Annotated in this window: 205 protein-coding genes, 2 tRNA genes, 2 pseudogenes and 2 riboswitches (1 of these 211 running past the window's edge); of the genes and pseudogenes, 107 read left to right on the plus strand and 102 right to left on the minus strand. The window is 63.8% G+C overall.

What is annotated here, in order from left to right; genetic code table 11:
* Both ACNFIC_RS11040 and ACNFIC_RS11045 read right to left on the minus strand, forming a co-directional pair.
* Positions 1-516, minus strand: partial view of an NUDIX hydrolase gene (locus ACNFIC_RS11040; protein ID WP_416781003.1) — the 5' portion only. 21 nt of this gene lie to the left of the window's left edge; the window shows 516 of its 537 coding nt (coding positions 1-516); its start codon is at positions 514-516; the stop codon falls past the left edge of the window.
* A gap of 1 nt (position 517) precedes the next feature.
* Positions 518-1,585 (minus strand): DUF2333 family protein, encoded by a 1,068-nt coding sequence (locus ACNFIC_RS11045; protein ID WP_416781004.1) that lies wholly within the window; start codon positions 1,583-1,585, stop codon positions 518-520.
* Between the two features lie 247 nt (positions 1,586-1,832).
* Between ACNFIC_RS11045 and ACNFIC_RS11050 the strand changes: the two genes are divergently transcribed.
* From ACNFIC_RS11050 to ACNFIC_RS11115, 14 genes are all read left to right on the plus strand, one after another.
* On the plus strand, positions 1,833-3,449 hold the full coding sequence (locus tag ACNFIC_RS11050; protein ID WP_416781005.1) for a diguanylate cyclase: 1,617 nt from the start codon (positions 1,833-1,835) through the stop codon (positions 3,447-3,449).
* A gap of 1,335 nt (positions 3,450-4,784) precedes the next feature.
* The gene (locus tag ACNFIC_RS11055) at positions 4,785-5,564 is read left to right on the plus strand and encodes a methyl-accepting chemotaxis protein (protein WP_416781169.1); all 780 of its coding nucleotides are present in this window, start codon (positions 4,785-4,787) and stop codon (positions 5,562-5,564) included.
* Positions 5,565-5,646: 82 nt separating this feature from the next.
* Positions 5,647-7,416 carry a protein-disulfide reductase DsbD gene (locus tag ACNFIC_RS11060; RefSeq protein WP_416781006.1) on the plus strand — a complete coding sequence of 590 codons (1,770 nt, stop codon included), beginning with the start codon at positions 5,647-5,649 and terminating at the stop codon, positions 7,414-7,416.
* Positions 7,417-7,593: 177 nt separating this feature from the next.
* Positions 7,594-8,046 (plus strand): type II 3-dehydroquinate dehydratase, encoded by a 453-nt coding sequence (aroQ, locus tag ACNFIC_RS11065; RefSeq protein ID WP_011535870.1) that lies wholly within the window; start codon positions 7,594-7,596, stop codon positions 8,044-8,046.
* A 100-nt stretch (positions 8,047-8,146) separates the two neighbouring features.
* Positions 8,147-8,608 carry an acetyl-CoA carboxylase biotin carboxyl carrier protein gene (accB, locus tag ACNFIC_RS11070; protein ID WP_138221224.1) on the plus strand — a complete coding sequence of 154 codons (462 nt, stop codon included), beginning with the start codon at positions 8,147-8,149 and terminating at the stop codon, positions 8,606-8,608.
* Between the two features lie 17 nt (positions 8,609-8,625).
* A complete protein-coding gene (accC, locus tag ACNFIC_RS11075) occupies positions 8,626-9,981 on the plus strand; it encodes an acetyl-CoA carboxylase biotin carboxylase subunit (RefSeq protein WP_138221223.1) in 1,356 nt (451 codons plus the stop codon).
* Between the two features lie 367 nt (positions 9,982-10,348).
* On the plus strand, positions 10,349-11,227 hold the full coding sequence (prmA, locus tag ACNFIC_RS11080; protein WP_416781007.1) for a 50S ribosomal protein L11 methyltransferase: 879 nt from the start codon (positions 10,349-10,351) through the stop codon (positions 11,225-11,227).
* A gap of 42 nt (positions 11,228-11,269) precedes the next feature.
* Entirely contained in the window at positions 11,270-12,592 is a 1,323-nt protein-coding gene (locus ACNFIC_RS11085) for a DUF3426 domain-containing protein (RefSeq protein WP_416781008.1), read from the plus strand.
* A 202-nt stretch (positions 12,593-12,794) separates the two neighbouring features.
* On the plus strand, positions 12,795-13,808 hold the full coding sequence (gene dusB / locus ACNFIC_RS11090) for a tRNA dihydrouridine synthase DusB (protein ID WP_138221219.1): 1,014 nt from the start codon (positions 12,795-12,797) through the stop codon (positions 13,806-13,808).
* The gene (gene fis, locus ACNFIC_RS11095) at positions 13,805-14,125 is read left to right on the plus strand and encodes a DNA-binding transcriptional regulator Fis (RefSeq protein WP_008093076.1); all 321 of its coding nucleotides are present in this window, start codon (positions 13,805-13,807) and stop codon (positions 14,123-14,125) included. The genes dusB and fis overlap by 4 nt, the downstream gene beginning before the upstream one ends.
* 79 nt (positions 14,126-14,204) lie before the next feature.
* Positions 14,205-15,812: a bifunctional phosphoribosylaminoimidazolecarboxamide formyltransferase/IMP cyclohydrolase gene (purH, locus tag ACNFIC_RS11100; RefSeq protein ID WP_416781009.1), complete on the plus strand. Its 1,608-nt coding sequence runs from the start codon at positions 14,205-14,207 to the stop codon at positions 15,810-15,812.
* Positions 15,813-15,994: 182 nt separating this feature from the next.
* Positions 15,995-17,290, plus strand: coding sequence for a phosphoribosylamine--glycine ligase (gene purD / locus ACNFIC_RS11105; protein ID WP_138221217.1), 1,296 nt, complete (start codon positions 15,995-15,997; stop codon positions 17,288-17,290).
* Positions 17,291-17,426: 136 nt separating this feature from the next.
* Complete coding sequence (locus ACNFIC_RS11110) at positions 17,427-20,189, plus strand: response regulator (RefSeq protein WP_416781010.1); 2,763 nt, start codon at positions 17,427-17,429, stop codon at positions 20,187-20,189.
* A gap of 69 nt (positions 20,190-20,258) precedes the next feature.
* Positions 20,259-20,852, plus strand: a complete 594-nt coding sequence (locus tag ACNFIC_RS11115; protein ID WP_138221215.1) for a MarC family protein — start codon at positions 20,259-20,261, stop codon at positions 20,850-20,852.
* 69 nt (positions 20,853-20,921) lie between these two features.
* On the opposite strand, the gene ACNFIC_RS11120 is transcribed toward ACNFIC_RS11115, so the two are convergent.
* The 7 genes from ACNFIC_RS11120 to cobG form a co-directional block, all read right to left on the minus strand.
* Positions 20,922-21,545, minus strand: a complete 624-nt coding sequence (locus tag ACNFIC_RS11120) for a hypothetical protein (protein WP_138221214.1) — start codon at positions 21,543-21,545, stop codon at positions 20,922-20,924.
* Entirely contained in the window at positions 21,532-22,149 is a 618-nt protein-coding gene (locus ACNFIC_RS11125) for a hypothetical protein (protein WP_416781011.1), read from the minus strand. Before ACNFIC_RS11125 ends, ACNFIC_RS11120 begins: the two co-directional genes overlap by 14 nt.
* Positions 22,150-22,212: 63 nt before the next feature.
* Complete coding sequence (locus tag ACNFIC_RS11130; RefSeq protein ID WP_416781012.1) at positions 22,213-22,902, minus strand: hypothetical protein; 690 nt, start codon at positions 22,900-22,902, stop codon at positions 22,213-22,215.
* 94 nt (positions 22,903-22,996) lie between these two features.
* On the minus strand, positions 22,997-24,694 hold the full coding sequence (gene cobJ, locus ACNFIC_RS11135; protein ID WP_138221211.1) for a precorrin-3B C(17)-methyltransferase: 1,698 nt from the start codon (positions 24,692-24,694) through the stop codon (positions 22,997-22,999).
* Positions 24,691-25,425: a precorrin-2 C(20)-methyltransferase gene (locus tag ACNFIC_RS11140; protein WP_138221210.1), complete on the minus strand. Its 735-nt coding sequence runs from the start codon at positions 25,423-25,425 to the stop codon at positions 24,691-24,693. Before ACNFIC_RS11140 ends, cobJ begins: the two co-directional genes overlap by 4 nt.
* Positions 25,422-26,048: a precorrin-8X methylmutase gene (locus ACNFIC_RS11145; protein ID WP_138221209.1), complete on the minus strand. Its 627-nt coding sequence runs from the start codon at positions 26,046-26,048 to the stop codon at positions 25,422-25,424. Before ACNFIC_RS11145 ends, ACNFIC_RS11140 begins: the two co-directional genes overlap by 4 nt.
* Positions 26,041-27,351: a precorrin-3B synthase gene (gene cobG, locus ACNFIC_RS11150; protein WP_416781013.1), complete on the minus strand. Its 1,311-nt coding sequence runs from the start codon at positions 27,349-27,351 to the stop codon at positions 26,041-26,043. The genes ACNFIC_RS11145 and cobG overlap by 8 nt, the downstream gene beginning before the upstream one ends.
* Positions 27,352-27,499: 148 nt before the next feature.
* Here cobG and cbiE point away from each other — a divergent pair, with 148 nt between their 5' ends.
* From cbiE to cycA, 13 genes are all read left to right on the plus strand, one after another.
* Complete coding sequence (gene cbiE, locus ACNFIC_RS11155; protein ID WP_416781014.1) at positions 27,500-28,711, plus strand: precorrin-6y C5,15-methyltransferase (decarboxylating) subunit CbiE; 1,212 nt, start codon at positions 27,500-27,502, stop codon at positions 28,709-28,711.
* Positions 28,704-29,798: a cobalt-precorrin-5B (C(1))-methyltransferase gene (locus tag ACNFIC_RS11160; RefSeq protein WP_416781015.1), complete on the plus strand. Its 1,095-nt coding sequence runs from the start codon at positions 28,704-28,706 to the stop codon at positions 29,796-29,798. The genes cbiE and ACNFIC_RS11160 overlap by 8 nt, the downstream gene beginning before the upstream one ends.
* Complete coding sequence (locus ACNFIC_RS11165; protein WP_138221205.1) at positions 29,795-30,523, plus strand: cobalt-precorrin-6A reductase; 729 nt, start codon at positions 29,795-29,797, stop codon at positions 30,521-30,523. The genes ACNFIC_RS11160 and ACNFIC_RS11165 overlap by 4 nt, the downstream gene beginning before the upstream one ends.
* Before the next feature lie 83 nt (positions 30,524-30,606).
* Positions 30,607-30,837: a type II toxin-antitoxin system VapB family antitoxin gene (vapB, locus tag ACNFIC_RS11170; RefSeq protein ID WP_138221204.1), complete on the plus strand. Its 231-nt coding sequence runs from the start codon at positions 30,607-30,609 to the stop codon at positions 30,835-30,837.
* Positions 30,837-31,247, plus strand: a complete 411-nt coding sequence (gene vapC, locus ACNFIC_RS11175) for a type II toxin-antitoxin system tRNA(fMet)-specific endonuclease VapC (RefSeq protein WP_138221203.1) — start codon at positions 30,837-30,839, stop codon at positions 31,245-31,247. Before vapB ends, vapC begins: the two co-directional genes overlap by 1 nt.
* Before the next feature lie 175 nt (positions 31,248-31,422).
* Entirely contained in the window at positions 31,423-31,860 is a 438-nt protein-coding gene (locus ACNFIC_RS11180; protein WP_416781016.1) for an NfeD family protein, read from the plus strand.
* Positions 31,861-31,887: 27 nt separating this feature from the next.
* Positions 31,888-32,742, plus strand: a complete 855-nt coding sequence (locus ACNFIC_RS11185) for an SPFH domain-containing protein (protein WP_138221201.1) — start codon at positions 31,888-31,890, stop codon at positions 32,740-32,742.
* Positions 32,743-33,180: 438 nt separating this feature from the next.
* Complete coding sequence (locus ACNFIC_RS11190; protein WP_416781017.1) at positions 33,181-33,570, plus strand: DUF2946 domain-containing protein; 390 nt, start codon at positions 33,181-33,183, stop codon at positions 33,568-33,570.
* 46 nt (positions 33,571-33,616) lie between these two features.
* Positions 33,617-34,099, plus strand: coding sequence for a copper chaperone PCu(A)C (locus ACNFIC_RS11195; RefSeq protein WP_416781018.1), 483 nt, complete (start codon positions 33,617-33,619; stop codon positions 34,097-34,099).
* Positions 34,100-34,116: 17 nt separating this feature from the next.
* A complete protein-coding gene (locus tag ACNFIC_RS11200; RefSeq protein ID WP_138221198.1) occupies positions 34,117-34,548 on the plus strand; it encodes a DUF2946 domain-containing protein in 432 nt (143 codons plus the stop codon).
* 67 nt (positions 34,549-34,615) lie between these two features.
* On the plus strand, positions 34,616-36,682 hold the full coding sequence (locus ACNFIC_RS11205) for a TonB-dependent copper receptor (RefSeq protein ID WP_416781019.1): 2,067 nt from the start codon (positions 34,616-34,618) through the stop codon (positions 36,680-36,682).
* Between the two features lie 58 nt (positions 36,683-36,740).
* Positions 36,741-38,105 carry a PepSY-associated TM helix domain-containing protein gene (locus ACNFIC_RS11210; RefSeq protein WP_416781020.1) on the plus strand — a complete coding sequence of 455 codons (1,365 nt, stop codon included), beginning with the start codon at positions 36,741-36,743 and terminating at the stop codon, positions 38,103-38,105.
* Between the two features lie 257 nt (positions 38,106-38,362).
* Positions 38,363-39,778 (plus strand): D-serine/D-alanine/glycine transporter, encoded by a 1,416-nt coding sequence (gene cycA, locus ACNFIC_RS11215; protein WP_138221195.1) that lies wholly within the window; start codon positions 38,363-38,365, stop codon positions 39,776-39,778.
* A 122-nt stretch (positions 39,779-39,900) separates the two neighbouring features.
* On the opposite strand, the gene ACNFIC_RS11220 is transcribed toward cycA, so the two are convergent.
* A complete protein-coding gene (locus ACNFIC_RS11220; RefSeq protein WP_138221194.1) occupies positions 39,901-40,200 on the minus strand; it encodes a hypothetical protein in 300 nt (99 codons plus the stop codon).
* A gap of 524 nt (positions 40,201-40,724) precedes the next feature.
* Here ACNFIC_RS11220 and urtA point away from each other — a divergent pair.
* From urtA to ACNFIC_RS11250, 6 genes are all read left to right on the plus strand, one after another.
* Entirely contained in the window at positions 40,725-41,990 is a 1,266-nt protein-coding gene (gene urtA / locus ACNFIC_RS11225; RefSeq protein ID WP_138221193.1) for an urea ABC transporter substrate-binding protein, read from the plus strand.
* A 138-nt stretch (positions 41,991-42,128) separates the two neighbouring features.
* Positions 42,129-43,616 carry an urea ABC transporter permease subunit UrtB gene (gene urtB / locus ACNFIC_RS11230; protein ID WP_416781021.1) on the plus strand — a complete coding sequence of 496 codons (1,488 nt, stop codon included), beginning with the start codon at positions 42,129-42,131 and terminating at the stop codon, positions 43,614-43,616.
* Entirely contained in the window at positions 43,616-44,695 is a 1,080-nt protein-coding gene (gene urtC / locus ACNFIC_RS11235; RefSeq protein WP_416781022.1) for an urea ABC transporter permease subunit UrtC, read from the plus strand. The genes urtB and urtC overlap by 1 nt, the downstream gene beginning before the upstream one ends.
* The gene (gene urtD / locus ACNFIC_RS11240; RefSeq protein ID WP_138221190.1) at positions 44,692-45,549 is read left to right on the plus strand and encodes an urea ABC transporter ATP-binding protein UrtD; all 858 of its coding nucleotides are present in this window, start codon (positions 44,692-44,694) and stop codon (positions 45,547-45,549) included. The genes urtC and urtD overlap by 4 nt, the downstream gene beginning before the upstream one ends.
* A 145-nt stretch (positions 45,550-45,694) precedes the next feature.
* Positions 45,695-46,393, plus strand: coding sequence for an urea ABC transporter ATP-binding subunit UrtE (urtE, locus tag ACNFIC_RS11245; protein WP_138221189.1), 699 nt, complete (start codon positions 45,695-45,697; stop codon positions 46,391-46,393).
* 31 nt (positions 46,394-46,424) lie between these two features.
* Positions 46,425-46,940, plus strand: coding sequence for a GNAT family N-acetyltransferase (locus ACNFIC_RS11250; protein ID WP_416781023.1), 516 nt, complete (start codon positions 46,425-46,427; stop codon positions 46,938-46,940).
* Positions 46,941-47,227: 287 nt separating this feature from the next.
* Here ACNFIC_RS11250 and ACNFIC_RS11255 read toward each other — a convergent pair whose 3' ends face one another.
* Positions 47,228-47,533 (minus strand): chaperone modulator CbpM, encoded by a 306-nt coding sequence (locus ACNFIC_RS11255; protein WP_138221187.1) that lies wholly within the window; start codon positions 47,531-47,533, stop codon positions 47,228-47,230.
* Between the two features lie 2 nt (positions 47,534-47,535).
* The gene (gene cbpA, locus ACNFIC_RS11260; RefSeq protein WP_138221186.1) at positions 47,536-48,489 is read right to left on the minus strand and encodes a curved DNA-binding protein; all 954 of its coding nucleotides are present in this window, start codon (positions 48,487-48,489) and stop codon (positions 47,536-47,538) included.
* 163 nt (positions 48,490-48,652) lie between these two features.
* On the opposite strand from cbpA, the gene ACNFIC_RS11265 reads away from it, so the two are divergent.
* Complete coding sequence (locus tag ACNFIC_RS11265) at positions 48,653-49,921, plus strand: Hsp70 family protein (RefSeq protein WP_138221185.1); 1,269 nt, start codon at positions 48,653-48,655, stop codon at positions 49,919-49,921.
* Between the two features lie 91 nt (positions 49,922-50,012).
* Here ACNFIC_RS11265 and ACNFIC_RS11270 read toward each other — a convergent pair whose 3' ends face one another.
* The 3 genes from ACNFIC_RS11270 to ACNFIC_RS11280 form a co-directional block, all read right to left on the minus strand.
* Positions 50,013-51,020 (minus strand): AI-2E family transporter, encoded by a 1,008-nt coding sequence (locus tag ACNFIC_RS11270; protein WP_138221184.1) that lies wholly within the window; start codon positions 51,018-51,020, stop codon positions 50,013-50,015.
* A gap of 70 nt (positions 51,021-51,090) precedes the next feature.
* Complete coding sequence (locus tag ACNFIC_RS11275) at positions 51,091-51,375, minus strand: PsiF family protein (RefSeq protein WP_138221183.1); 285 nt, start codon at positions 51,373-51,375, stop codon at positions 51,091-51,093.
* 89 nt (positions 51,376-51,464) lie between these two features.
* Positions 51,465-52,355, minus strand: a complete 891-nt coding sequence (locus ACNFIC_RS11280) for an esterase/lipase family protein (protein ID WP_138221182.1) — start codon at positions 52,353-52,355, stop codon at positions 51,465-51,467.
* A 123-nt stretch (positions 52,356-52,478) separates the two neighbouring features.
* Here ACNFIC_RS11280 and osmE point away from each other — a divergent pair, with 123 nt between their 5' ends.
* Together osmE and ACNFIC_RS11290 are read left to right on the plus strand one after the other, a co-directional pair.
* On the plus strand, positions 52,479-52,820 hold the full coding sequence (gene osmE, locus ACNFIC_RS11285) for an osmotically-inducible lipoprotein OsmE (RefSeq protein WP_138221181.1): 342 nt from the start codon (positions 52,479-52,481) through the stop codon (positions 52,818-52,820).
* Positions 52,821-52,852: 32 nt separating this feature from the next.
* The gene (locus ACNFIC_RS11290; protein WP_416781024.1) at positions 52,853-53,380 is read left to right on the plus strand and encodes a ferritin-like domain-containing protein; all 528 of its coding nucleotides are present in this window, start codon (positions 52,853-52,855) and stop codon (positions 53,378-53,380) included.
* 127 nt (positions 53,381-53,507) lie between these two features.
* Here ACNFIC_RS11290 and ACNFIC_RS11295 read toward each other — a convergent pair whose 3' ends face one another.
* Positions 53,508-55,574, minus strand: a complete 2,067-nt coding sequence (locus ACNFIC_RS11295) for an AsmA family protein (protein WP_138219122.1) — start codon at positions 55,572-55,574, stop codon at positions 53,508-53,510.
* Between the two features lie 338 nt (positions 55,575-55,912).
* Here ACNFIC_RS11295 and ACNFIC_RS11300 point away from each other — a divergent pair, with 338 nt between their 5' ends.
* The 3 genes from ACNFIC_RS11300 (at position 55,913) to ACNFIC_RS11310 (ending at position 58,384) form a co-directional block, all read left to right on the plus strand.
* Positions 55,913-56,413, plus strand: coding sequence for a phage infection protein (locus ACNFIC_RS11300; RefSeq protein ID WP_138219123.1), 501 nt, complete (start codon positions 55,913-55,915; stop codon positions 56,411-56,413).
* A 121-nt stretch (positions 56,414-56,534) separates the two neighbouring features.
* Positions 56,535-57,167: a TetR family transcriptional regulator gene (locus ACNFIC_RS11305; RefSeq protein ID WP_138219124.1), complete on the plus strand. Its 633-nt coding sequence runs from the start codon at positions 56,535-56,537 to the stop codon at positions 57,165-57,167.
* Positions 57,168-57,295: 128 nt separating this feature from the next.
* Positions 57,296-58,384 carry an AGE family epimerase/isomerase gene (locus tag ACNFIC_RS11310; protein ID WP_138219125.1) on the plus strand — a complete coding sequence of 363 codons (1,089 nt, stop codon included), beginning with the start codon at positions 57,296-57,298 and terminating at the stop codon, positions 58,382-58,384.
* An 82-nt stretch (positions 58,385-58,466) separates the two neighbouring features.
* Here the strand turns inward: ACNFIC_RS11310 and ACNFIC_RS11315 are convergent, their stop codons facing one another.
* The 6 genes from ACNFIC_RS11315 to ACNFIC_RS11340 form a co-directional block, all read right to left on the minus strand.
* Positions 58,467-59,234 carry an SDR family oxidoreductase gene (locus ACNFIC_RS11315; protein WP_138219126.1) on the minus strand — a complete coding sequence of 256 codons (768 nt, stop codon included), beginning with the start codon at positions 59,232-59,234 and terminating at the stop codon, positions 58,467-58,469.
* Between the two features lie 771 nt (positions 59,235-60,005).
* On the minus strand, positions 60,006-60,722 hold the full coding sequence (locus tag ACNFIC_RS11320) for an ABC transporter ATP-binding protein (protein ID WP_138219127.1): 717 nt from the start codon (positions 60,720-60,722) through the stop codon (positions 60,006-60,008).
* Complete coding sequence (locus tag ACNFIC_RS11325; protein ID WP_138219128.1) at positions 60,719-61,594, minus strand: ABC transporter ATP-binding protein; 876 nt, start codon at positions 61,592-61,594, stop codon at positions 60,719-60,721. Before ACNFIC_RS11325 ends, ACNFIC_RS11320 begins: the two co-directional genes overlap by 4 nt.
* A complete protein-coding gene (gene livM / locus ACNFIC_RS11330; protein ID WP_138219129.1) occupies positions 61,591-62,892 on the minus strand; it encodes a high-affinity branched-chain amino acid ABC transporter permease LivM in 1,302 nt (433 codons plus the stop codon). Before livM ends, ACNFIC_RS11325 begins: the two co-directional genes overlap by 4 nt.
* Before the next feature lie 2 nt (positions 62,893-62,894).
* Entirely contained in the window at positions 62,895-63,809 is a 915-nt protein-coding gene (locus ACNFIC_RS11335) for an ABC transporter permease subunit (RefSeq protein WP_138219130.1), read from the minus strand.
* A gap of 158 nt (positions 63,810-63,967) precedes the next feature.
* Positions 63,968-65,104 (minus strand): branched-chain amino acid ABC transporter substrate-binding protein, encoded by a 1,137-nt coding sequence (locus tag ACNFIC_RS11340; RefSeq protein WP_138219131.1) that lies wholly within the window; start codon positions 65,102-65,104, stop codon positions 63,968-63,970.
* A gap of 477 nt (positions 65,105-65,581) precedes the next feature.
* Here ACNFIC_RS11340 and pncB point away from each other — a divergent pair, with 477 nt between their 5' ends.
* Positions 65,582-66,787 (plus strand): nicotinate phosphoribosyltransferase, encoded by a 1,206-nt coding sequence (gene pncB, locus ACNFIC_RS11345; protein WP_138219133.1) that lies wholly within the window; start codon positions 65,582-65,584, stop codon positions 66,785-66,787.
* Between the two features lie 3 nt (positions 66,788-66,790).
* Entirely contained in the window at positions 66,791-67,618 is an 828-nt protein-coding gene (gene nadE, locus ACNFIC_RS11350) for an ammonia-dependent NAD(+) synthetase (protein ID WP_138219134.1), read from the plus strand.
* A 95-nt stretch (positions 67,619-67,713) separates the two neighbouring features.
* Here the strand turns inward: nadE and azu are convergent, their stop codons facing one another.
* A complete protein-coding gene (gene azu / locus ACNFIC_RS11355; RefSeq protein ID WP_138219411.1) occupies positions 67,714-68,163 on the minus strand; it encodes an azurin in 450 nt (149 codons plus the stop codon).
* Positions 68,164-68,509: 346 nt separating this feature from the next.
* Between azu and ACNFIC_RS11360 the strand changes: the two genes are divergently transcribed.
* A complete protein-coding gene (locus ACNFIC_RS11360; protein WP_138219135.1) occupies positions 68,510-69,097 on the plus strand; it encodes a TIGR00730 family Rossman fold protein in 588 nt (195 codons plus the stop codon).
* A 78-nt stretch (positions 69,098-69,175) separates the two neighbouring features.
* On the opposite strand, the gene ACNFIC_RS11365 is transcribed toward ACNFIC_RS11360, so the two are convergent.
* The 8 genes from ACNFIC_RS11365 to rnr all read right to left on the minus strand — a co-directional run bounded on the left by ACNFIC_RS11365 (position 69,176) and on the right by rnr (position 78,758).
* On the minus strand, positions 69,176-71,476 hold the full coding sequence (locus ACNFIC_RS11365; protein ID WP_138219136.1) for a YgiQ family radical SAM protein: 2,301 nt from the start codon (positions 71,474-71,476) through the stop codon (positions 69,176-69,178).
* Positions 71,477-71,636: 160 nt separating this feature from the next.
* Complete coding sequence (gene dnaB / locus ACNFIC_RS11370; protein WP_138219137.1) at positions 71,637-73,034, minus strand: replicative DNA helicase; 1,398 nt, start codon at positions 73,032-73,034, stop codon at positions 71,637-71,639.
* Between the two features lie 113 nt (positions 73,035-73,147).
* On the minus strand, positions 73,148-73,594 hold the full coding sequence (rplI, locus tag ACNFIC_RS11375; RefSeq protein ID WP_134690280.1) for a 50S ribosomal protein L9: 447 nt from the start codon (positions 73,592-73,594) through the stop codon (positions 73,148-73,150).
* 20 nt (positions 73,595-73,614) lie between these two features.
* Entirely contained in the window at positions 73,615-74,481 is an 867-nt protein-coding gene (locus tag ACNFIC_RS11380; protein ID WP_138219138.1) for a hypothetical protein, read from the minus strand.
* Positions 74,482-74,516: 35 nt separating this feature from the next.
* Entirely contained in the window at positions 74,517-74,747 is a 231-nt protein-coding gene (gene rpsR, locus ACNFIC_RS11385) for a 30S ribosomal protein S18 (protein WP_003249563.1), read from the minus strand.
* Positions 74,748-74,775: 28 nt separating this feature from the next.
* Positions 74,776-75,201 (minus strand): 30S ribosomal protein S6, encoded by a 426-nt coding sequence (gene rpsF / locus ACNFIC_RS11390; protein WP_138219139.1) that lies wholly within the window; start codon positions 75,199-75,201, stop codon positions 74,776-74,778.
* A 225-nt stretch (positions 75,202-75,426) separates the two neighbouring features.
* Positions 75,427-76,173 carry a 23S rRNA (guanosine(2251)-2'-O)-methyltransferase RlmB gene (gene rlmB, locus ACNFIC_RS11395; RefSeq protein WP_138219140.1) on the minus strand — a complete coding sequence of 249 codons (747 nt, stop codon included), beginning with the start codon at positions 76,171-76,173 and terminating at the stop codon, positions 75,427-75,429.
* Positions 76,170-78,758: a ribonuclease R gene (gene rnr / locus ACNFIC_RS11400; RefSeq protein WP_416781025.1), complete on the minus strand. Its 2,589-nt coding sequence runs from the start codon at positions 78,756-78,758 to the stop codon at positions 76,170-76,172. Before rnr ends, rlmB begins: the two co-directional genes overlap by 4 nt.
* A gap of 271 nt (positions 78,759-79,029) precedes the next feature.
* Between rnr and ACNFIC_RS11405 the strand changes: the two genes are divergently transcribed.
* From ACNFIC_RS11405 to ACNFIC_RS11420, 4 genes are all read left to right on the plus strand, one after another.
* Positions 79,030-79,116: transfer RNA gene (locus tag ACNFIC_RS11405), tRNA-Leu, on the plus strand.
* A gap of 87 nt (positions 79,117-79,203) precedes the next feature.
* A tRNA-Leu gene (locus ACNFIC_RS11410) sits at positions 79,204-79,290 on the plus strand.
* 159 nt (positions 79,291-79,449) lie between these two features.
* Positions 79,450-80,463: an extracellular solute-binding protein gene (locus tag ACNFIC_RS11415; protein ID WP_138219142.1), complete on the plus strand. Its 1,014-nt coding sequence runs from the start codon at positions 79,450-79,452 to the stop codon at positions 80,461-80,463.
* Positions 80,463-82,028, plus strand: a complete 1,566-nt coding sequence (locus ACNFIC_RS11420; protein ID WP_416781026.1) for an ABC transporter permease — start codon at positions 80,463-80,465, stop codon at positions 82,026-82,028. Before ACNFIC_RS11415 ends, ACNFIC_RS11420 begins: the two co-directional genes overlap by 1 nt.
* 43 nt (positions 82,029-82,071) lie before the next feature.
* Here the strand turns inward: ACNFIC_RS11420 and ACNFIC_RS11425 are convergent, their stop codons facing one another.
* The 13 genes and pseudogenes from ACNFIC_RS11425 to ACNFIC_RS11485 all read right to left on the minus strand — a co-directional run bounded on the left by ACNFIC_RS11425 (position 82,072) and on the right by ACNFIC_RS11485 (position 96,467).
* Positions 82,072-82,956, minus strand: coding sequence for a methyl-accepting chemotaxis protein (locus tag ACNFIC_RS11425; RefSeq protein ID WP_416781170.1), 885 nt, complete (start codon positions 82,954-82,956; stop codon positions 82,072-82,074).
* Positions 82,957-82,977: 21 nt separating this feature from the next.
* A pseudogene (locus ACNFIC_RS11430) lies at positions 82,978-84,024 on the minus strand (methyl-accepting chemotaxis protein); the annotation flags it as partial.
* A gap of 160 nt (positions 84,025-84,184) precedes the next feature.
* Positions 84,185-85,477 (minus strand): adenylosuccinate synthase, encoded by a 1,293-nt coding sequence (locus ACNFIC_RS11435; protein WP_138219144.1) that lies wholly within the window; start codon positions 85,475-85,477, stop codon positions 84,185-84,187.
* Positions 85,478-85,533: 56 nt separating this feature from the next.
* Positions 85,534-86,721 (minus strand): ATP phosphoribosyltransferase regulatory subunit, encoded by a 1,188-nt coding sequence (locus ACNFIC_RS11440; RefSeq protein WP_416781027.1) that lies wholly within the window; start codon positions 86,719-86,721, stop codon positions 85,534-85,536.
* Between the two features lie 292 nt (positions 86,722-87,013).
* Complete coding sequence (hflC, locus tag ACNFIC_RS11445; RefSeq protein WP_138219146.1) at positions 87,014-87,883, minus strand: protease modulator HflC; 870 nt, start codon at positions 87,881-87,883, stop codon at positions 87,014-87,016.
* The gene (hflK, locus tag ACNFIC_RS11450) at positions 87,883-89,070 is read right to left on the minus strand and encodes an FtsH protease activity modulator HflK (protein ID WP_138219147.1); all 1,188 of its coding nucleotides are present in this window, start codon (positions 89,068-89,070) and stop codon (positions 87,883-87,885) included. Before hflK ends, hflC begins: the two co-directional genes overlap by 1 nt.
* A 96-nt stretch (positions 89,071-89,166) precedes the next feature.
* Positions 89,167-90,468 carry a ribosome rescue GTPase HflX gene (gene hflX, locus ACNFIC_RS11455; RefSeq protein WP_138219148.1) on the minus strand — a complete coding sequence of 434 codons (1,302 nt, stop codon included), beginning with the start codon at positions 90,466-90,468 and terminating at the stop codon, positions 89,167-89,169.
* Positions 90,469-90,483: 15 nt separating this feature from the next.
* Positions 90,484-90,744 (minus strand): RNA chaperone Hfq, encoded by a 261-nt coding sequence (gene hfq, locus ACNFIC_RS11460; protein ID WP_138219149.1) that lies wholly within the window; start codon positions 90,742-90,744, stop codon positions 90,484-90,486.
* 93 nt (positions 90,745-90,837) lie between these two features.
* On the minus strand, positions 90,838-91,809 hold the full coding sequence (gene miaA / locus ACNFIC_RS11465; RefSeq protein ID WP_138219150.1) for a tRNA (adenosine(37)-N6)-dimethylallyltransferase MiaA: 972 nt from the start codon (positions 91,807-91,809) through the stop codon (positions 90,838-90,840).
* Position 91,810: 1 nt separating this feature from the next.
* Positions 91,811-93,712: a DNA mismatch repair endonuclease MutL gene (gene mutL, locus ACNFIC_RS11470; protein WP_138219151.1), complete on the minus strand. Its 1,902-nt coding sequence runs from the start codon at positions 93,710-93,712 to the stop codon at positions 91,811-91,813.
* On the minus strand, positions 93,709-95,139 hold the full coding sequence (locus ACNFIC_RS11475) for an N-acetylmuramoyl-L-alanine amidase (protein ID WP_138219152.1): 1,431 nt from the start codon (positions 95,137-95,139) through the stop codon (positions 93,709-93,711). Before ACNFIC_RS11475 ends, mutL begins: the two co-directional genes overlap by 4 nt.
* Positions 95,140-95,151: 12 nt before the next feature.
* Positions 95,152-95,616, minus strand: a complete 465-nt coding sequence (tsaE, locus tag ACNFIC_RS11480) for a tRNA (adenosine(37)-N6)-threonylcarbamoyltransferase complex ATPase subunit type 1 TsaE (RefSeq protein WP_416781171.1) — start codon at positions 95,614-95,616, stop codon at positions 95,152-95,154.
* The gene (locus ACNFIC_RS11485; protein ID WP_416781028.1) at positions 95,613-96,467 is read right to left on the minus strand and encodes an NAD(P)H-hydrate dehydratase; all 855 of its coding nucleotides are present in this window, start codon (positions 96,465-96,467) and stop codon (positions 95,613-95,615) included. The genes tsaE and ACNFIC_RS11485 overlap by 4 nt, the downstream gene beginning before the upstream one ends.
* A 65-nt stretch (positions 96,468-96,532) precedes the next feature.
* Here ACNFIC_RS11485 and queG point away from each other — a divergent pair, with 65 nt between their 5' ends.
* Positions 96,533-97,600, plus strand: coding sequence for a tRNA epoxyqueuosine(34) reductase QueG (gene queG / locus ACNFIC_RS11490; RefSeq protein WP_138219155.1), 1,068 nt, complete (start codon positions 96,533-96,535; stop codon positions 97,598-97,600).
* A 199-nt stretch (positions 97,601-97,799) separates the two neighbouring features.
* On the opposite strand, the gene ACNFIC_RS11495 is transcribed toward queG, so the two are convergent.
* Together ACNFIC_RS11495 and orn are read right to left on the minus strand one after the other, a co-directional pair.
* A complete protein-coding gene (locus ACNFIC_RS11495) occupies positions 97,800-98,411 on the minus strand; it encodes a trimeric intracellular cation channel family protein (RefSeq protein WP_138219156.1) in 612 nt (203 codons plus the stop codon).
* 138 nt (positions 98,412-98,549) lie between these two features.
* Positions 98,550-99,092 (minus strand): oligoribonuclease, encoded by a 543-nt coding sequence (gene orn, locus ACNFIC_RS11500; RefSeq protein WP_138219157.1) that lies wholly within the window; start codon positions 99,090-99,092, stop codon positions 98,550-98,552.
* A 106-nt stretch (positions 99,093-99,198) separates the two neighbouring features.
* Between orn and rsgA the strand changes: the two genes are divergently transcribed.
* On the plus strand, positions 99,199-100,230 hold the full coding sequence (gene rsgA / locus ACNFIC_RS11505) for a small ribosomal subunit biogenesis GTPase RsgA (protein ID WP_416781029.1): 1,032 nt from the start codon (positions 99,199-99,201) through the stop codon (positions 100,228-100,230).
* Positions 100,231-100,331: 101 nt separating this feature from the next.
* On the opposite strand, the gene motB is transcribed toward rsgA, so the two are convergent.
* On the minus strand, positions 100,332-101,342 hold the full coding sequence (motB, locus tag ACNFIC_RS11510) for a flagellar motor protein MotB (RefSeq protein ID WP_138219159.1): 1,011 nt from the start codon (positions 101,340-101,342) through the stop codon (positions 100,332-100,334).
* A 3-nt stretch (positions 101,343-101,345) separates the two neighbouring features.
* Positions 101,346-102,197: a flagellar motor stator protein MotA gene (gene motA, locus ACNFIC_RS11515; protein WP_138219160.1), complete on the minus strand. Its 852-nt coding sequence runs from the start codon at positions 102,195-102,197 to the stop codon at positions 101,346-101,348.
* Positions 102,198-102,327: 130 nt separating this feature from the next.
* Between motA and ACNFIC_RS11520 the strand changes: the two genes are divergently transcribed.
* From ACNFIC_RS11520 to asd, 3 genes are read left to right on the plus strand one after another with little or no spacing between them, the layout of a single operon-like run.
* Positions 102,328-103,863 carry an HDOD domain-containing protein gene (locus tag ACNFIC_RS11520; protein ID WP_416781030.1) on the plus strand — a complete coding sequence of 512 codons (1,536 nt, stop codon included), beginning with the start codon at positions 102,328-102,330 and terminating at the stop codon, positions 103,861-103,863.
* A gap of 44 nt (positions 103,864-103,907) precedes the next feature.
* Entirely contained in the window at positions 103,908-104,717 is an 810-nt protein-coding gene (locus ACNFIC_RS11525; RefSeq protein WP_138219162.1) for a rhodanese-like domain-containing protein, read from the plus strand.
* Positions 104,718-104,731: 14 nt separating this feature from the next.
* On the plus strand, positions 104,732-105,595 hold the full coding sequence (gene asd / locus ACNFIC_RS11530; protein WP_138219163.1) for an archaetidylserine decarboxylase: 864 nt from the start codon (positions 104,732-104,734) through the stop codon (positions 105,593-105,595).
* A gap of 71 nt (positions 105,596-105,666) precedes the next feature.
* Here the strand turns inward: asd and serB are convergent, their stop codons facing one another.
* Positions 105,667-106,881, minus strand: coding sequence for a phosphoserine phosphatase SerB (serB, locus tag ACNFIC_RS11535; RefSeq protein WP_416781031.1), 1,215 nt, complete (start codon positions 106,879-106,881; stop codon positions 105,667-105,669).
* A gap of 135 nt (positions 106,882-107,016) precedes the next feature.
* Between serB and ACNFIC_RS11540 the strand changes: the two genes are divergently transcribed.
* Positions 107,017-108,465: a histidine kinase gene (locus ACNFIC_RS11540; RefSeq protein WP_416781032.1), complete on the plus strand. Its 1,449-nt coding sequence runs from the start codon at positions 107,017-107,019 to the stop codon at positions 108,463-108,465.
* A gap of 83 nt (positions 108,466-108,548) precedes the next feature.
* Here ACNFIC_RS11540 and ACNFIC_RS11545 read toward each other — a convergent pair whose 3' ends face one another.
* The 9 genes from ACNFIC_RS11545 to ACNFIC_RS11585 all read right to left on the minus strand — a co-directional run bounded on the left by ACNFIC_RS11545 (position 108,549) and on the right by ACNFIC_RS11585 (position 118,181).
* Positions 108,549-109,256, minus strand: coding sequence for a PqiC family protein (locus ACNFIC_RS11545; protein ID WP_138219166.1), 708 nt, complete (start codon positions 109,254-109,256; stop codon positions 108,549-108,551).
* 175 nt (positions 109,257-109,431) lie between these two features.
* The gene (gene parC / locus ACNFIC_RS11550) at positions 109,432-111,690 is read right to left on the minus strand and encodes a DNA topoisomerase IV subunit A (protein ID WP_138219167.1); all 2,259 of its coding nucleotides are present in this window, start codon (positions 111,688-111,690) and stop codon (positions 109,432-109,434) included.
* Between the two features lie 10 nt (positions 111,691-111,700).
* Positions 111,701-112,219: a retropepsin-like aspartic protease family protein gene (locus ACNFIC_RS11555; protein WP_138219168.1), complete on the minus strand. Its 519-nt coding sequence runs from the start codon at positions 112,217-112,219 to the stop codon at positions 111,701-111,703.
* On the minus strand, positions 112,216-113,202 hold the full coding sequence (locus ACNFIC_RS11560) for an esterase-like activity of phytase family protein (RefSeq protein ID WP_138219169.1): 987 nt from the start codon (positions 113,200-113,202) through the stop codon (positions 112,216-112,218). The genes ACNFIC_RS11555 and ACNFIC_RS11560 overlap by 4 nt, the downstream gene beginning before the upstream one ends.
* Positions 113,199-115,103, minus strand: a complete 1,905-nt coding sequence (gene parE / locus ACNFIC_RS11565; protein ID WP_138219170.1) for a DNA topoisomerase IV subunit B — start codon at positions 115,101-115,103, stop codon at positions 113,199-113,201. The genes ACNFIC_RS11560 and parE overlap by 4 nt, the downstream gene beginning before the upstream one ends.
* A 36-nt stretch (positions 115,104-115,139) precedes the next feature.
* A complete protein-coding gene (locus ACNFIC_RS11570; RefSeq protein ID WP_138219171.1) occupies positions 115,140-115,748 on the minus strand; it encodes a YqiA/YcfP family alpha/beta fold hydrolase in 609 nt (202 codons plus the stop codon).
* A 482-nt stretch (positions 115,749-116,230) separates the two neighbouring features.
* A complete protein-coding gene (cpdA, locus tag ACNFIC_RS11575; RefSeq protein WP_416781033.1) occupies positions 116,231-117,034 on the minus strand; it encodes a 3',5'-cyclic-AMP phosphodiesterase in 804 nt (267 codons plus the stop codon).
* Positions 117,035-117,120: 86 nt separating this feature from the next.
* A complete protein-coding gene (locus ACNFIC_RS11580; RefSeq protein WP_416781034.1) occupies positions 117,121-117,573 on the minus strand; it encodes a DUF1249 domain-containing protein in 453 nt (150 codons plus the stop codon).
* Positions 117,564-118,181, minus strand: coding sequence for an NUDIX domain-containing protein (locus tag ACNFIC_RS11585; RefSeq protein WP_138219174.1), 618 nt, complete (start codon positions 118,179-118,181; stop codon positions 117,564-117,566). Before ACNFIC_RS11585 ends, ACNFIC_RS11580 begins: the two co-directional genes overlap by 10 nt.
* Before the next feature lie 185 nt (positions 118,182-118,366).
* On the opposite strand from ACNFIC_RS11585, the gene ACNFIC_RS11590 reads away from it, so the two are divergent.
* Positions 118,367-119,113: an RsiV family protein gene (locus ACNFIC_RS11590; RefSeq protein WP_416781035.1), complete on the plus strand. Its 747-nt coding sequence runs from the start codon at positions 118,367-118,369 to the stop codon at positions 119,111-119,113.
* Here ACNFIC_RS11590 and cytX read toward each other — a convergent pair.
* Complete coding sequence (gene cytX / locus ACNFIC_RS11595) at positions 119,082-120,365, minus strand: putative hydroxymethylpyrimidine transporter CytX (protein WP_138219176.1); 1,284 nt, start codon at positions 120,363-120,365, stop codon at positions 119,082-119,084. The two genes, ACNFIC_RS11590 and cytX, sit on opposite strands and share 32 nt — an antisense overlap.
* A 149-nt stretch (positions 120,366-120,514) precedes the next feature.
* A complete protein-coding gene (thiC, locus tag ACNFIC_RS11600) occupies positions 120,515-122,395 on the minus strand; it encodes a phosphomethylpyrimidine synthase ThiC (RefSeq protein WP_416781036.1) in 1,881 nt (626 codons plus the stop codon).
* A gap of 153 nt (positions 122,396-122,548) precedes the next feature.
* A riboswitch (TPP riboswitch) is annotated at positions 122,549-122,655 on the minus strand.
* 160 nt (positions 122,656-122,815) lie between these two features.
* Between thiC and ACNFIC_RS11605 the strand changes: the two genes are divergently transcribed.
* The gene (locus ACNFIC_RS11605; protein ID WP_416781037.1) at positions 122,816-124,252 is read left to right on the plus strand and encodes a TolC family outer membrane protein; all 1,437 of its coding nucleotides are present in this window, start codon (positions 122,816-122,818) and stop codon (positions 124,250-124,252) included.
* A 114-nt stretch (positions 124,253-124,366) separates the two neighbouring features.
* Here the strand turns inward: ACNFIC_RS11605 and waaA are convergent, their stop codons facing one another.
* Both waaA and ACNFIC_RS11615 read right to left on the minus strand, forming a co-directional pair.
* Positions 124,367-125,638 carry a lipid IV(A) 3-deoxy-D-manno-octulosonic acid transferase gene (waaA, locus tag ACNFIC_RS11610; protein ID WP_416781038.1) on the minus strand — a complete coding sequence of 424 codons (1,272 nt, stop codon included), beginning with the start codon at positions 125,636-125,638 and terminating at the stop codon, positions 124,367-124,369.
* Between the two features lie 11 nt (positions 125,639-125,649).
* On the minus strand, positions 125,650-126,540 hold the full coding sequence (locus ACNFIC_RS11615; protein ID WP_138219180.1) for a LysR family transcriptional regulator: 891 nt from the start codon (positions 126,538-126,540) through the stop codon (positions 125,650-125,652).
* A gap of 88 nt (positions 126,541-126,628) precedes the next feature.
* Here ACNFIC_RS11615 and ACNFIC_RS11620 point away from each other — a divergent pair, with 88 nt between their 5' ends.
* The 4 genes from ACNFIC_RS11620 to ACNFIC_RS11635 are packed head-to-tail and all read left to right on the plus strand — an operon-like array spanning position 126,629 to position 129,912.
* Positions 126,629-126,961 carry a DMT family transporter gene (locus ACNFIC_RS11620; protein WP_138219181.1) on the plus strand — a complete coding sequence of 111 codons (333 nt, stop codon included), beginning with the start codon at positions 126,629-126,631 and terminating at the stop codon, positions 126,959-126,961.
* Between the two features lie 56 nt (positions 126,962-127,017).
* On the plus strand, positions 127,018-128,193 hold the full coding sequence (locus tag ACNFIC_RS11625; protein ID WP_416781039.1) for an NAD(P)/FAD-dependent oxidoreductase: 1,176 nt from the start codon (positions 127,018-127,020) through the stop codon (positions 128,191-128,193).
* Positions 128,190-129,002, plus strand: coding sequence for an aldo/keto reductase (locus tag ACNFIC_RS11630; RefSeq protein ID WP_138219183.1), 813 nt, complete (start codon positions 128,190-128,192; stop codon positions 129,000-129,002). Before ACNFIC_RS11625 ends, ACNFIC_RS11630 begins: the two co-directional genes overlap by 4 nt.
* Before the next feature lie 34 nt (positions 129,003-129,036).
* Positions 129,037-129,912: a metal ABC transporter ATPase gene (locus ACNFIC_RS11635; protein ID WP_416781040.1), complete on the plus strand. Its 876-nt coding sequence runs from the start codon at positions 129,037-129,039 to the stop codon at positions 129,910-129,912.
* A 30-nt stretch (positions 129,913-129,942) separates the two neighbouring features.
* Here ACNFIC_RS11635 and ACNFIC_RS11640 read toward each other — a convergent pair whose 3' ends face one another.
* From ACNFIC_RS11640 to msbA, 5 genes are all read right to left on the minus strand, one after another.
* On the minus strand, positions 129,943-131,874 hold the full coding sequence (locus ACNFIC_RS11640) for an acyltransferase family protein (protein WP_416781041.1): 1,932 nt from the start codon (positions 131,872-131,874) through the stop codon (positions 129,943-129,945).
* A gap of 256 nt (positions 131,875-132,130) precedes the next feature.
* Positions 132,131-133,552 (minus strand): bifunctional D-glycero-beta-D-manno-heptose-7-phosphate kinase/D-glycero-beta-D-manno-heptose 1-phosphate adenylyltransferase HldE, encoded by a 1,422-nt coding sequence (hldE, locus tag ACNFIC_RS11645; protein WP_138219184.1) that lies wholly within the window; start codon positions 133,550-133,552, stop codon positions 132,131-132,133.
* Between the two features lie 62 nt (positions 133,553-133,614).
* The gene (locus tag ACNFIC_RS11650; RefSeq protein WP_416781042.1) at positions 133,615-135,015 is read right to left on the minus strand and encodes a PIG-L deacetylase family protein; all 1,401 of its coding nucleotides are present in this window, start codon (positions 135,013-135,015) and stop codon (positions 133,615-133,617) included.
* Positions 135,016-135,019: 4 nt separating this feature from the next.
* Positions 135,020-135,916, minus strand: coding sequence for a GNAT family N-acetyltransferase (locus ACNFIC_RS11655; RefSeq protein WP_138219186.1), 897 nt, complete (start codon positions 135,914-135,916; stop codon positions 135,020-135,022).
* Positions 135,910-137,730, minus strand: coding sequence for a lipid A export permease/ATP-binding protein MsbA (gene msbA / locus ACNFIC_RS11660; RefSeq protein ID WP_138219187.1), 1,821 nt, complete (start codon positions 137,728-137,730; stop codon positions 135,910-135,912). Before msbA ends, ACNFIC_RS11655 begins: the two co-directional genes overlap by 7 nt.
* 126 nt (positions 137,731-137,856) lie before the next feature.
* Here msbA and ACNFIC_RS11665 point away from each other — a divergent pair, with 126 nt between their 5' ends.
* Positions 137,857-138,519: a phosphotransferase gene (locus tag ACNFIC_RS11665; protein ID WP_416781043.1), complete on the plus strand. Its 663-nt coding sequence runs from the start codon at positions 137,857-137,859 to the stop codon at positions 138,517-138,519.
* 4 nt (positions 138,520-138,523) lie between these two features.
* On the opposite strand, the gene ACNFIC_RS11670 is transcribed toward ACNFIC_RS11665, so the two are convergent.
* The 5 genes from ACNFIC_RS11670 to putP all read right to left on the minus strand — a co-directional run bounded on the left by ACNFIC_RS11670 (position 138,524) and on the right by putP (position 145,274).
* Positions 138,524-139,972 carry an ArnT family glycosyltransferase gene (locus ACNFIC_RS11670; protein WP_416781044.1) on the minus strand — a complete coding sequence of 483 codons (1,449 nt, stop codon included), beginning with the start codon at positions 139,970-139,972 and terminating at the stop codon, positions 138,524-138,526.
* Between the two features lie 39 nt (positions 139,973-140,011).
* Positions 140,012-140,914, minus strand: coding sequence for a glycosyltransferase family 2 protein (locus ACNFIC_RS11675; protein WP_416781045.1), 903 nt, complete (start codon positions 140,912-140,914; stop codon positions 140,012-140,014).
* Complete coding sequence (locus ACNFIC_RS11680) at positions 140,901-142,655, minus strand: carbamoyltransferase (RefSeq protein WP_416781046.1); 1,755 nt, start codon at positions 142,653-142,655, stop codon at positions 140,901-140,903. The genes ACNFIC_RS11675 and ACNFIC_RS11680 overlap by 14 nt, the downstream gene beginning before the upstream one ends.
* A gap of 206 nt (positions 142,656-142,861) precedes the next feature.
* On the minus strand, positions 142,862-143,698 hold the full coding sequence (locus tag ACNFIC_RS11685; RefSeq protein WP_138219191.1) for a 23S rRNA (adenine(2030)-N(6))-methyltransferase RlmJ: 837 nt from the start codon (positions 143,696-143,698) through the stop codon (positions 142,862-142,864).
* Between the two features lie 97 nt (positions 143,699-143,795).
* Entirely contained in the window at positions 143,796-145,274 is a 1,479-nt protein-coding gene (putP, locus tag ACNFIC_RS11690) for a sodium/proline symporter PutP (protein WP_138219192.1), read from the minus strand.
* Between putP and ACNFIC_RS11695 the strand changes: the two genes are divergently transcribed.
* Together ACNFIC_RS11695 and putA are read left to right on the plus strand one after the other, a co-directional pair.
* On the plus strand, positions 145,273-145,533 hold the full coding sequence (locus ACNFIC_RS11695) for a hypothetical protein (protein WP_138219193.1): 261 nt from the start codon (positions 145,273-145,275) through the stop codon (positions 145,531-145,533). The two genes, putP and ACNFIC_RS11695, sit on opposite strands and share 2 nt — an antisense overlap.
* Before the next feature lie 102 nt (positions 145,534-145,635).
* On the plus strand, positions 145,636-149,589 hold the full coding sequence (gene putA / locus ACNFIC_RS11700) for a trifunctional transcriptional regulator/proline dehydrogenase/L-glutamate gamma-semialdehyde dehydrogenase (protein ID WP_416781047.1): 3,954 nt from the start codon (positions 145,636-145,638) through the stop codon (positions 149,587-149,589).
* Between the two features lie 240 nt (positions 149,590-149,829).
* Here the strand turns inward: putA and ACNFIC_RS11705 are convergent, their stop codons facing one another.
* From ACNFIC_RS11705 to ACNFIC_RS11715, 3 genes are all read right to left on the minus strand, one after another.
* Positions 149,830-150,417 (minus strand): hypothetical protein, encoded by a 588-nt coding sequence (locus ACNFIC_RS11705; RefSeq protein WP_416781048.1) that lies wholly within the window; start codon positions 150,415-150,417, stop codon positions 149,830-149,832.
* Between the two features lie 196 nt (positions 150,418-150,613).
* On the minus strand, positions 150,614-150,874 hold the full coding sequence (locus ACNFIC_RS11710) for a DUF3077 domain-containing protein (RefSeq protein ID WP_416781049.1): 261 nt from the start codon (positions 150,872-150,874) through the stop codon (positions 150,614-150,616).
* Positions 150,875-150,928: 54 nt separating this feature from the next.
* On the minus strand, positions 150,929-151,171 hold the full coding sequence (locus ACNFIC_RS11715) for a hypothetical protein (protein WP_416781050.1): 243 nt from the start codon (positions 151,169-151,171) through the stop codon (positions 150,929-150,931).
* A 606-nt stretch (positions 151,172-151,777) separates the two neighbouring features.
* On the opposite strand from ACNFIC_RS11715, the gene ACNFIC_RS11720 reads away from it, so the two are divergent.
* The 9 genes from ACNFIC_RS11720 (at position 151,778) to yccS (ending at position 163,919) form a co-directional block, all read left to right on the plus strand.
* Entirely contained in the window at positions 151,778-152,068 is a 291-nt protein-coding gene (locus ACNFIC_RS11720) for a hypothetical protein (RefSeq protein WP_416781051.1), read from the plus strand.
* The gene (locus ACNFIC_RS11725; RefSeq protein ID WP_416781052.1) at positions 152,065-152,586 is read left to right on the plus strand and encodes a DUF3800 domain-containing protein; all 522 of its coding nucleotides are present in this window, start codon (positions 152,065-152,067) and stop codon (positions 152,584-152,586) included. Before ACNFIC_RS11720 ends, ACNFIC_RS11725 begins: the two co-directional genes overlap by 4 nt.
* 100 nt (positions 152,587-152,686) lie before the next feature.
* Complete coding sequence (locus ACNFIC_RS11730; RefSeq protein WP_416781053.1) at positions 152,687-154,483, plus strand: acyl-CoA dehydrogenase; 1,797 nt, start codon at positions 152,687-152,689, stop codon at positions 154,481-154,483.
* Between the two features lie 30 nt (positions 154,484-154,513).
* The gene (locus ACNFIC_RS11735; protein ID WP_416781054.1) at positions 154,514-155,956 is read left to right on the plus strand and encodes a TldD/PmbA family protein; all 1,443 of its coding nucleotides are present in this window, start codon (positions 154,514-154,516) and stop codon (positions 155,954-155,956) included.
* On the plus strand, positions 155,956-157,284 hold the full coding sequence (locus tag ACNFIC_RS11740) for a TldD/PmbA family protein (protein ID WP_416781055.1): 1,329 nt from the start codon (positions 155,956-155,958) through the stop codon (positions 157,282-157,284). Before ACNFIC_RS11735 ends, ACNFIC_RS11740 begins: the two co-directional genes overlap by 1 nt.
* 99 nt (positions 157,285-157,383) lie before the next feature.
* On the plus strand, positions 157,384-158,811 hold the full coding sequence (gene mdtD / locus ACNFIC_RS11745) for a multidrug transporter subunit MdtD (RefSeq protein ID WP_138219202.1): 1,428 nt from the start codon (positions 157,384-157,386) through the stop codon (positions 158,809-158,811).
* A gap of 110 nt (positions 158,812-158,921) precedes the next feature.
* Positions 158,922-160,259 (plus strand): ATP-dependent RNA helicase DbpA, encoded by a 1,338-nt coding sequence (gene dbpA, locus ACNFIC_RS11750; protein ID WP_240791745.1) that lies wholly within the window; start codon positions 158,922-158,924, stop codon positions 160,257-160,259.
* Between the two features lie 127 nt (positions 160,260-160,386).
* Complete coding sequence (locus ACNFIC_RS11755; RefSeq protein WP_138219204.1) at positions 160,387-161,568, plus strand: NAD(P)/FAD-dependent oxidoreductase; 1,182 nt, start codon at positions 160,387-160,389, stop codon at positions 161,566-161,568.
* Between the two features lie 167 nt (positions 161,569-161,735).
* Complete coding sequence (yccS, locus tag ACNFIC_RS11760) at positions 161,736-163,919, plus strand: YccS family putative transporter (RefSeq protein ID WP_138219205.1); 2,184 nt, start codon at positions 161,736-161,738, stop codon at positions 163,917-163,919.
* A gap of 57 nt (positions 163,920-163,976) precedes the next feature.
* Here yccS and ACNFIC_RS11765 read toward each other — a convergent pair whose 3' ends face one another.
* On the minus strand, positions 163,977-164,714 hold the full coding sequence (locus tag ACNFIC_RS11765) for a substrate-binding periplasmic protein (protein WP_138219206.1): 738 nt from the start codon (positions 164,712-164,714) through the stop codon (positions 163,977-163,979).
* Between the two features lie 208 nt (positions 164,715-164,922).
* On the opposite strand from ACNFIC_RS11765, the gene ACNFIC_RS11770 reads away from it, so the two are divergent.
* The gene (locus ACNFIC_RS11770) at positions 164,923-165,375 is read left to right on the plus strand and encodes a GNAT family N-acetyltransferase (protein WP_416781056.1); all 453 of its coding nucleotides are present in this window, start codon (positions 164,923-164,925) and stop codon (positions 165,373-165,375) included.
* Between the two features lie 203 nt (positions 165,376-165,578).
* Here the strand turns inward: ACNFIC_RS11770 and ACNFIC_RS11775 are convergent, their stop codons facing one another.
* The 9 genes from ACNFIC_RS11775 to tkt all read right to left on the minus strand — a co-directional run bounded on the left by ACNFIC_RS11775 (position 165,579) and on the right by tkt (position 175,050).
* On the minus strand, positions 165,579-165,881 hold the full coding sequence (locus tag ACNFIC_RS11775; RefSeq protein ID WP_416781057.1) for a winged helix-turn-helix domain-containing protein: 303 nt from the start codon (positions 165,879-165,881) through the stop codon (positions 165,579-165,581).
* A gap of 14 nt (positions 165,882-165,895) precedes the next feature.
* Positions 165,896-166,396: a M48 family metallopeptidase gene (locus ACNFIC_RS11780; protein ID WP_138219209.1), complete on the minus strand. Its 501-nt coding sequence runs from the start codon at positions 166,394-166,396 to the stop codon at positions 165,896-165,898.
* Positions 166,397-166,435: 39 nt separating this feature from the next.
* On the minus strand, positions 166,436-168,553 hold the full coding sequence (locus tag ACNFIC_RS11785; protein WP_416781058.1) for a putative bifunctional diguanylate cyclase/phosphodiesterase: 2,118 nt from the start codon (positions 168,551-168,553) through the stop codon (positions 166,436-166,438).
* A 286-nt stretch (positions 168,554-168,839) separates the two neighbouring features.
* Positions 168,840-169,904, minus strand: coding sequence for a class II fructose-bisphosphate aldolase (gene fba / locus ACNFIC_RS11790; RefSeq protein ID WP_138219211.1), 1,065 nt, complete (start codon positions 169,902-169,904; stop codon positions 168,840-168,842).
* Between the two features lie 99 nt (positions 169,905-170,003).
* Positions 170,004-170,333 (minus strand): MliC family protein, encoded by a 330-nt coding sequence (locus tag ACNFIC_RS11795; protein WP_138219212.1) that lies wholly within the window; start codon positions 170,331-170,333, stop codon positions 170,004-170,006.
* Between the two features lie 80 nt (positions 170,334-170,413).
* Positions 170,414-170,632 (minus strand): hypothetical protein, encoded by a 219-nt coding sequence (locus ACNFIC_RS11800; protein ID WP_138219213.1) that lies wholly within the window; start codon positions 170,630-170,632, stop codon positions 170,414-170,416.
* 32 nt (positions 170,633-170,664) lie between these two features.
* Entirely contained in the window at positions 170,665-171,828 is a 1,164-nt protein-coding gene (locus ACNFIC_RS11805; protein WP_138219214.1) for a phosphoglycerate kinase, read from the minus strand.
* A 12-nt stretch (positions 171,829-171,840) separates the two neighbouring features.
* Positions 171,841-172,902, minus strand: a complete 1,062-nt coding sequence (gene epd, locus ACNFIC_RS11810; protein WP_416781059.1) for an erythrose-4-phosphate dehydrogenase — start codon at positions 172,900-172,902, stop codon at positions 171,841-171,843.
* A 150-nt stretch (positions 172,903-173,052) separates the two neighbouring features.
* Entirely contained in the window at positions 173,053-175,050 is a 1,998-nt protein-coding gene (gene tkt, locus ACNFIC_RS11815; RefSeq protein WP_138219216.1) for a transketolase, read from the minus strand.
* A 243-nt stretch (positions 175,051-175,293) separates the two neighbouring features.
* On the opposite strand from tkt, the gene ACNFIC_RS11820 reads away from it, so the two are divergent.
* The 4 genes from ACNFIC_RS11820 (at position 175,294) to ACNFIC_RS11835 (ending at position 179,853) form a co-directional block, all read left to right on the plus strand.
* Entirely contained in the window at positions 175,294-176,286 is a 993-nt protein-coding gene (locus ACNFIC_RS11820; RefSeq protein WP_416781060.1) for an ArsR/SmtB family transcription factor, read from the plus strand.
* Between the two features lie 19 nt (positions 176,287-176,305).
* Positions 176,306-177,496 carry a methionine adenosyltransferase gene (metK, locus tag ACNFIC_RS11825; protein WP_138219218.1) on the plus strand — a complete coding sequence of 397 codons (1,191 nt, stop codon included), beginning with the start codon at positions 176,306-176,308 and terminating at the stop codon, positions 177,494-177,496.
* A gap of 145 nt (positions 177,497-177,641) precedes the next feature.
* Positions 177,642-179,312 (plus strand): NAD-dependent DNA ligase LigB, encoded by a 1,671-nt coding sequence (gene ligB / locus ACNFIC_RS11830; RefSeq protein WP_416781061.1) that lies wholly within the window; start codon positions 177,642-177,644, stop codon positions 179,310-179,312.
* A gap of 148 nt (positions 179,313-179,460) precedes the next feature.
* Positions 179,461-179,853 (plus strand): DUF1090 domain-containing protein, encoded by a 393-nt coding sequence (locus ACNFIC_RS11835; RefSeq protein WP_138219220.1) that lies wholly within the window; start codon positions 179,461-179,463, stop codon positions 179,851-179,853.
* 30 nt (positions 179,854-179,883) lie between these two features.
* Here ACNFIC_RS11835 and ACNFIC_RS11840 read toward each other — a convergent pair whose 3' ends face one another.
* Positions 179,884-180,330: a c-type cytochrome gene (locus ACNFIC_RS11840; protein ID WP_138219221.1), complete on the minus strand. Its 447-nt coding sequence runs from the start codon at positions 180,328-180,330 to the stop codon at positions 179,884-179,886.
* Positions 180,331-180,449: 119 nt separating this feature from the next.
* On the opposite strand from ACNFIC_RS11840, the gene ACNFIC_RS11845 reads away from it, so the two are divergent.
* Positions 180,450-181,601, plus strand: coding sequence for a murein transglycosylase A (locus tag ACNFIC_RS11845; RefSeq protein ID WP_416781062.1), 1,152 nt, complete (start codon positions 180,450-180,452; stop codon positions 181,599-181,601).
* 49 nt (positions 181,602-181,650) lie between these two features.
* Here the strand turns inward: ACNFIC_RS11845 and ACNFIC_RS11850 are convergent, their stop codons facing one another.
* Both ACNFIC_RS11850 and ACNFIC_RS11855 read right to left on the minus strand, forming a co-directional pair.
* Positions 181,651-182,037 carry an MAPEG family protein gene (locus ACNFIC_RS11850; protein ID WP_138219223.1) on the minus strand — a complete coding sequence of 129 codons (387 nt, stop codon included), beginning with the start codon at positions 182,035-182,037 and terminating at the stop codon, positions 181,651-181,653.
* A 31-nt stretch (positions 182,038-182,068) separates the two neighbouring features.
* Positions 182,069-182,902 carry a DMT family transporter gene (locus tag ACNFIC_RS11855; RefSeq protein WP_138219224.1) on the minus strand — a complete coding sequence of 278 codons (834 nt, stop codon included), beginning with the start codon at positions 182,900-182,902 and terminating at the stop codon, positions 182,069-182,071.
* A gap of 194 nt (positions 182,903-183,096) precedes the next feature.
* Here ACNFIC_RS11855 and ACNFIC_RS11860 point away from each other — a divergent pair, with 194 nt between their 5' ends.
* Complete coding sequence (locus ACNFIC_RS11860; RefSeq protein WP_416781063.1) at positions 183,097-184,335, plus strand: cation:proton antiporter; 1,239 nt, start codon at positions 183,097-183,099, stop codon at positions 184,333-184,335.
* Between the two features lie 52 nt (positions 184,336-184,387).
* On the opposite strand, the gene ACNFIC_RS11865 is transcribed toward ACNFIC_RS11860, so the two are convergent.
* On the minus strand, positions 184,388-184,789 hold the full coding sequence (locus ACNFIC_RS11865; RefSeq protein ID WP_138219226.1) for an acyl-CoA thioesterase: 402 nt from the start codon (positions 184,787-184,789) through the stop codon (positions 184,388-184,390).
* 178 nt (positions 184,790-184,967) lie between these two features.
* Positions 184,968-185,063: riboswitch (S-adenosyl-L-homocysteine riboswitch) on the plus strand.
* A 21-nt stretch (positions 185,064-185,084) separates the two neighbouring features.
* Here ACNFIC_RS11865 and ahcY point away from each other — a divergent pair.
* The 4 genes from ahcY to ACNFIC_RS11885 all read left to right on the plus strand — a co-directional run bounded on the left by ahcY (position 185,085) and on the right by ACNFIC_RS11885 (position 190,508).
* A complete protein-coding gene (gene ahcY, locus ACNFIC_RS11870; protein WP_138219227.1) occupies positions 185,085-186,494 on the plus strand; it encodes an adenosylhomocysteinase in 1,410 nt (469 codons plus the stop codon).
* A 165-nt stretch (positions 186,495-186,659) separates the two neighbouring features.
* On the plus strand, positions 186,660-187,505 hold the full coding sequence (metF, locus tag ACNFIC_RS11875; RefSeq protein WP_138219228.1) for a methylenetetrahydrofolate reductase [NAD(P)H]: 846 nt from the start codon (positions 186,660-186,662) through the stop codon (positions 187,503-187,505).
* 106 nt (positions 187,506-187,611) lie between these two features.
* A complete protein-coding gene (locus ACNFIC_RS11880) occupies positions 187,612-188,391 on the plus strand; it encodes a substrate-binding periplasmic protein (protein WP_416781064.1) in 780 nt (259 codons plus the stop codon).
* Positions 188,392-188,615: 224 nt separating this feature from the next.
* Complete coding sequence (locus tag ACNFIC_RS11885) at positions 188,616-190,508, plus strand: DEAD/DEAH box helicase (protein ID WP_416781065.1); 1,893 nt, start codon at positions 188,616-188,618, stop codon at positions 190,506-190,508.
* A 115-nt stretch (positions 190,509-190,623) separates the two neighbouring features.
* On the opposite strand, the gene ACNFIC_RS11890 is transcribed toward ACNFIC_RS11885, so the two are convergent.
* From ACNFIC_RS11890 to ACNFIC_RS11900, 3 genes are all read right to left on the minus strand, one after another.
* Positions 190,624-191,202, minus strand: a complete 579-nt coding sequence (locus ACNFIC_RS11890; RefSeq protein WP_138219231.1) for a YceI family protein — start codon at positions 191,200-191,202, stop codon at positions 190,624-190,626.
* A gap of 34 nt (positions 191,203-191,236) precedes the next feature.
* The gene (locus ACNFIC_RS11895) at positions 191,237-191,788 is read right to left on the minus strand and encodes a cytochrome b (RefSeq protein ID WP_138219232.1); all 552 of its coding nucleotides are present in this window, start codon (positions 191,786-191,788) and stop codon (positions 191,237-191,239) included.
* 225 nt (positions 191,789-192,013) lie between these two features.
* Positions 192,014-193,894, minus strand: a complete 1,881-nt coding sequence (locus tag ACNFIC_RS11900; protein ID WP_138219233.1) for a flavin monoamine oxidase family protein — start codon at positions 193,892-193,894, stop codon at positions 192,014-192,016.
* A 217-nt stretch (positions 193,895-194,111) separates the two neighbouring features.
* Here ACNFIC_RS11900 and ACNFIC_RS11905 point away from each other — a divergent pair, with 217 nt between their 5' ends.
* Positions 194,112-195,518 carry an adenosylmethionine--8-amino-7-oxononanoate transaminase gene (locus ACNFIC_RS11905; protein WP_138219234.1) on the plus strand — a complete coding sequence of 469 codons (1,407 nt, stop codon included), beginning with the start codon at positions 194,112-194,114 and terminating at the stop codon, positions 195,516-195,518.
* 184 nt (positions 195,519-195,702) lie between these two features.
* Positions 195,703-196,422 (plus strand): 16S rRNA (uracil(1498)-N(3))-methyltransferase, encoded by a 720-nt coding sequence (locus ACNFIC_RS11910; protein WP_138219235.1) that lies wholly within the window; start codon positions 195,703-195,705, stop codon positions 196,420-196,422.
* Here ACNFIC_RS11910 and trhA read toward each other — a convergent pair.
* From trhA to ACNFIC_RS11945, 7 genes are all read right to left on the minus strand, one after another.
* On the minus strand, positions 196,419-197,036 hold the full coding sequence (trhA, locus tag ACNFIC_RS11915) for a PAQR family membrane homeostasis protein TrhA (protein WP_138219236.1): 618 nt from the start codon (positions 197,034-197,036) through the stop codon (positions 196,419-196,421). The genes ACNFIC_RS11910 and trhA overlap by 4 nt on opposite strands.
* A gap of 104 nt (positions 197,037-197,140) precedes the next feature.
* Complete coding sequence (locus ACNFIC_RS11920) at positions 197,141-197,602, minus strand: chemotaxis protein CheW (protein ID WP_138219237.1); 462 nt, start codon at positions 197,600-197,602, stop codon at positions 197,141-197,143.
* Positions 197,595-202,466 carry an Hpt domain-containing protein gene (locus tag ACNFIC_RS11925; protein ID WP_416781172.1) on the minus strand — a complete coding sequence of 1,624 codons (4,872 nt, stop codon included), beginning with the start codon at positions 202,464-202,466 and terminating at the stop codon, positions 197,595-197,597. Before ACNFIC_RS11925 ends, ACNFIC_RS11920 begins: the two co-directional genes overlap by 8 nt.
* An 8-nt stretch (positions 202,467-202,474) precedes the next feature.
* The gene (locus ACNFIC_RS11930; protein WP_416781173.1) at positions 202,475-204,496 is read right to left on the minus strand and encodes a methyl-accepting chemotaxis protein; all 2,022 of its coding nucleotides are present in this window, start codon (positions 204,494-204,496) and stop codon (positions 202,475-202,477) included.
* Between the two features lie 48 nt (positions 204,497-204,544).
* Positions 204,545-205,099, minus strand: a complete 555-nt coding sequence (locus ACNFIC_RS11935; protein WP_416781066.1) for a chemotaxis protein CheW — start codon at positions 205,097-205,099, stop codon at positions 204,545-204,547.
* Positions 205,096-205,461 (minus strand): twitching motility response regulator PilH, encoded by a 366-nt coding sequence (pilH, locus tag ACNFIC_RS11940; RefSeq protein ID WP_138219240.1) that lies wholly within the window; start codon positions 205,459-205,461, stop codon positions 205,096-205,098. The genes ACNFIC_RS11935 and pilH overlap by 4 nt, the downstream gene beginning before the upstream one ends.
* 46 nt (positions 205,462-205,507) lie before the next feature.
* Positions 205,508-205,909, minus strand: coding sequence for a response regulator (locus ACNFIC_RS11945; protein WP_138219241.1), 402 nt, complete (start codon positions 205,907-205,909; stop codon positions 205,508-205,510).
* A 255-nt stretch (positions 205,910-206,164) separates the two neighbouring features.
* On the opposite strand from ACNFIC_RS11945, the gene gshB reads away from it, so the two are divergent.
* The 14 genes from gshB to ACNFIC_RS12015 all read left to right on the plus strand — a co-directional run bounded on the left by gshB (position 206,165) and on the right by ACNFIC_RS12015 (position 220,177).
* The gene (gene gshB, locus ACNFIC_RS11950) at positions 206,165-207,118 is read left to right on the plus strand and encodes a glutathione synthase (RefSeq protein ID WP_138219242.1); all 954 of its coding nucleotides are present in this window, start codon (positions 206,165-206,167) and stop codon (positions 207,116-207,118) included.
* 147 nt (positions 207,119-207,265) lie between these two features.
* Complete coding sequence (locus ACNFIC_RS11955; protein ID WP_138219243.1) at positions 207,266-208,171, plus strand: energy transducer TonB; 906 nt, start codon at positions 207,266-207,268, stop codon at positions 208,169-208,171.
* A gap of 196 nt (positions 208,172-208,367) precedes the next feature.
* Positions 208,368-208,937, plus strand: coding sequence for a YqgE/AlgH family protein (locus ACNFIC_RS11960; RefSeq protein ID WP_138219244.1), 570 nt, complete (start codon positions 208,368-208,370; stop codon positions 208,935-208,937).
* Positions 208,937-209,362 carry a Holliday junction resolvase RuvX gene (ruvX, locus tag ACNFIC_RS11965; protein ID WP_138219245.1) on the plus strand — a complete coding sequence of 142 codons (426 nt, stop codon included), beginning with the start codon at positions 208,937-208,939 and terminating at the stop codon, positions 209,360-209,362. The genes ACNFIC_RS11960 and ruvX overlap by 1 nt, the downstream gene beginning before the upstream one ends.
* Before the next feature lie 49 nt (positions 209,363-209,411).
* Entirely contained in the window at positions 209,412-209,930 is a 519-nt protein-coding gene (pyrR, locus tag ACNFIC_RS11970; protein ID WP_138219246.1) for a bifunctional pyr operon transcriptional regulator/uracil phosphoribosyltransferase PyrR, read from the plus strand.
* A 12-nt stretch (positions 209,931-209,942) separates the two neighbouring features.
* The gene (locus ACNFIC_RS11975; RefSeq protein WP_138219247.1) at positions 209,943-210,947 is read left to right on the plus strand and encodes an aspartate carbamoyltransferase catalytic subunit; all 1,005 of its coding nucleotides are present in this window, start codon (positions 209,943-209,945) and stop codon (positions 210,945-210,947) included.
* Complete coding sequence (locus ACNFIC_RS11980) at positions 210,944-212,215, plus strand: dihydroorotase (protein ID WP_416781067.1); 1,272 nt, start codon at positions 210,944-210,946, stop codon at positions 212,213-212,215. Before ACNFIC_RS11975 ends, ACNFIC_RS11980 begins: the two co-directional genes overlap by 4 nt.
* Before the next feature lie 164 nt (positions 212,216-212,379).
* Entirely contained in the window at positions 212,380-212,910 is a 531-nt protein-coding gene (gene hslV, locus ACNFIC_RS11985) for an ATP-dependent protease subunit HslV (protein WP_134690445.1), read from the plus strand.
* A 76-nt stretch (positions 212,911-212,986) separates the two neighbouring features.
* Positions 212,987-214,330: an ATP-dependent protease ATPase subunit HslU gene (gene hslU, locus ACNFIC_RS11990; protein ID WP_138219249.1), complete on the plus strand. Its 1,344-nt coding sequence runs from the start codon at positions 212,987-212,989 to the stop codon at positions 214,328-214,330.
* Between the two features lie 160 nt (positions 214,331-214,490).
* Positions 214,491-214,868 (plus strand): gamma-butyrobetaine hydroxylase-like domain-containing protein, encoded by a 378-nt coding sequence (locus ACNFIC_RS11995; RefSeq protein ID WP_138219250.1) that lies wholly within the window; start codon positions 214,491-214,493, stop codon positions 214,866-214,868.
* A 337-nt stretch (positions 214,869-215,205) separates the two neighbouring features.
* Positions 215,206-216,885: a class II poly(R)-hydroxyalkanoic acid synthase gene (gene phaC, locus ACNFIC_RS12000; protein WP_138219251.1), complete on the plus strand. Its 1,680-nt coding sequence runs from the start codon at positions 215,206-215,208 to the stop codon at positions 216,883-216,885.
* 60 nt (positions 216,886-216,945) lie between these two features.
* On the plus strand, positions 216,946-217,797 hold the full coding sequence (phaZ, locus tag ACNFIC_RS12005; RefSeq protein WP_416781068.1) for a poly(3-hydroxyalkanoate) depolymerase: 852 nt from the start codon (positions 216,946-216,948) through the stop codon (positions 217,795-217,797).
* A gap of 78 nt (positions 217,798-217,875) precedes the next feature.
* Positions 217,876-219,558 carry a class II poly(R)-hydroxyalkanoic acid synthase gene (gene phaC / locus ACNFIC_RS12010; RefSeq protein WP_416781069.1) on the plus strand — a complete coding sequence of 561 codons (1,683 nt, stop codon included), beginning with the start codon at positions 217,876-217,878 and terminating at the stop codon, positions 219,556-219,558.
* 4 nt (positions 219,559-219,562) lie between these two features.
* Positions 219,563-220,177, plus strand: coding sequence for a TetR/AcrR family transcriptional regulator (locus ACNFIC_RS12015; protein ID WP_138219254.1), 615 nt, complete (start codon positions 219,563-219,565; stop codon positions 220,175-220,177).
* Positions 220,178-220,569: 392 nt separating this feature from the next.
* Here ACNFIC_RS12015 and ACNFIC_RS12020 read toward each other — a convergent pair whose 3' ends face one another.
* From ACNFIC_RS12020 to ACNFIC_RS12030, 3 genes are all read right to left on the minus strand, one after another.
* Positions 220,570-221,313 carry a phasin family protein gene (locus ACNFIC_RS12020; protein WP_416781070.1) on the minus strand — a complete coding sequence of 248 codons (744 nt, stop codon included), beginning with the start codon at positions 221,311-221,313 and terminating at the stop codon, positions 220,570-220,572.
* A gap of 10 nt (positions 221,314-221,323) precedes the next feature.
* Positions 221,324-221,743, minus strand: a complete 420-nt coding sequence (locus ACNFIC_RS12025; RefSeq protein WP_138219256.1) for a phasin family protein — start codon at positions 221,741-221,743, stop codon at positions 221,324-221,326.
* A gap of 169 nt (positions 221,744-221,912) precedes the next feature.
* On the minus strand, positions 221,913-222,188 hold the full coding sequence (locus ACNFIC_RS12030) for a polyhydroxyalkanoic acid system family protein (protein ID WP_416781071.1): 276 nt from the start codon (positions 222,186-222,188) through the stop codon (positions 221,913-221,915).
* Between the two features lie 125 nt (positions 222,189-222,313).
* Here ACNFIC_RS12030 and ubiE point away from each other — a divergent pair, with 125 nt between their 5' ends.
* The 10 genes and pseudogenes from ubiE to ACNFIC_RS12080 all read left to right on the plus strand — a co-directional run.
* Complete coding sequence (gene ubiE / locus ACNFIC_RS12035) at positions 222,314-223,084, plus strand: bifunctional demethylmenaquinone methyltransferase/2-methoxy-6-polyprenyl-1,4-benzoquinol methylase UbiE (protein ID WP_138219258.1); 771 nt, start codon at positions 222,314-222,316, stop codon at positions 223,082-223,084.
* Positions 223,084-223,707: a ubiquinone biosynthesis accessory factor UbiJ gene (locus ACNFIC_RS12040; protein WP_138219259.1), complete on the plus strand. Its 624-nt coding sequence runs from the start codon at positions 223,084-223,086 to the stop codon at positions 223,705-223,707. The genes ubiE and ACNFIC_RS12040 overlap by 1 nt, the downstream gene beginning before the upstream one ends.
* The gene (gene ubiB / locus ACNFIC_RS12045; RefSeq protein ID WP_138219260.1) at positions 223,704-225,317 is read left to right on the plus strand and encodes a ubiquinone biosynthesis regulatory protein kinase UbiB; all 1,614 of its coding nucleotides are present in this window, start codon (positions 223,704-223,706) and stop codon (positions 225,315-225,317) included. The genes ACNFIC_RS12040 and ubiB overlap by 4 nt, the downstream gene beginning before the upstream one ends.
* Before the next feature lie 72 nt (positions 225,318-225,389).
* The gene (gene hisI / locus ACNFIC_RS12050; protein ID WP_138219261.1) at positions 225,390-225,782 is read left to right on the plus strand and encodes a phosphoribosyl-AMP cyclohydrolase; all 393 of its coding nucleotides are present in this window, start codon (positions 225,390-225,392) and stop codon (positions 225,780-225,782) included.
* A gap of 1 nt (position 225,783) precedes the next feature.
* Positions 225,784-226,113 (plus strand): phosphoribosyl-ATP diphosphatase, encoded by a 330-nt coding sequence (locus tag ACNFIC_RS12055; protein ID WP_138219262.1) that lies wholly within the window; start codon positions 225,784-225,786, stop codon positions 226,111-226,113.
* 164 nt (positions 226,114-226,277) lie between these two features.
* Complete coding sequence (locus tag ACNFIC_RS12060) at positions 226,278-226,550, plus strand: twin-arginine translocase TatA/TatE family subunit (RefSeq protein WP_138219263.1); 273 nt, start codon at positions 226,278-226,280, stop codon at positions 226,548-226,550.
* 3 nt (positions 226,551-226,553) lie between these two features.
* Complete coding sequence (gene tatB, locus ACNFIC_RS12065) at positions 226,554-226,919, plus strand: Sec-independent protein translocase protein TatB (protein ID WP_416781072.1); 366 nt, start codon at positions 226,554-226,556, stop codon at positions 226,917-226,919.
* Entirely contained in the window at positions 226,916-227,704 is a 789-nt protein-coding gene (gene tatC, locus ACNFIC_RS12070) for a twin-arginine translocase subunit TatC (protein ID WP_416781073.1), read from the plus strand. The genes tatB and tatC overlap by 4 nt, the downstream gene beginning before the upstream one ends.
* Entirely contained in the window at positions 227,701-228,408 is a 708-nt protein-coding gene (locus ACNFIC_RS12075; protein ID WP_138219266.1) for a 16S rRNA (uracil(1498)-N(3))-methyltransferase, read from the plus strand. The genes tatC and ACNFIC_RS12075 overlap by 4 nt, the downstream gene beginning before the upstream one ends.
* Positions 228,409-228,617: 209 nt before the next feature.
* Positions 228,618-229,562: pseudogene (locus tag ACNFIC_RS12080) on the plus strand (methyl-accepting chemotaxis protein); the annotation flags it as partial.
* Positions 229,563-229,708: the final 146 nt, after the last annotated feature.

Raw genomic sequence — 229,708 nt, forward strand, 5'->3', positions numbered from 1 at the left:
GCGCTGCAAGGCCACCAGCGAGTCCGGGCAATACGGCAAGCGCGCGCTCTCCTGCTGGGCTTGGGCCACCGGCATGAACCGCGCCTCCATCACCTCTTCGGGCTGCAAGCGCAAAGGCCCGTCCCACACCGCCGAGAACACCGCGCACCAGAGCCGGTTGCCCGGCTGGTCGAAGTGAAACTTCTCGTGAAAGCGCAGCGCCACGCTACTCACACCCAGTTCTTCTTCAAGCTCGCGAGCCGCCGAATCTTCATAGCTTTCCAGATACCCCACCATGCCACCTGCCGCCACATCCCAATACCCCGGATACAGCGCCTTGCTCAGCGTGCGGCGGTGCACGCACAGCTCACCGGCACGGTTGAACAACAGGATGAACGTGCAGCGCCCGATCAGGCCACGCTCGCGCAGTTCAGCCCTGGGCAATGCGCCCAACAGCTGATCATGCGCGTCGACCCAAGCCACCAGCTCGGCATCGGAGGCCGCGCGATGCGCGACCTCGGCGGGGTTGATGGGCATCTCAGCCTTGCGACAGCAGCTGGCGCAGGTCGATCACGGCAGCGTTGGCGCGGGAAATGTAGTTGGCCATGACCAGCGAGTGGTTGGCCCACATGCCAAAGCCGCTGCCGTTGAGCACCATTGGACTCCACAGCGCCTCCTGCGAGGCTTCCAGCTCGCGGATGATCTGCCGCACGCTGACAGTCGCGTTCTTTTTCGCCAGCACATCGGCGAAGTCCACCTCGATGGCACGCAGCAGGTGCGACAGCGCCCACGCTTGGCCACGGGCCTCATAGAACACGTTGTCGATCTGCAACCACGGGGTTTCGACCACTTCCTCGTCAACCTGCGGCGCCTGGCCGGCAACCACGGTTTCGGTCTTCAGGTTGCTGTTGAGCTTGACCCGACCCACGCTGGCCGACAGGCGCTGCGACAGCGAGCCCAGGCGGGTGGCGACATCACCCAGCCAGTTGTTGAGGTTGTCGGCACGGGTGTAGAAGATCGCGCCCTGGTCGCCCTTGGCCAGGCGGACCTGGTAACGGGTCAGCGACTTGATGCCCTCTTCGAACTCCGACTCACTCGACGGCAGGATCCAGCTCTTGTTGTCGAAGTTGAAACGCGGCTCGGCCTTGGCCAGGTCGGCGTCTTCGGTGGACTGCGACTGGGAACGGGCGAAGTCCTTGCGCAGCGCGCGCGACAGGTCACGCACCTGGACCAGCACGCCATATTCCCAGCTCGGCATGTTGTCCATCCACAGGCCTGGCGGGAAACGGTCATTGGAGATGTAGCCGCCCGGCTTGTCGAGCAGGGTGCCCGCGACGGTCTTGAGGGTCTCGATGGTGGTGTAGCCGATCACCATCTGCTGGCCGTTGCGCTCAGCGGCAGTCTGGGCGTTCTGCTGCACCGGGAACAGCGCAGGCTCCTCGCTCCAGTACCAGCCTAAGCCGATGCACACCACCAGGTACAAGCCGATCAACGTGCCCAAGGCACGGCTCCACAGGCCGCCCAGGTAGCTGCGGGTGGCTGAGGCACGGGGTTCTGCGCGCTCGCGGGGCTCAGCGTTGGCCTCACGATTTTTCCAGTCCAGCATGGCATTGTCCTTGAGATTCACGACGGTTCAGGGCTTGGACCACCGACAGCTGTCAGGGTGCCACGGCAAGCCCGAATGCCAGCACTATAAAGCAGACGCCGCCTTTCGTATAAGCGACCAACAGGTCAATAACTGAATAATGCTCCCTGAACACTTTGTTGACACTAGGCACTCGCTTGCCGGAAAAGCGGTGCTAGCATAGAGCCATCATCGAACCTGCACCCCTCCTCCAATAAGTAGTCAGGACATGACCCAGCCAGCCGAGCCGAGCCACGAGCGCCTCAAGCAGCATTTCGCCCAACGGGTCATTCACCAAGCCCGACAAATCCTCGAAATCTGGCAACGCCAGCAGCGCGGCGAGTGGTCGAGTGCCGGCCTGGGCGAGCTGTGCGAAGCCAACCTGCGCCTGCAACGCTACGCCGAACGCTTTGAGCAACCTCAGCACTGCAGCCTGTCGCAATCCATCGCCCAGACGCTGCAAGCTATCGAGGCGAACGGCGCACGCCTGAATTCAGAACTCATCGGCGAGCTGAACAACCTGATGCAGCGCCTCTCGCGCACAGGCCTGCGCAAGGGCGACCAACTCGACAACGTGCCACTGCCACCGCTGCGCAAGCCGGTGTATATCGTCTTGCAGGACCATGACCGCGCAGAACGCCTGGCCCAGCAACTGCAGTTCTTCGGCCTGAGCGTGCAAGCCTTGTGCAGCCCCGAAGCATTCCACGCCTCCATGAGCGAGCGCTTGCCTGCGGCGATTGTCATGGACGTCGACTTCGCCGGTCCAGGCGCTGGCCTGCAACTGGCCGCACAGGCGCAGCGAGCACTGGAGCAATCGATCCCACTGCTGTTCTTCAGCCTTCACGAGACCGATACGCTGACCCGCCTGGCGGCGGTACGCGCCGGCGGCCAGGAGTTTCTCACCGGGACCCTGGAGGCTTCGAGCCTGCTGGAGAAAGTCGAGCTGCTGACCAGCGCCACCCAGTACGATCCGTTCCGCGTGCTGGTGATCGACGACTCCCGCGCCCAAGCCCTGCACACCGAGCGCCTGCTCAACGGTGCCGGTATCATCACCCGCACCCTCACCGAGCCGGTACACACCATGCGCGAGCTGGCAGACTTCCAGCCCGACCTGATCATCCTCGACATGTACATGCCCGATTGCACCGGCACCGAGCTGGCCAAGGTGATTCGCCACAACGACCGCTACGTCAGCGTGCCGATCATCTACCTGTCGGCCGAGGATGACCTGGACAAGCAACTGGACGCCATGAGCGAGGGTGGCGATGACTTTCTGACCAAGCCGATCCGCGCCCGCCACTTGGTCACCACCGTGCGTAACCGTGCGGCCCGTGCCCGCCACCTCAAGGCACGTATGGTCCGCGACAGCCTGACCGGGCTGTACAACCATACGCACATCCTGCAACTGCTCGAAGACTGTAGCTTCCGTGCACGCCGCGAAGAGCAGCCGCTGAGTTTCGCGATGCTCGACATCGATCATTTCAAGAAGATCAACGACCGCCACGGCCACCCTATGGGCGACCGGGTGATCAAGAGCCTGGCGTTGTTCCTCAAGCAACGCCTGCGCAAGACGGACTTCATAGGTCGCTACGGCGGCGAGGAGTTCGCCATCGTCATGCCCAACACGCCGCTGGAGGCTGCGCATAAGGTGCTCGACGAAATCCGTCGACGGTTCGCCGAGATCCACTACCCCGCCCAGCCGCATGACCTGCAATGCACATTCAGCGCAGGCGTGGTGCAGCTGGATGAACAGCTCGATGCACCGAGCATGGCCAGCGCCGCCGACGAGGCGCTGTACCGGGCCAAGCATGCAGGACGCAACTGCGTGGTGCGGGTCGACCTGTAACGCTCGGGGGCCGGACCGGCGAGGCCGCTAAAGCCACCAAAATGGCACTGTGCCACTTTTTATGGCGCCAAGCCCCTGTCGTCATCACCTCGTCATAAAACAGCAATAACTTCAGGCCCGACCTCTCCACTCCCCCGCAGGAAGTTCGCGGCTATGCGCCTGAAGTGGCTGACCAATTTCAACACCCTGTTGCTGGTGACCGTGTGTATCGCCCTGGGCACCACCCTCTGGTGGTCGCAGCGTGCGCTGGAGCGCCCCTATCAGCTGATGGAACGTTACCTGGGCCTGTCCCAGCAGTTCCAGAACGAGGCGGCGCGTAATATCCAGGCGTACCTGGGCAGCGGCGACGCCCTGCGCCATTCGGCAGCGGTGGAAGCCAACACCCGCTTGCAAACAGCCCTGGCCGACTGGCCCGAGGAACTGGCCGGCAAGCTACGCCCCAGCCTGGACAACCTGCAGGCCTTCACCGGCAACGAACTGCTCGCCGCTGGCAAGCTGGCCGGCGACCCACAAGCCCTGCTGCTGCAAGCCGAGCGTGAGCTGGGGGCGAATTTCGAACAACTGGCCAGCTACGCCCGAGACAGCGGCAGCAGCGAGAGCGAGCGTTACCTCGCGCCGCTGTTCGATGCCTCGCTGCACCTGGGGCGCCTGTCGCTAGCCCGCGACAAGCTGGTCAGCAGTGGCCGCGCCGAGCTGGCCAGCGAGGTCGAGCGCGAACTGCAACTGATCGTCACCCAGGCCCAACGGATCGACAGCCTGCCGTTGCTGGGAGTGACCCGCGCCGCCGAATCCAGTGCCGACGACTTCGCCGCGATGATGGGCCTGGCGTCCCAGGGCAGCAGCCAGCAGGAAGACGTCGCGGTCGGCCTGAAACGCGAGTTACAAAGCCTGCTCAACCGCTACCCGGCCGAACTGCAACGCACCCGCGAGCAGATCGAGCGGCGCACTGCGCTGGCCGCCAGCACCAACCAACAGCTGGACGCGGTGCAACAGGCCATCGCCGGCCTTGAGCCCGAGGTTCGTGGCCAGCATGCGAAGATCGCCGCCGAGGTGCGCATCATGCAGGGATTGATGATCGCACTGATCCTGTTGATCGCCCTGTTGATCGACACCCTGCAACGGCGCCTGGCACGCACCCTCACCGGGTTGGCACCGGCCCTGTCGCGCTGGGCCGAGGGCGACTTCGCCCAGCCCATCGCCCTGGGCAAGACCAACCGCGAGCTGCACGACATCCAGGATTCGCTCAACCGCCTGCGTCAGTACTTGGTGGAGCTGGTCGGCACCCTGCGGCACAACGCCGAACAGGTCGCAGGCAGCAGCCACGCCCTGGCGGGCATGAGCAGCGCGCTGCACGAGGGTGCCGAGCGCCAGGCCGGCGATACCGCGCAGATTCGCGATGCACTGGGCGAACTCGAAGCCACCATTCAGCAAGTGGCCGGTGATGCCAGCGCCGCTGCCGATGCCAGTCGCGATGCCGGCCGTGCGGTGGAACAGGGCCAGGCGGTGATCGGCCAAAGCCTGTCGGGCCTGCGCTCGCTGGTGGACGAGGTGCAAGGCAATGCGCGCATGATCGAACAACTGGCCGAAGAGTCAGCCACCATCGGCGGCGTCCTCACAGTGATCCGTTCGATTGCCGAACAGACCAACCTGCTGGCCCTCAACGCCGCCATCGAAGCGGCACGGGCCGGCGAAATGGGCCGTGGCTTTGCCGTGGTCGCCGACGAAGTGCGCTCGCTGGCCCAACGCACCACCGGTGCCACCGGCGAGATCCAGGCACTGATCGACCGTTTGCAGCAGGCGGCGCGCGACTCGGTGCAGGGCATGCGGGCTCAGCTTGAGCACGCTGAAGCCACCGCTGACCAGGCCCAATCGGCCGACGGCGCGCTCGACGAGATCGTCGCTGCGATTCGAACCATCGCCGACACCGCAGTGCGCATCGCCGACGTGACCGCACAGCAGAGCGGTGCGGTGAGCGAGATCCGCGATCACAGCGAACGGATTCACGCACTCGGCGGCGACAACCTGCAACGCATCGGTGAAGGGCGCGAGCAAGGCGAGCAACTGCTCAAGCTAGGAGGCGAGCTGAATACGGCGGTGCGCGCATTCAGGCTCTGAGTCCGCCCCCGGTCAGGCGCAGGGCCCCAAGCCCTGCCAACTCCGTTATCATGCCCGCCAGGTTCCACCTCGCGAGTCCGCCATGCGCCGCCTGTTTCTGCTGCTGTTCCTGCTGCTGGCCAGCCCCACCTTCGCCAGCAGCCTGCTCGACAACCGCCCCAGCGCCACACTCGGCGCAGCCTCCCTGTCCAATAACGCCGACTTCCTGCCGGTGCAGGAGGCTTTCAAGCTAAGCCTGGTGCAGGCCGATGCCCACAGCGTCAAATTGCGCTTCATCGCCACCGACGGCTACTACCTCTATCGCCACCGCTTGCAGTTCCGAGCCGAGCCTGCGGACATCACGCTCGGCGCGCCGAACATCCCCCCTGGCGAGGCCAAACACGACGAGTTCTTCGGCGACGTCGAGGTGTACCACGGTGTGCTCGACATCGAACTGCCACGCAGCGACGCCCGCGCCTTCACCCTGGTGGTCGGCTACCAGGGCTGCGCCGACAAGGGCCTGTGCTACCCACCACAAACCGAGCGCCTGAGCATCGATGGAGAAGGCGCGCCAAGCACTACCGCTGGCGTGGCCGCAGCGGGTTGGAGCTGGAAGTCGCTACTGCTGTTCTTTCTCGCCGGCCTCGGCCTGACCTTCACGCCCTGCGTGCTGCCCATGCTGCCGATCCTCTCCGGCGTGGTGCTGCGCGGCCAGGTCGGTGGCCTGCGCGGGCTGTCACTGTCGCTGGCATACGTGCTGCCGATGGCAGCGAGTTTCGCCGTGCTGGGTGCGCTGATGGGGCTGTTCGGTGCCGGGTTGAACCTGCAAGCACGCCTGCAATCGGCCTGGGTACTGGTGCCGTTCGCGGCGTTCTTCGTGCTGTTCGCCCTGGCCATGTTTGGCCTGTTCGACATCAAGCTGCCGCAGGCGCTGAGCAACCGTCTGGACAACCTCGCCAACCGTACCCAAGGCGGCTCGTTGCTGGGCGCCGCAGTGCTGGGCGTGCTTTCCAGCCTGCTGGTCTCGCCGTGCGTATCGGCGCCGCTGGCCGGCGCCTTGCTGTACATCAGCGCCAGCGGTGATGCCCTGGGCGGTGCGCTCAAGCTGTTCGCCCTGGGCCTGGGCATGGGCGCGCCGCTGTTGCTGATCGCCACCGGCGGTGCCGCCTGGCTGCCGAAAAGCGGTGCGTGGATGAACAGCGTGAAAAATACTATCGGCGTACTGCTGCTGGGTCTGGCCATCGGCCTGCTCAGCCGAGTGCTGCCAGGGCCGGTCACACTGCTGCTGATCGGGTTGCTGGCGGCCGGCGTAGCGCTGTTCCTCGGCGCCCTGGAACTGGTAGTGAAAACCCCGCGCCAGCGCCTGGCGCAACTGCTAGGCCTGGCGCTGCTGGTGTATGCCCTGGCCTGCTGGTACGGCGCCCTGAGCGGTCAAGGCGATCCGCTGCGTCCATTGCCACCACCGCCTGGCGCCGCTGCGCAGACAGCGTCCAAGGCCGACGCCTGGCAGACCCTCACCCGCGCCGCCGCCCTCGACGCCGCGCTGGCCGAAGCCAAGGCGGCGGGCCAGCCGGTGCTGCTGGACTGGTATGCCGACTGGTGCATCAGCTGCAAGGTCATCGAGCACGAGGTACTCAACGCGCAACAGGTCCAATCTCAACTGGGCACGTTCCGCCTGCTGCGCCTGGATATCACCCAAAGTAACGCCGAACAGCGCGCCCTGCTCGACCGCTACGGCCTGTTCGGCCCGCCGGCACTGATGTTCTTTGCCGCGAACGGCAGCGAAATAACCGCCGATCGGGTGGTAGGCGAGATAAACGCCGGCGATTTCGCAGAAGTTTTGACACGCGTACGCGGTCAACTCGGTCTATAACTTCCCCCTGGCGGTGAAAAATCTGGTTGCAAGTGACCAGAGTTAATCATCTGGTCACATATTTTGCGCGAATCTCGGGCATCGTGCTGGCTATTGCCGGGAACTGGACACCCGACGCAGGTTACGGCATAGTCGCCGCGCTATGTCGAATTGCCCTACAAAACCAAGGAATAGCAGATGGCAACCCTACTGGTGCTGCACGGCCCCAACCTGAACCTGCTCGGCACGCGTGAACCGGGCCATTACGGCGCAGCCACCCTTGCGCAGATCAATCAGGACCTGGAGCAGCGCGCACGCGCCGCCGGCCACCACCTGCAATACCTGCAGAGCAATGCCGAGTACGAATTGATCGACCGCATCCACGCCGCACGCAACGAAGGCGTGGACTTCATCCTGATCAATCCGGCCGCTTTCACGCACACCAGCGTCGCATTACGTGACGCGTTGCTTGCGGTGAGCATCCCATTCATCGAAGTGCACCTCTCCAACGTGCACAAGCGTGAACCGTTCCGTCACCACTCCTACTTCTCCGATGTCGCCGTAGGGGTGATCTGCGGCCTGGGCGCCACCGGCTACCGGTTGGCCCTGGAGTCTGCGCTGGAACACCTGGCTGCCAACGCACAGCCCTGATGACACAAGGTCTTGGCCCCTATGGGCCGAGGCTCAGAAGAAACGTTTTCGACACGTTTTCAAATTACGTCCCCGACCGAACCTTGGGAGTTGATGATTAATGGATATCCGTAAAGTCAAGAAGCTGATCGAACTGCTGGAAGAGTCTGGCATCGACGAACTGGAGATCAAGGAAGGCGAAGAGTCCGTTCGTATCAGCCGTAACAGCAAGACTCCAGCCGGCGCCCAGTACTTCGCAGCCCCTGCACCGGTTGCAGCGCCCGTCGCTGCTGCCCCGGTTGCCGCAGCAGCCCCGGCCGCCGAAGCCGCCGCCGCGCCAGCCCTCAAAGGCACCGTGATCCGCTCGCCGATGGTCGGTACCTTCTACCGCAAGCCATCGCCGACCTCGCCGAACTTCGCTGAAGTCGGTCAGGCCGTGAAGAAAGGCGACACCCTTTGCATCGTCGAAGCCATGAAAATGATGAACCACATCGAAGCCGATGTGGGCGGTGTGATCGACGCCATCCTGGTAGAAGACGGCCAGCCGGTTGAGTTCGACCAGCCGCTGTTCACCATCGTTTGATTCGCGGAGAGCCAACGATGTCTGGGAAGCTCGAAAAAGTTCTGATCGCCAACCGCGGGGAAATTGCCCTGCGGATCCTGCGTGCCTGCAAAGAGCTGGGTATCAAGACTGTCGCCGTGCACTCCACGGCCGACCGTGAACTGATGCACCTGGGCCTGGCAGACGAGTCGGTCTGTATCGGCCCTGCATCGTCCAAGGATTCCTACCTGCACATTCCAGCGATCATCGCTGCCGCCGAAGTGACAGGTGCCACCGCCATCCACCCGGGCTACGGCTTCCTCGCGGAAAACGCCGATTTCGCCGAGCAGGTGGAAAAATCCGGTTTCGCCTTCATCGGCCCGAAAGCCGACACCATTCGCCTGATGGGCGACAAGGTTTCGGCCAAGGACGCGATGATCAAGTCGGGCGTACCGACCGTGCCGGGCTCCGACGGCCCGCTGCCGGAAGACGAAGAAACCGCACTGGCGATCGCCCGTGAGGTTGGCTACCCGGTGATCATCAAGGCCGCCGGTGGCGGTGGTGGTCGCGGCATGCGCGTGGTGCACAAGGAAGAGGACCTGATCGCCTCGGCCAAGCTGACCCGTACCGAAGCTGGTGCCGCGTTCGGCAACCCGATGGTCTACCTGGAGAAGTTCCTGACCAACCCACGTCACGTGGAAGTCCAGGTACTGTCCGACGGCCAGGGCAACGCCATCCACCTGGGCGACCGCGACTGCTCGCTGCAGCGCCGTCACCAGAAGGTCCTGGAAGAAGCCCCGGCCCCAGGCATCGACGAGAAGGCCCGTCAGGAAGTCTTCAAGCGTTGCGTCGACGCCTGTGTCGAGATCGGCTACCGCGGTGCGGGTACGTTCGAGTTCCTGTACGAGAACGGCCGTTTCTACTTCATCGAGATGAACACCCGCGTCCAGGTCGAGCACCCGGTCTCGGAAATGGTCACTGGTATCGACATCGTCAAGGAGATGCTGAGCATCGCCGCTGGCAACAAGCTGTCGTTCCGCCAGGAAGACGTGGTGATTCGTGGTCACTCGCTGGAGTGCCGGATCAACGCCGAAGACCCGAAGAAGTTCATTCCTAGCCCAGGCAAGGTCAAGCACTTCCACGCCCCAGGCGGCAACGGCGTACGCGTCGATTCGCACCTGTACAGCGGTTACTCGGTTCCACCGAACTACGACTCGCTGATCGGCAAGCTGATCACCTACGGCAAGGACCGCGACGAAGCCATGGCGCGCATGCGCAATGCCCTGGACGAGATCGTCGTCGACGGCATCAAGACCAACATCCCACTGCACCGCGACTTGGTGCGTGATGAAGGTTTCTGCAAAGGCGGCGTCAACATCCACTACCTCGAGCACAAACTGGCCAACCAGGAGTGATCGCGTTAGCGAGATGACAGAACCCCGGCCCAGTGCCGGGGTTTTTTATGGCTCAGGGAATCTGCGGGCCCCCCTACAGGTGCAACGCTAGATTCAGGCATTGCTCAATCCTGTGGGAGCGGGTTCACCCGCGAAACAGGCGACGCGGTGGATGGCACCCCGGTAAATCCGCTCCCACAGGATAGGCGGCGCGCTTGCAAAATCAGTTCTCTGCGCGAGAGCGCAGTCCAAAAGGCTGGGTGATCCCCTACAGGAGTGGACTACCGCCGCGTGAACCGCTCCTCTACAAACCCCCCGCACTCGCGTAAACTGGCGCCCTTTCGCGCAGCCTCGGGCTGCCCCTGTCGATTTACCAAAGGTGCCCGCCATGCCCTGGCTGCAAGTACGCCTGGCCATCAGCCCGGAACAAGCCGAAACCTACGAAGACGCCCTGCTCGAAGTGGGCGCTGTCTCGGTGACGTTCATGGACGCCGAAGACCAACCGATCTTCGAACCGGACCTCAACACCACCCCGCTGTGGTCGCACACCCACCTGCTGGCTCTGTTCGAGGCCGACGCGCAGCCCGAGCAGGTGTTCGCTCACCTGCGCCTGCTGACCGGCGACAGCCTGCCCGAACACAAGGCCGAGGTGATCGAGGATCAGGACTGGGAACGCAGCTGGATGGACAACTTCCAGCCGATGCGCTTCGGGCAGCGCCTGTGGATCGTGCCCAGCTGGCACGAGGTGCCGGAAAAACACGCGGTCAACCTGCTGCTGGATCCGGGCCTGGCCTTCGGCACCGGCACCCACCCGACCACCGCGCTGTGCCTGGAATGGCTCGATGGCCAGCAGTTGCAAGGCACCCAGGTACTGGACTTCGGTTGCGGCTCGGGCATCCTGGCCATCGCGGCGCTGCTGCTGGGCGCCCGTGAAGCGGTCGGCACCGACATCGACGTGCAGGCCCTGGAAGCCTCCCGCGACAATGCCCAGCGTAACGGTATCGCCGACGACGCCTTCGCCCTGTACCTGCCCGAGCAAATGCCGGCCATGCAGGCCGACGTGCTGGTCGCCAACATCCTGGCCGGCCCATTGGTTTCGCTGGCCCCACAGTTGTCCGGCCTGGTCCGCCCCGGCGGCCTGCTGGCGCTGTCGGGCATCCTCGCCGAACAGGGCGAGGACGTAGCAGCCGCCTACGCGGCCGATTTCGACCTGGACCCGATCGTCGTGCGCGACGGCTGGGTACGGATCAGTGGTCGCCGCCGCTAGGTCAAACTAGACTTCACTCCTGTACAGCCCCCGGATCGCCGCATGACCGACAGTTTCGTCACCCAGTGCCCGCATTGCCAGACCAGCTTTCGCGTCACCCACCACCAGTTGAGCGTGGCCCGTGGCGTGGTGCGCTGCGGCCAGTGCCTACAGGTGTTCAATGCGGCCAAGCAGTTGCTGGAACAGAACCGCGTGGCCAGCGACCCGGCATCACTTGCCGCCCCTGCAGCGGTGACGCCTGTGCCTGGGCCTGTGCCGACACCCAGCGAGCCGCTCGCGGCCCCCGCCCAGGACCTGGCCAGCACCACCGAGGCGCTGGAGGCTTTGGACCTGGACCACGAACTGGCCCGCCTGGAGCGCCGCCGCCCAGGTGATCGCCGGGTGGCCAGCGAAGAAGCGACGCTACATGCCCGACGCGATGAGCACGGCCCTGACGAACACGCCGACACGCCATTCGGTACCGCCACCGACGATCGGTCCGAACCCGAAGCCGTCCGTGAGGATGCCCCGGTACTGATCGAGCAACAGCCGCTGACGGCGCAAGTGGCGTCTGTGGATGAGCGCACCGAGCCCACCCTGGGCAACGCCGACTTCGACCTGGACGATGAGCCAGCGACGCACCAGCCGGCCCTGGACGACGCCTTCGAGCAACCGCCAGGGCTGTCGAGCCAGGCCGAGCCGTTGCCGGCCAGTGGTTTCTCGGCGCTGGACGACGAGCACCCCATTGACCGCCTGTCGGCCCATGACGACGACACACCGGATGCGCCTGCCAGCGAACGCCTGGAGCCCAGCCTGGGCAGCAAGCCGGAGCGAGTACGCAAGGAACCGCTGGTGGACGTGGTCGACGACCCGCTGCAACTGGGCTGGGAAAAACCCGCGCCGAACTGGGGCAAGCGCGTGTTGTGGAGCCTGCTGACACTACTGGCGGCCGGGCTGCTGGCCTTCCAATACGTCTGGTACCACTTCGACGAGATGGCCCGCCAGGATCAATACCGCCCCTGGTTCCAGCAGGTCTGTCCAATGCTGGGTTGCCAAGTGCCGACACGCGTCGACATCTCGCGGATCAAGAGCAGCAATCTGGTGGTGCGCAGCCATCCCGACTTCAAGGGCGCGCTGATCGTCGATGCGATCATCTATAACCGTGCGCCGTTCGCCCAGCCGTTCCCGCTACTGGAGTTGCGTTTTGCCGACCTCAATGGCCAGCTGATCGCCAGCCGTCGCTTCAAACCCAGCGAGTACCTGTCGGGCGAGCTGGCCGGTCGCGGCGAGATGCCCAGCCAGACGCCGATCCACATCGCCCTGGACATTCTCGACCCTGGCCCCAAGGCCGTGAACTACAGCCTGAGCTTCCGCTCGCCTGAGTAAGCGGCAAGCGGCAAGGCAAGAAAACCCAGACCTGCTTCTGTCTTGCCGCATGCAGCTTGCCACTTGCCGCAGCCGCAGCCGCGCCAGCGCCCACCGTTGTTCAGATTTTATCCAAATCCTTCTTTATCCGGTCACCGAGAGCGGGTATTATGCCCACCCTTTTTCAAACTCCCATGATCCGGCCCCACAACAGGGAACTCCTATGTCGGCGGTACGCATCGGCCCATACACACTGCGCAACAACCTGATCCTCGCGCCCATGGCCGGGGTCACTGACCAGCCTTTTCGAACGCTGTGCAAGCGCCTGGGGGCAGGCATGGTGGTGTCGGAAATGGTGTCCAGCGACATGAGCCTGTGGAACAGCCGCAAGTCGAGCCTGCGCCGCATTCACGAAGGTGATCCCGAGCCACGCTCGGTGCAGATCGCCGGTGGTGACGCGCAGATGATGGCAGCCGCAGCCCAGGCCAACGTCGCCGCCGGTGCGCAGATCATCGACATCAACATGGGTTGCCCGGCGAAAAAAGTCTGCAACAAGGCGGCCGGCTCTGCTTTATTGAGAGACGAAGCCTTGGTCAGCGAGATCCTGCATGCCGTAGTCGGCGCTGTAGAGGTCCCGGTGACGCTGAAAATCCGCACCGGCTGGGACCGGGCAAACAAGAACGGCCTGAACGTGGCGAAAATCGCCGAACAGGCCGGAATCCAGGCGCTGGCGGTGCATGGCCGCACACGCGCCGACCTGTACACCGGTGAAGCCGAGTACGACACCATCGCCGCGATCAAGCAGGCGGTGTCGATCCCGGTTTTTGCCAACGGCGACATTACCTCGCCGGAAAAGGCCCGGGCGGTGCTGGACGCCACCGGGGTCGACGGCCTGCTGATCGGCCGTGCTGCCCAAGGGCGGCCGTGGATTTTCCGCGAGATCGAGCATTACCTGCGCACGGGCGAGCATGTTCCCGCACCGACGCTGGATGAAGTGGAACGTATTCTGCTGGAACACCTGGCCGCGCTGCATGCTTTCTACGGCGATGTGATGGGTGTGCGGATCGCCCGCAAGCACGTTGGCTGGTACCTGGCGACCCGACCTGGCGGCAAGGAATTCCGCAGCCAGTTCAACGCGTTGCAAGACACACAAGCGCAGTGCGCCAACGTTCAGGCCTATTTTGCCGAACGTCGACAGAGCCTTGGCACAGAGGACGAACAAGGGGTGGCCGCATGACGATGATGACCGAGACATTAGTGAGTGGAACAACGCCCGTGAGCGATAACGCCAACCTCAAGCAGCACCTGAATACGCCGAGCGAGGAGGGCCAGACCCTGCGCGACAGCGTCGAGAAGGCGCTGCACAACTACTTCGCCCACCTGGAAGGCGCTACCGTCACGGACGTGTACAACCTGGTGCTTTCGGAAGTCGAGGCGCCCCTGCTCGAGAGCGTGATGAACTACGTCAAGGGCAACCAGACCAAAGCCAGTGAGATGCTCGGGCTCAACCGGGGCACGCTGCGCAAGAAGCTCAAGCAATACGATCTGTTGTAAGGCCAGACCCCCCGACAAAAAAGGCGCTCATGCAAAGAGGCGCCTTTTTTGCTGAATCCACCGCGTTATGGAATCCGAAATGACCGACCAGACTACCCGCCTGCCAGTCCGCCGCGCCCTGATCAGCGTCTCCGACAAGACCGGTATCCTCGAATTCGCCCGTGAGCTGCAACAGCTCGGTGTCGAGATCCTGTCCACCGGCGGCACCTACAAGCTGCTCAAGGACAACGGCGTTAACGCGGTGGAAGTGGCTGACTACACCGGCTTCGCTGAAATGATGGACGGCCGGGTCAAGACCCTGCATCCGAAGATCCACGGCGGCATCCTTGGCCGTCGCGGCACCGACGATGCCATCATGAACGAGCACGGCATCAAGCCGATCGATCTGGTCGCGGTCAACCTGTACCCGTTCGAAGCCACCATCAACAAGCCGGGCTGCGACCTGCCGACCGCGATCGAGAACATCGACATCGGCGGTCCGACCATGGTCCGTTCGGCAGCGAAAAACCACAAAGACGTGGCCATCGTGGTCAACACCGGTGACTACGCCGGCATCGTCGAGAGCCTCAAGGCCGGTGGCCTGACCTACGCCCAGCGCTTCGACCTGATGCTCAAAGCGTTCGAGCACACCGCCGCCTACGACGGCATGATCGCCAACTACATGGGCACCATCGACCAGGCCCACGACAGCCTGTCGACCGAAGGCCGCAGCGAATTCCCGCGCACCTTCAACAGCCAGTTCGTCAAGGCCCAGGAAATGCGCTACGGCGAGAACCCGCACCAGAGCGCGGCGTTCTACGTCGAAGCCAAGAAAGGCGAAGCGAGCGTCTCCACCGCCCAGCAACTGCAAGGCAAGGAGTTGTCGTTCAACAACGTGGCCGACACCGACGCCGCGCTGGAATGTGTGAAGAGCTTCGTCAAGCCGGCCTGCGTCATCGTCAAGCACGCCAACCCGTGCGGCGTGGCGGTCGTACCTGAAGACGAAGGCGGTATCCGCAAGGCCTACGACCTGGCCTACGCCACCGACACCGAATCGGCCTTCGGCGGCATCATCGCCTTCAACCGCGAACTGGACGGCGAAACCGCCAAGGCCATCGTCGAGCGTCAGTTCGTCGAAGTCATCATCGCCCCGAAAATCTCCCAGGCCGCCCGTGAAGTGGTCGCTGCCAAGCAGAACGTACGTCTGCTCGAATGCGGTGAATGGCCAGCCGAGCGTGCTGCCGGCTGGGACTTCAAGCGTGTCAACGGTGGTCTGCTGGTACAGAGCCGCGATATCGGCATGATCAGCGCCGATGACTTGAAGATCGTTACCAAACGCGCCCCGACCGAACAAGAGATCCACGATTTGGTGTTCGCTTGGAAAGTCGCCAAGTTCGTCAAGTCCAACGCCATCGTCTACGCCAAGCAGCGCCAGACCATCGGTGTCGGCGCCGGCCAAATGAGCCGCGTCAACTCCGCACGTATCGCGGCCATCAAAGCCGAGCACGCTGGCCTGCAAGTTCAGGGCGCAGTCATGGCCTCGGACGCGTTCTTCCCGTTCCGTGATGGCATCGACAACGCCGCTAAAGTCGGTATCAGCGCCGTGATCCAGCCAGGCGGCTCGATGCGCGATGCCGAAGTCATCGCCGCTGCCGACGAGGCCGGTATCGCGATGGTCTTCACCGGTATGCGCCACTTCCGCCACTGATTTACGGCAATCGGCCGCACTGAAGCAGGCATCTGCTGCGTTGGGGCAGTTTCCGCTGATGCTCATTGCCAAAAGGCAACTCCGCTCATCGGAAACGGCCCCGCCTTGCATCTACCCGCTTCATTGCGACCTCGTACAACGCGAGGCTTTGCCTCCTGTCCGAAAGAATTCGAGGTTTTGACATGAAAGTTTTGATCATCGGCAGCGGCGGCCGTGAGCACGCCCTGGCTTGGAAAGTCGCCCAGGACCCACGGGTCGAGAAAGTCTTCGTGGCCCCTGGCAACGCGGGCACCGCCATTGAAGCCAAGTGCGAGAACGTCGCCATCGACGTCACCGCCCTGGAACAACTGGCCGATTTCGCCGAGCAGAACGTCAACCTGACCATCGTCGGCCCTGAAGCGCCCTTGGTTCTGGGCGTGGTCGATCTGTTCCGCAGCCGCAACCTGGATTGCTTCGGCCCGACCAAAGGGGCCGCCCAGCTGGAAGGCTCCAAGGCCTTCACCAAGGATTTCCTGGCCCGCCACAAGATCCCCACTGCCGACTACCAGAACTTCACCGAGATCGAGCCGGCCCTGGCCTACCTGCGTGAAAAAGGCGCACCGATCGTGATCAAGGCCGACGGCCTGGCAGCCGGCAAAGGCGTGATCGTCGCCATGACCCTGCAAGAAGCCGAAGACGCCGTGCGCGACATGCTCGCCGGCAACGCCTTCGGCGAGGCGGGTTCGCGCGTTGTGATCGAAGAGTTCCTGGATGGTGAGGAAGCCAGCTTCATCGTCATGGTCGACGGCCATAACGTGCTGCCGATGGCCACCAGCCAGGACCACAAGCGCGTCGGCGACCAGGACACCGGCCCGAACACCGGCGGCATGGGCGCCTACTCGCCGGCCCCGGTAGTCACCGCCGACGTGCACCAGCGCGTGATGGACCAGGTGATCTGGCCGACCGTGCGCGGCATGGCCGAGGAAGGCAACGTCTACACCGGTTTCCTGTATGCCGGCTTGATGATCGACAAGGCGGGTAACCCCAAGGTCATCGAATTCAACTGCCGCTTCGGCGACCCGGAAACCCAGCCGGTCATGCTGCGCCTGGAGTCGAGCCTGGTGCTGCTGGTCGAAGCCGCGTTCGCCAAGGCCCTGGACAAGGTCGAAGCACAGTGGGACCCACGTCCGAGCCTGGGCGTGGTCCTGGCAGCCGGCGGCTACCCAGGCGACTACGCCAAAGGTGACGCGATCAGCGGCCTGGACGCCGCCGCGCAGATCGAAGGCAAGGTGTTCCATGCCGGCACTTCGCTCAAGGATGGCCAGGTGGTGACCAACGGCGGCCGCGTACTCTGCGCTACGGCCATGGGCGCCAGCGTTGCCGACGCGCAGCAGCAAGCCTACCGCCTGGCCAAACAAGTCAGCTGGAACGGCAGCTTCTACCGCACCGACATCGGCTACCGTGCCATCGCTCGCGAGCGCGGTGAACACCAGCAGTGATATCGCACCGAACCGCCGCACAGCCTCAGGCTTGCGGCCTTCGGCTCGTCGACAAGGCCCCGCAAGGGCCTTGCCTTCACCTTGGCGTGCCGCGCATAGTTGTCGCCTGGCTCATTCGCTAAGAAAGGATTTCGTCGTGCGCAGGCTTCGGATTGCCACAGCCTTGATGGCCAGCTTACTGGCCCTGCTCTGCCTGCTTCCGGCCCACGCCGAACAAGCCGGGGGATGGTCGGCGCTGCTCGACGAGCAGGCCAGCCTGCAACTCTCCGACGTCCGCTCCGAGCGTTACCGCAACCAGTTCAGCCCCGTGGCCCTCGACGAACTGGATGCCGCCCTCCCCGACCAGGCCCTGTGGCTGCACTATCGCCTGGAGCCTACCGACCAGGAACAACTGGTGCGTATCTTCGCCCCAGACCTGTCGCGCCTGGACCTTTACGCCCTCGAAGGCGGCAAGCTACTGCGCCAGTTGCACCACGGGCGCCACGGCGAGAGCAATACCGACTTGCACAGCAGCGACCATATTCTGCCGCTGCCCCACGGCAGCCAGCCGGTGGACGTGTACCTGCGCCTGGTGTCCGAGCATCAGTTGCGCCCTGCCGTAAGCCTTGAACCTGCGGCCTACGCCGCTGCGGACCAGCGCCTGCCGTTGCTGTTCGGCCTGCTGTTCGGCGGCTTGGCGATGCTGATCGTGCACAATCTGATCCGCTTCGCCTACACCCGCTCCAGCACCACCCTGATCCTGGCCCTGTACCACGGCCTGATGCTGTTCAGCGCCTTGATCCTGCTCAACCTGGGCGGGCCTTGGTCGCACCTGTGGTACAGCGCACAAACCCCCGTGGCCTACCTCACCTTGGTGCTGGCGGGACTTGCCGGGCTGTATTTCACCCAGCATTTCTTCGCCCGCTGCAACTCGGCGCGCCTTAACCGCCTGCTGCAAGGCGAAATGCTGGTGGTCGCGCTCAGCGGCCTGATACTGCTGTTCGTCGATACCCTGCCGCTGAACCTGATGACCTACGTCCTGATCGCACTGGGCAGCCTGAGCATGCTGCTGGTCAGCAGCTACCACTGGTACAAGGGCTTCGTGCCAGCCCGGCTGTTCGCCCTGGCCATGCTCATATTCAACCTCGGCGGCCTGGTGTTGTTGCCCGCGCTGCTGGGCCTGACGCGCACCCCGACGCCCTGGCTGCTTGGCATCCTCATGGTACTGACGGTGGTCAGCGGCATGCTGCTCAACCTGTCAGTCAGCGAGCGCCTGCGGCGCATGAGCGAGGAGCGCTTTCGCGCCAGCCGCGCGCTGGCCGCCAGCGACGCCGAAATCAACGCCAAGGCCGAGTTCCTGGCCAAGATCAGCCATGAGATCCGCACCCCGATGAACGGCGTGCTGGGCATGACCGAGCTACTGCTGGGCACCCCGCTGTCGGTCAAGCAACGCGACTACGTACAGACCATCCACAGTGCCGGCAACGAGCTGCTGACCCTGATCAACGAGATCCTCGACATCACCAAGCTGGAGTCGCGGCAGATCGAACTGGACGACGTGCAGTTCGACCTCAACGCGCTGATCGAGGACTGCCTGAATATTTTCCGGGCCAAGGCCGAACAGCAGAACATCGAGCTGATCAGCTTCACCCAGCCCCAGGTCCCCCGGGTCATCAGCGGCGATCCGACGCGCCTGCGCCAGGCCCTGTCGAGCCTGCTCGACAATGCCCTTAAAAACACCGACCACGGCGAGATCCTGCTAGTGGTGGCCCTCGACCAGCGTGGCGAAGCCCCACGCCTGCGCATTGCCGTGCAGGACAGCGGCGAACCCATGCCTGCGGCAGAACGCAACGCCCTGCTGCAAGCCGAGCTGCACAGTCGCCACTTTCTCTCCAGCCACAAGCTTGGCGGCCATCTGGGGCTGGTAATCGCCAAGCAGCTGATCGGCCTGATGCAGGGCGAGTTCGGGATCAAGACCAGCACCAGCATGGGCAACACCCTCTGGCTGACGCTGCCGCTCGACCCACAACGCCTGGAGCAGCCCCCCGCCGACGTCGAGGGCCCACTGCGCGAGGCACGGGTTCTGGTGGTGGACGACAACGATACCTGCCGCAAGGTGCTGGTGCAGCAGTGCAGTGCCTGGGGCATGAACGTCAGCGCCGTGCCTTCGGGCAAGGAGGCGCTGGCGCTGCTGCGCACCAAGGCGCACCTGCGCGACTATTTCGATGTGGTGCTGCTGGACCAGAACATGCCCGGCATGACCGGCATGCAGCTGGCGGCAAAGATCAAGGAAGACCCGAGCCTGAACCACGACATCCTGGTGGTGATGCTCACCGGCATCAGCAACGCCCCCAGCAAGATCATCGCCCGCAACGCCGGGATCAAGCGCATCCTGGCCAAGCCGGTAGCCGGCTACACCCTCAAGACCACCCTGGCCGAGGAGTTGGCCCAGCGCGGTCGCGATCAGCTCATCACACCACTGCCCGGCAGCCCCCCGCCGCCTCTGCATTTGCCAGGGGACTTCCGCATCCTGGTGGCCGAGGACAACAGCATCTCGACCAAGGTGATCCGTGGCATGCTCGGTAAGCTGGACTTGGAGCCGGATACCGCCAGCAACGGTGAAGAAGCGCTGCTGGCAATGAAAGCCAAACGCTATGACTTGGTGCTGATGGACTGCGAGATGCCGGTGCTGGACGGTTTCAGCGCCACACAGCAGTTGCGCGCCTGGGAGTCCGCCAATCAGCGTCCGCGAACACCGGTCGTGGCACTGACCGCGCACATTCTCGCCGAGCACAAGGAGCGCGCCCGCCTGGCCGGTATGGACGGGCACATGGCCAAGCCTGTGGAACTCTCGCAACTGCGTGAGGTGATCCAGTTCTGGGCGGGACAACATCAGGCAAGCACCGCGCCCCTGGAATAATAGCGCGCACAGGCAACGCCCTGGCCTGCTGGTACACTTGCCCCACCCTGGCCTCTGCGGACCCACCCCATGCTTCATATGTTGTTCAGCGTCTACCTGAAGATGCTCGTGCTCTACAGCCCGTTCTTCGTGCTCTCGTGTTTCATCAGCCTGACCCGTGGGCATTCGAGCAAGGAGCGCAAGCAACTGGCCTGGCGGGTGGCGTTTGCCACGTTGATCGCCAGCGTGCTGCTGTACCTGTTCGGGCGGGCGATCTTCGGTGTGTTCGGGATCACCGCCGACGCCTTTCGCATCGGCGCAGGCTCGGTGCTGTTCATCTCGGCCTTGGCCATGGCCCAGGGCAAGTCGGCGGTCCAGACCGACAACGTGCAACAAGACGTGACCATCGTGCCGCTGACCATCCCGCTGACCGTAGGCCCTGGCACCATCGGTGCGCTGCTGGTGATGGGGGTCAGCCAGCCGCATTGGGACGATAAGCTGCTGGCCATCGTCAGTATCGCCTTGGCCAGCCTCACGGTCGGCCTGGTGCTCTACCTTTCGCACCGTATCGAGCGCCTGCTGGGCGACCAGGGCTTGCAGATCGTCAGCCGCCTGATGGGGCTGTTCGTCTGCGCCCTGGCAGCGCAGATCATCTTCACCGGCATCAAGGGTTACTTGGGCTAAGGCCCCGCCGGGCAAGCAACCCGCTCACCCTTGATGGGGGCCTCGGCGCGGGCTGAACCAGACCAGACACTACAGCGCCAGCTCATGAACATCCTTCAGGCCGATACCCGCCAGCGCGCGCTCGACCTTGCTACGGTGTTCCTGCTCGAACAGGCGGCAATTGAAGCGCACCAACTGCGCTTGTACTTGCGTGTTGCGCCGCTCGCGGAACAGAAAGCCTGCGCTGAACGCCTCAACCTCGCCGGCTTCGTGATAAAGAACCATGTCCACGTAGTTGCGGCTGACCGGCGCGCACGTCAACAACTGAAACCGCCCACGCTGGCCGCAGTGTGACTCGAAGTGCAGCAGGGGCGGACCGCTCTTGCGCAACGCCCTCAACGCGAGCGCCATGCTGCTAGCATGTTGCTCGCCAGCCAGCGCATCGATCCGCTTGAGCGCCTGGTCGACAATCACGGGGCGCTGCCGATCCGGCCAGTGGACTGCCTCAGCCGACAGTGCATCCCAACCGAGGTACTGCAACTGCCTACGGTAGAACGCGTACTGCTGCTGATGACTTTCGCCGGCCATGCTTTTGAACGTGGTGCTCTCGGCCCACAACGCAGCGAGCTTCACGGCACGGCGCTGCTCAATGCTCACCCCGGGTATGAACGCTGCCAGGCTGCTCGTGACGACAGTGGCTTCAGGCTGGTCCATGGCACGCTCCTGACTCGACAGCACCAAGATCGGTGATCGATTGCGCGTTGCCCGTTTCACTGAGCCGCCTATGCAGCTTGAAGCGGTAGCTCAACGGCACCAGCTCGTCAGGCGTCGCCGTGGTGTGGCGAATATCAGCGCCATCACCGCAGGCCAGGCTGCTCAACACCAGTGTGGGACCGGCCAGCACGATACCCAGTTCATGCACACTCGCCGTCGAATCAACTTGGGCGTGCGTGAACGGCCGCAGGTGCTGAAGGGCATCGCAGGTGGCCAGCCTGCACACAACAGGCTCAAGCGCGTCGGCAAGCTGCGGATGCAGGGTTTTCAGGCGCTCTGCGATAGATCTCACCGGCGACGGGGGCGCCTCGCGCTGATAATCGGCCGTGCTCGTAGCCACGATCCAGCCACAGCGCTCCAACGCCGTGCGGTAAGCCCTGTACCAGCGCGCATAATCATCGAAACGTGAGCCCTCGTGTTTATCTGCAACCAACTGGGCGTACAAGACCGAGTCCAGCACATAGTCTTGTGATGCCGCAGCCGCTGGCGTAACCAGCAGGGCCGTGCCGCCTGCCAGGTACAGGGATGGAACGTCGTTTTTCATCGGATGCCTCTTGCTCAAGGCCAACGGAAGGAGCAGCGGGGCTTGTGCGGCCCCGCACGGGTGTCAGATCTCGAACTCCAGGGCACTCTCGATGCCCTTGTCGATCATTTTCTTCTCGATCACAAGGCGCAGCTCATCGGTGTAGACCACCTCGTTGAAGCTCAGCACCGCCGAACCGCTGTAGCGGTCAGTGCTGGCGCTCTTCCACTCATACACCAAGGTGTCGAGGTTGTTCTCGCCCGGCGCAGCACTGAAGGCGCTCACCAGCATGAACAACTCGCCTTCGGGCGTTTCGATGCAGGTGCCCAGGCCGGTGGTCGACACCGGATGGCCCTTGACGTTCTGCTTGAAGACTTCCTGTGCTTGGGTGATTTCGCCAAGCGCCCCGACAGCCTTGCTGGCCAGTTCGGTCATGGCCTCGGCCAACGGCCCGCCCAGCAGCGCCTGGCCTGCGGCCTTGGCGACCTTGAACACGACAGGCCCCAAGGTCAGGGAGCCGCTCTGGTCATAATCACGCTCATAGGAGCGCTGGCCGACCACCCAGCCGCAGGTCCGCATCACTTCAAGGAACTTGTTGAACCAGGCTTCGGCCTCGCCATCACGGTCATGGGCCTTGGAGGCCACTCGCGAGGCAAACTGGAAAGTGGTCTTGGCGTCGCGCCGGGCCTTGGCGGACATTCCGGCGCTGAGCGCCATCAGGGACTGTTCGACGACAGCGAGGCTGTCGCCTTTGATCGGGGCGTGTTCGGTCATTGCAAGCGCTTCCTGGTAGGCCCCGGCGGGAATCGCCGGGGGCCTACCAAGTTATTCGGGATCGCTGCGCAATAACGCCGTGAACCGGTTCCCTTCAGGCTTGATCGGCCATCGGATACCAGCGCGGGGTGTATACCCACTCCCCACCATCGGCACGTGGCAAGCGCACGGTGGTAGAGGACCCCACCAGGACCATGGTGCGCATATCGACCATTTCCGGCACCAGTTCAGCCAGAGAGACGACCTTCAATGTCTGCGCCGGCCTACCGACATCACGGCCAAGGACTACAGGGGTATCGCCATTGCGATGACGCCGCACCACCTCCAACGCGACGCCCAGCTGGTGCGGGCGGGCCTTGGAGATCGGGTTGTAGAACGCCAACACCAGGTCAGCCTGGGCGGCCAGGTCCAGGCGTTTCTCGATGATCGACCAGGGCTTGAGGTTGTCCGACAGCGACATCACGCAGAAGTCATGCCCCAGCGGCGCGCCGGCCAATGCCGCCGTGGCCAGCGAAGCCGAAACCCCTGGGAGCATTTGCAGGTCGACCCGATGCCAGGCCGGATCGCTTGACTCATGCAGGGCTTCGAGCACGGCGGCAGCCATGGCGAACACCCCAGGATCACCCGAAGAGACCACCACCACCGAGCGCCCTTGAGCGGCCAGCTCGAAGGCATGCCGGGCACGTTGCAGCTCTTCGCGGTTGTCGGTGCAGTGCAACACCTGATCGTCGCGGAACGGGCCGGCCATGCGCACATAGGTTTCGTAGCCGAGTACATCCTCGGCCCGCGCCAATTCGGCCTTGACCGCCGGCACCATGAACTGCGCGGCACCCGGCCCGAGGCCGATCACCGCCAGGCGGCCGCGCTGGCGACCCACCTGCCGGATGTCCACTGGCGATTCAGCCACGCCGACGGCTACGGCGCCCACCGCCTCGCTACGCGCCTGCGGCACGGCTCGGGTGAGCATCTGCACCAAACTGTCTTCAGCGGGCACGAAGCGCACGGTGACATTCAACGCCTGCGCCGCTTGATGCAGCCCAGGCTCGGCCATATCCGTCTCGCTGGCCAGCAGGCACGCCAGCGCCGGTTCCGCGAGGCCTGCGAGCTGCAAACCGTCGCGCACCTGCTCAAGCACATCCGCGCCCCCAGCCGACACCGCGACCACCACGCTGCGTGGGTAGATCAGCAACTCGTCACGACTGGCCGGACGTGCCGCACACCCCACATGGATGGCGCGCTGCGCGCTGTCGCTGGCCACCAATTGCGCCTGTTCGAGCCACGGCGCATCCCCCTCGAGGCGAACCGGCGCTCCCGCCAGCAGGTCGCTGACGAAGCGCTTGCCTTGCTCCAGGTCCGCCAGGGCATAGCCCTCGGGCGGGTTGAGCAGGCAGGTGCCGAAGCGCAGTTCACCGCTGGTGGTGATGGCGGCGTTCACCCCCAGCACCTCGGCGATCTCCCGCGCCATCAGGTTGACACCGCCCAGCCCACCCAGCAGCGGTACTACCGCGCTGCCATCCTCGGCCACCGCCAGTACCGGCGGCTCGGCCCCCTTTTCACTGAGCAGCGGCGCCAGGCTGCGAATCACGATACCCGCCGCGCACAGCGCGATGATCGGGGTGGCCTGCTGGTAAAGGCTACGCAGGGTGTCGCCGAAGGCTGCATAGTGCCGATCGGCATCCGTTACGCGGCCTTCCAGGCCATGCACGACGGCCTGCGGATAACGTTGCTGGATCCGCCGTGCGGTGGCTTGGCTACCCGCGCCGAGAATGACGATGGCCGGGGCCTGGTTCATCCCTGCCATTTTTCCCCCGGCACGATGATCAACGAGAAATACGGCGAGGACTGCGGATCGACGTCATCGAGCGGCACGATCTTCTGGTTGGCCATGGTCGCCCGCTCAACGTACAGCGCCCGCCCGTCCAGCCCCAGCTCATTGAGCACCTGGCGCACCTTGGGGAAGTTGCGGCCCAGCTTCATGATCACCGCCGCGTCAGCGTCGGCCAGACGGCGCTTGAGCTCGTCATGCGGCAGTACGCCAGACAGCACGGTGAGGGTCTGGTTGCGGTAGACCAGCGGCGCGCCGAGTACCGAGGCACCACCGAGCATCGAGCATACGCCCGGGATCACTTCGGCCTGATAACGCGAAGCCAGGCGGTCGTGCAGGTACATGTATGAGCCGTAGAAGAACGGATCGCCCTCGCAGATCACCGCCACGTCGCGGCCGGCATCCAGGTGTTCAGCCACCTGCACGCTGGCCTCGTCGTAGAAGTCGCTGATCACCTGCTCGTAGGACAGCGGCGCCGGCAGGGCTTCGGTGGTCACCGGGTAGACCAGCGCCAACTGGGTCTGCTCGGCGTGCAGGTGCGCTTCGATGATACCGAAGGCATTGCCACGCTTGCCCTTAGCCACGAAGTACGCCACCACCGGCGCCTCGCGTAGCAGGCGCAGGGCCTTGACCGTGATCAGTTCGGGATCGCCAGGACCGACGCCCAGCCCAAGGAGTCTTCCACGCGCGTGCATCATTCCACCTCCGTGGCCAGGGCGTTGACCGCCGCTGCGGCCATCGCGCTGCCGCCCAGGCGGCCCTGCATGATCACGAACGGCACGCCACGGCTGTCCGCCGCGAGCATGGCCTTGGACTCGGCCGCGCCAACGAAGCCAACAGGGAAACCCAGAATCAACGCAGGCTTGGGCGCCCCGGCATCGAGCATTTCCAGCAGGTAGAACAACGCGGTGGGGGCATTGCCGATCACCACCACACTGCCTTCCAGGTGTGGGCGCCACAACTCCAGCGCTACCGCCGAGCGGGTGTTGCCGACGTCCTTGGCCAGGGCTGGCACGCTGGGGTCGCGCAGGGTGCAGATCACCGGGTTGTTGGCCGGCAGGCGGGCACGGGTGATGCCTTCGGCAACCATGTGCGCGTCACACAGGATCGGCGCGCCGTTGGCCAAGGCTTCGCGCCCAGCAGTGCCTGCGCCTTCGGAGAACTGCAAGCCATCGATGGCCTCGACCATGCCACAGGCGTGGATCACCCGTACGGCGAGTTTTTCCAGGTCGGCTGGAATCCGCTCGAGCCGGGCTTCCTCGCGGATGATTCGGAAGGAATTGCGATAGATCTCCTGACCATCGCGGATGTAGTCAATCATCAAGGTGCTCCGTCGGCAGGTCGAGCATGGCGCCTGCTTCTTCTGGGGTAAGGTCGGATGCGCGCAGGCGACCGAAGCCTGGCGTGCGCGCATCGCGCAAGTAAAGGTCGTAGCGGCCCGGCGTGCGGGCCAGCAGGGTCGCCGGGGCAATGTGCGCCGCAGCGCAAGAACGCAGGCAACCGGACAGGTGCACGCGGCCCGGGGCGCCGCTGTGCAGGTGCGCCGCCAGGCGGATGGCGTCGGCCTTGGTGTCGGCCTGAGCCTTGGCGCAGCCACTTGATCCGGTGCAGGCGGTAACCTGCGCCAGAGGGTGGTCGGGCGCGCACAGCAGGCCGGTGGCGGCCAGGTCTGCCTGAGCCTGCGCAAGGTACGCAGGGTCCAGCGAGGTCAGCACCAGGCTCTGCCAGGGGCTCAGGCGCAGGCTGCCATCGCCCCACTGACGGGCACAGCGCGCCGCGGCGCGCAGCATGCTTGGCGTCAACCGGCCCAACGGTGGCGCGACCCCAAGGGCCAAGCCCTGACGTTGGGGCAGCACACCCAGCCAGGGGCGACCGGCCGCCGCGCGATGCCAACCGGGGGTAATAGCACTCACACGAATCGCCAGCCCTTCGAGGAAGTGCGCCACCGAGCAACTGGCGAGCAGCTGACGCATCCGCGCCTGCTCGGGGCTCGCCAGGTCAAGGAAACGCTCAAGTACCGCGCGCACCAGTGCCAAGCCCTGCTCCAGCGGCACTGCGCCCAGCGCACGCCCATCGGCCAGACACCCCGCCAGGCCGAACACCAGCCAAGTCTCTGGCCCGCTCTGCTCGGCCGACAGCCACAGGTCGTGGGGATGTTCGAGCATCGCCACCCCCTCGCCGCCATCGAGTTGCACGGCGAACTTGGCTGACAGCGCATGAAAACGCGGGGTGGACTCCAACAGGTCGAGGATCTGCCCAGCCAGCGGGCGAGTGTCCAGCAACATCGCCGGGTCGACCCCAGCCAAAGGGCTGAGCATCAGATTGCGCACATCGTCGCCGGCCGCCTCACGTGGACCGAGCCCGGCGGCCAACAGGTGCGCGACCAGGCCTGACTGCTCGGCGCCGATGCCGCGAATCTGCAGGTTGGCGCGGTTGGTCGCCTCGATCACGCCCCCCGCGAAGCGTTCAGCGGCCTCGGCCACCGCGTCGGCCTGATCGGCCAACAGCAGGCCGCCAGGCAGCTTGATCCGACAAATGCCGCCATCGCGTGCGGCAACGATGCGCCACAACCCCGGGCAGGCCGAGGGACGGGGCGAAATGTCGGAGGGCGGGAGCGGCTTCAAAGGGGCATCCGGGAGTCGTGAAAGTGCGCTTCAGTGTAGAAGGCGCGGTATTATGCCTGCTTTGTCCGGCGGCATGAAAAACCGGTGGTCGAACGCCGTGTGAAAAGCGCTCCGCGCTGCCCCCAGCATTTGAATTGACGAGGAACGGATGGCCCCCTGGCTCACAGTAGTAGGCATCGGCGAAGACGGTTTCAGCGGCCTGGGCCAGCAGGCCCGACGCGCCCTGCTGGCCGCCACACGCATCGTCGGTAGCCCACGCCAGTTGGCGCTGTTGCCACGCTGTATAGGCGGTGCACGCGTGCACTGGCCCAGCCCTTTCTCGCTGTCACCGGTGCTGGCCCTGCGCGGCGAGCCGGTGTGCGTGCTGGCCAGTGGCGACCCGATGTTCTACGGCGTTGGCGCAAGCCTCGCACGCCAAGTGCCGAGCAACGAAATGCAGGTGCTGTCGATGCCCTCCTCCTGCGCCCTGGCCGCCGCCCGCCTGGGCTGGCCGTTGCAGGACGTGCAGGTGGTTTCGCTGGTGGCGCGCCCGCTGGCAGCGCTCAATGCCCACTTGTACAGCGGCCTGCGCCTGCTGGTACTGAGTAACGACGAGCACAGCCCCGCAGCCATCGCGGCGCTGCTGCGCGAGCGCGGCTTCGGGCCGAGCCGGTTGCAGGTCTTCGAACACCTGGGCGGCCCCGAGGAGCGCCAGCTCTGCGGCAGCGCCAATGACTGGGCGCACCGCAACATCGCCGCCCTGAACCTGGTCGCCATCGACTGCCAGGCCACGCCCGACGCCCTACGCATGCCGCGTGTCGCCGGCCTGCCCGACAGCGCGTTTCAGCACGACGGCCAACTGACCAAGCGCGATATTCGCGCCATCACCCTCGCGCGCCTGGCGCCGCAACCCGGCGAGCTGCTGTGGGATGTCGGCGCCGGCTGCGGTTCGATTGGTATCGAGTGGATGCGCGCCCACCCCAGCTGCCGCACCCTGGCCATCGAAGCCGATGAAGGCCGCCAAGGTTTCATCGAGCACAATCGCGACGCCCTCGGCGTACCGGGCCTGCAACTGGTACGCGGCAAGGCGCCCCAGGCCCTGCAAGACCTCGAACAACCCGACGCGATCTTCATCGGCGGCGGTGTCACCCGCGATGGGGTGCTGGCGCTGTGCTGGGAGCGCCTGCGCCCCGGTGGACGACTGGTGGCCAATGCCGTGACCCTGCAAAGCGAGGTGATGCTGGCGCAGTTCCAGCAACACCACGGTGGCGAGCTGACGCGCATCCATATCGCCCACGCGCAACCGCTCGGGGCCTTCGACACCTGGCGCCAGGCCCTGCCGATCACCCTGCTCGAAGTGGTCAAGCCCGCCGATGCGTGAAGAAACCCGCGAACACCCCGCCCCCTTGCGCAGCGGCCTGACCACCGGCAGCTGCGCCACCGCCACGAGCCTGGCGGCAGCGCGCCTGTTGCTGAGCGGCCAGCACAACGACGCAGTATCAATCACCCTGCCCAAGGGCAAGGTGGTGCAGATGCGCCTGGAGTTCTGCCGCCTGATCGACGGCGGCGCCGAAGCCGGGACCCTCAAGGATGCCGGCGACGACCCCGATGTCACCCACGGTGCCCTGCTGTACAGCCAGGTGCGACTCTTGCCTGAGCCAGGTATCCGCTTTGTCGCAGGATCAGGCGTCGGCACCGTGACCCGTCCAGGCCTGGTGCTGGGCGTGGGGGAGCCGGCGATCAACCCGGTGCCACGCCGAATGATCAGCGAACACCTGCAAGCGCTGGCCTGCGAGTGCGCTTACGGCGGCGGCTTCGAAGTCACGGTGAATGTTCGCGACGGCGAGGCCTTGGCGCTGAAAACCATGAACCCGCGCCTGGGCATTCTCGGCGGGCTTTCCATCCTGGGCACCAGCGGCATCGTCCGCCCGTTCTCCTGCGCGGCCTACATCGCCTCGATCCACCAAGGCATCGATGTCGCCCACACCAACGGCTACACGCACATCGCCGCCTGCACCGGCAATGCCAGCGAGGACACCATGCGCCGGGTTTATGACCTGCCGGAAATCGCCCTGATCGAGATGGGCGACTTCGTCGGCGCCGTGCTCAAGCACCTGCGCAAGGTACCGGTGGCCCGCCTAAGCCTGTGCGGCGGCTTCGGCAAGATCAGCAAGCTGGCCGCCGGGCACATGGACCTGCACAGCCGCCACTCCAGCATCGACCTGCCGCAACTGGCCGGCTGGGCGGCCGGCATCGGAGCCGCAACGGACCTACAACAAGCGATCATCGCCGCCAACACCAGCCAGCAGGCGCTGGCCCTGGCCCACGCCGCAGGCATCGCCTTGGGCGACGAGGTCTGCCGCCACGCCCTGGCGTTCGCTCGCAGCGTAGTGCCAGACCAGGTGCAGGTGGAAGTGTTCGCCATCGACCGCCAGGGCAGTATCGTCGGCAAGGCCGGTGTGCAATGAGCGGTCGCATCCTGCTGCTGGGCGGCGTGACCGAAGCCCTGGCCATCGCCCGTCAACTGGGGCCACAGCACGTCTACAGCCTGGCCGGGGTCGGTCGCGTGCCTCAGGACCTGAGCTGCCAGGTGCGCGTCGGCGGTTACGGCGGCGCCGAAGGCTTGGCCGATTACCTGCGCGAGGCGCGCATCGACCTGCTGATCGACGCCACCCACCCGTATGCCGCGCAAATCAGCGCCAACGCAGCCCTCGCCGCGCGCAGCGCAGGGGTCACCTGCTGGGCCTTGCGCCGCCCGGCCTGGCAGGCGCAACCCGGCGACGACTGGCGCGAGGTGGCCGACTGGGCCGCGCTGATCGAGGCGTTGGCGCCCTTCCAGCGCCCGCTGTTCACCCTCGGGCGCGAGCCTTTGCAGCACCTCGACGAGATTCCAGCGCACCAGTTCTGGACCCTGCGCGCCCTCGAAACCTGCCCAGGCAATGCGCGCTGCGAGGTGATCGGCGCCCGCGGGCCGTTTTGCATCGACGATGAACGCGCGCTGTTCGAGCGCCGCCAGATCGACGTGCTGGTGAGCAAGAACAGCGGCAGCACGGCGACCGAGCCAAAGCTTGAAGTAGCGCGCGAACGTGGGGTGCCGGTGTTGGTGCTGAAACGTCCCGCACTGCCTGAGGTAGATCGCCAGTTCGATAGCCCGCATCAGTTGCTGCAAGCACTAGGCGGCACCGCGCCCTGACAGGAAAAACGTATATCCCATTGACATATACCCGCGTCGACTTAAACTTCGGACATACATTCGCGCTTTCAAGGAGGCTCGTCATGGAGCAAGGTGCAGTCTTCAAAAGCAATCGCAGCCAGGCCATCCGCATGCCAAAGGCACTCGCCCTTCCCGAAGACGTCACCCGCGTGGATATCGTCGCAATCGGTCGTTCACGCATCATTTCACCTGCTGGGGAAGCTTGGGACCACTGGTTCGACGGTGATGACGTGACAGCGGATTACATGGCATGTCGTGACCAGCCCGTCGATCAGGAGCGCGAAGGATTCTGATGCTCAGGTACATGCTCGATACCAACATCTGCATTTTCACCATCAAGAACAAACCACAACAGGTACGTGATGCGTTCAACCGCCATCACGGTCAACTGGCGATCAGTACGATAACGCTGATGGAACTGGTTTACGGCGCGGAGAAGTCTGCCGCCCCGGAGCGCAACCTTGCAGTGATCGAAGGCTTCGCCGCGCGGCTCGAAGTACTCGACTATGACCAGACGGGGGCAGCGCATACCGCCCAGCTGCGTGCCGAACTGGCAAAGGCCGGCACGCCGATCGGCCCCTATGACCAGATGATCGCTGGCCATGCCCGCGCGCGTGGGCTGGTGCTGGTCACCAATAACCTTCGCGAATTTCAACGAGTGCCGGGGTTGCGAGTGGAAGACTGGTTGTCCTCTGCGTTTTGAGGCCCCCCACCTTAAGATGGTGGATGCGTCTCGCGTGGGATGGCGCCGGTGTTCACGTCAGGTTCTAGTTTTGATTCAAGGCCGTGGCTTCCAGGTCATGTCGGACATGCCTGATGGCCCTTGGCTTCGATCTTGCCTTAAACTCTGCTCCCCTCTAATCGGAAGGCCCACCCATATGGAAATGCAATGGTGGATCTGGCTCGTCTTCGGCGTGGCCTTGATCCTGCTGGAACTGGTCCTGCCCACGTTCTTCATTCTCTGGTTCGGCATCGGCGCCGTGCTGGTGTCGTTCGTCGCGCTACTGGCCCCCAGCCTGGAACTGGATATGCAGGGGCTGCTGTGGGTGGTGTTCTCATCGATCACCACGCTGCTGTGGTTCAAGCTGTTTCGCAGCAAGAAGCCCGACGTGCGCTGGACCGCTGACAGCGTGATCGGTGAAGTCGGCCTGCTGACCGTCGGTGTCTCGCCGTTCCAGAAAGGCCGCGTGCGCTTCCAGAAGCCAATCCTGGGCAACGAAGAATGGACCTGCATCGCTGACAGCGACATCCCGGCCGGCGAGCGCGTGCGCCTGGCCGCCATCGAAGGTAACACCGCCCGCATTACCCGGGCCTGACTCCGCACTAAAAGGAAGTTTGCACACATGACCAGCCTTATCGTCGTCGGCACCCTGGCCGCATTCGTACTGATCACCGTCTTCAAGGGGGTGCGCATCGTGCCCCAGGGCGAAGAATGGATCGTCGAGCGCCTGGGCCGCTACCACAGCACACTCAAGCCTGGCCTGAACATCGTCATCCCGTACATGGACGTGGTCGCCTACCGCCTGCCGACCAAGGACATCATCCTCGATGTGCAGCAGCAGGAGATCATCACCAAGGACAACGCGGTGATCGTCGCCAACGCCCTGTGCTTCGCCAAGGTCGTCGACCCACAGAAGGCCTCCTACGGCGTGCAGAACTTCTCGTTCGCCGTCACCAGCCTGACCATGACCTCGCTGCGCGCCATCGTCGGCGCCATGGATTTGGACGAAGCGCTGTCGAGCCGCGAGCAGATCAAGGCACGCCTGCGCGAGGCGATGTCCGAGCAGACCGAAGACTGGGGCGTGACCGTGCGCTCAGTGGAAATCCAGGACATCAAGCCATCGCCGAGCATGCAGACTGCAATGGAGCGCCAGGCGGCCGCAGAGCGTGAGCGTAAAGCCGACGTGACCCGCGCCGAAGGCAACAAGCAGGCCGCCATTCTCGAAGCCGAAGCGCGCCTGCAATCGGCCAAGCTGGACGCCGAAGCGCAGGTCAACCTGGCCGAAGCCTCGGCCCGGGCGATTACCCTGGTCAAGGAAGCGGTGGGCAACGAGATCACCCCGGCCATGTACCTGCTGGGCGAGCGCTACATCGGTGCCATGGAAAACCTGGCCGGTAGCGACAATGCCAAGGTCGTGGTGCTGCCTGCCGACCTGCAAGAGACCGTGCGCGGTCTGATGGGCCGAGGCAAGGCCTAAGCGACACGCCCCCTGTAGGAGATCACCCAGCCCTTTGGGCTGCGCTGTCGCGCAGAGAACTGATTTCGCAAGCGCTCCGCGTACCCTGTGGGAGCGGCGGTTCGGCGCCCCGACTTGCCCGCGAAGCAGGCGACTCGGTGTATGGCACCGGCTTTGCCGGTGTTCGCGGGCAAGCCCGCTCCCACAGATTCCTTCTAAATCAACAAGTTATGTGTAGTTCTATGAGAGCGGCCTTGTGTCGCGAACGGGCTGCGCAGCGGCCCCAGGATTTCAGCCACGGCATACACCGTCGGGGCTGCTTCGCACCCCGTTCGCGACACAAGGCCGCTCCTACAGGGGTCGTGTGTGGGGCGCTACTGCGTCACTTCACCGCACCCCGGCATTTTTTCCTATACTCCGCCGTACAATAGCCATCACGATTCCTGACCGGATCTCTCCATGCCCCCACGTCGGCACATTGCCTGGATAGCCTGCCTTGCAGTGCTGTTCAACCTGCTGGCCATGCCGCTGTCCTCCGCCGCGCCCAAGGGCCCGGCCGAGCAGCTGCTGTGGGGGGCGTTCTGTTCGAGCATGGCGAACAAGGCCAAGGTCGATGTGCAGGCCTTGGCCAAGATCGACCTCGGCCCACAGAGCGACGACAGTGCCGGCATGCTGAACTGCTGGTGCTGCTCGGGCGCCGCGCCCCTGCTGGCACTGCCTGGCTACCCGCCACAGTTGCACAACCCGCCGCTGCGGCCCGCGCGCCACGCACCGGCGCTTGCCGCCTACCAGCCCACGCCGCGCCAGTTATGGCCCGCGCTCAATCCCCGTGCCTCTCCGCTGGCCTGAGTTCAATCCGCTATGCGCCTGAACCTGAACCCATCGGAGAATCACCATGCTCAAGCAAGCCCTCGTCCTGGCCGCCCTGCTGTTGCCCGGCACCTATGCCAACGCCCACGAATACACCGCCGGTGATCTGCACATCGCCCACCCTTGGTCGCTGGCACTACCGCCCAACGCGCCTAATGTGGCTGCCTACTTCGTGGTGCACAACAACGGCAAGGTCGATGACCGCCTGCTCTCGGTGGATACCCCGATCAGCAGCGACGCGCAATTGCACGAGCACGCCATGACCGCTGGCGGCACCATGAAGATGCAGCAGGTGCCCAGCGTAACTGTGCCGGCCGGCAAGGACGTGACCTTCGCCCCGAGCGCCTACCACGTGATGATCCTGCAACCGAAGGACCGCAGCCTGCTGGCCGATGGCAAGCGCTTCCCGCTGACCCTGCACTTCGAGAAAGCCGGAGACATCACCGTCGACGTCGCCGTACAGCAGCAGCCGCCCGCCGAGCAGCAAGGTCACGCCCACACGCACTGACCTGACTGGCGCTCGCCATGAGCCTGTCGCGCAACAGCTCCGCCCGCAGCACCCGCCCTGATCGCAGGCGCGTCGGTGGCGGCTGGCTGAGTCTGTTCGCCATGTGGATGATCTTCATCGGACCACTGGTTTCCCAGTCCATGCCGATGGAGCACCACGCCAGCATGTCCATGCCGATGAGCATGGACATGCCCATGGAACATGCCCACGGCGACATGCATCACCCAGGTCACGGCAACGACGGCCAGCTGCATGTGATGTGGGAAAAGTGCGGGTACTGTAGCCTGCTGTTCAACTGCCCCGCCCTGCCCCAAACCCTCAGCCCGCTCAGCGCGGGCAGTGTGCTGCCACCCGCCACGCCCCTCTTCGCGACACGCCAGGGCCACGCCCGGCAGGCCGTGTTCCCCGGTGCGCGCAGCCGCGCGCCACCCCACTCGATCAGCGTCTAAAGCCCATACAGAACGCCCGGAGCCTACTGGCTCCGCGCCCGTGCCTTTCTGATCGACTGGAATCACTATGTCCAGCTGTACCTTTGTATCCGCGCGCGCGCTGCGCGGAACCCTCGCCGTGCTCTGCGGCTCGCTGCTCGCGCCCCTGGCCCTGGCCGACGACACCGGCCATGAAGGCCACGCGCCCGACGCCCCTGAACTGAGCCCGACGGTGATCACCGCCATCGCTCCCAGCGCTGCGCTGACCGTGGTCACCAACCCCAAGGACCCACGCCAGCCGGTGCCGGCCAGCGATGGCGCCGACTACCTCAAGACCATTCCCGGCTTCTCGGCGATCCGCGCAGGCGGCACCAACGGCGACCCGGTGCTGCGTGGCATGTTCGGCTCACGCCTGAACATCCTCACCAACGGCGGTGTGATGCTCGGCGCCTGCCCCAACCGCATGGACGCCCCGACCTCGTACATCTCGCCGGAAACCTACGACCGCCTCACCGTGATCAAAGGCCCGCAAAGCGTGATCTGGGGCCCTGGCGGTTCGGCGGGGACCGTGCTCTTCGAACGCGAACCGGAACAATTCGGCGAGCTGGGCAGCCGGGTCAATGCCAGCCTGATGGCAGGCTCCAACGGCCGCTTCGACAAAGTGCTCGACGCCGCCGCCGGCAACCACCTTGGCTACGTACGCTTCGTCGGCAACCAGTCGCACTCGGACGACTACGCCGATGGCAACGGCGACAGCGTGCCGTCGCGCTGGAACAAGTGGAACGGCGACGTCACCCTCGGCTGGACCCCCGACGCCGACACCCTGCTCGAACTGACCGCCGGCAAGGGCGATGGCGAGGCCCGCTACGCCGGGCGTGGCATGGACGGCTCGCAGTTCAAGCGCGAGAGCCTGGGCCTACGTTTCGAGAAGTCCAACCTCGGCGGCGTGCTCGACAAGCTCGAAGCGCAGCTCTACTACAACTACGCCGACCACGTGATGGACAACTACAGCCTGCGCACCCCGTCCGGCACCGGCATGATGGCAGGCCCCATGGCCGCCAACGTCGACCGCCGCACCCTCGGCGCACGGATCAAGGCCACCTGGCGCTGGGCCGACGTGCAACTGGTCAGCGGCCTCGACGCCCAGACCAACGAGCACCGCGCGCGCAGCGCCATGGGCGTCGATACCTATAAAGACGTGGCATGGGAGAAGGACGCCGACTTCCACAACTACGGGGTGTTCGGCGAACTTACCTGGTACGCCACCGGCAACGACCGGCTGATCACCGGCGCCCGCCTGGACCGCGCCTCGGCCAAGGATTACCGCGACGCCAGCGCCACTAACGGCAACACCCGCGCCGACACCTTGCCCAGCGGCTTCGTGCGCTACGAGCACGATCTTGCGGCACTGCCGGCGACCACCTACGTCGGCCTCGGCCATGCCCAGCGCTTCCCGGACTACTGGGAGCTGTTCTCGCCCGACCAGGGCCCGGCAGGCACCGTCAACGCCTTCGACAGCATCAAGCCAGAGAAGACCACCCAGCTGGACTTCGGTATCCAGTACCAAGGTGAACGCCTGGAAGCCTGGGCCTCGGGCTATGTCGGCCAGGTGCGTGACTACATCCTGTTCGACTATCGCACCGGGATGATGGGCATGAGCAGCACCCAGGCGCAGAACATCGACGCGCGCATCATGGGCGGCGAGCTGGGCGCGGCCTACGCGCTCAGCGAAAACTGGAAGGCCGACGCCACCCTGGCCTATGCCTGGGGCAAGAACAGCAGCGACGGCAAGGCTCTACCGCAGATGCCCCCGCTGGAAAGCCGCCTGGGCCTGACCTACAGCCGCGATGCCTGGAGCGTCGGCAGCCTGTGGCGGCTGGTCTCGGCGCAGAACCGCGTGGCCGAGAACCAGGGCAACGTGGTCGGCAAGGACTACCAGAAGAGCAGCGGCTTCGGCGTGTTCTCGCTCAACGGCGCCTACAAGGTCAACCGTAACCTCAAGCTCAGTGCGGGCGTCGATAACCTGTTCGACAAAACCTACGCCGAGCACCTCAACCTGGCCGGGAACGCCGGGTTCGGTTTCTCGTCCAGCGACCCACAACCGGTGAACGAGCCAGGCAGGACATTCTGGACCAAGGTCGATTTCAGCTTCTGACAACAACAACCGGGCGCGGGCCTGACCGCGCCCAACCTGGTCGAAATGCGAGGCTCCGATGAGCAAACCAAACGTGTCGTTCTACAACCTGGCGTGGCGCTGGCATTTCTATGCCGGGCTGTTCGTCGCGCCCTTCATGATCCTGCTGGCAATCACCGGGATCATCTACCTGTTCAAGCCGCAGCTCGACCCGCTGCTGTACCGCGACCTGATGGTGGTCGAGGCCGGCCATCACCGGCAGAGCGCCGATACCCTGCTGGCCTCCGTGCAGCAGGCGTATCCACAGGGCCACGTGGGTAAGTACCTGCCGCCACTGAACGCCGAGCGCAGCGCGCAGTTCGTGGTGCATGCCGGTGGTCGCGAGCTGAACGTGTTCGTCGACCCGTACAGCGCCAAGGTGCTGGGCGAGCAGGACGGCAAGCAGAACCTGCAAGCCATCGCCCGCGCCCTGCACGGCGAGCTGATGGTCGGCACCGTCGGTGATCGCCTGGTGGAATTGGCCGCTGGCTGGGGCATCGTGCTGGTGGTGTCAGGGCTTTACCTGTGGTGGCCGCGCGGGCGCAGCAGCGCGGGCGTACTGTGGCCGCGCCTGAGTGCCAGGGGGCGAGTGTTCTGGCGCGACCTGCATGCGGTCACCGGTTTCTGGGGCTCGGCTTTGTTGCTGCTGATGCTGATCAGCGGCATGACCTGGACCGGCTTGTGGGGCAAGCAGTACGCCGAGCTGTGGAATCGCTTTCCAGCTGCCATGTGGACCGACGTGCCCAAGTCCGACCGGCAGGCCGGCGAGCTGAACGAAGCACACCGCCAGACCGTGCCCTGGGCCCTGGAGAACACCCCGATGCCGGTGTCCGGCGCACACGCCGAACATGCCGGGCATCACATGGCCGACAGTGCACCGGCAGCGCCGCAGGTGAGCCTGCAACAGGTCGAGGATATCGCCACGCTGCGCAACGTCGAGCCGGGCTACAGCATCACCTTGCCGACCACTGCCGACGGCGTGTTCACCCTCGCGGTGTTCGCCGATGACCCTCGCAACGATGCAACGCTGCATGTGGACCAGTACACCGGCAAGGTGCTGGCCGATGTGCGCTGGCAAGACTACAGCACAGTGGCCCGCGCCACCGAGCTTGGGGTGATGCTGCATGAAGGGAAGATGTTCGGGCCGCTGAACCAGATCATCATCCTGCTGGTGTGCCTGATGATCCTGCTCGGTTCGGTGAGCGGCCTGGTGATGTGGTGGAAGCGCCGCCCGGCTGGCGGCCTCGGCGTACCGCCGCTGCGCCATGATCTGCCGCGTTGGAAGACCGCGGTGGCGGTGATGTTGGTGCTGGGCGTGGCGTTCCCGTTGGTGGGAGTGTCGATGGTCGTGATGTGGGTGGTCGACAGCCTGGTGCTTCGCCGTCGGGTGATGGTTCGGGCGTGAGATTGCCGGGGGCGCTTAGCGCCCCTTTCCGGCCGGTCCACAGGAGGTACGCGGCCCCTTGTAGGAGCGGCCTTGTGTCGCGAAAGGGCTGCAAAGCAGCCCCAGGATGCAGGAAGCAACCACCGACCCTCGCCATACGCTCAGTCAATCTGCACTGCCAACATCGTGTCGATCTGTCACGCCTCTATCTGGAACGGGCGTGTTAGCCTACCCGGCTAGTTCAGACAAGAAGACTGACACTCAACGGAATGCAGCCTATGACCCAACCCACGCCAACGCAGGCTGAAGACCAGCACCTGCAACGCAACCTGACTAACCGACACATCCAGCTCATCGCCATTGGCGGTGCCATCGGCACCGGCCTGTTCATGGGCTCTGGCAAGACCATCAGCTTGGCCGGCCCTTCGATCATCTTCGTCTACATGATCATCGGCTTCATGCTGTTCTTCGTCATGCGCGCCATGGGCGAGTTGCTGCTGTCGAATCTCAACTACAAGTCGTTCATCGACTTCTCCGCCGACCTGCTCGGCCCCTGGGCTGGTTACTTCACTGGCTGGACCTACTGGTTCTGCTGGGTCGTCACCGGCATCGCCGACGTGGTGGCGATCGCTGCCTACACCCAGTTCTGGTTCCCCGAGCTGCCGCAGTGGATACCCGCGCTGAGCTGCGTGGCGCTGCTGCTGTCGCTGAACCTGGTGACCGTCAAGCTGTTCGGCGAGATGGAGTTCTGGTTCGCGCTGATCAAGATCATCGCCATCCTCGGCCTGGTCGCCACCGGCCTGTACATGGTCATCACCGGCTTCCAGTCGCCCAGCGGCAACACCGCCTCGCTGGCCAACCTGTGGAGCGACGGCGGCATGTTCCCGCATGGCCTGATGGGCTTCTTCGCCGGCTTCCAGATCGCCGTGTTCGCCTTCGTCGGCATCGAGCTGGTCGGCACCACCGCTGCCGAAGCCAAGGACCCTGCACGCACTCTGCCACGGGCGATCAACTCCATCCCGATCCGCATCATCGTGTTCTACGTGCTGGCGCTGGTCGCGATCATGGCGGTCACCCCATGGCGCGATGTGGTGCCAGGCAAGAGCCCGTTCGTCGAGCTGTTCGTGCTGGCCGGCTTGCCGGCAGCGGCGAGCATCATCAACTTCGTGGTGCTGACCTCGGCAGCCTCGTCGGCCAACAGCGGCGTATTCTCCACCAGCCGCATGCTGTTCGGCCTCGCCCAGGAGGGCGATGCGCCCAAGGCGTTCGAAACCCTCTCGCGCCGCTCAGTGCCGGCCAACGGCCTGTACTTCTCCTGCGCCTGCCTGCTGCTGGGCGCGGTACTGATCTACCTGGTGCCGGACGTGGTCGAGGCATTCACCCTGGTGACCACGGTGTCGGCGGTGCTGTTCATGTTCGTCTGGACGCTGATCCTGCTGTCGTACCTGAGCTACCGGAAAAACCGCGCCGCGCTGCACCAAGCATCGAGCTACAAGATGCCCGGTGGGCGCTTGATGTGCTACGTGTGCCTGGTGTTCTTCGCCGGCATCCTGGTGCTGCTGAGCCTGGAAGCCGACACCCGCTCGGCGCTGGTGGTGACGCCGATCTGGTTCGTGATCCTGGCGGTGACCTATCAGTTCGTGCGCAGCAAGCGCCAGCCGCGTGCGGCATTGCGTGACGCCTCAGGCAACTGATCCAGCAATGGGGCTGCTTGCGCAGCCCTTCGCGGGTAAACCCGCTCCCACAGGATGCGCGCAGTCCAGGCTGTAGGAGCGGGCTTGTCCCGCGAAGGGCCGCACAGCGGCCCCTGCGGTTGTCAGCCTTGCTCCAACCCTTCGAGCACCGCCTCGGCCAGCGCCAGGCCTTTCTCCAGCGAGTTTTCCGTCGCCGTCAGCAAACTGCGCAACGGCTCATCCGCCTTTTCCAGTGCCGTGGCATTGGTCTCATACGCCGCCTTCAATGCCGCCACGGCGCACACCAGCGCATCCTCGCTATCGACCCCGGCATGCACCGAGAGCATCGGGGCGTGGGCGTGATTGCAGGTGCCGAACTGTGAACTGCCGGTGATAGGACGGGGTTTGCAAATGGCGGGGCTGGCCAGCGATTCCTGGTTCATGGGTGCACCTCGCGTTGGGCGGTGCACATGAGAGGTGCGCCAGCGACAGGCGCGAACGGTGGATCTGGAACGATCTTCTTGAGCATGGTGCATCTCCTTGCGGCTCTCTGTTGGTTAAGCCCCGTGCCCATACGCCAATAAGGGTGGACGGAGCCGTGCGGGTTGGCGTGCCGGACAGAGAGAGCCGGTGAGCCCGAAGGCTCCCACACACGGCTCCGCCCATAACGGGTGCAGCCATGCAGAGCACTGCTGAAAGTGCTCACTCTCTGTATCCGGGACGCCAATCCCGAACCGCAGAAACTACTGCGGTGCGGCACGGTACTCAAGTACCGCTTATGTGTCAAAAGTGTTCACCATACCCAGGCCCCAATCCTGTGCACGCCCAACGCGCAAGCACCATCGTGGACACGCAAAACGCCCCGATTCGTCGCACAGCCGCTCTATTGCGAGCTTTTCGCCGCCAGGCACAGCCCTTGCAATCTCCGTTTCAGCCAGCACCACAACAATCACATCGGAGTGAGCACATGAAGCGTCGCAGTCTGATCAAGGCCTTCACCCTTAGCGCATCCATCGCCGCGATGGGCCTGAGCTGGAGCATCCAGGCCGCCGAAACCATCAAGGTGGGCATCCTGCATTCGCTGTCGGGGACCATGGCGATTTCCGAGACGTCCCTCAAGGACATGGCGCTAATGACCATCGACGAAATCAACGCCAAGGGCGGGGTCAACGGCAAGCAACTCGAAGCGGTGGTGGTGGACCCGGCGTCCAACTGGCCACTGTTCGCCGAAAAGAGCCGCCAACTGCTGACCCAAGACAAGGTGGCAGTGGTGTTCGGCTGCTGGACCTCGGTGTCGCGCAAGTCGGTGCTGCCGGTGTTCGAAGAGCTCAACGGCCTGCTGTTCTACCCGGTGCAATATGAAGGCGAAGAGATGTCGCCTAACGTGTTCTACACCGGTGCCGCGCCCAACCAGCAGGCGATTCCGGCGGTGGAGTACCTGATGAGCGAAGACGGCGGCAGCGCCAAGCGCTTCTTCCTGCTGGGCACCGACTACGTCTACCCACGCACCACCAACAAGATCCTGCGCGCCTTCCTGCACAGCAAGGGCGTGGCGGACAAGGACATCGAAGAGGTCTACACCCCGTTCGGCCACGCCGACTACCAAACCATCGTCGCCAACATCAAGAAGTTCTCCGCAGGAGGCAAGACAGCGGTCATCTCCACGGTCAACGGCGACTCCAACGTGCCCTTCTACAAAGAGCTGGCCAACCAGGGCCTGAAGGCCACCGACGTGCCGGTGGTGGCGTTCTCGGTCGGCGAAGAAGAGCTGCGCGGTATCGACACCAAGCCGTTGGTGGGGCACCTGGCGGCGTGGAACTACTTCGAGTCGGTGGAGAACCCGGTCAACCAGAAATTCGTCGCTGACTGGAAGGCCTACGCCAAGGCCAAAGGCCTGCCGGGCGCCGACAAGGCGGTAACCAACGACCCGATGGAAGCGACCTACGTGGGCATCCACATGTGGGCGCAGGCAGTCGAGAAAGCCAAGTCCACCGATGTCGACAAGGTGCGCGAGGCGCTGGCCGGGCAGAGCTTCAAGGCCCCATCCGGGTTCACCCTGACCATGGACAAGACCAACCACCACCTGCACAAGCCGGTGATGATCGGCGAAATCCAGGACGACGGGCAGTTCAGCGTGGTGTGGCAGACCGAGGAACCACTGCGCGCGCAGCCTTGGAGCCCGTTCATTCCGGGGAATGACAAGCGGCCGGATTATGCGGTGAAAGGTAACTGAGTGACTGGGGCCGCTGCGCGGCCCATTCGCGGGTAAACCCGCTCCCACAGGTATCGAGCCAGCCCTGAAAGCTGCACACAACCTGTGGGAGCGGGTTTACCCGCGAAGAATCCACCGCCGATTTCCAGGATTGAACGCATGCTCAGACTCCTGCTGACATTACTGCTGCTATTGCCCCTGGCCACCCACGCCAGCGAGGGCGAATTCTTCCTCACCGCCAAGCCCGCCGAGCAAGCCCGCCTGCTCGAAGGCTGGGCGGCGCAACCCGACCCCGCGCGCCTGGCGCTGCTGGAAAACCTGCGCCAAGGCCGTATCGCCGAAGGCGACACGCGCAAACTGCGCCTGAACAACCGCCTGCGCGCACTGATAGACAACGCCCTGGCCAGCCATCAACTGCACAGTGAACAGGCCAGCGTGCGCCTGGCCGCTGCGCAGCAACTGCAAAAAAGCGCACAGCCGGCGCAAATGGCTGTGCTCGACCGACGCTATGCCAGCGAACCGGACGCCGCTGTCCACGCAGCCCTCGGCCTGGCCCTAGCCAATCTGCAACTGGGCGCCAGCGAGCCTGGCGTACGCCTGGCCGCCGTGCGCCTGCTCGGCGAAACCGGCGACCCACTGGCCCGCACCCGCCTCGAAGCGCTGCTGCAACCAGGCGCCGAAACCGATGCAGCCGTGCGCACCGCCGCCGAAACCAGCCTGGCCCAGGTGCAGCGCAAGTTGCTGCTCGGCGAACTGCTCGGCCAGGCGTTCAGCGGCTTGTCACTGGGCTCGATCCTGCTGCTCGCGGCGCTGGGCCTGGCGATTACCTTCGGCCTGCTCGGGGTGATCAACATGGCCCACGGCGAGATGCTCATGCTCGGCGCCTACAGCACCTACATGGTCCAGGTACTGGTACAGCGCTACGCCCCCGGCGCCATCGAGTTCTACCCGCTGATCGCCCTGCCGGTGGCCTTCGCCGTCAGTGCCGGCGTCGGCATGGCCCTGGAGCGCACGGTGATCCGCCATCTGTATGGCCGACCACTGGAAACCCTGCTGGCCACCTGGGGGATCAGCCTGATCCTGATCCAGGCCGTGCGCCTGATCTTCGGCGCGCAGAACGTCGAGGTGAGCAACCCGGCGTGGCTGTCTGGCGGCATCCAGCTGCTGCCCAACCTGGTGCTGCCCTACAACCGTGTGGTGATCATCGGCTTCGCCCTGGCCGTGGTGCTGCTCACCTGGCTGCTGCTCAACCGCACGCGGCTGGGCCTGAACGTGCGCGCGGTGACCCAGAACCGCAACATGGCCGCCTGCTGCGGCGTGTCCACCGGGCGTGTCGACATGCTCGCCTTCGGACTCGGCTCGGGCATCGCCGGGCTCGGTGGCGTGGCCCTGAGCCAAGTCGGCAACGTCGGCCCGGACCTGGGCCAGAGCTACATCATCGACTCGTTCCTGGTGGTAGTGCTCGGCGGCGTCGGGCAACTGGCCGGCAGCCTCTGGGCAGCTTTCGGGCTAGGCATCGCCAATAAATTGCTGGAGCCGCAGATCGGTGCGGTGCTCGGCAAGATCCTCATCCTTGCGCTGATCATTTTGTTCATCCAGAAGCGTCCGCAAGGCCTGTTCGCACTCAAGGGACGGGTGATCGACTGATGAACCAGCCACTGATCGTCACCGCTGTACACAAAGCCGGACCGCGTCTCACCCTGGCCCTCGGCACTGCCGTCGTGCTGGTGCTCCTGGCCTTGCCGTTGCTGTCGCTGCTGCCTGATGGGCACACGCTGCAGGTCTCGGCCTACACCCTCACGCTGGTGGGCAAGATCCTCTGCTACGCCATCGTCGCCCTGGCCCTGGACCTGGTCTGGGGCTACGCCGGGATGCTGTCGCTGGGGCATGGCCTGTTCTTCGCCCTCGGCGGCTATGCCATGGGCATGTACCTGATGCGCCAGGCCGCTGGCGACGGGCTGCCGGGGTTCATGACCTTCCTGTCGTGGAGCGAGTTACCCTGGTACTGGACCGGCACCCAGCACTTCGCCTGGGCCCTGTGCCTAGTGGTGCTGGCACCAGGGCTGTTGGCCCTGGTGTTTGGCTTCTTCGCCTTCCGTTCGCGGATCAAGGGCGTGTACTTCTCGATCATGACCCAGGCCCTGACCTTTGCCGCCATGCTGCTGTTCTTTCGCAACGAGACCGGCTTTGGCGGCAACAACGGCTTCACCAGCTTTCGTACCCTCCTGGGTTTCGAGATCGCAGCGCCTGGCACTCGGGCGGTGCTGTTCAGCCTCACCGTGCTGTTGCTGCTGGGCAGCCTGTACCTGTGCTGGCGCCTGACCCAGAGCAAGTTCGGGCGCCTGCTCACCGCCGTGCGCGACGCCGAGAACCGGCTGATGTTCTGCGGCTACGACCCGCGCGGCTTCAAGCTGCTGGTGTGGGTGCTCAGTGCCGTGCTGTGTGGCCTGGCGGGCGCCTTGTACGTGCCTCAGGTGGGCATCATCAACCCCAGTGAAATGTCGCCGACCAACTCCATCGAGGCGGCGGTGTGGGTGGCCCTCGGCGGGCGCGGCACGTTGATCGGCCCGCTGCTCGGCGCAGGCCTGGTCAATGGCATGAAGAGCTGGTTCACCGTGGCGTTCCCGGAGTTCTGGCTGTTCTTCCTCGGTGCACTGTTCATCGTCGTCACCCTGTACCTGCCCAAGGGCGTGGTGGGCCTGGTGAAGAAAAGGAGCCAGCCATGAGAGGCGTTCCCCCCGTACATCCCGAGTTCATGCTGGAGCCGGTGTTCGACAACCTCGGCACCAGCCGCGACGCCATCGGCCTGGGCCAGGCACGCAAAGCCGGGCTCGATACGCGCCATGGCACGGTGCTGAGCCTTGAGGACATCAGCGTCAGTTTCGACGGTTTCAAGGCCCTCAACGCCCTGAACCTGTACATCGGCGTGGGCGAGCTGCGCTGCATCATCGGCCCCAACGGTGCGGGCAAGACCACCCTGATGGACGTGATCACCGGTAAGACGCGTCCCGACACCGGCAGCGCCTATTTCGGCGAGACCCTCGACCTTACGCGCATGAGCGAGTACCAGATCGCGCAGGCCGGGGTCGGTCGCAAATTCCAGAAGCCCACGGTGTTCGAGGCGCTGAGCGTGTTCGAGAACCTCGAACTGGCATTGAAGACCGACAAGTCGGTGTGGGCCAGCCTCCTAGCGCGTCCGCGCGCCGAGCAACGCCAGCGCATCGAGGAGGTGCTCGGCACCCTGCGCCTGCTGCCGTTGGCCCAGCGCCAGGCCGGGTTGCTGTCGCATGGGCAGAAGCAGTTCCTGGAAATCGGCATGTTGCTGGTGCAGGAGCCGCAATTGCTGCTGTTGGACGAGCCGGTGGCGGGCATGACCGACGCCGAGACCGAATTCACTGCCGAACTGTTCAGGTCGCTGGCGGGCAAGCACTCGCTGATGGTGGTGGAGCACGACATGGGCTTCGTCGGCAGCATCGCCGACCATGTGACGGTGCTGCACCAGGGCAGCGTGCTGGCGGAGGGATCGCTGGCCCAGGTGCAGGCGGATGAGCGGGTGGTAGAGGTGTATCTGGGCCGCTAGACATGCATCTCTGTGCCGGCCTCTTCGCGGGTAAACCCGCTCCCACAGGTTAGGTGCAGACCCCAAGAGCAGCGCCGACTCTGTGGGAGCGGGTTTACCCGCGAATGGGCCGGCACGGGTAAAACAGACTCTCCAGGAAGCACACATGCTCAAGATCGACACCCTGCACCAGTACTACGGCGGCAGCCACATCCTGCGCGGCCTCTCGTTCGAGGCTAAGATCGGCGAGGTCACCTGCCTGCTCGGGCGCAACGGCGTGGGCAAGACCACCCTGCTGCGCTGCCTGATGGGCTTGTTGCCGGCCCGCGACGGGCGCATGGAGTGGGAAGGCAAGCCGATCACCCACCTCAAGCCCCAGCAGCGCGTGCACGCCGGCATCGCCTACGTGCCCCAGGGCCGCGAGATCTTCCCGCGCCTGACGGTGGAGGAGAACCTGTTGATGGGCCTGTCGCGTTTCGCGGCGCATGAGGCGCGCGAGGTCCCGGCGTTCATCTACGCGCTGTTCCCGGTGCTGGAGCAGATGAAACAGCGCCGGGGCGGCGATCTGTCCGGCGGCCAGCAGCAACAACTGGCTATCGGCCGGGCCTTGGCCAGCCGTCCACGCCTGCTGATCCTCGACGAACCAACCGAAGGTATCCAGCCCTCGGTCATCAAGGAAATCGGCGCGGTGATCCGCAAACTGGCTGACCGTGGCGACATGGCCATCCTGCTGGTGGAGCAGTTCTACGACTTCGCAGAGGAACTGGCCGACCAATACCTGGTAATGGCCCGTGGCGAAATCATCCAGCGTGGGCGTGGCGAAAACATGCAGGCTGAGGGTGTGCGCGGGCTGGTTACCATTTAATCTGCACCGACCCTTTCTGCGAGACGCTGTCATGAGTTACCCGATCCGCGATGCCCTGCCCACCGACCTGCCGGGTATCCTCGACATCTACAACGACGCCGTGCGCCACACCACGGCGATCTGGAACCAAACCCCGGTAGACCTGGCCAACCGCCAGACCTGGTTCGAGGCGCGCGCACAACAGGGCTATCCGATCCTGGTGGCGGTGGATGCCACGGGTGTACTGGGTTACGCCTCGTTCGGCGATTGGCGACCATTCGAAGGTTTCCGGCTGACCGTGGAGCATTCGGTGTATGTGCGTGCCGACCAACGCGGCAAGGGCCTGGGCCCGGTGCTGATGGCCGCGCTGATCGAGCGGGCCCGGGATTGCGGCAAGCATGTGATGGTAGCGGCGATCGAGAGCGGTAACGCGGCGTCGATACGCCTGCATGAGCGCCAAGGCTTCGTGGTGACCGGGCAGATGGCGCAGGTGGGGGTGAAGTTCGGGCGCTGGCTGGATTTGACCTTCATGCAGTTGGTGCTCAATCCTGGGGCTGAGCCAGGCTAAAGACCTACCCACCTCTAACCTGCAATGCACGCCCCTTGTAGGAGCGGCCTTGTGCCGCTCTCATAGAACTACACATAACTTGTTGATTTAGAAGGAATCTGTGGGAGCGGGCTTGCCCGCGAACACCGGCAAAGCCGGTGCCATACACCGAGTCGCCTGCTTCGCGGGCAAGTCGGGGCGCCGAACCGCCGCTCCCACAGGGTACGCGGAGCGCTTGCGAAATCAGTTCTCTGCGCGACAGCGCAGCCCAAAGGGCTGGGTGATCTCCTACACGAGCCAGCGGGCGGTTACATCTGGGTGAACCGGCCCAGCCGCTGGCGCAGCATGCTGTTCTCGCTGCGCAGTTGCTGCACCTCTTCCAGCAACTCAAGCGCCAGGGCCACCCCTTCCCATTCAAGCTCCAGCTCTTGATGCAGCTTGACCGCGCGCTTCAAGGTCACCGGCGCACGGTCGTCGAACAGCCACTCCTCAGGCGTTCGCCCCAATGGTTCAACGATGCCGTGTTCGACGATTTCGATCACGCAGTCGGCCGTGAGGTCGGCTTCCTGGCAGAGGGTTCGCATGTCCAGTTGAACGATCAGGGTGCTGCTCATGGTCACTTACTCCATTGAGTCCTCGGATTGAATGCGGCTTTCTCGGAGAGCTTGGTCCACAACTCACGTGCATCGGCATCGGACTGGGGTGGCATCACCACCTTGAGCTGGGCGTACAGGTCGCCGCGCTCGCCCTGCTTGTTCAGCAGCCCCATGCCCTTGACGCGCAGGCGCTGGCCGCTCTGGCTATCGGGGCGAATGGTCAGGTTGATCTTGCCGGTCAGCGTCGGCACCGCCACCTTGGCGCCCAAGGCCGCTTCCCACGGCGCCAGCGGCACGGTGATGATCAGGTCATGGCCTTCGACATCGAACTGCGGGTGCGGCGCCATGCGAATGGTCAGGAACAGGTCGCCATTCGCGCCACCGCCCACACCCGGCGCGCCCTGGCCCTTCAGGCGAATGCGCTCGCCATCGGTGACCCCAGCGGGGATCTTCACGTTCAGGGTCTTGGTGGTGAACCCGGTGCGCTGGCCCGCCGCGTTGGTTTGCGGCACCTGGAAGCTGATCTGCTTGGACTCCTTGTTCAGGGTCTCTTCGAGAAACACCGCCAGTTCCAGTTCCACATCCTGCCCCCGCCGACCGGCGCTGCGTTGCTGACGAGCGCCGCCGAACGGGTTGCCGCCCCGGCTGCCGAAGATCGAACTGAAGAAATCGGAGAAGTCACCGCCTTCGAAGCCGCCACCATTGCCACCGCGGCCCTGCCAGCCAGGCGGGGCCTGGAACGGCCGGCCATGCTGGCCGCCGTACTTGCGAATCTCGTCGTACTCGGCGCGCTTGTCCTTGTCACCAAGCACCTCGTAGGCCTCGTTGGCCTCCTTGAACTTGTCCTCGGCGCCGCTCTCCTTGCTCACGTCGGGGTGATACTTGCGCGCGAGCTTGCGGTACGCGGCCTTGATCGCCTTCTCGTCCGCGCCCGGCTCGACGCCGAGTATCTTGTAGTAGTCTTTGAAGTCCATGGATGGATCACCAGTAAGAATGTGCGTATTGCTGCTGAAGATTGGGGTCAAGCATAGCCTTTCAAGGTCGCCTCGCACCTGCGCCAAGACAGACGACCGGTCTTGATTTAGTCGGCAACTGGCATAAACTGCGCGGCCGTTTTGCCTCCGGAAGCTTTCGCAAATGTCTGACGTATCCCCGGCCCGTGCCCTTGGTATCGACTTCGGCACCTCCAACTCCACGGTCGGCTGGCACCGCGAGGGCACCTCGTCGCTGATTGCCCTGGAAGACGGCAAGATCACCCTGCCCTCGGTGGTGTTCTTCAACATCGAGGAACGTCGCCCGGTGTACGGCCGCCAGGCGCTGCACGAGTACCTGGAAGGCTACGAAGGCCGCCTGATGCGCTCGCTCAAAAGCCTTTTGGGCTCCAAGCTGATCAAGCACGACACCAGCGTGCTGGGCAGCGCCCTGCCGTTCAAGGATCTGCTGGGCATGTTCATCGGCGAGCTGAAAAAGCGCGCCGAGGCCAGTGCCCAGCGCAGCTTCGACCAGGTGGTGCTAGGCCGCCCGGTGTTCTTCGTCGACGAAGACCCGGCTGCCGACCAGGAGGCCGAGGATACCCTGGCTGACGTGGCCCGCAAGATCGGCTTCAAGGATGTCTCGTTCCAGTACGAACCCATCGCTGCGGCGTTCGACTACGAGTCGGGCATCAGCCGCGAAGAACTGGTACTGATTGTCGATATCGGCGGCGGCACCTCGGACTTTACCCTGATCCGCCTGTCGCCAGAGCGCCATTTGCTGGACGAGCGCCAGGACGACATTCTCGCCACCGGCGGCGTGCACATCGGCGGCACCGATTTCGACAAGCAACTGAGCCTGCAAGGCGTGATGCCTCTGTTCGGCTACGGCAGCCGCATGAAGAGCGGCGCGCTTATGCCTACCAGCTACCACCTCAACCTGGCGACCTGGCACACCATCAACGCCCTGTACGCGCAAAAGTCGCAGCTGGCCTTGGGCAGCATGCGCTATGACATCGAGGACACGCAGGGCATCGACCGTCTGTTCAACCTGATCGAACAGCGCGCCGGGCACTGGCTGGCGATGGAAGTCGAGGCCAGCAAGATCGAGCTGACCGACCGCGACAGCCGCCGTATCGACTTGGGCCGGGTAGAGCCGGAGTTGGCCGCCGAGCTGACGCGGGCGCTGTTCGAAGAGGCCATCGACGGCCTGCTCGAACGCGTACGCGGGAGTGTGACCGAGCTGCTGGCCAAGGCTGGTGTGAGCGAGGGGCAGGTGGACACGGTGTTCTTCACCGGCGGCTCCAGCGGCATCCCGGCGCTGCGCAACAGCGTGGCGGCGATGCTGCCCAATGCACGGCATGTCGAAGGCAATATCTTCGGCAGCATCGGTAGCGGGCTGGCGATCGAGGCGCGCAAGCGTTACGGCGCCTGAGGGCGCAGCTGCAAGCTTCAAGTAAAAGCAGATCTGCGAACTGCCGACATCTGCTTTTACTTGCAGTTTGAGGCTTGCAGCTTGCCGCTCCTCAAACCAACTCCATGCGCCTCAACTCACTCTTGAGGTAGGCATAGTAGATCGGCCCCGCCACGACACCTGGCAGGCCGAACGCCGCCTCACACACCAACATCGCCAGCAGCAGCTCCCACGACTTGGCGCGAATCTGCCCACCGACGATCCGTGCGTTGAGGAAATACTCGACCTTGTGGATCACGATCAGGTAGCCCAGCGCCGCCGCCGCCACCCACAACGACAACGACAAACCCACGATAGTGATCAGGGTGTTGGACATCAGGTTACCGATTACCGGCAACAGTCCGAGCAGGAACGTCAGCACGATCAGCGTCTTGGTGAGCGGCAGGTGCACACCGAACAGCGGCAAGACCACCGCCAGGAACACCCCGGTGAAGGCGGTGTTGAGCAGCGAGATCTTGATCTGCGCGAAAACGATGTTGCGAAACGCCTGCACCAACAGGTTCAAGCGCTCGAACAACGCGGCCGCCAGCGGCTTGCGCCGGGACACGTCGGGGATGCGCTGCAAGGCGATGATCGCACCGAGGATCATGCCGATCAGCAAGGTGACGAACATGTGCGCCATGCCCTTGCCTACCAACTGAAGGTCGCTCAGGTGGCTCTTGATCCAGTCGCCAATGGCCACCTTGAACTCCGCCGCGCTGGCCGGCAGATAGCCTTCGATAAACGGCGGCAACTGACCACGGGCGCGCTCCACCAACGCCATGAACTTGTCCAGCGAAGCGCCGGGATTCTCGGCCTCGTGCAACAGGAAGCTGAATGCCCCGGCGATCAGCAGGGTCAAGGTACTGACCACCAGCGTGCCGAGCAGCGCCACCGCCAGCCAACGCGCGCGCTGCCCGGCGATCAGCGGTTGCAGACGCGGGGTAAGCATGTTGACCAGTTCGAACACAAGCAGCCCGGCCAGCAGGCTGGGCAGCAACTTCAGGGGCAGGGCCAGCAACAGCCCGGCCATGACGATCAGCAGGCTGGCAAGGGTGATCTGGCGGGGGGTGAAGGTCATACAGCCTCGACGGCAGACAGCAGAAAGAATCGCAGTCTGCCAGCCTTCACGGCACACGCATAGGCGCAGCTCACTTCTTCTTCAGGCAGTCGCTCATGAACGCCTTGCGCGCATCGCCCTTGAGCGCCTGGGTGGTGGCGTCGGCGTTGCAGGTCTTCATTTTTTCCTGCTGGGTCGGCGCCGGCTTGGTCTTCAGGCAGGTGCTCATGAACGCCTTGCGTTCATCGCCCTTGAGCGCCTTGGCGGTAGCGTCGGCGTTGCAGGTCTTCATCTTCTCCTGTTGCGCGGTGGCAGCAAATCCTTGCCCGGCGAGCAACATGCCCAGCACCAGTATGGACACCTGTAGCCTCTTCATGACGCGATCTCCTAGGGTGCGCGCTCGGCGCGCGGGTCGAGCTTGAGTGTAGACAACATTTTTCCCCCCCTCCCGCGCTGCGTGATCTCTCACAACCCCGCCGCCCGCAGCCGCGCGGCATGTTCGGTGAACAGGCGCACCGGCTCGGCCCCCTTGCCCACCGCGCCAAGCGACTGATTGACGATGTCCAGGTGATCCAGCGGATAGTCATCGCCGATCACCTGCCCCAGGTGCGAGCTGTAGCGCCCGACCATCCCATCGCACTGGCCCTTTTCCCGTACGAAACTACGGGCGAACAGCCGGCAGAAGCGATGGCTGCCATCGAAGCGGTTGCGTCCCTGGTCGGTCAGCCCCGGCTGCAAGGTGCCAGACCAGGAGTAATAGCGCACCCCATTGACCTCAGCAGCCCCCTCGCCACCCCACACCTCCGGCAGCCCCTGTGGATAAGCCTGGTTGAACAACGCCACGCCCTGGGTGGTAAGCGACTGGTGCGAGGCATGTACATCCACTGGCAACGGCGTGCGCCGCCAACCTGTCTCCAGCCACACCAGCAGCAACGCCACGCCATGCAGGATGGCCTTAAGAAGGCGCCCTTGGGGTGAGTGACCGGGCGCGCTGCGTTCCAGATGATCGGCCAGCTCAGAGCCGTGGTTGGGCCCTGCCACCGAAGTGACCGAGGCAACCCGGTCGGGGCGCTTGGCCGCCGCGTAACGTGCGCTCAGTGCCCCCTGGCTGTGGCCGATCAGGTTGACCTTGTCGGCCCCGGTGCGCTGGCAGATGGTCTCGATGATCGCCAGCAACTGTTCACCGCGCACCTCGCTGCAATGCAGCGGCGAGACCTGTACCGCAAACACCTGCGCGCCACCTCGGCGCAGCGCCGGGACGATGCCGAACCAGTACGGGTAGAGCACCAGGCGCACGAAACCGAGCATGCCCGGCACCAGCACCAGCGGATAACGGGTCGCCAGATGCTTCTGCATTGCCCTGCCTCCTGCGCGTGGACGATCTGGCCACACTACAGCGCACGCCAAGCCAATCGCAATCGAACTCCCGTCGCGCTGTGCGGTTCAAAGCAAAACAGACCCTGAGCAAGGAGCAGGACCATGTACAGACAGACCCTGGCCATCCTTCTGGCAAGCGCGACCCTCGCCGCCTGTGGCAGCCGCCCGGAAAACCCGGTGGATTACGTCACGTACCGCGACGAGCCGTTGGTCAAGCAGGTGGAGAACGGCATGACCATGCAGCGCGTGATCGCCATTGGCGGTAGCCCGTCGAGCGTGATCGACCTGCCCCACGGCGGCACCTGCAACAACTACGTGCTAAACCGCGACGGCCATCAGCAGGCCTACTACGTGCGCTTCGACGCGACCGGCCATGTCGATGACAAAGGCTTCAAGACCTGCAAACAACGCCAGGAAGACCAAGACGCCACCCATGGCGCATGACCTGACCACCCCTGATGCTGACGGAGATGAACATGAGTGCTGAACTGACCGATGTAAAAACCCTACGTGAACGCGCCCGCCAACACGTGGAGCAAGGTGCGGTAACCGAGGGCTACCATGCCGACCGTGACAACATCCTGCGCCTGCTCAACGAATCGCTGGCCACGGAACTGGTGTGCGTATTGCGCTACAAGCGCCACTACTTCATGGCCAGCGGCATCAAGGCCAGCGTGGCCGCCGCCGAGTTTCTCGAACACGCCAACCAGGAAGCCGAGCATGCCGACAAGCTGGCAGAGCGCATCGTGCAGCTGGGCGGCGAGCCGGATTTCAACCCTGACAACCTGACGAAGAACGCCCACGCCCAGTACGTGGCCGGCGATTCGCTGAAAGAGATGGTGCTCGAAGACCTGGTGGCCGAACGCATCGCCATCGACAGCTACCGCGAGATCATCCAGTACATCGGCGACAAGGATCCGACCACGCGGCGAATCTTCGAAGACATCTTGGCCCAGGAAGAAGAGCACGCCGACGATATGTCCGATCTGCTTGAAGGGCTTTGATCGTCCGGGGCGCTATGCGCCCCATTCGTGGGCAAGCCCGCTCCCACAGGTATTGCACATGCCTGCAAGGCAGTGAACAGCCTGTGGGAGCGGGCTTGCCCGCGAATGGGCCGCCAAGCGGCCCCTGTTACTTGCGCCCCTTCACCGCCGCTGGCGCCTTGCCGGCTTTCATCTGCTGCAACAACGGCGTGCACTGGTTCGGCACATCGCCGCTGCTCGGCGCGATAAGCGCCAGCAAGCCCGCTGCTGGGCCGGCCACCACACCCAGCGCTACCATTCCCGCCCCCCGCAGCGCCAACGGCACCGCCTGCACCCCGGCACTCGGCTTGGCGAACGGGCCGCGAACGTACAGCGGCGAGCGCAGCGAGAACAGGCGCAGGCCCTTGGACTCGGGGTTGATCTTCAGGTCCAGTTGCTCACTGGTGAAGTTGGCGGTGCCGTTGATGTAGATGATCGCGTTCTCGGTATCGAAGACGAATAAACGCGTGGTCGCCAAGCCGTTCTTGACCCCGACATCGGCGGCGGCGCAATTGATCTTCACGTCCTCGTCACCGAACAACTTTCCGATCACGTAGTTACCCACGTTCAACCCGGCAATCTCCATCAGGCTACGGCTGATGGCGCCATCGTTGATCAGCAGGCGCAGGTCGCCGTTGGCGGTCCCGAGCAGCGCGGCCACGGAGTTGCCTCGACCACTGAGGTCGGCATCGCCGTTGAGTTCACCGAAACTGGTCTGCATGGGCGCGAACGTCGGGAACAGTTGCTTGAGCTTGAAGCCGCGTGCGGTCAACTGGGCGCGGCCCTCCATTGGCGTGGTGCGCCCATCCAGACGGATGTTGGCATCGAGGTTACCGCCCGCCACACCGAAGCGCAGCGGCTCCAGGCGCAGCAGGCCGTCGTCGAGGATCACATGCGCCGCCAGGTCGTTGAACGGCAGTTTCTCGCTATGCACGATGCGCTTGCCCGCGAAGCTGACGTCGGCGTCCATGGCACGCCAGCGCTCGGTGCGAAACGCTTCCACCGGCAGCACCTTGCCGCTCGGCTGCTTGCTGGCACCGCCGCGGGCTTTCTGCTCGCTGTTGGAGTCGGCACCGATCAACGGCGCGAGGTCCTTGAACAGCAGTTGGTTGGACACCAGGTTGCCCGACAACTTCGGCCGTGGCTGGCTGGCAACGAAAGCCAGGTCGCCGTGAATGTCGCTGTCACCGATCTTGCCGTTGAAACCTTCGTAGCGGAACTGCGCGCCGTCTGCGGCGTGCAGGTTGGCGGTCAGATGCCCGTCGGTGGCATACGCCGGGGTATCCGGCAGGGTGACGCCGGTCAGCGGGTAGAGGTTGCCCAGGCTGCTGCCGGAGAGTTTCAGGCGCAGATCCAGAGCACCAAGGTTGCGCGGGTCGGTCAGGGTGCCAGCCAACGCGACCTGGGTGTCGCCAATACGCGCATCGGCCTGCAAGGGGAACGGCTGGCGGGCGTCCTGCAAGGCCAGCAGCCCACCGATCTTGCCCGTGGCGGACACCGGCTGGTCCTTGTAACGCCCCTGGGCCTTGAGGCCGAAAGCATAGTCCTGAGCACCTGCGCTCTTCTCGGCGCGCGCCTTGCCGACGATGTCGCTGAACGGAATCGGCTTGCCGAGTGGATCGACCTGCACCTTCAAGCGGGTCTTGAGGGTTTGGTCGTCGAAACTGATGTTGCCTTGATCAAAGCCAATCGCACCGATATCCAGCACCCACTTGGAGGGCGGCTCATGCTCGTCCTTGGGCCCCAGGTCGAAGGTCCAGTTGGCGCGGCCATCGGCCAGGCGGGTGAGGCTGGCGGTGGGCTTGACCAGATCGATACGCGGGATGCTGATGCGCTGGACAATCAACGGCAACGGCGCCAGGCGAAACTCGACCCGCTGCAGGCTGACCATCTGCGGCGTCTTGAGCCAGTCAGGGTTGCCCAGCACCAGGTCTTCGGCGCTGAAGTGCGGCCAAGGCACGAAAGCCCGCCAGCCGCCCTCTTCAGGTTCGGTGCGCCAATGCACGGCCAAGTTGCCGTTGATCGCGAACGGCCGATGCAGGGCTGCGGAGACCTTTTCATTGAGCAGCGGCTTGACCCGGTTCCAATCGAATGTGGCGATCACCACGACCAGAATCGCCAGCAGCGTGGCGAGGGTGGCGAAACTCCAGACAAGGATTCTGGCGGGGCGCGTCATTGCGGGGTTCTCCTGACTGCGTGGCACGAGGCGGCGTAGCGGTGGCGCTTTGTATGTGGGACTGATGAAACACCGCTGGGTTTAATCCGCTGCACCATGATACCCAGGTTTTTCTGATGCCTTGCTCAGGTTTTGCCCGTCTCGACACCTCGATGTTACGCCCCGGCGCGCGTGAGGAATGCCTGCCGCGAGCGCCGGAACCCTTGATCCAGAGCCTCTGCGCTTAAGTATCAATGGCGTCGATTGTTACCATTATCCTGATGAACTTTTCTCTGGCGTTACTGGGCGTAGCATTGCCTTCGTACCCACTTTCCAGCCCTCCAGAGGAGCACCGAATCATGAAACGCCAACTGCTGCTGAGCCTGACCCTTTCCGTACTGGCTGCCAACGCCTTCGCGCTGCCTGCCGGCGACCAGCACCTGACCGCCGAGTCGCGCTCCAGCGCGGTGACCGTGGCCAAATCGCTCGACACCCTGGCCGAAGGTGGCGCAGAACGCCTGCAAGAACGCGCTGGTCGTCTGGCCGAAGGTGGCTCGGACCGCCTGATCGAACGTAACGACCGCGTTGCCGAGGGTGGCTCGGACCGCCTGATCGAACGCAACGACCGTGTTGTCGAAGGTGGCTCGGACCGTCTGATCGAACGTAACGACCGCGTTGCCGAAGGTGGCTCGGACCGCCTGATCGAACGTAACGACCGCGTTGCCGAAGGTGGCTCGGATCGCCTGATCGAACGTAACGACCGCGTTGCCGAAGGTGGCTCGGATCGCCTGATCGAACGTAACGACCGTGTTGCCGAAGGTGGCTCTGACCGCCTGATCGAATTCAGCCGTGTGAGCTGATCGCCATGGCCGAAAACAACAACTTACCCTGCTGTATCTGCTCCCCTCCAAGCCCGGTCCATTGACCGGGCTTCGTTTTTTTATCCAGAATGCCCAGCCGTACCCCCACAAGACCCTGCCCATGCTGCCGCGCGCCGAACAGAAGCTGCAAACCCGCCAGGCCCTGCTGGATGCCGCCTGCCTGCTGATGGAGAGCGGTCGTGGTTTCGGCAGTATCAGCCTGCGCGAAGTCGCCAAGGCAGCGGGTATCGTACCTACCGGCTTCTACCGCCATTTTCCCGATATGGATGCGCTGGGCCTGGCCTTGGTCGAAGAGATCGACGCCACCTTCCGCCAGACTATCCGCCTGGTGCGCCAGAACGAATTCGAACTGGGCGGTATCACCGACGCCTCGGTACGTATTTTTCTCGATGTGGTCGCCGCTCACCACGCGCAGTTTCTGTTCCTGGCGCGCGAGCAGTATGGTGGCTCACAAGCGGTCCGCCAGGCCATCGCCCGCCTGCGCCAGGCCATCAGTTCCGACCTGGCCACCGACCTTGCGCGCATGCCGCGCTGGCAGCACCTGGACGGCGCCGCGCTGGCAGTGATGGCCGACCTGGTGGTCAAGACCGTGTTCGCCACCCTGCCGGAACTGATCGACAGCCCCGAGCCGGGCAACCCTCAGGCCATCAGCGCCCAGGAAAAAATCACCCAGCAGTTGCGCTTTATCTTCGTCGGCGCGCGGCATTGGCAAGGGCTGGGTAACCCCAGCTGAGGCCGCTTCAAGCTTCAAGCTACGAGCGGCAAACAAGGCGCGCGCAGGCTTTTTCTTGCAGCTTGCAGCTTGCAACTCGCCGCTTGCTGCTACCATGGCGCCCTGCCCGACCGTCCACGAGCGCCAGCATGTCCGACCCCCGCCCCGCATTGACCCGCTTCCGCCAGCATTTCGCCGAACGCATCGTGCCGTTGTGGCAAGGTCCGGGCTGGAACGCCGACCTGGCGCTGCCCTATGAGGCGCTCGACGCCCAGCACCAGCCACTGCCCGTACAGCGCTACCGCGCCATGGCCTGCGCGCGCCAGCTCTACCTGTTCAGCAGCCGTATCGAGCAACCGGGCGCAGCCGAACGGGCTGGCGCGTTGTTCCGCTCGCTGCAACGCCACTTCCACGATGCAGAGCACGGCGGCTGGTTCTACAGCATCGACGCCGAAGGCAAGCCGCTGGACCGGCGCAAAGACCTGTACACCCACGCCTTCATCGTCTTCGCCTGCGCACATTACTGGGGCAAGGTGCGCGAAGGCTTGGTGGCGTCGGCGCTCGACGCCGCGCTGGAGATCGTCGCCGAGCAGTTCGCCCGGGACGATGGTCTGTACGAGGCAAGCCTTGGCGAGGACTGGTCGGACCTGGGCAGCGGCCCGTTGCAGAACCCGCAAATGCACCTGGCCGAAGCCTTCCTGCAGGTGCTGGCCGTGCGTGAGGACCACGCCACCCAGCAGGCCTTGCTGGACCTGTGCAACGCCTTGCAAACGCATTTCATAGAGCCGCAGCATGGGTTGATGCTGGAGAAGCCACGCGGAGCTGTGGATAACTGGTTCGAGCCCGGTCACCAGTTCGAGTGGTTCTATCTACTGGAGACTTCGCCGTTGCTGCGCGGCACGCCGTTGCATGCGTCCCTCGAACGTGCCTTCGGCTATGCCGAACGCTACGGCGTGAAGGATTCGGCCGTACTGGCGATGCTCGATGTGCACGGCAAGGTGCTCGACGCCACTCAGCGGATCTGGGCACAGGCTGAATACCTGCGCGCCCTGGCACTACGTCCAGACAGCGACGAGCAGCGGCAGGCGCAACTGCATGCCCTGCACGCAAGATTTCTGCACGACGCCGGCTGGTATGAATGTCGGGACGCTGCCGGCGCCGTCAGCCGGCATGACATGCCTTCGACGACCCCCTACCACCTGGCGACCTGCCTGGAAGGCCTGCAGCGCCTGCCCTGACAGCGTCCAGACGCTGACGCGCTCGTGGGCGACTGACATATCTAGTCGCCGCATGAGCGCGCAGGTCCGACGCCGCTGACACTCAGCCCTTGGCCGAACGATCGATCGAGAACCCGGCCCAGTCCTGGCTCACCGGCATCAGCTCAAGGTTGTTGATATTCACGTGGGCCGGCTGATTGAGCACCCAGAAGATGGTCTCGGCAATATCCTGCGGCTGGATTGGCTCGGCACCGGCGTAGGTGGCATCGTACTTGGCTTGGTCACCGCCGAAACGCACCAGCGAGAACTCGCTCTCGCACAGGCCCGGCTCGATGTTGGTGACTCGCACCCCGGTGCCGCGCAGGTCGCAACGCAGGCTCAGGGAGAACTGGCCGACGAAAGCCTTGGTGCCGCCGTAGACATTGCTGCCTGGGTACGGGTAGTTGCCCGCCACCGAGCCAACGTTGAGGATCGACGCACCGCGACCGTGAGCGATCAGGCGTGGCAGCAGCAGCCGGGTGGTGAACATCAAGCCTTTGATGTTGGTATCGACCATGGTCTCCCAATCGTCCAGGCTACAGTTTTGCGCAGCATCCACACCCAGCGCCAGGCCGGCGTTGTTGACCAAACCCTGAAGCTTGTCGAACGCCGGTGGCAGGCTGGCAATGGCCGCCTCCATGGCCTTGCGATCACGCACATCGACCACCAAGCCGTGCACTTCAGTCTTGGCCGACAGTTCGGCGCACAGAGCGTCCAGGCGCTCCTTGCGACGGCCGGTCAGAACCAGCTTCCAGCCGGCATCGGCAAAGCGACGGGCAGTGGCCTCGCCGAAACCGGAAGTGGCACCTGTGATGAATACGCTGGGCGTCATGCTTGTCTCTCCTCGCAGTGGATAATCGTCGGAAGGCCTCGCAGCATGCCCGTCGCGCGCGTTGACGACAACCGTTGCAGCGCTTGCTCAAAAAACGTACAGCATCGCCAAAGCCCCGTGACAGAGGGCTTGCATGAGGCTATGCGCACGTTATCCACAAGGCTTTCCCCACCGATTGGGGGCAACTCAGCAAAGCCGGTTTGCCCATTCGCGCCTGTGGAAATCTGCGGTGATGGCCCAACGCTTTCAAGCATGCCGCCTGCGGCAGTCTGTCCAAGGCTTTTGCACAGAGTTATCCACAGACTTTCTCACCTATGGAGAGACGCTTGCTTGTGCCGAAAAGTACAGTGAAATCCTGCACGAGGCACAGCTGCTCAAAAAACGACCAACCCCTTGAAAGCCTTGAAAAACAAGCCTTACAGAGAAGTGCCACCATGTTTTCCACAGCCGGTTCCACACAATCGGTGGAAAGCTTTGTACGTGTAGAAACAAGCGCTTGCGGCAGGATTGTGGAGTGCTTCGGGAAAGATATGCGACAAGTTGTCCACATGCTGTGCCTGATTCCCGTAGCACTGCGCAACAGCAAAATCCACCGCCCCCCTTGTAGGAGCGGCCTTGTGCCGCGAACACCGGCATAGCCGGTGCCATGCACCGCGCCGCCTGCTCCTGTAACGCATCGCGAAGCAGGCAAATCAGTGGATAGCGTTGGCTATGCGGGTGTTCGCGGCACAAGGCCGCTCCTTATAGCGCTGAACCGCGATGGGGGATTGTTCAGTGCCCGCCCAGATAGGCGTTACGCACCTCCTCGTTGACCAACAACTCCTGCCCGGTGCCGGTCATGCGAATCTGCCCGTTGACCATCACGTAGGCACGGTCCGATAACTTCAACGCGTGGTTGGCGTTCTGCTCGACCAGGAAAATGGTCATGCCGCTTTGCGCCAGCTCGCGCAAGGTGGCGAAGATCTGCTTGACCACGATCGGCGCCAGCCCCAGCGAGGGTTCATCGAGCAGCAGCAGCTTGGGCCGGCTCATCAACGCGCGGGCGATGGCAAGCATCTGCTGCTCGCCCCCGGACATGGTCATCGCTCGCTGGTTGCGCCGCTCCTTCAGACGCGGGAACAACGCGTACATGCGCTGCATGTCTTCGTCGGCATGCTGGTCGCCGATGGGGATGGTGCCCATCATCAGGTTTTCCTCGACGCTCATGTCAGGGAACACCCGGCGCCCTTCCGGCGACTGGGCGATACCGTTGGAGGCGATGTAGTGCGACGACTTGCGAGTGATGTCGGTGCCACGGTAGACGATTTGCCCCGACGCCGCCCGAGGCTGGCCGAAGATCGACATCAGCAGCGTCGACTTGCCCGCGCCGTTGGCCCCGATCAGGCTGACCGTCTCGCCTTCGTTGATGTGCATCGAGACTTTCTTCAAGGCCTGGATCGGCCCGTAGAACACGTCCAGCTCCTTCAGTTCGAGAATGGGTGCACTCATACCAGTTCCTCTTCGTCGGCACCCAGGTAGGCGGCGATCACCGTGGGGTTGTTACGGATGTCCTGCGGCGCGCCTTCAGCGATCACGTTGCCGTGGTCAAGCACCACGATATGGTCGGAAATGCTCATGACCATGCCCATGTCGTGCTCGATCAACACTACGGTGATGTCGTGCTCGTCACGCAGCACCCGGATCATGCGGCTGAGGGCTTCGGTCTCCTGCGGGTTGAGGCCGGCAGCCGGCTCGTCCAGGCAGATGATCTTCGGCCGCGTGCACATGGCCCGGGCGATTTCCAGACGGCGTTGCTGGCCATACGACAGCTCGCCGGCCAGGCGGTTGGCGCAATCGACCAAGTCGACCACCTCCAGCCAGTAGAACGCATGGTCCAGCGCGTCGCTCTCGGCCTGGCGGTAGGCCTTGGTGTTGAGCACACCGGCCAACAGGTTGCGGTTGACCCACATGTGCTGGGCCACCAGCAGGTTTTCCACCACCGACATTTCCTTGAACAGGCGAATGTTCTGGAACGTGCGCGCCAGTCCTGCACGGTTGACCAGATGGGTGCCGCCGAACATCTTGTAGTAGAGGCGGTTGGCGAAACGTGCTGGCGAGACGAAGTCCGCCGGCTGGAAACGCTCGCCCAGCAACTGGATCACGTTGGTGGTAGCGCCGCGCACATTCAGCTCGATGCGTCCGCCGCTGGCCTTGTAGAACCCGGTGAGGCAATTGAACACGGTGGTCTTGCCGGCGCCGTTGGGGCCGATCAGGGCGAAGATCTGGTTACGCTTGACCTTCAAGCTCACGTCGCTGAGCGCCTTGATACCGCCGAACTGCATCATCAGGTTGTCGACTGACAGAATGATTTCATCGCTCATGGCGCCACTCCTTTACGCGGGACTACACCAGTACGGCTGATGCGAATCAGCCCCCGCGGTCGCCAGATCATCATCAACACCATCAACACGCCGAACAGCAGCACGCGGTATTCGGAGAAGCTGCGCAGCAGTTCCGGCGCCACGGTGAGCACGAAGGCCGCGATCACCACACCCACGGTCGACCCCATACCCCCCAGTACCACGATGGCCAGGATCAGCGCCGACTCGAAGAAGGTGAACGACGACGGATTGACGAAGCCCTGATAGGTGGCGAAGAACACCCCGGCAAGGCCGGCGGTGGACGCGCCCAGGGTGAAGGCCGAGAGTTTGACCAGTACGTGGTTCAGGCCCATGGAACGGCAGGCGATTTCGTCCTCGCGCAGCGCCTCCCAGGCACGCCCTACCGGCATCCGGGTCAGCCGATGCTTGACGTACAGTACCGCCAGCACCACCAGGAACAGCACCGCGTAGATGAACACGAACTTGAGGTTGGCGTTGTATTCGAAGCCGAAGAACTCGTGGATCGGGACACCCCCATCCTTGGCTCGACGGCCGAACTCCAAGCCGAAGAAGGTCGGAGATGGTGCGGGCATGCCGTTGGGCCCGCCAGTGAACGACAGCCAGTTGTTCAACACCAGGCGGATGATCTCACCAAAGCCCAGGGTCACGATCGCCAGGTAGTCCCCGTGCATTCGCAACACCGGGAACCCCAGTATGCAGCCCGCCAGCGCCGCCGCGATGGCCGCCAACGGCAGCACGCTCCAGAAGCCCAGGCCCAGGTATTGGTAACCCAGCGCCAGGCCGTAGGCGCCAATGGCGTAGAACGCCACGTAGCCCAGGTCGAGCAACCCGGCCAGGCCCACCACGATGTTCAGGCCAAGGCCCAGCAGCACGTAGATCAGCCCGAGAATGACGACCGTCAGCAGGTACTTGTTGGCAAAGATGGGGAACACGATGGCGATCACGATCAACGCCGGAATGATGTAGCGCAGGCGGCTCTTGTAGTCCGGCGCCAGCACATGCACGCCGGAGCCGCCGCTGTCGAAACCTTGCTGGATGCGTTGGCCGCTGGCGGTTTGCAGGAACAGGCTGAGCGCAAAGCGCCCGACCATCACCGCACCGACCAGCCAGGCCACGCGCGACGGCTCGGCATTGAAGCTGTAGCCGTCGAGCACTACGCCCACGACCGGGCCGAACACGATGAGCGCCAGCAGACCGGCAACGACCGTTTCGATCAGGCTGCGCTTGAGGTCGAGACCCTTGGTTTGTGTAGCTTGGGCAGTATTGGCAACAGACATGTTCACACCTTAGCCACGAGCGGGCGGCCCAGCAGGCCTTGTGGACGGAAGATGAGGATGATCACCAGCAGCGAGAAGCTGAACACGTCCTTGTAGTCGGAGTTGATCAGCCCGGAGAACAGCGACTCGGAGATTCCCAGGATGATGCCGCCAAGCATCGCACCGGGTAGCGAGCCAATACCGCCCAGTACGGCGGCAGTGAACGCCTTGATGCCAATGATGAAGCCGGCATAGAAATCGAAGGTGCCGTAGTTCATGGTGATCAAAACGCCGGCCAGCGCGGCCATCACCGCACCGATGACGAATACGTAGGAGATCACTCGGTCAGTGTTGATACCCAGGATCGAGGCCATCTTGCGATCCTGCTGGGTCGCACGGCACATGCGGCCGAGCTTGGTGTACTTGATCACGTAGGTGAGCAGCCCCATGCCGACGAACGCGGCGACCAGGATGAAGATCTTGGTGTAGGTGAGCTGTACGAAGCCTGAGCCCACGTCGATGCGCATGGCGCCTTCGAGCAGGGTCGGCACGCCTTGCTGGCGAGCGCCTTGGCTGAGCTGGGCGTAGTTTTGCAGGATCAGCGAGATACCGATGGCGCTGATTAGCGGGGCAAGGCGGGTGGAGTTGCGTAGCGGCTTGTAGGCGATACGCTCGATGGTGAAGCCATAGACGCCGGTAACGACGACGGTGAACAACAGCGTGCCAAGCATCAGCAACGGGAAGGATTCGATGCCGAAGTAGGCCAGCAATGCCAGGCTGATCGCCGCGAGGTACGCGGAGATCATGTAAACCTCGCCGTGCGCGAAGTTGATCATGCCGATGATGCCATAGACCATTGTGTAGCCGATGGCGATCAGGCCATAGACCGACCCGAGGGTCAGGCCATTGACCAGTTGCTGCAGGAAAATACCATCCATAACGCAATCTCACCTGATTGAGATTGCACGAGCGCCGACCACGGGCAGACCACGCATGACGCGGCCCTCGCAGCGCAGAACTGTGCAGATCTACGGATAAAGACAGGTACCGCGGGGCCACGGCCCGGGCGCGCGAAGGCCCGGGCCGGTGGCCGTTGTTATTGTTGTTTTTCCAGCTGGTGGTACTTGCCTTGGGCATCCCACTGGTAGACCACGTAGTCCGAGACAGTCAGGTCACCCTTGCTGTCCCACTTCTTCTCGCCCATGACGGTCTTGACTGGGTTGGCCTTGAGCCACTTGGCCGCGTCTTCGCCCTTGTTCGACTTGGCGCCATTGAATGCGGCAGCCAGCGCCTGGAGCGAGGCGTAGGCGTACAGGGTATAGCCCTCAGGCTCGGTGCCAGCCTTGCGGAACTCCTCCACCACGGCCTTGCTGTCTGGCAGCAGGCGCGGGTCGGCGCCGAAGGTCATGTACACACCGTCGACGTACTGCGCACCGCCGGCAGTGGTGACCAGCTCGTCGGTGACGATGCCGTCGTCGGACATGAACTTGACGTCCTTCAGGCCCTGCTCGCGCAACTGACGGACCAGCGGGCCAGCCTCGGGGTGCAGACCGCCGAAGTAGACCACGTCGGCGCCGGCAGAGCGGATCTTGGTGACCACGGCGCTGAAGTCTTTCTCGCCACGGGTCAGGCCTTCGTACAGCACAGGCTTCACGCCGCGCTTCTCAAGCTGCGCCTTGGTGGCATCGGCCAGGCCTTGGCCGTAGGTGTCCTTATCGTGCAGCACGACGACCTTCTTGCCCTTAAGCACATCGACGATGTAGTTGCCGGCGACAATGCCCTGCTGGTCGTCGCGGCCGCACATGCGGAACATCGCGGACAAGCCGCGCTCAGTCACTTGTGGGTTGGTCGAACCGGGGGTAATGGCGATCACGCCAGCTTCGTCATACACCTCGGAAGCGGGGATGGTGTTGGAGGAGCAGAAGTGCCCTACCACGCCGATCACCTTGTCCTGATCGACCAGGCGGTTGGCCACGGCCACGGCCTGTTTGGGCTCACAGGCGTCGTCGCCCTTGACCAGGACGATCTTCTCGCCGTTAACGCCGCCAGCGGCGTTGATCTTGTCGGCCGCTGCCTGCGCACCTTTCATGTACTGCTCGCCAAACGCTGCGTTGGCTCCCGTCATGGGGCCCGCGACACCGATCTTGATGTCGGCCTGAACATACGAAGAAACACCCAGGGCGGTGGCAACAGCCAGTGCCAGGAAACCTTTCTTGTAAAACGTCTGCGACATGAGGTGGTGCTCCTAGAGTTTTTTTGGTTGGCACTACAACTTCTCAACCCTGTGCTCAGAGCAAGGGCCGTGCCATCGGTTTTGTCTTCTCGGAAAACGCAGGACCGCGGGCTGCACGAGGCGACCGACGGCCTTTTCTTTATGGAGCGTGCAACCGTCTGCAATGGGCAAGGCGCTACCAAACACATAGACAGGTCGCAACCCAGCCAGTGCCATCATTGCAACCCTCGCAAGTGTTAACGTGCAACCAACCTGTAACAGCAGACGTCACCGAAGTGCACACCACTGGTGCGCGACTGCTACAGGCGGCACCGTTTAAAGGCTAGCTGGTGCACGGAAATTTACCCGCCGCGCGTGTTTCGGCCTTGCGGATGGCCCGGTGAGAGCGCAGTTGACCGTGAACAGGCCGGCGCAGACACAACAAGGCTGAAAAGGCTGGCACAATGTCCGCCATTCGCCGCTTCCGGAGCCTTATTGATGAGCGAGAGCGCATTCGCCGAGCGCATCGTGCACAACCTGCTCGACACCGATTTCTACAAACTGACGATGATGCAGGCTGTGCTGCACAACTACCCGGACGCCGACGTCGAATGGGAGTTTCGCTGCCGCAACGGCGAAGACCTACGCCCCTACCTCGCCGACATCCGCGCACAGCTCGAATTGCTCAGCGAACTCACCCTGGATGATGGCCAGTTGGCGTTCCTGGAGCGCATCAGTTTCCTCAAACCGGATTTCCTGCGCTTTCTGCGCCTGTTCCGCTTCAACCTACGCTATGTGCACTTGGGGATAGAGCACGATCAACTGTGCCTGCGCCTGCGCGGCCCTTGGCTGCATGTGATCCTGTTCGAAGTGCCGCTGCTGGCCATCATCAGCGAGGTGCGCAACCGCCACCTGCATCCGCGCCTGCGCCTGAGCGAGGCCCGCGACCAGTTGCAACGCAAATTCGACTGGCTGCGCGCGCATGCCAGCGATGACGAGCTGGCCGAGTTGCAGGTCGCTGACTTCGGCACTCGCCGGCGTTTTTCCAGCCGCGTTCAGCAGGAGGTCGTGCACGTTCTGCGCGACGACTTCCCAGGCCGCTTCGTCGGCACCAGCAATGTCGACCTGGCCTGGAAACTGGATATCAAGCCACTGGGCACCATGGCCCACGAATGGATCATGGCCCATCAACAACTGGGGCCACGGCTGATCGACAGCCAGATTGCCGCACTGGACTGCTGGGTGCGCGAGTACCGTGGGCTGTTGGGCATCGCCCTGACCGACTGCATCACCATGGATGCCTTCGTGAAGGATTTCGACCTGTACTTCGCCAAGCTGTTCGACGGCCTGCGCCACGACTCCGGCGAGCCGGTGGCCTGGGCTGAAAAGGCCATCGCGCATTACCAGAAACTGGGCATCGACCCGATGACCAAGACCTTGGTGTTTTCCGATGGCCTGAACCTGACCCGCTCGCTGGAAATCTTCCGTGCCCTGCGCGGCCGGATCAACGTCAGTTTCGGCATTGGCACCAATCTGACCTGCGATATCCCCGGTGTGGCGCCGATGAACATCGTGCTTAAAATGACCGACTGCAACGGCGCGCCAGTAGCGAAGATCTCTGACGAAGCCGCCAAGACCCAGTGCCGCGACGAAAACTTTGTCGCCTACCTGCGCCACGTATTCAAAGTCCCCAGCAAGGAGTAACCCATGCAAGCCGTTCAGCAAGAAATTGCCCAGGCGCTGAAGGTGCAGCCGCCGTTCGCCGATGCCGCCGCCCTGGAGGCCGAAGTCGCCCGGCGCGTGGCGTTCATCAAGGAATGCCTGGCCAATGCCCGGCTCAAGACCCTGGTGCTGGGCATCAGCGGCGGCGTCGACTCGCTGACTGCCGCCCTGCTCGCCCAGCGCGCCATCAACGAGCTGCGCGCCGAGACCGGCGACAAGGCCTACACCTTCATCGCCGTGCGCCTGCCGTACCACGTGCAGCAGGACGAGCACGACGCCCAGGCGTGCCTCGATGTGATCAAAGCCGATGAAGTGCATACCGTGGACATCGCCCCGGCGGTCAAGGGCCTGTCCGGCCAGGTACAGGCGCTCAAGGACGGCTCGCCGACCCTGGTGGACTTCGTGGTGGGTAACGTCAAGGCGCGTACGCGCATGGTCGCCCAGTACGCCATCGCCGGCGCCCGTGCGGGCCTGGTGATCGGCACCGACCACGCCGCCGAGGCGGTAATGGGCTTCTTCACCAAGTTCGGTGATGGCGCCTGCGACCTGGCGCCGCTGAGCGGCCTGGTGAAGAACCAGGTACGGGCGATCGCACGCAGCTTCGGCGCGCCGGAATCGCTGGTGGAAAAAGTGCCGACCGCAGACCTTGAAGACCTAGAACCGGGCAAGCCGGACGAAGCTTCCCACGGCGTGACCTACCAGCAGATCGACGCCTTCCTGCATGGCCTGCCGGTGGATCAGGCGGCATTCGACATCATCGTCGCCACCTACCGCAAGACCCAGCACAAGCGCGAGTTGCCATTCGCGCCGTAAAAAGCATCGCGGGCAAGCCCGATCCCACAGGTCCTGTGCAGACCCTGTGGGCGGGCTTGCCCGCGAATAGGCCCGAAAGGCCTACACAGCTGTCTTTACTTCACGACAACCTTGCCCTTCATCATCGAGATATGACCTGGGAAGGTGCAGAAGAAGCTGTAGTCGCCACCGGCTTCGAGCTTGGAGGTGTCGAAAGTCACCTCGGTTTCTTTCTCGGGTGCGCCGATCATTTTGGTGTGCGCGATGATCGCGGCGTTGTCAGCCTTCAGGTAATCCTTATCCAGACCTTGCGACATGCCTTCGGTGGCGATGGCCTGCATGTCGGCGGTCTTGCTGATCACCAGGTTGTGGCCCATCACGTTCTTCGGCAGGTTGCCGGAGTGGGTCAGCTTGACGGTGAACGCCTTGCAGCTCTTGTCGACGGTGAATTCCTTGCTGGTGTACGACATCTGGTCGGTGGAATCGACAGTCACGGAGCACTCGGCGGCAAACACGGAGGCACTGGCGAGGGTCAGCAGGGATACCGCTACGGCTTTCGCAAACATCATGAATCTCCTTGGCAGGGTTTTATCAATTGCGAGACTGCCTGAAACCACCCTACCCCTCCCTGATGTGGGTCAAGGGCTGTCAAGTGGCCAGTCAGTTGAATTGTTCAATGGATTGTATACAACCAATCAAAGAGCACATCATGCCCTCTTGATAGACGATGGGACAACCTTTGATTTAGGAGTTATCCCCATGTCCTTCTCAAGTTTCATGAACAGCCTACTCGCCGCCTACGCCCAGGGCGCCACTGGCGCGGCATGCGAATTTTCCCGCCCCGAGTGACAACAGCCTTGGAACCTTGGGCCTTGCGCCTTACCCTGTCAGCCCTGTGAAGGGAGACAAGCAATGCCTGTACGTTCCGTTTGTGTGTTCTGTGGCGCCAGCAGCGGCGCCAACCCCGCCTACCGCGAAGCGGCCATCGCCCTCGGCCAGACTATCGCCCGACGCGGCCTGACGCTGGTCTACGGTGGCGGCGCGGTCGGCCTGATGGGCATCGTCGCCGATGCCGCCATGGCGGCCGGTGGCGAGGTGGTCGGCATCATTCCACAAAGTCTGCTGGACGCCGAAGTTGGCCATAAGGGCCTGACCCGCCTGGAAGTGGTGGACGGCATGCACGCGCGTAAAGCACGCATGGCCGAACTCAGCGATGCCTTCATCGCCCTGCCGGGTGGCCTGGGTACGCTGGAGGAGCTGTTCGAGGTGTGGACCTGGGGCCAACTGGGCTATCACGCCAAGCCGCTGGGGCTGCTGGATGTGAACGGTTTCTATGAAAAGCTTGGCGGATTCCTCGATCACGTGGTCGAGGAAGGCTTCGTGCGCCCGCAGCACCGGGCGATGCTGCAACTGGCGCAACAGCCGGATGCGTTGCTGGACGGGATGGACCGCTTCATTGCGCCAGTGGCGCCGAAGTGGGTGGACAAAGCCCCAGATTGAGCCGGATAGACGACCTGAACACCTAACCTGTGGGAGCGGGCAAGCCCGCCCCCACAAGGCACTACGCAGCCTTCCGAATCAGCGCGGGATCACCGGCTGACGCGGCTTCTTGCCCTTGCCGCCGCCCTTGGCCGCCTCTTTACGTTCCTTGGCCGCCTGCTGGTTGCGGGCGAACGCTTCGGCCTTGGCCTTCTCGCGCTTGTCCCACGGCTTGCTGCCGTCGCTGGCGCGCGGTGGCAGTCCGGTGTGCTGGGTGAGGATCTTCTGATCCTTGCCCACCTTATGGCTGCCGGCCGGGGTGGAGTTCTTGCGCCGCGCGCTCTGGTAGCTGTCGGTCTGCGGCTGGTGCAACGGGATCAGTTGGTGCTTGCCCGGGCCGATCAAGTCGGCCCGGCCCATGCGCTGCAGCGCTTCACGCAGCATCGGCCAGCCTTTCGGATCGTGGTAGCGCAGAAATGCCTTGTGCAGGCGGCGCTGCTCCTCGCTCTTGACGATCTCCACCCCTTCGCTCTTGTAGGTGACCTTGCGCAGCGGGTTCTTGCCCGAGTGGTACATGGCCGTGGCCGAGGCCATTGGCGAAGGGTAGAACGCCTGCACCTGGTCGGCGCGGAAACCGTTGCCCTTGAGCCACAACGCGAGGTTCATCATATCCTCGTCGGTGGTGCCCGGATGCGCGGCGATGAAGTACGGAATCAGGTACTGCTCCTTGCCCGCTTCTTTCGAGAACTTCTCGAACATGCGCTTGAAGCGGTCGTAGGTGCCGATACCCGGCTTCATCATCTTGTCCAGCGGACCGCGCTCGGTGTGCTCCGGGGCGATCTTCAGGTAGCCACCGACGTGGTGGGTAACCAGCTCGCGCACGTACTCCGGCGATTCAACCGCCAGGTCGTAGCGCAGCCCCGAGGCGATCAGGATCTTCTTCACTCCAGGCAGGGCACGGGCCTTGCGGTACAGCTCGATCAGCGAGCTGTGGTCGGTGTTGAGGTTCTCGCAAATACCTGGGAACACGCACGACGGCTTGCGGCAGTGCTTCTCGATATCGTGGCTCTTGCACGCGATGCGGTACATGTTGGCGGTCGGGCCGCCCAGGTCGGAGACAACGCCGGTGAAACCCGGCACCTTGTCACGCATCTCTTCGATTTCGTGCAGGATCGACTCGTGGGAGCGGTTCTGGATGATCCGACCTTCGTGCTCGGTGATCGAGCAGAAGGTGCAACCACCAAAGCAGCCACGCATGATGTTCACCGAGAAGCGAATCATCTCGTAGGCCGGGATGCGCTCCTTGCCATACGCAGGGTGCGGAACACGCGCGTACGGCATGCCGAACACGTAGTCCATTTCCTCGGTGGTCATGGGGATGGGCGGCGGGTTGAACCACACGTCCACCTCACCGTGCTTCTGCACCAGCGCGCGGGCGTTGCCGGGGTTTGTCTCCAGGTGCAGCACGCGGTTGGCGTGCGCGTAGAGCACCGGGTCGTTGCGCACTTTCTCGAACGACGGCAGGCGAATCACCGATTTTTCGCGGGTGACGCTCGGGCTGTCGAGAATTTGCACGACCTTGGCTTCGTTCGGGTCTTCCTGCTCGCCCTTGGCCTGCTCGATGGCGCAGGCCTGGGTGTCCTGAGTGTTGACGTACGGGTTGATGATCTTGTCGACCCGGCCCGGACGGTCGATACGCGTGGAGTCGATCTCGAACCAGCCCTGCGGCGTGTCGCGGCGGATGAACGCGGTGCCGCGCACGTCGGTGATCTGCTCGATAGGCTCGCCCTGGGACAGGCGCTGGGCGACCTCGACAATGGCGCGCTCGGCGTTGCCGTACAGCAGGATGTCGGCGCTGGCATCCACCAGGATCGAGTGGCGGACCTTGTCCTGCCAGTAGTCGTAGTGGGCGATGCGGCGCAGCGAAGCCTCGATGCCGCCGAGCACGATCGGCACGTGCTTGTAGGCTTCCTTGCAGCGCTGGCTGTACACCAGGCTGGCGCGGTCCGGGCGCTTGCCGGCCAGCCCGCCTGGGGTGTAGGCATCATCGGAGCGAATTTTCTTGTCCGCGGTGTAGCGGTTGATCATCGAGTCCATGTTGCCCGCAGCCACACCGAAGAACAGGTTCGGCTCACCGAGCTTCATGAAGTCGTCTTTGGACTGCCAGTTCGGCTGCGCGATGATCCCCACGCGAAAACCCTGGGCTTCGAGCAGGCGGCCGATGATCGCCATGCCGAACGAGGCATGGTCAACGTAGGCGTCGCCGGTCACGATGATGATGTCGCAGGAATCCCAGCCGAGCTGATCCATCTCCTCCCTGCTCATCGGCAGGAAAGGCGCTGGCCCGAAGCATTCGGCCCAGTACTTGGGATAGTCGTAGAGTGGTTTGGCTGCTTGCATGTCAGTGACCGGTTCTGGTGTGCAGGGAAATCGCGGGCGCGGAGAATAGCACAAATTTTGACCAAATCCGACTACAGCGGTCGGTTGATCTGCTCCTCAAGGGCCTTTCTTTTTTACCGGCGCTCTCAAAACCCAGTGGGTCTACGCAATAGACCCGGGCTTATTCATCGTCATCGAAGTTATACATCCCCGGCGCCAGGTTCTCGAACCGGGTGTATTTGCCGATGAACGCCAGGCGGATGAAGCCGATGGGGCCGTTACGCTGTTTACCGATGATGATTTCAGCAACGCCCTTGTGCTCGGTTTCAGGGTGATACACCTCGTCGCGGTAGACGAACATGATCACGTCGGCGTCCTGCTCGATTGCACCGGATTCACGCAAGTCGGAGTTGACCGGGCGCTTGTTCGGGCGTTGCTCCAGGGAGCGGTTGAGCTGGGACAGGGCGATCACTGGGCAGTTGAATTCCTTGGCCAGGGCTTTCAACGAGCGGGAGATCTCGGAAATTTCGTTAGTACGGTTGTCGCCCGCCGAACCCGGGATCTGCATCAGCTGCAAGTAATCGACCATGATCAAGGCGATCTCGCCATGTTCACGGGCCAGGCGACGGGTGCGTGCGCGCATCTCCGACGGACTGATGCCTGCGGTATCGTCGATGAACAACTTGCGGTCGTTGAGCAGGTTCACCGCCGAGGTCAGGCGCGGCCAGTCATCGTCGTCCAGCTGGCCGGAACGCACTTTGGTCTGGTCGATGCGGCCGAGGGACGAAAGCATACGCATGACCAGCGATTCGCCGGGCATCTCGAGGGAGAACACCAGCACCACCTTGTCGCTGCGCAAGACGGCGTTCTCGACCAGGTTCATGGCGAAGGTGGTTTTACCCATCGACGGACGACCAGCAACGATGACCAGGTCGGCCGGTTGCAGGCCGCTGGTCTTCTCGTCCAGATCGGTGAAGCCGGTGGACACGCCGGTGATGTCACTGTCGGAGTTGAACAGCGTATCGATTCGGTCGATGGCCATGGTCAACAGTTCGTTCACGCCCACTGGACCACCGGTCTTCGGACGCGCCTCGGCGATCTGGAAGATCTGCCGCTCGGCATCGTCGAGGATCTCTTCGGCGTTGCGCCCTTGCGGGTTGAAGGCGTTATCGGCGATGTCGGTACTGATGCTGATCAATTGGCGCAGCGTGGCCCGCTCGCGGATGATCGCGGCGTAGGCCTTGATGTTGGCCACCGACGGGGTGTTCTTGGCCAACTCAGCCAGGTACGCCAGGCCGCCGACCTGCGTCGAGAGACCTTCTTTTTCCAGTTGCTCGTGCAGCGTGACCACGTCGAACGGCTGGTTCTGGTCAGCCAGCTTATGGATGGCGCGGAAGATCAAGCGGTGGTCATGGCGGTAGAAGTCACCGTCCGACACTTGGTCGAGCACTCGCTCCCAGGCACTGTTTTCCAGCAGCAGGCCACCGAGTACGGCCTGTTCGGCCTCGATGGAATGCGGCGGCACCTTCAAGGCTGCGGTTTGCAGGTCGAGCTGGTCGGGGGAAGTGATCTCGTTCATGGCCACACAAGAATTCGGGTAGATGAAAAAGACAAAGGGCACGGCCTGTAAAAAACAGGACCGTGCCCGATGTTAACCGCCTGACCCACGAGGGGCCAGCCGATTACAGCCGCTTAGGCAGCTACGACGACCACGCGTACGGTGGCTTCAACGTCGCTGTGCAGGTGCACGGCTACGTCGTATTCGCCAACCTGACGGATGGTGCCGTTCGGCAGACGAACTTCAGCCTTGGCCACTTCAACGCCGGAGGCGGTCAGGGCGTCAGCGATGTCGTGGGTGCCGATCGAACCGAACAGCTTGCCTTCGTCGCCAGCGGTGGCAGTGATGGTCACTTCCAGCTCGGCCAGTTGGGCAGCGCGGCTTTCAGCCGAAGCTTTCTTGTCTGCTGCGGCTTTTTCCAGCTCTGCGCGGCGCTCTTCGAACGCGGCCAGGTTGGCGGCGTTGGCAACGGTGGCCTTGCCGAATGGCAGCAGGTAGTTACGGCCGTAACCAGCCTTAACGTTTACTTTGTCGCCCAGGTTGCCCAGGTTGGCGACTTTTTCCAGCAGGATCAGTTCCATTTGGTAAAACCTCTTAACTTTTAACCTTCACCGTTCGCGGAGTCGTCACCCTGCGAAGGGGACGTGCGACCGCGAAAATCAATCAGGCTGTCGACAATGGCCAGAACCACGAGCAACGGATAGATCAACTGCATCAGCAGCAGCAACGTCACGTACAGCCCCACCAGCCAGAAACCAGCCAGTCGCCGTTGTGCCACCAGCCCATGAACCAGGGCGATGGCTGCCAGCAGCAGTACCAGGCTGGACGCCGATGACAGCACGATGAACTGCGGCCCGAGAATCGGCCCGAGTACCATCAGCGCCACCAGTACCAGCATTGGCACCGGCGGTAGCCTCAGTTCGCGAAACTCGCGACCGAAACCACCGGGGTTGTACAACGCCGCTTGCCAATAGCGCGCCAGCATCAAAGCCACCACGCTTAACAACTGCAGCATTACTGCACTGGTAGCGACCAGCAACGGGCCGATCAACTCGCCAGGCAGTACCGGCTTGCCTTCGAACTGCGGCAGGGCTTTTTCAAGCGCCGTGGCCAGCACCGCGAAGGTATCGCGCAATACCACGTCCAGTATCAGGCTGAACACCAGGCCCAACACGATGCTGGACAACAGCACCCGGTTCCAGGAATGCCCGGCACGCAACACAGCGGCCAGCCCCAGCGTGCCCAGCAGCACCAGCAAGGTGCTCGGTTCGCCGAAGAACCACATGGCCAGCGCCGGCAAAAGGCCCCAGGCGATGACCGATGAAGCGTCCTTGAAACCACGCCGCAGGAACACCAGGCTCCCGGCGGCGGCACTCAACCAGAACAGCAGCGGCAGTACCGCACTGATGACCACCACGAGGGTGGCCTGCACACGACCGCGCATGATGAAACTTGCTAACGCTCGCATGCCTATCCCTTGCTACTTATGTCGACGACCCGGTCTCAGCGGCCGTGGCTGTCGGTGTAGGGCAGCAGGGCCAGGAAGCGGGCGCGCTTGATAGCGGTAGCCAGCTGACGCTGATAACGAGCTTTGGTACCGGTGATGCGGCTTGGAACGATCTTGCCGGTTTCGGATACGTAAGCTTTCAGGGTGTTGAGATCTTTGAAGTCGATCTCTTTCACGTCTTCAGCAGTGAAGCGGCAGAATTTACGACGACGGAAGAAACGTGCCATGTGATTGGCTCCTCAAAAAGTCCGTGGATTACTCGTCAGCGTTGTCGCTGTTGTCGCTGTCATTGCTGTCGTCGCCTTCGGCGCCATCAGCATTGTCAGGACGTTCACGACGCTCACGGCGCTCGCTGCGGTTCTCTTCGGCCTTGAGCATCTCGGACGGGCCAGTGACGGCTTCGTCGCGACGGATGACCAGGTTACGGATCACGGCATCGTTGTAGCGGAAGTTGTCTTCCAGCTCGGCCAGGGCCTTGCCGGTGCACTCAACGTTCAGCATCACGTAGTGAGCCTTGTGAACATTGTTGATTGCGTAGGCCAGTTGACGACGGCCCCAGTCTTCCAGGCGGTGGATCTTGCCACCATCTTCTTCGATCAGCTTGGTGTAACGCTCAACCATGCCGCCGACTTGCTCGCTCTGGTCCGGGTGAACCAGGAAGATGATTTCGTAATGACGCATGAATGCTCCTTACGGGTTAGTAGTCTGCCAGCTACCTGGTCAGACAAGGAGTGAATGACACTTGTATGTCTTGCCCTGAGGGGAGACGCATGCGCGCCTGCCAGCTCGGCAAGGGGCGCAATTGTAGAGAAGGCCGGGGGGACAAGCAAGGAGGCTGAAGCTTCAAGTTACAAGCGGCAAGCTGCAAGTTGAATGCAGTTGCCGCTCGGTTCTACCTTTTGCCACTCAAGACCGAACGCCGCGCTGCCTCACAGCTTCGAACAAGCACACCCCGGTGGCCACCGAGACGTTCAGGCTGCTGACGCTGCCCGCCATCGGCAGTTTCACCAGGAAGTCGCAGTGCTCACGGGTCAGGCGACGCATGCCCTTGCCTTCGGCCCCCATGATCATCACCAACGGCCCCGTCAGGTCCTGCTGGTAGATTTCCTGCTCGGCCTCGCCGGCAGTGCCGACCACCCACAACCCGCGCTGCTGGAGCTTTTCCAGGGTCCGCGAAAGGTTGGTGACGGCCACCAGCGGGATCACCTCGGCAGCGCCGCACGCCACCTTGCGCACCACGCCGGTGAGCGTGGCCGACTTGTCCTTCGGAATCACCACAGCCGTGGCGCCAGCCGCATCGGCGGTGCGCAGGCACGCGCCGAGGTTGTGCGGGTCGGTGACACCGTCCAGCACCAGGATCAGCGGCGGCGTCTCGGTGCGTTCGAGCAGTTCGTCGAGCATCGCCTCGCCCCACACCTGGCTCGGGCTTACCTCGGCGACCACGCCTTGGTGCACGCCCTCGACCCAGGCATCGAGTTCACGACGCTCGGCTTGACCGACCTGCACGCGATTCTGCGCAGCCAGTTCGAGCAACGCCTGGATGCGCGGTTCACTGCGCCCTTCCGACAACCAGATCTGCTTGACCCGTTTGGGGTGGTGCTGCAGCAGTGCCTGTACCGCGTGCACGCCGTAGATCTTTTCCAGCTGACTCATGACTTGTTCTTGCCTTTACGTGGCGCGCCGGACTTCGACGGCCCCTTGCGGTGCTTGGTTGGTTTACCAGACGGCTTGCTACCTTTCTCCGACTTGCTGCCGGCATGACCGCCGCTGCGCGCCTCGGTCATCAGCGCCTTCTTCATTTCGCGGCTCTTGCGCACCTCGGCATTGCGCTGCACGGCATCCTTGGGGAAGTACGCATCGGCGGTTTCACCCTTGCGGCTACGCGGCTTGGGCGAAATTTTCGCTTCTGTGGCAGGCGCCTGGGCAGCGGCGCCCGCAGGTGCAGGCTCACCAGCAGCGGCACGCGGCTTACGGCCCACAGGCGCATTGACGGTGGCTTCGGACATTTCGAAATCGATCTTGCGCTGTTCGAGATCAACGCGCATGACCTTGACCTCCACCGTGTCGCCCAGGCGGAAGCTGCGCCCGCTGCGCTCGCCGGACAGGCGGTGGTGCACCGGATCGAAGTGGTAGTAGTCGCCCGGCAAGGCACTGACGTGGACCAGGCCTTCGACATAGATGTCGGTCAGCTCGATGAACAGGCCAAAGCCGGTCACCGCAGTGATCACCCCAGGGAAGGTTTCGCCCACGCGATCACGCATGTACTCGCACTTGAGCCAGTTGACCACGTCGCGGGTGGCCTCGTCGGCACGCCTTTCGGTCATCGAGCACTGCTCGCCCATTTGCTCCAGGGCGTTCTCGTCGTACGGGTAGATGCGCGCCTTAGGAATGCTCATGGCGCCGGCACGTTTGACGTGCGTGGTATCGACCTTCGAGCGGATCACGCTGCGAATGGCACGGTGCACCAGCAGGTCCGGGTAGCGGCGGATCGGCGAGGTGAAATGGGTGTAAGCCTCGTAGTTCAGGCCGAAGTGGCCGTTGTTCTCGACGCTGTACACCGCCTGGCTCAGCGAGCGCAGCATGACGGTCTGGATCAGGTGGAAGTCCGGGCGCCCGGCGATGCTCGCCAGCAGCGCCTGGTAATCTTTCGGCGACGGGTCTTTGCCCTTGTGCAGGGTCAGTCCCAATTCGCCGAGGAAGGCACGCAGTTTTTCCAGACGTTCCGGCGGCGGGCCATCGTGCACGCGGTACAGCGACGGTACATTGTGCTTTTGCAGGAACTCGGCGGTGGCGACGTTGGCCGCGAGCATGCACTCTTCGATCAGCTTGTGGGCGTCGTTGCGTACAGTCGGGCGAATTTCGTCGATCTTGCGGTCTTCACCGAAGATGATCCGGGTTTCCTGGGTTTCGAAATCGATCGCGCCACGGGTATGACGGGCCGCCACCAGCGCCTTATACAGCGCGTAGAGGTGCTTGAGATCCGGCAGTACCTCGCTGTACTCCTCGCGCAGGGCCTTGCCCTCGCGGGTGCGGGCGTGTTCGAGCATGCTGCTGACTTTGTTGTAGGTCAGGCGCGCATGGGAGTGGATGACCCCTTCATAGAACTGGTAGTCGACCATCTGGCCAGCCTTGTTGATGGTCATTTCGCAGACCATGGCCAGGCGATCGACGTGCGGGTTCAGCGAGCACAGTCCGTTGGACAGCTCCTCCGGGAGCATCGGCACGACGCGCTCGGGGAAGTACACGGAGTTGCCGCGCTGCTGCGCCTCGACATCCAGTGCCGAGCCCAGGCGAACATAGCTGGACACGTCGGCGATGGCGACGTACAGGCGCCAGCCACCGGAGAACAGGCGCAGCTTGCCCAGCGGCTCGCAATAGACGGCGTCGTCGAAGTCGCGGGCGTCCTCGCCGTCGATGGTGACGAACGGCAGGTGGCGCAGGTCGATGCGCTTCTCCTTGTCCTTCTCCTCGACTTCCGAGCGGAACTTGCGCGCCTCCTTGATCACGTCCTTGGGCCAGACGTGCGGGATGTCGTAGCTGCGCAGGGCGATATCGATTTCCATGCCTGGCGCCATGTAGTTGCCGATCACCTCGACCACGTCACCTTGCGGCTGGAAGCGCGGGGTGGGCCAGTGGGTGATCTTGATCGAGACGAACTGGCCGATCTTGGCACCGCCGTTGCGCCCGGCCGTCACCAGCACTTCTTGCTGGATCTTCGGGTTGTCCGGGGTCACGTAGCCGATGCCGCCCTCTTCGAAGTAGCGGCCGACCACGCTTTCGTGAGCACGGGAGATGATCTCGACCAGCACGCCTTCGCGCCGGCCTCGACGATCGACGCCGGACACCCGGGCCAGGCCGCGATCGCCGTCGAACACCAGGCGCATCTGCGCAGGGCTGAGGAACAGGTCTTCGCTGCCATCGTCAGGAATCAGGAAGCCGAAACCGTCGCGGTGGCCGGAGACGCGGCCGCAGATCAGGTCGAGCTTGTCTACCGGGGCATAGGTGCCGCGCCGGGTATAGATAAGCTGGCCATCACGCTCCATCGCGCGCAAGCGGCGGCGCAGGGCTTCGATCTGGTCTTCTTCGTGAAGACCGAATTCGGCAGCCAGCTCTTCACGGGCAGCCGGTTCGCCACGGTCGGCGAGACGCTGCAGGATCAGCTCACGGCTGGGGATAGGATTTTCGTATTTTTCCGCTTCGCGAGCGGCCTCGGGATCGAGGGATTGCCAATCGGCCATCAGAAGGGGTTCACCTTGGGGTATATAGATAGGAATTCTGGCATAGGCGTATTGAAACCGGAAATGTCAGCCTTGGACAGCCCCGTAAAGGACTCCTGTGATACGCAACAGGCCAGCGGAATCAACAAGTTGAATTTTTTGAAATTTTTTTCGTCCGGGGGCTTTACAGCCTCCAGGGGCGTCCGTATAGTGCGCACCACAACGACGGACAACCCCGAAGTTGTAGTAGAGATGAACGGCGCTGTAAAGCCTCTTGTAGTCTCGAATGTGTGCCCAGGTGGCGGAATTGGTAGACGCGCTGGTTTCAGGTATCAGTGACTTAACGGTCGTGGAAGTTCGAGTCTTCTCCTGGGCACCAAGATTTTACAAGTAATAGATGACCAAGGATCTGTTACTACTGTGTGAAAGATGACGATGTCGCTTTCAGCAGACGTTGCAAAGCTTTGCCCAGGTGGCGGAATTGGTAGACGCGCTGGTTTCAGGTATCAGTGACTTAACGGTCGTGGAAGTTCGAGTCTTCTCCTGGGCACCATACAAAAACCCACTAGCTTGCTAGTGGGTTTTTTCTTGCCTGCGATTTTTACGCAGCCCTGCTCGCCCCTCCATGAATTTCCCGTTACCCGGCCACTTGAGAAACGATTTCGTTTACCATTGTTTCCAAATATGTAGCCGTAAGCGAGGAAGTACCCGCATGACGATCCGCCCGCAACCGCTGATGCGCACCCTGGCCGCCGCTGTTCTGAGCCTGGTGATCGGCGCTCCGGCCGCCCTGGCAGACGAGCCGGTCACACTGACCATGTACAACGGTCAGCACAAGGAAATCGGCGACGCCATTGCCAAGGCCTACGAGGCCAAGACCGGTATCCACATCAACATCCGCAAGGGCAGCAGCAACCAGCTGGCCAGCCAGATCATCGAGGAAGGCGACCGCTCGCCCGCCGACATCATCTACACCGAAGAGTCCCCACCCCTGAACAACCTGGGTGAGCTGGGCCTGCTGGCGAAGATCGATGACGCCACCGTGAACATGATGCCCAAGGAGTACGTAGGCGCCAACGGCACCTGGATGGGCATCACCGCTCGCACCCGCATCGTGGTCTTCAACCCGAAGAAGGTCGACGAGAAAGACTTGCCGACCACGGTGATGGACTTCGCCAGCCCCGAGTGGGAAGGCCGCGTCGGCTACGTGCCCACCAGCGGCGCCTTCCAGGAGCAAGCCGTGGCTATCCTGAAAATGCACGGGCGCGAAGCCACCGAGGAATGGCTGACGGGCCTCAAGGCCTTCGGCAAGACGTACACCAACAACATGGTTGCCCTGAAGGCCGTGGAAAAAGGCGAAGTGGCAGCGGTTCTGGTGAACAACTATTACTGGTACGCCCTGGAGCGCGAGCGCGGCAAGCTGGACTCCAAGCTCTATTACCTGGCCGACGGTGATGCCGGCAACCTGGTGACCATCTCGGGCGCCGCAGTGGTCAAGGCCAGCAAGCACCCCAAGGAGGCCCAGGCCCTGCTCAACTGGATGGCCAGCGAAGAAGGCCAGCGCGTGATCACCCAGACCACCGCCGAGTACCCGCTGCACAAAGGCATGGTCTCCGACCGTGGCCTGAAGCCTTTCGAAGACCTGCGCCCGCCAAAGATCTCGCCAGCCGACCTGGGCAACGCCGAGGAAGCCATCGAGCTTGAACGCGAGGTTGGCCTGCTCTGATGACCGCCGCCCTGTCCACAGCGGTGCGAGCACCTTACGTGCCACGCCGCAAGCGCCCGTCGATCTGGGTGGTGCTGCCCGTGCTGTTCCTGGTGGCAATGAGTGTGCTGCCCTTGCTGTACGTCGCCATGAAAGCCTGGGAAGCCGGCTGGCGCGAAGCCCTGCACCTGCTGTGGCGGCCGTTCGTCTGGGGCTTGATGCGCAATACCCTGATGCTGATGGTCGGGGTGACGCTGGTGTGCATGGTGGTGGGCATGGCCCTGGCATGGCTATTGGAGCGCAGTGACTTGCCCGGCCGCCGGCTATGGGGCGTAGTATTGTGCCTCCCGTTCGCCGTACCATCGTTCGTCAGCAGTTTCACCTGGGTATCGCTGAGCGCCGACTTCGAAGGTCTCGGCGGGGCGATCCTGGTGATGGCGCTGTCCAAGTACCCACTGGTGTTCCTGCCAGTGGCAGCCACCCTGCGCAACCTCGACACCTCTTTGGAGGAGTCGGCGCGCACCCTGGGGTGCAGCCGCTGGGGCGTGTTCTTCAAGGTCACCCTGCCACTGCTGTGGCCCTCGATGCTCGGCGGTGCGCTGCTGATTGCCCTGCACATGCTGGTGGAGTTCGGCGCGCTGTCAATCCTCGGCCTGCAAACCTTCACCACGGCGATCTACCAGCAGTTCGAGCTGGAGTTCAGCAACGCCAACGCCGCCATGCTGTCGGCGGTGCTCTTGGTGATGTGCCTGGCGATGCTGTGGTTGGAGCTGCGCGTACGCGGCAAGGCCCGCCATGTGCGCATCGGTCAGGGCGTGGCGCGCCGCGCGCAGCCGGTGCGCCTGCGCGGCTGGATGCCGCTGGCGCAGCTGTTCTGCCTGGGGCTGACGGTGCTCGGTAGCGGCATTCCACTGGCCATGCTCGGCTACTGGCTGAGCGTGGGCTCATCGGCCGCGTTCCCAGTGGCGGCGATCGGAAAGGCGCTGCTGACTTCGTTGTCGGTGTCGCTGGGCGGGGCCGGCTTCTGCGTGCTGCTGGCCTTGCCAATCAGCTTCCTGGTGGTGCGCTACAAAGGCCGCCTGGCGCTGTGGGCCGAACGCCTGCCGTACCTGCTACACGCCCTGCCGGGCCTGGTGATCGCGCTGACGCTGGTGTTCTTCGCACTGCATTACGTGCCAGCGCTGTACCAGACCACCGCCCTGCTGATCCTGGCCTATGCGCTGCTGTTCCTGCCACTGGCCCAGTCACCGGTGCGCACGGCGCTGAACAAGGCCTCACCAACCCTGGAAGAAGCCGCTCGCACGCTGGGTGCGAGCAGTTTCGCAGCGTTTTGTCGGGTGACCTTGCCGATCATCTTCCCGGCCATGGCCGCGGCCTTCGCCCTGGTGTTCCTGGATGCCATGAAGGAGCTGACCGCGACCCTGCTGCTGAGCCCAACCGGGATGACCACTCTGGCCACCGAAGTATGGGCGCACACCGCCAACGTCGAGTTCGCCGCAGCGGCGCCTTATGCCGCGCTGTTGATCCTGGTATCGGGCTTGCCGGTGTATCTGCTGACCACGCGGATGTACCTGAACAAGGCGTAACCCCTGTTGCAGGGCACGTCGAACGACCTGCCCTGCGATGCCCTCAGGCTCTGAATTGACCAAGGCTGGCACGCAGTTGCGCGGCCAGGTCATCCAGCACTTTGCTGCTGGCAGTGGTCTGCGACACCACTTCAGCTGAACGCTCGGCCTGGGCATGAATGTTCTCGACCCGCCCGCGCACAGCCTGGGCACCCGTGGCCTGCTGCTCAGCCGCGCGAGTGGCCAGGCCGATGGCCGCATGCACCTGCTCCACCGCCGCCTGTACCGACTGCTGCCGGCGCTCGTTGTCGCGCAACACCAACAACCCCTCGCTGGCCTGGCGCCCGGCCTGACTGATGGTCGCCACCGCCTCCTTGGCGCCCTGCTGCAAAGCAGTAATGTGCGACTGGATATCTCCGGTAGAACTCTGCGTCTTGCTCGCCAGCGCGCGTACCTCATCGGCCACCACGGCAAAACCACGACCGGTTTCGCCAGCCCGGGCGGCCTCGATGGCGGCGTTCAATGCCAACAGATTGGTCTGCTCGGCGATGCCGTGGATCACCGTCAGCACCACCTCGATCTGCTCGCTCTGCTTGGCCAGGCGCTCGATTACCTGCGAACCGGTATCCACTTCACCCGCCAGGTTCTCGATCAACCGCGCCAGCTGCGTCGAGGCGCGGCTGTTTTCGTCGGTGGCCTGACGGATATCCACGACTTGCTGCAACGCAGCTTTCATCGCGTGGCTTTCGGCCTGGGCTTCGTCGGCCATGCTCGACAGGTCGCGCAGGCTGGCAGCTACTTCGTCACGCTGCAGGGCGGCAGCGGCATCGGCGCCGGCATTGCGCTGAGCCATGCTGCCAATCTCGACGCCAGTGCGCTGGGCCACCTCGCCGGCTTCACGAACGATAGGTTGCAGCTTGTCGACGAAACGGTTGACCGCCGAGGCCATGTCACCGATCTCGTCACGGCTGTCGAGGTTGACCCGCTTGGTCAGGTCACCTTCACCGGCAGCCAGGTCATCCAGCGCAGTGATCAGCAGGCGCAGCTTACTTAGCACGCGCCGCCCCAACACCAGCGCCACCACCAGCAGCACACCCAGCCCCACCAGCACCAGACCCAAGCCGATGCGCCAGCGCAGGTCGCCTGCGGCGTCACGCACGGTTTGCGCGGTGTTGGCCTGCATCGCCGTAGCGCTGTTCTGCGCGGTTTCAAGACGCGCGCGCAGAGCCTTGCCACTGTCCGCCGCGGCAGCCACCAGGCTATCGCCGACCAATTGCTCACCACTGGCGATCAGCGCCGTGAAGCGCTGGTCGAGGGCTCGAAGCGCCTTATCGACATCCGCCGTGGAAACACCCATCAGCACTTTGCCGATTTCGGCGCCATTGGGGCTGATCGAGGCCTCGACGAAATACACCGCAGGGTCACGACGCGCCGCATCCAGCACCTTGTCCAGCGCCCGCTCACCCTGCCCTTTCTGCATCAGGACCTGGTTAACCGGGTTGTCGCGGTTGAGGTAACGGGTCAGGTGCTGACCCTGGGCGTCGTCATAGATGACGAACAGCACATTCGGGTTGCGTTGGGCACGCCGGGCAAAGTCCGACAGCATCGGCACGTCGTTATCCCAAATAGCCCGAGGGGCAACCGAGGCCAACAGTTCGGCCATGTCGTTGGCCGAGTCCTTGAGGTTTTTTTCCAGCGTCGCACGCAATTGCTGCTGCTCGTCATGCAGGCGTTCCGACAGGCCCGCGCTCAAACGCTGACGGGTGCTCGCCGAAAGGCTGTCGAGCCCGGCGCGCACATCCTGACCGGCTTGCTCAAGCTCACCGGCCAATTTGCGGGTGTCGCTCCCCAGGCGCTCGTCCAGGTCGGCCTCCAATGCCGTGACCGTGCTCCGAGTCAGGGCAACGGCAACCAGTACCTGCACCAGCAAGGCGATACCAAGCGCAACAAACACAGGCCGCAACAGGCGGCTTCGTAACAGTGAGAGGATGGCAGACACGTTGAAACCCTCATACATTCTGGCGCCATTATATTGGTGGCACTTACAGAGGATTCTTACAGCAAAGGTTGTGCCTTAAACAGCTGGCATATGTGCCAATATCGAGTAATCGGGCCCAGAAACCAAAACGCCGCAGCCCTTTTCAGGGCTACGGCGTTTAATCAGCGCGTAGCGCGGATCAGGCGAACGGGTGACGCAGGACGATGGTCTCGTTGCGGTCCGGGCCGGTGGAGATGATGTCGATCGGCGCGCCGACCAACACTTCGATACGCTTGATGTAATCGCGCGCAGCTTGTGGCAGCTCTTCCAGGGTCTTGGCGCCCAAGGTCGACTCGCTCCAACCTGGCATTTCTTCGTACACCGGCTCCAGGCCGATGTAGCTATCGGCGTCCGATGGCGCGTCGATCACGGCACCGTTCTCGTTCTTGTAACCCACGCAGATGTTGATGGTCTCAAGACCGTCCAGCACATCCAGCTTGGTCAGGCAGATACCCGAGATGCTGTTGACGTCGATGGCTCGACGCAGGATCACGGCATCGAACCAGCCGCAGCGGCGGGCACGGCCGGTGGTCGAACCGAACTCGTGGCCGCGCTTGGCCAGGGTTGCACCCGTTTCGTCGAACAGTTCGGTCGGGAACGGACCGGAACCCACGCGGGTGGTGTAGGCCTTGGTGATACCCAGGATGTAGTCCAGGTACATCGGACCAACGCCAGAACCGGTGGAGATACCGCCAGCGGTGGTGTTGGAGCTGGTGACGTACGGGTAGGTGCCGTGGTCGATGTCCAGCAGCGAACCTTGGGCGCCTTCGAACATGATGTCCTTGCCGGCGCGACGCAGGTTGTGCAGTTCGGCAGTGACGTCGAGCATCATCGGCTTGAGCTGCTCGGCGTAGGCCATGCACTCGTCGAGAGTCTGCTGGAAGTCGATGGCCGGCTCTTTGTAGTAGTTCACCAGCTGGAAGTTGTGGTAGTCCAGCAGCTCACCGAGCTTGGCGGCAAAACGCTCGCGGTGGAACAGATCGCCCACGCGCAGGCCGCGACGCGCGACCTTATCTTCGTATGCAGGGCCAATGCCGCGGCCAGTGGTGCCGATCTTGGCTTCGCCACGGGCTTTTTCACGGGCCTGGTCCAGCGCCACGTGGTACGACAGGATCAGCGGGGCAGCCGGGCTGATACGCAGGCGCTCGCGCACCGGTACGCCTTTCTCTTCCAGCTTGGTGATTTCACGCATCAGGGCATCCGGGGCAACGACCACGCCGTTGCCGATCAGGCATTGCACGCCTTCACGCAGGATGCCCGAGGGAATCAGGTGCAGAACGGTCTTCTCACCGTTGATCACCAGGGTGTGGCCCGCGTTATGGCCACCTTGGTAGCGCACCACGGCGGCAGCATGTTCGGTCAGCAGATCGACGATCTTGCCTTTGCCCTCATCACCCCATTGGGTGCCCAGGACGACGACATTCTTACCCATTACATTGGTCCTCATTCACGCAAACTTGGTTGCCGGCCTGTTGCCGACGCAGAAACTCACTGGGTCAGCGGCAGAACCTGCCAGCGCCCGTCTTGCTGAATCAATTGCCGATCACAATCCGCCTCGAGAGCAGCACTCAACGGCTGGCCAGGCAGGGCCTGGACCACACGCTGGCCCTCGTTGCGCAACTGGCAGACCTGCTGCCAGAGGGCCGCATCGCTGCTGTCGGGCATCCAGATGCCACCAGCAGGCAATACGACCTCCGCTCGCCCCAGTGTGACCAGGGTCTTCAAATCCGTGGAGAAACCGGTGGCCGGGCGGGCCCGGCCGAAGTCGGCGCCGATGTCGTCGTAACGTCCGCCCTGGGCGATCGAAGAGCCGACCCCAGGCACGAACACGGCGAACACCACGCCGGTGTGGTAGTGGTAGCCGCGCAGCTCACCGAGGTCGAAATACAGCGGCAGGTCTGGGTAACGCGCCGCCAGGCGATCAGCGATGGCCAGCAGGTCATCGAGCGCCGCCAGCACGCTGGCCGGGGCACGCCCCAGACGCACGCGGGCTTCGGCCAGCACTTCGCGGCCACCGCACAGCTCGCACAGGGCGCGCAGCATGCTGCCCAGGTCCTTCGGCAGGTCGGCGGTCAGTGCCTGCACTTCATCGACAGCCTTGCGCTGCAGGGCGTCGAACAGTTGCTGCTCGACCGCGCCGGACAGCCCGGCAGCACGCGCCAGGCCACGGTAGATACCGACATGCCCGAGATCCATGTGCACGTCGGCGACATCGGTCAGTTGCAGCGTGGCGAGCATCAGGCTGATGACCTCGACATCGCTGGTGGGGCTAGCATCGCCGTACAGCTCGGCGCCGAGCTGGATCGGGCTGCGCGAGGTCGACAGGGCGCGAGGCTGGGCGTGCAGTACGCTACCGGCGTAGCACAGGCGGCTCGGCCCTTCGCGGCGCAGGGTATGGGCGTCGATGCGCGCGACCTGTGGCGTGAAGTCGGCGCGAAAGCCCATCAGGCGGCCAGACTGCGGGTCGACAACCTTGAAGGTGCGCTGATCCAGGTCCTGGCCGGCGCCGGTGAGCAGCGACTCCAGGTACTCGATATGCGGGGTAACGACCAGTTCGTAACCCCAACTCTGGAACAGGTCCAACACCTGACGACGCGCGATCTCGATACGCGCCGCCTCAGGTGGCAGTACTTCCTCGATGCCATCTGGCAGCAGCCAGCGGTCTACCGTTGCCATTACGCCATTTCCCCTCTGGTCCGGGCGGCCTGCCCAAGGGCGAGCCGTGAGTAAAGCAGGCATTGGCACGCAACAGCGGGCAGCACTGATCCCAGCGCAACCACCGTAGCCAATACCCTCGAATTGCCATGCGTACTGAGCAAACCGTCAATTGGCCGCTAGCCAATCAACCTTGCAGACGCAAAAAAGCCGGGAATTTCCCGGCTGCCGCATCATACACCCCTTTTCATTCAGGATGCACCCCGCGCGGCATTTTAGCTGCCAGGCGGGGGCTTCCATCCTGCGAGCAGCCTTAGGGCTTGCTCTTGTCCAGGTAGCGGAAGAACTCGTTCTTCGGATCCAGGACCAATACGTCGCTCTTGCTGGAGAAGCTTTCGCGGTACGCCTGCAGGCTACGGTAGAACGCATAGAAATCGGCGTCCTGGGTGTAGGCCTTGGCATAGATGGCAGCCGCCTGGGCGTCGCCGTCACCACGGGTTTCCTCAGCTTCGCGATAAGCCTCGGCCAGCAGTACACGGCGCTGACGGTCGGCATCGGCACGGATGCCTTCGGCCAGCTCGTTACCCTTGGCGCGGTGCTCGCGGGCTTCACGCTCACGCTCGGTGCTCATGCGGTCGAACACGCTGCGGTTGACTTCCTTAGGCAGGTCGATGGCCTTGACGCGAACGTCGACGACCTCGATACCCAGCTCCTTGCTCGCCATACGGTTGAGCGAGGCAGTGATGTCGGCCATCAGCGCGTCGCGCTCGCCCGAGACCACTTCATGCAGGGTACGCTTACCGAACTGGTCACGCAGGCCGCTTTCCAAGCGACGCGACAGACGCTCGTCGGCGATCTGCTTCATGCCGGAGGTCGCGGTGTAGAAGCGCTCGGCATCCTTCACGCGCCATTTGGCGTAGGCGTCGACCATCACCGCTTTTTTCTCCAGCGTCAGGAAACGCTGGGTCGGCGCGTCGAGGGTCATCAGGCGAGCGTCGAACTTGCGCACCTGGTTCACGTACGGCACCTTCACATGCAGGCCTGGCTCGACATCAGCCTTGACTACGCGACCGAACTGCAGCAACACCGCACGCTCGGTTTGCGAAACGATGTAGAAGCAGTTCCAGGCAGCAATGCCCAGTACCACGGCGCCGATCAGGGCGAACAGCGATTTATTGCTCATCAGCGGCTCTCCCTGGAACGCAGCGGCGGTTGTTGCTGTTGCAGGTCCTGGGCGGCGCGTGCGGCGGCGTCATTGACCGACGGCGACACGCTGCTGGTGGACGCTGCCGAATTGTTGCGGCTGCCTTCGACCATCTTGTCCAGTGGCAGGTAGAGCAGGTTGTTCTGCCCATCCTTGGTTGCCACCATCACCTTGCTGGAGTTGCTGTAGACCTCCTGCATGGTGTCGATGTAAAGACGCTGACGCGTGACTTCCGGCGCCTTGCGATACTCGACGACCATCTTGCTGAAGCGATCGGCCTCACCCTTGGCGCGGGCGATGACTTCATCGCGGTAGCCGTTGGCGTCCTCGATAATGCGCTGCGCCTGACCACGGGCCTCTGGCACCACGCCATTGGCGTAGGACTCGGCCTGGTTGCGGGCACGCTGCTCGTCTTCACGCGCACGGATCACGTCGTCGAAGGCTTCTTGCACTTCACGCGGGGCTGCCGCGCTCTGCACGTTCACCTGGGTCACGGTGATACCGGTGCGATACGTATCCAGGAAACGCTGCAGACGCTCGCGGATATCCACGGCCATCTGTTCGCGGCCTTCGGTCAGCACTTGGTCCATGGAGGTGGAGCCCACCACATGGCGCAGGGCGCTGTCGGTAGCATGCTGCAAGCTGACTTCCGGCTGATCGACGTTGAGCACGAAGTCCTGCAGATTGCTGATGCGGTACTGCACGGTCAGCGGCACCTCGACGATGTTCTCGTCTTCGGTGAGCATCTGGCCCTGCTTGGTGTAGGCACGTTCGCGCGTCACGTTTTCCATGAACTTGCGATCGATCGGCGGGAAATAGATATTCAGGCCGGGGCCCACGGTCTCGTAGTACTTGCCGAAGCGCAGCACCACGGCCTGCTCCTGCTCGTCCACGACGTACACGGCGTTGTACAGCCAGATGGCCGCCAGCACCGCCAGGCCAATGCCCAGCAGGCCATAGCCGCCGCCCTTGCCGATGTTGCGGTCACCACCGCCACCGCGTTTCTTACCACTGCCAAACATGCCGTTCAGGCTGTCCTGCAGCTTGCGGAAGGCCTCGTCGAGATCCGGTGGGCCTTTCTTGTCGCCACCACCGCCGCCGCCACCGCGACGACCGCCCCAGGGATCCTGATTGTTCGAGTTGCCACCCGGCTCATTCCAAGCCATAGCGCTCTCCATCTGATAAAGCAAAGACGCGCCCACGGCGCGCCGTCCAATGCTACAGAATGCCTGTCACGGCTGCCCGGCGACCTCGACGAGCATTTATTGCAAAGTGTGTTGCTCGACAAACACTTGCGGCTCCATGCCTTCACGGCTGACCAGGCGATTCAGTTCGACCCTGGGCAGTCGCACACTCAGCAGGCTGCGCCCTTCTTCATCATGCTCTTCACCCTGCACGGCACCGAGGGCAAAGAATTGCGCGCGCAAGCGGGCAAAGCGTTGCTCCAGGCATAGCGTGCCGACAAACAGATCATCCCCCAACAACTCGGCAACCGCTTGGCCAACCAACTCCAGGCCTCGCCCGTCACGGGCCGATACCCAGACCCGTTGCGGTTTGCCATCGGCATCGCGCTGGATCTGCGGCTCGACACCTTCGAGCAGGTCGAGTTTGTTATAGACCTCAAGGATCGGCAAGCTCTCGGCACCGATCTCGCCCAGCACTGCCAGCACTTGTTCGATCTGCTCCATGCGCTCTGGCTCGTGGGCATCGATCACGTGCAACAGCAGGTCGGAGTTGCTCGATTCCTCGAGCGTAGCCCGAAATGCCTCCACCAGCTTGTGCGGCAGGTGGCGAATGAACCCGACCGTGTCGGCCAGCACGATCGGCCCGAGGTCGGCCAGCTCCAGCCGGCGCAACGTCGGGTCAAGGGTGGCGAACAGCTGGTCGGCGGCGTACACCTCGGAGGAGGTCAGGGCGTTGAACAGCGTGGACTTGCCGGCGTTGGTGTAACCCACCAGCGACACCGACGGGATATCCGCACGCTTGCGTCCGCGCCGCGCCTGTTCGCGCTGGCTGCGCACCTTCTCCAGACGAGACTTGATCTGGCGCAAACGCACACGCAGCAGGCGGCGGTCGGTTTCCAGCTGGGTCTCACCCGGACCGCGCATGCCGATCCCGCCCTTCTGCCGCTCAAGGTGGGTCCAGCCACGTACCAGCCGCGTGCTCATGTGCTCCAACTGGGCCAGTTCGACTTGTAGCTTGCCTTCGTGAGTACGTGCGCGCTGGGCGAAGATATCGAGAATCAGCCCGGTACGATCCAGCACGCGACACTCGAAGACGCGCTCGAGGTTGCGTTCCTGGCTGGGCGTAAGGGTGTGATTGAAAATCACCAGGTCGGCTTCGGCGGATTTGACCAGGTCGCGCAACTCTTCGACCTTGCCGCTGCCGATCAGAAACTTGGCGGTAGGCTGATGCCGCGCCACTGTTACCAGCGAAACGATATCGGCTCCGGCCGACAGCGCCAGCTCCTGAAACTCCTGCGGGTCTTCGCGCGCCTCAGGGTTCTGACCTTCCAAGTGAACGAGCAGCGCTCGCTCACCACCACCGTGGCGCTCAAAGAACAATGCAGGCTCCTACTTTCAAGCGTTGCCTGGCTCGCTGTCGCCGTGGTCGCCATCAGTCGGGCTTGGCAGACGCACAGGACGGGCAGGAACGACGGTGGAAATCGCGTGTTTGTAGACCATTTGGCTGACGGTGTTCTTCAGCAATACGACAAACTGGTCGAACGATTCGATCTGGCCCTGCAGCTTGATCCCGTTGACCAGATAGATCGAAACCGGGACCTTTTCTTTTCTCAAGGTGTTCAAGTAAGGGTCTTGTAGCGAATGCCCTTTTGACATATGCCGCACTCCTGTAAGGATCAATAGTAAAAAATAAGAAAAATCAGTAATTCATACCGCCCTTCGCAAGAATAGACGGCAATAAGCAGGGACTCAGCTCAATATGGAGACGGTCCCCAGGTATTTCAAGGTGCGGGACAGATTGTCGCAGGCCAGGCTGTCGAGCCAGTGAACATCGGACCAGCCGCGCAACCAGGTGAATTGACGCTTGGCCAACTGGCGTGTGGCGATGATACCGCGCTCCTGCATTTCGCCCTCATCGAGCGTACCGTCCAGGTAATCCCAGACCTGCCTGTACCCCACTGCCCGTATAGACGGCAGCCCGACGTGCAAGTCACTTCTGGCACGCAGCGATCGGACCTCATCAACGAAGCCCTGTTCCAGCATCTGAGAAAATCGTAGCGCAATTCGTTCATGCAGAATGTGACGATCCGCGGGCGCGATCGCCAGGCTGGCGACAGTATAGGGCAAATGCCCGTTCGCGCCTGCGTCTGCACCGCGACTTTCCGCGAATTGACGTTGGCGATGCTCGGTCATGCTCTGGCCGCTGACACGATACACCTCGAGCGCGCGAATCAAGCGCTGCGGATCATTCGGATGGATACGCGCCGCAGACTCCGGGTCGACCGCGGCCAGCTGGCGGTGCAGCTCGGCCAGCCCCAGGGCGCTGGCCTCGGCTTCGAGTGCGGCGCGCACGTGCGGATCGGCAGGCGGCATGTCAGCCAGGCCGTCCACCAACGCCTTGTAATACAGCATCGTCCCGCCCACCAGCAGCGGGATCTTGCCGCGCGCGGTGATCTCGGCCATGGCGTGCAAGGCATCGGTGCAGAATTGCTTGGCCGAATAGCACTCGGCCGGGTCGAGGATATCGACCAGGCGGTGCGGATGTGCGGCCAGAGTCTGCTTAGACGGTTTGGCGGTGCCGATGTCCATGCCGCGATAGACCAGCGCCGAGTCGACGCTGATCAATTCGCAGGGCAGGGCCTGGGTCAGCGCGATGGCAAGGTCGGTCTTGCCCGCCGCTGTCGGCCCCATGAGGAATATCGCCGGGGGTTTGCCACGCATGTCATCGCCCCCGCAGGAACAGCTTGTCGAGGTCATCCAGACCCATCTGGGTCCAGGTCGGTCGACCGTGGTTGCACTGGCCGCTGCGCTCGGTGTTTTCCATATCGCGCAGCAGTGCGTTCATTTCAGGAATCGCCAGCCGGCGATTGGCGCGCACCGCGCCGTGGCACGCCATGGTGCCAAGCAACTCGTTCAGATGCGCCTGGATGCGATCACTGGTGCCGTACTCCATCAGGTCAGCGAGCACATCCTGTACCAGCCGATTGGCTTCTGCCTGCTTGAGCAATGCCGGAATCTGCCGGATCGCAAGGGTTTCCGGGCCCAGGCGCTGCAGCTCGAAGCCCAGGCGCTGGAACCACTGCGCGTGCTCCTCGGCGCAGTCGGCCTCGCGCTGGCTCAGCGCCAGGGACTCTGGCACCAGCAGCGGCTGACCACTCAGGCCCTCGCTGGCCATGGCCACCTTGAGGCGCTCGTACATGATCCGCTCATGGGCCGCGTGCATGTCCACCAGCACCAGGCCCACGGCGTTCTCGGCGAGGATATAGATGCCCTTGAGCTGCGCCAGCGCATAGCCCAGCGGCGGAATGTCGCCCTGGCTCTCAGGCAGCGCGACTGGCCCTGCCTGCGGATTATCCAGCGGTGCGTAGAACTCGCGGTAGACCGCCTGCGCCTCGGCGGTATTCACCGGCTGCGAAGGACGCGGGGTGTACTGGTATTGATAGCCAGCGCCCGCGCCGCTGGCACCGAATGCCTGGCGCGACTCGCCCTGCGGCTGTTCGAGCACCGACGCGGCCAGGCGCATCTCACCCTGCGGCCCGAATTCGCCGACTTGCAGGCCGCTTGGGCGCACGATTTCGGTCGCGGCGGCGGGGGCTGCCAACTGGTCCTCGGGACGCACATCGGCCAGGGCACGGTGCAGCGTGCCGTAAAGGAAGTCGTGGACCATCCGCCCTTCGCGAAAACGCACTTCATGCTTGGTCGGGTGCACGTTGACGTCCACCCCGGTCGGGTCGCATTCGAGAAACAGCACGAAGGTCGGATGCCGACCATTGAACAATACGTCGCGGTACGCCTGGCGGACCGCGTGGGCCACCAGCTTGTCGCGCACCGCGCGGCCATTAACGAAGAAATACTGCAAGTCTGCCTGGCTGCGCGAAAAAGTCGGCAGCCCCACCCAGCCCCACAGTCGCAGGCCATTGCGCTCGACATCGATCGGCAGCGCCTGCTCCAGAAAGCCTGGCCCGCAAATGGTGCCGACACGACGCGCCCGAGCCATTTCGTCGGCCGCTTCGTGCAGGCTGAAGATGGTCTTGCCGTTATGCCGCAGGTGGAAGCCTACGTCGAAACGCGCCAGGGCCAGGCGGCGGATGACTTCCTGCAAGTGGTCGAACTCGGTCTTCTCGGCCTTGAGAAACTTACGCCGGGCGGGCGTGTTGAAGAACAGGTCACGCACCTCCACCGAGGTGCCAACCGGGTGCGCAGCGGGTTGTACGCGCGGCAGCATGTCCCGGCCTTCGGTTTCCACCTGCCAGGCTTCGCTCGCATCAGCGGTGCGCGAGGTCAGCGTGAGGCGGGCCACCGAGCTGATCGAAGCCAGCGCCTCCCCACGAAAACCCAGGCTGAGCACACCCTCGAGGTCTTCCAGCTCACGAATCTTGCTGGTGGCGTGACGGGCCAAGGCCAGCGGCAAGTCATCCTGCGCGATGCCACTGCCGTTGTCGCGTACACGCAGCAGCTTCACACCGCCCTGCTCCACCTCGATTTCAATGCGCCGGGCGCCAGAGTCCAAGCTGTTTTCCAGCAACTCCTTGGCGACCGAAGCCGGGCGCTCGACCACTTCGCCAGCAGCGATCTGGTTGGCCAGCCGCGGGCTGAGCAGTTGGATGCGCGAATCGCCACTCATTGCTGGGACGCCAGGGTGGTGGCCGGGATGTCCAAGTGCTGGCCGACTTTCAATTCATCGGACTTCAGGTTGTTGGTACTGCGCAGGCTGGCCACGCTGACCTGATAACGCACCGCGATCATCGCCAGGGTTTCACCCGAGCGCACCGTATGGTCGCGCGGCCCCTGGGCGATCTTGCCACTATCGCGCAGCCAGGCGACGTACGTGCCAGGTGGCGGATTCTGTTGGAAGAACTGCCGCACACCGGTGTGAATCGAGCGGGCCAAAGCCTGCTGGTGACTCCTGGTGGCCAACTTGGCGGCCTCATTGGCATTGGAGATGAACCCGGTTTCCACCAGGATCGACGGAATATCCGGCGACTTCAGCACCATGAACCCAGCCTGCTCGACGCGCTGCTTGTGCAGCGGGGTGACCCGGCCCATGTTGCCCAGCACCTTCTGCCCGACGTTGAGGCTGGAGCTGAGGGTGGCGGTCATCGACAGGTCCAGCAGCACCCCAGCGAGCATGCGGTCCTTGTCGTCGAGGCTGACGTTGCCAGCACCGCCAATCAGGTCGGAGCGGTTTTCCGTGTCGGCCAGCCAACGTGCGGTCTCGGAGGTAGCACCACGGTCGGACAGCGCGAACACCGAGGCGCCAAAAGCAGCTTTGGACGGTGCGGCGTCGGCGTGGATCGAGACGAACAGGTCGGCGCCCTTCTTGCGGGCGATCTCGGTGCGCTTGCGCAACGGGATGAAGTAGTCGCCGGTGCGGGTCAGCTCGGCGCGGTAACCCTTCTCGGTATTGATCTGGCGCTGCAACTCCTTGGCGATTTCCAGCACGATGTCTTTCTCGTGCTGGCCGCGCGAACCCGAGGCGCCGGGGTCTTCGCCACCGTGGCCGGCGTCGATGGCGACCACGATGTCACGCTTGCCAGCCGGGGCCGGCGGCAACTTGATCGCCGGTTGCGCTGGGGTGACCGGAACCGCCGGGGTGGTCGCGGGTGTGGCCGGTGGTGGCGCAGGCGTAGGGTTGCTGGCAGCGATGGCGTCGGCTTCCTGGTCATACAGATCGACCACCAGACGGTTGCCGTACTGGGCGTTGGGTGCCAGGGTGAAGCTCTTGGGCGTCACCGACTTCTTCAGGTCGACGACCACCCGCAGGTCGGTAGGCGTACGCTGCGCCGAGCGTACACTGGTGATCGGTGTATTCGACGTGGCGACGTTCAACGGCCCGCCAAGCGTAGCGCCGTTGATGTCGATGACCAGCCGATCAGGGGCAGTCAGGGTGAAGACGCTGTGCTGCACGGGCCCGGACAGGTCGAACACCAGCCGAGTGTTGTCCGGCGCGCGCCACAGGCGCACGCTCTTGACTTGAGTGACGGCCAGAGCGTCAACGGTCACCGCTGTCAGCAGCAGCCCAACGACAGCGACCAGTGCGCGTATGCGCATACCTTTCCCCACTTACTGATTGATTGCTTTGGCCAGTGCGGCGCACCAGGACTCGCCGCGCGCGCCCTGCGGCGCAAGGTTCAGCGAGCGTCCGCCCGCTTGCGGGCTTATGGTAATGGTCAGGTCAGGCTTTGGCAAAACGCCCGCGCCTTTCTGGGGCCATTCGAACAGGCACAGGGCGTCATCCTCGAAATAATCGCGGATACCCATGAATTCGAGTTCTTCCGGGTCGACCAGGCGGTACAGGTCGAAGTGATAGGCGCGGATGTCGCCAATTTCGTAGGGTTCGACCAGGGTGAAGGTCGGGCTCTTGACTGCGCCTTCGTGCCCCAGGCCACGGATCAGCCCACGCGACAGGGTGGTCTTGCCAGCGCCCAGGTCGCCCTCCAGAAAAATCACGCCACGCCCGCCGGTCACTTCGGCCAGCGTTGCGCCAAAGGCGACAGTGGCCGGCTCATCGGCCAGAAACAGGGTCAACACGCAGAATGCTCCTCCAGTAATTCTCTTATGACCGGCACCAGATCGCTAGCGGCCAGCCCTCTCCCGCCGCGTCCCAGACGCTCGCCGGCACACGCATGCAGCCACACCGCCAGACACGCCGCAGACCATGCGACCAACCCTTGGGCCAAGAGTGCCGCAACCACACCGCTGAGCACATCGCCAAAGCCAGCACCGGCCATAGCCGGATGGCCGCGCTCGCACAGTGCCAGGCGCCCGGCCGGGTCGGCCACCCAGGTGCCTGCGCCCTTGAGCACGCAAACGCTGGCATACCGACGTGCCAGCTTGCGCGCAGCACCCGGGCGATCAGCCTGCACGGCCTCGGTCGAGATCCCCAGCAAGCGCGCAGCCTCGCCAGGGTGCGGCGTGAGCACACTGCCGCTGGGCAGCGCCAAGGGCGTGCGCGCCAGCAAGTTGAGGGCATCGGCATCCCACACCTGCGGCACGTGCGCGTTGGCCACTGCCGACAGCAAGCTACGCCCCCAGGCCGCCTGACCAAGACCCGGCCCTACCACCAGCACCGTGGCGCGCTCCAGCAGGCCCATCAACTGGTTGGCAGAATCGACGCCCAGCCACATGCACTCAGGCAGTCGGGCCAGGCCTGCACCGACATGCTCAGGCCGCGTGGCAACGCTGACCAATCCCGCGCCACAGCGCAGCGCCGCCTGGCCACTGAGCATCGCCGCGCCGCCCGCGCCGAGGTCGCCGCCGACCACCAGCACATGGCCGAAGTCGCCCTTGTGGGCGTCGAACGCGCGCGCAGGCAGGTCCGCCAGAATCGTACGATCGATGATATGCGGCGCGCCGCTGGGGTGTTTGGTCTGAGGCATGGGGTCAAAGGCTCCGATGTCTGGCAGAATTATACGCACCTCCACCCGTATTACTGCCCCCTTCCATGTCCGCCACGCTTCCAGACATCGCTGAATTGGCCCAATCGATCAAGGATTGGGGCCAGGAACTCGGTTTTGCCCACGTAGGCATCGCCGGGGTCGACCTTGGCGAACATGAACAACACCTGCAACGCTGGCTCGACGCCGGCTATCAGGGCGAGATGGAATACATGGGCGAGCATGGCAGCAAACGCTCACACCCCGACCAACTGATCCCCGGCACTGTGCGCGTAATCTCGCTGCGCATGGACTACCTGCCGGGCGACACGCAAATGGCCAAACGCCTGGCCGAGCCGGAAAAAGCCTACATTGCCCGCTACGCCCTGGGCCGCGACTATCACAAGCTGGTGCGCAAGCGCGTGCAGCATTTTGCCGACCGCATCCAGCAAGCCATTGGTCCGTTCGGCTACCGTGCGTTCGTCGACAGCGCCCCGGTGCTGGAAAAAGCCCTGGCACAGGAGGCCGGCCTGGGCTGGATCGGCAAGAACACCTTGCTGCTCAACCGCAAGGCCGGTAGCTACTTCTTCCTCGCCGAGCTGTTCGTCGACTTGCCGCTGCCGATCGACGGCGTGCAGGGCAGCGATCACTGCGGTCGTTGCCAGGCCTGCCTGGACATCTGTCCGACCCAAGCGTTCGTCGGTCCCTACCAGCTCGACGCCCGACGCTGTATTTCGTACCTCACCATCGAGCTGCGTCACGCCATTCCGGTAGAACTGCGCCCGCTGATCGGCAACCGGGTGTTCGGCTGCGACGACTGCCAACTGGTGTGCCCGTGGAACCGCTTCGCCAAGACCACCACCGAAGACGACTTCATGCCGCGCCGCGGCCTGGACAACATCGAGTTGGCCGAGCTGTTCGGCTGGGATGAAAAGCGCTTCCTCGCCCGCACCGAAGGCTCGCCGCTGCGCCGTGCCGGCTACGAGCGATTTTCGCGCAACCTGGCGGTGGGGCTGGGCAACGCGCCGACCACCATCCCCGTGCTGGAGGCATTGAAGGCGCGGCGCGAGGACCCATCAGCCCTGGTGCGTGAGCATGTGGAATGGGCACTGGCGCAGCACGAATCCAGAGCTTGAGCGGCCATCATTCGTAGATTCGGCATGCTCTCTGGAGCGGCATTGCGGGGGCGCCGGACCTGCCGGGAAGCGCTGCGAAGCGGCCCCAGGCTTGTGCATTACTCAAGATCGCCGTGGCCGATTTGCGGCGATTTCGCGGCACAAGGCCGCTCCTACAGGGGTCGCGGCGGTTTTTAGCGATTGAGTAGGACAGCGGCTCCTACTGCTGGTCGTTGTAGTGGAACTTGGGCATTTCCCAATGGAAGCGGATCGCCAGCAGACGTACCAGGAACCCGCCGAACAAGGTCAGCAACATCGCCTGCTCGGCCGGCAGCTTGAAGTACACACAGCCCAGGTAGAACCACGCCGCCGCGAACGACACGCTGGCGTACAGCTCACGGCGGAACACCAGCGGGATGTCGTTGCAGAAAATATCCCGCAAGATTCCGCCGAACACCCCGGTGATCACCCCGCTGATCGATGCCACCAGCATGCCTTGCCCCATCTCCAATGCGGTCATGCAGCCGATCAGGGTGAACGCGACCAGCCCCAGGGCATCGAGCACCAGAAACAGCGAGCGCAGGTGGCGCATCAACGGCGCGATAAAGATGGTCAGTAATGCCGCGAAACTGGTCAGCACCAGGTATTCCGGGTGCTTGACCCAGGTCAGCGGGTAATGCCCCAGCAGCACGTCGCGCACCGAGCCACCACCCAACGCGGTCACGCAGGCGATCAGCACCACGCCGAACCAGTCCATGCCGCGCCGTCCGGCAGACAGCGCGCCGGTCATGGCTTCGGCGGTAATCGCGATGAGGTAGAGCATCAACAACATGGTGCAGGTCCAGAAAAGAAGTAGAAAGCCGCAAGCTTCAAGCGGCAAGCCAAGCGCGCTACCTGGGCCGTCTGATCCAGATTCGAGAGCGCTATCGCTTGGCTTATGGCTTGTGGCTTGTGGCTTGTGGCTTGCCGCTCAGACCTTGATGAAATGCTCGCGGTAGTGGCGCAGCTCGGCGATCGACTCGCGAATATCGTCCAGCGCCAGGTGGGTGCTGCCCTTCTTGAAGCTGTCACGCACCTGCGGCGCCCAGCGCGCGGCCAGTTCCTTGAGGGTGGAGACATCCAGGTTGCGGTAGTGGAAGTAGTTTTCCAGGTCGCGCATGTGGCGGTAAAGGAAGCGGCGGTCCTGGCAGATGCTGTTGCCGCAGATCGGCGACTTGCCCTTGGGCACCCACTGCTCCAGGAACGCGATGGTCTGCGCCTCGGCCTCGGCCATGCCGATCTTGCTCTCACGCACGCGCTGGGTCAGGCCCGAGGCGCCATGGGTACGGGTGTTCCACTCGTCCATGCGCGCCAGCACTTCATCACTGTGATGAATGGCGATCACCGGCCCCTCGGCCAAGGTGTTCAGCTCGCTGTCGGTAACGATGGTGGCCATCTCGATGATGACGTCGTGATCCGGATCCAGGCCGGTCATTTCCAGATCGATCCAGATCAGGTTCTGTGGGTTGTGCATGAAAGGGCTCCTCGAATAGGCCGTCATATTAGCCTAGCGCGGCGGGCAATGGGCGTGGCGTGCTAAACTGCACGCCGTTTTCATTCCCCGCCTGCACGGAACCTTCATGGCCAAACGCCAGCTCAACCGCCGCCAGAACTGGCGCATCGAAAAGATCCAGGGTGAACGCGCCGCCCGCGCCGCCAAACGCGAGCAGCACGTGCTGCAAGAACTGGAAGGCGGTGATCTTGGACCCGAGCAACTGGGCCTGGTAATCGCCCACTTCGGCGTGCAGGTTGAAGTCGAGGCCCAGGATGGCGAGACGGCCGGCCAGGTCTTCCGCTGCCACCTGCGGGCCAACCTGCCGGCGCTGGTCACCGGCGACCGCGTGGTTTGGCGGGCCGGCAACCAGGGTATCGGGGTCATCGTCGCGCAGATGCCTCGCAGTACCGAGCTGTGCCGACCGAATAATCACGGTCAGCTCAAGCCCGTGGCAGCTAACGTCGACCTGATCGTGATCGTCTTCGCCCCAGCGCCCGAGCCTCACCCCAACCTGATCGACCGTTACCTGGTCGCCGCCGAGCACGCTGGCATCCGCCCGTTGTTGTTGCTCAACAAAGCCGACCTGATCAACGACGAGAATGGCCCGCCCCTGCATGCCATGCTTGAGGTCTATCGCGGCCTGGGCTATCCGCTACTGGAGGTGTCCGCACACCAGGGCGAGGGCATGCAGCGCCTGCAACAAACCCTTGATGGCCACATCAGCGTGTTCGTCGGCCAGTCCGGCGTGGGCAAGTCGTCGCTGGTCAACAGCTTGTTGCCAGATGCCGGCACACGGGTGGGCGATCTATCGGAGTGGTCCGGCCAAGGCACCCACACCACAACCACCGCGCGGCTGTATCACTTCCCTAATGGCGGCGACCTGATCGACTCCCCAGGCATCCGCGAATTCGGCCTGGGCCATGTGAGCCGGGACGATGTGGAGGATGGCTTCATCGAGTTTCGCGAGCTGATCGGCAACTGCCGCTTCCGCGACTGCAAGCACGACCGCGAGCCAGGCTGCGCGCTGCTCAAGGCGCTGGAAGAAGGTCGGGTATCGGAGCAGCGCATGGGCAGCTACCGTTCGATCATCGCCAGCCTGCCTGAAGACAGCTACTGAGTCTGGCGCCGGCCTTAAGCACCGCACTACAATGCAAAAACAACGCAAAACGCCCATGAATGCCTGCGCAATCATGGGCGTTTTGTTTGCCTGCAACCGAGTTACTGGTTCTTCTGCTCGTCCATCTTCAACACACCATCCTCGAAGATGTTCAGCTTCTGACGCAGCTCACGGGGCTGCATTGGATCCTGCGGCGCCGGAGCGGCGGCACCCGGCGCGGCGCCGGCAGGCGGCTTGGCCTCAGGCTGTGCGGCCGGCGTGCCCTGCTCGCCTTCGATATCGCGCTGGGCTTTCTTGGTGAGCACGATGATGTCGATACGGCGGTTGACCGGGTTGAACGGATTCTTGCGGTCGAACAGCGACGAAGAGGCGTAACCCACCACCCGTGCCACCTGGTCATCCGGATAACCACCGGCCACCAGCGCCCGCCGCGCCGCGTTGGCACGGTTGGCCGACAGTTCCCAGTTGCCGAAGTCGCCGGTGCCCGAGTACGGCTTGGCATCGGTGTGGCCACTGACGCTGATCTTGTTCGGCACCGCCTTGATGGTGTCGGCCATGGCCAGCAGGATGTCTTCGAAGTACGGTTGCAGACGCGCGCTACCCAGGTCGAACATCGGCCGGTTCTCGGCGTCCATGATCTGGATACGCAGGCCGTCCTGGGTGATTTCGAACAGGATCTGGTCCTTGAACTTCTGCAGTTGCGGGTTTTCCTCGACCTTGTTCTGCAACTCCTGCAGAAGCAGTTCCAGACGCTCACGCTCGACCTGCTCGGCCATGGTCTCGACCTTGTCCTTGTCCAGCTGAAGGCTGGTGTCAGGCGTAGGCTCGGACTTCACTTCCGGGTTGATGGTCTTTTCCGGCGCCAGCTGAGGCGAACCGCCCAGGTCGATGATGTAGGGCGTGCCGCTTTCGGAGAAGCCGATGGGGTCCTTGAAGTAGCCGGCGATGGCGATCTTCTGCTCGGGCGTGGCGGTGGACAGCAGCCACAGCACGAGGAAGAACGCCATCATCGCCGTGGCGAAGTCGGCGAAGGCGATTTTCCAGGCACCGCCATGGTGCCCGCCACCGAAGCGCTTGACGCGCTTGATGATTATCGGCTGATTGTTTTCCATGACTCAGCGACCACGAACCGCTTGTTCCAGCTCGGCGAAGCTCGGACGGTGCTTCGGATACAGCACCTTGCGCCCGAACTCCACGGCCAGCGAAGGCGGCATGCCCGAGGCCGAGGCCACCAGCGAGGCCTTGATCGATTCGTAGAGGTTTAGCTCTTCCTTGGCATCGTGCTCCAGGCACTTGGCCAACGGGCCGAAGAAGCCGTAGGCCGCCAGAATACCGAAGAAGGTCCCCACTAGCGCCGCACCGACGTGCAGGCCGATGGAGGCCTGGTCGCCGTCCCCCAGCGAGGCCATGGTCACCACGATACCGAGTACCGCCGCAACAATACCGAACCCTGGCATGCCGTCAGCGATGCCGGTTACCGCGTGGGACGGGTGCTCCAACTCTTCCTTCATGCTCAGCAGCTCCATGTCGAACAGGCCTTCAAGCTCGTGGGGAGCCATGTTGCCGGTGGACATGATGCGCAGGTAGTCACAGATGTACGCGGTCATGCGCTCATCGCCCAACACCGCGGGGTATTTGGCGAAGATCGGGCTGGCCGCTGCGTCCTCGATGTCCCCCTCGATGGCCATCATGCCTTCGCGACGGCTTTTGTTGAGGATTTCGTATACCAGGCCCAGCACTTCCAGATAGAAAGTATGGGTAAAACGGCTGCCGAACATCTTCAGCGATTTCTTGATTACATGCATGGTCATGTAACCGGGGTTCGCCTGAAGGAACGCACCGAACGCCGCGCCCCCGATGATCAGCACTTCGAACGGCTGAATCAGTGCCGCAATCTTGCCGTGGGAAAGGACGTAGCCGCCGAGCACGCTCGCGAATACGACGATGATGCCGATAATTTTAGCCATAGGTTCAGAGCACTTGCTGTCGTGGTCAGGGTCGGGGACGGGAGCCTTAAAACTCTTCTTCTACTTATCGGCAGAACTGCGCCAGACTATAGCCACTCAAAGCGAAAAGCCAGTTCGGACTGATGTCAATATGCCAATTGAAACCAAGGTGCCAGCTCAGGCGCCGACAAGTCTAGCGGCCTGGGTAAAGCTACTCGACAGTGTTCGAGTGCCGGTCCCGAAAGAAAGCCACGACCGCGTCCTGCAAGCCATCAACGACAGCCGCAGCTCGCTGCGTGATATCGCCGAACTGATGCAGGACAGCCCCGCACTGGTGCTGTGCGTGCTGCGCGAGGCCAATCACCCAACCAACGCCAGCCAGGCGGAGCCAGCCGAAAGCCTGGAAATCGCCATCAACCGCCTGGGCCTTGAGCGCACTAGCCAATTGCTGGCGCGCCTGCCCGCCGTACCCGGCGACGACATTCCGCCCGTCTTGCGCCAGTTCCTGTTGATCAGCCAGCATGCCTCCCAGCAGGCCAACGGCCTGTTCGCCAGCCGCCTGGCGCGCCTGTGGCAGGAAATCCACTGGGGTAGCCTGCTGTTCCTGTCGCCGCTGTGGGCCATGGCCCTGGCCTACCCGAAGTTGCTCGACGCCTGGGAGCTGCGGGTCATCCACAAGGGCGAGGACGCCGCCGAGGTCGAGCAGCAGCTATTCGGCGTGCGCCTGATGGAGTTGTGCCAGGCGGTCGCCGAGCACTGGCGCCTGCCCGGCTGGGTCACCCAAGGCTACCGCTTGCTGCTCGAAGAGCGCGAACAACTGGCCCACGTGCTCAATATCGCCCGCGAAGTCGAGCCGCTGGAGCAACAGCATCGCCTGGACGAAGAGCCGGCCCTGCGGGTGTGGTTCAACCAACCGCGCAACACCGCGCTGCTGGCCAATGGCATCGCCCTGGCCGCGCAGGTCGGCTGGGCCAACCCGCATCTGTTGCGCTGGCAACTGCTGACCGCGCTGTACCTGCAAACTTCGCTGGAGGACGTGCAACAGCAGGTCCACCAGCAGGCTGCCGCCAGCGCCCGTCATCACGCACGCCATGCCCTGTTCCACCCAGCCGAGGCGTTGATCTGGCCCTGGGATCAACGCCGTCCGCACCCGGACATGCTCACCCCTGCGCCACCCAACAGTGAACACCTCGCCCACTGGCGCAGCCTGTGCCAGAACCTGCTGGCCCAGCCCAGCCCGTTCAGCAATACCATCCACCTCACGACCCAGGCCCGTGAAGCGCTACAAGCGTGCGGCCTGGAGCGCATCATGCTGCTGAGCCTGGACAAGGCCAGCGACTACCTGCGCGTGCAACAGATCGCTGGCCTGCCGAACGAGGCCAGCACCATGGCCCTGCCGGTGGCGCAGAACAAACTGCTGCAAAAACTCATGGGGCAGGCCGGGCAACTGCGCATCACCCCAGATAACCATGCCCAGCTTGCGGCGCTGCTGCCCGCCCCGCTGCGCGCATTCTTCCGCAGCGAGCACCTGCTGATGCGTTCGCTGGCGGTCAACAACCAGGTGCTGATGCTGGCAGTGGCCGACCAGAGCGGTAAACCGCTCTCCGATGTCAGCGTGCAAGCGTTCGGCAAAACCGCACAATGCATCGAGCGTGCCCTGGCCATGTTTGCCAATCGCAATGCGTGAGCCTTGCGCTACAATCGCCCCTCTTTCCACCCCGGAGACCGTGGATGACTGATTTTTCCGGATTGCCGCTGGTGATCGAAGCCGCCGATCTGCTGCCACGCCTGGATTCGCCTGAGTTGATCCTGGTCGACCTGAGCAGCGCCAACCGCTACGTCAGCGGGCATATCCCCGGGGCGCGCTTCGTCGAGGGCAAGCGTACCCAGCTCGGCCAGCCGCCAGCACCTGGCCTGCTGCCGGCGCTTGGCGACCTGGAAAAGCTGTTCAGCGAGTTGGGGCACCGTGACGATGCGGTGTACGTGGTGTACGACGACGAGGGCGGCGGCTGGGCCGGGCGCTTCATCTGGCTGCTCGACGTGATCGGCCACCGCCACTACCACTACCTCAACGGTGGCATCCAGGCCTGGCCGGCGGACCGGTTATCCACCGATGTGCCGGCCGCGGCAACAGCGCCGGTTCGCCTGCACCTGCGCAGTGAACCGACCGCCACCCGCGAGTACCTGCAAAGCCGCCTGGGCGCCGATGACCTGGTCATCTGGGACGCTCGCGGACCGCAGGAGTTTACCGGCGAGAAGGTCCTGGCGGCCAAAGGCGGGCACATCCCCGGCGCCATCAACTTAGAATGGACCACCGGCATGGACCTCAACGACCACCTGCGCATCCGCAAGGATATCGCCCAGGTGCTCGAACAATCGGGCATCACCCCTGACAAAGAGGTGATCACCCACTGCCAGACCCACCGCCGCTCCGGCTTCACCTACCTGGTGGCCAAAGCACTCGGCTACCCACGCATCAAGGCCTACGCAGGCTCCTGGAGCGAATGGGGCAACCACCCGGACACGCCTGTCGAAGTTTAAGGACATTCCACCTAATGAAATCCCGTCTATTCATCATCAGCCAGTACCTGCTGCCGCACCACCTGCTGTCGCGGCTTGCCGGCTGCGTCGCCGAATGCCGCGCACGCTGGTTCAAGAATGCCTTCACCGCCTGGTTCGCCAAGCGCTACCAGGTGAACATGTCCGAAGCGCTGGTCGAAGACCTCAGCGCCTACGAACACTTCAATGCCTTCTTCACCCGCGCCCTCAAGCCCGGTGCCCGCCCGCTGGACGAAACCCCGGACGCGGTGCTGTGCCCGGCCGACGGCGCGGTCAGCCAGTTGGGTCCGATCGAGCACGGTCGCATTTTCCAGGCCAAGGGCCACAGCTTCAGCGCGCTGGAGCTGCTTGGCGGTGATCCGGCGCTGGCGGCGCCGTTCATGGGCGGCGAGTTCGCCACCATCTACCTGTCGCCCAAGGACTACCACCGCGTACACATGCCGCTGGCCGGCACTCTGCGCGAGATGGTCTACGTACCGGGCCGCCTGTTCTCGGTCAACCAGACCACCGCAGAAAACGTCCCCGAGCTGTTTGCCCGCAACGAACGCGTGGTCTGCCTGTTCGACACCGAGCGCGGCCCGATGGCGGTGGTCCTGGTTGGCGCGATGATCGTCGCCTCGATCGAGACGGTATGGGCCGGCCTGGTCACGCCGCCGAAGCGTGAGCTAAAGACCTTCCGTTACGACGAAGCCAGCCGCACCCCGATCCACCTGGAAAAAGGCGCCGAACTGGGTCGCTTCAAGCTGGGCTCCACCGCCATCGTGCTGTTCGGGCCTGAGCAGGTGAAGTGGGCTCAGACCCTGGGCGCGGGCTCCGCAGTGCGCATGGGCGAGCTGCTGGCGGTGCCAGCGCAGGCTTGATCGCCGCACTAACGAAAAAGGCCCAGCATATGCAGTAATGCTGGGCCTTTTCATGGGAGAGCCGGGTCAGATCAACCGCGCGCGTCGCGGTCGCGCACGCCCAGCAGGTACAGCACCCCATCCAGCCCCAGCGTGCTGATCGCCTGGCGGGCCGACTGGCGCACCAGTGGCTTGGCGCGGAACGCCACGCCCAGACCGGCCAGCGACAGCATCGGCAGGTCGTTGGCGCCATCGCCCACGGCAATCGTCTGGTCCAGTTGCAGGCCCTCTTCATTGGCCAACTGCTGCAACAGGTCAGCCTTGCGCTGAGCATCGACGATCGGCTCGACCGCAACCCCGGTCACCTTGCCGTCGACCACTTCCAGTTCGTTGGCGAACACATAGTCGATACCCAGGCGCGCCTGTACCTGCCGCGCGAAGTAGGTGAAACCGCCCGACAGAATGGCCGTCTTGTAGCCCAGGCGCTTGAGTTCGGCGAACAGATGCTCGGCTCCCTCGGTCAGGCGTAGCGAGGCGCCGATCTGGTCGAGCACAGCGACATCCAGGCCCTTGAGCAGTGCCATGCGCTCCTTGAAACTGGCACGGAAATCCAGCTCGCCTCGCATGGCGCGCTCGGTGATCGCCGCGACCTGCTCGCCAACCCCAGCGGCCTTGGCCAGCTCGTCGATGACCTCGGCTTCGATCAGTGTGGAGTCCATGTCGAACACCGCCAGGCGGCGGTTGCGGCGGAACAGGTCGTCCTTCTGGAAGGCGATGTCGATGCTCAGCTCATCCGACAGGGCGAAGAACGCTGCACGCAAGGCCTGTGCATCGCTCGGCTCGCCGCGCACGGAGATTTCCAACGCCGCCTTGCCCTTGTCGTGCTGAGCACCGAGCGCCACCCGCGCCGACAGGCGCTCGATGCGCTCGATGGTCAGGCCGTACTGGCTGATGATCGCGCTGACCCGCTGCAACTGCTCAGGGGTGATTCGGCGGCTGAGCAGGGTGACGATCTGCCGAGGTTCGCCCTGGCTGTCGGCCCAGTGCTGGTAATCCGCCTCGGAAATAGGCGTGTAGCGCGCTTGCAGGTTCAGCTCGTGCGCCTTGCTCTGCACGCTTTGCAACAGTGCAGTGGCCACTTCGTTGTCGGGAATATCGACCAGGATGCCGAACGACAAGGTGCCGTGCATCACCGCAAGGCCGATGTCGAGAATGTTCACACCGCCCTGGAGCAGGACGCCGGTGATGGCCGCAGTGAGACCTGGACGGTCTTCACCAGTGATGTTGATCAGGACGATTTCGCGCAAGACCGGGCTCCGACTTCGATGAAAAATGCCCATTCTACCGATTTTCCGTAGGCATCGGGCGCCAACGACACTTTGCCGACAAAACTCCGCTCGCTATACTGCGCTCCACTTTCTCGCCATGAAGAGCCGCGCTCTGTGAACCGGCCCACGCCCGTCAAACCCGACAATTTTTTCCTGATGATCTACCGAGCCCTGAGCCAGCGTCGAATCCCCCTGGCCCTGCGTATCGCCAGCCATAACATCTTTCTGGTGGCTCTGGCCCTGGTGATCTATGCCTGCGTGATGGGTTTGCAGTTCAAACAGGCCATGCACGAGCAGGCCGATGCCGTCGGGCAGAGCCTGACCACGCAAACCGCCACCTCGGCCACCGAACTGCTGGTGTCCAATGACATCCTCAGCCTCAACGTGCTGCTCGGCAACCTGGTGAAGAACCCGCTGGTCGCCCACGCCGCCATCTACAGCGTGGACAACCGTATCCTCGCCGAGGCCGGCCAGCGCCCGCGCAACAGCCTGCTGGGCGAGGCCGAAGGGCTGTACCAGACCAAGATCACCTTCCAGGACGTGACCGCCGGTCAGTTGCGCATTAGCCTGGACATGAGCCAGTTCCAGCAACCGATGCTCATCAGCCTGCAAAGCATGGGGATCCTGGCAGCGATCCTGCTGGCGCTGGCGCTCACCCTGAGCCTGCGCCTGGGCCGCTTCATCTCCACCCCGCTCTTGCAACTGCGGGTATGGCTGCGTGACCCGCACCCCTACACGCCTGCCATCGAGCGCCAGGACGAGATCGGCGACCTGGCCCGCCAACTGCACGCGCGCCTCGCCCCGCCGCCGCCGCCAGAGCCGGAAGAAGAGGACGAGGAAGATGACTTCGATGACGCGCCGCCACCGGTAAAGGCAGCGCCACGCGCCAAAGTGATGGCCCATGAGCCTGAAGATGACGACGACGCCTTCGTTGGCCTGATGGACGACGACACCGCCCCCGCAAAACCGCTCGTTCTCGTGTCGGACGAGCCGCAAAGCAGTGCGGTACTGGCCGTGCAGCTGGGCTCCCAGGAGCAACTGCGCCGCCTGCCGCGTACCCGTCTGACCGAGCTGCTCGAGCGCTACCGCGACTGCCTCGAACAGGCGGCCTCGCTGTACGAGGGCGAAGTCCACACGCTGAACGACGGCAGCACGCTGCTGCTGTTCCACAGCCGTGACAGCGGCGAGGACTACCTGACCAACGCCATCTGCTGCGGTGAGTTGCTGCGCGCCCTGGGTCATGCCCTGCAGATCGAGGTGGCCGACAGCGGCATCACCCTGCAACTGCAACTGGGCCTGGTGCTGGCGGACGACCTGCAAGGCATGGATCAGGTCGACCTGCTGATGACCGAACAGGCCCAGGACGCCCTGGCCCTGTCGCAGCATAGCCGCAACCTGCTGCTGGTGGAGCGCCGTATCAACGACGACGCCCTGCTGCGCCAGCGCGCACGCATTCGCCCAATCGCAAGCCCCGAGGGCGCCTGCTGCGTGGAGCGGCTGATGGAGCCCTACCCGTCGATGCTCGAGCGCCAGCTGGCGCGGATGCACGAACGCAGGACCTGATCCTGCGCAGCCATGCCAGGGATCACGCCCACGGCACCCACAAAAAAGCCCGCAACGTTGCGGGCTTTTTTGTGGCTCGACTATCAGAAGCGATAGACTTCCATGTCGGTGCGGATCGGTGAAGCCATCGGAATCTTTGGCTTTTCCGGCTCTTTCTTGACCTGAACCGGCGCGGCCCTGCGCGGTGCTTCCTCGGCGACAGCCGGCTGGTTGGCCAGCGGCTTGACCGTGGTGCTGAGTTGCTCGGCGAGTTTTTGCAGCAATTGGCCCTGGGCCTGCACTTGCGCCGATTCGCTGCCCGCGTGGGGCTGTTCCAGGTGGACGATACGGTTGTCACGTACCTGCCCACGGCGATCCAGCACACGCCATTGCGCATCGAGGATGGCCGGTTGGTTCTTGCCCGAATCCAGGCGGGTGATGGTCAACAGCACCTGCACGTCCGGGGTGAAACCAGCGCTGGCCGGCGCCAGCACCACGCGCTGGCTGTCCAGGCGCCAGGCCAACTGACGCACCAGCAACTGGTCGATATCCGACGAAAGGCTGCCGGCCCAGCGACCGTCGGTCGCTGCAGTCAAGCTGCCGTCCGCTTGGCGTTGCAAGAACGTTTCCCGTTGCAGGTAGTCGGCCACCGATACAGGGCCGAGCACCACCGCCATACCCGCCGCCTGCGAGGGCTGGCCGGGGTCACCGCTGTCGAGCTGATACAACGCGACCGGCTGGTGCATGCTGCATCCGCTCAGGCCCAGCAGGCCCGTCATCAGCAGCGCAAATGGAAGGCGCAGAAATTTCATTCATCCCATCCAGGCGGCCGTCACAAGACTGACCGCAGTGATACTCATGTGAATTCATCCGGGCGCTCGGCTACGCCGGCGCCGCGAGGGGCTTATCATCCGCGAAATGACGGCCCGACTCCAGCGTTTCCGCCCGAAACAGCGCTGAAAGTGCCGATTCAGACTACTTGCACGCTTATGCAGGATGCTCCACCGTCAGCCCATCCACCCGCTGGAAACCACGTGGCAATTTGCTACCGCGGCGGCCCCGCTCGCCCTTGTAATGCTCAAGATCGTCAGGCTTGAGAGACAGCGTACGCTTGCCAGCCTGCAATACAAGGGTCGATCCCTCACTGATCACGGCAAGATCAGTGACGAATTCTTCACGGCTGGCAACCCGATCACCGGGCACACCGATGATCTTGTTGCCCTTGCCTTTGCCCAGTTGCGGAAGGTCAGCGACCTTGAACACCAGCAGGCGCCCTTCGGTGGTGACGGCAGCCAACCAGTCCTGCTCTCGGTTCGCCACCGGGCGAGGCGTCATGACCTTGGCACCGTTGGGCAAGCTGAGCAGGCCCTTGCCGGCCTTGTTCTTGGCTTGCAGGTCCTCGCCCTTGACCACGAAGCCGTAGCCGGCGTCGGAAGCCACCACGTACAGCGCCTCGTCGTCGGGCAGCAGCACGCATTCGAAGGTGGCGCCCGGTGGCGGCGTCAGCCGACCGGTTAGCGGTTCGCCCTGGCCACGCGCCGACGGCAGGCTGTGGGCGGCCAGCGAGTAGCTGCGACCGGTGGAGTCGATCAGTACCGCGAACTGGTTCGAGCGCCCGGCAGCGGCGGCCTTGAAGCCATCACCGGCCTTGTACGACAAGCCCGTGGCGTCGATGTCATGCCCTTTGGCGCAACGCACCCAGCCCTTCTCCGAGAGCACCACGGTGACAGGCTCGGTAGGCATCAGTTCGTTTTCCGACAAGGCCTTGGCCTCGGCGCGCTCGACGATCGGCGAGCGGCGGTCATCGCCGTAGGTTTCGGCGTCTTCGAGCAACTCGGTGCGCACCAGCTTGCGCAGCTTGGTGTCGCTGCCCAGCAGCGTGGTCAGGCGCTTCTGTTCCTTGAGCAGTTCGTCCTGCTCGCCGCGGATCTTCATCTCTTCGAGGCGAGCCAGCTGGCGCAGGCGGGTTTCGAGGATGTAGTCGGCCTGGATCTCGGTCAGCTCGAAACGGGCGATCAGCGCCTGCTTGGGGTGCTCTTCGGTACGGATGATGTGGATCACTTCATCCAGGTTGAGGAACGCGGTGAGCAAGCCTTCCAACAGGTGCAGGCGCTTCTCGACCTTGTCCAGGCGGTGTTGCAGGCGGCGGCGCACAGTACCGATGCGGTACTCCAGCCACTCCAGCAACAGCGCGCGCAGGTTCTTGAGCTGTGGGCGACCGTCCAGGCCAATGATGTTGACGTTGACCCGGTAGGTGCTTTCGAGGTCGGTGGTGGCGAACAGGTGCTGCATCAGCTCGGCCGCATCGACGCGGTTGGAACGCGGGATGATGACGATGCGGCACGGGTTCTCGTGGTCCGACTCATCGCGCAGGTCGGCCACCATCGGCAGCTTCTTGGCCTGCATCTGCGCGGCGATCTGCTCCAGCACCTTGGCCCCGGAGACCTGATGCGGCAGCGCGGTGACGACGATGTCGCCGTCTTCGACGCGGTACACCGCACGCATGCGGATCGAGCCCTTGCCGGTCTCGTAGAGCTTGAGCAGGTCGGCACGCGGGGTGACGATCTCGGCTTCGGTCGGGTAGTCCGGGCCTTGGATGTGCTCGCACAGTTGCTCGACCGTGGCCTTGGGCTCATCCAGCAGGCGCACGCAGGCGCTGGCCACTTCACGCAGGTTGTGCGGCGGCACGTCGGTGGCCATGCCCACGGCGATACCGGTGGTGCCATTGAGCAGGATGTTTGGCAGGCGGGCGGGCAGTACCGCGGGCTCCTGCAAGGTGCCGTCGAAGTTCGGCACCCAGTCGACGGTGCCCTGGCCCAGCTCGCTGAGCAGCACTTCGGAATAGCGCGACAGCCGCGCCTCGGTGTAGCGCATGGCGGCGAACGACTTCGGATCGTCCGGCGCACCCCAGTTGCCCTGCCCGTCGACCAGGGTGTAACGGTAGCTGAATGGCTGGGCCATCAGCACCATGGCCTCGTAACAGGCCGAATCGCCGTGGGGGTGGAACTTGCCGAGCACATCACCGACAGTACGCGCCGACTTCTTGTGCTTGGAGTCGGCATCGAGCCCCAGCTCGCTCATGGCATACACGATCCGCCGCTGCACCGGCTTGAGCCCGTCGCCGATATGCGGCAGTGCGCGGTCCATGATCACGTACATGGAATAGTTCAGGTAGGCCTGTTCGGTGAAGTCAGCCAGGGAACGGCGCTCGACGCCGTCGAGACTGAGTTCCAGTGAGTCGCTCATGCGGGCCTCGTCATTTCAGGTTCTGGCGCAACAGCATGGTGCCGCCGCGCTGGGTAAATTCAAGTTGTTTCAGGGCGCTCATGCCGAGCAGCACGGCTTGGCCATCTAGGCCTGGCACCACGAGGGCGCGTACGTCGTGCAGGCGGATGTCGCCCAGTTGCAGCGTATCGAGACGGGTGCGATAGCCCTCGGTGCGGCCATTGGCGGTGCTGAGCACGACCGCCGCGCCACGCACCAGATCCAAGTCGCGGGCCAGCGCCTCTGGGATGGCCACATCGGTGGCGCCGGTATCGAGCATGAAGTGCACCACCTGGCCGTTGATCGCGCCGTCAGCGACGAAGTGACCTTGTCCGTTACTGAGCAGGCGCACCTCGATGAAGCCCTCGCCGCGCTCGCTCTGCACCACGCTGTTGGGGTTCTGCTGGCGCTCTTCCCACTGGCCGAAAAAGCGCGTGGCAAGGAACATCGCCGCCGCCCACGCGACGATCATCAATACCTTGCCCGCACGCTGCCCCGGCGGCTTGCTCATGGGTTGGCACTCCAGCCACCGGACGGCGCGGCGAAGCGCCAGACGATCGGGCGAACCTCGCCATCGGCGCGCGGCTGGTCGTTGTTGTCCAAGCCGATCCAGGCACCGTCCTTGTCGATCACCAGCGCCTCGGCCAGCCCGTATGGCTGCTGGTAGCGCCGCGATTCCACCAAAGCGTCGGCGGCGAACGACCAGCAGCGCTCAACCGCGCCGCTGTCGGCATCGCGCCGGCAGATGCGGTAGGCGTTGCGTTCGAGGGTGAACAATTTATGATCGAACCAGGCCAGGTCGGCGAAATCCCGCGACACCGGACGCGCCTCGGGAAATGCCTGGGGCTGCATCTCGACCCCAGCCTCGCTGAGCAGCACGCAGCTGCCTGCACAGGTCCATACCGACTGCTGACGCTGCACGGCCAACAAGCCACGCCGCTCACGCTCGGCGGCGAGCCACAGACGATCGCCAGCGGGATTGATCGCCAAGCCTTCGAACAGCGCATTGAAATGCAGCAGCATGCCGCTGGCCCGGGCTTGGCGCAGCAGCGCCTGATCAATTTTCAACCAGTTTGCCTCGCCGTCGAGCGGCAACTGCAACACCGCCGCCTGGGCCTCGCTGGCGACATAGAGATTACCCGCCTGATCGCAGGTGATGCCCTCGAAATCCAGCGCGCCGCCACGCACGAACGAGGCAGCCCAGGTACGGATCTTCAGGCCCCACGGTAGGCCGCTGTCCGGCGCCTCGGGGGCGCTGAACACCAGCGGCTGAGCCTGCCAGGTGGGGTTGCTCTGGTCGAGCCGGTAGATGCGGTCGTCGTCGCGGTCCGATACCGTCCACAACGCTCCCCGACAAAGCGCCAGGCCCGACAGGTTGCCACCGTGCATGCCCTCGACCGGATATTCGCCGGTGAGCTTGAGTTCTGGCCACTCGTCAGCCTGCACCGCAAGCGCCAACAGTGCGAGCCAGCCTGCGAACAGCAGACGAATCAAACCAGGACCTCGGCCAGGTTGCCTTTGGTCTCCAGCCAGTTCTTGCGGTCGCTGGCGCGCTTTTTCGCTAGCAGCATATCCATGATTTCGGTGGTGCCCTGTACATCGTCCAAGGTGAGCTGGACCAAGCGCCGGGTGTTCGGGTCCATGGTGGTTTCACGCAACTGCGGCGGGTTCATTTCGCCCAGGCCCTTGAATCGGGTGACCTGTGGCTTGCCGCGTTTCTTCTCCGCCACCAGGCGATCGAGGATGCCATCACGCTCGGCTTCGTCCAGGGCGTAGTAGATCTCCTTGCCCAGGTCGATACGGTACAGCGGCGGCATCGCCACGTAGACGTGCCCGGCTTCGACCAGCGGGCGGAAATGCTGGACGAACAGCGCGCACAGCAAGGTGGCGATGTGCAAGCCGTCGGAGTCGGCGTCGGCCAGGATGCAGACCTTGCCGTAGCGCAGTTGCGACAGGTCGGTGGCGCCCGGATCGACGCCGATGGCTACGGCGATGTTGTGCACCTCCTGGCTGGCCAGCACTTCGCCGCCGTCGACTTCCCAGGTATTGAGAATCTTGCCGCGCAGCGGCAGGATGGCCTGGAACTCTTTGTCGCGGGCCTGTTTGGCCGAGCCACCGGCCGAGTCACCCTCAACCAGGAACAGCTCAGCACGCATCGGGTCCTGGCCGGCGCAGTCGGCCAACTTGCCGGGAAGTGCCGGGCCTTGGGTGATGCGCTTACGCTCGACCTTCTTGCTGGCTTTCAGGCGCCGACCAGCGTTGCTGATGGCCAGCTCGGCCAACTGCATGCCCAGCTCTGGGTGCGCGTTGAGCCACAGGCTGAAGGCGTCCTTGACCACCCCAGAAACGAACGCCGCCGCCTCGCGGGAGGACAGGCGTTCCTTGGTCTGGCCAGAGAACTGCGGCTCCTGCATCTTCATCGACAGCACGAAGCTGATGCGTTCCCAGACGTCCTCAGGGGCGAGCTTCACGCCGCGCGGCAGCAGGTTGCGGAACTCGCAAAACTCGCGCATCGCATCCAGCAGGCCCTGGCGCAGGCCGTTGACATGGGTGCCGCCCTGTGCGGTGGGGATCAGGTTGACGTAGCTTTCCTGGATGCTGTCTCCGCCTTCGGGCAGCCACAGCAAGGCCCAGTCCACCGCCTCCTTGTTACCCGCCAGGCTGCCGCAGAACGGCTCGTCGGGCAGGCGCAGAAACTCGCTGACCGAATCGACCAGGTAGGAACGCAGGCCATCTTCGTAATGCCACTCGACCTTCTCGCCGGTGGCCTTGTCCTCGAAGCTGATCGACAGCCCCGGGCACAGTACGGCTTTGGCCTTGAGCACATGCTTGAGACGGCTGATGGAGAACTTGGGTGAGTCGAAATACTTGGGATCGGGGCTGAAGTACACGCTGGTGCCGGTGTTGCGCTTGCCGACCGTGCCGACAACCTCCAGCTCGCTTGCCTTGAAGCCATCGGCGAAGGTCATCTGGTACTCGTTACCGTCGCGCTTGACGCGCACGCGCACCTGGGTGGACAGGGCGTTGACCACCGAAATGCCCACACCATGCAGGCCGCCAGAGAACTGGTAGTTCTTGTTGGAGAACTTGCCGCCGGCGTGCAGTTTGGTAAGGATCAGCTCGACCCCGGACACGCCCTCTTCAGGGTGGATATCCACCGGCATGCCACGGCCATCGTCGCAAACTTCCAGCGAGTGGTCGGCATGCAGGATGACCTGCACCGAGCGGGCATGCCCTGCCAGGGCCTCGTCGACACTGTTGTCGATGACTTCCTGGGCCAGGTGGTTGGGCCGGCTGGTGTCGGTGTACATGCCCGGCCGCTTGCGGACCGGGTCAAGGCCCGAGAGGACTTCGATGGCGTCTGCGTTATAGGCGCTAGCGCTGGGATTGGCCATAGGGTCTCGTCGTCAGTCTGGTGAATGCAAAAAAGCTCAAAATACAGAAAAATCCAATGCCGCATACTGCCCGCGGGCAATACCGGCAAAGGCCAGCAACGCCGGCAATTGTGCGGCGAAGCCTTGGTAGCTGTGGTCGCCACCGGCCTGAATGCGCAGCGCACAGGCCCGGTAATGACGCTCGGCCTGGCGATAGTCCAAGGTTTCATCGCCGGTCTGCAACCACACTTGGTAGCGCGAGGCATCCTGGGGCGCAGGCACGTCCAACGCGGCCAGGGCATCCACGTGGTCCAGGGTCAGTTCCCAGGCTTCATCGGTGTAGAGGTTACGCTGGGTGCCGAGATAGCCGTCGAACAACCGGTGCGGAGCGACCGCTGGGTTGATCAGCAGGGCCTTGAGCCCGTGCTGCTCGGCCAGGTGGGTCGCATAGTAGCCGCCCAGAGAGCTGCCGACCAGCAAGGGGGCGCCCAGCTCGGCAATGGCGGCCTGCAATTGCTCGATAGCCTGGCGCGGGTGGTGGTGCAGGGCCGGAACACGCAGTCGGTCAGCCAGGCCAAGCCGCTGCATCACAGCTTCGAGCTGGCGCGCCTTGGTCGAAAGCGGCGAGCTGTTGAAGCCATGGATATAAAGGATGGAACCCGACATGCTGCCCCCGGTGCGCAAAGACGCGCAGTGTAGCGTGTTCGTGGGGGATTGGTTCACCACTGGGGATTTGGCAACACAATCTTCAAACATAGGGCCGCTGCGCACCGCGTACCTGTGTAGGAGCGGCCTTGTGCCGCGAAGGGGTGCGAAGCAGCCCCGGCGACTCTGCAGGATGCCGAAATCCCGGGGCCGCTTCGCAGCCCTTCGCGGCACTAGGCCGCTCTCATAGAACTACACATAACTTGTTGATTTAGCAGGGACCTGTGGGAGCGGGCTTGCCCGCGAACACCGGCGAAGCCGGTGCCATACACCGAGTCGCCTGCTTCGCGGGCAAGTCGGGGCGCCGAACCGCCGCTCCCACAGGGTACGCGGCGCGCTTGCGAAATCAGTTCTCTGCACGACAGCGCAGCCCGGCAGGGCTGGGTGAACTCCTACAGGATCCCCGCTAAATCAACGGGTTATGGCAACGCGGTCCCCTTGGCCTAATACCCAGGACTATCAAAGTCCAATGTCACCACAAAATCCCGCGCCCGCCCGACGCCTGTCTCTATCTGCCCATCCTCATGCAGACGCAGCCAGCGATACCCCGGCTGTTCCTCGCTGACCTTAAAATCCTCGCTGCCCGGCGTGAACTGGATGCAGGTCGACGGCGTGGCCAGGTAGCGAACCCCCTGCCGCAGTTGGTCCCAGGGCTGGTGCACATGCCCCCACAGCACAGCCTTGACCTGTGGATAAGTGTCCACCCGCGCAAGCAGCGCGTCGGCGTTGCGCAAGCCGATCGGCGCCATCCAGGCGCAACCGATGTCCACCGGCTGATGGTGGCAACACAACAAGCAATGACGCCCATCCGCCGTGGCCAGCGCCTGGTCCAGAGCAGCCAGCTGTTCGTCGGCCAGCCAGCCGAAGGTCGCCCCGACCACTGCCGAATCGAGCATTACGACGCGCCAGGCGCCGATATCAGTGACAGCCTGCACCAGCTCTGGCGCCACCTGGTTCATGGCCAAGGCCTCGTCGTGATTGCCCGGTAGCCAGCGCGACGGTGCGCCCAGGACCGCCGTCAGGTCACGGAAAGCCTCGTACGAAGCGGAACTGGCGTCCTGGGACAGGTCGCCGGTGCACAGCAGCAGGTCAATGCGCGACTGCTCGCGGCGCACCTGGCCGATCACATGGGTGAGGCTGTCACGGGTATTGAGGCCCAGCAACGTGCCCGCCGGATCGGCGAACAGATGGGCGTCGGTCAGTTGCACCACATGGATGGGTGATGGGGAAGCAAGTGGTTGCGGCAACGGCCATCTCCTCGGGCGGATTCAGCCCTCGATTATGGCGGCGGATCGCGGCGACGCAAATACGCCGACCCGACCCACGTCACATTTCAACGCACCGCTTCCAGCTCATGGCCGCAGGCCAGGCAGTGGCTGAGCCACTCGCCGAGGAACAGGTTGAGCTGGGCTTTCTCGTCCGGCTGGTGCATGGCCGTATTGGGATAGGGGTAGATACTGCGCAGGCGCCGGGTGTGTTCGGCACTGACCACCTCGGCCATACGTGCATCGTGATACACCTGCACTTCCAGCTCCGGCACCGGCAGCCACGGCAAGCTGTGTTCCTGGCGCACCTTGAGCGTGGTGGTGTATGGGCAGGCCAGCAGCACTTCGAGCACCAGTACCCCCAGCATCTGGTCGCCCTGGGTCATGCCGATGCGCCGCGAGCTCTGCGTGGTGCGCATGTCCGGCAACAGACGCATCAGCCGGGCATAGTTCGCCTCACAGGCGGTTTGCAGCCCGACCAGGTCGACGCGATAGCGCTCACGCAGCAGGTTCACTTCCACATCCCTCGGACTTCGTCACGGTTGAGCGCCAGCCATTGCAGGCCGATGATCGTCGCGGCGTTGCAGATGCGCCCATCGCGCACCGCCTGCAACGCGTCCTCGAACGACCACACCCGCACGCGGATGTCTTCGCTTTCTTCTTCGAGCCCATGCAGGCCGCCTGCACCTTCGCTGACGCAGCGCCCGAGGAACAGGTGCACATACTCGTCGCTGCCACCTGGGGACGGGAAGTAACGGGTCATGGGCCACAGCGCGCTGAAAGTCAGGCCGGCTTCTTCCTCGGCCTCGCGGTGAGCGACTTGCTCGGGTTGTTCGTCCTTGTCGATCAGCCCGGCGACCATCTCGATCAGCCAGGGATTTTTGACCTTGCCCATGGCACCGACCCGAAACTGCTCGATCAGCACCACTTCGTCACGCTGCGGATCGTAAGGCAGCACGCATACGGCATCGTGACGCACGAACAGTTCGCGGGTGAACTCACGGCTCATGCCGCCAGCGAACAGCTCATGGCGCAGGTGCAGCTTATCCAGCTTGTAAAAGCCCTTGAACAGCTGTTCGCGTTTGGCGATCTCGACCTCGGTCGGCACCGAATTCAGCGTATCGGTCATGCAAACTCCTTATTACCTCGTCTACCGCATCGCGCAATCCTACCCTGCGTGCCGCTCGGTTTCACCCCCTTGCGGTGACCGTTCGCACTGCCGGGACAGGCGTCGCGCTCTCTGATAGCTTAGTGGCGAACTGAGGGCCGCGCAGGCGGTCCAAGGCCGATCATCACCGTTGTGAAAGAGGCAACATGACCCTCGTCAAACTGACTTGCGTGGCTGTTCTGGCACTCGCCCTGGGCGCCTGCCAGAGCCTGTTCACCCCCAATTACCGGGCGCCGCTTGAGGTCAAGCGTGATGCCTGGGAGCATCTCAAGCCCGGTTGCAGCGAAAGCGATTGCCCGCTGGTGAACATCGACACCGTGCACTTCCCGGCCCTGCCCAAGCTCGACGCCATCGTCGAGAAACGCCTGCTGCAACTGACCGAGGACAACCAGCGCGGCACCCCGCCAGCCTCGCTGCAAGCCTATGAACAGCAGTACCTGGCACACGCCGACAAGCGCAACAGCAGTTACCTGCAAGCCAAGGTACGCGAGCAGCATGACGGCCTGGTGATCATCGAGCTGTCCAGCTACCTCGACACCGGCGGCGCCCACGGCATGCCGGGGCGCGGCTTCATCAACTATTCACGCAAGCTGGACAAGGTGCTCACGCTGGACGACATGCTGCTGCCCGGCCAGGAGCAGACCTTCTGGAAGACCGTCGAGGAGTCGCACCGCGCCTGGCAGATCAGCACCGGAATGGACAAGGACCCCGAATTCGTCAAGACCTGGCCGTTCAAGCGCTCGCCGCATATCGCCCTGACCTACGGTGCGGTAGTGGTCAAGTACGAGGTCTATGCCATCGCGCCCTACTCCATGGGCCACGTTGAGCTGAAGATCCCCTACCCGCGTCTGAACGGTGTCCTCAGGCCCGAGCTGTTTCCCGGCCGCGGCTGAGCGATAGCAGGCCATGCAGCACCCCTGCCAGCAGCAGAGCCGGCAGGGTCGCGCCAAGCTCCGGTGCCTCGGCGGCCATCAGGTGATAGGCCGCCACCCCCACCGCCCACGCCAGCAGCGCTTGCCAGTGCAGACCCGACACCTGTGCAGGCAGGCGGCGGCGGCGGACCAGGAAGTGGTCCACCAGCACCACGCCGAACAGCGGCGCGAACACCGAACCGATCAGCAACAGGAAGTTCTGGTACTGGGCCAGCGGCGCCAGCAGCGCGATCAAGGTGCATAGCATGCCGATCGCCAGCGCCAGGTGCTCGACCTTGAGCTTCACCAACAGCCCCGTGGATACCGCCGCCGAGTGGATGTCGGCGAAGGCATTCTCCGACTCGTCCAGCAGAATCAGCAGCAGCGGGATGCCCAGCCCGGCACCGGCCAGTGCCAGCAGCAGCGCATTGACTTCACCACTCGGGGCGAAGGCCAGGGTATAGGCCACACCCAGGCTCATCAGCCAGGCGTTGCCGATGAAGAACCCCAGCGCGGTGCCGCCGAACACCCGGCTGGCGCGCTTGCCGAAGCGCGAGTAGTCGGCGATCAGCGGCAACCACGACAGCGGCATGGCGATAACGATGTCAAAACCCAGCGCCAGCGACAACGAACCATCGCCCGGACGGCGCCACAGGTCGACCAGATCGGCCTTGGCGAACAGGTTCCAGGTCAGCCACAGGCAAGCCCCCAGCAGCAACCAGATGCCCCATTTGCGCAGCACCTTGCGCACGAACGTCAGCGGCCCGCTGACCGCCAGCAAGGTGGCCAAGGCGCCAAAGCACAGCGTCCACAGCAGCGGGCTGCTCCACACGCTGCCCTCGCCAAAGGTTCGCGCACCCAGCAGGCCGGCGGCGTCGCGCATGACGATGATCTCGAACGCGCCCCAGCCTACCAGTTGCAGCAGGTTGAGCAGTGCCGGCAGGCGCGCGCCGTGACCGCCCAGGGTCAGGCGCAGAGTGGCCATGGCCGACAGGCCGGTGTCGCTGCCGATCACCCCCGCCGAGGCCAGCAACAGCACACCGACGGCGCTGCCCAGCATGATCGCCAGGATCGATCCCGCCAGACCCAGGCCGGGCGCCAACAGACCGCCGACCTGCAGGACCATCAGGCCGATGCCTAAAGAGAACCACAGCGAAAACAGGTCGCGGGCGCCGAACTGGCGGTGCTGACTGGGAACGGGGTGGTCGGGTGAGAAGTGGCTGGGTGTGCTCATGCTGGCGCTCGCCGGAGTTATTGTGAGTATGGGGGCGAGGACTACGTCCTCGTATCGCGGCACAAGGCCGCGCCTACAGAAGATTGCGGTCCCCTGTAGGAGCGGCCTCGTGCCGCGAAAGGGCCGCAAAGCGGCCCCGCTTTTGCTGCCTAGACTTTCTGGTACAACTGGCTGCCTTCCTGGCGGAACCGCTCGGCCTGCTCGCGCATACCCTGCTCGACCGTCACCTCGACAGTGTCGATCTTGGCGGCATATTCACGCACCTCCTGGGTGATCTTCATCGAGCAGAACTTCGGCCCGCACATCGAGCAGAAGTGCGCGACCTTGGCCGACTCCTTGGGCAGCGTCTCGTCGTGGAACGCGCGGGCGGTGTCCGGATCCAGGCCCAGGTTGAACTGGTCTTCCCAACGGAATTCGAAGCGCGCCTTGGACAGCGCGTTGTCGCGGATCTGCGCGCCAGGGTGGCCTTTGGCCAAGTCGGCAGCGTGGGCCGCGATCTTGTAGGTGATGATCCCGGTCTTGACGTCATCCTTGTTCGGCAGGCCCAAGTGTTCCTTGGGCGTGACATAGCAGAGCATGGCGCAGCCGAACCAGCCGATCATCGCCGCCCCAATGCCCGAGGTAATGTGGTCATAGCCGGGGGCGATGTCGGTGGTCAGCGGGCCGAGGGTGTAGAACGGCGCCTCGTCGCAGCACGCCAGCTGCTTGTCCATGTTCTCCTTGATCAACTGCATCGGCACATGGCCGGGGCCTTCGATCATGCACTGTACATCGTGCTTCCAGGCGATCTTGGTCAGTTCGCCCAAGGTCTCCAGCTCGCCGAACTGGGCCGCGTCGTTAGCATCGGCAATCGAGCCCGGACGCAGGCCATCGCCCAACGAGAAGCTGACGTCGTAGGCCTTCATGATTTCGCAGATCTCGTCGAAGTGCGTGTACAGGAAGTTCTCTTTGTGGTGCGCCAGGCACCACTTGGCCATGATCGAACCACCCCGGCTGACGATGCCGGTGACGCGCTTGGCGGTCAGCGGCACATACCGCAAAAGCACGCCTGCGTGGATGGTGAAGTAGTCCACGCCCTGCTCAGCCTGTTCGATCAGGGTGTCGCGGAACAGCTCCCAGGTCAGGTCCTCGGCCACACCGTTGACCTTCTCCAGGGCCTGGTAGATCGGCACGGTGCCAATCGGCACCGGCGAGTTGCGGATGATCCACTCGCGGGTTTCATGGATATGCTTGCCGGTGGACAGGTCCATCACCGTGTCCGACCCCCAGCGGATGCCCCAGGTCAGCTTGGCGACCTCTTCCTCGATCGAGGAACCCAGCGCGCTGTTGCCAATGTTGCCGTTGATCTTCACCAGGAAGTTGCGACCGATGATCATCGGTTCAAGCTCGGCGTGGTTGATGTTGGCGGGGATGATCGCGCGACCACGGGCGATCTCTTCACGCACGAACTCGGGGGTGATCTCTTTCGGGATGCTCGCGCCGAAGCTGTGCCCGGCGTGCTGCTGGTCGAGCAGGCCCGCAGCGCGGGCTTCCTGGAGCTTCATGTTCTCGCGGATGGCGACGTATTCCATCTCGGCGGTAATGATGCCCTGGCGCGCGTAGTGCATCTGCGTAACGTTGGCACCGGCTTTGGCCCGGCGCGGGTTGCGCACGTGGGCGAAGCGCAGCTGGGTCAACTCAGGGTCGCTCAGGCGTTGCTGGCCGAAGTTCGAACTCAGGCCCTCGAGGCGCTCGGTGTCGCCACGCGCGTCGATCCAGGCCGAGCGCACATCGCCCAGGCCCTTGCGTACATCGATGATGACGCTGGGATCGGTATAAGGGCCGGAGGTGTCGTAGACCAATACCGGGGCGTTCTTCTCGCCGCCGAAGTCGGTGGGGGTGTCATGCAGGCTGATCTCGCGCATGGGCACGCGGATGTCGGGGCGCGAACCCTGGACATACACCTTGCGCGAATTGGGCAGCGGCTGCACGGACTGCTGGTCGACTTGCGCCGACTCGCTGAGGTGGATCGTTTTTTCTTGTTTGCTCATCACAGGCTCTCCAGACGGCTTCCAGCGGGCGGAATGTCGGGGAAGAACCTGAAGGACGCGGACGCACCCCTTGATGAGTGCAGTGCCGGATACTGGGAGTGCCATCGAGCATGAGCGTCGACAATCCCGGACCTGGCACAAGAGGCTCCCGGGAAGGAGAGCAATCTTGTTCCCTACGCAGGCGCTAACCTGATCAGGTTCAACGGGATCCGCACCTCTGCGATCTCAGCCTTTGCTTCAAGGCACCCCGACAAGAACGTGCGCAGTCTAAGCTGGAGTGGCCGACAAAGCCAAGCGTGTCGAGCCTGCCGTGATGAATGGCAACGCATGGATTGTTGCCGAGGACACATGGCACTACACTGGCGCATCGTTTCGATACTCGAAAGTACAGTAAATAAGAACCTGATCAAGGATTGCCCTATGCTGCGCAAACTTTCACTGGCGATTGCCGTGTCCTGTGCGTCCAACGGCGCGGCCTGGGCAATGGACCCGCCCACCACGGTCAAGACGGACCTGGTCAGCGTCTATCAGGAGGCAGTGGACAACAATGCCGACCTGGCCGCCGCCCGCGCCGACTACGGCGCACGCCGCGAGGTGGTGCCACAGGCGCGCGCCGGCCTGTTGCCGAACCTGTCGGCAGGCGCCGAGATGATGAACACGCGCACCCAGTTGGACGAACCGTCGATGACCTCCAACCGTAGCGGCAACACCTGGAGCGCGACCCTGGCCCAACCGATCTTCCGCGCCGACCGCTGGTTCCAGTTGCAAGCCGCCGAAGCGGTCAACGAGCAAGCCGTGCTGGAACTGTCAGCCACCGAACAGAACCTGATCCTGCAAACCGCCGAAAGTTACTTCGCCGTGCTGCGCGCCCAGGACAACCTGGCCTCGACCAAGGCCGAGGAAGCCGCCTTCAAGCGCCAGCTCGACCAGTCCAACGAGCGTTTCGACGTGGGCCTGTCCGACAAGACCGACGTGCTCCAGTCCCAGGCCAGCTACGACACCGCACGGGCCAACCGGTTGATCGCCGAGCGCCGGGTGCAGGACGCCTTCGAGGCGCTGGTCACCCTCACCAACCGCCAGTACAGCTCGATCCAGGGCGTGGTGCACAGCCTGCCGGTGCAGGTGCCGACCCCCAACGACGCCAAGGCCTGGGTCGAAACCGCTGGGCGCCAGAACCTCAACCTGCAAGCCACCAACCAAGCCGTCGCGGCCGCCGAACAGACCCTGCGCCAACGCAAGGCCGGCCATGCCCCAACGCTGGACGCCGTGGCCAAGTACCAGAAAGGTGACAACGACAGCCTCGGCTTCACCAACCCCGCACCGCAAGCTGGCGTGCGTTATGGCGGTGACGTCGAGCAGACCAGCGTTGGCTTGCAGTTGAGCATCCCGATCTACAGCGGCGGGCTGACCAGTTCGCAGGTGCGCGAGGCCTACGCTCGCTTGAGCCAGAGCGAGCAGCAGCGCGAGAGCCTGCGCCGCCAGGTAGTAGAAAACACCCGCAACCTGCACCGCGCGGTAAACACCGATGTGGAACAGGTGCAAGCGCGCAAACAGTCGATCATCTCCAACCAGAGCGCGCTGGAAGCCACCGAAATCGGCTACCAGGTGGGTACCCGCAACATCGTCGACGTGCTCGATGCCCAGCGCCAGCTGTACACCTCGGTGCGCGACTACAACAACAGTCGCTACGACTACATCCTCGACAACCTGCGCCTGAAGCAGGCCGCCGGAACCCTGAGTCCGCAGGACCTGCAAGACCTGGGGCGCTACCTGAAAGCCGACTACAACCCGGACCGGGACTTCCTGCCACCGGATTTGGCGGCAGCGGCGGCGAAGAATTTCGAACGCAGGCCATGATACCGGCGCTGGATTCTTCGCGGGCAAGCCAGCTCCCACAGGTACAGCACAAGCCTTGAAGTTTGTGATGTCCCTATGGGAGCTGGCTTGCCCGCGAAGAAGCCAGCGAAGATGTCAGCTAATGAGTTTCGCCACCCCATCCAACAACCGCTGCAATGCCCCCTGATTAGCCTGCATCACCGCCCTACCCGCCTCGCCCATGCGCCGGGCGTCCTGCGGTAGCTCGATCAGGCGGCGTACCTCGGCGGCCAAGCCCTCGGCATCATCGACCTGCTTCAACGCCCCCGCATCACGCAACATCGCGCTGATTTCGAGGAAGTTGAACACATGCGGTCCCATGATCACCGGTAATGCCAGCGCAGCAGGCTCCAGCGGGTTGTGCCCACCCGTGGCCACCAGGCTGCCGCCAACGAAGGCGATATCCGCCACGGCGTACAGGAACAGCAACTCGCCCATGGTGTCACCCACCAACACCTGGGTCTGCGCCGACAGCACATCACCGCTGGAGCGACGCAGCGTGGCAAAACGCTCGGCGCACAGGGCATGCACGGCGTTGAAACGCTCCGGGTGGCGCGGCACCAGAATCAGCAAGGCATCGCCATGCACGTCGAGCAAGCGGCGATGGGCATCGAGCACCAGCGCGTCCTCACCCTCATGGGTACTGGCCGCGATCCACACCGGGCGCTGGATGGCGCCCCACTGCTCGCGCAGCGCACGGGCGCGGGGCAGCAGTTGTTCGTCCACTTTCAAGTCGAACTTGATCGAGCCGGTCACCTGCACGCAGGCAGGGCGCGCGCCCAAGTCGCGAAAACGCTGCGCCTCGGTTTCAGTCTGCACGGCGATCAGGCTCATCTGCTCAAGCATCGGCCGGGTCAATCCGGCAAAACGCGCATAACCACGCGCCGAACGCGCCGACAGCCGCGCATTGGCAAGCGCCACCGGAATCCCGCGCCTGGCGCACTGGTGGATATGGTTCGGCCACAGCTCGGTTTCCATGATGATGCCCAACGTCGGGCGCACATGATCGAGGAAACGCCCCGCCGCCCACGGCAGGTCGTAGGGCAGGTAGCAATGCTGCACCCGCGGCTCGTCCTTGAACATCGCAAGGATCCGCTCGGAGCCGGTCGGGGTCATGCAGGTGAGGGTGATCGGCACGTCCGGGTACTGCTTGAGCAACGCGCGAACCATGGGCGCAGCGGCGATGCTCTCACCCACCGACACCGCATGCACCCAGATACCGCCAGGCTTGATCGCGGGCAGTTTGAAGGCGAAGCGCTCAAGAACGCGCGCGCGGTATGCCGGCGCCTTGCGCCCACGCAGATACAGGCGCAGCGCCACCAGCGGCAGGCCCAGGTGAAACAGCAAGGTATAGAGGGTTCTGTTCATGGCGGCGGAGTTTACCCGATCGCACGCAAGTGCACCGCAAAGCGCTCAGCCAGCCATTGCGCAGCCGGGCCCAAGGGCTCGTCGCGGCGCCAGGCCAGCTCGGCGACCAACGCCGGGGGGCGCCATTCGCTGACCAACTCGACCATCTGCGTCTGGTAAGTGGGGTACTGCACCACATGGCGCGGTAGCCAGGCCCAGCCCAGGCCGCGCATCAGCAGTTCGGCCATGGCGTAGAAGCTATCGGCGCGCCAGACCTGCGGACTGGCCACTTCGCCGCCGGGGTAGCCACTTTGCTGTGGCGTGATCAACAACTGCCGGTGCCGCGCCAATTGCTGGCAGCTCACGTAGTCGAGACGCGCCAGCGGATGGTCAATAGCGCACACCGTCACCATCTCGACACTGCCAAGGGCACGCCGCTCAAGTGACGCCGGGATGCTCTCATGATGGAAAAACAGGCCAAGGTCGGCGCGCCGCTCCACCAGCTTGCGCGCCACATCACCCTGGGCGCCACTGGCCAGTTGCACTTCAAGGTAGGGGTAGCGCGTGGCCAGTTCGTCGAGGCTGTCGATCACCGGTTGGTAGGGCATGGCCTCGTCCTGGGCCACTCGCAGCAGCGCCTCCTGGCCGCGCATCAGCGCCAGCGCGCGGCCATCCAGACGCTCGCATTGACGCAGCAGTTCACGGGCGTCCTCAAGCAACGCGGCGCCATTCTCGGTCAGGCGTGGCTGGCGACCGCTGCTGCGTTCGAACAGGGTCACGCCCAGGTCTGCCTCCAGCAGCGCGATGGCACTGCTCACCGCCGATTGCGCCTTATGCTGCTCGCGGGCGACAGCAGAAAACGAACGCAACTCGGCCGTGCGCACGAACAAGCGCAGTTGTTCAAGGTTCCATTGCTCGGTCATTAGCAACCTATCTCCAATTCAGATAGCTAATGACTTTACCGCATCCAGGCTTGCCCTAGAATGCCCAGCCAGAAACGGAGGATCTGCCATGAACGCCTACACCTATCTCGCCATCGCCATCTGCGCCGAAGTCATCGCCACTGCCTCCATGAAAGCCGTCAAGGGCCTGAACACGCCGCTGCCCTTGCTGTTGATGGTGTGCGGCTACGGCGTGGCGTTCTGGATGCTCACCCTGGTGGTGCGCAGCATTCCGGTGGGCATCGCCTACGCCATCTGGTCGGGGCTGGGCATCGTGCTGATCAGCGTCGCGGCGCTGGTGATCTACGGGCAGAAACTCGATGTGCCGGCGATGCTGGGCATGGCCATGATCGTTGCAGGGGTGGTGGTGATCCAGGTGTTCTCCAATACCGCCGGACACTGATCCCTGCTCCCATGTGAATGTATACTGCGCACCTATCCCGCTTTAGAGGTGCCCCCATGCCATCCGCCATTTCCACTGACGTACTGATCGTCGGCGCCGGGGTCGCAGGCCTTTGGCTCAATGCCCGCCTGCGCCGGCTGGGTTATTCGACGGTACTGGTGGAGCGCGCGAGCCTTGGCGGCGAGCAGACCATCAAGTCGCAGGGGATCATTCACGGTGGCACCAAATATGCCCTGCACGGCGCCCTGACCGGGGCCTCCGAGGCCATCGCCGATATGCCACGACGCTGGCGTGAGGCGCTGGCCGGCACGGGCGAACTGGACCTCAGCAGTACTCGCCTACTGTCCGATGCCCACTACCTGTGGAGCCCCGGCACCCTGGCCGGCAACCTCACCAGCTTCTTCGCCAGCAAGGCCGTACGCGGCCGGGTCGATCAGGTCAAGGGTGAGCAACTGCCACCGGCCCTGCAGGACCGCGCATTCAAGGGCAAGGTTTACCGCCTGGCCGAACTGGTCATCGACGTGCCGAGCCTGCTGGCCAACCTCGCGCAACTGGCCGGCGACAGCCTGCTGGCCGGCGAGCATATCGAACCGCTGCATGAGGCCGACGCACTGGTCGGCCTGCGCGTCGATGGCCGCGAGATTCGCGCCCAGCGCGTAGTGCTCAGCGCCGGCGGCGGCACCGAGGCGCTGCTGCATGCACTCGGCCTGGAGCAACCGGCCATGCAGCGCCGCCCCCTGCACATGGTCATGGCCAAAGGCCCCAACCTCAAGCCGCTGTATGCCCACTGCCTGGGTGGCGGGCCCAAGCCACGGGTCACCGTGACCACCCACCCGGCCGCCGACGGCCAATGGGTATGGTACCTGGGCGGTGATCTGGCCGAAGCCGACGGCGTGGCCCGTGAGCCGGCAGCGCAGATTGCAGCCGCACAACAGGAAATCGCCGGCCTGCTGCCCTGGGTCGACCAGACCCAAGTGCGCTGGGCGACCCTGCGTGTCGAGCGCGCCGAACCGGCACAGTCGGGCCTGGTGCGCCCCGACAACGCCTTCCTCGCCGAACAGCAAGGCCTGCTGGTGGGCTGGCCGACCAAGCTGGCCCTGGCCCCGGATTTCGCCGACCGCGTGCTGGCGAGCTTCGAGCGCGACGCTATCCGCCCGCTGGCCAAAGCCGACCTTACCGACCTGCCACGCCCGCCACTGGGCGTGCCTGCGTGGGAGCAACTGCTGCCATGAGCCTGCCGACCCTGCACGATCATCACCGCGCCCTGGGCAGCACCGGCCTGCGCGTCTCGCCGCTGGGCCTGGGCACGGTCAAGCTCGGCCGCGACCAAGGCGTCAAGTACCCCAGCGGCTTCACCATCCCCGACGACGATGCCGCGCGTCTGCTGCTGGCTCAGGCCCGCGAGCTGGGTATCAATCTACTCGACACCGCACCGGCCTATGGCCGCAGCGAAGAGCGCCTCGGCCCGCTGCTGCGTGGCCAGCGCGAACAGTGGGTGATCGTCAGCAAGGTCGGCGAGGAATTCGACGACGGCCTGTCGCACTTCGACTTCAGCGCTGCCCACACCCGACGCTCGGTGGAGCGCAGCCTCAAGCGTCTGGAAACCGACCGCATCGAGCTGGTGCTGGTGCACTCAGACGGCAACGACCTGGCGATTCTCGAGCAAGCCGAGGTGTACGACACCCTCGCCGCACTCAAGCAGGAGGGCAAGATCCTCGGCTATGGTTTCTCCGGCAAAACCGTCGCCGGCGGGCTTAAGGCCCTGGAGCAAGGCGACTGCGCCATGGTCACCTACAACCTCAACGAACAGGCGGAACGCCCAGTGCTGGACTACGCTGCCGAACACGGCAAGGCGATCCTGGTGAAAAAGGCCCTGGCCAGCGGTCATGCCTGCCTGGCACCCGGCGTCGATCCGGTGCAGGCCAGTTTCGAGCTGCTGTTCGCCCACCCCGGCGTGAGCAGTGCCATCGTCGGCACCATCAACCCCATCCACCTGGCCCATAACGTGGCCACCGTCGCCCGCATCCTCGGTCGCCACTGAAGCGCCTGGCGGGCCCAACGCAAGGAGGAGCCTCGTGCCGCGTACGCTGATCCGCAAGAACCCAAGCGACTTCAAGACCCTGGCGTTGCACGTAGAGGCCACCCCCGATGGCCTCACGTACCAAGGCATCGGTGCTCCCCAGAACTTCGCCCAGACCCTGCAACGGCGCAAGGCCATCGAGCTGCCCAACAGCGAATGCTTCGTCATCGAGTTGGCCAACTTGGGCGTTTCGGTGCGCCTGACCCTGGAATGGCAAGGCCGTGACTACTGGGTACTGGTACGCCAGCAACGCCAGGATCGTGGCGACGTGGTGCTCAAGCTGATCTCCGGCTACGTACCGGCCCACGAACTCAACCTGCCGTTGCTCACGGCCCTGCAGGAAGTCGCTGAAGAATGCCTGCTGGAAACGCCGGAAGGCTGGCTTGCCGGACGCTTCGGCGACACCTGGATGCCCGCGCCTTATCAGCACACCCTGCGCTACCGGCAAAATGCCCACTTCACCCTCAGCCCGCTGTCGGGCGCAGCGCGGCCGGTGCATTGCGCGCGCCTGCCACTGATCGAACGCCCACGCGCCTACGTACACACCCCGACCGCCTCCCTACAACTGGTCTACGACCTGCGCCTGACGCTGCCGCGCGATACCAGCCAGCTCAGCCTGCTGCATGTCGACGAACACCTGGAAGAGGGCCAACTGATCGCACGCCTGGACCGCGAGCAGCCCGACCTGTTCCTGCTGCCGGTGCACCAGGAGCGCCCCGGTGCCGAACTGCTGAGCCTGACCGACGGCCAACTGCGCCCGGTCACCAGCGATGGAGTATGGCTATCGGAAAGCTTCGCCGCTCAGGACGGTTGGCTGGTGCATGACGAGCGCATCAGCTGGAAAGACTGGCGGGCACGCTTGCACGCCTGAGCACGGCCAGTACCGTACCCAGACGGGCAATCACAACTGGAAGATCTGGCCGAACATCGGAATCAACGCACGGTTGCCAAACTCGCTGAGGTGATCGGCATCGCGGTACAGCGGTCGGCCAGCCTCGACACCCTGACAGGCGCCCTGCGCGCAGAGGTAGGGCAACGGATCGAGCAGGTGCGCACCGCATTGGCTCGCCACTTCATCCTGCATCGCCCACACGAACGCGTGCCGTGCCTGGTAGCGCTCCAGCGGCAGGCTGATCTCGACGCTCTTGCCCAACAACATCGCGCGCCCCAGACGGGTCGGTACGCTGCCAGGCATTTCCGGCAGCGGTCGCACGAGATACAGCGGCCGGTCCTTGGCCAGGCGGCACATGGTATCGACGTAACGTTGCTTGAACTCTGTGAGGAAGGCCTTGTCGACTGTCACCGAATCGTCGCCGAGATTGAACAATGGCCGGAACTCGCTCGGCTCCCCACCTCCGATGTACTGCGAAGTGCGACCGACCACTACCACCGGCACATTCGCCGGGTAGCGGGTGTATTCCTCTTCGAGGTCATGGTTGAGCTTGTCGCAGTAGCGCTTGCCCGTCGCATTGTGCATGCCAAAGGTCACCAGGCAGCCACTGCCACCACGGAACAACACGCTCCCCTGCGCCTGCGGCAAGGCCGCCTGCAACGCCGTGACCACGGCGTCGGCATGGCTATCGCCAATCAGGATGGCGCGGGTCGCGCCCTCCCCGTAATGGCAGGACTTGTCGGGGTCGAGGCATTCTTTCAGGCGTGGGTTGTGGTTGTTGCGCTCGGCATCGACCAGCGCCACAGCTTCAGGGAGACGCTTGGGTATGCCGGTCATGCGTACCTGTTGCGCCAGCACCATCATGGCCGCGACCCCGAGCACCAACACCGCACCGGCACGGCGGGCAGTGAAACGACCCAGACGCTGCTGGGCAGGGGTTTCCACCCACACGTAAGAGAGGTGACCGAGCAGCAGCGATACGATGACGCCCATGGCGATCCACAGCGGATCCGCAGCCTTGTCCATGTACGCCAGGGCAACCACCAGTGGCCAGTGCCACAGGTAGATCGAGTACGAGCGGGTACCTAGCCACTGCGCCGGGGCGTTATCGGTCCAGGCTGAATCTTGCCGGGCCGCCAACAGGATCAGCGCACTGCCCAGCACCGGCAGCACCGCGCGCCAGCTTGGCCACAGGGTATGTTTGTCGAACAGCACGATGGCGCCGATCACCAGGGCGAAGCCCAGCAACTCCAAGGCACGCCGCTGCAAGCCCGAAAACGCCCGCTGTCCGGCCATGTACACCATGGCACCGGCGAGCATTTCCCAGGCACGGTTCTGGATCAGGTAGAAGGCGTCGCTGGGCGATACACTCGAACGCCATACGCACAACCCGAGCGAGACCACGAACAACGCACCCACGACCCCCATGACCCCGCGCCGCCCTGGCAGGAACCGGGCCAGCAGCATCAGCACCAGGGGCAGAATCAGGTAGAACTGCCACTCCACCGAGAGCGACCAGGTGTGCAACAGCCACTTCTCCTGGGAGGCCACGTCGAAGTAGCCAGACTCCTTGAAGTAACGCACGTTGGAGGCAAACGTCAGGCTCTCCCGGACATGCCGACCCAGCACCCGGTACTCCTCAGGCATCAGGAAGAACCACCCGGCCAGCAACATCACAACGCACAACACGAACAGCGCCGGCACGATGCGCCGGGCACGCGCCAGGTAGAAACGCCAGACCGAGAAGTCACCGCGCTCAAGCCCGCTGCTGATGATCCCGAACATCAGGTAGCCAGAGATGACGAAGAACACGTCTACCCCGACGAACCCGCCGCCGATACCACTCACGGCAAAGTGGTAGAGCACCACCGCCATCACCGCCCATGCGCGCAATCCATTGATGTCACGACGAAACGCGTTCGTCGCGCCTCCGGCCCTCATCCCTGAGTCCACCTAGCACCCCTCACAGCTAATTAGCGTCGGTCAGCGTCCTGGCATACCTGGCAGGCACGACGACCGACTGCGATATCGTTACCGTATGCAGACACCGGTTCACGGCCCATGCGCTGCGGCACGCGCTTTATCGGCAGAGAGTGAAGAACCTTTAAGGTCTTTGCGAGGTTTTTCAGACGTGCAGCAGCCAGTAAATGGCTACTGCACGCCTGAATAGCAGGACAGGCCTGTGACGCGAGAGGCGTCAGTGCTTGCGGATCTTCTCGACGATCGCTGTGGTGGAGCTGTTTTCTACCAGCCCCAGGACTTTCACGGTGCCGCCATAGGCCTTGACGATATCCGCGCCAACCACCTGATCGATGCCATAGTCGCCGCCCTTGACCAGCACGTCCGGCTTGACCTGGCGCAGCAGGTTCTCCGGGGTAGCCTCAGGGAAACTGATGACCCAGTCCACGGCCCCGAGCCCGGCCAGCACGGCCATGCGCCGGTCGACGCTGTTGATCGGCCGGCCAGGGCCTTTCAGGCGACTGACCGAAGCATCGTCGTTGATGGCGACGATCAGGCGATCACCTTGCGCGCGGGCCTGCTCCAGGTAGGTCACGTGGCCGGCGTGCAGGATGTCGAAGCAGCCGTTGGTGAAGACGATCTTCTCGTTGTGCGCACGCGCATCGTCGATGGCCAGCAGCAGTTGTTCCAGGCCCAGCACACCGCGCTCGGAGCCTTCTTCGCGCTGGATCGCGCGACGCAGCTCGGGGGCACTGATCGCAGCGGTACCCAGCTTGCCAACCACTATACCCGCGGCCAAGTTGGCCAGGGCCACGGCGTGGGGCAGGTCTTCACCGGCAGCGATCGCGGCGGCCAGGGTGGAAATCACGGTGTCGCCGGCACCGGTCACATCGAACACTTCACGGGCACGCGCCGGCAAGTGCAGCGCCGGGTGGCCGGTGCGCAGCAGGGTCATGCCATGCTCGCCACGGGTGACCAGCAAGGCCCCCAGGTCGAGCTCCTCGAGCAGCTTCAGCCCCTTGGCAACCAGCTCGGCCTCATCGCTGCAACGACCAACGATGGTCTCGAACTCGCTCAGGTTGGGGGTGATCAGGCTGGCGCCACGGTAGATGGAAAAATCCTTGCCCTTCGGGTCGGCCAGCACCGGAATGTGCTTGGCGCGCGCGGCCTCGATCAGCGCCTGGTGGTTCTTCAACGCACCTTTGCCGTAGTCGGACAGCACCAGCACCTTGACCCCATCAAGCAGGCTGTCGACCTCGGCACTCAGCGACAGCGCATCGGTGGCGAAGGGTTCCTCGAAGTCGATGCGCAGCAGTTGCTGGTGACGGCTCATGACCCGCAGCTTGACGATGGTCGGCTGGTGGGCGATACGCTGGAAGACCGAACGCACGCCGGCTGCCTGCAAGCTATTGGCCAGGCTATCGGCTGCCTCGTCCTGGCCGGTGACGCCGACCAACGCCGCGGGTGCACCCAACGCCGCGATGTTCAGCGCGACGTTGGCCGCGCCGCCCGGACGATCCTCGATCTGGTCGACCTTGACCACCGGCACTGGTGCCTCCGGCGAAATACGCGAAGTACCGCCATGCCAGTAGCGGTCGAGCATGACATCGCCGACCACCAGAACCGGGGCTTGATCGAAACGCGGCATGGACAACTTCATGGACAACCCATCAGACAGAATGAACAGGGGCGGGATATTAGCACAGGCCTAATCCCACCACTTCAACTCAAGATCCGCCGCACCCAGAACAGCTCGTGCCGGCGAACCGCCTTGCGCAAGAACTCGTTGTCGCCCGTGGCCGGCCAGGTGCGCCCGGCCAGCAGGCGCTGGATCTGGCGGCGCAAACGGCGCTTGAACGACAGCGGTCCCTGCAAGTCATGCTGCATACCCAAGGCCATGGCCTTGTCCAACTGGCGCGCCGGATCGAGCAGTGGGCTCCACAGGCGGTCGGCGGGCAACGGCTCGATTGCCGGAGGTAATGCGATACCCATACCGGCCGGGCCCATGGGCCAGCGGTCGTTGTCGTGCAGGTGGTTGGCGTAGAACAACGCTGTGGTCGGCTTATGCGCGCTCAGGGCGATGGCCTGGAAAATCGCCTGGGTGGTAGCCACGTGATCGGCATGCGGGTCGAGTTCAGGGTGCGGGGTAACGACCACCTCGGGCCGGTAGTGCTCGAGCAGTGCCACCAGGTCGGCGACCAGATTGCTCCAGGTCGGCGCCCCATCGCAATCGCCCGGCAGGCTCAGCGGGTTGTGCTGGCGCACGCTGCGGATATCGCCCTCGCCCGACTCGCGCGATGCCATGGGCTTGTCCGGTTCGGCGGCCATGGCCGGCAGTTGCAGACAGTAATAACCCAGCTGTACGCAATGACTGGCCTTGACCCCGCCCCACAGCGGCACCGCCAGGCTGTCCCAACTGCGCAGGCGGCCCTTCAGGCGGGCAGCGCCAGCCTTGTCCAAGCCCAGTCGCTGGTAGTTCTCGGCCTCGATCTCGCCCTGGGTGAGGGTAACGATGGCCACCTCCGGGCAGCGGCTGTAGTAACCGAACGCGGCCAGCTCCGCGTCGTCGGCATGCGGCGCGAGGATCAGCGTGCGCTGACGGGTGAAATCGGGACTTGCCATGACGTGCAAGGTGGCCTCGGTGGCCACGCGGCAGCGACGGCCACGCACCGTCAGTTCGCCACGGGCCAAAGCATCGCGCTGGCCAGACAGGTTCAGGTAGCGCACGCCATCGACGCCACGCTCGAAGTCCTGGCGGTCATCGCCCACCTCGACGAACGGGTCCAGCCAACGCCCGAGCCACGTATGGCGCACGCGCACGGCCAGCACCAAGGTCTCGCCGGGAGGCAGTTCGCCAGCCAGTTTCAAGCGTCCGCCTTCGATGATCGCCGCCTGGCTCTGAGCGTCCTCGGGGAAGCAGTACTGGTAGTCGTCGCTGCCACGGTAGAACAGGTGATCGGCAAACCACGCCTCATGGGCGACCCAGCCCACCAGCATGAGCAGCGGCACCAGCCACCAGGCCAGGACCACCCCCACCACCAGCAAGGCCAGCAGCGCCAGCAACAGGGCGATACGCTTGTTGCGACGGTGGACTTTCAACAACTGTTGCTTGCGTGCACTCATGGCATCAGACCTGATAGACCGGCACGGTGCGGCACCAGCGGTCCTTGTATTCACGATCGGCGCGGCCGAACGAGTAGCGCAGCGGCTTGCCCAGCGCCCTGGCATCGGCCCAGGCCTGCTGGGTATTGACGAAGCTCAGCACGCTACCGGGACTAAATTCCCGGCTCTGCGGATCGACCCCACCATTGATGTATTCCAGCGACACCCATTGCGGCGCCTCGACCCGGTACAGCACCTGGATCGCCACTGGCGCACCGTCCAGCAAGGCCACGGAGCCTGTCATGAATTCGCGCAACAGGGTGAACACCTCGACCAGCCCCTGCTTGCCCGCCACCTCGAAGCCCCAGCGACGCTCGAACAGGTCGGTGTACATGGCCGCCTGCTCGGCAGGGGTAAATTCAGCCATCGGCCGCATGACCCCGCCCGCTTCTTCGAGCAGACGCAGCTCGCGGCGCTGGTTGTAGCGGAACTTCTTCGAGTAGTCCTCAGGCTCGCGGGCCAGGGCCAGGCCCTCGGGCTGGCTGCGCAGGGTGCTCAGGGAGCCCGCGTTAAGCTCGGAGACATAGCGCATGCGCTGGCGCACCGGGACCTGCACGCCGGCGGCGACCGGCAGAATCACCTCGGCATTGCCCAGGTCCAGCAGGTGGCGCTTGCCCTCGCGCTTGAGCACTTCCTTGGCCAGGGCCAGGTACTGCCCCGAACACGGCATCGCCGCCTGCAACTGGCCCTCGATGAACCAGCCCAGGTAACGCACCGGCACGTCGAGGAAGGCCGACAGACGCGCCACCACTTCGGGGTGAGTGGCAACGCTGCCGCCGAAGCGATACCAGGCCTGGGCGTACTGCGCCGCGTCGATCTCCTGCCAGCCCCGCTCACGCCAACTGCGCAACAGCCTCAGCATGCATCGGTCGCCTGTGCCGGTTTGCCTTGCTCGCCATCCTCGAACTCGCGGGCATGCAGGCGTGCGTAGTGGCCGTTGCGGGCCAGCAGCTCGTTGTGCGAACCCCGCTCGACGATGCGGCCGTCTTCCATGACCAGGATCAGGTCGGCCTTCTCGATGGTCGACAGGCGGTGGGCGATGACCAGGGTCGTGCGGTTCTGCACGACATGGTCGAGGGCCGCCTGGATATGGCGCTCGGACTCGGTGTCCAGCGCCGAGGTGGCCTCGTCGAGGATCAGCAAGGGTGCATCCTTGAGCAGTGCTCGGGCAATCGCCAGACGCTGGCGCTGGCCACCGGAGAGCAGCACGCCGTTTTCGCCGACCAGGGTGTCGTAACCCTGCGGCATCTTGCGGATGAACTCATCGGCGTAGGCTTCGCTGGCCGCTTTGTGCACCGCTTCGATCGGCGCCCCGGCCAGGTCGCCATAGGCGATGTTGTTGGTCACGGTGTCGTTGAACAGGGTCACCTGTTGGCTCACCAGCGCGATGTGCCGGCGCAGGTTGCGCAGGGTGAAGGCCTGCACTTCGTCGCCGTCGAGCAGGATCTGCCCGTGCTCGTGCTGGTAGAAGCGCGGAATCAGCCCAGCCAGGGTCGACTTGCCGCTGCCGGATCTCCCGACCAGCGCCACCATCTGCCCGGGTTCGACGACGAAACTGATGTCATCGAGCACTTTCTTGTCAGTGCCGGGGTACTCGAAGCTCAGGTTGCGCACTTCGAGGCGGCCTTGCAGGCGCTCGCGCTCGATGGTGCCGTTGTCTACCTCGGCCTCTTCGTCGAGCTGCTCGAAGATGCTCTCGGCACCGGCCACACCGCGCTGGATGGTCGAGCTGACCTCCGAAAGCTGACGGATCGGCTTGGGCAGCAGGCCAGCCATAGTGATGTAGGCCACCAGGTCACCGGCTGAGGCCTCGCCGCGCAGCAGCAGGACCAGGAACATGACCACCGCCATGGCGCTGTAGGTAACCAGTTGCAGCGTCGGGGTGTAGACCGCACCGGTCTTGGTCATCGACAGCTGCTTCTCGGTGTTGCTCTGGCTGGCTTGCTGGAAGCGCGCTTTCTCGTAGGTTTCGCCGCCGAAGCTGCGCACCACGCGATAGCCATGGATGGTCTCGGAGGCAACGTGGGTGACATCGCCCATCGAGACCTGGATCTTCTTGCTCTGCTTGCGGAACTTGCGGCTGGTGCTGCTGACCATCAGGGCGATGATCGGCAGGATCGCCACCATCACCAGGGTCAGCTTCCAGTTCATCCACAACAAGGTGACGAACAGGAACACCACGGTCATGCCTTCACGGATCACCACCTTGATCGCATCGGTGGCCGCGCCAGTGACCATGGTGACGTTGAAGGTGATGCGCGAGATCAGGTGCCCGGAGTTGTGCTTGTCGAAGTATTGGTTAGGCAGTTCGAGCAGCTTGTTGAACAGCACCACGCGCAGGTCATGCACCAGTCCAAGCGAAACACGCGCCAGGAAGTAGTTGCCCAGGTACGAGCCGATACCCTGCCAGGCGGCAATGGCCACGATCATCAGCGGCACCGCCTGCAACAGGCGCAGCTCCCCCAGGTAAGGGTTGTTGGGGAACAACACCGCGTCCGGGTTGGCCAGACCATCGACGAAGTATTTGAGGATGTAGGCCAGCATCGGCTGCGTCGAGGCGAACAGCAAAAAGCCGGCAATGCTGAGCAGGAACAGCCCGATGTAGGGCCGCACATAGGTCAGCAGGCGGAAATAGATCGCCAATGTGGACTGGGGGCGAGGTTCAGGACTGCTCATGGGAATCCGCACACGAAAATGAGGCGGGGATCATATCACAGGGCGTTTTTCCCCCAATGAAACCCGGTAGCGGCGATGCCAGGACAAGTCGGCTAAGATAGCCGACCTGTTGATCGGAGGTTACACATGCAAGCACTGGATCACCCCACCTACCTGGCACTGCGCGAGGGCGCGCAAGTGCTCGAAGCCGACGGTTCCGGCGACAAGGTGCTGCGCTTGCGTGACGGATTGATGCTCAAGCTGTTCCGGCGCAAGCGCCTGCTCAGTTCTGCACTGCTGTTCCCGTATGCCGGGCGCTTCGCGCGCAACGCCCAGCGCCTGACCCGACTGGGCATACCCTGCCCCGACATCATCGCCACCTACCGCATCGCCAGCATCGCCCGCGACGCGGTCTACTACCGCCCGCTGCCCGGCCAGACCTTGCGCCAACTGCTGGACGATCCGGCGCAAGCCCAGGCACTGCACGTGCAGTTCGGACGCTTCGTCGCGCGCCTGCATGAAGCGGGGGTGTATTTCCGCTCGCTGCACCTGGGCAACGTGGTACTCACCCCGCAGAACGAGCTGGGCCTGATCGATATCGCCGACCTGCAACGCCAACACTGGGCACTGCGCGACAGCCAGCGCGAGCGCAACTTCCACCACATGCTGCGCTACCCGCAGGACCGCCAGTGGCTGCTCGGCGAAGACGCCGGCGAAACCTTCCTGTCGGGCTATCGCCAGGAGCTGGAGCGGGGCCAGCACAAGCCCCGTCCGCGCCTGCTGGCCAACCTGCGCCAGTTGCTCGGCTGAAGGATCAGCGGCCGATCACCACGAACGTTGCCTTCTTGCGGTTGGAGAAGCTGGCCAGCACGCGCAACTGGTGCTTTTCCAGCCAGGCGGTCAACCACGGCTCATCGGCCCGCGCCTCGATGGCGAAGTAGCTGAAGCGCTCGGCCTCGGTGCCGTCGAACTCGCGCTCGCGCGGCTGGATCGCCGGGTAGCCACGGCCTGCGTAGTAGGCGACTCGCGCATCCTCGTAGTAGACCTTGGCCTGCGGGTCGACATTACCGGCGATCCAGCGGCCAGCCTCGACGATCTGCGGCTTGCCCGCACCGGTGGAAATCACGTTGGCCAGCATCACCAGTACGCCAACCACCACCAGCGCCTTGCCCAGTCGCGGGAAACGCTGGGCGAACAACAGCGCACCGACTGCCAGCAGCGGCACCGCCAACAGGTTCAGGAAGCTCAGGTAACGACCGTTCATGAACTGCTGACCGATGAAGAACAGCATCAGTACCAACAGGTAGACCGCCGCCGCCCAGGCAAATGGCCGAAACTCGCGCAGGTAGGTGCGCAGCGCCTGCCAACTGCTGCGCTGCAGGAACGGCAGGCAGAAGGGGCCGGTCAGCGCCACGAACTTGATCAGCAACGCCGCGAGCAGGCCAAAGAACACGATGCGCCCTGCCTCGTCGCGCGAATACTTGAATTTCAGGCTGTCGCCGAACTGCCCCGCCAATTCATGGAAGGCCACCAGCACACGCTGCGGACTGATCAGGGTGAGGTAGTAGTCCACGCGCCCGGAGCTCAATCCACCCTTGGCCAGCAACACCGACAGCCCGACGACCAGCGCGACCCCAGGCAGCAGCACGAATTGGGCGAAAGACACCCAGTTACGCCGATCACGCAAGCCGACCAACAGCCAAAGGCCCAGCGCCGCCTCCAGCATCACCGCCTCCATGCGAAACAGCATGGCTGCCGCAATCGCCAGGTGGATGACGCCAGCGCGCAGCCAACCGCCACGCGCCTGCCAGTGCATTACCAACCACAGCGTCAGGATGCAGAAGAACCAGAAGCCATATTCACGGAGGATGTCATTGCGGAACTGGTTGACGGCCGGCATCGCCAGCACCAGCAGACACGCCCAGCCAGCGGCGGACGGGACACGCTGGCGCACGGCATCGACCAGCAACGCACAGGTCCCAGCCATGAACAGCGCGCACCACAGGTAGGCACACCACTCCATGGGCAAGCGGGTGACGTTGTGGCTCGCGGCCAGCAGGTAGGTGAACCATGGCCAATTGAATACCTGCCAGGCGACCTGCGGCCCTTCGACGCTGACGCGCTGGGCAATATTCAGGTAGAACGCCGCATCGCGCCCGAGGGCGCTGGTGCCTAGCACAGCGATCAGCGACAGCAGCAGGCTGCCGATAAATGCCAGTCGCACCGGGTAGGTATCGACCATCCTTGAAACGAAAGAACCCACTGCGATTTCCACCCTGTCAGCAGCCAACATCGATTGTTATCAAACTTTCATCAGTCGCAGGGCCTTGCGCAGGTACGTCCAGCGCATGGCTTGCAACGGGCTCAGGCGCAGGGCCTGGGCATAAAAACGCCGGGCCAGGGCACGCTCGTCGGCCAGCAAGGCCGCCCGGAACAGCGACAGGTAGCGCTGCGCTGTGTAGCGCCGGCGCAGCACCTGACACTCTGCGGGCAGGCTGGCGAAGACCTCGCGCACCATACCCATGGCGTATTCTTCTTCGTTTTCGCGACTATGCCGCAAGCTGTCGGCATGCTTGTGGATGCGCGCGATCGGCGCGTTGGTCACCGCCACCTGGGCATTGACCAGAAGAAAGGCGAACACCGGGATGTCCTCGCCGGTGCGCAGGTCTTGCGGATAGGGTCTGCGCAACAGCAGCTCACGGGCGAACAGCGTGCAGCAATGCGACACCGAGATACGCTTTTGCAACAAGTAGCGCCGCGCCAGCTCCAGCGCGCTGGCCCGTGGCACGGGCGTGGGCAGGCGCAGGCGCTCGCGGCCATCGGGGTAGACCGAAAGCTGAGCCCCCAGCACCATGCCCGCCTGCGGGTTGGCCGCCAGAACCTCACGCAGCGCTTCAAGGGCCCCTGGGGTCAATTCGTCGTCAGCATCCAGCAGCAGCACATAGCGCCCTTGCGCCTTGGCGATAGCGTTGTTACGCGCCGCCGAAGCGCCGGCGTTGGCTTGGTCGATCACCTGCAATTGCGGGTAACGTGCCACGTAGCCGGCCAGCACCTCGAGGGTGTTGTCCCGGGAGCCGTCGTTGACCACGATCAGCTCCAGGTCATCGGCCCACTGGCACAGGACCGAGTCCAGTGCCCGTGGCAGCAGTTTCGCGTAGTTGTAGGCGGGTACGACCAGACTGATCAGAACCTCAGGACTCGGCATACTCCGGCGCACCTTCTTTGACGACCAGAATATCTTCCATGATCAGGTACTGCAGGTCCGAGCCGAAGAACATGTTCAGGGCATCGGTCGGCGAGCAGATCATCGGCTCGCCACGGCGGTTGAGCGAGGTGTTCAGCGATACGCCGTTACCGGTCAACGCTTCGAGCGCCTTCATCATGTCGTAGTAGCGCGGGTTGTATTCGCGCTTGAGCACCTGGGCACGCGAGGTGCCGTCCTCGTGCACCACTTCCGGCACACGGGTCTTCCACTCTTCAGCCACTTCGAAGGTGAAGGTCATGAACGGTGCCGGGTGATCGACCTTGATCATCTGCGGACCAACGGTGTCGAGCATCGACGGGCAGAAAGGCCTCCAGCGCTCGCGGAACTTGATTTGCTCGTTGATACGGTTGGCCACGCCCGGCACGCTCGGGCAGCCGATGATCGAACGACCACCCAAGGCACGTGGACCGAACTCCATGCGCCCCTGGAACCAGGCCACCGGATTGCCGTCGACCATGATCTTGGCGATGCGCTCGGGCATGTCGTCGATCTTGCGCCACTTGGGCGCATTCGGATGACGTGCGCAGGCGGCGATGACATCTTCGTTGGAGTACGAAGGGCCGAGGTAGACGTGCTCCATCTTCTCGACCGGCACGCCACGGGCGTGCGACACGTAGGCCGCCGCACCCACTGCGGTACCGGCATCGCCCGAGGCCGGCTGGACGAACAGCTCCTTCACATCATCGCGGGCGATGATCTTCTGGTTCAGCTTGACGTTCAGTGCGCAGCCGCCCGCGAAGGCCAGCTTGCCGGTCTCTTTCAGGGTGTCGCCCAGGTAATGGTCGATCATTTGCAGGGCGAGCTTCTCGAACAGCGCCTGCATGCTGGCCGCATAGTGGATGTACGGCTCGTCAGCGATGTCGCCTTCGCGCTTCGGACCCAGCCACTCGATCAGCTTGGGCGAGAAGTAGAAGCCTTTGCCCTTCTCTTTATAGCGGCGCAGGCCGATGACGTTAGCGTACTCGGTATTGATCACCAGCTCGCCATTTTCGAAGCTGGCCAGGCGCGAGAAGTCGTACTTGCTGGCGTCGCCATACGGCGCCATGCCCATGACCTTGAACTCGCCGTCGAGCATCTCGAAACCGAGGAATTCGGTGATCGCGCCGTACAGGCCGCCCAGCGAATCCGGGTCGAAGAATTCCTTGATCTTGTGGATCTTGCCGTTTTCGCCGTAGCCGAAGAAGGTGGTGGCGTATTCACCCTTGCCGTCGATACCCAGGATCGCGGTCTTTTCCTTGAAGCCCGAGCAGTGGTAGGCACTGGAGGCGTGGGCCAGGTGGTGCTCGACCGGCTCGATCTTGATCTTCTTCGGATCGAAGCCCAGTTGCTCCAGGCACCAGACGATCTTCTTGCGGTAGCGCTTGTAGCGACGGTTGCCCATCAGCAGCGCGTCGAGGGCGCGATCCGGGGCGTACCAGTAGCGCTTGGCGTAGTGCCAGCGGGCCTTGCCGAACAGGCTGATCGGGGCGAACGGGATAGCCACCACGTCGACGTCCGACGGCTTGATGCCCGCCTGTTCCAGGCAGAACTTCGCCGATTCGTAGGGCATGCGGTTTTTCGCATGCTTGTCACGCACGAAGCGCTCTTCTTCGGCGGCGGCAATCAGCTTGCCGTCGATGTACAGGGCCGCGGAAGGGTCATGGCTAAGGGCGCCGGACAGGCCAAGAATCGTCAGTGCCAAGGGTCTAGCCTCTCAAATCGGTAGAAGTGCGCCACCGGCCTCGCAGGCGGATGGCGGCTAAAGGGGCGGGATTATAACGCAAACCTGAGAGGCTGCACGGCCCTTGTAGGAGCGGGCTTGACCCGCGAAGCAGGCAGCGCGGTGGATGGCACCGGCTACACCGGTGATCGCGGGGCAAGCCCGCTCCTACAGGGGGCTGCGCCGGTTTACTCGGCGATCAGCCAGTCCATGCGCAAGCTACCGGCTGTCTGCGCCAGCTCCTTGGCCAGCCACGGCAGCAGCTCCTTGAGTTCATCCTCAAGGCCCCACGGCGGATTGGCAATGGCCAGGCCGGAACCGTTCAGGCCCTGCGGGCTGTCCTGGTGATGCACATAGAGTTCGACCCGCAGCAGCTTCGGTGCGCCGGTGCTGGTCAGGTCCTGGTAGAAACGGGTTAGCGAGCGCTGATCCTTGATCGGGTACCAGATGGCGGCGACGGTCTGGCGCATACGACTGATCGCCTCTTTCATCGCCACGGTGCAGCGCTTGAGTTCGTCGGCCTGTTCGAACGGCGGATCGATCAGCATGATCGCGCGCTTTTCCTGCACGGGCAGCAAGGCGCGGGGCACGTGCCAGCCCTCCCCCAGGTGCACGGTCACGCGCGGATCTTTCTTCATGTTCTCTTTGAGCAGCGGCCCGTCTTCGGGGTGCTTCTCGTTGAGCAGCGCGCGGTCTTGCTGACGCATAAGGCGCCGCGCAAGCTCAGGGGAGCCAGGGTAGTAGCGCAGCTCGCCGTCCGGGTTCAGGCGCTTGATGATGCGCAGATAGTCGGCGCAGGCCGACGGTAGGTCGTCGCGATTCCACAGGCGCGCGACGCCTTCGAGGTACTCGCCGGTACGGCTCGCCTGGTCGCCCTGCAAGTCGTAGAGACCCAGGCCTGCGTGGGTGTCGATGTAGGCGAACGGCTGCTCCTTGCGCGACATCAAGGCGATGAGGCGGGTCAGCACGATATGCTTGAGGACGTCGGCGTGATTGCCGGCGTGGAAGGCGTGACGATAGTTCATGGCGGCTCCTGCGAAGCCGACAAGTTTACCCTGCCTTGCAGGCCGCGTCAGGTGCAGATCGGCGCCCGCCAAGGGGCGGACGCCGAATCAGCAGGCGTTACTTGTCAGCGTGGTACGCCGCATCGGCGGTTTCGAAACGCGAAACCATGCTGGTCGACGGACGGCCCAACTTGCTCACCACGACGATGGCGATGCTGGCGAACAGGAAGCCTGGAATGATTTCGTACAGACCCAGACCCACGTAGTTCTTCCACAGGATCACCGTCAGCGCACCGACCACGATGCCCGCCAACGCGCCGTTACGGGTCATGCCCTTCCACAGCACGGAAATCAGCACCACCGGACCAAATGCCGCGCCGAAGCCTGCCCAGGCATAGGCCACCAGGCCCAGCACGCGGTTTTCAGGGTTGGCAGCCATGGCGATGGACACCAGCGCCACCGCCAGCACCATCAAGCGGCCTACCCAGACCAGCTCCTGCTGCGAAGCACTCTTGCGCAGGAAGGCCTTGTAGAAGTCTTCGGTCAAGGCACTGGAGCACACCAGCAGCTGGCAGCTCAGGGTACTCATCACCGCCGCCAGGATGGCCGACAGCAGCACACCAGCTACCCACGGGTTGAACAGGATCTTGGCCAGCTCGATGAACACCCGCTCATGGTTCTCGCTAACCGGGCCAGCCAGCTCAGGGTGGGCCGAGAAGTAAGCGATACCGAAGAAGCCCACGGCGCAAGTGCCCGCCAGGCACAGGATCATCCAGGTCATGGAAATGCGACGAGCCTTGGCGATCGACTTGACCGAGTCGGCGGCCATGAAGCGCGCCAGGATGTGTGGCTGGCCGAAATAGCCCAGGCCCCAGCCCATCAGCGAGATAATGCCAATGAAGGTGGCGCCCTTGAACATATCGAAGTGCGCCGGATTGACCGCTTCGATGGCCAGGAACGTGGTGTCGAAGCCACCGGTGGAGATCAGCACGATGATCGGGGTGAGAATCAGCGCGAAGATCATCAGCGAGGCCTGTACGGTGTCAGTCCAGCTCACTGCCAGGAAGCCACCGACGAAGGTGTAGGCGATGGTCGCCGCAGCACCGGCCCACAGCGCCGTCTCATAGGACATGCCGAAGGTGCTTTCGAACAGGCGAGCGCCGGCAACGATGCCAGAGGCGCAGTAGATGGTGAAGAACACCAGGATGACGATGGCGGAAATGATCCGCAGCAGGCCAGTCTTGTCCTCGAAACGGCTGGCGAAGTAGTCCGGCAGCGTCAGCGCATCACCGTTGTGCTCGGTCTGTACCCGCAGGCGACCGGCGACGAACAGCCAGTTGAGGTAGGCGCCGACGGTCAGACCGATGGCGATCCAGGCCTCGGACAAGCCGGCGAAGTAAATGGCCCCCGGCAGGCCCATCAGCAGCCAGCCGCTCATGTCGGAGGCCCCGGCAGAGAGCGCGGTGACCACGCTGCCGAGGCTGCGACCGCCCAGGATATAGTCGGAAAGGTTCTTGGTGGAGCGATAGGCGGCGAAGCCGATCAGCACCATTGCCGCGATGTAGACCACGAAAGTGATCGTGATTGGACTGCCCATGAGTTGTGCCCTGGCATTGTTTTTATCTCTTGCGACCGCCGTCCGTGACGACGGTTGCACCCAGGCGGCGAATCCTATGCAACAACATGAACAAGGTGCAACCATTTTTCATTTGCAAGTTGCACCCCGCGATGGTTTTCGGAGAAAAACCGCTTTTTTGCTTCCTTTCGGAGCAAACACTGCACTTTTGATACTAAAACGCACCAACAATGCCCTATTTGATCCACGCCCAAAGCCCTTCGGACGAGTTGCACCTTAGTCGCGAAAAATTCGGGTTGCACCCGGTTGCACCCGAATTGTCCTACAGGCTAATCTTGCCCTCAGCTTAGGCCACGCCCGTGGCCAATAACGAGGATAAGAAATGGCGACGACCACCCTTGGGGTCAAACTCGACGACCCTACCCGTGAGCGACTCAAGGCCGCTGCGCAGTCCATCGACCGCACGCCGCACTGGTTGATCAAGCAAGCGATCTTCAACTATCTCGAGAAGCTCGAGGGTGGCGCCACCCTGCACGAACTCAACGGCCAGGCGACCGGCCTTGGCGATGACGCCGGCGAAGTGACGGGCGATCACAGCCACCAGTGCTTCCTGGAGTTCGCCGAAAGCATCCTGCCGCAATCGGTGCTGCGCGCAGCGATCACCGCCGCCTACCGCCGCCCCGAGCAGGAAGTCGTGCCAATGCTGCTGGAGCAGGCGCGCCTGCCAGCAGCCCAGTCCGAGGCCACCAACAAGCTGGCCGCGTCGCTGGCCGACAAGCTGCGCAACCAGAAGAGCGCCGGTGGCCGCGCCGGTATCGTCCAGGGCCTGCTGCAGGAGTTCTCGCTGTCCTCGCAAGAAGGCGTAGCGCTGATGTGCCTGGCCGAAGCCCTGCTGCGTATCCCGGACAAAGGCACCCGTGATGCGCTGATCCGCGACAAGATCAGCACCGGCAACTGGCAACCGCACCTGGGCAACAGCCCATCGTTGTTCGTCAACGCCGCCACTTGGGGCCTGCTGCTGACCGGCAAACTGGTCAGCACCCACAACGAATCCGGCCTGACCTCCTCGCTCACGCGCATCATCGGCAAGAGCGGCGAACCGATGATCCGCAAGGGCGTCGACATGGCCATGCGCCTGATGGGCGAGCAGTTCGTCACCGGCGAAACCATCGCAGAAGCCCTGGCCAACGCCAGCAAGTTCGAATCCAAGGGCTTCCGCTACAGCTACGACATGCTCGGCGAAGCCGCACTGACCGAGCACGACGCGCAGAAGTACCTGGCCTCCTATGAGCAGGCGATCCACTCGATCGGCAAGGCCTCGCATGGCCGCGGCATCTATGAAGGCCCAGGCATCTCGATCAAGCTCTCGGCCCTGCACCCGCGCTACAGCCGCGCCCAGTACGAGCGCGTGATGAGCGAGCTGTACCCGCGCCTGCTGTCGCTGACCCTGCTGGCCAAGCAATACGACATCGGCCTGAACATCGACGCCGAAGAAGCCGACCGCCTGGAACTGTCGCTCGATTTGCTCGAGCGCCTGTGCTTCGAGCCGTCGCTGGCTGGCTGGAACGGCATCGGCTTCGTCATCCAGGCCTACCAGAAGCGCTGCCCGTACGTGATCGACTACGTCATCGACCTGGCCAAGCGCAGCCGCCACCGCCTGATGATCCGCCTGGTCAAGGGCGCGTACTGGGACAGTGAGATCAAGCGCGCCCAGGTCGAAGGCCTGGAGGGCTATCCGGTGTACACCCGCAAGGTATACACCGACGTTTCCTACATTGCCTGCGCCCGCAAGCTGCTGGCGGTGCCTGAAGCCATCTACCCGCAGTTCGCCACCCACAACGCCCACACCCTGTCGGCCATCTACACCATCGCCGGGCAAAACTATTATCCGGGCCAGTACGAGTTCCAGTGCCTGCACGGCATGGGCGAGCCGCTGTACGAACAGGTGGTGGGTAAAGTCGCCGAGGGCAAGCTGAACCGCCCGTGCCGTGTGTACGCGCCGGTCGGCACCCACGAAACCCTGCTGGCTTACCTGGTGCGCCGCCTGCTGGAAAACGGCGCCAACACCTCGTTCGTCAACCGCATCGCCGACCACTCGATCTCCATCCAGGAACTGGTCGCCGACCCTGTCGTCAGCATCGAGCGCATGGCCACCCAGGAAGGCGGCATCGGCTTGCCGCACCCACGCATCCCGATGCCGCGCGAGCTGTATGGCCGTGAGCGGGCCAACTCGGCCGGCATCGATATGGCCAACGAACACCGCTTGGCATCACTGTCCTGCGCCCTGCTGGCAACCGCCCATAACGACTGGAAAGCCGCCCCGTTGCTGGGCTGCGCCGCCAGCGAGCAAGCGCTCCAGCCGGTCCTCAATCCGGCCGATCACCGCGATGTGGTGGGCCATGTACAAGAAGCCAGCGTTGCCGATGTCGACAACGCCATCCAGTGCGCGCTGAACGCCGCACCGATCTGGCAGGCCACCCCACCGGCCGAGCGCGCCGCCATTCTCGAACGCGCCGCCGACCTGATGGAGGCCGAAATCCAGCCGCTGATGGGGTTGCTGGTGCGTGAGGCCGGCAAGACCTACGCCAATGCCATCGCCGAAGTACGCGAGGCCGTGGACTTCCTGCGCTACTACGCAGTACAGGCGCGCAACGACCTGCGCAACGACAACTGCCGCCCACTGGGCCCTGTGGTGTGCATCAGCCCGTGGAACTTCCCACTGGCGATTTTCTCCGGCCAAGTGGCCGCAGCCCTGGCCGCCGGCAACCCGGTGCTGGCCAAGCCTGCCGAGCAGACCCCACTGGTCGCGGCCCAAGCCGTACGCCTGCTGCTCGAAGCCGGGATCCCCGAAGGCGTGCTGCAACTGCTGCCAGGCCAGGGCGAGACCGTCGGTGCAGGGCTGGTGGGTGACGAACGCGTCAAAGGCGTGATGTTCACCGGCTCCACCGAAGTCGCCCGCCTGCTGCAACGCAACATCGCCGGGCGCCTGGACAACCAGGGGCGCCCGATCCCACTGATTGCCGAGACTGGCGGCCAGAACGCGATGATCGTCGACTCCTCGGCACTGACCGAACAGGTGGTGATCGATGTGGTGTCCTCGGCATTCGACAGCGCCGGCCAGCGTTGCTCGGCCCTGCGCGTGCTGTGCCTGCAGGAAGACTCTGCCGATCGTGTGATCGAAATGCTCAAGGGCGCCATGGCCGAAAGCCGCCTGGGCAACCCCGAGCGCCTGTCGGTCGACATCGGCCCGGTGATCGACGCCGAAGCCAAGGCTGGCATCGAGAAGCACATCCAGGGCATGCGCGAAAAAGGCCGCAACGTCTACCAGGTGGCCATCGCCGAGGGTGAAGAGGTCAAGCGCGGCACCTTCGTGATGCCGACCCTGATCGAGCTGGAGAGCTTCGACGAGCTCAAGCGCGAAATCTTCGGCCCGGTGCTGCACGTAGTACGTTACAACCGCAAGGACCTGGACCAGCTGATCGAACAGATCAATGCGTCGGGCTACGGCCTGACCCTGGGCGTCCACACCCGCATCGACGAGACCATCGCCAAGGTGGTGGGCAACGTCAACGCGGGCAACATGTACGTCAACCGCAATATTGTTGGCGCAGTGGTCGGTGTGCAGCCGTTCGGCGGCGAAGGCCTGTCGGGCACCGGCCCGAAAGCAGGCGGCCCACTGTACCTGTATCGCCTGCTGTCGACCCGTCCAGCCGACGCCATCGCCCGCCACTTCCAGCGCACCGACGGCGAAAGCAAGGCTGACACCGCCCTGCGTGAGCAGCAGCTCAAGCCGCTGAATGCGCTCAAGGCGTGGGCCGAAAGCAACCAGCTGGGCGACCTGGCGATCTTGTGCGAGCAGTTCGCCGAACAATCGCAAAGCGGCATCACCCGCGTATTGCCAGGCCCGACCGGCGAGCGCAATACCTACACCGTCCTGCCACGTGAGCACGTGCTGTGCCTGGCCGACAACGAAACCGACCTGCTGGCGCAGTTCGCGGCGGTGCTGTCGGTGGGCAGCTCGGCAGTGTTCCAGGACGGCGAGCCTGCCAAGGGCCTGCGCAGCCGCCTGCCGAAGGAGCTGCAAGGCAAGATCACCCTGGTGGCTGACTGGAACAAGGATGAGGTGGCATTCGACGCAGTGATCCACCACGGCGACTCGGATCAGTTGCGCGGCATCTGCGAGCAGGTGGCCAAGCGGGCGGGTGCGATCGTCGGGGTCAATGGGCTGTCCAGCGGCGATCACCAGATTGCCCTGGAGCGCCTGGTGATCGAGCGCGCGGTGAGCGTGAATACCGCGGCTGCTGGTGGTAACGCCAGCTTGATGACCATCGGTTGACGCTAAAGGGCTCAAGCTTGATGCAGGTCAGTTGAGCCAACGGGGGCGCTGCGCGCCCCTTTCGCGGCACCAGGCCGCTCCTACACGACCGTGCAAGCCGGCATTCACAGGGCTCACACGGACCTTGTAGGAGCGGCCTCGCGCCGCGAAAGGGCCGCACAGCGGCCCCGGTGGCTTAACAAGCTTGCTTAAGCCTCGACTCTTTTTCTGTGAAGCGGCGAAGCCACCAAAACCCTGTGATCACCTGTATCCGATCAAAGGCTCAAGCAGCAACGTCAATACTAGAGCCAACGTCCCAATCCCCCAAAATACGAAGCCAGGTGCCATCCATAGCCAATTGGCCCACGACATTCGCGCATTCCCGCTACCCGCCTCATCGCCTTCGATCAGATTGACAGCCCGTTGAATCCAGACAACTACCCAGGTCAGCAACGCTAAAGAGCTGAAAATCAATAAAATCGTAATAACAGGCAACAATTCGAGGGTTTTTTCATCAAGCAGCAACAAAGGCACCACTGAAAACAGGTAGAGCATAAACAGCCCCAAAGAAGACCAGCGACAGCGCTGGCCGCTTGAGCGAAGGCTTTGCTCGATGCGCCGCATCAGTGGGTAAAAATACAAAATCTGCCATAACGCACGCATCAGCGGCCACGTCTTGTCGTGCCTGGCGCGCCGTTGATGGACCCAGTGGCGATGGAAGCAGAAGAACCAGTACAAGCCAAAAGTGAAGAAGGTCAGCACGGCCAGCTTCTTCGGTGCCACGATGAAAAAACTCGGGGGTCGGTATTGCGTATGGGTAGGGTCATTCGACATTGATGGGGCTTCCATGGGACGGCAAATTCCAAGCCGTCATCTAACCGCCATCGCCGACGAACATCAGCCCCCTCGTTTCCGAACCGACCGTATGACAACGATCAAAAACAAGTCGGTGAATGGCACTGCTTAGGTAGGAATTCTCCAGCAGTCATCGGCGGGGCCTCCTGAACCCAGGCTGCGACTTGCCCCGCGATGTTCTTGCTAGTGTTTACCGGCCCATGCCCAGTTCCGCATCATCCATCAATGCTTTGGCCAACCCGCTGAGGTAGTGCGAAGCCCACACCAGTTGCGGGTTTTCGTCCATCACGCCGCTGAGGGTCAGGTCGCGCACGTAGCCCATCAATTCCGAGGCCTGCTCTCGAGCGTGCCGGCACGGGATGCCGGGCTCTATGCGAAATAGCGGTTGGGTGCGGCCTTCGCCCTGATAGAAGCAGGTCTTGCCGACGGTGGTCTTGTCTTCGGTGGTCATTGCTTGATCTCCCTGAATCACTTAGATGCGTGCCCCGCAATAAGGCCACCGAGCCTAGTGGAGCACCTGCTCATCGCTCGCCATCTGCACTTGGATCAACGCCGATTCGAGCAACGCTCGCAGCGACTCGATTTCATGCATCGACGCCATCATCAGCACGCTGGCCGGTGAACGGGGTTTAAACAGTACGGCCTGATGGGCCACGGTCAGGGCGCACTGAGCGTACTCCGCAGCCTGGATCAAGGTGTCTTCGAGGGAATGGAGATTACGGGGCGGATCGGGAACTATCTTCAGCATGGTCATAGTCCTGTTCAGTCAATGAGGACCACCACCGTCTGCTGTCAAACAAGAGGGTGGCAGCTGTACATGGGTTGACAGACCGGTGAACAGAACCAGAAACCGGCGCACACAGAGGTGCCCCACGTACAGCCGCCATAAAAGGCAAAGCCATCCGGTTCGTTCAGAGCGGCCTGTCAAAGCCGGTCGCTGTTTCGCAACGACCGCCCGAGACTAGAGGCCAACCCAGAGCACCGCAATGGCTTGAAAGGGGTTGGGAGCATGTTTGGGAAATGGACTACAAGCAATAGGGAAAAGCTTAAAAAATCCACCTAAATCGCAAGCTGCCTAGCGGTTTCCGGGCGGGCACGATCAGGGGCGCAGGGCCCTCACCACCATACACATCCACCCCGAGACCTGTCTGCCTTGCGATACAGAGAGACATCGCCTTTGGGAAGCATCTTGCAGGACAGCCAGCCTAAAGAGCAGAAACATCTTCCCTCCCAAGAACACTTGACTCAGCCCCCTCAGGATGCATAATTCCGCTCAGGACGCGACCGAGGTCGCTCCGTCTCCGAGGCCCGGCATACTTTGTGTGTCGGGCTTTCGTGTTTCTGGAGATATGACATGTACGTCGCTGACCTTGATGAGTTTGGTCACATTGGCCCGTTTGTCTCAAAAGAAGACCCCTCCTTTCATACCCATCCGGTCTTTGGCCTCGCTGGCTTGGTTCTCCCTGCTGAAAAAGTCCGCGAGTTTTCCGCGTTCTTCTTCAATCTGAAGAAGAACGTGCTGGGTGCGAAGATTGAAAAAACCGGCACCCACCCCGCCGCATTCGAGGAAAAGCTTCCACTTTCTTCAAGACCAGCCAATTTAACGGCCAAAGCCGCGCTCGACGACACAAAATCGACGCGGTGAACCGAATCTTCAGCAAGGTCCGTCAGTTGGGCGGATTTTTCTTCTATGTTGGCATTGAGAAAGATCAATCACCTGAAAACTCAAATGCCAAAGGGCTCTACAAGATCGTGCTACGTGAAGCGATCAAACGCTTGAACGATGAAATGGTGACAAGAAAAAGCCACTTCATGATCGTTCTCGATCAGCAGGACGATATGAACCACAAGAAAGAAAACGGCAATAGCATGCGCCTTGAACTCGTCAAGCAAGCCTCGTTTTCGATGTTTGGCGAAGAGCGGCGCATGACGTTGATCGAGCCTCCGATTCAAGTGGAAAGCCATCTGTACCAAACCATCCAATGCGCTGACTGGATCTGCGGCTTGGTCGGTAAAACGACGTACTACAGCACCCGCCCTGCGGACTGCCCGACATACAAAGTCTTTCATGATCTCTTCGCCGAGCGACTCGCAATGACTCAGCGCCGAAGCGGAGTCCGCACGCGAAAAATCCCCAACGCAGAAGGTATCGACTCGGTCTGATTACCAGGCGTTCTTGGTCACCATCAACGCACCTGATGAAACTCTTCAGGCGTATTACGGCTCGCTAGACTTCGAGGCACCCCGCCCCAGGACCGCCCCCATGCCCGAGACCCTGCTCAGCCCCCGCAACCTCGCCTTCGAGCTATACGAAGTCCTCGACGCCGAAGCCCTGACCCAGCGCCCGCGCTTCGCCGAGCACAGCCGCGAGACCTTCGACGCTGCGCTTACCACCGCGCGCACCATCGCCGAGAAATACTTCGCCCCGCACAACCGCAAGGGCGACGAGCACGAGCCGCGCTATGTGGACGGCCGCGCCGAGTTGATCCCCGAAGTGAAACCGGCCGTCGAGGCGTTTCTCGAAGCGGGCTTTCTCAATGCCAACCGCGACTTTGACGTGGGCGGCATGCAGCTGCCCAGCCTGGTGTCGCAAGCCTGCTTCGCCCACTTCCAGGCGGCTAACGCCGGCACCACGGCCTACCCGTTCCTGACCATGGGCGCGGCCAACCTGATCGAAAGCTTCGGCACCGACGAACAGAAACGCCTGTTCCTGCAACCGATGATCGAAGGCCGCTACTTTGGCACCATGGCCCTGACCGAGCCCCATGCCGGCTCCTCGCTCGCCGACATCCGCACCCGCGCGCAACCGGCAGGCGATGGCAGCTACCGACTCAAGGGCAACAAGATCTTCATCTCCGGCGGTGATCACCAGCTGTCGCAGAACATCGTGCACATGGTCCTGGCCAAGCTGCCGGACGCTCCACCCGGGGTCAAAGGCATCTCGCTGTTCATCGTGCCCAAGTACCTGGTCAACCCGGACGGCAGCCTAGGAGCCCGCAACGATGTGCTGCTGGCCGGGCTGTTCCACAAGATGGGCTGGCGTGGCACCACGTCTACCGCGCTGAACTTCGGCGACAACGGCCAGTGCGTGGGCTACCTGGTGGGCCAGCCGCATCAGGGCCTGGCCTGCATGTTCCAGATGATGAACGAGGCGCGCATCGGCGTGGGCATGGGCGCGGTGATGCTCGGCTACGCCGGCTACCTGTATTCGCTCGAGTACGCCCGCCAGCGCCCACAAGGCCGCCTGCCGGACGACAAGGACCCGCAAAGCCCAGCGCTGCCGATCATCGAGCACACCGACGTGAAGCGCATGCTGCTGGCGCAAAAGGCCTATGTAGAAGGTGCCTTCGACCTAGGCCTGTACGCCGCCCGACTGTTCGACGACACCCACACCGCGGCAGATGACGCCGCGCGCAGCCAGGCCCAACAGTTGCTCGACCTGCTGACCCCAATCGTAAAATCCTGGCCCTCGGCGTACTGCCTGAAGGCCAACGAACTGGCGATCCAGATACTCGGCGGCCACGGCTACACCCGCGAATACCCGGTAGAGCAGTACTACCGCGACAACCGTCTGAACCCGATCCACGAAGGCACCGAGGGCATCCAGTCGCTCGACCTGCTGGGGCGCAAGCTTGCGCAAAACAACGGCGCTGGGCTCAAGCAACTGATCCGCCTGATCGCCGTCACCTGCGAGCGCGCCAGCCACCACCCGGCCCTCGACCCGCTGCGCCAGCCACTGGAGCAACTGGTCAATCGCCTGCAAACGGTGACCCTCGCCCTGCTCGGCGACCTGGCCCAGGGCAAGGTCACAAGCGCGCTGGCCAACTCGGCGCTGTACTTGAAAGCCTTCGGCCACTGCGTAATCGGCTGGCGCTGGTTGGAACAGGCGATTCACGCCGAGCTTGGCCTGCTCAAGGGGCATGACCGCGACTTCTACCAGGGCAAGTTGCAGGCCGCGCGTTATTTCCTCACCTGGGAAGTACCGCCCTGCCATAATGACCTCGCATTGCTCGAAGCGCGTGACGACACGTGCCTTGGCATGCAGGAGGGGTGGTTCTAGGGGGAGCCGCCGCGTACCGGAGGTTCCCGCATGTTCGATTCCAGCGGCCTACTGCGCCAGCGCTTCGCCGCGCTGCGCAGCACCGCCGAGCTGTTCTCGCTTCGCCATGTGAAGCAATCGCACCAGTCGTTGTCGGTTCGGCGCAACGTCGCCGAACCGCCGCACTTCAGCCAGGACGAAGGCGCCATGCTCACCGTGCGCGTCGACGGCGTCGAGGCCTACGCGGCCACTGCCGACCTGTCGCAAAGCGGATTGCAGCATGCACTGGAGCAAGCCGAAGCCTTGGCCCGGCGCATCAAGCGCCACAGCCTGCTCGACCTGAGCGGCCAGTCAGTCTCCAGCCAGCGCCACGATCACCTCTCGCCCAACCTTGACCGCGCACTACCGAGCCTTGCCGACTGCCTCGAACTGCTCGCCGCAGAATCGGCCAGCGTGCCGAAGGACGCGCGTCTGGTGGACTGGCAGGCCAGCCTGGGGATCACCCGGGTCGAGCAGACCTACCTGAACTCCGTCGGTGCCGAACTGCGCCACGCCCAGCGCTTCATGTTCCCCGGCCTTGGCGTGACCGCAAGCGATGGTCAGGACAGCCAGAGCCGCACCTTGGGCCGGGACAATTTCGGCCAGCAGGGTGGTTTCGAAGTGATCGAGCGCTGCGGCCTGGTCGGCGCGGCACGCCGGGTCGCCGACGAGGCCCTGCAATTGCTGCTGGCGCCCAACACCCCGAGCGGCGTGCGCGACCTGCTGCTGATGCCCGACCAGATGATGCTGCAAATCCACGAGTCCATCGGCCACCCGCTGGAGATGGACCGCATTCTCGGTGATGAACGCAACTACGCCGGCACCAGCTTCGTCAAACCTGCCGACTTCGGCCACTTGCAGTACGGCTCGGCGCTGCTCAACGTGACCTTCGACCCCGGCATCGGCGAAGAGCTGGCCAGCTACAGTTTCGATGACGACGGCACCCAGGCCAGCAAGCAATTCCTGATCCGCGACGGGCTGCTGGTACGCCCGCTGGGCGGTGCGCTGTCGCAATGGCGTTCGGGGCTCGATGGCGTGGCCAACAGCCGCGCCTGCGGCTGGAACCGTGCGCCCATCGACCGCATGGCCAACCTCAATATCGAGCCGGGCGAGCAAACACTGGCGCAACTGATCGGCGCTATCGAGCACGGCATTCTGATGCGTACCAACCGCTCGTGGTCCATCGATGATGCGCGCAACAAGTTCCAGTTTGGCTGCGAGTGGGGCCAACTGATCGAAAACGGCGAGCTCAAGGGCGTTGTGAAAAACCCCAACTACCGCGGCATTTCCGCCGACTTCTGGCGCAACCTGTCGGCGGTGGGCGACCGCAGCACCTTCCAGGTACTCGGCACACCCAACTGCGGCAAGGGCGAACCCAACCAGGTGGTGCGGGTCGGCCATGCCTCGCCAGCCTGTGTGTTCCGCCAGATCGACGTATTTGGAGGGGACGCCTGATGAGCATCTATCAGCAACGCTTCGAAGACCTGCTCGGCGCCCTGCGCGATGCACTGCAACCTGGCGAGCAGTTCACCCTCGGCTACAGCGCCGAGCAGTCACAATTCGTGCGCCTGAACCATGCCAAGGTGCGCCAGGCGGGAGAAGTCAGCCAGGCCAGCGTGCAACTGCGTCTGGTCAATGAGGGGCGCCAGGCCGAACAGCAGCTCACCCTGGGCGATGATCCCGAACTGGACCGCCAGCGCCTGTTCGAGGCCCTGGCACAACTGCGCCAGACCCTACCGCTGCTGCCACTCGATCCGTACCTGAGCCTGGATGAAAGCCCCTGGCACAGCCACAGCCTGCACGCGCAGCCGTTGCCCGAGCTGGACGAAGTGCTGGCGCTGGTCGAGCGCGAGGCAGGCGACCTAGACTTGGTCGGCATCTACGCCGCTGGCCCCATCTGTCGAGGCTTCGCCAGCTCGTTCGGGGCGTTCGGCTGGCACCAGGCCAACAGCTTCAATTTCGATTGGAGCCTGTTCCACGCCGACGGCCAAGCGGTCAAGGCCAACTACGCCGGCCAGACCTGGAGCAGCGAAGCCTTCGCCGCACGCCTGCGCCAGGCCCGCGAACAACTGCAGCACCTGGGTCGCCCGGCCATCACCCTCAAGCCTGGCAGCTACCGGGCCTACCTGGCACCTGCGGCCATGGACGAAATCACCGGCATGCTCTGCTGGGGCGGTTTCTCAGCCCAGGACCTGGCTACCGGCAACAGCCCGCTGCAACGCCTGTACAACGGTGACGCCCGGCTCAGCCCGCAGGTGACGCTCAGCGAGCAGGTCAGCGGCTCACTGAGCCCGGCGTTTTCCGACGAGGGCTCGCCGCGCCAGGACCTTTGCCTGATTGCCGAAGGCCAGGCGCAGCAACGCCTGGTCAGCGCCCGCAGCGCTGCCGAGTTCGGCCTTACCGCCAATGGCGCGGACAGCTACGAGTCGCCCTGCGCCCTGAGCCTGGCAGCCGGTAGCCTGCCGAATGATGAGGTCTTGCAGCGCCTGGGCACCGGCCTGTACATCAGCAACCTGTGGTACCTGAACTACTCAGACCTGCCCGCCGCGCGCATGACCGGCCTGACCCGCTTCGCCACGTTCTGGGTGGAGAACGGCCAGATCCAGGGCCCGGTAAGCACCATGCGCTTCGACGACAGCCTCTATCACCTGCTGGGCAACCAGCTGGAAGCACTGACCTGCGAGCGCGAGATGATCCTGTCCACCAGCACCTACGGCCAGCGCAGTACCGGGTCGAGTCATCTGCCAGGAGCGCTGGTCAAAGGTCTGACCCTGACGTTGTGAATGGCAGGGCCGACCCCTTCGCCGGCGAACCCGCTTCCACAGGGTTGCTGATGAACCTGAAGGGGCCGGCACCGGACAATCGAGAACCTGAGGTAACCCATGCCCGACCGCGCCAACCTGGACCCCATCACCGCACGCTGGCTGCCCTGGGTGGTGGCCATCGCTTTTTTCATGCAGTCGCTGGACGGCACCATCCTCAACACCGCGCTGCCGGCCATGGCCCGCTCGCTGGCCGAAGACCCACTGCGCATGCAGGGGGTGATCATTGCCTACATGCTCACCGTGGCCTTGCTGATCCCAGCCTCGGGCTGGATCGCCGACCGCTTCGGCACCAAGCGCATCTTCTTTGGCGCAATCTTGCTGTTCAGCTTCGGCTCGCTGTTGTGCGCCATGGCCAACAGCCTGGGCATGCTGATCTTCGCCCGCATCGTACAGGGCCTGGGCGGTGCGCTGATGCTGCCGGTCGGGCGACTGGTAGTGCTGCGCGCCTACCCGCGTACGGAGCTGGTGCGGATCATGAGTTTCATCACCATCCCCGGCCTGCTCGGCCCGCTGCTGGGCCCGACGTTGGGCGGCTGGCTGGTGCAGATCCTGAGCTGGCACTGGATCTTCCTGATCAACCTGCCCGTCGGCGCACTGGGCTGCTACGCGGTGTGGAAGTTCATCCCCGACCTGCGCGGCGCCGAGCGGACGCGCTTCGACGGCCCGGGCTTCCTGCTGTTCGGCGCGGCGATGGTGCTGATCACCATCGCCATGGAGGGCCTGGGCGAGCTGCACCTGCCACACCTGCGGGTGATGTTGCTGCTGTTCGCCGGCATGGCCTGCCTGGCCGCCTACTGGCTGCGTGCAGGCCGCGACCCCGAGCCGCTGTTCTCACCCTCGCTGTTCCGTGTGCGGACCTTCGCCATCGGCATTCTCGGCAACCTGTTCGCCAGGCTCGGCAGCGGTGCCCTGCCGTTCCTGGTGCCGTTGCTGCTGCAAGTGGCGCTGGGCTACTCGCCTGCCCAGGCCGGCATGAGCATGATCCCGCTGGCCGCGGCGGCGATGCTCGCCAAATCGGTGGCACGGCCATTGATCGAGCGCCTGGGCTACCGCATCGTGCTCACCGGCAACACCCTGCTGCTCGGCATACTGCTGGCCAGCCTGGGGCTGGTGACCGAACAGACGCCCTATGCGCTGCTGCTGGTGCAGTTGGCGTTGCTGGGTGCGGTGAACTCGATGCAGTTCACAGCGATGAACACGGTCACCCTGATCGACCTGGACGACGCCAGCGCCAGCAGCGGCAACAGCCTGCTGTCGGTGGTCGCGCAGTTGTCGCTGAGCCTGGGCGTGGCCTGCGCGGGTGCACTACTGGGTGGCTTCACGGCGGCGGGCAATGCCGATGGGGTAGAGACCACGCTGGGGGCGTTCCAACTGACCTTCGTGACTATCGGGGTGATGGCCATGCTGGCGGCAGCGATCTTCCTGCAACTTTCGCCGACGGACGGAAGGCGTGCCCGTCGTCCGGAAGAACACGTCGAGTCGTAGGGCGAATGGCCGCGAGGCTGGTAGACTGTGCGGCATTTTTCGCTTCGCAGCAGGCCCGCCCCGTGACCGTTGAAACCACCGCCTTTGCCACCCTCCCGCTGTCCACCGCCATGCTGGCCAACCTGGATGCGCTGGGCTACACCTCGATGACGCCGATCCAGGCGCAGAGCCTGCCGGTCATTCTCAAGGGGCAGGACCTGATCGCCCAGGCCAAGACCGGCAGCGGCAAGACCGCCGCCTTCGGCATTGGCCTGCTCAACCCGATCAATCCTCGCTACTTCGGCTGCCAGGCGCTGGTGCTGTGCCCGACCCGCGAGTTGGCCGACCAGGTCGCCAAGGAGCTGCGCCGCCTGGCCCGGGCCGAGGACAACATCAAGATCCTCACCCTCTGTGGCGGCGTGTCGCTGGGCCCGCAGATCGCCTCGCTGGAGCACGGTGCGCACATCATCGTCGGCACCCCAGGACGCATCCAGCAGCACCTGGACAAAGGCACCCTGTCGCTCAGCGGCCTCAACACCCTGGTGCTCGACGAAGCCGACCGCATGCTCGACATGGGCTTCTTCGATGCCATCGCCAGCATCATCGGCAAGACCCCGTCGCGCCGCCAGACCCTGCTGTTCTCGGCCACCTACCCGGCCGGCATCGAGCAACTGGCCAAGGACTTCATGCGCCAGCCGCAGCAGGTCAAGGTCGAGGCGCTGCACAGTGACAGCCAGATCGAGCAGCGCTTCATCGAGATCGACCCGCAACAGCGCCTGGAAGCAGTGACCCGCGTGCTCGGCCACTACCGCCCGCAATCCTGCGTGGCGTTCTGCTTCACCAAGCAGCAGTGCGAGGACGTGGTCGCCCACCTCACCGCCAAAGGCATCGTCGCCCAGGCGCTGCACGGCGACCTGGAACAACGCGACCGTGACCAGGTGCTGACGATGTTCGCCAACCGCAGCAGCTCGGTGCTGGTGGCCACCGACGTGGCCGCCCGTGGCCTGGACATCGACGGCCTGGACCTGGTGATCAACGTCGAGCTGGCGCGTGACGCCGAAATCCACGTACACCGGGTCGGCCGCACCGGGCGTGCCGGCGAGAAAGGCGTGGCGATCAGCCTGGTGGCCCCGGCCGAAGGCCACCGCGCCCAGGCCATCGAAGACCTGCAAAACACGCCGCTGCGCTGGGAACAGCTGGACAATCTCAAGCACAAGGGCGGCGAGCCGCTGCTGCCAAGCATGACCACCCTATGCATCGGCGCAGGCCGCAAGGACAAGCTGCGCCCAGGCGATATCCTGGGGGCGCTGACCGGCGATGCGGGCATTCCGGGCAAACAGGTGGGCAAGATCGCCATCTTCGATTTCGTGGCCTTCGTGGCCGTGGAGCGGGCGCTGGCCAAGCAGGCCATGCAGCGGCTCAACAGCGGCAAGATCAAGGGCCGCGCCCTTAAAGTCCGTATCATTTGAAGTCAGCAAGTTCCCTGTGGGAGCGGGTTTACCCACGAAAGCGGTAGTGGATGCACCATCGCATTCGCGGGTAAACCCGCTCCCACAGGTTTGGCGTTCCCATATCCATTCCAGACAGGTTTACACCGTGCACTCCACCGACGTGATCATTCTCGGCGCCGGCGCCGCCGGCCTGATGTGCGCCCAGCTCGCCGCCCAACGTGGGCGCCGGGTGCTGGTGCTCGACCACGCCAACAAACCGGGCAAGAAGATCCTCATGTCCGGCGGCGGGCGCTGCAATTTCACCAACCTGTACACCGAGCCTGCCAACTTCCTCTCGCACAACCCACACTTCTGCAAGTCGGCGTTGGCTCGCTACACCCAATGGGACTTCATCGAGCTGGTGTGCAAGCATGGCGTGCCGTACCACGAGAAGAAACTCGGCCAGCTGTTCTGCGACAACAAGTCCAGCGACATCCTCGACATGCTCCTGGCCGAGTGCGACACAGCCGGTGCCGAGCTGCGTATGAACACCAGCATCGAGCAGATCGCCAAGACCGACGCAGGCTACACTCTGCACACCAGTGCCGGGCCATTCGCCTGCCAGTCGCTGGTGATCGCCACCGGTGGGCTGTCGATCCCAACCTTGGGCGCCACCGGCTTCGGTTACCAAGTGGCTCGCCAGTTCGGCCACGAACTGCTGCCGACACGCGCCGGGCTGGTGCCGTTCACCATCACCGAGCCCCAACTCAAGGCACTGTGCACAGAGTTGTCGGGCACCTCGCTGGACTGCGTGGCCAGCTGCAACGGGGTGAGCTTCCGCGAGAACCTGCTGTTCACTCACCGTGGCCTGAGCGGCCCGGCAATCCTGCAGGTTTCGTCGTTCTGGGAGGCTGGCGACAGCGTCGAGATCAACCTGCTGCCGGATCGCGACGCGCTGCAATGGCTGCAAGGCCAGCAGCTCGAGCGCCCCAACAGCGAACTCAAGACCGTGCTCGGTGAAGTATTCACCCGCAAGCTCGCGAACCTGCTCGCCGAACAATGGTTCGTGTCCAAGCCGCTGAAGCAATACACACCGGCAGAACTGGCCGAGGTCGCCGAAAAACTGGCGGCCTGGCAGGTGGTGCCGGCGGGCACCGAGGGCTACCGCACCGCCGAGGTCACCTTGGGCGGCGTGGACACCCGCGAGGTGTCGTCCAAGACCATGGAGTCGTTGAAGAGCCCTGGGCTGTACTTCATCGGCGAGGTACTGGATGTGAGCGGGCACCTGGGCGGTTTCAACTTCCAGTGGGCCTGGGCTTCGGCCAACGCCGCAGCGCAGTTCGTGTAGAGTAGAATCCATTCAGCAGCACGGAACGCTTCTTGCTGGTCTGTGCTGGAGCGCCATGCTTCGCGGCACCAGGCCGCTCCTACAGAGGTACGCAATCTCATGTGGAGCGGCCTGGTGCCACGAAAGGGCCTCATCAGGTATTCATCCGCTCACTGCCCAGGGCCATCATGTCATCCAGCTCGTTTCGCCATTCATTGCGTCGCCTGTGGGGTCAAGACAAGTTCAGCTATGCCATCCGGGTGACCATCGCCCTGACCGGCAGCATGGCCTGGTGCTGGTACCAGAACGAGATGAGCCTGCTCATTCCGCTGTTCCTCGGCATCATCGCCAGCGCGCTGGCCGAGACCGACGACGGCTGGCAAGGCCGCCTCAGCGCACTGGCCGTGACCCTGACCTGTTTCGCCATCGCCGCGCTGTCGGTGGAGTTGCTGTTCCCCTACCCCTGGATTTTCGCCGCGTCGCTGGCACTGGCCGCCTTTGGCCTGACCATGCTCGGCGCACTGGGCGAGCGCTATGGGGCGATTGCCTCAGCCACGCTGATTCTCTCGGTGTACACCATGATCGGCGTGGACCAGCGCGGCGGCGAAGTGACCGATTTCTGGCACGAGCCCCTGCTGCTGGTAGCCGGTGCAGGCTGGTACGGCCTGTTGTCGGTACTCTGGCAGGCGCTGTTTTCCAACCAACCGGTGCAACAAAGCCTGGCCAAGCTGTTCTTCGAACTGGGCAGCTACCTCAAGCTCAAGGCCAGCCTGTTCGAGCCGGTGCGCACCCTCGACGTCGAGGCCACGCGCCTTGAGCTGGCCAAGCAGAATGGGCGGGTGGTCGCTGCACTCAACGCGGCCAAGGAAATCATCCTGCACCGGGTCGGCAACAGCCAACCCAACTCAAAGGTCAGCCGCTACCTGAAGCTGTACTTCTTGGCGCAGGATATTCACGAACGGGTCAGCGCCTCGCACTACCCCTACAACGCCCTGACCGCGGCGTTTTTCCACAGCGACGTGATGTTCCGTTGTCAGCGCCTGCTACGCAAACAGGGCGCCTCGTGCCAGGAACTGGCCCGCTCGATCCGCCTGCGCCAGCCGTTCGTCCTGGCCAGCGGCTACCCCGAAGCCCTGGAGGACCTCAACGCCTCGCTGGAGCACTTGCGCATCCAGAGCAACCCGGCCTGGCGTGGCCTGCTGCGCTCGTTGCGAGCGCTGGCCGCCAACCTGGCCACGCTGGACCGGCTCCTCAGCGCCGCCAGCAACCCCGATAGCCTGGCCGACGCCAGCGACAGCAGCTTGCTGGACCGCTCGCCGCGCACCCTCAAGGATGTCTGGACCCGCCTGCGCACCCAGTTCACCCCCACCTCGCTGCTGTTTCGCCATGCGCTGCGCCTCTCGCTGGCGCTGCTGGTGGGCTATGGCATGGTGCACCTGATCCACCCGACCCAGGGCTACTGGATCATCCTCACCACACTGTTCGTGTGCCAGCCCAACTACGGTGCAACACGGCGCAAACTGGTACAGCGCGTGGCCGGCACGGCCATGGGCCTGACGGTGGGCTGGGCGCTGTTCGACCTGTTCCCCAACCCGCTGATCCAATCGACCTTTGCCGTGGTGGCCGGGGTGGTGTTCTTCGTCAACCGCACCACCCGCTACACCCTGGCCACGGCAGCGATCACCCTGATGGTGCTGTTCTGCTTCAACCAGATCGGCGATGGCTATGGGTTGTTCCTGCCGCGTCTGTTCGATACCTTGGTGGGCAGCCTGATCGCCATCCTGGCCGTGTTCCTGTTCCTGCCCGACTGGCAGGGCCGACGCCTAAACAAAGTGCTGGGCAACACGCTGGCCTGCGCCAGCCAGTACCTGCGCCAGATCATGCAGCAGTATGCGCATGGCAAACGCGACGATCTCGCCTACCGGCTGGCCCGGCGTAATGCCCACAACGCCGACGCGGCGTTATCCACCACCTTGGCCAACATGCTCATGGAGCCTGGACACTTTCGCAAGGAAGCCGACGTGGGCTTCCGCTTCCTGGTCCTGTCGCACACCCTGCTCAGCTACCTGTCCGGTCTGGGTGCACACCGCGACACCGCATTACCGACCGAGGTGCATGAGCAGTTGATCGACGGCGCCGGGCAGACCCTGGCCGCCAGCCTCGACGAAATCGCCAACGGCCTGAGCGCACGCCTGCCCGTGGCGATCCACAGCGATGCCGAAGAAGCCCTGGCCAATGCCCTGGAACAGATGCCAGACGAACTGGACGAGCATCAGCGGCTGGTGCAGACCCAGTTAGCGCTGATCTGCCGACAACTGGGGCCGCTGCGCACGCTCGCAGGGCATCTGATCAAGGAAGGGCAGCCGGGCTGAACGGCCGGGCAGGGCGCTGTACGCCGGTTAGCCAGCTCAGCGCCCTAGGCTCTGCGTTCAAAATCCATATTGGTGCATCAGACGCGCGTAGCTGCCATCGGCCTTCATCGCCGCGATGGCCTGCTCGAAGCGCGCAACGATCTGCTGGTGATCGGGATGCTGCAAGCTCACCAGGATATGCAGGCTGTTCTCCCCCAGCGGCGCCTCCACGAAGCGGATGCCATCGCGTACCGACGGCGGTTCGCGCTGCAAGTTGTAGCGCGCAACGTACTCATCCTCCACCGCCAGATCGACCCGGCCAGCCGCCAGCATCCGCACGGCCGAGGAAAAGTTGCGCACCGTCACTTTGTTCAAGCGCGTGTCGCGGTCAAAGGCCGGCGAGTAGGCATAGTCGCGCACCACGGCGATGGTGTAGGGGTACAAGTCAGCCAGGCGCTCATAGGTGAAGCGTTGGTGCTGCTGTTGCAGCAGGCGGATACGGTTGGTGAGGTAGGCGCCAGAGAACTGGCCGATACGTTCGCGCTCGTCGTTGTACCAGGCGTTGACCAACACATCGTAGCGCCCGTCGCCAATGCCCATCAGGGCCCGAGCCCAGGGCACCTCTTCGAATGCCGTGGTGAAACCTGCGCGGTTGAGCGCCGTCGTGACCAGGCTGGTGGCAAGCCCCCCACCCGGCATGCCGCTGTCGCTGAACGGTGGCCAGTTGTCGGCCACCAGGCGCAACCGCTCCTGCGCCAGGGCAGGCACCGCATACAACACGCTCAGTAAGCCAAGAACGCAAAGCAGTGGCCGCATGCTCAAGTCCCTTTGCAGTGGAGGGCCGACGCTGAAGAAGGTGATCCTTACTACCAATCCGCCTTGCAGATTACACAAGCCGACTCGGCTGGGCAGCGGACAATAATGTCATTTAGCCTCTATTTTGGCCGAATGCCGCACCAGCAGCGGTACTCGTACCCGGCATCAGGATTTGCGATGATTCAGCGCCATCCCAGGAGCCCGTTTCATGTCCATCGAATGGATCTGCAAGCACCATACCGACCTCAGCAAAGAGCACCTGTATGCGCTGCTGCAACTGCGCACGCACGTCTTCGTGGTTGAGCAGCGCTGTGCCTATCAGGAAGTCGATGGGCAGGACTTGGTCGGCGATACCCTGCACCTGATGGGCTGGCAGGGCGACAAGCTGGTGGCCTACCTGCGCTTGCTCGACCCTCAGTCACACGAGGGCGATGTGGTGATCGGCCGCGTGGTGACCGCAGCGCACGCGCGCGGCGGCGGGCTGGGCCATGAATTGCTGCTCAAGGGGCTGGAATGCGCGACGCATTGCTGGCCAGGAACGCCGGTGTACCTGTCGGCACAGGCACATTTGCAGGGGTATTACGCCCGGCATGGCTTCGTGGCATTCGGGGAGGTGTATCTGGAGGACGATATTCCGCATATCGGCATGCGCAAGGTTTGAAAGTGCTCCTGCATCAGCCCCATCAACTGAAACGCTTGCTGTAGGAGCGGCCTCGCCGGGGCGCCGGACCGGCCGGAAAGGGCTGCGTAGCAGCCCCGGCAATTTTGCATGATGTCGAGATCCTGGGGCCGCTACGCAGCCCTTTCCGGCCGGTCCGGCACTCCGGCAAGGCCGCGCCTACAGGGATCACCGTCTTACTGCCGTCAGGGATACCCCAGCACATCGCGAATCGTGCGCAGGTGCTGGATGATCCACTGCTTATCAATCGCCCCCCAGTCGCGGATGCGGTAGTGCCCGGCATGGTTGCGCGCGCCGGCCTGCTGCTCGAACTCACAGGCAATGTCCAGGTCGGCCAGGGCGGCGATGGTGTCCTGCGCCGTGCGCCGAGGCATGCCAGTGGCTTCCATCAAGGCAGGCACGCTGGTCGCGGTCTGGCTGTCGACCAGCCAGGCGACATACAGGCGCCGATAGAAACTGCTGCGGGTCTTGCTCACTTGCGTGCTCATGCGGTGCGTGTGCCTCAGGTGGTGCCTGGCAGCTCCCGAAGGGTCAGGTAGACGCGCAGGTCGAATTCCAGTTGATGGTAGTCCGGCTCCATGTGCTCGCAGAGCTGGTAAAACGCCTTGTTGTGATCACGCTCCTTCAGGTGCGCCAGTTCGTGCACCACGATCATGCGCAGGAACTCTGGCGCAGCCTCCTTGAACAGCGAGGCGATGCGGATTTCCTTCTTGGCCTTGAGCTTGCCACCCTGCACCCGCGACACGGCGGTGTTCAGCCCAAGCGCACGGTGGGTCAGGTCCAGGCGGTTGTCGAACATGACCTTGTCCAGCGGCGCGGCGTTGCGCAGGAAGGCCTGCTTGAGGTCCTGGGCATAGGTGTACAACGCCTTGTCGTTCTGTACCGTGTGGCGTTCGGGGTAGCGTTGCTGTAGGTAATCACCCAGGCGCCCACTGGCGATCATCTGGCGGACCTGTTCCTGAAGGTGCGGCGGGTAGGCTTGCAGGTAGCGAAGTACGGTCATGGCAGGCAAATCGGTACAAGGAGCGCCGAGTGTAGCCAATCATGTGCCCCAGGGGAAAACCACCGGAAAATCGCTGGCATCGCTGGCAGTCATTGGCCGCGCCACCAGGAAGCCTTGCACGTAGGCACACCCCGCCGCCTTGAGCCAGTCGGCCTGGGCCTGGGTTTCGACGCCTTCGGCGATCACCGTGATGCCGTATGCGGCACACAAATCGATGACGCTGCGCACCAGGGCGATGTCCTGCACCGAATCCGGCAGGCGCGCCACCAGATGGCGGTCGAGCTTGAGGGTGTCGATGGGCAGGTCGCGTAGCATGCGCAGCGAGCAGTCACCGGCGCCAAAGTCGTCCAGCGCCACACGAATGCCCAGCTCGCGCAGGCGGTTGATCTGCTTGACCGCTGCATCGATGTTGTACATCAGCGAGGTTTCGGCCACCTCCACTTCCAGCTGGCAACCCTGCAGGCCGTATTCACCGATCACCCGTGCCAGTTCGTCGGCCAGCCCGGGCATGGCAAACTGCGCGCGCCCCAGGCTGATCCCCAGCACCACCCCCTCGCCGAAGCGCTCATGCCACGCGCAGCGCTGGTCGGCGCCTTTACGGTAGATCCAGCTGGCCAGCTGGTTGATCAGCCGGGCCTCTTCGAGCAGTGGAATGAACAGCCCCGGCGGCACGTCGCCAACGCTTGGGTGCTTCCAGCGCAGCAACGCTTCGAAGCCACGCACACGGCCGTCGGCGAAGGCCACCTGGGGTTGGTAGACAAGGGTGAAGTCGTTCTGCTCGATGGCCGCGCGCACGCTGTCCTCGAGCATCAAGCGCGAGCGTGCGCGACCGTTGAGTTCCTGGTCATAGAATCGGTACTGCTGGCGCCCCGCCTGCTTGGCCGCATACATCGCCACGTCCGAGGCCCGCAACAACCCTTCGACGTTGGCGCCACAGTCGGGATAGGTGGCAATGCCGATGCTCACCCCAAGGCTCACTTCCAGGCCATCGACCTCCTTGAACCCTGACATGCGTTCGAGCAACTGCTCGGCGAAGCGCCCCGCCTGCTCCGGGTAAGGCAGCCCATCGAACAATGCGGTGAATTCGTCGCCGCCCATGCGTGCCAGCAACGCCGCACTGCCCAGGCAATCCTTGAGCTGCTCGGAAACCCAGCGCAACACCTGGTCGCCCGCCTCGTGGCCGAGCAAGTCGTTGATCCGCTTGAAGCCGTCCAGGTCCATGTACATCAAGGCCTTGGCCTTCCCGGAACGCTCGTTGCGCAGCAGCGCACTTTCCGCGGCCTGATAGAAGCCACGGCGATTGAGCAGCCCCGTCAGTGGGTCGGTCACCGCCTGATACTCAAGCTGTTGGTGCAGGCTGTGCACCACCGACATGTCCAGCACGGTCACCACCATCGCCCGCTGCTCGGCCGGCAGCGGCGCGCAGGACAGCGCCACCGGCACCAGTTGACCACATGACGTTCGCAACTGGGCATCATGCACACGGAAAATCTCGCGGCCGAGGTAGGCCTGGTAGAAGTCCGAGTCAAACCACAGGTTGGCGCACGGCAACTGGATCAGGTCGAGCACGTGGGCACCTTGCAGCGTGTTCACCGGGGTATCCAGCAACCGGGAAATGGCCGGGTTGGCAAAGCCGATAGTACCCGACTCATCCACCACCAGAATGCCTTCGGCAGCGTTCTCCAGGATCGAAGCATTGAACGCTCGCGCCGCTTCAAGCTCACGGGTCAGGCGCTGCAGCATGCGCCGGCTGTGCTGCTGCTCCAGCAACGCTTGTACCTTGGGCTTGAGGATTTGCGGGTCGAACGGCTTGAACAGGTAATCCACCGCACCACTGGCATAGCCCTTGAGTACAGCCGCTTCGGATTGTTCGTTGGCAGTCAGGAAAATGATCGGTGTCAGCCGCGTGCGTTGGCTGCCGCGCATCAGGCGGGCGACTTCGAAGCCATCCATCTCGGGCATCTGCACATCGAGCAGCACCAGGTCCACTTCATGCTCCAGCAACGTACTCAGCGCTTCCATCCCGGAGCTTGCGGTCAGCACCTGCCAATCCTGGCGTGACAGCAAGGCGCGCATGCTGATGAGGTTTTCCGGATAGTCGTCTACGACGAGTAGCGTCGACCTGCTGTCCGATGTTTGCGTATGAGCGACATCCATGTTGCTTCTCTTGTTAGAACGACCACGGCCTTGATTGGATCCGATATTTACTCTAGACAGCGCACATCAAGACGCAATGCACACTTATGGCGTTCAGCCATGAATCTGATGGTAGCCGACTAACGGTCGATGTGCTTTTTTTTGCCAACTGCGTCACAAATATACGCTACATGACAACCCATCAGTTCGGCTTGCGTGAACGATAGATTCACGTGGACGACAGGTTGTTCACCCCCGAACCTAAAAAAAAACCCGCATGAATGCGGGTTTTTTGCACATCGCCGGATCAGTTGACCTTGGCGTTGAGCTCACCTTTGAGGTAGCGCTGGAACATGCCTTCCAGGGAGATCGGCTTGATCTTAGAGGCATTACCGGCAGTGCCGAACGCTTCGTAACGCGCGATGCACACGTCACGCATGGCCTTGACGGTTTCACCGAAGAACTTGCGTGGGTCGAACTCACTCGGGTTCTGCGCCATCAGGCGGCGCATGGCACCCGTGGAGGCCAGACGCAGGTCGGTGTCGATGTTGACCTTACGTACGCCGTGCTTGATGCCTTCGACGATCTCTTCGACCGGTACGCCGTAGGTTTCCTTAATGTCACCGCCGTACTGGTTGATGATCGCCAGCCACTCTTGCGGCACCGAGGAAGAACCGTGCATCACCAGATGGGTGTTCGGGATGCGCTTGTGGATTTCCTTGATACGGTCGATCGCCAGCACGTCACCGGTCGGCGGCTTGGTGAACTTGTAGGCGCCGTGGCTGGTGCCGATGGCGATGGCCAGGGCGTCCACTTGGGTCTTCTTGACGAAGTCGGCGGCTTCTTCCGGGTCAGTCAGCATCTGGCTGTGATCCAGCACGCCTTCGGCGCCGATACCGTCCTCTTCACCGGCCATGCCGGTTTCCAGCGAACCCAGGCAGCCCAGCTCGCCTTCGACCGAAACGCCGCAGGCGTGGGCCATGGCGACGGTTTGCTGGGTAACGCGCACGTTGTACTCGTAATCAGTCGGGGTCTTGCCGTCTTCACCGAGCGAGCCGTCCATCATGACCGAGCTGAAGCCCAGTTGGATCGAACGCTGGCACACGTCAGGGCTGGTGCCGTGGTCCTGGTGCATGCACACCGGGATATGCGGGAACTCTTCGATGGCTGCCAGGATCAGGTGGCGCAGGAACGGGGCACCAGCATATTTGCGGGCACCGGCGGAGGCCTGAACGATAACCGGGGAGTCGGTCGCGTTGGCCGCTTCCATGATGGCGCGCATCTGCTCGAGGTTGTTGACGTTGAAAGCCGGAACGCCGTAGCCGAACTCGGCGGCGTGGTCCAGCATCTGGCGCATGCTAATGAGTGCCATTGTGTATCTCTCTCCCGACAAGCGTCGTTGTTTCGTGCAAGCCTGCCGCAGGGGCGCTTGCTGTTCAAGTAGTGTGGGCCATCGTCGTGGCCCGGCCAGTCACGGTGCCTTGCAGCCCCGCCCAATCAGATCGTCGGTCGCCACCCAGTACACCAAGCCTTCGTTGCCCTTGGTGTGGAAGGCCAGCACGCCGTCACTGTACAGCGCGCCCGAAGCGCCCGGCTCGGACTTGAGCCGGTAGACCTGGTCGCTGCCCGCCAGGCGCACGTCCACCGCGTCCTGCTTGGCGTCGGCGAAGCGCCACAGCACTTGCGCCTTGCTGTCGCACACCCAGCGGGTCCAGTTGTCCGCCGATGCGGGTTGGGCCGGTTGCAGCAGCGAACAGCCTGCCAGTGTCGCCAGGGCTATCAGGGCCAGTAGCGCTTTCATCCGTTAAACCTCATGTTGGGTCCGCTACGCAGCCCCTAGTCCAAGACCACAAAAGCCAAGCTTGGTTGCCCAGGCGCCGATCAAGGGCAGCCCGGCGCCTTGCGCTGGTGTTCGTCGTCGTACTTTTCCAGGCCATCCGGGCCCACGCGCTTGCTGATCACAGGCACCGTCTCGGCCTGCCACTGAGACTGGTAGCAGCCGCCCTTGGACGACTGCGCAGGCTCGGCGTCCGAAGACGGGCTGCTGGCACAAGCGCCGAGCAGGCCCGCGAGGATCAACAACGGCAATTGCTTGACCATCAGGTCGCTCCCTTTGCCTGGCGCCGTGGTGCTCAGGCCTTGGCCCGCTGTTCGAGGATGGCGACGGCCGGCAGGACCTTGCCTTCGACGAACTCGAGGAACGCACCGCCACCGGTAGAAATGTAGGAGATTTCCTTACCGACAGCATATTTGTCGATGGCCGCCAGGGTATCGCCGCCACCGGCGATGGAGAACGCGGCGCTCTCGGCGATGGCCTTGGCCAGCACCTGGGTGCCGTTGCCGAACTGGTCGAATTCGAACACGCCCACTGGGCCGTTCCACAGGATGGTCTTGGACGATTTCAGCAACTCGGCGAAATTGGCCGCAGTTTGCGGGCCGATGTCCAGGATCATGTCGTCGGCGGCAACATCCGCGATGGCCTTGACGGTCGCTTCGGCGTCTTCGGCAAACGTCTTGGCCACCACCACGTCAACCGGCAGCGGCACGCTGACCTTGGCGGCGATGGCCTTGGCGGTTTCGACCAGGTCAGGCTCGTACAGCGACTTGCCGACCGGGTGACCGGCGGCGGCCAGGAAGGTGTTGGCGATGCCGCCGCCGACGATCAGCTGGTCGCAGACCGAGCTGAGGCTGTTCAGTACGTCCAGCTTGGTCGACACCTTGGAGCCGGCGACGATCGCCGCCATCGGCTTGGCCGGGGCCTTCAGGGCCTTGCCCAGGGCGTCCAGCTCGGCGGCCAGCAGTGGGCCGGCAGCGGCCACCTTGGCGAACTTGGCAACGCCGTGGGTCGAACCCTCGGCGCGGTGGGCGGTGCCGAAGGCATCCATCACGAACACGTCGCACAGGGCTGCATATTGCTGGGCCAGTTCATCGACGTTCTTTTTCTCGCCCTTGTTGAAGCGCACGTTCTCGAACAGTACCAGGTCGCCGGCCTTGACCTCGACGCCACCCAGGTAGTCGGCCACCAGCGGCACTTCGCGGCCCAGGGCCTTGCTCAGGTAGTCGGCCACGGGCTTGAGGCTGTTCTCGGCGGAGAACTCACCTTCGGTTGGGCGACCCAGGTGCGAGCAGACCATTACCGCTGCACCCTTTTCCAGGGCCAGCTTGATGGTCGGCAGCGCGGCCAGGATACGCGCATCGCTCGCGACCACACCGTCCTTAACAGGGACGTTGAGGTCTTCGCGAATCAGTACGCGCTTACCTTGCAGGTCGAGGTCGGTCATCTTCAACACGGTCATGAATGCAGTCCTTCAGGGCTGTTTGCTGCGGAGTGGTTGGACGACGTGCAAGTAGTGCTGGGCAACGTCGAGCATACGGTTGGCGAACCCCCATTCGTTGTCGAACCAAGCCAGCAGGTTCACCAGGCGAGGGCCGGAAACGCGGGTCTGGCTGGCATCGACGATGGCCGAATGCGGGTCATGGTTAAAATCACAGCTGGCATGGGGCAACTCGGTGTAGGCCAGCAAACCTTTGAGCGGTCCGCTCAGCGCGGCCTCGCGCAACACCCGGTTGACCTCTGCGGCGCTGGTGTCACGAGCGGTTTGCAGGGTGATGTCCAGGCACGAGACGTTCACCGTCGGCACGCGTACGGCTTTGGCCTGAATTCGCCCGGCAAGTTCCGGGAGCAGCCGCTCGATACCCCGGGCAAGCCCGGTCGACACAGGGATCACCGACTGGAATGCCGAACGCGTGCGGCGCAGGTCTTCGTGGTGATAGGCATCGATCACTGGCTGGTCATTCATTGCCGAGTGGATGGTAGTGATCTGTACGTACTCGATGCCGAATGCCTGGTCCAGCACCCGCAACAGCGGCACGCCGCAGTTGGTGGTACAGGAGGCGTTCGACACCAGACGCTCGGCACCGGTCAGGCCATCCTGGTTGATGCCGTAGACCACGGTGGCATCGACATCGGCCTCACTGGCCATCGGTTGCGAGAACAGCACTCGCGGCGCGCCGGCGTCGAGGAAACGCTGGCCGTCGGCACGGGTGTTGTAGGCACCGGAGCACTCCAGCACCAGGTCGATGTCCAGGGAGGCCCAGTCAATGCCCTCGGGGGTGGCGCTGCGCAGCACTTTCACGCAGTCGCCGTTGATGTGCAGACAGTCGCCGTCGACCTTTACCTCGCCGGGAAAACGGCCATGGGTGGAGTCGAAGCGAGTCAGGTATTCGATGCTGGCCTGATCGGCCAGGTCGTTCAACGCGACGATCTCGAAGCCAGCCTCCGCCCTACGCTCGAACAGTGCGCGCAGGACACAACGGCCAATGCGGCCGTAACCGTTGAGTGCAACTTTATAGGGGCGCGGGTGGGGCATAAGTAGCTCTTGAACTCCGGCGGTTGAACGGGGCCGCTATGCGGCCCATTCGCGGCACAAGGCCGCTCCTACAGGGGACGGCATACGCAATACCCTGTAGGAGCGGCCTTGCGCCGCGAACGAGGGCCAACGGCCCTCGCCTTGCCTGTATCAGTCTTCCAGCAGCTCTTCGGCGGTACCCAGGATGTTCTCCAGGGTGAAGCCAAATTCCTCGAACAGCGCAGGGGCCGGAGCCGATTCGCCATAGGTGGTCATGCCGATGACACGGCCTTCGAGGCCGACGTACTTGTACCAGAAGTCCGCGTGGGCAGCTTCGATAGCGATACGTGCACCGACTTGCAGTGGCAGGACCGACTGCTTGTAGGCGGCGTCCTGGGCGTCGAACACGCTGGTGCTCGGCATCGACACCACGCGGACCTTGCGGCCCTGCTCGCTGAGCTTGTCGAAGGCCTGAACGGCCAGGCCGACTTCCGAGCCGGTGGCGATCAGGATCAGCTCAGGCTCGCCTGCGCAGTCCTTGAGCACGTAACCGCCACGCGCGATATCAGCGATCTGCTGGGCGTCGCGGTCCTGATGTTGCAGGTTCTGACGCGAGAAGATCAGCGCCGATGGGCCGTCCTTACGCTCCAGGGCGTACTTCCAGGACACGGCGGATTCCACCGCGTCGGCTGGACGCCAGGTATCCAGGTTCGGAGTGCTGCGCAGGCTGGTCAGTTGCTCGATCGGCTGGTGGGTCGGGCCGTCTTCGCCCAGGCCGATGGAATCGTGGGTGTAGACATGGATCACACGCTGCTTCATCAGTGCCGACATGCGCACTGCGTTACGCGCGTATTCCATGAACATCAGGAAGGTCGCGCCGTACGGCACCAGGCCGCCGTGCAGGGCAACGCCGTTCATGATGGCGGTCATGCCGAACTCGCGTACGCCGTAGAACACGTAGTTGCCGTTGGCGTCATTGGCTTCGACGCCCTTGCAACCCTTCCACAGGGTCAGGTTGGAGCCGGCCAGGTCAGCCGAGCCGCCGAGGAACTCGGGCAGCAGCGGACCGAAAGCGTTCAGGGTGTTCTGGCTGGCTTTACGGCTAGCGATGGTTTCGCCCTTGGCCGCGACTTCGTTGATGTACTGCTGGGCCTTGGCGCTGAAGTCGGCAGGCAGGTCACCGGCAGCACGACGTTTGAACTCGGCAGCCAGCTCCGGGAACGCCTTGGCGTAGGCGTCGAAGCGCTGGTTCCACTCGGCCTCGGCCTTGGCACCGGCAGCCTTGGCGTCCCACTCGGCGTAGATGTCGGCTGGGATTTCGAACGGGCCGTGGTTCCAGTTCAGCTCCTTGCGAGCCAGGGCGATTTCGTCGTTGCCAAGCGGCGCACCGTGGCAGTCTTCTTTGCCCTGCTTGTTCGGCGAGCCGAAGCCGATGATGGTCTTGCAGCAGATCAGGGTCGGACGGTCGCTCTTGCGAGCGGTGTCGATGGCCATCTTGATTTCGTCGGCATCGTGACCGTTGACGTTACGGATCACCTGCCAGTTGTACGCTTCGAAGCGCGCCGGGGTGTTGTCGGTGAACCAGCCGTGCACTTCGCCGTCGATGGAGATGCCGTTGTCGTCATAGAAGGCGATCAGCTTGTTCAGGCCCAAGGTGCCGGCCAGCGAGGCGACCTCATGGGAGATACCTTCCATCATGCAGCCATCGCCCAGGAACACGTAGGTGTTGTGGTCGACGATGGTGTGGCCGTCACGGTTGAACTGGGCCGCCAGGACTTTTTCAGCCAGGGCGAAGCCCACGGCGTTGGCGATACCTTGGCCGAGCGGACCGGTGGTGGTCTCCACGCCTGGGGTATAGCCATACTCCGGGTGACCCGGAGTGCGGCTGTGCAGTTGACGGAAGGCCTTGAGATCGTCGATCGACAGGTCGTAGCCGGTCAGGTGCAGCAGCGAGTAGATCAGCATCGAGCCATGGCCGTTGGACAGCACGAAGCGGTCACGGTCGGCGAAGTTCGGGTTGCTTGGGTTGTGCTTGAGGTAGTCGCGCCAAAGCACTTCGGCGATATCCGCCATACCCATGGGGGCACCTGGGTGGCCGCTGTTGGCCTTTTGCACGGCATCCATGCTGAGGGCACGAATGGCGTTGGCACGTTCACGACGGCTGGGCATCGCTGAGTCTCCTGGGGCTTTAAATAAGTGGTGAAACGAAAAAAGGCGACCATTTTCGCCCAGTGCGGGGGCCGGGGGCAAACATTAAAGCGCCAAGCGGCAAGCTTTAAGCGGCAAGAGCGTCCCGACTTGTGACACCACCGCGCTTTGCTTGCTGCTGAAAGCTTGCAGCCCATCAGCAATATCAAAACTTTTTGATATTGACCTTGCAGGGGCATCGCTGCCTGTCTAGACTCCCGCCCCATGAATTTGCCCACCCCCATTCCACTTCAAAGCAGCGACGAGTTGGCTGCCCTGTGCAAGGCCAGCGGCGATCCGCTGCGCCTGAATGTACTGCGCGCGCTAGCCAGCGACTCGTTCGGCGTGCTGGAGCTGGCGCAGATTTTCGACATCGGCCAGTCGGGCATGAGCCATCACCTCAAGGTACTGGCGCAGGCCGAGCTGGTGGCGACGCGCCGCGAAGGCAATGCGATCTTCTATCGCCGCGCCCTGCCCGACAGCCAGCGCCATGGCGGTCGCCTGCACGCGGCATTGCTCGACGAAGTCGATGCGCTAGGCCTGCCCCAGGATGTGCTGGCACGCATTGATCAGGTCCAGCAACGCCGCGCCGCCACCAGCCAGGACTTTTTCCTACGCGTGGAAGAGAAGTTTCGCGCCCAGCAAGACCTGATCGCCGGCCTGCCGCAGTACCGCGACAGCCTGCTGGCATTGCTCGACAAGCTGCATTTCGGCCCGCATGCCAGTGCCCTCGAAGTCGGCCCCGGCGATGGCGGTTTCCTGCCTGACCTGGCCCGGCGCTTCGCCCAGGTCACGGGCATGGACAACAGCCCGACCATGCTAGACCTGGCGCGACAAGTTTGCGAACGCGAGCAACTGGATAACGTAAACCTGCAGTTGGCCGATGCACTGGGTACAACGGATGTAAACGCCGACTGCGTTGTGCTGAACATGGTCCTGCACCATTTCAGCGACCCGGCCCTGGCTTTGCGCCAGCTGGCCAGACGGGTGAAAGCGGGCGGCAGCCTGCTGGTCACCGAGCTTTGCAGCCATGACCAAGGTTGGGCCCGCGATGCCTGCGGCGACCTGTGGCTTGGCTTCGAGCAGGACGACCTGGCCCGTTGGGCCAACGCTGCGGGGCTGATTCCAGGGGACAGCCTCTACGTGGGCTTGCGTAACGGTTTCCAGATCCAGGTCCGGCATTTCCAGCGGGCCGCTGGCGACACACAACATCGGTAAATTTCAGGAACCCATCGAGATGAGCGAATACTCCCTTTTCACCTCCGAGTCCGTGTCCGAAGGGCATCCGGACAAGATCGCCGACCAGATTTCCGACGCGGTCCTGGACGCGATCATCGCCCAGGACAAATACGCCCGCGTGGCCTGTGAAACCCTGGTCAAGACCGGTGTTGCCATCATTGCCGGCGAAGTAACCACTTCGGCCTGGGTCGACCTGGAAGACCTGGTGCGCAAGGTCATCATCGACATCGGTTACAACAGCTCTGACGTCGGTTTCGACGGCGCGACCTGCGCCGTCATGAACATCATCGGCAAGCAATCGGTGGACATCGCCCAAGGTGTCGACCGTTCGCGCCCGGAAGACCAGGGCGCCGGTGACCAGGGCCTGATGTTCGGCTACGCCAGCAACGAAACCGATGTGCTGATGCCCGCGCCGATCTGCTTCTCGCACCGCCTGGTCGAGCGTCAGGCCGAAGCGCGCAAGTCCAAGCTGCTGCCGTGGCTGCGCCCAGACGCGAAGTCCCAGGTCACCTGCCGCTACGAGAACGGCAAGGTGGTGGGCATCGACGCCGTCGTGCTGTCGACCCAGCACAACCCTGAAGTGTCCCAGAAAGACCTGCAGGAAGCGGTGATGGAACTGATCGTCAAGCACACCCTGCCGGCCGAGCTGCTGCACAAGGGTACCCAGTACCACATCAACCCCACCGGCAACTTCATCATTGGTGGCCCAGTGGGCGACTGCGGCCTGACCGGTCGCAAGATCATCGTCGACTCCTACGGTGGCATGGCCCGCCACGGCGGCGGCGCGTTCTCCGGCAAGGACCCATCCAAGGTCGACCGCTCCGCCGCCTACGCCGGCCGCTACGTCGCCAAGAACATCGTCGCCGCCGGCCTGGCCGAGCGTTGCGAGATCCAGGTGTCCTACGCCATCGGCGTGGCCCAGCCGACCTCCATCTCGATCAACACCTTCGGCACCGGCAAAGTATCCGACGACAAGATCATCCAGCTGGTGCGCGAGTGCTTCGACCTGCGTCCATACGCCATCACCACCATGCTCGACCTGCTCCACCCGATGTACCAGGAAACCGCCGCTTACGGCCACTTCGGTCGTACTCCGCAGCAGAAGACCGTTGGTGACGACACGTTCACCACCTTTACCTGGGAGCGCACCGACCGCGCCGCCGACCTGCGCGCCGCCGCCGGCCTGTAAACGTCCTACAGCCGCTCAGGAAAGCCCCTGCCGAGTCGATCGGCAGGGGCTTTTTCGTGACATATCGGCTAACACCTGCGTGATCGAAATTGCCACTCCCAGGCCTAGGCTGTGGTCTCCACTTCGCCACGCAAGGATGCCGGCCATGCCATGGTTGATGCTGCTGATCCTCCCCCTTCACGTACTCATCGCCCAGGCCAGCGAATGCCCGCCTTGGTCACCCGAGCAGGCTGCCACGGAACTCAGGCAATTACGCGACACCCTGAGTCGCTGGGACGATCACTACCACCGCCAGGGCAAAGCCCTGGTGGCCGACGAACTGTATGACCAAAGCCGCCAGCGCCTGCAGCACCTGCAAGGCTGTTTCGCCCAGCCCGGCGAAACGAATCCGCTAGCCAACGCAAAAGGCCCGATCCCTCACCCGGTTCCACACACCGGTGTCGACAAGCTGCCCGACGCCGAGGCGGTAGGGCGCTGGTTGCAGGGCAAGCACGGCGTCTGGCTGCAACCGAAAGTCGATGGTGTGGCCGCCACGCTGGTCTACCGCAGGGGACGCCTGGTGAAACTGCTGAGCCGTGGCGATGGCATTCAAGGGCATGACTGGAGCCGCCACATCGGCGTGCTGAGCAACATTCCCCAGACATTACCCGAGCCGCTCAACATGCTGCTGCAAGGCGAGCTGTACCTGCGCCTGGACCAGCATGTCCAGGCGCAGGCAGGCAGCGTCGGCGCGCGCGGGGCCGTCGCCGGGCTAATGGCGCACACGCACATGAGCGCCGAACAAGGGGCCACCGTGGGCCTGTTCGTCTGGGACTGGCCACACGGCCCGAACACCCAAGGCGAACGTCTGGCCAGGCTGGCCGCCTTGGGCTTCGCCGACAGCCAGCGCTTGAGCGTGGCCATCGACCGTTTGGAGGAGGCCGAGCGCTGGCGCCAACACTGGTATCGCACGCCCCTGCCCTTCGCCACCGACGGGGTGATCCTGCGCCAGGACAGCCGGCCACCGGCGCAACGCTGGCAAGCGAAAGCTCCCTACTGGATCGCCGCCTGGAAATACCCGTACTCACAGGCCTTGGCAGAGGTGCGCGCGGTGCAGTTCCGCGTCGGCCGTACAGGCCGGGTTACCCCGGTGCTCAAATTGCGCGCGGTCACCCTCGATGATCGTCAGATCACCCAGGTCAGCCTCGGCTCGCTCGCACGTTGGCAAGCACTCGACATCCGCCCAGGCGATCAGGTCGCCATCAGCCTGGCCGGACTGACTATTCCGCGCTTCGAACAGGTGGTGCATAGAGCCCGCGAACGACCTGCGGTCGCGGCGCCAGCCGCTGAGCAATACGGCCCACACACCTGTTGGCAAGCCAGCGAGGGCTGCGAAGAGCAGTTCATTGCTCGCCTGGCATGGCTAAGCGGCAAACATGGGCTGGCCATGCCTGGCACTGGGCCTGCGACCTGGAGGCGCCTGGTGCAAGGCGGACAGGTGCGGCGCATGAGCGACTGGCTGACGCTCGACGCCAGCCAACTGGCTGCGCTTCCCGGTTTCGGCGAAACCAGAGCCAAGCACTTGCTGCACAGTTTCAAGGCCGGCCGCTCACGCCCTTTCGAGCAATGGCTACACGGGCTGGGCGTGCCCGCGCCGCGTACCCCGCCACTACTGGGCGACTGGACACAACTTACTACGCGTACGATCGATGAGTGGCGTGCAGTGCCCGGCATCGGCACCAAACGCGCCCACCAGCTTGCGGGTTTCTTTGCCGCGCCCCAGGTACAGGCATTGGCGCAGCAACTACAAAATCTCGGCATCGCAGGTTTCGAATGACGCCCTTAGGCAATAAGCGCTAACAAAAACGCAGGTAGGAAAAGTCCGATCTTGCTTCAGAAAGCTGGAGCAAGGGTTTCTAAATTGTGAAAACCAAGGCAGGATTTGCCGCACTATTTTGCTACCTCGCCCCATCAAGGAGGCTTAGATGAAATTCGCGCCCACCCTCACCCTGCTGGCAACCCTCGCGCTGGCGTTCGGCACAGCACAAGCCGCAGCGCCTGATACCGGGCTGACCGGCTGCGCGGCCAAGCGCAGCGCAATCGAAAACCAGCTCAAGATCGCCCAAGACCACGGCAACACGGCCCAGGCGGCTGGACTTGAAGAAGCACTGCGCGGCGTCGAGAACTGCACCGACAGTGGCCTGCGCAAGGAGCGTGAGCAAAAAGTGCTGGATGCCCGCCACGAAGTGGCACAGCGCGAAATGGACCTGAAAAAGGCCGAGAAGAAAGGCGACGCCGAGAAGATCAACAAGCGCAAGGACAAGCTCGCCGAGTCTCGCAAGGAACTGCAAAAAGCAGTGGACGAGCTGGACCGTTGATCGTTTCAGGTCGCTCGTCAGTACGCGCGATCAATGATTTCGAAACTCTGCATGACACGCTTTGCACGCGGCCTCGACCCTGTCCATCGGCCCCTTGAGCTGCGCGGCGTCCAAGGGCTGCGCGCGCGTCACCGCCACCAGCTCGCCCGTCACGCCCTCCAGTTGCCGGGCCAGGTCCTGAAAACGCGCCTGACGCTCCCACACCTCGGCACGGGCGCTGCTGTCTCCCGCATCCCGTGCCTGCGGGAAGTGCTGCCAAGGTTGATGGGACAGCTCATCGAGCGTCACAGCACCCTCGGCGAACGTCTGCCCATTGAACGGCAAACGGCCTCGCAGCATGCCGCCCAGGTCTTCACTGGTCTTCAACATCGACTTGAAGATCGCCTTGCGCTGGCCCAACGGCGAGTGCGGATCGACACCATCGCAAGCCGTCAGGGCCAGGGCAGCGAGCAGCACTACGGTCAATCGTTTGAACATCTGGGGTCTCTTCGGCCAGCACAATGGGGCTGCCAGTATCGCTGCCCGCTGGGCAAAGACCAATAGCCATACAAAAAACAGGGCTGAATATTCATGTGCGCCCCCACAGGATTGCAACCATGACCTCTGCATTGCGACACCTCGCCTGGGCCCTGCCGGCACTGGCCCTGCTGGCCGGCTGCAACGGCGGCGAAAGCACCAAGCCCGAGCCACACGCCATCGCCACCTACGTCGATGCGACCTGGCAAGATCTACCCGCCGTCAGCGACGGCGACCTACTGGCCGGTTTCCAGGCCTGGCGTGTCGGCTGCGAGAAGCTCACTCGCGATACGGTCTGGGCCGACACCTGCACCGCCGCAGCCGGGGTCCCCGCCGACCCGGCGCAGGTTCGCGACTTCCTGCAACAGAACCTGCAAGTGCATGGCCTGCGCTCGGCCGAAAACAACGCGAACGGCCTGATCACCGGTTACTACGAGCCGGTCTATCCCGGCAGCCTCACGCGTACCGATAACGCGCAGGTGCCGGTGTATGGCATACCCGAGGACATGGTCGTGGTGGACCTGGCCAGCGTGTACCCCGAACTCAAGGGCAAGCGCCTGCGCGGGCGTCTCGAAGGCCGAGTGCTCAAGCCCTACGACACCGCCGAGGTCATCAACCGCGAGGGTGCCAAGGCGCCAGTGCTGGCGTGGCTGACCGATCCGATGGACCTACAGTTCCTGCAGATCCAGGGTTCAGGCCGGGTGCAACTGCCGAACGGGCGGCAATTGCGCCTGGGCTATGCCGATCAGAATGGCCACCCTTACCGCCCGATCGGCCGCTGGCTAGTCGAGCAGGGCCAGTTGAAGAAAGAGGACGTGACCATGGGCAGTATCCACGCCTGGGCTATGGCCAACCCGCAGCGCGTACCGGAGCTGCTGGCCAGCAACCCCAGCTATGTGTTCTTCAGTACACGCCCGGACAGCAACGAAGGGCCGCGCGGCTCGCTCAACGTCCCGTTGACTGCCGGCTACAGCGTGGCCATCGACCGTAAGGTCATTCCCTTGGGCAGCTTGCTGTGGTTATCCACCACCCGCCCGGACGGCAGCCCGGTGGTACGCCCGGTAGGGGCTCAGGACACAGGCGGAGCAATCACCGGTGAGGTACGCGCCGACCTGTTCTGGGGCACCGGCCCCGCTGCTGGCGAACTGGCCGGTAACATGAAGCAGCAAGGGCAGATCTGGATGCTCTGGCCCAAGGGCAAGCCACTGCCCGAAGTGCCCAAGGTGCCGTGATCGATACAGCGTACTTCGCGGGCTTGCCCGCGAAGACAGCGCAGCGGACTTAGGCCGAAACCACGAAGAACGAGACGATCAACGCCAGCCCCACCAGCCAGACCACCGAACGTAGCACCGCCCAGTCGGCCAGGTAGCAGATGATGTAGAGCAGCCGGCTGGTGATGTACATGACCCCCAGCACATCCTGGGTGACCTGTTCGGCATTCCCGACGATATCCGCCACCAGCACGGCTGCGGCAAATGCCGGAAACGCTTCGTAGCCATTCTGTTGCGCAGCATGGGCGCGTCGCGGCAAACCCGACAAGGTGTCGAGGAAGGCACGCGGGTCATGGTTATCGCTCATACCAAAGCGCCCACTGGCCGCCTTGGCAATCAAGGCGCACAGCGGCGGCAGGCACAGAGCGATGAGAATGCACCAAAGGGCGACGGTCATGGACAGGACTCCTTGTTTACACGGGAAGGGTTCAGAGCTTCATCACCAGCATGCCGGCCAGGACCAGCCCGCAAGCTAGGAGTCTCGGGCCACCAAAAGGTTCTTTGAGGTAGCGCATGCCCAGCAGCACGACCAGGATCACACTCACCTCGCGCAGTGCCGCCGCCTCCGCCACCGACCCCAGGTGCATGGCCCACAGCACCAGGGCATAGCTGAACAGCACACAGAACCCCACCGCCAGGCCCAATTTCCACTGCATGCGCCAGAACAGCACGAATGGCGCACGCCGGGCCACACTCGCCAGCAACGGGAACGGCCAGGCGCTGAGCAGGGTGAGCCAGACCAGATAATCCAGCGGTTTGCCCCACAAGCGCACCGCCTGGCCGTCGAACCAGGTGTAACAGCCGATGCACAGGCCGATCAGCGCGACCACCGGTAACATCGACCAGGGTAGTCGATGGCCGCCACCACCCTGCCACAGCAAGCAGGCCATGCCGCAGGGAATCAACAAAATGCCGATGATTTGCTGCTGGCTCAGGGATTCACCCGCGAACGCCAAGGTCAGCCCCAGCACCACCAGCGGCGACAAACCGCGCATCAACGGATACACCAGCCCAAGGTCTCCGACTCGGTAGGCCTTGATCAGCAGCACCCGGTACACCTGTTCGGCGAAGGCGGAGGCCAACAGCCATGGCCAGACCTGCGTCGGCGGCAGCTCGACGAACGCCACCGCCAGCACCGCGCACACCAGCGCCACCGCATCCATGCTGGCGATCACCAGCAGACGCTCGGCGCTGAACTTGATCAGGGTGTTCCACGTGGCGTGCAGCAAGGCTGCTACCAGCACGAGAGAGGTTGCAAGCACGCCTCGGATCCTTGTTTTCGTTGTTTGGCCAGCACTATATCGCGCCTACCTGGCGATCGGGCCAGCATAGGCTGTCCAGGAACTCATTCAACAAATCCGGTCATAAGGTGTGTCCCGAACCGCACGCCAGGTCATCAAAGAACTGCCCGAGCCATTCGGGTAACGACTTGGAAGCCACTGTCACAGGATTCGGGATGCTTGAATTAGTTGCCGCGTTTATCTGCCTCACCACCCTCCTCACCTACGTCAACTACCGCTTCATCGGCTTGCCACCGGCCATTGGCGTCATGGTCACGGCCCTGCTGTTCTCGCTGATGCTTCAGGGCCTGAGCCTGATCGGGTTCCCTGGGCTCGAAGCGCGCGTCGAAAGCCTGATGAACCAGATCGACTTCAACGACCTGCTGATGCACTGGATGCTGTCGTTCCTGCTGTTTGCCGGCGCGCTTCACGTGAACCTGACCGACCTGCGCAGCTACCGCTGGCCCATCGGCCTGCTGGCGACCTTCGGCGTACTGATCGCCACGGTAATGATCGGCTACCTGGCGCACTGGGTTTTCGCGCTGTTCGGCTGGAACGTGCCGATGATCTATTGCCTGCTGTTCGGCGCGCTGATTTCGCCGACCGACCCGATTGCCGTGCTCGGCGCACTGCGCACGGCCAACGCGCCCAAGCCGCTGAAAACCACCATCGTGGGTGAATCACTGTTCAACGATGGCACGGCGGTCGTGGTGTTCACCGTGTTGCTGGGCATCATCCAACTGGGCGAGACCCCAAGTGTGGCCGACACCGCCACCCTGTTCGCCCGCGAAGCCATCGGCGGCGTGGTGTTCGGTGGCCTGATCGGCTACGCCACCTACCGCATGATCAAGAGCGTCGAGCAGTACCAGGTGGAGGTGATGCTGACCCTGGCCCTGGTGATTGGCGGCTCGGCGATGTGCTACGAGCTGCACGTATCGGCGCCGATCGCCATGGTGGTGGCGGGCCTGATCATTGGCAACCTGGGGCGCAACCTGGCGATGAACGACATGACCCGTCGCTACATGGACGCGTTCTGGGAGCTGATCGACGACATGCTCAACGCCTTGTTGTTCGCCCTGATCGGCCTGGAACTGCTACTGCTGCCGTTCAACTGGATGCACCTGGCAGCCGGTGGCGTGCTGGCGCTGGCAGTGCTGCTGTCGCGTCTGCTCACCGTGGCGCCCGCCATTGTCCTGCTGCGCCGCTGGCGAGCAGTGCCGCAGGGGACCGTGCGGGTTCTGACGTGGGGTGGCTTGCGTGGCGGCGTATCGGTGGCCCTGGCGCTGTCGTTGCCCATGGGCGAGGAGCGCGACTTGCTGCTGTCGATCACCTACATCGTGGTGCTGTCGTCGATCCTGGTGCAGGGCCTGACCATCGGCAAGGTGGTGCGCGGGGTCAGCCAGCCTTCGGCCTGAACCCAGGCGTGGGCGGGGCACCGCACGTGCCCCGCGGCCACCCGGTCAGCGCTCACTCGACCGCAGAGTCCGGGAACTGGTCCTGGATGTACTTGATCTCGGTACGCCCGTGCGGCGCCGGCAAGCCGTCGTCGCCCAGGTTGACGAAGACCATCTTGTCGACGGTGAGAATTGCCTTGCGGGTGATCTTGTTGCGCACTTCGCACTTGAGGGTGATGGAGGTACGGCCGAATTCGGTGGCGGTAATGCCTAGCTCGATGATGTCGCCCTGACGCGACGCGCTGACGAAGTTGATCTCGGAAATGTACTTGGTCACCACGCGCTGGTTGCCCAACTGCACGATGGCGTAGATCGCCGCCTCTTCGTCGATCCAGCGCAGCAGGCTGCCGCCGAACAGCGTGCCGTTGGGGTTGAGGTCTTCGGGTTTAACCCACTTGCGGGTGTGAAAGTTCATCGATACTCCTAACCTGCATGTTTGACGTGCCTCCATGATGGCAGACCGGCGAGTCACGCTCCATTGAGCATCGACTATCGTCGCGATAAATCGACAGAAAGTCTTGGGTGTGTCACATAGCCCCGGCTATAATCCCCGCCGATTCCAATGGCCCCCGCACGGGCGGCCATCCCGCCACCCGGTCGAGGGGCGCTGCAGCAGGTTCACCCTGTCAGGCTCGAACGGGGCGTTGTCCGCCACGCGGACGCTCAACGCACAACGGCGCCCATTCGCACACTACGAATGGAGGCTCTTCATGAGCGCTGTAAACACGCCTGCAGGTTTCACCGATTTCAAAGTCGCCGACATCTCCCTGGCCGCCTGGGGTCGTCGCGAAACCATCATTGCCGAATCGGAAATGCCTGCGCTGATGGGCCTGCGTCGCAAGTACCTCGCCGAGCAACCGCTCAAGGGTGCGAAGATCCTGGGCTGCATCCACATGACCATCCAGACTGCCGTGCTGATCGAGACCCTGGTTGCCCTGGGCGCCGAAGTACGCTGGTCGTCCTGCAACATCTTCTCCACCCAGGACCAGGCCGCCGCCTCCATCGCCGCTGCGGGTATCCCGGTGTTCGCCTGGAAAGGTGAAACCGAAGAAGAATACGAATGGTGCCTGGAACAGACCATCCTCAAGGATGGCCAGCCATGGGACGCCAACATGATCCTCGACGACGGCGGCGACCTGACCGAACTGCTGCACAAGAAGTACCCGGCGGTTCTTGAGCGCGTACACGGCGTCACCGAAGAGACCACCACCGGCGTGCACCGCCTGCTGGACATGCTGGCCAAGGGCGAGCTGAAGGTCCCGGCGATCAACGTCAACGACTCGGTCACCAAGAGCAAGAACGACAACAAGTACGGCTGCCGTCACAGCCTCAACGATGCCATCAAGCGCGGTACCGACCACCTGCTTTCGGGCAAGCAAGCCCTGGTGATCGGCTACGGTGACGTGGGCAAGGGTTCGGCCCAGTCGCTGCGTCAGGAAGGCATGATCGTCAAGGTGACCGAAGTCGACCCGATCTGCGCCATGCAGGCCTGCATGGACGGCTTCGAGCTGGTCTCGCCGTTCATCGACGGCATCAACGACGGTACCGAAGCGAGCATCGACAAGGCCCTGCTGGGCAAGATCGACCTGATCGTCACCACCACCGGTAACGTCAACGTCTGCGACGCCAACATGCTCAAGGCCCTGAAAAAGCGTGCCGTGGTGTGCAACATCGGTCACTTCGACAACGAAATCGACACCGCCTACATGCGCAAGCACTGGGCATGGGAAGAGGTCAAGCCGCAGGTGCACAAGATCCACCGTACCGGCGCTGGTGAGTTCGACCCACAGAACGACGACTACCTGATCCTGCTGGCCGAAGGCCGTCTGGTGAACCTGGGCAACGCCACTGGTCACCCAAGCCGCATCATGGACGGCTCGTTCGCCAACCAGGTCCTGGCACAGATCTTCCTGTTCCAGCAGAAGTACGCTGACCTGCCAGCCGAGAAGAAAGCCGAGCGCCTGACCGTCGAAGTGCTGCCCAAGAAGCTCGACGAAGAAGTGGCCCTGGAAATGGTCCGTGGCTTCGGTGGCGTGGTGACTAAACTGACCCAGCAGCAAGCCGACTACATCGGCGTGACCGTCGAAGGTCCGTTCAAGCCGCACGCCTACCGCTACTAAGCGGCAGGCATGCAGCTGCAAGCGGCAAGAAACGGCAGAGCCTGCCGTTGCAACCTGCAGCTCAAGCCTGACTGTCCTTGAACGATGCCCAAGCCAGATCGGCCATCACCGATCTGGCTTTTACTTGCAGCTTGCCGCCCAACGCTTGCTGCTGAGGACCGAGAGATGTCACAAGAACGCCGCTACAGTTTCGAGTTCTTCCCCACCAAGACCGATGCCGGCCACGAAAAACTGATGGGCGTCGCCCGCCAGCTGGCCAGCTACAACCCGGATTTCTTCTCCTGCACGTATGGCGCTGGTGGCTCGACCCGCGACCGCACCCTGAACACCGTGCTGCAGCTGGAAAGCGAAGTGAAGGTTCCGGCCGCCCCGCACCTGTCCTGCGTGGGTGACACCAAGGCCGAACTGCGTGCCCTGCTGGAACAATACAAGGCTGCCGGCATCCAGCGCATCGTCGCCCTGCGCGGCGACCTGCCTTCGGGCATGGGCATGGCCAGCGGTGAGCTGCGCTACGCCAGCGACCTGGTCGAGTTCATCCGCCAGGAAAGCGCTGACCACTTCCACCTCGAAGTGGCCGCTTACCCCGAAATGCACCCGCAGGCTCGCCACTTCGAGGCAGACCTTGCCAACTTCGTGCACAAGGTCAAAGCCGGTGCCGACAGCGCCATCACCCAGTACTTCTTCAACGCCGACAGCTACTTCTACTTCGTCGAACGAGCGCAGAAGCTGGGCGTGGACATCCCGGTGGTGCCAGGCATCATGCCAATCACCAACTACAGCAAGCTGGCGCGCTTCTCCGACGCCTGCGGCGCGGAGATCCCACGTTGGATCCGCAAGCAACTCGAAGCCTATGCCGACGACACCGCCAGCATCCAGGCCTTCGGTGAAGAAGTGATCACCCGCCTGTGCGAACAGCTGCTGCAAGGCGGCGCACCGGGCCTGCACTTCTACACCTTGAACCAGGCCGAACCAAGCCTGGCGATCTGGAACAACCTCAAGCTACCCCGCTGAAGGTCATGGGCAAGGTGTTGAAGCCATTCAAGGCCTTGCCCACACCAGCACCGCGACCTGCACGCAGACACTGGCCTAGATCGTGCGCCCAGCGTACTCTCCCGCCATGCGTACACTGACCCTTGCCTGCCTGTTGCTGTTCGCGTGCCTGAGCCCTGTGGCCCAGGCCGACCGCCTGCGCATCGTCAGCGACGACTGGGCCCCCTACATCTACCTGGAAAACGGCCAGCCCAAGGGTATCGACTACGAAGTCACCAACGAAGTGTTCCGCCGCCTGGGATACGAGGTGCAGTGGGAGTTCATGCCGTGGCGGCGCTGCCTGGCGATGGTCCAGCAGGGCCTGGCCGATGGCGTGATGGATATCTTCCAAAGCCAGGCGCGGGAAACGTTCCTGGTCTACCCCGACGAACCCATGTCCCAGGTCGAATTCGTGCTGTTCCAAGCCAGCGCTCGCCCGCATCAGGTCGAGCGTCTCAAGGACCTTGCAGGGCTGACCGTGGGCACCTCGCCGGGCTACAACTATGGCGCCGGGTTCAACGACTCGCCACTGTTTCGCCGCGAGCCAGCCCCCACCCAGGAGGCCAACTTCGGCAAGCTGATGCTCGGGCGCATCGACTTGCTGGTGACCGACCGTCAGGTTGGCCGCTTCCTGCGTCGACAACTGGGGCTGCAAGCACGTGTCGACGAGTTGCCGCTGGTCATCAGCCGCCAGTTGCAATACTTGGGCCTGGCCCGTAAACCGGGCCGCGAAGCCCTGGCCATAGCCTTTTCCGCGGAGCTGCGACGCTTCCGACAGGAGCCGGCCTATGCCGAAATTCAGGCGCGTTACGACAGCACGGGCGATTTTCCTTTCACCGTTGAGCAGCAGGAACGCAGCACACCCTGATTGCTCTGTTATACTCGGGCCTTCCCGCCCGGCTCACGCCCGGACGCTCGGCCCCGCCACAGCCTTCCAGACACACGGCAGCGCACTGTTCAGTGCAGACCTGCCATGAACCTGGATGCGCCGTGACCGCCCAGCTGGACCGGACGCGATCGCATCCCTCAGATGCCCGTCGCGCCAGGCAGAACACCCCATAGGGCCCAGCCCCCACGAGAACAGGATTGCCCATGTCCTTTGCTTCCCTCGGTCTCTCCGAGGCTCTTGTCCGCGCTATCGAGGCTGCGGGCTATACCCAGCCCACTCCGGTGCAACAGCGGGCTATCCCCGCCGTGTTGCAAGGCCGCGACCTGATGGTTGCCGCCCAGACAGGTACTGGTAAGACCGGCGGCTTCGCGCTGCCGATTCTCGAGCGCCTGTTCCCGGGTGGCCACCCTGACAAGTCACAGCGCCACGGCCCACGCCAGCCTCGCGTGCTGGTGCTAACGCCGACTCGCGAACTGGCCGCCCAGGTACACGACAGCTTCAAGATCTATGCGCGCGACCTGAACTTCATCAGCGCCTGCATCTTTGGCGGCGTCGGCATGAACCCACAGGTCCAGGCCATGGCCAAGGGCGTCGACGTACTGGTCGCCTGCCCAGGCCGCCTGCTCGACCTCGCCGGCCAAGGCAGCGTCGACCTGTCCAAGGTCGAGATCCTGGTACTCGATGAAGCCGACCGCATGCTCGACATGGGCTTCATCCACGATGTCAAGAAAGTGCTGGCACGCCTGCCGGCCAAGCGCCAGAACCTGCTGTTCTCGGCGACTTTCTCCAAGGACATCACCGACCTTGCCGACAAGCTGCTGCACAACCCCGAGCGCATCGAGGTCACGCCGCCGAACACCACCGTCGAGCGCATCGAGCAGCGCGTCTATCGCCTGCCGGCCAGCCACAAGCGCGCCCTGCTGGCGCACTTGATCACCCTGGGCGCCTGGGAACAGGTGCTGGTATTCACACGCACCAAGCATGGCGCCAACCGCCTGGCCGAGTACCTCGAGAAACACGGCCTGACTGCTGCAGCGATTCACGGCAACAAGAGCCAGAACGCCCGCACCAAGGCGCTGGCCGATTTCAAGGCCAACAGCGTACGTGTGCTGGTGGCCACCGACATCGCCGCACGCGGCCTGGACATCGACCAACTGCCGCACGTGGTCAACTTCGAGTTGCCCAACGTCGAGGAAGACTACGTCCATCGTATCGGCCGTACCGGCCGTGCCGGTCGCTCGGGCGAAGCTATCTCGCTGGTCGCACCCGATGAAGAAAAACTGCTCAAGAGCATCGAGCGGGTCACCAAGCAGAAGATCCCGGACGGTGACCTGATGGGCTTCGACGCTTCGCAAGTCGAAGCCGAGAAACCCGAAGTACGCGAGCGCCAGCAGAACAACGGCCGCGGGGGACGCAACCAGCAGTCCCGTGGCGAAGCCGGCAAGGAAGGCAGCGGCGGGCGCAAGGACAAGGGCAAGGACAAAGGCAAGAACAAGCCTGCGGCCGAGAAGCCTGCCGACAAGGAAAAGTCTGGCGACAAGCCACAAGGCCAACAGCGCAAGCAGCGTGACAAGAAGCCACGCCAGCAACAGGCCGCGCAAGGTCAGAGCGCCATCCCAAAACCCGCTGCCGACCGTGACCCAGAAGAATTCCTGGATGACGACGTCGACAACTTCGGTAACCGCGCCGACTACGTCAGCCCCTACCAGAATGCCAAGAACCAAGGCCGCAACCGCCGTCCGGGTGGCAATGGTGGCCAGGGTCAGGCGCAGGGTCAACGCAGCGGTGGTGGTGGTCAGGGTCAAGGCCGTGGCAATGGCCAGCAGCGCCAAGGCCAGGGTTCCGGTGAAAAACGCGCCCGCAATGGCGGGGCTGGCAACAACGGGGCCCGTCGCGACAACAACGGCGGCCGTAACCGCCGCGATGACACCGCTCGCCAGGAACCCGCCGTGCGCAACCCGCGCGACTCGCAGCCGGCGCCGGTGATCATCCGCAAGGAATCCAAGCTCGACCGTTACCCAACCCCCGAGCAACTGGACGATCTGCCAAGCCGCCCACGCGGCGAGCGCCCGGCGCTGCTGACCCGCAAGGGCTGAAGGACCGCGCCAGCGCCCACAGCACTGTAGGCGCTGGCAAACCTTCGATGAAGCACCTGTCGCACAAATAAAAACGCCGCCCCTAGGGCGGCGTTTTCGTTACTGGCGAAGCCGATTACTTCTGCTTCACGCCTTCGACGCTGATATCCAGGTCCAGGGTCTGCGAGGTTGGGCCCGGGCCCTTGATGCCGAAGTCGTTCAGGTTCAGGGTGGTGGTGGCGTTGAAGCCAGCACGCTCGCCGCCCCACGGATCCTTGCCCTCACCGTTGAAGGTAGCCTTGAAGGTGACCGGCTTGGTCACGCCGTGCAGGGTCAGGTCGCCAGTCACGTCAGCGGTCTTGGCACCGGTGGACTTGACGGCGGTGGAGACGAACTTGGCGTCTGGGTATTTCTTGACGTCCAGGAAGTCGGCACTGGCGATGTGCTTGTCACGTTCGGCGTGGTTGGACCACACGCTTGCGGTTTTCAGGTCCACGCTGATCTTGCTGGCTTCAGGCTTGGCACTGTCCCAGGTGAAGTTACCGTCGAAGTCCTTGAAGGTACCGTGGATGAAGCTGTAGCCCAGGTGGCTGATTTTCCAGTCAACGAACGCGTGCTGGCCTTCCTTGTCGATCTTGTATTCGGCGGCCATGGCCTGGCCGGCACAGATCAGAGCGGAACCGAGCGCCAGAGCGGCAAAAGTCTTTTTCAACATCCTTACTTCCTTCCTTTGCAATTGAGGTTGAGAGTCAAGCTTTGCGGCCCAGCATACGGGTGAGGGTCGCGTCACGGTCGATGAAATGATGTTTCAAGGCTGCCAGGCCATGCAGCACGGCAAAAATCACCAGCCCCCAGGCCAACCACAGGTGGATCACCCCGGCGGTATCGGCCTGATCAGGCAAATCGCTGATCAGTGCCGGTACTTCGAACAGTCCGAACACCGGGATACCCACACCGTCGGCGGTAGAAATCAGGTAGCCCGCCGCCATGACTGCGAACAACCCGAGGTACAACGCCAAGTGGCCGAGTTTGGCCGAAATCCGGGTCAGTGGGCCATGATTGGCTGGTGCCGGCGGCGGTGGGCTGACGAAGCGCCAGAGCACCCGCAGCACCATGACCGCCAGCAAAACCATGCCGATGCTCTTGTGCAGGTCAGGACCCGACTTGCGCCATGGACTGTAGTAATCCAGCCCCACCATCCACAGCCCAAGGCCGAACAGGCCAAACACTGCCAGTGCCACGCCCCAGTGCAGGACGAGGCTGACAGCGCCATAGCGAGAAGATGAGTTGCGCAATTGCATGTTGGCGTATTTCCCCGTGAAAGCTGTCCACAGACTAGCGCGTAACGTATCGAATAAAAGCGGAAAAAATTGCTTCGGATTATCTAATAATCCGATATTTAGTGTGCAAGCGTCCCGTTAAGGAAACATTAACGCCAGAGGCACGCAAGGGGGATTTGGAGACACACCGCCGGGCAAGCCCCCCCCCCATCGTGTAGTGCGGAGCGGGCCTGGCCGGGGCTCACATCAGTTGGCCTTGGCCTGGGTGTTGGTCACGGCCTTTTTCGCAGGCTCGGTCTTGGCGGCGGACTTCTTCGCCGGCGCAGGCTTGGCGGCAGGCTTGTGCGTCTGCTTGGCGGCCGGCTTGTGGGCTGCAGGTTTGGCTGCAGCGGGCTTGGCAGGCGCCACTTTGGCCGGCGCTTGCTCAGCCACGCTGGCAGCCGGGGTCGGTGCAGGGGCGGCGGGCGCTGCAGGAGCGGCGACCGGCGCCGGGGCCACGGTCTCAGCCTTGGCGGCCGGAGCGGCCTTGACCTCAGGCTTGTCACCCATCCCGAACAGACGCGAGAAGAAGCCAGGCTTGTCTTGCTTGGGAGCTTCAGCCTTAGCGGCCTCTGGCTTGGCCTCAGTCTTGGCGGACGAACCGCCGAACAGGTTGGAGAAGAAGCCGCCCTTGTCCTTGGTCGCGACGGCAGCGGCCGTCCCTGCAGCAGCAGCCGCCGCTACCGGTGCAGCCTTGACCGGGTCGAACGATTTGCCCGCCGCCAGATCCTGCACTTGGCTGGCGGCGCGCTGGCCACTGCGCAGGGCGCCTTCCAGCGTACCGGGGTACAGCGCATCGGTGTGCTCGCCCGCGAAGGCGATTCGCTGTACCGGGCGCTCCCACAGGCGCCAGAACTTGCTGATCTGGCCCGGACCATAGGCCAGGTAGGCGCCTCCTGTGCCTGCGTCGGTGCTGTAACGACGAACCTCGTAGCCGGTGAAGGCTCCACGGGCCTGTGGATAGAAGGCGTGCAGGCGGATCAGCACCTGATCGACCATCTGCTTGTCGCCAAACGCCTGCAACAGGCGGGCGTTATCGCCAGACAGGTTGATCACCACATTGGCGCCACCCTTGAGCGCCGGCTCGATCCACAGCATACCAAGGCCGGTGTTGCTGAAGATCTCGCCCGACATGCGCGCACGGCTCTCCCACACCGGGTTCTTGAACTTGAGCATCAACTGGTCGCGCCAGCCGTAGTTGGTGCCCTTGAGCGCGGCCAGGTGCTGGTTATCCAGGCCGGGTGTGATCTGGATCTTGGCCAGTGCGCGCAGCGGCACGGCCATCACCAGGTAGTCGGCCTGGTAGCCTACAGCACCGACCTTGACCGTCACGCCGTCCTTGTCCTGCACGATGGCGGTGACCGGCGAGCTGGTCTTGATGGTCTTGAGCTGCTTGACGAAGGCCTGGGCCAGCACCGGGCTGCCACCAGGCAGGCGCGCAGCGCGCAGGTCGCGGTCGCTGACGTTGCGGTACACGCGGTTCTGCTGGGCGAAGTACAGCAGCGACAGGCGCGAAGGTTCGTCATAGCGCGTGCGGATCTGCTGGTTGACCAACTGGCGGGCGGTGGCGGGCAGTTGCAGCTTATCCAGCCAGGTGGCGACGTTGATCTGGTCGAGCGCGAACAAAGTGCTGTTGGCGGCCGGGTTCAGCGGGTCTTCAATCGAGCGCGCGAGGTCATCGAGGGTCTTTTCGTAACGCTTGAGCGCCTCGGCCGTGGCCGGTTGCTTGGCGGCCAGGTCGGCGGCGCTGAAGTACTCGCCGTCGATCAGATAGCCAGGGGTGCGCACGAACTCAGGCGCCGGCAAGGTGCCAACCTTGAAGCGCTCCAGGTACTGGTTGAGCACCGGCTGCGTCTTGCCATTGCCAATCCATTCACTGGTGGCCAGGCCAGAGCGCCCGCCGATACCCGACTTGGCTTCGAGCAAGGTCACCTGCCAGCCCTTGCCTTGCAGCTCGTAGGCCGCCGTCAAACCTGCCAGGCCACCGCCGACGACGATCGCCGTCGGGGTTTTGTCCTTGGCCAGGGCCGCACCACTGGACACACCAATCAATACCAACGCGCACAGGCGCACCCAAGCAGCAGCCATGTCGGCGAACTCCGGATCAGAAGTGACAGAAATAAAGGGGAGGAACGCCCCGAGAAAAGTGCGCTAAGAATACGTCAGCCCCCGCCCCCCCGCCAGCACAGCGACATCAAGTGCCTTTGCCGGCTGGTTTTTTCATCTTCGGCTGCGGTTGTCCTGCCCCTCGGCATTGCTTAGGCTAACGCGGTCAAACCAAGCCGTACCGCCAGGAGAAGTGCCCATGGGCCTCAACGATCAGTGGATGCAGCGCGACCTCAAGGTCCTGTGGCACCCCTGCACCCAGATGAAAGACCACGAGCAACTGCCGCTGATCCCCATCCGCCGTGGCGAGGGCGTCTGGCTCGAAGACTTCGAGGGCAAACGCTACCTCGATGCGGTCAGTTCCTGGTGGGTCAACGTGTTCGGTCACGCCAACCCACGCATCAACCAGCGCATCAAGGATCAGGTCGATCAGCTGGAGCATGTGATCCTGGCAGGCTTCAGCCATCAGCCGGTGATCGAGCTGTCCGAGCGCCTGGTGGCGATGACCCCGGCAGGCCTGGAGCGGGTGTTCTACGCCGATAACGGCTCATCGTGCATCGAAGTCGCGCTGAAAATGAGCTTTCACTACTGGCAGAACACCGGCAAGCCGGACAAGAAACGCTTCGTCACCCTGACCAACAGCTACCATGGCGAAACCATCGCCGCGATGTCGGTAGGCGACGTGCCGCTATTCACCGAAACCTACAAGGCTCTGCTGCTGGACACACTGAAGGTGCCCAGCCCGGACTGCTACCTGCGCCCCGAAGGCATGGGCTGGGAAGAGCATTCACGCAACATGTTCGCCGCCATGGAGCAGACCCTGGCCGAACACCACGCCAGCATCGCGGCGGTGATCGTCGAGCCGCTGATCCAGGGTGCCGGTGGTATGCGCATGTACCATCCGGTGTACCTCAGGCTGCTGCGCGAGGCCTGCGACCGCTACGATGTGCACCTGATCCACGACGAGATCGCCGTGGGCTTCGGCCGCACCGGCACGATGTTCGCCTGCGAGCAGGCCGGCATCCGCCCGGACTTCCTGTGCCTGTCCAAGGCCCTGACCGGGGGCTACCTGCCGCTGGCCGCCTGCCTGACCACCGACAAGGTGTACCAGGCGTTCTACGACGACTACCCGACCCTGCGCGCGTTCCTCCACTCGCACAGCTACACCGGTAACCCACTGGCCTGCGCGGCCGCGCTGGCGACCCTGGATATCTTCGAGCAGGACAACGTGATCGAGGCCAACAAGGCCCTGTCCGCGCGCATGGGCAGTGCCACCGCGCACCTGGCCGAACACGCCCATGTCGCGGAAATCCGCCAGACCGGCATGGCCTTGGCGATCGAAATGGTCCAGGACAAGGCCGGCAAGGTCGCCTACCCCTGGCAGCAACGGCGCGGCCTGAAGGTGTTCGAGCATGCCCTGAGCCGTGGCGCGCTGCTGCGTCCGCTGGGCAGCGTGGTGTACTTCCTGCCGCCCTACGTAATCACCCCCGAGCAGATCGACTTCCTTGCCGAAGTGGCCAGCGAAGGGATCGACATTGCCACCCGCGATAGCGTCAGCGTGGCGGTGCCTGCAAACTTCCACCCTGACTTCCGCGATCCGGGCTAGACCCTAACCTGTACGCGCCCGTGTGTAGGAGCCGCCTTGCGCCGCGAAAGGCCGCAACGCGGCCCCTGCTATTTCCGCTGCGAAGCTGCACTCTGGGGCCACTTCGCAGCCCTTTGCGACCGGTCCGGCGCCCCGGCAAGGCCTCACACAGGGCGATGTCCGCCACCACATTCCGAGCCTGAACATGAGACTGTCCCGCTTTTTCATCGACGCCCCCCTGAGCCTTGGCGAGCACGATCTCCCCGAAGCCCAAGCCCACTACATCGGCCGCGTGCTGCGCATGGCCGCCGGCGACGCCGTGCAACTGTTCGACGGCAGTGGCCAGGAATACCTCGGCCAACTGCTTGAAGTGGGCAAGAAGAGCGTGCGCGTGAGCCTCGAACAAACCCTGCCCGGTCAGGCCGACTCACCGTTGCATGTGCACCTTGGCCAAGGCCTGTCGCGCGGCGAGCGCATGGACTGGGCGATCCAGAAAGCCACTGAACTGGGGGTCAACGCCATCACCCCGATCGTCAGCGAACGCTGCGAAGTACGGCTCAAGGATGAACGCGCCGACAAGCGCCTGGCCCACTGGCGCCAAGTAGCGATCAGCGCCTGCGAGCAATGCGGTCGCTCGACCCTGCCTGTGATCCACCCGCCGCTCACCCTGGCCGAATGGCTCAAAGCGACCGAGGCGGACCTCAAGCTGGTGCTCCACCCCGTTGCGCAGCCGCTGACCAGCCACGCCAAACCCGCCCGCCTGGCGTTCCTGATTGGCCCCGAAGGCGGTCTGAGCGATGCCGAGGTGGAGCAGGCCAAGACCGCCGGTTTCCATGCCGCGCGCCTCGGCCCACGGGTGCTGCGCACCGAGACCGCGCCGGTGGTGGCGCTGTCGGTGGCGCAGCAACTGTGGGGTGATTTCTAGCGGACGTAGAAAAATACCGCGATGAAGTGCATCAGGCTGCCAGCGATGACGAACAGGTGCCAGATGCCGTGCCAGTGGCGAAAACGGCTGTCGAAGGCGAAGAAAATGATGCCGACGGTGTACAACACACCGCCAGCCGCCAGCCAGCCAAAGCCCGCCGTGCCCAGGCTGTGCAGCAGCGGCTTGACCGCTACCAGCACGATCCAACCCATCACCGCGTAGATCACGATCGACAGGATCCGCGCCTCAGAGCGCGGCTTGATCTCTTGCAGCATGCCGATCAGCGCCAGCCCCCAGACCACCCCGAACAGGCTCCAGCCCCACGGCCCGCGCAAGCTGACCAGGCAGAACGGTGTGTAGCTGCCGGCGATCAGCAAGTAGATCGACAGGTGATCGAGCTTGCGCATCACCCGCTTCGCTCGCCCGCGCGTGCTGTGGTACAGGGTGGAAATGCTGTAGAGCAACAGCAGCGTGAAGCCGTAGATGGAGAAGCTGACGATCTTCCACGGATCGCCCTGCAGGCCGGCACCGACGATCAGCCAAATGGCCCCGATACAGGCAAGGACCGCACCGACCAGATGCGTCCAGGCGTTGAAGCGTTCACCGTAATACATGCAAACACAGACCTCTTCGCTAGCCTCAAGTTTCAAGCTGCAAGCACCAAGCAAGAGCGGAGCCGCAGTGATCAGCTTGCCGCTTGCAGCTTACAACTTGAAGCTCAAGAAAGTTGCGCGTCACGCACCAGTCTTTCCAGCCCCGCCAGGTCCGGCACTCGGGCCACCTGCTCGCCCACCTGTACCGCCGCCAGTTCAAGCCCGGCCAGCGGCACATCGACGTAGTTGAGCTGGCTGTCCAACTTGCACGAGCGCGGAATACCCTGCAGCAGCACCGCCAAGTAGCGCAGCCCGGTATCGCCCAACGCGTTGAGCACCACGATCCGGGCCCGCTCACCGCACGGTGTCTGCCCGCCACAGGCCGCCTCGAAGCCGATCAACGGCAGGCGCTGCTGGCGCCAGTCCACCCAGCCCAGATGCCAGGTGTGCTCACCCGGCTCGCACACTGGCGCGCGTTGCCCGATCAGCTCGGCCACGGCGACATTCGGTAACACCAGGGTACGATCACCCAGGGGCAGCAACAGCCCGGTCAGGCTGCTGCGCTGTCTGGCGATATGTTCAAGCATGCGGCTGGCTCCAATGGGCGATGCTGTGCAACAGGACCGACTCCTGGTAGGGCTTGCCGAGGTAATCGTTGACCCCGATGGCCATGGCCCGGTCACGGTGCTTCTGCCCGGTGCGCGAGGTGATCATGATGATCGGCAGGTGCTGCAAACGCGCATCGCGGCGGATCCGCGTCGCCACTTCGAAACCGTCCATGCGCGGCATCTCGATATCCAGCAGCAGCACATCGGGGCGGTGCTCTTCGAGCAGGGCCATGGCGTCGACTCCGTCCTTGGCGGTCAGCACGCTCATTCCGTGGCGCTCCAGCAGGCGGCTGGTGACCTTGCGCACGGTCACCGAGTCGTCCACCACCATCACCAGCAGCGGCCGACGCGGTGCCGGGCCGATCAACGAGCGCGGGTTGTCGGCCTCCCCCGGCAAGCGCGCCAGGCGCCGCTGCTGACCGCGCAACTGGCCCAGCAGGTCGAGAATCAAAACCACCCGGCCATCCCCCAACAAGGTCGCACCCGACAAGCCAGGTACCGCCGCGAACTGCGGCCCCAGGCTCTTGACCACGATCTCGCGGCTCGCTGACAGGCTATCGACCTGGATCGCGAACGACTGCTCGTGCGAATGCGTCAACAGCACCGGCAGTGGCACGCTCTGCCCCAGCAAGGCAGGCTGGCCACTGCCCTGCACCAGCTCACCAAGGTAGCGCAGGGCATAATCGTGTCCGGCATAGCTGTAGCGCGGCGGATCGCGGCGATAGCAAGCCTCCAGCTCCGCAGGTGGCACCCGTACGATGCCCTCGATGGTGTTCAGCGGGATGGCGTATTGCTCATCGCCCAGGTGCACCATCAACGCGCGGTTCACCGACACGGTGAACGGCAGGCGAATCAGGAAGCGCGCGCCCCGGCCTGGGCTCGACTCGATGCTCATCGAGCCGCCGAGCTGCTTGACCTCCTCATGCACCACGTCCATGCCCAGCCCACGCCCAGAGATCTGGGTGATTTTTTCTGCCGTGGAAAAGCCGGGACGCAGGATGAACTGCAAGATTTCATGGTCGCTGAGCTGCGCATGGGGTGACAGCAGCCCACGCTTGATCGCCTTGCTGCGCACGGCCTCCAACGGCACACCGGCGCCGTCGTCACTCATCTCGATGACGATATCGGCGCCTTCGTGCAGCAAGTTAAGGTGAATGGTGCCCAACTCCGGCTTGCCGGCGGCCAGGCGCGCCTCGCGCGACTCCAGACCGTGGTCCACGGCGTTGCGCAACATGTGTTCGAGCGGCGCCACCATACGCTCCAGGACGCTGCGGTCCAGCTCGCCCTCAGCGTTGCCCACCACCAGCTCGACCTGCTTGCCCAGTTCGCTGGCGACCTGCCGCACCACCCGTTGCAGGCGTGGCACCAGGCGCTCGAACGGCACCATCAACGTGGCAGTCAGGCCCTCTTGCAGTTGGCTGTTGACCCGCGCTTGCTGCTGCAAAAGGCTGTAAGTCTCCTGCGAGCGCTGTAGCAGCGTCTCGCGCAGGTCGAGCAGGTCCGAGGCCGACTCGAACAACGCCCGCGACAGCTGCTGCAACTGCGAGTGACGGTCCATCTCCAGCGGGTCAAAGTCGTCGTAGACGTCGCTTTCGAACGCCTGGCGGCTCAGGATCCGCCCTTGGGTCTCGATATCCAGGCGCAGCAGCTGGTCACGCATGCGCTCCAGGGTGGTTTCCATTTCGCTGAGGGCGAACTGGGCATCGTTGACCTGTTGCTCGATCCGCCCGCGAATCACCGCATGCTCGCCGGCCAGGTTGCCCAGGTCGTCCAGCAACTCGGCATCGACCTTGACCATGTCAGCAGCCCGCTCCGGGGCGACGGCAGGCGCCTCGGCCGTTGCCGTCTCGAGGTGCGGCTGGCCTGCGGCGCTATCGGTCAATGCGGCGCTGGAGAAGTTGCGGATGTAGTCGATCAGCGCAGTGGCAGCATGCAGTGGCTGGCCGAGGCGCACCGCATCAAGCATGTGCGCCAGGCGGTCATGGCAGTTTTGTAGCAGGCTGAACAACGCTGGCGTCGGCGGCAAACGCCCGGCGGCGAGCAGTTCGTAGAGAAATTCCAGTTCATGGGCCAGGTCGCCGATGGCGGCGATCTCGACCATGCGCGCACCGCCCTTGAGGGTGTGCAGGTCGCGCAGCAGGTTTTCGACCTCCACCGTGCTACGGGGGTCGGCCTGCCAACGGGCCAGGGATTCGGCGGCGCTCTCGACGATGTCCGAGCTTTCTTCGAGGAAGACCTCCAACAGTTCCTTGTCGCCGGCGTTCGCTTCGGTGTCATCCGGCGCCACCGCCAGCGGCTGTACCGTCTGGCCGCCGACCACCCCCAGCGCGCTTGGGTCGAGGGCATCGTCGAGCAGCCCGCGCAAGGCCGCCAGGCACTCGGGACGGGCACTCGGGTCCTGGCCTGCGGCAATTTCGTCGAGCAGGTCGAACAGGCTTTCGTGGCCCTCGCGGGCCACGCCGAAGAAGCGCGCCGAGGCCGACAAGCTACCCTCCTCCACGGCCCCGTACAGGTCGAGCAAGCCTTCGCAGACTTCGTCCACCTGCCACAGCTCGGCCTGGTGTGCGGCGTGGCCGAGCTGGGTCATGACATCGAGCAGGGTTTCGAGCCCCTGGCGCTGCGTGGGGTGTTGCTCCCACTCGGCCAGCAAGGTGTCGGCCTCCAGCAGGATATCCATGGCTTGGCCGAGGAAGGCTGCGAGCAACTGCGGATCGCGGCGGCGGCGGCGTGCCGGATGCAGCTCGGTGTGCTGCTGGGCGAGCCGCGCATCGACGGTCTGGCCGACCTGCTCGATCAGCTCGACCGCACCAGGGATCGGAGCCAACGGCGTGCTGCCCAGCTGCGCCAGGCCCAGGTGGAACAGCGCCCGGGCGGCTTCCAGCAATTCGATCTCCACCCGCAGCAGGGGCTGCTCGTGGGCTTTGTATTCGCGGACCAGCCGATCCAGCGCCGTGGCCAGTTCTGCCACTGGCATCACCCCAGCCATCGCCGCGCTGCCCTTGAGGGTGTGCAGGGCGCGCTGCAAGCTGTCGCTGACTGGCGTGCCTGTGGGGTCGGCGGCTTGCAGGCAGGCATCGAGCCCGGCCAAGTGGCCCTGGGCTTCGTTGCGGAAGATCTCCAGCAGGTTCGGGTCGAGCCCGTCAATGTTGGCCCCGGGCGCGGCATCGTTTAGCGCCAGCGCGTGCAGGTGGGCGGCCAACTGCTCGACTTCGGCGGTAGCCGGCACCAGGCCGGCGGCAAAGTCGGCCAACAGGTCGGGCAGGCGCACGAACACCTGCTGCAACGCCACCAGCCCTTCGGCGCTAAGCACGATGCGCCCTTCGAGCACACGGTTGAGCAGGTGCTCGGCGCCCCAGGCCAGCTCTGCCAGGGCCTGGGCGTGCACCATGCGCCCACTGCCCTTGAGCGTGTGCAGGGCACGGCGCACTTCCACCAGGGCATCGCGCAGGCTGTTGTCGGCGCGCCAGCGTAGCCAGTGCCGCTCAATCTCCGGCAGCAGCTCGCCGGCCTCTTCGAGAAAGACCTCGCGTAGCTCGTCGTCGATGCCATCGATCGCCGCCAAGGCCTGCGGGCTGGCCTCGCAGGAGCGGCACTGCACCCCAAGCGCGGCCAGGCTGGCGTGGGCCATGTCGATGAAACGCTGCGCGTCGGCCAGCGGATCGGCCACGCGCCATTGCAGGTAGGCCTCACAGGCGCACAGGGCATCGGCCAGGTGCGCCAGCTCGTCAGGCAAAGGCTCTTGCTCCAGATGCCCCAGCCAGCCTTGTACGTAGCCTGCGCAACCGGCAAACAGTTCGGCGGCCACCGGCAGCATGAGCATGGCCATGGCCCCGCGAACTTGCTGGAACAAGCCGGGCAGCGCTTGCAGGTGTTGGCGTGACCAGTCCGACTCAAGGCAATCGCCGATCAGGTCCTTGGCCTGCTGCAACACGTTCAGCGACTCATTGAGCACCAGTTGGCGGGTATCGGCCAGGTCCGCGCCAGGCAGGCTGCCAGGTGTGGTCTCTTCCAACGGCCCGACCATGCCGTTGAGGGTCGCCTCGACATATAACAGTGCGCCGGCTACATCCATGAGCAGCGCTTCGTCGGCCGCATCGTCCTGCTCGACCAGGGCTTGCAGCGCCAGCACCTGGTCGATGATCACCCGTCGCGGCTGCTGGAAGCCCAGCACCGCAAGGGTGTCGGCGACATGCCGCAGCGGCGCGATCAGGGCCTGCAGCGGTTCGCGCGGTGGGCGCTCGGCATTCACGACAGGGTCCAGGTGCTCCTTGATACGCATCAGGTCATCGCACAAGGCCATCACTACCGAGCGCAGCGCGTCGCGCCCAGGGCCGGCCTGCATGTGCTCGCGCCAGCTGCCCAGCGACAGGTCGAGGTCGGCCAGGTCCGCCGCACCCGCCAGGCGCTGGCCGAACTCACCCAGCAGGCTGCCTTGGGCCAAGGGTTCGGCACCACGGCACTGCCGCAACTGGTTGAGCAGCGGCAGAACCACCAGCGGCAGGTCATGCCGCGCACCGCGCAGCCGGTCGAGGTAGGGCGGCAGTTGCTCAAGCCCGCGGAACAACGCCCCCAGGCAATCGCCGCGCGGGCTGACCTGGCCCTCGGCCAGGGCTCGCCCGAGCAGTTCCAGCTCTTCGGCCAGACGCGTGGCGCCGGGTAGCTGGAACATACGCAGGCAGCCATGTACCTGATGCAGGTTGTCGATGAAGAAGGCCAGGATCGACACGTCGTCCGGGGTGCCGGAAAAGCGCTCCAACGCCTGGCGCGCCTGGCCCAGGCAGTCGAGGATCGGCGCCTTGGCCCAGGCCAGGGCCACGGTGTCGTGGCGGGTATCACCCGCCATCACGCCATTCACGAGCGCTCGACCTTGGGCAAGGTGAAACCGGACACCGAGCGGCGCATCTCGCTGGCCATGCGCGCCAGGTGGCGAATGCTATCGGCAGTGGCGCCGGAGCCTGCGGAGGTCTGCGCGGTGATCTGCTGGATCACCGCCATGGTGTGGGAAATCTGCCCGGCTGAAGAGGTCTGCAACTGGGCGGCATCGGAAATGCTGTGGATCAGCTCGGCCAAGGTCTGCGACACGCCTTCGATCTCGGCCAGCGCCACGCCGGCGTCCTGGGCTAGCCGCGCGCCACGGACAACCTCGGCGGTGGTCTGCTCCATCGAGGTGACTGCCTCGTGGGTGTCGGCCTGGATGGTGCGTACCAGCGCTTCGATCTGCCGGGTGGCCGAAGACGAACGCTCGGCCAGGCGTTGTACCTCGTCGGCTACCACGGCGAACCCACGCCCGGCCTCGCCGGCCAGCGAGGCCTGGATCGCCGCGTTGAGGGCGAGAATGTTGGTCTGGTCGGCAATGTCGTCGATCAGGCTGACGATATCGCCAATCTCCTGGGAAGATTCGCCCAAACGCTTGATCCGTTTGGCGGTGTCCTGGATCTGCTCGCGGATGTTGTCCATGCCATGGATGGTGTTGTGCACCACCTCATTGCCCTTGTTGGCGATGGCCACCGAGCGCTCGGCCACCTTGGCCGACTCGTAGGCGTGGGCCGATACCCGGTCGATCGACTCGACCATGTCGCCGACAGCCTCGGACGCCTCGCTGATCTGGTCGGCCTGATGCTCCGAAGCCTTGGCCAACTGGCGCGCAGTGTTCTGCGTGTCTTGCACCGCCGCCGCCACCTGCTCGGCACTGTGGTTGATAGTGGCGACCAGGTCGCGCAGTTGGTCGACCGAGTAGTTGATCGAATCGGCGATGGCCCCGGTGAAGTCCTCGGTGACTGACACCGTGACGGTCAGGTCGCCGTCGGCCAGCTCTTCGATTTCGTCCAGCAGGCGCATGATCGCCTGCTGGTTACGTTCGTTCTTCTCGGCGGTCTCGCGCAACTGGCGGTGGGTGGCGCGCACCATCACCAGCCCGATGAGGATGATCGAGGCCAGTGCCAGCAGGCCAAGCACGTAGCCGCCTACGGTATCCAGGGTGCGTCCGCCTGCAAGGTTCTCGAAGCCGTTGGCCAGGTGCGAGGCTTCATCGAGCAGGGTCTGGGAAAGACTGAAGATGTTGCTGGCGGCCTCGCGTACGCGAAACAGCTCGGGCGAGGTTTCGAGGATCTCGTCGACCGAACCTGCGACAAATTGGAACAGCTCGGAGATTTCCGCCAGACGCGCACGCGCGTCGGTGTCCTCGACCCGGGTCACGTGAATGGCCGGATTGCCCGCCAGCATGCCTTCGAGCACTTGGCCGAAACGGCTGGCATCGCGGCCAAACGCATCGGCGGCCTGCACCGAGGCTTCGTCGCCCGCCAGCACCGTATTGACCGATCCGAGGATGCGCTCGGCCAGCAGCAACTGGCGTTGGGCCACGGCCACCTGAGCGGCCGGGGCGCCACTTTGCAGCAGAATCTCGACCACCTTTTCATACTCGACCTGCAACTGTGGCACGGTTTCGGCCAGGGTCGCCGCTACCTGGTGCAGCGACAGCACGGTCTGCTCACTGCCCAGGATGGTGTCGGTGTTCTTGCGCAGGTTGTCCCAGTCCTGGCGCACCGCATCCATTTCCTCGCGCACGGCGGCCGGTGCCGACGGCAAGCCGGTGCTCTTGTCGCCATGACGCAGGTAGTCCCAACGCCGCTCGAAATCGTTGCGCGCATCGCTCAGCTGACGGAACGCCAAGGCTTTGCCGGTGGCCGCCTCGGTGGCGTTCTTGGCGATGCGCTGGGAGAGCACGCGCAACTCGCCGGCATGCCCGATGTACTGCTTGTCGTGATTGGACTGGGTGTTGAGGTAGGCGAAATTGGCGAACAGCAGAATGATCGACAGGATCAGGACCACGAACAGCACGGTGATCTGCGCAGTGCTGCGCGGGCGCTGGACCACGGCGGCGGGAGAAACGGAAGGGCCCGGCTTGTTCACGTCGAAAATCCTCTACAACGCCACATCGAGAAAGCCCGGCGCCTGGGCCAGGGCGAACGGGCTGAAGATCGCCCAATTGCGCTCACGCGGGAAATGCCCCTGGACGTAAGGCGCGGCCGCGCGGATCAGCGGCTGCGGCGGCGACAGCTCCAGACTGTTCAAAGCGAAGTGCTGTAGCCCCATCACCTCGTCGACCAGCAACCCGGCGAACAGCTCTTCGTGATCCAGCACCAGCACCCGGCGCTGCTTGCCTGGCGCTGCCGGCCCCAGCCCGAAAAACGCACACAGATCCATCACCGGCAGCAACCGCCCACGCAGGTTAGCCATCCCGCGCACCCAGGGCTGTACCCCCGGCACACGGCTGCTGCGGGGCTCACGCAGAACCTCGGCGACCTCGCCCATGGGCGCGACGAACCACTGCCCGGCGATGCGAAAGCCGATGCCGCTCCACTGCTGCAGGCGGGTGTCTTGCAGCGGCTGGTCGGCCACCAGCAGGCGACAGCGCCGGTCAATGTCCAGCAGCAACTCGAAGGCGGTCAGCGACGCGCCCTGGGGGCGGGTGGTCAAGCGCCGAGCACCTCGCTGAGCTTGGCGATCAGCGCGTCTTCCTCGACCGGCTTGGTCAGGAAATCCCGGGCGCCCTGGCGGGCCGCCCAGATGCGGTCGGTTTCCTGATCCTTGGCAGTCACCACCACCACCGGAATGGCGCTGGTTTCCGGGTCCTTGCTCAACTGGCGGGTGGCCTGGAAGCCGTTCATGCCAGGCATGACGATGTCCATCAGCACCGCGTCGGGTTTTTCCTGGCGGGCCAGGGCCACGCCGTCGGCGCCGTTGTCGGCCTTGAGGACCTGGTGGCCGTGTTTTTCGAGCCACTCGGTCAATCGGTACATTTCTGTCGGCGAGTCGTCGACAATCAGAACTCGGGCCATGCTCTTTCCCCATGAGGAACGTGAAACGCCGCCTCGGCGGGCGGTGTCAGGGTGCGTGTTGCGGCTGCTCGACGAAACCGGGCACGTGGGCACGGATCGCATCGAGCAGTTCTTCCTTGCTGAACGGCTTGGTCAGGAACTGGTCGGAACCCACCACCCGACCGCGGGCCTTGTCGAACAGGCCATCGCGGGAAGACAGCAGGATCACCGGGGTGTCGCTGAATTCGTGGTTGTGCTTGATGACCGCGCAGGTCTGGTAACCGTCCAGGCGCGGCATGAGCACATCGACGAAGATGATGTGCGGCTTGTGATCGACGATCTTGGCCAGGGCATCGAAGCCGTCGCTGGCGGTGATCACCTCGCAACCGGCCTCGCCGAGCAACATCTGCGCAGTGCGGCGGATCGTGCGCGAATCGTCGATCACCATCACCTTCAGGGGGTGTTCCATAGATTTTGCCACCATTGCTGCTCTCGCCTGAGCGGCAAGCTGCGAGCACACACGGCAAGAAAGAGCAGATCGCTGCACAGGGCTTCATTCTTGTAGCTTGCGGCTCGAAACTTGAAGCTTGTTCGCGCCTTTTTAACACAGTCCCGGTAGCCATTCCATCTGCCCGCCCCTTGACCAGGCGCGCGCCCGGCGCCACCCTGAGCCACTTTCATTTTCGTGCCATCGCGGCCAGTGGCCGCCAAGAGGAATTACCCCATGAGCGTTCGCCTCGGGATTGTCATGGACCCCATCGCGTCCATCTCCTACAAAAAGGACAGCTCGCTGGCCATGTTGCTGGCCGCCCAGGAACGTGGCTGGGAGCTGTTCTACATGGAGCAGCGCGACCTGTACCAGGCCCAGGGCAAGGCCCGCGCACGGATGCGCCCGCTGAAGGTGTTCGCCGACCCGGCGCGCTGGTTCGAGCTTGGCGATGAACAGGACAGCCTGCTGTCAGAGTTGAACGTGATCCTGATGCGCAAGGATCCGCCTTTCGACATGGAGTTCGTCTACAGCACCTACCTGCTGGAGCAGGCCGAAGCCGAAGGCGTGCTGGTGGTCAACCGCCCGCAAAGCCTGCGCGACTGCAACGAAAAGCTCTTTGCCACGTTGTTCCCGCAGTGCACCCCGCCGACGCTGGTCAGCCGCCGCCCGGACATCATCCGCCAATTCGCCGCCGAGCATGGCGATGTGATCCTCAAGCCGCTGGACGGCATGGGCGGCACCTCGATCTTCCGCCACCGCGCCGGTGACCCGAACCTGTCGGTTATCCTCGAAACCCTTACCGCCCTGGGCGCGCAGCAGATCATGGCGCAGGCCTACCTGCCGGCCATCGTGGACGGCGACAAGCGCATCCTGATGATCGACGGCGAGCCGGTGGACTACTGCCTGGCACGCATCCCGGCCAGCGGCGAGACCCGCGGCAACCTGGCCGCCGGTGGCCGTGGCGAGGCCCGCCCGCTGACCGAGCGCGACCGCTGGATCGCCGCCCAGGTCGGCCCGACCCTGCGTGCCAAAGGCCTGCTGTTCGTCGGCCTGGACGTGATCGGCGAGCACCTCACCGAAATCAACGTCACCAGCCCAACCTGCATCCGCGAGATCGATGCAGCGTTCAACACCAATATCGGTGGCCAGTTGATGGACGCCATTGATCGCCAGTTGCAGGCACGCTGACCGAGGACACGCGGCAATACCGCGCAGTGGGGTATGATGCGCAGCCGCAAGCTTCAAGCCGCAAGCCACAAGCACCAACCGGCCTGCACCGAACCGCTCTTGCTTGGAGCTTGCAGCTTGTAACTCGAAGCTGCCCTTGGATATCCGATGACGCTCCCCGCCGACATCCCCTCCGACCTGCTGCCACCCCGCGTCCGCCCGGTGGACCGGCTAGGCTTTACCCTGTTCCTGGCGGCCCTGGTGCACCTGGCGCTGATCCTCGGCGTGGGTTTCAGCGTGGTCAAACCAGCCGACATCCGCCAGACCCTGGACATCACCCTGGCCACCTTCAAGAGCGAGAAAGCGCCCGAGAAAGCCGACTTCCAGGCCCAGGAAAACCAGCAGGGCAGCGGCACGCTGGACAAGAAGGCGGTTCCCAAGACCACTGAAGTGGCGCCGTTCCAGGACAGCAAGATCAACAAGGTCACCCCGCCCCCTGCCGCCCGCCAGGAGGTGCCACCGCCTGTGGTGCAGCACAAGTCCGCCGTCACCACCCAGGCGCCCAAGGCGCAGAAGGTCGAGCCCAAGCCAAAGGAAACCAAGCCCCAGCCGCAGGCCGAGGCCAAAGTGCCAGACTTCGACAGCTCGCAGTTGTCGAGCCAGATCGCCAGCCTTGAGGCGGAGCTTTCCAACGAGCAGCAGCGCTACGCCAAGCGCCCGCGCATTCACCGCCTGAACGCCGCCTCGACCATGCGCGACAAGGGCGCCTGGTACAAGGAAGAGTGGCGCAAGAAGGTCGAACGCATCGGCAACCTCAACTACCCCGAGGAGGCCCGGCGCCAACAGATGTACGGCAGCTTGCGCCTGATGGTGTCGATCAACCATGACGGTTCGCTGTATGAGGTACTGGTACTGGAGTCGTCTGGCCAGCCGGTGCTGGATCAGGCGGCCCAACGCATCGTGCGGCTGGCGGCGCCGTTCGCGCCATTCACCGGCGACATGGCCGAGTTCGACCGGCTGGAAATCATTCGCACCTGGCGCTTTGCCCGTGGGGACAAGCTGTCGAGTAACTGACAAAGGCCCGCCTGGCCCGTGTAGGAGCGGCCTTGTGCCGCGAAAGGGGCGCGTAGCGGCCCCGACGATAGGTGCCATAGCCAAGATCCTGGGGCCGCTGCGCAGCCCTTTCGCGACACAAGGCCGCTCCTACAAGGGAGTGCATGGCGCATCGAGCACCTTGTCAGCCTCGCCACCTGGCGCCACACTAGCGCTCATGAAAACCATCAGCCCCAGCTACCTAAAGCACCAGTTCCTGATCGCCATGCCGCACATGAGCGACCCGAACTTCGCGCAAACGCTGACTTATATCGTCGAGCACAACGCCAACGGCGCCATGGGGCTAGTGGTCAACCGGCCGCAGGAGCTGAACCTGGCCGATATCCTGGAGCAACTGCGCCCCGACGAGCAGCCGCCGGCCAGCACCTTGCAGGTGCCCATCTACCAGGGCGGCCCGGTGCAGACCGACCGCGGCTTCGTGCTGCACAGCAACGAGTGCAGCTTCCAGGCAACGGTGGCGCTTGAAGGGCTGTCGCTGACCACCTCGCAGGACGTGCTGCTGGCCATCGCGGCGGGCGTGGGGCCCAAGCAGAGCCTGATCACCCTCGGCTACGCCGGCTGGGAAGCAGGGCAACTGGAAGCCGAGCTGGCCGACAACGCTTGGCTCAACTGCCCGTTCGACTCCGAGATCATCTTCGGCCTGGCCAGCGACCTGCGCCTGGACGCTGCCGCCGCGAGCCTGGGCATCAACCTCAGCCTGCTCACCAGCCAGGCAGGCCACGCCTGATGGCCGAACTGCGCCTACTGCTGGGCTTCGACTACGGCAGCAAACAGATCGGCGTGGCGGTCGGCCAGGTGATCACCGGCCAGGCCCGCGAGCTGTGCACGCTCAAGGCCCAAAACGGCGTGCCGGACTGGAACCAGGTGGAGAAGCTGATCAAGGAATGGAAGCCCGATGCCATCGTCGTTGGCCTGCCGCTGAACATGGACGGCACCCCCAGCGAGATGAGCGAGCGCGCCGAAAAGTTCGCCCGCCGCCTGCACGGGCGCTACAACCTGCCGGTACACACCCACGACGAGCGCCTGACCACCTTCGAAGCCAAGGGCGAGCAGATGGCCCGGGGCAACCGTCACGGCAGCTATCGCGACAACCCGGTCGACGCCATCGCCGCCGCGCTGCTGCTGCAAGGCTGGCTGGAGGCCAACACTTAAATCCGCTTTGCCGCCGGAGCCACCCGGCACCCCGCCCAAGGAGCACGCAATGAGCCTACCCAATCCCGCCGAGCTGATCCGGCAGATGGCCGTCGACCTTCGCGCCCACCTGGCCCGCCGTGCCATTACCGAACCACGCTACATCGGCATCCGCACCGGTGGCGTGTGGGTGGCCCAGGCGCTGCAAGCCGAGCTGGGCGACAGCAGCCCGCTGGGCACGCTCGACGTCTCGTTCTACCGTGACGATTTCAGCCAGAACGGCCTGCACCCGCAGGTGCGCCCCTCGGAGCTTCCGTTCGAGATCGAAGGCCAGCATCTGGTGCTGATCGACGACGTGCTGATGAGTGGCCGGACCATTCGTGCCGCCCTCAACGAACTGTTCGACTACGGTCGCCCGGCCAGCGTAACGCTGGTGTGCCTGCTCGATCTGGACGCCGGTGAGCTGCCGATCCGCCCCAATGTGCTAGGTGCCACCCTGTCGCTGGCTGCCCATGAACGGGTAAAATTGACCGGACCCGCCCCGCTCGCCCTCGAGCGCCAGGACCTCGCACCCGCATCCGCCCTTTAAGAGTCCCCTGCGATGACGCCATTCGACGCCAAGCGCCCGCTGCAGCTCAATGATCAGGGCCAGCTACGCCATTTCCTCTCGCTCGACGGTTTGCCCCGCGAACTGCTCACCGAGATCCTCGAGACCGCCGACTCGTTCCTCGAAGTCGGCGCTCGAGCCGTGAAGAAAGTCCCGTTGCTGCGCGGCAAGACGGTGTGCAACGTGTTCTTCGAGAACTCCACCCGCACCCGCACTACGTTCGAACTGGCAGCCCAGCGCCTGTCGGCGGACGTGATCAGCCTCAATGTGTCGACCTCCTCGACCAGCAAGGGCGAAACCTTGTTCGACACCCTGCGCAACCTCGAAGCCATGGCCGCCGACATGTTCGTCGTGCGCCACTCCGACTCCGGTGCTGCGCACTTCATCGCCGAGCACGTTTGCCCGGACGTGGCCGTGATCAACGGTGGCGATGGCCGCCACGCACACCCGACCCAGGGCATGCTCGACATGCTGACCATCCGCCGCCACAAAGGCAGCTTCGAGAACCTCTCGGTGGCGATCGTCGGCGACATCCTGCACTCGCGCGTGGCCCGCTCGGACATGCTCGCGCTCAAGACCCTGGGCTGTCCGGATATCCGCGTGATCGGCCCGAAAACCTTGATTCCGGTGGGTATCGAGCAGTATGGCGTGAAGGTCTACACCGACATGGCCGAAGGCCTGAAAGACGTCGACGTGGTGATCATGCTGCGCCTGCAACGTGAACGCATGGCCGGCGGCCTGCTGCCCAGCGAAGGTGAGTTCTACCGCCTGTTCGGCCTGACCACCGCGCGCCTGGCCGGCGCCAAACCCGATGCCATCGTCATGCACCCAGGCCCTATCAACCGCGGCGTGGAGATCGAGTCGGCGGTCGCCGACGGCAAACATTCGGTGATCCTCAACCAGGTCACCTACGGCATCGCCGTCCGCATGGCGGTGCTGTCCATGGCCATGAGCGGACAGAACGCGCAACGTCAATTCGACCAGGAGAACGCCCTGTGACCATCAGTATCATTGGCGCCCGGGTGATCGATCCGCACAGCGGCCTGGACAGCGTTACCGACCTGCACCTGGACGGCGGGCGCATCGTTGCCCTCGGCGCGGCGCCGACCGGCTTCAGCGCCAGCCGCGTGATCGAGGCGCATGGCCTGGTGGCCGCGCCAGGCCTGGTAGACCTGGGCGTATCGCTACGCGAGCCGGGCTATAGCCGCAAAGGCAACATCGCCAGCGAAACCCGCGCGGCGGTGGCTGGTGGTGTCACCAGCCTGTGCTGCCCGCCGCAAACCAAGCCGGTGCTCGACACCCCAGCGGTGGCCGAGCTGATTCTCGACCGTGCCCGCGAAGCTGCCAACAGCAAGGTCTACCCGATCGGCGCCCTGACCAAGGGCCTGGAAGGCGAGCAACTGGCCGAGTTGGTGGCGCTGCGCGACACCGGCTGCGTAGCGTTCGGCAACGGCCTGAAAGAGATCCCCAACAACCGCACCCTGGCCCGCGCGCTTGAGTACGCCGCGACTTTCGACCTGACCGTGGTGTTCCACTCGCAGGACCGCGACCTGTCGCAAGGTGGCTTGGCCCACGAAGGCCCGATGGCCAGTTTCCTGGGCTTGCCCGGCATCCCTGAAAGCGCCGAAACCGTAGCCTTGGCGCGCAACCTGCTGCTGGTCGAGCAAAGCGGCGTGCGTGCCCACTTCAGCCAGATCACCAGTGCCCGTGGCGCGCGGCTGATCGCCCAGGCCCAGCAACTCGGGCTGCCGGTGACCGCCGATGTGGCGCTGTACCAGCTGATCCTCACCGACGAGGCGCTGCGCGACTTTTCCAGCCTGTACCACGTGCAACCGCCGCTGCGTACCGCCGCCGACCGCGACGGCCTGCGCGAGGCGGTCAAGTCCGGTGTGATCCAGGCGATCTCCAGCCATCACCAGCCCCACGAGCGTGACGCCAAGCTGGCCCCATTCGGTGCCACTGAGCCGGGCATCAGCAGCGTCGAGTTGCTGCTGCCGCTGGCAATGACGCTGGTCGAGGATGGCCTGCTCGACCTACCAACCCTGCTCGCACGCCTGTCCAGTGGCCCGGCCGCTGCACTGCGCCTGCCAGCGGGCGAGCTGAAAGTCGGCGGCGCGGCAGACCTGGTGCTGTTCGACCCACAAGCCTCCACCGTGGCGGGCGAGCAATGGTTCTCGCGCGGCGATAACTGCCCGTTCATCGGCCACTGCCTGCCGGGTGCGGTGCGTTATACCCTGGTCGATGGGCACGTCTGCCACGAGGCCTGAGCGCGTCATCCGTTGCCTGCGCGATCCCTGTAGGAGCGGCCTTGTGCCGCTCCTACAGGGGCGGTGCAAAGGCGACCATTCATCTTCCCCGGTTGAAATCCTTCCCCCCACCCCCATATGTCTCTGCATCAGGCATTTTCGCCCCGCTGCGTGGAGACTCTCCCTTGACTACCATCGTTTCTGTCCGCCGTAACGGCAAAGTCGTCATGGGCGGCGACGGCCAGGTTTCCCTCGGCAACACCGTGATGAAAGGCAACGCCAAGAAAGTCCGGCGCCTGTACAACGGCCAGGTAATCGCAGGCTTCGCCGGCGCCACTGCCGACGCCTTCACACTGTTCGAGCGCTTCGAAGCCCAGCTGCAGAAACACTCCGGCCATCTGGTGCGTGCTGCCGTGGAACTGGCCAAGGAATGGCGTACCGACCGCTCGCTCAGCCGCCTGGAAGCGATGCTGGCCGTTGCCAACAAGGACGCCTCCCTGATCATCACCGGCAACGGCGACGTGGTCGAACCCGAAGACGGCCTGATCGCCATGGGTTCCGGTGGCGCCTACGCCCAGGCCGCCGCCCGCGCCCTGCTGAACAAGACCGACCTCTCGGCCCGTGAAATCGCCGAGACCGCCCTGAACATCGCCGGTGACATCTGCGTGTTCACCAACCACAACCTGACCATCGAGGAGCAGGACCTGGCCGAGTGATCAGCTGTTCTGGCGCCCCACCTCGGTGGTGGGGCTTTTCCACGCTGACCCATTCTGCTCGAGGACCATATTCACCATGTCCATGACCCCCCGCGAGATCGTCCACGAACTCAACCGCCACATCATCGGCCAGGACGACGCCAAGCGCGCCGTGGCCATCGCCCTGCGCAACCGCTGGCGGCGCATGCAGCTACCCGCCGAACTGCGCCAGGAAGTGACCCCCAAAAACATCCTGATGATTGGCCCCACCGGCGTGGGCAAGACTGAAATTGCCCGACGCCTGGCCAAGCTGGCCAACGCGCCGTTCATCAAGGTCGAGGCGACCAAGTTCACCGAGGTCGGCTATGTCGGCCGTGACGTCGAATCGATCATCCGCGACCTAGCCGATGCCGCCCTGAAGATGCTGCGTGAGCAGGAAATCGTGCGGGTGCGCCACCGCGCCGAAGACGCCGCCGAAGACCGCATCCTCGATGCCCTGCTGCCGCAAGCACGGGTCAGCAGCTTCAGCGAGGAAGCCCAGCAGAGCAGCAGCGATTCCAACACCCGCCAGCTGTTCCGCAAGCGCCTGCGTGAAGGTCAGCTGGACGACAAGGAAATCGAAATCGAAGTTGCCGAGAACATGGGCGTCGAGATTGCCGCGCCGCCCGGCATGGAAGAGATGACCAACCAGCTACAAAGCCTGTTCGCCAACATGGGCAAGGGCAAGCGCAAATCGCGCAAGCTGAAGGTCAAGGACGCCCTGAAGATGGTTCGCGACGAAGAAGCCAGCCGTCTGGTCAACGAGGAAGAACTCAAGGCCAAGGCCCTGGAAGCGGTCGAGCAGCACGGTATCGTGTTCATCGACGAAATCGACAAGGTGGCCAAGCGCGGCAACGTCGGCGGCGCCGATGTGTCCCGCGAAGGTGTACAGCGCGACCTGCTGCCGCTGATCGAAGGCTGCACGGTCAACACCAAGCTGGGCATGGTCAAGACTGACCATATCCTGTTCATCGCCTCTGGCGCGTTCCACCTGAGCAAGCCGAGCGACCTGGTGCCTGAATTGCAAGGCCGCCTGCCGATCCGTGTCGAGCTCAAGGCGCTGACCCCGGAAGACTTCGAGCGCATCCTCAAAGAGCCGCACGCCTCGCTGACCGAGCAATACCGCGAGCTGCTCAAGACCGAAGGCCTGAACATCGCCTTCGCCGACGAGGGCATCAAGCGTCTGGCCGAGATCGCCTTCCAAGTCAACGAGAAGACCGAGAACATCGGTGCCCGTCGCCTGCACACCCTGCTTGAGCGCCTACTCGAAGAGGTGTCGTTCAGCGCCGGCGACTTGGCCAGCGCCCACGACGAGACGCCGATCAACATCGACGCTGCGTATGTGAACAGCCACCTGGGTGAGCTGGCACAGAACGAAGACCTGTCGCGTTACATTCTGTAAGCGCCAAGCTGAAAGCTGCAAGCGACAAGCTCGATTGTGTCGCTTGCAGCGGCGCTGCTCTGCAGGTCTATCTGCGGCGCAAGGTGCATCGCCTCTTGAAGCTTGAAGCTTGAAGCTTGAAGCTTGAAGCTTACAGCCTGAAGCTCAAGAGAGAACGCCCATGGCCCGCCTGCCCACCGCCATCAACCTGCACAAAGCCTCGAAAACCCTGAGCCTTACCTATGGGCCAGAAGAGGTCTATCACCTGCCCGCCGAATTCCTGCGGGTACACTCCCCCTCCGCCGAAGTCCAAGGCCACGGCAAGCCCATCCTGCAATTTGGCAAGATCAACGTAGGCCTCTCTGGCCTGGAGCCGGCCGGCCAATATGCACTGAAACTGACCTTCGACGACGGCCATGACTCAGGCCTGTTCACCTGGGAATACCTCGAACAACTCTGCCTGCGCCAGCAGCAGCTGTGGACCGAATACCTGGACGAACTTCACAAGGCCGGCAAATCCCGAGACCCCGCCGAATCCGTCGTGAAACTGATGCTCTAGCTCAAGGTTCCTACGAGTTAGAGCGCATTTTCTAATCTCATCTGCTTGAATGCCTGACAGACGGCCAGAGACGGGCTGTCTTGCGCATTACATGAAAGTCGGGTAACCAATGGAGCTGGCAAGTTCCCTGCATCGCCTCACCGGCAAGCAGGGCCAGGCCGGTACGTCGTGGTCTCGAGCGAAAGCAGGCTGTCTTCACACGCAAAACACCCCGCCGCTCATCACCGACACGTCGCCGGTCGCAGCACCGCTGTTCCTTATCACTGGTCACCCCGAGTAACAGTACCGGGCTGTCACAGCACGCCGGTACTCGTCTCAGGACAACGGAGCGTCGTAGATGAGTAACAAGAACAACGATGAGTTGCAGCGGCAAGCCTCGGAAAACACCCTGGGGCTGAACCCGGTCATCGGCATTCGTCGCAAGGATCTGCTGAGTTCAGCGCGCACTGTGTTGCGCCAGGCCGTGCGCCAGCCGTTGCACAGCGCCAAGCACGTGGCGCATTTCGGCCTGGAATTGAAGAATGTGCTGCTGGGCAAGTCCAGCCTGCAACCCGAAGGCGACGACCGCCGCTTCAGCGACCCGGCCTGGAGCCAGAACCCGCTGTATCGCCGCTACCTGCAAACCTATCTGGCCTGGCGCAAGGAACTCAACGACTGGGTCAGCAGCAGCGACCTGTCGCCCCAAGACATCAGCCGCGGCCAGTTCGTCATCAACCTCATGACTGAGGCCATGGCCCCCACCAACACGCTGTCCAACCCCGCAGCGATCAAGCGCTTCTTCGAAACCGGCGGCAAGAGCCTGCTCGATGGCCTGTCCAACTTGGCCAAGGACATGGTGCATAACGGCGGCATGCCCAGCCAGGTGAACATGGAGGCGTTCGAGGTGGGCAAGAACCTGGGCACCAGCGAAGGCGCGGTGGTGTTCCGCAACGACGTGCTGGAACTGATCCAGTACAAGCCCATCACCGAGCAGGTGCACAGCCGCCCCCTGCTGGTGGTGCCGCCGCAGATCAACAAGTTCTACGTGTTCGACCTGAGCCCGGAAAAGAGCCTGGCGCGCTTTTGCCTGCGTTCGCAACAGCAGACCTTCATCATCAGCTGGCGCAACCCCACCAAGGCCCAGCGCGAATGGGGCCTGTCCACCTACATCGACGCGCTCAAGGAAGCGGTCGACGCGGTGCTGGCGATTACCGGCAGCAAGGACTTGAACATGCTCGGCGCCTGCTCCGGCGGCATCACCTGCACCGCATTGGTCGGCCACTACGCCGCCCAGGGCGAGAAGAAGGTCAATGCCCTGACCCTGCTGGTGAGCGTGCTGGACACCACCGTCGACACCCAGGTGGCGTTGTTCGTCGACGAGCAGACCCTCGAGGCGGCCAAGCGCCACTCTTATCAGTCCGGGGTGCTCGAAGGCAGCGACATGGCCAAGGTATTCGCCTGGATGCGCCCCAACGACCTGATCTGGAACTACTGGGTCAACAACTACCTGCTGGGCAACGCGCCACCTGTGTTCGACATCCTGTTCTGGAACAACGACACCACGCGCCTGCCGGCCGCCTTCCATGGCGACCTGATCGAGATGTTCAAGAACAACCCCCTGACGCGCCCCAATGCGCTGGAGGTGTGTGGCACCGCGATCGACCTCAAGGCGGTCGACTGTGACATCTACAGCGTCGCCGGCACCGCCGACCACATCACGCCATGGCAGTCGTGCTACCGCTCGGCGCACCTGTTCGGCGGCAAGATCGAGTTCGTGTTGTCCAACAGCGGCCACATCCAGAGCATCCTCAACCCGCCAGGCAACCCCAAGGCCCGCTTCATGACCGGCGAAGACCGCCCGGACGATCCGCTGGCCTGGCAGGAAAACGCGATCAAGCACGCCGACTCCTGGTGGCTGCACTGGCAGAACTGGCTCGGCGAACGCGCAGGCGAGTTGAAGAAGGCGCCCACACGCCTGGGTAACCGTACCTATACCGCCGGCGAAGCTGCGCCGGGCACCTACGTCCACGAACGCTGAGAGGCCCCTGCGCGGCGCCCGTGCGCGCCACGCAGCCTACTCAACCACAGAGCCACGTGCATGCCGCAACCGTATCTGTTCAGGACCGTCGAGCTGGACGACCAGTCGATCCGCACGGCAGTCCGCCCGGGTAAACCACATCTGACCCCGCTGCTGATTTTCAACGGCATCGGCGCCAACCTCGAACTGGTGTTTCCGTTCATCGAGGCACTGGACCCGGACCTGGAAGTCATCGCCTTCGACGTGCCCGGTGTCGGTGGGTCGTCGACGCCCCGCCACCCTTATCGGTTTAGCGGGCTGGCCAAGCTCACCGCGCGCATGCTCGATTACCTCGATTACGGCCAAGTCAACGTGATTGGCGTGTCCTGGGGCGGCGCGCTGGCGCAACAGTTCGCCCACGACTACCCCGAGCGCTGCAAGAAGCTGGTGCTGGCCGCCACTGCCGCAGGCGCGGTGATGGTGCCGGGCAAGCCCAAGGTGCTGTGGATGATGGCCAGCCCCCGGCGCTACGTCCAGCCTTCCCACGTGATCCGCATCGCGCCACTGATCTACGGTGGGGGCTTTCGCCGCGACCCGGAACTGGCGATGTACCACGCCTCGAAGGTGCGCTCCGGCGGCAAGCTCGGCTACTACTGGCAGTTGTTCGCCGGACTCGGCTGGACCAGCATTCACTGGCTGCACAAGATCCATCAGCCCACGCTCGTGCTGGCCGGCGACGACGATCCACTGATCCCGCTGATCAACATGCGCCTGCTGGCGTGGCGGATTCCCAATGCACAACTACACATAATCGACGACGGCCACCTGTTCCTGATCACCCGGGCCGAGGCCGTCGCCCCCATCATCATGAAATTCCTCCAGCAGGAGCGCCAGCGGGCGGTCATGCACCCGCGGCCGGCCCCGGGCGGCTGATGGCCCACCTCGCCCCTTGTAGGAGCGCCTGCTGGATCAACCCGTGATGGCCCGATTGCTAAACGATGGAGTGTTGGCATGAAAGACAAACCGGCTCCCGGGACAGCCCCGGCCCCCGCCGCCAGCATGAACGTGCAGAACGCGATCACCGGCCTGCGCGGCCGTGACCTGATCTCGACCCTGCGCCATGTCGGTCGCCACAGCTTGCGCCACCCGCTGCACACCGCCCGCCACCTGCTGGAGCTTGGCGGCACCCTGAGCCGGGTTATGCTGGGCGACACCCCCTACCAGCCGCATCCGCGCGACAGCCGCTTCACCGATCCGACCTGGAGCCAGAACCCGTTCTACCGCCGTGGCCTGCAAGCCTATCTGGCCTGGCAGAAGCAGACCCGTCTGTGGATCGAACAAAGCGCCCTGGACCACGATGACCGAGCCCGTGCGCAGTTCCTGTTCAACCTGATCAACGACGCAATCGCCCCCAGCAACTCGCTGCTCAACCCCCTGGCAATCAAGGAACTGCTCAACACTGGCGGCCAAAGCCTGCTGCGCGGAGCCAGCCACCTACTCGACGACCTGCGCCACAACGATGGCCTGCCACGTCAGGTGGACGAACGCGCCTTCGAAGTCGGCGGCAATCTGGCCGCCACACCCGGCGCGGTGGTGTTTCGCAACGAGATGCTGGAGCTGATCCAGTACAAGCCGTTGAGCGAAAAGCAGTATGCAAGGCCCTTGCTGGTGGTGCCGCCACAGATCAACAAGTTCTACATCTTCGACCTGGGTCCGACCAACAGCTTCGTGCAGTACATGCTCAAGCACGGCCTGCAGGTGTTCATGATCAGTTGGCGCAATCCCGAGCCACGGCACCGCGAGTGGGGCCTGTCGAGCTATGTGCAGGCGCTCGAAGAGGCGCTCAACGTCTGCCGGAGCATCAGCGGCAACCGCGACCCCAATTTGATGGGCGCTTGCGCCGGTGGCCTGACCATGGCAGCCCTGCAAGGCCACTTGCAGGTTAAAAAGCAACTGCGCAAGATCCGTAGCGCCACCTACCTGGTGAGCCTGCTGGACAGCCAGTTCGAAAGCCCGGCCAGCCTGTTCGCCGACGAACAGACCCTTGAGGCTGCCAAACGCCGCTCGTACCAGCGCGGCGTGCTCGACGGTGGCGAGGTGGCGCGGATTTTCGCCTGGATGCGGCCCAACGATCTGATCTGGAACTACTGGGTCAACAACTACCTGATGGGCAAGACCCCACCGGCCTTCGATATCCTCTACTGGAACGCCGACAACACACGCCTGCCGGCAGCGCTGCACGGCGACCTGCTGGACTTCTTCAAGCACAACCCGCTGACTTTCGCCGACGGCCTGGAGGTCTGCGGCACGCCCATAGACCTCAAGCAGGTGGACCTCGACAGCTTCACCGTCGCCGGCAGCAACGACCATATCACCCCATGGGATGCGGTGTACCGCTCGGCACTGCTGCTCGGCGGAGAACGGCGCTTCGTGCTGGCCAACAGCGGGCATATCCAGAGCATCATCAACCCGCCTGGCAATCCGAAGGCCTACTACCTGGAAAACTCCCGGCTCTCCAGTGACCCACGCGCCTGGTTCCACGATGCCAAACGCCACGAAGGCAGCTGGTGGCCGCTGTGGCTGGAATGGATCGGCGCGCGCTCAGGCCCGTTGAAACCACCGCGCGTGGAGCTGGGCAATGCCACCTACCCGGTGCTGGGCCCTGCGCCAGGCACCTACGTGTTGGCGCGCTGATCCGATGAAAACTCGCGACCGCATCCTGGAATGCGCCCTCACACTGTTCAACCAACAGGGCGAGCCGAACGTCTCGACCCTGGAAATCGCTAATGAAATGGGCATCAGCCCTGGCAACCTGTATTACCACTTCCACGGCAAGGAGCCGTTGGTGATCGGGTTGTTCGAACGCTTCGAAGAAGCCTTGATGCCACTGCTCGACCCACCCCTGGACGTGCGCCTGGAGGCCGAGGACTACTGGCTGTTCCTGCACCTGATCGTCGAGCACATGGCCAAGTACCGTTTCCTGTTCCAGGACCTGTCCAACCTGAGCGGCCGCTTGCCCAAGCTGGCGCGTGGCATGCGCAGCCTGATCAACGCGCTCAAGCGCACCCTGGCGGCATTGCTGGCCAGTCTCAAGCGTCACGGCCAGATCACCAGCCACACCCAGGCGCTGGGACAGTTGGTGGAGCAGATCACCCTGACGTTGATGTGTTCGCTGGACTATCAGCGGGTTTTGGGCCGCGAAGGCGATGTGGGGGTGGTGGTGTACCAGGTGATGATGCTGGTGGCGCCGCACTTGCAGGCCCCGGCGCGTACGGCAGCCGAGCAGCTAGCGATGCGCTATCTCGAAGGCTGAGTAAGCCCGCCCCACAGGTGCAGCGCACAATGCAGGCATTGCACCCTCCTGTAGGAGTTCACCCAGCCCTGCCGGGCTGCGCTGTCGTGCAGAGAACTGATTTCGCAAGCGCGCCGCGTACCCTGTGGGAGCGGCGGTTCGGCGCCCCGACTTGCCCGCGAAGCAGGCGACTCGGTGTATGGCACCGGCTTCGCCGGTGTTCGCGGGCAAGCCCGCTCCCACAGGTCCCTGCTAAATCAACAAGTTATGTGTAGTTCTATGAGAGCGGCCTCGTGCCGCGAAGGCTGCGAAGCAGCCCCGACGGTCTTGCATGATGCCAAGCCTTAGGCCGCTCCTACAGGGTTTGTAAGGCCCTGTGGGAGCGGGCTTGCTCGCGCTCAAGACGACGCGGTTCAGGCCTGGGTGGTCGTGTTTGCCGGTGCCGACGGGGTGCTGCTGGCCGGGGCTGCGCTCGGCGCAGGCGCTGCGGTAGCGGCCGAAGCTGTGGCTGGCTTGGCGGCAGCCGGCTTGGCCGGGGTCTTCTTCACCGCAGGCTTCTTGGCCGCAGCGGGTTTGGCAGCTGGCTTGGCCGCAACCGGTTTGGCCGCTGGCTTGGCCGCCGGTTTTGCCGCTGCGGTTTTCGCCGCGGGCTTGGCAGCCGGTTTAGCAGCGGCGGCCTTGGCGGCAGGTTTGGCCTTGGCCAATGGCTTGGCCGCCGTCTTGCTGGCGGCGGCCTTGGAGATCGGCGTTACCGACGCACCGGTGAGTTTCTCGATCTGCTTGGTCAGCGTGTCGACCTGCTGGTGCAGTGCCTTGATCTCGTTACGGTTGGGCACGCCCAGGCGCGAGATAGCGCTATTGAGTCGCTTGTCGAAGGCTTCTTCGAGTTCGCTCCACTTGCCCAGGGCACGGTCCTTGACACCGGAGACCCGCGAAGTGGTCGAAGACTTGGCGGTTTCGGCCACATCTTCGGCAGTTTTCTTCGCCTGCTTTTCGGCTTTCTCGCCATCCTTTACCAGCGAGTCGAACAGCTTCGGACCGTCCTGATCGATCTTGGAGTAGATCCCCAGCCCTGCCAGCCAGATCTTGCGGGAATATTTCTCGATCCCGCCGACCCAGGAGCTGCTTTCTTTGTCGGAATTCTTCTTGCCAGCCATCCTGCTCTCCTTATGGTTTGTGCGCGACGCGCTCAAGCAGCTCGTGCAGCTGTTCAAGCTTGATGGACAACGCCTCAACGTCATGTTTAGACGCAATGCCAAGGCGATTCAAGGCGCGCCCTACGCGCTCGTCGAAGGCTTTCTCGATTTTGTCCAATTGGGCCTCGACCCGGCCTGGTACGCGGACGACTTCCTGGGTGGCTTCGTCGATCTGGGTGTTGGCGGCATCGACCGCCTTGTCCAGGCGTTTCTTGCCGCGTTTCTCGACGCCTTCGCCGGCCTTGACCAGCTCCTTGAAGTAGTCGGAGCCTTCCTGGCCGACGCGGGCGTAGGCACCGATGCCCGCCAGCCAGATCTTGCGCGCGTAGCCGCGCACCTCGCCCAGGGTGCCCTGGGTTTCATCTTTTTGCTTCAGGTTCACTTTGGCCATGCTCTGCACCTCATGCTCATGCTAGGGAGGGAGGAACTGCCCGTGGGGTTTGGGCTTGAGCATAAGGTAGGGAAGGAAATTAGAATTCTCACCCTAAGAGCAGCTGCAAGCTGCAAGCAAAAGCAGATCGCCGCTTTTTCTTGAAGCTTGAAGCTTGCAGCTGCCCCTCTCAGGCCAGCGCCTTGTCCAGCGCCCGCTCGATCTCGCCCTTGATCGTGCCGCTCATCATCGACAGCATCATCCCAAGCTTGAGTTCGACGCGGATGGCGTCCTCGAAAATCTGCACGCTGCCATTGGCGCCACTGCGCGAGACGTCGACGCGATCGCCGCTCCAGCTGGCCTTGAGGTCGTATTCGCGGGTCAGCTTTTCAACCAGCACCTCGGCCTTGGCACGGGCGGCCTCGCGGCCGAGGGTATGTTTGCGTTCGACGCTGATCTGGGTCATGCGGGTGATCCTGAGGACAAAGACATAATCGCCATTATGCCCGCCACCTGCATGCGGCACACCCCGCCAAGACAAATCCGCCCGTAGCCCCTAGAATGGCCGTAATTTTTTTCTGGTGAAGCGATATGACCGACCCGCGCAAAGGCGACCACGCCGAACCCACCACCCATTTCGGCTACCAGGACGTGCCTGAGAGCCAAAAGGCGAAGAAAGTCGCCGAAGTGTTCCACTCCGTCGCCGCCAAGTACGACCTGATGAACGACGTGCTATCCGGCGGCATGCACCGCCTGTGGAAGCGCTTCACCATCGAACTGTCGGGCGTACGCAGCGGCAACCGCGTGCTGGACATCGCCGGTGGCACGGGCGACCTGGCCGCCAAGTTCTCGCGCCTGGTCGGCCCGACCGGCCAGGTGGTGCTCGCCGACATCAACGAATCGATGCTCAAGGTCGGCCGTGACCGCCTGCTCGACCGTGGCGTGGCCGGCAACATCGAGTTCGTGCAGGCCGATGCCGAAAAGCTGCCGTTCCCGGACAACCACTTCGACTGCGTGACCATCGCCTTCGGCCTGCGTAACGTCACCCATAAGGACGAAGCCATCCGCTCGATGCTGCGCGTGCTCAAGCCAGGCGGACGTCTGTTGGTGCTGGAGTTCTCCAAACCTACCAACAAACTCATGTCCAAGGCCTACGACGCGTACTCGTTCGCCTTCATGCCGCTGGCTGGCAAGCTGATCACCAATGACTCCGAGAGCTACCGCTACCTGGCCGAGTCGATCCGCATGCACCCTGACCAGGAAACCCTGAAAAGCATGATGGTCGAGGCCGGCTTCGACCGCGTCACCTACCACAACATGACCAGCGGCATCGTTGCCGTGCACCGGGGGATCAAGCCCTGATGCTCCTGGCCGGCCTTCTCGCCAGCGCCGAGCACGGCATCAACCGTGTGCTGCGCATGGACAGCACCGCGTTGCCGCGCCTCGCCGCGCTGGAGGGCAAGGTGGTCGAGATCGACTGCCTACAGCCGGCCCTCAAGCTATTCGTGCTGCCCGATGAAGAGGGTCTGATGCTCGCCGCCCACTGGGAAGGCGAGGTCGACTGCACGCTGCGCGCCCCGGCCGGGCGCCTGGCGCAGCTAGCCCTGGCCAAGGACAAGACGGCCGTGCTGCACAGCCCGCAAGTCCAGTTGCACGGTGACAGCGCCGTGCTCCTCGACCTGTTCGGCGTGCTGCAAGACCTCGAACTGGACTGGGAACACGAGCTGCAACGCTGGCTCGGCCCGGTGCCAACCGCCTTGCTGGCTGGCCATGTGCGCCTGCGCGCGCGCTGGACCAAACAAGGCCTGGCCCGTTTCAGCCAGAACCTTTCGGAGTACCTGGCCGAGGAGTCCCGCACTTTGGTCGGCCAACGTGAAGCCGAAGCGGCGTTCAGCGAACTCGATGCGCTGAAAGTCGACATCGAACGCCTTGAGGCGCGCCTGCGTCGTCTCGCCCACATTCTTGATACCAGCGATAACGCATGAAGCTGCTCGCCGTCCGCCGTCTGTTGCGCATCCAGCGCGTCGTGATCCGCTACCGCCTCGATGACCTGTTGTTCGAACAGCCCTTGCTGCCATGGTGGCTGGCCAGCCTGCGCCTGCTGATGCCCTGGCGCTGGCTGCCGCGCAAGCCACTTGAGCTGAGCCGGGGCGCGCGCCTGCGCCTGGCGCTGCAAGATCTGGGGCCGATTTTCATCAAGTTCGGCCAGTTGCTCTCGACCCGCCGCGACCTGCTGCCCACCGACATCGCCGACGAGCTGATGCTGCTGCAAGACCGCGTGCCGCCATTCGACCCACAAAAGGCCGTGGCGCTGATCGAAGCACAACTCGGCGCCAAGGTCAGCGAGGTGTTCAGCCGTTTCGACGTCGAGCCACTGGCCTCGGCCTCGGTTGCCCAAGTGCATGCCGCGCGGCTTAAAACCGGCGAGGAGGTGGTGGTCAAGGTGGTACGCCCTGGCCTGAAGCCGGTCATCGCCCAGGACCTGGCGTGGCTGTTCCTGATCGCCAAGGCCGCCGAGCGCGCCTCGGCCGATGCCCGACGCCTGCATCCGGTGGAGATCGTCGGCGACTACGAAAAAACCATCTACGACGAGCTCGACCTGCTGCGCGAGGCTGCCAATGCCAGCCAGCTGCGGCGTAACTTCGAGGGCTCGGAGCTGATGTACGTACCCCAGGTGTACTGGGACTTCTGCCGCCCGAAAGTGCTGGTGATGGAGCGCATCTACGGTGTGCCGGTCACCGACATGGCCACCCTCGCCGACCAGCGCACCGACATGAAGATGCTCGCCGAACGCGGTGTCGAGGTGTTCTTCACCCAGGTGTTCCGCGACAGCTTCTTCCACGCCGACATGCACCCGGGCAACATTTTCGTCAGCACGGTCAAGCCCTGGAGCCCGCAGTACATCGCCATCGACTGCGGCATCGTCGGCAGCCTCACTGACGAGGACCAGGACTACCTGGCCCGCAACCTGATCGCCTTCTTCAAGCGCGACTACCGCCGCGTGGCACAACTGCACATCGATTCGGGCTGGGTGCCGGCGCAGACCAAGGTCAACGAGTTCGAAGCGGCGATCCGTACCGTGTGCGAGCCGATCTTCGAAAAGCCACTCAAGGACATCTCCTTCGGCCAGGTACTGATGCGCCTGTTCCAGACCGCACGGCGCTTCAACATGGAAGTCCAGCCGCAACTGGTGCTGCTGCAGAAAACCTTGCTCAACATCGAAGGACTGGGTCGCCAGCTGTACCCCGACCTGGACCTGTGGAGCACCGCCAAACCGTTCCTGGAGCGCTGGATGCGCGAACGCATGAGCCCCAAGGCGGTGATCGGCAACCTGTACAGCCAGGCCGAGCAACTGCCGCACCTGGCCGACATGACCCGTGACTTGCTCGAGCGCCTGTCGCAACCCCACCTGCACGACCCGCAACTGCCCGAGCGCCGCCGCGTCGGCGACAACTGGGCGCTGCGCCTGCTCGGTGCCGGTCTGCTGGTCGGCGGCGCCACGCTCGCCGCTGGCGCGGTCAGCCTCAGCGCCCCGACCGCCTGGCCAGCCTGGCTGATGCTGGCAAGCGGCCTGTACCTGATCGTGCGCCGATAGCCAGCCGCGCCGCTGGCTGGCACACTAACGCCGAGGGGCCCGTACGAGCGCGGGCCCGGTTTGGAGTCGACGATGAAAGACTGGCTGGACGAGATCAAGTGGAACAGCGATGGCCTGGTACCGGCCATCGCCCAGGACCACAAGACCGGGCGCGTGCTGATGATGGCCTGGATGAACCGTGAATCGTTACTGCTCACCGCCACCGAACAACGCGCCATCTACTGGTCGCGCTCGCGGGGCAAGCTGTGGCGCAAGGGCGAGGAGTCGGGGCATGTGCAAAAACTGCACGAAATGCGCCTGGACTGCGACGCTGACGTGATCATCCTGATGGTCGAGCAACTGGGTCATATCGCCTGCCATACCGGCCGCGAAAGCTGCTTCTATCGCGTCTTCGATAACGGCCAGTGGAAAATCGTCGACCCGGTCCTGAAGGACCCGCACGCCATCTACAGCGCAGGACACTGACATGAGCGACACCCTCGACCGCCTGGCTGAAGTGCTGGAGCAACGCAAACAGGCCGCCCCTGACAGCAGCTATGTAGCCAGCCTGTATCACAAGGGCCTGAACAAGATCCTCGAGAAGCTCGGCGAAGAATCCATCGAGACCATCATCGCCGCCAAGGACGCCGCCATCAGCAACGATTGCAGCGATGTCATCTATGAAACCGCCGACTTGTGGTTCCATAGCCTGGTGATGCTCAGCGCGCTGGGCCAGCACCCGCAGGCGGTACTCGATGAGCTGGATCGTCGTTTCGGGCTGTCCGGGCATGACGAAAAGGCAGCGCGGTCTGAATGAATGCCGGGGGCGCTTTGCGCTCCATCGCGGCACAAGGCCGCTCCTACAGGAGCGCGTGCCGCCCGAATGACCGCCGATCCCTGTAGGAGCGGCCTTGTGCCGCGATGGGCTGCAAAGCAGCCCCCAGGGCCCGACAGACAGACACACAACTTCAGGAGTTAAAAATGGGCATTTTCGACTGGAAACACTGGATCGTCCTGTTGATCGTGGTGGTACTGGTATTCGGCACCAAGAAACTGAAGAACTTCGGCAGCGACCTGGGCGAATCGATCAAGGGCTTCCGTAAGGCCATGAACGAAGAAGAAACCAAGCCCTCCGAAACCCCGCCACCTGCCCAGCCTGTGCCACCAGTCCAGCAGAACACTGCCCAGCAGGCCCAAGGTCACACCCTCGAAGGCCAGGCCCAGCCGGTCCAAGAGCCACAGCGGAAAGACTGACCCATGTTCGGCATCAGTTTCAGCGAGCTGCTGCTCGTCGGCCTGGTCGCACTGCTGGTACTCGGCCCCGAGCGCCTGCCCGGCGCCGCGCGTACCGCAGGCCTGTGGATCGGCCGCCTCAAGCGCAGCTTCAACGCCATCAAGATGGAGGTCGAACGCGAAATCGGCGCCGACGACATCCGCCGCCAGCTGCACAACGAGCACATCCTGCACATGGAAGAGCACGCCAAGCGCATACTCAACCCGCAGAAACCTGAGCCCACCAGCCAGGCCAGCTCTGAAACACCCGCAACGCCCGCCGCCGCTGCCTCGCCGCAGACGGCCGCGCCAACCCCTTCCGAGCCGCCACAACCCCCGCGAGCCCCATGAGCGAGAATCCGGAACATGACCAGCCCATGCCGCTGGTCTCGCACCTGACCGAACTACGCACCCGCCTGCTGCGCTGCGTGGCCGCTATTTTCCTGATCTTCGCCGGGCTGTTCTCCTTCGCCCAGCAGATCTACACCCTGGTCTCCGCGCCACTGCGCGCGCACCTGCCGGCCAACGCGACGATGATCGCCACTGACGTGGCCTCGCCGTTCCTCACGCCGTTCAAGCTGACCATGATCGTTTCGCTGTTTCTGGCGATCCCGTTCATTCTCCAGCAGATCTGGGGCTTCATCGCCCCGGGCCTGTACCGCCACGAAAAACGTATTGCCATTCCACTGCTGATCTCCAGCATCCTGCTGTTCTATGCCGGCATGGCCTTCGCGTATTTCCTGGTGTTCCCATTGATGTTCAGCTTCTTCGCCGCCGCGACCCCCGAAGGCGTGTCGATGATGACCGACATCGCCAGTTACCTCGATTTCGTCATGACCTTGTTCTTCGCCTTCGGCGTCGCCTTCGAGATTCCCGTGGCGGTGGTGCTGCTGGTATGGATCGGCGTGGTCGATGTGCAATACCTGAAGAAGGTCCGTCCCTACGTGATCATTGGCTGCTTCGTGGTCGGCATGATTCTGACCCCGCCAGACATCTTCTCTCAGACCCTACTGGCCGTACCGATGTGGATGCTGTTCGAGGTCGGCGTGCTATGCGGCAGCCTGATTCGCAAGCGCAGCCAGCCTGACGAAGCCGCGGACGATCACAACGACCAGCCACCTGCGACCCAACCGTGAACCTGCTACTGCTTGAGGAGGCCGACTTCGTCGCGGCCGACCGTGTCGTCCTGGCTGACCGCCGTTTCACCCACATGCAGGAGATCCATCGCGTGGCGGTGGGTGACCAGCTGCGGGTCGGACGCATCGGTGGGCTGATGGGCAAGGCCGAGGTCATTCGCCTGGAAGGCCACGAAGCCGAACTGCATGTGGCCTTCGACCAACCGCCACCGGCCAAGCTCCCGCTGACCCTGGTACTGGCTGTGCCACGGCCAAAAATGCTACGCCGCTTGTTCCAGACCATCGCCACCCTCGGTGTGCCACGCTTGATCCTGGTGAACAGCTACAAAGTCGAAAAGAGCTTCTGGCAGACGCCTTTCCTGAGTCCCGAGGCCATTCGCGAAAACCTGATCCTGGGCCTTGAGCAGGCCCGCGATACCGTGCTGCCGGAGGTGATCATCGAAAAACGCTTCAAACCGTTCGTCGAAGACCGCCTGCCTGCCATCGCCGCCGATACCCTCGGTCTGGTCGGGCATCCTGGCCCCTACCCTGCCTGCCCGCGCGCGGTGCAAGGCCCGGTTACCCTGGCAATCGGCCCCGAAGGCGGCTGGATCCCGTACGAAGTCGACCTGCTGGCCAAGGCAGGCCTGCAACCGGTGCAGTTGGGCGAGCGCATCCTACGGGTCGAGACAGCCGTCACGGCCCTCCTGTCGAGAATTTTCTGACGGCCTGATCAGAATTTTCGCCGTCAAGTTTCCCCGCGCTACGCCGATGTCATGGGCAACAGAACAACAATCCGCACTGCCGAACCGGGGAGTCGTCTATGTACCGTTGGTTTGCCCAGACTCTGGGGAACATAAGCGTCAATCGTAAATTGGGGATCGGTTTCGGGCTGGTGCTGCTGCTAACGCTAGGCATCACCTTCACCGGCTGGATGGGCATCGATAATGTCACCAAGCGCGGCGACACGCTCGGCAATATCGCGGTGATCCACCAGTACACCCAAGACCTGCGCATCGCCCGCCAGCACTATGAACGCACCCGCGACGACGTTGCCGTGGCCGAGCTGGAAAAGGCCCTGGCCAATATCGAACGCCAGGTACAGTCAATGATCGGCCAGATCGAACAGCCTGCCGACCATCAACGCCTGCTCCAGCAGCAGGAAGCCGTGCGTCAGTACCAAGCCGCGTTCGCCGAGCTGCGCCAGGCGGCCCAACGCCGCGAGGCCGCCCGTGGTGTACTGGGCGACAGCGCCGACAAGGCCGCTGCACTGATGGACAAGACCCAGCAGCGCCTGCTGCAAGCCGGCGATATCCAGCAATACCAGGAGGCCGTGCAAGCCAGCGCCTTGCTGCAACAGGCACGCTTCCAGGTACGCGGCTACACCTACAGTGGCAAAGCCGAGTTCCAGCAGACCGCGCTCGACGCCATCGATCAATCACTGGCCCTGCTCAAGTCCTTGCCGGCACGCCTGCCTGCCGAATATGCCGCCAGCCTCGATGACGCCGCCAGTGCCATGGCCGCCTACCGCGACGCGGTGAACCAGGTCGGTAGCGCCCAAAGCGCCAATGAACAAGCCTTGCAGCGCATGGCCGACCAAGGCCAGGTACTGCTCGAAACCAGCCAGGCACTGACCAAATCGCAGACCGCCGTTCGCGACCAAGGCACCCAGCAAGCCAAGACCCTGCTCGGGGGCGCCACCACCTTGGCCTTGCTGCTCGGTATGCTGGCAGCCTTTATCATCACCCGGCAGATCATCGTACCGCTGCGCCAGACCCTGGCCGCCGCCGAACGCGTGGCCAATGGCGACCTGCGCCAGGACCTGCTGGTAGAGCGTCGCGACGAGCTGGGCCAGCTGCAAACCAGCATGCAGCGCATGAACCAGGGCCTTCGCCAGCTGATCGGCGGCATCGGCGATGGCGTCACGCAGATCGCCAGCGCTGCCGAGGAGCTGTCGGCGGTGACCGAGCAGACCAGCGCCGGGGTGAACAACCAGAAGGTCGAGACCGATCAGGTCGCCACTGC

Origin of the sequence: Pseudomonas sp. NY15463 (assembly GCF_048068415.1) — a bacterium.
Taxonomy (GTDB): domain Bacteria; phylum Pseudomonadota; class Gammaproteobacteria; order Pseudomonadales; family Pseudomonadaceae; genus Aquipseudomonas; species Aquipseudomonas mosselii_C.

Coding starts and splice junctions, on each gene's coding strand:
- mutL (WP_138219151.1), bottom strand. CDS start 93,712: ATGAGTGGCGATTCGCGCATCCAACTGCTCAGCCCGCGGCTGGCCAAC.
- ACNFIC_RS11180 (WP_416781016.1), top strand. CDS start 31,423: ATGGAAATGCAATGGTGGATCTGGCTCGTCTTCGGCGTGGCCTTGATC.
- metK (WP_138219218.1), top strand. CDS start 176,306: ATGAGCGAATACTCCCTTTTCACCTCCGAGTCCGTGTCCGAAGGGCAT.
- ACNFIC_RS11975 (WP_138219247.1), top strand. CDS start 209,943: ATGACGCCATTCGACGCCAAGCGCCCGCTGCAGCTCAATGATCAGGGC.
- rlmB (WP_138219140.1), bottom strand. CDS start 76,173: ATGAGTCAGCTGGAAAAGATCTACGGCGTGCACGCGGTACAGGCACTG.
- ACNFIC_RS11185 (WP_138221201.1), top strand. CDS start 31,888: ATGACCAGCCTTATCGTCGTCGGCACCCTGGCCGCATTCGTACTGATC.
- ACNFIC_RS11380 (WP_138219138.1), bottom strand. CDS start 74,481: ATGCGAGCGTTAGCAAGTTTCATCATGCGCGGTCGTGTGCAGGCCACC.
- nadE (WP_138219134.1), top strand. CDS start 66,791: ATGCAAGCCGTTCAGCAAGAAATTGCCCAGGCGCTGAAGGTGCAGCCG.
- ACNFIC_RS11125 (WP_416781011.1), bottom strand. CDS start 22,149: ATGAAAAACGACGTTCCATCCCTGTACCTGGCAGGCGGCACGGCCCTG.
- motB (WP_138219159.1), bottom strand. CDS start 101,342: ATGGAAAACAATCAGCCGATAATCATCAAGCGCGTCAAGCGCTTCGGT.
- ACNFIC_RS11320 (WP_138219127.1), bottom strand. CDS start 60,722: ATGAGTGCACCCATTCTCGAACTGAAGGAGCTGGACGTGTTCTACGGG.
- hflC (WP_138219146.1), bottom strand. CDS start 87,883: ATGAGCAATAAATCGCTGTTCGCCCTGATCGGCGCCGTGGTACTGGGC.
- ACNFIC_RS11265 (WP_138221185.1), top strand. CDS start 48,653: ATGTCTGACGTATCCCCGGCCCGTGCCCTTGGTATCGACTTCGGCACC.
- ACNFIC_RS11290 (WP_416781024.1), top strand. CDS start 52,853: ATGAGTGCTGAACTGACCGATGTAAAAACCCTACGTGAACGCGCCCGC.
- ACNFIC_RS11165 (WP_138221205.1), top strand. CDS start 29,795: ATGAGCGGTCGCATCCTGCTGCTGGGCGGCGTGACCGAAGCCCTGGCC.
- urtD (WP_138221190.1), top strand. CDS start 44,692: ATGAGAGGCGTTCCCCCCGTACATCCCGAGTTCATGCTGGAGCCGGTG.
- cycA (WP_138221195.1), top strand. CDS start 38,363: ATGACCCAACCCACGCCAACGCAGGCTGAAGACCAGCACCTGCAACGC.
- accC (WP_138221223.1), top strand. CDS start 8,626: ATGTCTGGGAAGCTCGAAAAAGTTCTGATCGCCAACCGCGGGGAAATT.
- ACNFIC_RS11545 (WP_138219166.1), bottom strand. CDS start 109,256: ATGAAATTTCTGCGCCTTCCATTTGCGCTGCTGATGACGGGCCTGCTG.
- rpsF (WP_138219139.1), bottom strand. CDS start 75,201: ATGCGTCATTACGAAATCATCTTCCTGGTTCACCCGGACCAGAGCGAG.
- prmA (WP_416781007.1), top strand. CDS start 10,349: ATGCCCTGGCTGCAAGTACGCCTGGCCATCAGCCCGGAACAAGCCGAA.
- ACNFIC_RS11495 (WP_138219156.1), bottom strand. CDS start 98,411: ATGTTGTTGATGCTCTACCTCATCGCGATTACCGCCGAAGCCATGACC.
- ACNFIC_RS11820 (WP_416781060.1), top strand. CDS start 175,294: ATGAATTTGCCCACCCCCATTCCACTTCAAAGCAGCGACGAGTTGGCT.
- ACNFIC_RS11785 (WP_416781058.1), bottom strand. CDS start 168,553: ATGGATGTCGCTCATACGCAAACATCGGACAGCAGGTCGACGCTACTC.
- ACNFIC_RS11675 (WP_416781045.1), bottom strand. CDS start 140,914: ATGCCGAGTCCTGAGGTTCTGATCAGTCTGGTCGTACCCGCCTACAAC.
- ACNFIC_RS11740 (WP_416781055.1), top strand. CDS start 155,956: ATGAGCATCTATCAGCAACGCTTCGAAGACCTGCTCGGCGCCCTGCGC.
- ACNFIC_RS11305 (WP_138219124.1), top strand. CDS start 56,535: ATGCTGCCGCGCGCCGAACAGAAGCTGCAAACCCGCCAGGCCCTGCTG.
- ACNFIC_RS11720 (WP_416781051.1), top strand. CDS start 151,778: ATGTACGTCGCTGACCTTGATGAGTTTGGTCACATTGGCCCGTTTGTC.
- ACNFIC_RS11045 (WP_416781004.1), bottom strand. CDS start 1,585: ATGCTGGACTGGAAAAATCGTGAGGCCAACGCTGAGCCCCGCGAGCGC.
- ACNFIC_RS11780 (WP_138219209.1), bottom strand. CDS start 166,396: ATGACCGTACTTCGCTACCTGCAAGCCTACCCGCCGCACCTTCAGGAA.
- motA (WP_138219160.1), bottom strand. CDS start 102,197: ATGGCTAAAATTATCGGCATCATCGTCGTATTCGCGAGCGTGCTCGGC.
- ACNFIC_RS11900 (WP_138219233.1), bottom strand. CDS start 193,894: ATGGCTGCTGCTTGGGTGCGCCTGTGCGCGTTGGTATTGATTGGTGTG.
- ACNFIC_RS12040 (WP_138219259.1), top strand. CDS start 223,084: ATGCTCCTGGCCGGCCTTCTCGCCAGCGCCGAGCACGGCATCAACCGT.
- tatB (WP_416781072.1), top strand. CDS start 226,554: ATGTTCGGCATCAGTTTCAGCGAGCTGCTGCTCGTCGGCCTGGTCGCA.
- ACNFIC_RS11860 (WP_416781063.1), top strand. CDS start 183,097: ATGCTTGAATTAGTTGCCGCGTTTATCTGCCTCACCACCCTCCTCACC.
- urtE (WP_138221189.1), top strand. CDS start 45,695: ATGCTCAAGATCGACACCCTGCACCAGTACTACGGCGGCAGCCACATC.
- rnr (WP_416781025.1), bottom strand. CDS start 78,758: ATGGCCGATTGGCAATCCCTCGATCCCGAGGCCGCTCGCGAAGCGGAA.
- ACNFIC_RS11525 (WP_138219162.1), top strand. CDS start 103,908: ATGACTGATTTTTCCGGATTGCCGCTGGTGATCGAAGCCGCCGATCTG.
- dusB (WP_138221219.1), top strand. CDS start 12,795: ATGTCGGCGGTACGCATCGGCCCATACACACTGCGCAACAACCTGATC.
- waaA (WP_416781038.1), bottom strand. CDS start 125,638: ATGAACAGAACCCTCTATACCTTGCTGTTTCACCTGGGCCTGCCGCTG.
- ligB (WP_416781061.1), top strand. CDS start 177,642: ATGCCATGGTTGATGCTGCTGATCCTCCCCCTTCACGTACTCATCGCC.
- livM (WP_138219129.1), bottom strand. CDS start 62,892: ATGTCTGTTGCCAATACTGCCCAAGCTACACAAACCAAGGGTCTCGAC.
- ACNFIC_RS11960 (WP_138219244.1), top strand. CDS start 208,368: ATGAAAACCATCAGCCCCAGCTACCTAAAGCACCAGTTCCTGATCGCC.
- ACNFIC_RS11340 (WP_138219131.1), bottom strand. CDS start 65,104: ATGTCGCAGACGTTTTACAAGAAAGGTTTCCTGGCACTGGCTGTTGCC.
- queG (WP_138219155.1), top strand. CDS start 96,533: ATGTCCGCCACGCTTCCAGACATCGCTGAATTGGCCCAATCGATCAAG.
- ACNFIC_RS11890 (WP_138219231.1), bottom strand. CDS start 191,202: ATGTTGAAAAAGACTTTTGCCGCTCTGGCGCTCGGTTCCGCTCTGATC.
- ACNFIC_RS11730 (WP_416781053.1), top strand. CDS start 152,687: ATGCCCGAGACCCTGCTCAGCCCCCGCAACCTCGCCTTCGAGCTATAC.
- osmE (WP_138221181.1), top strand. CDS start 52,479: ATGTACAGACAGACCCTGGCCATCCTTCTGGCAAGCGCGACCCTCGCC.
- putA (WP_416781047.1), top strand. CDS start 145,636: ATGGCGACGACCACCCTTGGGGTCAAACTCGACGACCCTACCCGTGAG.
- orn (WP_138219157.1), bottom strand. CDS start 99,092: ATGCACAACCCACAGAACCTGATCTGGATCGATCTGGAAATGACCGGC.
- purD (WP_138221217.1), top strand. CDS start 15,995: ATGAAAGTTTTGATCATCGGCAGCGGCGGCCGTGAGCACGCCCTGGCT.
- ACNFIC_RS11850 (WP_138219223.1), bottom strand. CDS start 182,037: ATGACCGTCGCCCTTTGGTGCATTCTCATCGCTCTGTGCCTGCCGCCG.
- ACNFIC_RS11255 (WP_138221187.1), bottom strand. CDS start 47,533: ATGAGCAGCACCCTGATCGTTCAACTGGACATGCGAACCCTCTGCCAG.
- ACNFIC_RS11715 (WP_416781050.1), bottom strand. CDS start 151,171: ATGCTGAAGATAGTTCCCGATCCGCCCCGTAATCTCCATTCCCTCGAA.
- pyrR (WP_138219246.1), top strand. CDS start 209,412: ATGAGCCTACCCAATCCCGCCGAGCTGATCCGGCAGATGGCCGTCGAC.
- ACNFIC_RS11555 (WP_138219168.1), bottom strand. CDS start 112,219: ATGAGCAAGCCGCCGGGGCAGCGTGCGGGCAAGGTATTGATGATCGTC.
- ruvX (WP_138219245.1), top strand. CDS start 208,937: ATGGCCGAACTGCGCCTACTGCTGGGCTTCGACTACGGCAGCAAACAG.
- mdtD (WP_138219202.1), top strand. CDS start 157,384: ATGCCCGACCGCGCCAACCTGGACCCCATCACCGCACGCTGGCTGCCC.
- ACNFIC_RS11735 (WP_416781054.1), top strand. CDS start 154,514: ATGTTCGATTCCAGCGGCCTACTGCGCCAGCGCTTCGCCGCGCTGCGC.
- ACNFIC_RS11995 (WP_138219250.1), top strand. CDS start 214,491: ATGGCCCGCCTGCCCACCGCCATCAACCTGCACAAAGCCTCGAAAACC.
- ACNFIC_RS11835 (WP_138219220.1), top strand. CDS start 179,461: ATGAAATTCGCGCCCACCCTCACCCTGCTGGCAACCCTCGCGCTGGCG.
- ACNFIC_RS11195 (WP_416781018.1), top strand. CDS start 33,617: ATGCTCAAGCAAGCCCTCGTCCTGGCCGCCCTGCTGTTGCCCGGCACC.
- ACNFIC_RS11250 (WP_416781023.1), top strand. CDS start 46,425: ATGAGTTACCCGATCCGCGATGCCCTGCCCACCGACCTGCCGGGTATC.
- fba (WP_138219211.1), bottom strand. CDS start 169,904: ATGGCACTCATTAGCATGCGCCAGATGCTGGACCACGCCGCCGAGTTC.
- ubiE (WP_138219258.1), top strand. CDS start 222,314: ATGACCGACCCGCGCAAAGGCGACCACGCCGAACCCACCACCCATTTC.
- ACNFIC_RS11630 (WP_138219183.1), top strand. CDS start 128,190: ATGAGCCTGCCGACCCTGCACGATCATCACCGCGCCCTGGGCAGCACC.
- ACNFIC_RS11200 (WP_138221198.1), top strand. CDS start 34,117: ATGAGCCTGTCGCGCAACAGCTCCGCCCGCAGCACCCGCCCTGATCGC.
- ACNFIC_RS11140 (WP_138221210.1), bottom strand. CDS start 25,425: ATGATGCACGCGCGTGGAAGACTCCTTGGGCTGGGCGTCGGTCCTGGC.
- ACNFIC_RS11585 (WP_138219174.1), bottom strand. CDS start 118,181: ATGACCGATACGCTGAATTCGGTGCCGACCGAGGTCGAGATCGCCAAA.
- dnaB (WP_138219137.1), bottom strand. CDS start 73,034: ATGAACGAGATCACTTCCCCCGACCAGCTCGACCTGCAAACCGCAGCC.
- ACNFIC_RS11205 (WP_416781019.1), top strand. CDS start 34,616: ATGTCCAGCTGTACCTTTGTATCCGCGCGCGCGCTGCGCGGAACCCTC.
- gshB (WP_138219242.1), top strand. CDS start 206,165: ATGAGCGTTCGCCTCGGGATTGTCATGGACCCCATCGCGTCCATCTCC.
- putP (WP_138219192.1), bottom strand. CDS start 145,274: ATGGGCAGTCCAATCACGATCACTTTCGTGGTCTACATCGCGGCAATG.
- thiC (WP_416781036.1), bottom strand. CDS start 122,395: ATGAGCAAACAAGAAAAAACGATCCACCTCAGCGAGTCGGCGCAAGTC.
- accB (WP_138221224.1), top strand. CDS start 8,147: ATGGATATCCGTAAAGTCAAGAAGCTGATCGAACTGCTGGAAGAGTCT.
- ACNFIC_RS11275 (WP_138221183.1), bottom strand. CDS start 51,375: ATGAAGAGGCTACAGGTGTCCATACTGGTGCTGGGCATGTTGCTCGCC.
- ACNFIC_RS12025 (WP_138219256.1), bottom strand. CDS start 221,743: ATGGCCAAAGTGAACCTGAAGCAAAAAGATGAAACCCAGGGCACCCTG.
- ACNFIC_RS11440 (WP_416781027.1), bottom strand. CDS start 86,721: ATGGCAACGGTAGACCGCTGGCTGCTGCCAGATGGCATCGAGGAAGTA.
- cbiE (WP_416781014.1), top strand. CDS start 27,500: ATGGCCCCCTGGCTCACAGTAGTAGGCATCGGCGAAGACGGTTTCAGC.
- urtC (WP_416781022.1), top strand. CDS start 43,616: ATGAACCAGCCACTGATCGTCACCGCTGTACACAAAGCCGGACCGCGT.
- ACNFIC_RS11625 (WP_416781039.1), top strand. CDS start 127,018: ATGCCATCCGCCATTTCCACTGACGTACTGATCGTCGGCGCCGGGGTC.
- miaA (WP_138219150.1), bottom strand. CDS start 91,809: ATGCGTGGCAAACCCCCGGCGATATTCCTCATGGGGCCGACAGCGGCG.
- ACNFIC_RS11425 (WP_416781170.1), bottom strand. CDS start 82,956: ATGGCCTCGGCGGTCAACCGTTTCGTCGACAAGCTGCAACCTATCGTT.
- ACNFIC_RS11590 (WP_416781035.1), top strand. CDS start 118,367: ATGACCCTCGTCAAACTGACTTGCGTGGCTGTTCTGGCACTCGCCCTG.
- phaC (WP_138219251.1), top strand. CDS start 215,206: ATGAGTAACAAGAACAACGATGAGTTGCAGCGGCAAGCCTCGGAAAAC.
- ACNFIC_RS12055 (WP_138219262.1), top strand. CDS start 225,784: ATGAGCGACACCCTCGACCGCCTGGCTGAAGTGCTGGAGCAACGCAAA.
- ACNFIC_RS11620 (WP_138219181.1), top strand. CDS start 126,629: ATGAACGCCTACACCTATCTCGCCATCGCCATCTGCGCCGAAGTCATC.
- asd (WP_138219163.1), top strand. CDS start 104,732: ATGAAATCCCGTCTATTCATCATCAGCCAGTACCTGCTGCCGCACCAC.
- ACNFIC_RS11570 (WP_138219171.1), bottom strand. CDS start 115,748: ATGTCGGGTTCCATCCTTTATATCCATGGCTTCAACAGCTCGCCGCTT.
- ubiB (WP_138219260.1), top strand. CDS start 223,704: ATGAAGCTGCTCGCCGTCCGCCGTCTGTTGCGCATCCAGCGCGTCGTG.
- ACNFIC_RS11805 (WP_138219214.1), bottom strand. CDS start 171,828: ATGACCGTGTTGAAGATGACCGACCTCGACCTGCAAGGTAAGCGCGTA.
- ACNFIC_RS12060 (WP_138219263.1), top strand. CDS start 226,278: ATGGGCATTTTCGACTGGAAACACTGGATCGTCCTGTTGATCGTGGTG.
- msbA (WP_138219187.1), bottom strand. CDS start 137,730: ATGAGCAGTCCTGAACCTCGCCCCCAGTCCACATTGGCGATCTATTTC.
- ACNFIC_RS11925 (WP_416781172.1), bottom strand. CDS start 202,466: ATGGCGGGTGATACCCGCCACGACACCGTGGCCCTGGCCTGGGCCAAG.
- dbpA (WP_240791745.1), top strand. CDS start 158,922: ATGCTGGCCAACCTGGATGCGCTGGGCTACACCTCGATGACGCCGATC.
- pilH (WP_138219240.1), bottom strand. CDS start 205,461: ATGGCCCGAGTTCTGATTGTCGACGACTCGCCGACAGAAATGTACCGA.
- ACNFIC_RS11945 (WP_138219241.1), bottom strand. CDS start 205,909: ATGGAACACCCCCTGAAGGTGATGGTGATCGACGATTCGCGCACGATC.
- ACNFIC_RS11315 (WP_138219126.1), bottom strand. CDS start 59,234: ATGACGCCCAGCGTATTCATCACAGGTGCCACTTCCGGTTTCGGCGAG.
- ACNFIC_RS11050 (WP_416781005.1), top strand. CDS start 1,833: ATGACCCAGCCAGCCGAGCCGAGCCACGAGCGCCTCAAGCAGCATTTC.
- ACNFIC_RS11640 (WP_416781041.1), bottom strand. CDS start 131,874: ATGAGGGCCGGAGGCGCGACGAACGCGTTTCGTCGTGACATCAATGGA.
- rpsR (WP_003249563.1), bottom strand. CDS start 74,747: ATGGCACGTTTCTTCCGTCGTCGTAAATTCTGCCGCTTCACTGCTGAA.
- epd (WP_416781059.1), bottom strand. CDS start 172,902: ATGCCCCACCCGCGCCCCTATAAAGTTGCACTCAACGGTTACGGCCGC.
- ACNFIC_RS11695 (WP_138219193.1), top strand. CDS start 145,273: ATGAGTTGTGCCCTGGCATTGTTTTTATCTCTTGCGACCGCCGTCCGT.
- trhA (WP_138219236.1), bottom strand. CDS start 197,036: ATGTATTACGGTGAACGCTTCAACGCCTGGACGCATCTGGTCGGTGCG.
- ACNFIC_RS11325 (WP_138219128.1), bottom strand. CDS start 61,594: ATGAGCGATGAAATCATTCTGTCAGTCGACAACCTGATGATGCAGTTC.
- ACNFIC_RS11160 (WP_416781015.1), top strand. CDS start 28,704: ATGCGTGAAGAAACCCGCGAACACCCCGCCCCCTTGCGCAGCGGCCTG.
- ACNFIC_RS11650 (WP_416781042.1), bottom strand. CDS start 135,015: ATGAGTGCACGCAAGCAACAGTTGTTGAAAGTCCACCGTCGCAACAAG.
- yccS (WP_138219205.1), top strand. CDS start 161,736: ATGTCATCCAGCTCGTTTCGCCATTCATTGCGTCGCCTGTGGGGTCAA.
- ACNFIC_RS11485 (WP_416781028.1), bottom strand. CDS start 96,467: ATGCCTCAGACCAAACACCCCAGCGGCGCGCCGCATATCATCGATCGT.
- parC (WP_138219167.1), bottom strand. CDS start 111,690: ATGAGCGACTCACTGGAACTCAGTCTCGACGGCGTCGAGCGCCGTTCC.
- ACNFIC_RS11475 (WP_138219152.1), bottom strand. CDS start 95,139: ATGCGCATACGCGCACTGGTCGCTGTCGTTGGGCTGCTGCTGACAGCG.
- ACNFIC_RS11145 (WP_138221209.1), bottom strand. CDS start 26,048: ATGATTGACTACATCCGCGATGGTCAGGAGATCTATCGCAATTCCTTC.
- ACNFIC_RS11270 (WP_138221184.1), bottom strand. CDS start 51,020: ATGACCTTCACCCCCCGCCAGATCACCCTTGCCAGCCTGCTGATCGTC.
- ACNFIC_RS11310 (WP_138219125.1), top strand. CDS start 57,296: ATGTCCGACCCCCGCCCCGCATTGACCCGCTTCCGCCAGCATTTCGCC.
- hldE (WP_138219184.1), bottom strand. CDS start 133,552: ATGAAGTTGTCCATGCCGCGTTTCGATCAAGCCCCGGTTCTGGTGGTC.
- phaC (WP_416781069.1), top strand. CDS start 217,876: ATGAAAGACAAACCGGCTCCCGGGACAGCCCCGGCCCCCGCCGCCAGC.
- ACNFIC_RS11360 (WP_138219135.1), top strand. CDS start 68,510: ATGCCTGTACGTTCCGTTTGTGTGTTCTGTGGCGCCAGCAGCGGCGCC.
- ACNFIC_RS11880 (WP_416781064.1), top strand. CDS start 187,612: ATGCGTACACTGACCCTTGCCTGCCTGTTGCTGTTCGCGTGCCTGAGC.
- tkt (WP_138219216.1), bottom strand. CDS start 175,050: ATGCCCAGCCGTCGTGAACGTGCCAACGCCATTCGTGCCCTCAGCATG.
- vapB (WP_138221204.1), top strand. CDS start 30,607: ATGGAGCAAGGTGCAGTCTTCAAAAGCAATCGCAGCCAGGCCATCCGC.
- ACNFIC_RS12015 (WP_138219254.1), top strand. CDS start 219,563: ATGAAAACTCGCGACCGCATCCTGGAATGCGCCCTCACACTGTTCAAC.
- urtB (WP_416781021.1), top strand. CDS start 42,129: ATGCTCAGACTCCTGCTGACATTACTGCTGCTATTGCCCCTGGCCACC.
- parE (WP_138219170.1), bottom strand. CDS start 115,103: ATGGCCAATCCCAGCGCTAGCGCCTATAACGCAGACGCCATCGAAGTC.
- pncB (WP_138219133.1), top strand. CDS start 65,582: ATGAGCGAGAGCGCATTCGCCGAGCGCATCGTGCACAACCTGCTCGAC.
- ACNFIC_RS11415 (WP_138219142.1), top strand. CDS start 79,450: ATGACGATCCGCCCGCAACCGCTGATGCGCACCCTGGCCGCCGCTGTT.
- ACNFIC_RS11905 (WP_138219234.1), top strand. CDS start 194,112: ATGGGCCTCAACGATCAGTGGATGCAGCGCGACCTCAAGGTCCTGTGG.
- ACNFIC_RS11845 (WP_416781062.1), top strand. CDS start 180,450: ATGACCTCTGCATTGCGACACCTCGCCTGGGCCCTGCCGGCACTGGCC.
- ACNFIC_RS12020 (WP_416781070.1), bottom strand. CDS start 221,313: ATGGCTGGCAAGAAGAATTCCGACAAAGAAAGCAGCTCCTGGGTCGGC.
- ACNFIC_RS11085 (WP_416781008.1), top strand. CDS start 11,270: ATGACCGACAGTTTCGTCACCCAGTGCCCGCATTGCCAGACCAGCTTT.
- rplI (WP_134690280.1), bottom strand. CDS start 73,594: ATGGAACTGATCCTGCTGGAAAAAGTCGCCAACCTGGGCAACCTGGGC.
- ACNFIC_RS11615 (WP_138219180.1), bottom strand. CDS start 126,540: ATGACCGAGCAATGGAACCTTGAACAACTGCGCTTGTTCGTGCGCACG.
- ACNFIC_RS11605 (WP_416781037.1), top strand. CDS start 122,816: ATGCTGCGCAAACTTTCACTGGCGATTGCCGTGTCCTGTGCGTCCAAC.
- azu (WP_138219411.1), bottom strand. CDS start 68,163: ATGTTTGCGAAAGCCGTAGCGGTATCCCTGCTGACCCTCGCCAGTGCC.
- rsgA (WP_416781029.1), top strand. CDS start 99,199: ATGGCCAAACGCCAGCTCAACCGCCGCCAGAACTGGCGCATCGAAAAG.
- ACNFIC_RS11775 (WP_416781057.1), bottom strand. CDS start 165,881: ATGAGCACGCAAGTGAGCAAGACCCGCAGCAGTTTCTATCGGCGCCTG.
- cytX (WP_138219176.1), bottom strand. CDS start 120,365: ATGAGCACACCCAGCCACTTCTCACCCGACCACCCCGTTCCCAGTCAG.
- ACNFIC_RS11685 (WP_138219191.1), bottom strand. CDS start 143,698: ATGAACTATCGTCACGCCTTCCACGCCGGCAATCACGCCGACGTCCTC.
- urtA (WP_138221193.1), top strand. CDS start 40,725: ATGAAGCGTCGCAGTCTGATCAAGGCCTTCACCCTTAGCGCATCCATC.
- phaZ (WP_416781068.1), top strand. CDS start 216,946: ATGCCGCAACCGTATCTGTTCAGGACCGTCGAGCTGGACGACCAGTCG.
- ACNFIC_RS11885 (WP_416781065.1), top strand. CDS start 188,616: ATGTCCTTTGCTTCCCTCGGTCTCTCCGAGGCTCTTGTCCGCGCTATC.
- ACNFIC_RS11800 (WP_138219213.1), bottom strand. CDS start 170,632: ATGGTCAAGCAATTGCCGTTGTTGATCCTCGCGGGCCTGCTCGGCGCT.
- aroQ (WP_011535870.1), top strand. CDS start 7,594: ATGGCAACCCTACTGGTGCTGCACGGCCCCAACCTGAACCTGCTCGGC.
- ACNFIC_RS11120 (WP_138221214.1), bottom strand. CDS start 21,545: ATGGACCAGCCTGAAGCCACTGTCGTCACGAGCAGCCTGGCAGCGTTC.
- ACNFIC_RS11420 (WP_416781026.1), top strand. CDS start 80,463: ATGACCGCCGCCCTGTCCACAGCGGTGCGAGCACCTTACGTGCCACGC.
- ACNFIC_RS11130 (WP_416781012.1), bottom strand. CDS start 22,902: ATGACCGAACACGCCCCGATCAAAGGCGACAGCCTCGCTGTCGTCGAA.
- ACNFIC_RS11300 (WP_138219123.1), top strand. CDS start 55,913: ATGAAACGCCAACTGCTGCTGAGCCTGACCCTTTCCGTACTGGCTGCC.
- ACNFIC_RS11655 (WP_138219186.1), bottom strand. CDS start 135,916: ATGCTGAGGCTGTTGCGCAGTTGGCGTGAGCGGGGCTGGCAGGAGATC.
- hfq (WP_138219149.1), bottom strand. CDS start 90,744: ATGTCAAAAGGGCATTCGCTACAAGACCCTTACTTGAACACCTTGAGA.
- ACNFIC_RS11770 (WP_416781056.1), top strand. CDS start 164,923: ATGTCCATCGAATGGATCTGCAAGCACCATACCGACCTCAGCAAAGAG.
- ACNFIC_RS11955 (WP_138219243.1), top strand. CDS start 207,266: ATGACGCTCCCCGCCGACATCCCCTCCGACCTGCTGCCACCCCGCGTC.
- ACNFIC_RS11210 (WP_416781020.1), top strand. CDS start 36,741: ATGAGCAAACCAAACGTGTCGTTCTACAACCTGGCGTGGCGCTGGCAT.
- ACNFIC_RS11665 (WP_416781043.1), top strand. CDS start 137,857: ATGCAAGCACTGGATCACCCCACCTACCTGGCACTGCGCGAGGGCGCG.
- cbpA (WP_138221186.1), bottom strand. CDS start 48,489: ATGGACTTCAAAGACTACTACAAGATACTCGGCGTCGAGCCGGGCGCG.
- hslU (WP_138219249.1), top strand. CDS start 212,987: ATGTCCATGACCCCCCGCGAGATCGTCCACGAACTCAACCGCCACATC.
- ACNFIC_RS11910 (WP_138219235.1), top strand. CDS start 195,703: ATGAGACTGTCCCGCTTTTTCATCGACGCCCCCCTGAGCCTTGGCGAG.
- ACNFIC_RS11705 (WP_416781048.1), bottom strand. CDS start 150,417: ATGGAAGCCCCATCAATGTCGAATGACCCTACCCATACGCAATACCGA.
- purH (WP_416781009.1), top strand. CDS start 14,205: ATGACCGACCAGACTACCCGCCTGCCAGTCCGCCGCGCCCTGATCAGC.
- ACNFIC_RS11765 (WP_138219206.1), bottom strand. CDS start 164,714: ATGCGGCCACTGCTTTGCGTTCTTGGCTTACTGAGCGTGTTGTATGCG.
- vapC (WP_138221203.1), top strand. CDS start 30,837: ATGCTCAGGTACATGCTCGATACCAACATCTGCATTTTCACCATCAAG.
- ACNFIC_RS11365 (WP_138219136.1), bottom strand. CDS start 71,476: ATGCAAGCAGCCAAACCACTCTACGACTATCCCAAGTACTGGGCCGAA.
- ACNFIC_RS11115 (WP_138221215.1), top strand. CDS start 20,259: ATGCTTCATATGTTGTTCAGCGTCTACCTGAAGATGCTCGTGCTCTAC.
- ACNFIC_RS11220 (WP_138221194.1), bottom strand. CDS start 40,200: ATGAACCAGGAATCGCTGGCCAGCCCCGCCATTTGCAAACCCCGTCCT.
- ACNFIC_RS11520 (WP_416781030.1), top strand. CDS start 102,328: ATGCCAATTGAAACCAAGGTGCCAGCTCAGGCGCCGACAAGTCTAGCG.
- ACNFIC_RS11895 (WP_138219232.1), bottom strand. CDS start 191,788: ATGCAATTGCGCAACTCATCTTCTCGCTATGGCGCTGTCAGCCTCGTC.
- ACNFIC_RS11060 (WP_416781006.1), top strand. CDS start 5,647: ATGCGCCGCCTGTTTCTGCTGCTGTTCCTGCTGCTGGCCAGCCCCACC.
- ACNFIC_RS11865 (WP_138219226.1), bottom strand. CDS start 184,789: ATGAACTTTCACACCCGCAAGTGGGTTAAACCCGAAGACCTCAACCCC.
- ACNFIC_RS11710 (WP_416781049.1), bottom strand. CDS start 150,874: ATGACCACCGAAGACAAGACCACCGTCGGCAAGACCTGCTTCTATCAG.
- ACNFIC_RS11840 (WP_138219221.1), bottom strand. CDS start 180,330: ATGTTCAAACGATTGACCGTAGTGCTGCTCGCTGCCCTGGCCCTGACG.
- metF (WP_138219228.1), top strand. CDS start 186,660: ATGTCACAAGAACGCCGCTACAGTTTCGAGTTCTTCCCCACCAAGACC.
- ACNFIC_RS11295 (WP_138219122.1), bottom strand. CDS start 55,574: ATGACGCGCCCCGCCAGAATCCTTGTCTGGAGTTTCGCCACCCTCGCC.
- ACNFIC_RS11795 (WP_138219212.1), bottom strand. CDS start 170,333: ATGAAAGCGCTACTGGCCCTGATAGCCCTGGCGACACTGGCAGGCTGT.
- ACNFIC_RS12030 (WP_416781071.1), bottom strand. CDS start 222,188: ATGACCCAGATCAGCGTCGAACGCAAACATACCCTCGGCCGCGAGGCC.
- ACNFIC_RS11920 (WP_138219237.1), bottom strand. CDS start 197,602: ATGCTTGAACATATCGCCAGACAGCGCAGCAGCCTGACCGGGCTGTTG.
- cobJ (WP_138221211.1), bottom strand. CDS start 24,694: ATGAACCAGGCCCCGGCCATCGTCATTCTCGGCGCGGGTAGCCAAGCC.
- hflK (WP_138219147.1), bottom strand. CDS start 89,070: ATGGCTTGGAATGAGCCGGGTGGCAACTCGAACAATCAGGATCCCTGG.
- ahcY (WP_138219227.1), top strand. CDS start 185,085: ATGAGCGCTGTAAACACGCCTGCAGGTTTCACCGATTTCAAAGTCGCC.
- fis (WP_008093076.1), top strand. CDS start 13,805: ATGACGATGATGACCGAGACATTAGTGAGTGGAACAACGCCCGTGAGC.
- tatC (WP_416781073.1), top strand. CDS start 226,916: ATGAGCGAGAATCCGGAACATGACCAGCCCATGCCGCTGGTCTCGCAC.
- ACNFIC_RS11335 (WP_138219130.1), bottom strand. CDS start 63,809: ATGGATGGTATTTTCCTGCAGCAACTGGTCAATGGCCTGACCCTCGGG.
- ACNFIC_RS11190 (WP_416781017.1), top strand. CDS start 33,181: ATGCCCCCACGTCGGCACATTGCCTGGATAGCCTGCCTTGCAGTGCTG.
- ACNFIC_RS11435 (WP_138219144.1), bottom strand. CDS start 85,477: ATGGGTAAGAATGTCGTCGTCCTGGGCACCCAATGGGGTGATGAGGGC.
- hisI (WP_138219261.1), top strand. CDS start 225,390: ATGAAAGACTGGCTGGACGAGATCAAGTGGAACAGCGATGGCCTGGTA.
- ACNFIC_RS11280 (WP_138221182.1), bottom strand. CDS start 52,355: ATGCAGAAGCATCTGGCGACCCGTTATCCGCTGGTGCTGGTGCCGGGC.
- ACNFIC_RS11055 (WP_416781169.1), top strand. CDS start 4,785: ATGAGCAGCGCGCTGCACGAGGGTGCCGAGCGCCAGGCCGGCGATACC.